Raw genomic sequence first — 224,371 nt, forward strand, 5'->3', positions numbered from 1 at the left:
AATGTCGCGTTTTTGGGGCTGGGCGTTATGGGCTTTCCCATGGCCGGGCATTTGTCCAAAACCGGTCATGCGGTCTCGGTCTGGAACCGAACCGCCGCCAAGGCTCACGATTGGGCCGGGCAGTATAAAGGTCAGGCCTGTGACAGCGTCGAGGCCGCCGTGGCGGACGCTGATTGCGTCCTGATGTGCCTGGGCGATGACCCGGATGTGCGCGCTGTCGCGGACATCGCACTGCCCGCCATGAAAGCCGGCGCTGTGCTGGTGGATCACACAACGGCCTCAGCGGCCTTGGCGCGCGACCTTCATGAAGTGGCGAAGAGCTCAGAGGTGGGCTTTCTGGACGCGCCGGTGTCAGGCGGGCAGGCGGGCGCGGAAAACGGTCAGCTTTCGATCATGTGCGGCGGTGATGACAGTGTTTTCGCCGAGGCTGAGCCGATCATGGACGCGTACGCCAAGGCGATCGTGTATGCGGGACCTGCAGGAGCCGGACAATTGACCAAGATGGTCAACCAGATCTGCATTGCGGGCCTGGTTCAGGGGCTGGCCGAGGGGCTGCACTTCGCCAAAAGCGCGGGGCTTGATCCCGAAACGGTGATTTCAGCCGTCTCCAAAGGCGCGGCGCAAAGCTGGCAGATGGAAAACCGTTGGCGCACCATGGTTGACGGTGAATTTGATTTTGGCTTCGCTGTCAATTGGATGCGCAAGGATCTTCGCATTGCGCTGGATGAGGCGCGCAACAATGGCGCGCGTTTGCCTGCGGCGGCGTTGGTCGATCAGTTCTATGCCGAGATCGAAGCCATGGGCGGCGGTCGCTGGGATACGTCCAGCCTGATCGCCCGGCTTGAAAACGCGGATCGGACCTGAGCGCGATGCGCCTGATTGAAGTCACTTTCCCCGATGGCGACAAGGTTCAGCCCATCCTCAAGGCGACGCTGAAGACCGAGCCGTTGGACCATCGCCTGACGGAACCCGACGCCCAGGGAAAACGACTGTTGCGGCTGACGTTTCGCGATGGCGACGGACAAAAGGCCATCGACGCCGTTCAGGCGATCCTTGAAGGCGAACAAAACTGGCGTCTTGTGGTCATTCCTATCGAGGCGAGCGTCCCGCGGATTGATGAAGACCCCGACGAAGCCACCCGCAAGAAGCGCCGGCTCGCCCTGCGGGAAGAGATGTTCCAGGACATCGCCAAAGGCGCGGAGATCAACTCCGATTTCCTGATGCTGACCGCACTCTCCACCGTGGTGGTGGTGTTTGGCCTGTCTGCTGACAATGTGGCGGCCGTCATCGGCGCCATGGTGATCGCGCCGCTTCTGGGCCCGATCCTGGCGTTTTCATTCGGCTCGGCCCTGGGCGATTTGCCTTTGATGTTCAAAGCGGCCCGTACCGCTGTGGCCGGGCTCGCGCTAGGGTTGGCTTTGAGCTTTCTGGTCGGTCTGTTTTACGAACCCAACCTCTATTCCAATGAATTGATGAGCCGAACCGTGGTGGGCCCCGATTCCGCCGCTCTGGCGTTGGCCGCAGGAGCCGCAGCGGCGCTCTCTATCGCCACGGGTTTGCCGGCGGCGCTTGTGGGCGTGATGGTGGCGGTGGCTTTGTTGCCGCCGGCTTCCGCAGCGGGGCTGCTTGCGGGCAGCGGCGCCTGGGATCTGGCGGGGCGGGCCGCGCTCTTGCTGTCGATCAATGTGGTGGCGGTCAATCTGAGCGCCCTGATGGTCTATTACTTCAAGGGCGTGCGTCCGCGAACCTGGCTGGAACGGCGGTCCGCCAAACGCTCGGTCTATGTGAACGCCGGCGTGTGGATCACCATGATCTTGCTGCTCTCGGCGCTCGCTGCGCATTTCGCCGCTACGGGCGGGGAAGGCGTGCAGTTGTGAACGTCACGCTCGTTTTCATCGTCCTCAACTATATCGGCATTTTCGTGTTCGCCCTTTCGGGCGGCATTCTGTCGGCGCGCAAGCATCTTGATCCGTTCGGCGCCGCCGTGATCGGCGCGGTCACCGGTATGGGCGGCGGCACGCTGCGTGATGTCCTGCTCGGGCGCTTGCCGGTCTACTGGATTGATGCGCCGCATTATCTGATCCTCGCGCTCGCAGGGGGCGTGATCGGGTATTACGGCTCTGAACTGGTGCGCGGTGAAGAAGGCGCGCGCTATCGCGCCCTGATCTGGGCGGACAGCGCCGGTCTCGCCGTGTTTTGCGTACTGGGCGCGCAGGCGGGCCTGATCGCCGGAGCGCATTGGTCGATTGCTTTGGTCACAGGCGTGATGAGCGCCGCCTTTGGCGGGCTGGTGCGCGACATCATCGTGAATGACGTGCCGCTGATCCTGAGGGCGGATATCTATGCCCTGGCGGCCTTGTTTGGCGCTGTTGTTTATGTGGCGGCTCTGGAACTGGGCGTGCCCACAGGTTCGGCGGCGGTCGGCGCGGCGCTGGCGGCGTTCATACTGCGCGGCTGCGCCATCCTCTTTAAATGGTCGATCCCGCCGATAGGGCGTGTGGATTAGCGCGCTACGGGTCTGATGGCGTTCAGGGCCATGGCGGCGGACGCCGCGATCAGGGTCGGAATAGCGACTGCCGCCATCACAACCGGCATGCGGGGAGCGGTCATCACCAGCGCGATGGTGCTCGACGCGATCATGATGACCATCAACAGCAGCATTGGACCTGAGGCGTCCCAGACATAGCGCTGTCCGCAATCGCCGCAGGTGGACAGAGTATTTGTGCTCATGTTCAGAACAGCTCTGACGCCTAAAAGTTCACGGCAATGCGGACAGCGATACATAGGTGAGCTCGAGTGAACAATTCCCCCGCGAGTTTATTTTGCCACTCTGTCCAGGGCAAGTTTGAGATCTTCGATCAAATCATCCGCCGCCTCGATCCCGCATGAAAGCCGCACCAGATTATCGGGCGTCGGACTGCTGGGGCCTTCAATCGGTTTGCGGTGCTCAATCAGGCTTTCCACCCCGCCGATGGAGGTGGCTTGCAAGAAGACCTTGGTTGATGCGCAAAGCTTGCGTGCGGCCTCAGCGCCGCCCTTGAGCCGGATCGAGAGAAGACCGCCGAACCCGTTCGTCATCTGGCGCGCGGCGATGGCGTGTCCCGCATGGTCTTCCAGTCCCGGGTAGAGCACATGGGTGACAGCGCCGTGGGCTTTCATCGCTTCAGCGACTTTCATGGCGTTCGCGCTTTGACGTTCAAACCGGACAAACAGCGTCCGCAGTCCGCGCATCATCAGCCAGCTGTCAAACGCGCTCGGAATAGCGCCGGTGAGGCTGTGACCGGCGCAGAGCTTCTCCCAGCGTTCGTCCCGGGATTTGGTCACGACGGCGCCCATCAGAACATCGGAATGCCCGTTGAGATATTTGGTCGCCGAATGCATGACGAGGTCAGCGCCCAGTTCCAGCGCGCGGGTGGTGCAGGGCGGTGAACACGTGCCGTCCACCCCCAGAATCGCACCGGCGGCGTGGGCGATCTCGGCCGCATAGGCGACATCGACGACCGCCCAGCTGGGATTGGCGGGGGTTTCCACCCACACAAGCTCGGTCTTCGCCGACTGCACCGCCTGTTTCAGACCCGCCTTGTCGTGAGGTTCAAAGAAGGTGAGGGAGATCAGCCCTTTGGCGGCGAGATGATGCAGCAGTTTCTTGGCGCCGTAATACATTTCGGTCTGCGCCACCACGTGCGCGCCGATTTCCAGCGTATCCAGAATGGCGGCCAGGGCGGCGAGGCCTGAACTGAACAGCCGCGCGTCCGCTGCGCCTTCGAGCGCCGCCAGCACGTTCGCCGCCTGCACTTCGGTGGGGCCTTTGGGGCGGCGATAATCCATGGCGCCGACAAGCGCATTTTTCTCGTCGCGCATGAAGGTCGTGGCGGGATGGATGGGCGGGATCACCGCGCCGGTTTCCCGGTCCGTCTGGTGCAGCGCCTGGGCGGCGAGGGTTTCGGGGCGTTTAGTCATTGAGCAGTTCCGCCGCCTTGGGTGCAAAATAGGTGAGAATGCCGTCCGCGCCGGCGCGTTTGAACGCCAGCAGGCTTTCCATCATGGCGCGTTCGCCATCAATCCAGCCGTTCTGGGCGGCGGCCTGAATCATCGCGTATTCGCCCGACACCTGAAACGCATAGGTGGGCATTTCAAAGGTCGCCTTAACGCGCGCGACAATATCGAGATAGGGCAGGCCGGGTTTGACCATGACCATGTCCGCGCCTTCGTCGATGTCGAGCGCAACTTCGCGGATCGACTCATCTGTGTTGGCGGGATCCATCTGATAGGTCTTCTTGTCGCCCTGTAGCGCCTTGGCGCTGCCGATGGCGTCGCGATAGGGGCCGTAGAAGGCCGAGGCGTATTTCGCGGCGTAGGACATGATCAGCGTGTCCTGAAAGCCTTCGGAATCGAGCGCGTCGCGGATCGCGCCGATTCGCCCGTCCATCATGTCGGACGGCGCCACCACGTCGCAGCCGGACGCCGCCTGCATCAGCGCCTGACTGCACAGGCGTTCAACGCTGGCGTCATTGAGAATGACCCCATCCTCCATCAGCCCGTCATGGCCATGATCGGTAAACGGGTCGAGGGCGACGTCGCAGATGATCCCGACTTCAGGAGCCGCGTCTTTCATCGCCTTGATCGTTTGCGCCACAAGGCCGTCAGGATTATCCGCCTCGCGTCCGTTCTCGTCTTTGAGCGACGGGTCGAGATGCGGGAAGACAGCGATGGCGGGAATGCCCAGATCCCGCGCCCGCCGGGCGGCGTCGGCGGCGGCCTTGACGCTCAAACGCTCCACGCCCGGCATGGAGGCGACGGGCTCTGTGGGATTGGCTGTATCGGAGACGACCAGCGTCCAGATCAGGTCGTTGGGCGTCAATGTGTTCTCGCGCATCAGGCGGCGCGACCAGTCATTGGCGCGCATTCGGCGCATACGGGTGGTGGGAAAAGCGGCCATCTTGGTCTATCTCGCTTGCAGCAAATCAGAACACATCGCGTTTCATGCGGTCGGAACCGGTCCAACCCGGTCTGTTTAGGAGGTTTCCCCGTGCATTTCGAGCTGACTGAAGAGCAAGCGCTGATACAAGACGCCGCACGCAAGTTCGCCGAGGATCGTCTCAAGCCCCATGCGGCGGAGTGGGACGAGACCAAACACTTCCCCGTCGACGTGCTGAAAGAAAGCGCGGCCATGGGCTTTGCGGGCATCTACACCCGCGATGATGTGGGCGGATCGGGCATGAGCCGGGTCGACGCGGCGCTGATCTTTGAACAGCTCTCGCGCGGTTGCGTGTCCACGGCGGCCTTCATTTCCATCCACAACATGGTCAGCTGGATGATCGACAGCTGGGGCAGCGAAGAGCAGCGCCAGCGCTGGCTGCCGGACCTGACGGCGATGAACACCATAGCCTCCTATTGCCTGACCGAGCCGGGCGCGGGCTCTGACGCCGCCAATCTGCGCACCAAGGCGGTGCGCGATGGCGATCATTATGTGCTCAATGGTTCGAAAGCCTTTATTTCCGGCGCGGGAACCAGCGATCTGTACGCCGTGATGTGCCGGACGGGCGAGGACGGCCCCAAGGGCATTTCCACGATCATCGTCGAGAAAGACACGCCGGGTCTGAGTTTTGGCGCCAATGAGCGCAAGATGGGCTGGAATTCCCAGCCCACCCGCGTCGTCACCTTCGAAGATTGCCGCGTGCCGGTCGAAAACCGCATCGGCGAGGAAGGCCAGGGCTTCGGCTTTGCGATGCAAGGGCTCAATGGCGGCCGCATCAATATCGGCGCGTGTTCGCTGGGCGGCGCGGCTGAAGCGGTGGATCTCGCCATCCAGTACGCCAAGGAACGCAGTCAGTTCGGACGTCATATCGCGGACTTCCAGGCGACCCAGTTCAAGCTGGCCGACATGGTCACCGAGCTCGACGCCTCGCGCATGATGCTGCTGCGCGCCGCGGATGCGGTGGATCGCAAGGATCCCCAAGCGGCGAAATACTGCGCCATGGCCAAGCGATTCTCGACCGATATGGGCTTCAAGATCGCCAATGACGCGCTGCAGATTCATGGCGGCTACGGGTATCTGAAGGATTACCCGCTCGAGCGCATCGTGCGGGATTTGCGGGTTCACCAGATCCTTGAAGGCACCAATGAAATCATGCGCGTCATCATCGCCAAGGATGTGCTGCGCTAGGTCGCGTTATCGTCAGGCCCGATTGCGCCTACAAAGAGTATCAATTGGCCCTGTCACCTCGTCAGGGCTAAGAGCAAAATTTCCGTCCGGAGAAGCCTCTCATGACTGAAGACGTCATCACTCGCAAAGTCGGCTCGGTCGGCCGCATCACGCTGAACCGTCCCAAGGCGCTCAACGCGCTGAACCAGGACATGGTCACCGCCATGGTCGAAGCGCTGCAGGCCTGGCGCAATGATGACAGCGTGAAAGCCGTGGTCGTGGACGGCGCGGGCGAAAAAGGCTTCTGCGCGGGCGGCGATATTCGCATGCTGGCGGAAAGCGGCCAGGCGGGCGATGACCGGGCCTGGACCTTCTGGCGCGACGAATACCAGCTCAACACGCTGATCGCGGAATATCCCAAGCCGTATGTGGCCCTGATCGACGGCATCACCATGGGCGGCGGCGTCGGGGTCTCCATTCATGGCGAGTTCCGCGTCGCAGGCGACCGGACCATGTTCGCCATGCCCGAAACCGGGATCGGCTTTCACCCTGATGTGGGCGGGGCTTTCTTTCTGCCTCGGCTGATGGGCGAACTTGGGGTCTGGATGGGCCTGACCGGCGCACGCCTGAAAACAGCGGATTGCATCGCCGCCGGCGTCGCCACCCATTATGTGCCGACCGATTCCCATCAGGCGCTGATTGAGGCTCTGGAGAGCGAGACGCTGGATGATGACGGCGAAAAAATCGACGCCATCCTTGAAAACTTCGCGGGTGATCCGGGCCATTCCGATCTCGGCATGGTTCAGCCGCTGATTGATGCGGCGTTTGAAGGCGATGATCTGGCCGTCATTCTCAACCGGCTGGAAACCGCTGATGATGCGTGGTCCAAGGCCGTTCTGAAAATCCTGTCGGGCAAGTCGCCCACCGCCGTGAAGGTGACGCTGGCGGCGCTGCGCAAGGGCGCGGACCTGTCACTGCGCGACGTCATGGTGCAGGACCTTCGTGTTTCGAGCCGCTTTCTCGCAGAGGGCTCGGATTTTTACGAAGGGGTTCGCGCTGTGATTATCGACAAGGACAATGCGCCGAACTGGTCTGGGCCGATCTCAGACGCTGATGTGGCGGCGTATTTCGAGCCGCTTGATGCGGACAAGGAAATGACGTTCCTCGATTAGGAACACCGGGCAGGGCGGATCAACCGCTCGCTCTCGCGAACACAAGGGAGGACCGCATGGCGGTTGTTGCATTTATCGGCCTTGGAAATATGGGCTCTGGCATGGCGGCCAACCTCGTGAAGGCCGGGCATGACGTGCGCGCGTTTGATCTGAACGCTGACGCTGTGGCGGCGCTGGTCGACAAGGGCGCGACGGCGGCGACTGACCTCAAACACGCGGTCACCGGGGCGGACGTCGTCGTGAGCATGCTGCCTGCGGGACCGCATGTGCGCAGCGTGTATCTCGATGACGGGGGCGTGCTGTCGCTCGCGCGCGCTGACGCCGTGCTGATCGATTGCTCCACCATTGATGTGGACAGCGCCCGCGCCGTCGCGGCGAAAGCCGCTGAGGCGGGCTTTGCGTTTGTTGACGCGCCGGTGTCCGGCGGCGTGGCGGCGGCCGAGGGCGGCACGCTGACCTTCATGGTCGGCGGTCCGGAGGACGCTTTCGCCAAGGCCGAACCGATTCTGGCCAATATGGGCAAGGCCGTGATTCGCGCGGGTGAGGCCGGCGCCGGACAGGCGGCCAAGATTTGCAACAATATGCTGCTCGGCATTCACATGATCGGGACCTGCGAAGCGATGAATCTGGCCATCAATCTGGGCCTTGATCCGCAGAACTTCTTTGACATCGCTTCTCAAGCGTCAGGCCAGAACTGGTCTTTGACCAGTTATTGTCCGGTTCCCGGTCCGGTTCCCGCAGCGCCGTCAAATCGTGACTACAAGCCCGGATTCGCTGCTCCGATGATGCTTAAAGATTTAAACCTTGCCATGCAGACATCGAAAACGGCCGGCGTGAACACGCCTATGGGCGAAAAAGCGCAGACCATTTATGACGCCTTTGTCGAGCAGGGCGGTGAGGAGATGGACTTCTCCGGCGTGATCAAATGGCTCGCTGGAGAGATGAAGTAAAAGCACACTTGAGTTTGCGAAGCGCTATCAGCTGAACCGCGACCTTTGGTCCCTGACCGGTGATAAGACAAGCTCAGAATCCTATGTCATTGTGCTGATGACATGCTGATCTTTAGGGAGAGCCGCTCGCGCTGAAATGCGAGTGCAAGAACAATGGATTACCGCAGCGCTTTCAAAGCCTCAGTCGCGCGCGTCCGCGCCGAAGGCCGTTATCGTGTGTTCGCCAATCTGCGGCGTGTGAAGGGGCAGTTCCCTCGTGCGCGTTTGCGGACGGATGAGGGCGATACCCGTGATGTGGTGGTGTGGTGCTCCAATGACTATCTGGGCATGGGGCAAAGCCCCTGCGTCACCGGCGCCATGAAGCAGGCGATCGACGATGTGGGCGCCGGCGCCGGAGGCACGCGCAATATCTCCGGCACGACTCACTATCACGTGGAGCTGGAAGCCAGCCTCGCCGATCTGCACGACAAGGAAAGCGCGCTCTTGTTCACGTCGGGCTATATCGCCAATCAGGCGACGCTCGCCACGCTTGGCAAGATCCTGCCCGGACTGATCATCTTCTCTGATGCTCTCAACCACGCCTCCATGATCGAAGGCGTGAAGGGAGCGAAATGCGAAAAACATGTGTGGCGGCACAATGACGTCGCGCATCTGGAAGAGCTTCTGAAAGCGGCGCCGAAAGATGCGCCAAAGTTGATCGCGCTTGAATCCGTCTATTCCATGGATGGTGATATTGGTCCGCTCGAAGCCGTCTGCGACCTGGCGGACAAATACAACGCGCTCACCTATCTCGATGAAGTGCATGCTGTCGGCCTGTATGGCTTGCGCGGCGCCGGCATTGCGGAGCGCGACGGGCTTCTGGACCGCTTTGACATTATCGAAGGCACGCTGGGCAAGGCGTTTGGCGTCATGGGCGGTTATATCGCCGCCGATGAAGTGATCGTCGACGCCATCCGCTCCTGGGCGCCGGGCTTCATCTTCACCACCTCATTGGCGCCGGCTCTTGCGGCTGGCGCGCGCGCCAGCGTTGAGTATCTCAAGAGCGCCTATCATCTGCGCGAGCAGCATCAGGAACGCGCCGCCACCTTGAAGGCGCGCTTTCACGAGGCCGGCATTCCGGTGCTCGACTCCGTCACTCATATCGTGCCCGTCCATGTGGGCGACCCGGTTCTGTGCAAGCGCATGACGGATGAGCTTCTGGACGTTCATGGCATTTATGTTCAGCCGATCAATTATCCCACTGTGCCCAAAGGTACGGAGCGTATGCGCCTGACCCCGACCCCCATGCATGACGACGCCATGATGGATGAACTGCTGGATGCAGTGAAAACCGTCTACGCCAAGCATGTCGGCCTCAAGGTCGCATAATGTCTGGCGATCCCGGTCAGGATCGTGAGTTTATCTTTGAGTTTGTTTCCGTGGGCGATTCTGTCCGGGTGGCGGCGGTCGATGTCGAAACCGGCATAGAAGTGGTCGTCTTCGGCCCCATCAAAACCCGTCAGGACGACCTCCAGCGTCTGGCCGCGCGCAAGCTGGTGCGCCGTCTGGAGAAAGAGGGCGTGACGCCTGAATCAAAAACGCCCCGGCCAGGCGGCCGGGGCGTCATTGTCTAGCGCATCAATTCGAGGCGCTTATTTCTTGCGGGCGCCGCGGCCAAGGCCGATTTCCTTGGCGAATTCCGAACGGCGCTTGGAATAATTCGGCGCCACCATCGGATAGTCAGCGGGCAGGCCCCATTTGCGGCGGTAATCTTCCGGGGACATGTCGTATTGCGAGCGCAGATAGCGCTTGAGCATTTTCAGCTTCTTGCCGTCTTCCAGGCAGACGATGTAATCATCGCTGACTGAACGGGAGACGGGCACAGCCGGTTTGGCTTTAGGCTCAGGTTTGGCCGGCTCACCCGAAATTTCTTTCATGGTGGCGTAGACCGATTTGATCATATCCGGGACGCTCTCCGCCGGCACAGAGTTGTGCGAGAGAAAAGACGCGATGATATCTGTGGTCATACGCATCAGTTCTTCATTGTCGACGGGCAGTAGAGTCTCTTCAGTCATATTCTGATCCTTGCGCAACGTTATCGCGTTTGCGTCTGAAAATGAGATGTCTTGTGTTTAATGATAGTATATTCGCTATACAAGTATTGAATTGAGAAATCTGCAGATGCCATAGAATTTTTAAGGTTGCTGAATGCACCCCACAAACTTTGTTGATGCAATCGGATGAATTTACGTCTGATCTCCGCCTTGTCCACGACCGCATCCAGCCGTATGTAGCTACAAAGATCCGCTATATGGAGTGCGAGCGAGATGGCTGACGTTCAATCGACCGCCCAGAACACCTCTTTCTTTGCCCAGTCTCTGGCTGACGCCGATCCTCAGCTCGCCTCGGCGATCTGCAAGGAAATTCAGCGCCAACAAACCCAGATTGAACTGATCGCGTCCGAGAACATCGTCTCGCGCGCCGTTCTGGAAGCCCAGGGCTCTCCGCTGACCAATAAATACGCCGAAGGCTATCCGGGCCGGCGCTATTATGGCGGGTGCGAGTTCGTCGACATTGCAGAAGAGCTTGCGATCGAGCGCGCCAAGAAATTGTTCGGCGCTGCTTACGCCAACGTTCAGCCCAATTCAGGCAGTCAGGCCAATCAGGCGGTGTTCCTGGCGCTTCTGAAACCGGGCGACAAAATCCTCGGCCTCGATCTGTCCGCCGGCGGGCATCTGACCCATGGCGCGCGCCCGAACCTGTCCGGCAAATGGTTTGAAGCCCATGCCTATGGCGTGCGCGAAGACAATGCGCTTATCGATTATGACAAGCTGCGCGAGCAGGCCAAAGAGATCCAGCCGCAGATGATCATTGCGGGCGGGTCCGCGTATCCGCGCGAGATCGACTTTCAGGCGTTCCGCGATATCGCCGATGAAGTGGGGGCCTACCTGCTTGTGGACATGGCGCACTTTGCGGGTCTGGTTGCAGGCGGCGTTTATCCCAACCCGGTTCAGCTCGCCGATGTCTGCACCACCACCACGCACAAAACCCTGCGCGGACCGCGCGGCGGCATGATCATCAGCCGCGACGAAGCCCTGGGCAAGAAGTTCAATTCTGCGGTCTTCCCGGGCCTGCAAGGCGGGCCCTTGATGCATGTGATCGCTGCAAAAGCGGTCGCATTCGGCGAAGCGCTGCGTCCTGAGTTCAAGGCCTACGCCGCGTCCGTGATCGAGAACTGCCGCGCCATGTCTGGCGCGCTGGTCGAAGCGGGATATGACATCGTCTCGGGCGGCACAGACAGCCATCTCGCCTTGGTGGATCTGCGCCCCAAATCGCTGACCGGCGACATTTCCGAAGCCGCGCTCGAGCGCGCGCACATGACCTGCAACAAGAACGGTGTGCCGTTTGACCCCGAGAAGCCGACCGTAACATCCGGCCTGCGCGTCGGCGCGCCGGCGGGGACCACGCGCGGCTTCGGCGCCGCCGAGTTCCGCCGCGTGGGCGAGATGATGGCGGAAGTGCTGGATGCGTTGGCGGCCAATCGTGATGGCGACGCCGAGGTCGAAGCGCGGGTGCGTGATGAAGTGATCGCGCTGTGCGAACGCTTCCCGATCTACCCGGCGCTCGGCTAAGGTAAGCGCATGCGGTGTCCGTTTTGCGCCAACCCTGATTCCCAGGTGAAGGATTCCCGTCCGGCTGAAGACAGCCAGGCGATCCGACGCCGTCGTCATTGCCCGGCGTGCGGCGGCCGCTTCACCACGTTCGAGCGCGTGCAGCTGCGTGATCTTCATGTGCTCAAGTCCGATAACAAGCGTGAGGCGTTTGATCGTGACAAGATGGCGAGGTCGGTTTTGCTGGCGACCCAGAAACGCGCCATTGAGCGCGAACGGGTCGAGCAGATGATTTCCGGCATCGTACGCCGTCTCGAAAGCCTGGGTGATCCGGACGTGCCCGCCAGCGTGATCGGCGAGCTGGTGATGGACGGTCTGCGCAATCTCGATACGGTCGCCTATGTGCGCTACGCCTCGGTCTATAAGGATTTTCAGGAAGTTGATGACTTCTCGGAATTCATCAAGGGCGAAAAACTCGGGCATGAGGATGATCTGGACGCAGATCAATGACGGCGGCGCCCCCCCTGCGCGTCACGTTGAAACTCGCCACCAGCCTTGATGGCCGCATCGCCCTGGGCAACGGCCAGTCCCAATGGATCACAGGCCCTGAGGCCCGCGGGCAAGTCCATCGCATGCGTGCGGAGCATGACGCCATCCTGACCGGGATCGGGACTGTTCTCGCTGATGATCCACAACTGACAGCGCGTCCGGACGGTTTTGCGGGCGCCGAGCAGCCACAACGTGTCGTGCTCGATTCCAACCTTCGCATGCCGACTGATGCAGCCATGCTTGAGGGACCCCCGGTGTGGGTGTTTCACGTCGCAAAGGCCTCGACGGGGTTAGGCGCGGCCGAGCTGATCCAGACGAAGGCGGACGCAGACGGACGTGCGTCTTTCAAGGCCGTGATCCAAACACTCCAAGAACGAGGCGTTCAAAGCCTGATGATCGAAGCCGGGGCCGAGGTCGCAGGCTCGGCGATCCGCTCCGGACTCGTCACGCACATCGAATGGTTTCGCGCGCCCATGCTGATCGGCGCGGAAGGACGCGCGTGTATTGCAGGGCTTGGCCTTGAGGAACTGGCGCTCGCGCCCACATTCCAACGCACCTCTGTTCGCGCATGCGGCGCGGATCTCTGGGAAACCTATCAACGGGGATGATCCCATGTTCACCGGCCTTGTCTCCGCTCTCGGGCGGATCGTGTCTGTTTCTGAGGGCGATGTGCGCCGCATGACGGTGTCGAGCCCGTATCGTGCGTCATCCATCGAGCTTGGTGCCTCCATCGCCCATGCCGGGGTCTGCCTGACAGTGGTGGCCTGCCGCGAAGCGGGCGAGGGGGCTGAATATGATCTCGACGTGTCGCCTGAAACGCTCTCCAAAACCACGCTTGGAGGCTGGAAAGCCGGAGATGCGGTCAATCTCGAGCGCGCTCTGAAAGTCGGCGACGAGTTGGGCGGACACATCGTGCAAGGCCATGTGGACGGCGTCGGGCGTGTGGTCTCCCGCTCCGATGAAGACGGCTGGATCCGCTTTCTCGTAAAAGCCCCTACAGAATTGAGCGCCTTCATCGCCTATAAGGGCTCGATCACGGTGGATGGCGTCTCCCTGACGGTGAACCGGGTCGCCGGTGACGAGTTCGAATTGATGATCATTCCCCATACCGCCGAGGTCACAACTCTGGGATCTTTGCAGGCGGGGACGCGCGTCAACCTTGAGGTTGACGTCATGGCGCGCTACGCCGCGCGTCTAATGGAGGCCCGTGCAGACGGCGCCGCGAATAATGAGGTCCAGTCGTGAGCGAAGCCGCCCCCCAATCCGCGCTGTCGCCGGTGGAAGAGATCATCGACGAGGCCCGCAACGGCCGCATGTTCATCCTGGTGGACGCTGAGGACCGTGAGAATGAGGGGGATCTGATCATCCCCGCCCAGTTCGCCACGCCGGATGTCATCAACTTCATGGCGCGCTATGGCCGCGGCCTGATCTGCCTGTCGATGACGCAGGACCGCGCGAAGACCTTGCAGCTGCCCTTTATGAGCCAGCGCAACCAGTCGCGACACTCCACCAATTTCACGGTGTCGATCGAAGCGCGCGAGGGCATCTCCACAGGCATCTCCGCCCATGACCGGGCGTTGACGGTCGCCACGGCGATCGACCCGTCCAAAGGCTCGGAAGACGTGGTGTCGCCGGGGCATGTCTTCCCGCTGGTGGCGCGCGATGGCGGCGTGCTGGTGCGCGCCGGCCATACGGAGGCGGCGGTGGACATCGCCCGTCTGGCCGGTGTGAACCCGGCTGGCGTGATTTGTGAGATCATGAAGGATGACGGGACGATGGCCCGTCTTCCCGACCTTATCGAGTTCGCCAAAGAGCATAATATGAAGATCGGCGCGATCGCCGACCTGATCGCCTATCGCCGTCAGCATGATCGCTTTGTGGAGCGCCGCATGGACACGGAAGTGTCCACTGAAACGGGCGGTCCATTCAAGCTGACGGTGTTTCGCTCCCTTGTGGACAATGTGGAGCATGTCGCGCTGCATAAAGGCGAAATCACCGCTGATGCGCCGGCTCTGGTGCGTATGCACAAGGTCAGCTTCGCGGATGACGTGTTGGGCGCGCTTGGCGGACGCACGGGTCTGGTGGATAAGGGTGTGAAAGCGCTGTCTGACCATGACGGCCCGGCGGCCATGGTGTTCATCCGCGAGACCAATCGTGCTGCGATTACCGAGCGGTTTGGCGCAGCGCCGTCGGATCCGCCCGATACGCGCGAAGAACGTCGCTTGCGTGAATATGGTCTGGGCGCGCAAATATTGCTGGATCTGGGCGTGCGCAAGATGATCCTCTTGTCCACTGCGCCGCAAAACATTGTGGGGCTGGACGGCTACGGTCTTGAAGTCGTCGAGCAACGCGAAATTGATTAAAGGAGGCGCTTGTGAGCGCTGAAACCCGAGTGCTGCTGATCGCAGCGCCTTTTTACGAAGACATCACCGAGCAGCTGGTTGCTGGCGCTCAGGGCGCATGCGATGCAGCGGGCGTGACCGCAGATGTGGTTGAAGTGCCTGGCGCGCTTGAGATTCCGGCTGTGATCGCGCTCTCCGAGCTGGGCGAGTCCCCTTATGACGCCTACGTGGCTCTGGGATGCGTCATCCGCGGCGAAACCAGTCATTTTGACTATGTGTGCGGGGAATCTGCGCGCGGTTTGATGGACCTGACGCTCAAGGGCGTTCCGGTCGGCAATGGCATCCTGACCGTTGAAAACATCAAACAGGCCCGCGTCCGCGCCAATGTCCATGAGAAAAACAAGGGTGGTGACGCAGCGAACGCCGCGTTGGCGCTGTTGAGCCTCAAGAAGAAATTCGGGGCGGCCTGATGAGCGACAAGGCACAGGAAGCGTCATCGGACCGACGCGCCCGGTTGCGCCGCGCGGCGCGCCTGAGCGCTGTGCAGGCGCTCTACCAGATGGAGACGTCCGGTTCCGGCGCTGCTGCGGTCGTGAAGGAATTTCGCGATCACCGGTTCGGCTATGAAGGCGAGCCGGGTGATTTCGTCGAGACCGATGAAGTGTTCTTTGAAGACCTGGTCACAGGCATCATCTCGCACCAGTCCGATGTGGACACGCGGTTGTCCGGCGTTCTGAAAGAAGGCTGGAAACTCTCACGTCTGGACGCCACCGTTCGCGCGATCTTGCGGGCAGGCGGGTATGAACTGGTCGCGCGCAAGGATGTGCCGGCCGCCGTGGTCATCAACGAATATGTCGATGTCGCGCACGCCTTCTTTGACGGTTCGGAATCAGGCTTCGTGAATGCGACGCTGGACGCCCTGTCCAAGCAGGTGCGTGACGCCTGATTGATATGAGCGGATCGGGCGAGTTTGACTTCATACGAACGCGGCTCGCCCCGCTCAGTCTTGGATTGCCCGGAGCCGCTGCGCTCACAGATGACGGCGCTGTTCTGACGCCGCCAGAGGGCTGCGATTGGGCGGTGACAGCGGACACGCTGATCGAAGGCCGCCATTTTCCACATGACGAAGATCCTGCGCTCGCAGCCCGAAAGGCGCTGCGCGCAAACTTGTCGGACCTCGCCGCCATGGGCGCTGATCCTCATGCCTATCTGGCGTGCGTGGTCTGGCCCGAGACTGGACGCGAGGCGCGCATGAGCGGCTTTGCGGATGGGCTGGCTGTGGATCAGGACATTTTCGGCGTCCATCTGGCGGGGGGCGACACCACCAGCGCGCCCGGACCCTGGATGATCTCCATCACCGCCTTTGGCGCTGTCCCTGAAGGCAAAGCGGTTCGGCGCGGCGGCGCGCAGCCTGGGGATCAAGTGCTGGTGACCGGAACCTTTGGCGATGCAGGCCTGGGCCTGAAAGCGAGACAGGGCAGCTATGCGCCCCCGGACGCGGACGCTGACTATCTGGCCCAGCGATTCACCTTGCCCGAGCCGCGATGTGCGCTGTCTGGGCTGGTGCGCCAGTATGCGCACGCCGCGATTGATGTTTCTGATGGTTTGCTGGCAGACGCCCGACACATCGCGGAAGCGTCACATTGCACGGTTGAGCTGAAGCTGGATGCAATCCCCCTCTCAGACCCTGCACGCCATTGGCTGACGCAACAGCCGGATCGGTTACAGGCCTTGCTGGAGCTGGCTTCGAGCGGTGATGATTATGAGCTGGTGCTGACGGTGTCGGCGAATGCCGCGCCAGACTTCATCGCCGCAGCAAGCCGTCTCGGCGTCGCAGTGACATGCATGGGCGAGGTCACGTCCGGACGCGACACAGACGGCGATCTGATTGTTCGAGCGGATGGCGAGCCCGTCACGCCTTCGTCTTTTGGGTTTACGCATTTTTGAGTCTTGCCTGCTAAGCAGGATCTATGATTCGCTATTTCGCATACGCACTCTGCACCGCTTTTCTGCTCTCCACGCCTGCGTTCGCCGCGGGCGGCGGTGGCGGAGGAGGCGGTGGTGGCGGTGGAGGCGGCGGCTCCAGCGGGCCTGGCGCTGTGGCGTCTACGGATTTGCCGCTTTACAATTCTGTCGAAGAGGCCACCCAGGCGCTCATGGCGGAGTTCGGCGAAGACGAAACCTGCCCGCGTAGAGTGGACGTGCCCTCTATCGTGGTGCCGATTGAATCGCACCACCATTTGTATGGCTATGCGTTTGTAACGCCACGTATTTGTCTGGCGCGCGGCGTGAGTGCGACCCGCTTTATCGAAGACTTGCATTTCCTGGTCGACACCATGGTCCGGTCCGCGCATCGCCATCCGTTCGTCATTGATGACGCCGGTGAGATCGATCGTGAATCCACGCGTCAGATTCTGTACGCCGCGATCGGTGAAGTTGTAGACCCGACCCAGATCGAACGTCTTGATCTTCTAGGCTCTGACGTTCGCCCTCTGCGCTGATCTGAGAATATAGCTGCACCGCAGCATTTCTCTTTACTGTTGCATCTCCCTGAAAACCGGGACTAGGCTTTCTTTGTCAAAGCAATAGCCGCCCATGTCTTGGAGGCTTCCAAGAACTCGATGCGGCGTTGCAAGAAGCCTTTAGACGCTCGGGGAGGGTGTCATGCAATCAGTGTATATCTGGCTATGGATTTCCTTAGCCTGCGGGGGACTTGCGGTTCTCTACGGTGCGGTTCAGATTCGCTCCATTCTCGCGGCGAGCGCGGGATCGGAGCGCATGCAGGAAATCGCCAGCGCCATCCAGGAAGGCGCGAACGCCTATCTCAAACGCCAATATATGACGATCGCCGCCGTAGGGGCGGCGATTTTGATTCTGGTCGGGTTTTTGCTCGGCCCGGTCGTCGCTTTGGGTTTCCTGATCGGTGCGTTGTTATCGGGCGTAGCCGGTTTCATCGGCATGCTGGTGTCTGTCCGGGCGAATGTGCGGACCACGCAAGCGTCGATGGAATCGCTTCAGGCGGGTCTGTCCATGGCGTTTCGCGCCGGTGCCATCACCGGGATGCTGGTGGCGGGTTTGGCGCTGCTGGCGGTCACCGGATATTATCTCTGGCTCACGCAAGGAACGTCATTCGGCGCGGCCGAGGAGCCCAGACAGATCATTGACGGGCTGGTGGCGCTTGGTTTCGGCGCCTCGCTGATCTCGATCTTTGCGCGTCTTGGCGGCGGCATCTTCACCAAGGGCGCCGATGTAGGCGGGGACATGGTCGGCAAGGTGGAAGCCGGCATCCCCGAGGATGACCCGCGAAACGCCGCAACCATCGCCGATAATGTGGGCGATAATGTCGGAGACTGCGCCGGCATGGCGGCGGATCTGTTTGAAACCTATGCGGTGACCATCGTGGCCACCATGGTGCTCGCCTCGATCTATTTCCGCGATGCGGCGGGCGCGATCACGCTGGACGCCATGATGATCTACCCGCTGGCGATTGGCGGCGTGTGCATGGTCGCGTCCATTCTGGGGGCGTTCTTCGTGCGTCTCGGCAAGGGCTCAACCAATGTGATGGGCGCGCTCTACAAAGGGTTTTTCGCCGCCGCGATCTTCTCGGCGGCGGGCCTGGCGATCGCCACGCACTTCGTCCTGGGATTTGACGGCGTCGTTGAAAGCGCGAACGGTCTGCAGATCACAGCGATGTCGCTGTTTTATTGCGGCCTGACCGGTTTGGCGGTCACGGGCCTGATCGTCTGGATCACCGAATACTATACGGGCGTGAACTATGGCCCGGTGAAGTCCGTGGCCAAGGCGTCTGAGTCCGGCCATGGCGCGAACGTCATCCAGGGTCTGGCCGTCTCCATGGAGGCGACGGCGCTTCCGGCTCTGGTGATCATCGGCGCCATCATGCTGACCTTCAACCTGGCGGGGCTGTTCGGCATCGCGATCGCGGTGACGACCATGCTGGCGCTGGCGGGCATGGTGGTGGCGCTGGATGCGTTCGGACCGGTGACCGACAATGCCGGCGGCATCGCCGAGATGGCGGGGCTGGAAGGCGCAGTGCGCGACACCACCGACATGCTGGATGCGGTCGGCAACACCACCAAGGCCGTCACCAAGGGCTACGCCATCGGATCGGCGGGGCTGGGCGCTCTGGTGCTCTTCGCCGCCTATACCGAGGATCTGGCGTATTTCGCGTCAAATCCTGACACCTATCCCTTCTTTGCGGGTTTGAGCGTGAACTTCTCGCTTTCCAATCCGTATGTGGTCGTCGGGCTGCTCTTTGGCGGGCTCTTGCCCTTCCTGTTCGGCGGCATGTCCATGACGGCTGTGGGACGCGCCGCCCAGGCCGTCGTCGAGGAGGTGCGTCGTCAGTTCCGCGAGAACCCCGGCATCATGAAAGGCGAGGTGAAGCCTGATTATGGCCGCGCCGTCGACCTTCTGACCAAGGCGGCGATCCGGGAGATGATCATTCCCTCGCTCTTGCCGGTGCTCAGCCCGATCGTGCTGTTCATCGTGGTCAATTTCATCGCCGGACGGGCCGAAGCGCTCGCCAGCGTCGGGGCCATGTTGCTCGGCGTGATCGTGACGGGGCTGTATGTGGCGATTTCCATGACCGCCGGCGGCGGGGCCTGGGACAACGCCAAGAAATACATCGAGGACGGCCATCATGGCGGCAAGGGCTCTGAAGCCCACAAGGCTGCTGTGACGGGCGATACGGTGGGCGATCCCTACAAGGACACCGCTGGGCCGGCCGTGAACCCGATGATCAAGATCACCAATATCGTGGCCTTGCTCATGCTGGCGGTGCTGGCGGGGCTGTAGTTCCGTCCCGCCTGTCAAAAGAAAACCCCCGGCGCCGAGCGTCGGGGGTTTTTGTATTCGGAAGAGGTGAGCGTCTAGCCGCCCGGACGCGGGCCGCCTGCGCCGCCGGGCAGGTTCTGCTCGCCGCCGAACTGTTCGCTCGGCAGACGGCCCACATTGCCCAGAAGCTGTTCAAGGATGGTCAGCTCGCGTCCGCGGGTCGGGGTTTCGCGATCGACAAAGGCCACCACGCGGCCGTCTTCCATGCCGAACTCGTCCACGGCGCTGACCGTGCCGTCTTCGTCAAAGCGCACAGCGATGATCCGGCGTTCGCGGGTGTCGGGACGCAGATAGGCGAGATATTCGCGCGTCGCAGAGATATAATACCAGGTGTCTTGCTCGAATGTGCCGCGAGTGGACGGATTGCCCAGCGTGGCGAGCACGGTGGACTGGCTGTCCACGCCCACGGTCAGTTCGGGCACTTCGCCATCGGGATAGCGGAAGCCATGGCTGCGCAGGGTCGGATTGCAGGCCGTAACCAGCGTCGCGCTGAGGGCGACGGTGGCGGCGAGGATCACTCGGCTGAGGCGCATAAGGGCTCCATTGATAGCGTTCGAGGCGTATACGTCAGTGGTCAGTCAGCTTGCGCAGGACTATCGCCTTGACGTAACCGGGTGGAAGCATAGCTGCAAGCGCTCAGTGAGGGGAGCCTGTTAATACATGTTCAGTCGTTTGTTCAGGAAAGACCGCGGCCAGCACATCGCCCGCAGCCTGTATGATTCCCTCGTGCGCTCGGCGCGCCGACCGGCGTTTTACGGCGCTGACGGCGTGGAGGACAGCGTAGATGGTCGCTATGACATGATCGTCCTGCACGCGGTCCTGGTGATGCGGCGCCTGCGTGAAGGCGGCGATCTGGGCCGTGATCTCGCACAGCGTGTGTTTGACGTGATGTTTGACGATATGGACGCCGCTTTACGGGAGATGGGGACCGGAGATCTCAGCGTCGGCAAGAAGATCAAGGAGATGGGCGAGGCCTTTTATGGCCGCGCCACAGCCTATGAAACGCCGCTGGCGGAAGACGACCAGGCCGCGCTGACCCAGGCGTTGGAACGCAACATGTTTGAAGAGAGCGAGCCGCGCCCTGATGTCTGCGCGCGTTTGGCTGAATACGCTCTGGCCAGCGTGGCGACGCTGGAGGCGCAATCGATCGACGCGCTGATGGCTGGCGAGGCGCCGGACTTTGCAGAGGCTTGAGCTGCGGCTTGCGTCGCTTGCAAAGAGAGGGTCAATCGGTAAGGTTCGCCCGCCGTCGGCTGCCTGCCGGCGCACAAGTTGTTTTAAGACGGATTGTCTATGAGCTCAGCGCTGGTTCTTTCCATTGACGCCATGGGCGGCGATGACGCGCCGGAAATCGTCGTTGACGGCGTCGCGCACTTTCTCAAAGGCCGCAAGCGCGCGGTGCGGTTCCTGCTTCATGGCGACGAATCGCAAATCGCGCCCTTGCTCGCCCGCCATGAAGGTCTGGCCGAGGTGTGCGACATTCGCCATTCCGACACCGAAGTGGACATGTCCGCCAAGCCGTCTGAAGCGGTGCGCCGGGCGCGCGGCTCATCCATGTGGAACGCTGTTCTGTCGGTGAAAGAGGGCGAGGCTCAGGTCGCGATCTCGGCGGGAAACACCGGCGCGCTCATGGCGATCTCCAAGGTCATCCTGCGTATGAAAAAGGGCGTTCACCGCCCCGCCATCGCCGCCAGCTGGCCCGCGCCGAAAGGCTTTTCCACCGTTCTGGATGTAGGCGCGAATGTGGATTGTTCGCCGTCTCAGCTCGTCGAATTCGCGGTTCTGGGCGAAGCGTTTCATCGCGCCGTGCATGGCGAGAAGAACCCCACTGTGGGCTTGCTCAATGTCGGCCAGGAAGAGCTTAAGGGCGATCAGACGATCCGCGACGCGGACGCCCTGATCCGCGAAGCTGAGCTCGACCTGGATTATCAGGGCTTCATTGAGGGCGATGACATTTCCGCCGGCACCACCAATGTGGTCGTCACAGACGGCTTCACCGGCAATGTGGCGCTGAAGACCGCTGAAGGCACGGCGCGGCTTGTGGGCGGCTGGTTGCGAGAAGCGTTGACCAGCTCTCTCATCGCCAAGATCGCCACCGGCCTTCTCAGCCTGGGCGCGCTGAACCAGCTGCGCGCCAAGATGGATCCGCGCAACGTCAATGGGGGCGTGTTTCTGGGGCTGAACGGCGTTGTGGTGAAAAGTCATGGCGGCACGGACGCGCTCGGCTTCGCCACCTCCTTGCGCATTGCGCTGGAAATGGCCGACAGCCGCTTTCTGTCCGAGATCGAACGCAATCTTGAAAGACTGTCCGAGTTGCAAACGGATAATGTTTCCGAGGGGGAAACGGCTTGACCTATTCACGCATCGCCGGGATCGGTTCGTACCTGCCTGAGAAAATCCTGACCAATAAGGGCATGGAAGCGATTGTCGAAACCAGCGACGAGTGGATTCGCGAGCGCACGGGCATCAACAAGCGTCATATCGCCGGTGATGGCGAGCGGACCTCTGATCTGGGCGAAGCTGCTGCACGCAGGGCGGTCGAGCATGCCGGACTGACTTTGGACGATGTGGATCTGATCATTGTCGCCACGGCCACGCCTGATCTGACCTTCCCGGCGACCGCAACGATCATTCAGCACAAGCTGGGCGTGAAGAACGGCTTCGCTTTTGACGTTCACGCTGTTTGTTCGGGCTTTCTCTATGCGCTGGCGACCGCGGACAACTTCATCCGCACCGGCCAGGCCAAATGTGCGTTGGTCATTGGCGCGGAGACGTTTTCGCGCATTCTCGACTGGACGGACCGCACAACATGCGTCCTGTTCGGGGACGGCGCCGGCGCCATGGTCCTGACCGCGGAAGACGGTGAGCCTGAAGAGTATAAGGGCGTTCTGAAAACCCATTTGCGGTCTGACGGCCAGTATTGCGACCTGCTTTACGTCGATGGCGGTCCCTCTGCGACAAAAACGGTTGGCCATTTGCGGATGCAGGGCAACCAGGTGTTCCGTCACGCGGTCACGAAAATCTCGGACGCCATGACCACATTGTGCGCGCAAACCGGGGTCGATATCGCGGATATTGACTGGGTCGTGCCGCACCAGGCCAATCAGCGCATTCTGCTGGGCGTCGCGAAAAAGCTTGGAATTTCAGTGGAGCAGGTGATCTCCACTGTGGCTGAACACGGCAATACGTCCGCCGCGTCCATCCCGCTCGCCTTTGACGCCGCGGTCAAGGATGGCCGCATCAAGCGCGGCGATACGGTGCTGATGGAAGCGCTTGGCGGGGGCTTCACCTGGGGCGCCGCGTTAGTGCGTTATTAAGCGCGTTCATTGTGCGACCTATGGTTAACGTTGACCAGTGAGCGGTTTGCGACGTAACGTCTTCATCGCAGACATTAAAACGGGGGCCAACATGGGTTCGAAGACTGTCACGCGCGCAGATCTGTCAGATGCCGTCCATCGCGAAGTCGGCTTGTCCCGACACGAAAGCGCGGAGTTGGTGGAAGCCGTTCTCGACATGATCTCCGACAAACTTGTGGGCGGGGAATCGGTCAAGCTGTCGTCCTTCGGGTCATTCCTGTTGCGCGACAAGACCGGACGTGTCGGACGCAATCCGAAAACCGGCGAAGAAGTGCCGATCGAGCCGCGACGGGTTCTGGTGTTCAAACCCTCCCAGGTGCTCAAGGACCGGGTCGACGCCGCCCTGTCCAAATAGGACACGCCATGAGCGATAAATCGCCAGACGCTTACCGGACCATTTCCGAAGCCGGGGAGGAGGCGGGACTGCCGCCTCACGTCTTGCGATTTTGGGAAAGCAAGTTCGCCCAGCTCAAACCGGTCAAACGGGCGGGCGGGCGGCGCATGTATCGCCGCCAGGACGTGCAGCTTCTCAAAGGCCTGCGCCGACTGCTTTACGATGACGGGTACACCATCAAGGGCGCGCAGAAATATCTGCGCGAGCATGGCGTAGCGTCGGTCGCTGCGTTGGCTGAGGCCAGCACGCCCAGCCCGGATCCCGCTCAGGATATCAAAGCGCCGCCCGTAGCGCCGCAAGCCTCCGTCCAGGCGGAGGAGGCGCCCGTGACGCCTCAAAATGACGGGCCGCACCACGCGAAGCGTTTGTCTGGCGGCCAGATCGACTTGGCTCGGAGCGCACTGTCACGTCTGGAACAGGCGAGGGCGCGGCTCTCTGAAGTGCTTGAGAAGACGGCCTGAGCCTCGCTCCTGCGCAGGGCTGCAACACGTCTGCGACAGACCGCGCAGAATGGTTGCCTGTCCGCTTTTTGGCCCTTATACGTCTCTCCTCTCCGAACGCCGGGACCTGTTCGGAGACTGATATGGCGGAACGTGGCGCAGCCCGGTTAGCGCACTGGTCTGGGGGACCAGGGGTCGCGAGTTCAAATCTCGCCGTTCCGACCATTTTTTCAAGCACTTAGTGAGCGCCCTAGACCCGTCTCCGAATCTCGCTGACCGGTGTCTCCGAATCCTGTTCCTCATGAGTGCGCGCCTGTTCCATGTATTTGCGGCCGGCGGCGCGGCTTTTCTGGGCGCGGCGCGCGGCCTCCAGCGTGGGTGGCGTGTAGGTCAGATGAAGCCTGTCATCGGTATCCATGGCGTTAGCCAGAGCGCTGGCGCGGTCCTTCCTGTCAGCACCGCCCACGGTCATTTCAATGTTCGCACCACGTCTCAGGTCCAGCATCTTGCGACTTTCGGACTTGCCGAACTCGGCCTTCCTGATGCGTGAGAATCGCTTTGCGAAGTCCTGCGGTCCCGTGAAGGGGCGGCCATCCGGCCGGCGGAAGATCGGGGCTGTGGGTAGAGCCTCAGCGCCATCCGGCGCGGCGAGTCGCATAAGTGTGTCATAGAGGGCTTGCGGGATCGGGGCGTATATCTCGGCCTGTGTCTTCCGGCGCGGCCGGTGGATATACGGGCCTTGCTTGCTCATGAACAGTTCGGCCGGAATCAGGGTGCGCGCATCCACGGGCGAAACGGCCGTTTCCCAGATCAGGGCAATGGCGGCCGCCATGGTTTCATCGCCCATTGCCTCGGCGCGCTTGATCAGGCGCACGACTTCATGGGCGAGAAATATCTGGCTGCGGCCGCGCGGCTGCGGATTTGGCAGGCTCGCCGCCGGCGCTTTGCTAATGACGCCATAGGTCTGGGCCGTGTTGAGCAGTTCGCGCAATTTCTTGATTGTGCGCCAGCGCTCATATTCGGTTGTCTCGGCTTCCAGCTTGAGCTGAAACCGTTCCAGATCGTTGACGGTTATCCGCGTTATCAGTTTTGAGCCCAGTTCAGGGCCGATCCGCTTCCACGCGCGCTCGAACTCTTCACGCGTGCCGGCGCTCTTGCGCCTCCAGCTCTCGGTTTTGCGCCATTTGAGCCAGAAGCTCCCGAGCGATCCGGCCGGATACCGGGGCTCGGCCTCTGTGCGGCCCATTTTCAGCGCAGCCAGTTTCCGGTTTTGAAGCCGCGCGTCTTCGCGGCTCTCGGGCGTGTCTTCGCCATAGGCCACGCTTTTCATGCCCAGATCGCGCGCCCATTTGGGCGGTTCCCAATGCCAGCGCTTGGTTTTGCTGTTGGCCCGGTAGTAGGGGATTTGCTCGCGTAGCTTCGCCATGGTTCCGGTCTAGCGTTCGGGGTTCAGCCCTAAAGCCGCGTCCATACCCGCCTCAATCGCGTGTGCTTCGTCAAGGCTGGTTGTCTGAATGATCTGGCCTGAGCGGATGGTCACGCTCTTGTCGGGGTTGATCGTGACTTCAGGCACTATGCCCGCATCAAGGTAAGTCTTCACCAGTTGCCTGACCATCGCCGGCGCGATCCGCTTACGGTGTTCCATGACCGGCTCCTTTGGTGATCCTCTTGGTTAGCGCGCTAGATAGTTCGCCGCCATTCCCTGTTTCGCCACGTGCAAATAGCATTGCCGCCAAGTTGCCGACATCCACCGGGTCACCCTTCTCAACGTGTGAGACGCACAGGTAAGCCAGCCAGTCTATTGGGCATTTATTGAGATCGTGCCATGAATTTCGGCCTTTCTTTCGGCTTTCGTTCAGCTTGGCTTTCATGGCGCTGGCGAAGGCGTCAACGGCGGCTTCATCCCTTCGCTTTTCTGTCGCATTACGCTTGCGGTCGCGCTGAGTGTCCTGAGCCGCGATCAGGGTGTAAAACAAGCCTTCAGCGCTCTGCAGCCAGTTCCAAGTTTCTGGCGTCGCACGCATCACTCGCGCTTCTGGATTTGGCTCGTCAATGTACTCGTCATCATCGGCCAGCCAGTACTCCCTGCCGGGATTTTCTGTGTCAGTGAGCGCGCAATAATACTCACCGGTAATGTCTGCGCTTGCGGTGCATCGTCCTTGGATGTCGTTTTGATCTTTGCCGCCACATTGTGGGCAATTAGACGGCACATACTCTAGCGATGCATAAGCGCAAAATGCCCAGCGACTGACGAACTTTACGGCAAAAGTGGTTGCCCACTCAGGCGCGGCGCAAGCAATTGTATAGATAGAAAAGCCGGGCATACTTAAGCCTCTGTCTCAATGACGCGGCTGGACGTATCGCGTCCCCTCGGGAAGCGAAGCTGTTCAATCGCCATGGCGCGCAAGGCCTCGGCCAAAGCGGCGCCGCCGGCCTGATCTGACTGAAGGCCTTGAAGCTCGCGCTGGAAGGTGTGGAGCGCGCTGACGGTCCTTTCAAACTGGGTCAGGCCCGCGCCGCGCTGATGGTGGTCCAGCGTGCGTGACAGGGCCGTCTCGGCTTCAAGGGTCTGTGAGCGGGGCTGTAGGGCGAGGGCGTTCATTAGGTTGGCCTCCGCTCGATTTGATCAATGAAGAGGCGGAACTCTTGCAGCCATTCGCGCATCAAGAGGTGGGTCAAGTGGTGGTCAATGTGAACCCTGTCATGGGCTTGTATTAGATCATGTACCGCTTGAATGCCGCGAATAGTCGGGCTGACGGTGATGATAGTTGGAAGTGGACTCAACCCTCTTCGTTGAAGATGGTGTTCAATCAACTTTTTCATGGACCTGTTTTCCACAAGGATGGCGTCATGAGGCTTGATGCTCTCAATCATTCTGGTGGTCCGGCCAGTTCTTCGGCTGTTTTGCTCAATCATTTCCAGCGTAGCGGTGAGCGCTGCTGTCAGCGCAATGTGATCGGTCGTGCTCATGCCGCAATTCCCTCTGCGCTTTCAGGCTTCGGTGCGAGGGATCGCGCCAGCTCCAGCAAGCGCCGGCGCGGCATTTCCTTCAGGCCATAATACGCCCTGACGAGATCCAGCGTTTCCTTCCGGCTGAGCACATCGTCAGCAATGGTGGGGCTGGGGTCTGGGTCGTGTTCCGGGCTGGTGAGGCCTTCGTAAAAATACTGGACAGGTACGTCCAAGGCTTCAGCAATCTCATAGAGGCGGGACGCGCTGACGCGGTTTGCGCCGCTTTCGTATTTCTGGACTTGCTGAAACCGTATGCCGACCGCTTGCGCGAGCACCTGTTGGGTTTGGCCGAGCAGGCGGCGGCGGCGGCGGATACGTTGTCCAACATGGTGGTCAATGGCGTTGGTCATGACTGAGGCTCCATTTCGGTGGTTTGAGGCTTGATGGCGTTGCGGGCGGCGGTGAGGTGGTTCTGGACGGCTTCGAGATAGCCAATCGCGGTTTCCAGCTCGGCCTTTTCTGCGCCTGTGGACTCCGGGTCGTGCAGGGCGCGGCGTGCGCGTTTGAGCGCATTTGCGGTGTCTGCTTCGATCTGGGTAAGCCGGGCATCCCTGACGAGCGCGTCACCCGTGAGCGCCGGAGGCTGGGCTTGTGAGGGCGCGTCAGAGAGGGGTGACGCGGCCGAGCCTCCGGCGCGGGGTGCAAACCAGTCAGACGCGTGAGGGGGAGGTGTCTGAGCGGTCTGGCGGGGATCGGGCCCGCTGGGTTGAGTGTTATCCACTGAAGAGGTCACCGCCGGGGCTGAAGCGGTTTCAGCCGCCGGCGGTGCAGTGGGGGGGAGGCTGGCAGGCTTTGCCGGTGCGCGGCTCTCGGTGAGCTTCTTGCGCGCTTCGGTGAAGCCAAGCTGATTGGCGCGCATGAGCGCCTTGTCTTCGTCGCCAAGCTTCTGGAGCTTGCGGTATTGCTGGACGTACTCGGGTGTCTTTCCGAGGCTTTCCGCGATCTGGGGGTTTGACAAACCGTGTTCGTTAGCCAGCCGTTCAAAGGCGTCAGACAGCTCCATGGGGTTCATCTTGGAGTGAGTGAGGTTCACGCCAAGCTGGGTCAGGATGCGGTCACCCGGCGTCTTTGAGCTGCGGTCATATGAGACTTGCGCACGGTAATGCTCGGGCAAAGCGCCGTTCTTGATCGCCGCGCGAATGGCCAGAAGCCGGCGTTCGCCATCAACCAGCATCCGCCGGCCGGCGTAGTGCTTGGCCAGATCGGGGTGAGAGCGAATGAGCAGCGGCTTCAGGAGGCCCTTGGCGCTGATTGAGTTGATCAGCTCTTGCATGTCTTCAGCGTTGAAGATCGTGCGCGGCTGGTCCGGGTCAGGGTCGATCATGTCCGCCGGTATGCCATCAGACTGGTCCAGCTTGCGGGTGTGTTCAGCGAGTTCAAGACGCGCTTCATCAGACACAACCAGAGGCTTGGACCGGACAAAGCCGGCTTCATTCAAGCGCTTCCAGCTTCGTTTCACGTTCTGAGGGAGTTTCCCTATTGCGGTGGCCGCTTCGTGAAAGTCCATCTCGCCGGATTGGTGTAAATCGGCCTCTTCAGCCGCATACGCGATTAGTCTGAGGTCATCAGGTGACAGGGCCATGGTGCGTGTCCGTTATCTGAGCGCGAATGTCTTGATGAGTCGCGCTAGTCAAAATCTGGACACTTTGGACATTTGTCAACCCGCACGCCTCAGGTGAGGTTGCGCCCTTGTGAGGCGAGCGTTTGGCAATACACGCGCCGGCCTCGCGGTCTTTCAATCCGGAGTGACTGAAAACGTCTTTCCGGTAATTGGTTAAGGGGAATGCGATGCTCGGGTTTGTGGCGGTTCTGGCGCTTCAGGCGTCCGGTGATCTGGCGGTAAGCGTGCTGGAGGCTGAAACCGAGGATCGGGGGGCGCTCGTAACCCGTGTGACGTTTGAAGTTGCGAATCACGGCCGCAAGTCGCTCAGGGCCGCGAACGTCATTTGCGCGCTGACCCATGACGGCTCTGTGATCGAAACGGGATTAGGGCAGGTCTGGGAGCTGTCCGCCGGCGGCCGCGCATCCGAGCTCGTCTTGATCCGCCATAACGATCAGGCGGACGGGGTTTCCTGCCGGCTGGACGCGGCAGTCTGGGCGGATTAGGGGCGCGCTATTGCGTGAACCATCTGAACCCGGTCATAGGGAAGCTTCTCTTCGGCGTCGGGGGTGAAGGTTCGAGCGAAGTACACGCCGCCGGCGCGTTTGACGTAGCGCAGCAAGCGGGCTGTGCCGTCTGTCATGACAAACAGGGCGTCTTCACCGGGGCGCGGCGCGCGGCCGGGCAAGACAAATGCGCGCTCTCCGGGTTCGTAACGTGGCGCCATCAGATCATCAGCCGCTTCCACGGCATAGGCGCTCGCCCTGAGGCCTTGCGCTGGCAGGCGCTGGACCTGATCAACCACATGGTCATCATCAATCTTGATTGAGCCGTCAGCGCCAGCGCCATACACGGCGATCTGGCTTTCACGCTCCAGACCGAACGCCGGGCCGTATACCTGCGGCTCTCTGGCGGCCTGAAGCTCTGGCTTGTCGAGGTCAATTCCGAGCCGTTTCCCCTCATTGTCCAGAAGGGCTTTCATTTCCGCGATGTCTACGCGCGGCGGTGAAGCGTGCGCGCCAGAAACAAGCCGCTGAACCTTTTTCTGGTTCCAGCTGCGGCCGGTCTTCTGTGTCAAAGCGATAGCGGCGGCCTCTTGGCTCATGCCGAGGGCCTTCAGGTGGCTTTTGAAGCCATAGGGATCAGAATTTCTTGCAGCCATGTGCGGCATCTTTCGAGAAATTTCTGTCCCTGAGGATGGACAATTTATCCGAATCACACCCGTCTAATACCCGAGCATTAGACAAAATGTCCACAAAAAGGACAGTTCGGACATGACGCACACGACAAATCATGAGCTTGCACCTGATAACTCAGAGCGTCTGAGGCAGGTGAGGTTGCCGCGAGTCTTTGAAGATTGTGTAACCCCCTGCGACCGGGTGGCGTTTCTCCTAGGAGGCGTAAGTCTGGCGGCCGAGGCTATCGGGTGTTCCCGTGCAGCCTTCTATATCTGGCGCACGCCAGTGGAGAATGGCGGGCAGTCGGGCCGCTTCCCTGAAGTCTGGTTGCCTCGTGTCCGCCGCGCCATGAAGGCGCGCTTCCGTGACCTTCCTGATGGCTTTCTGACCAAGACCGGCAAGGGCTTCGTCAGGGCTGAAGTGCTGGAGGCGTGCTGATGGCGGTGGAGGTCATTCTTTTAGGCGAGCTGAACGCCCGCTTTGTGGACGCTCTGGCTGAAGCTGTAGTCAGTTCTCCAAATCGCACTGTGGCCCAGTGCGTCAGCAACAGTGCTGGCGCGCTGGCTGAATTGCGCGGCGCTTCAGGCGGCGCTGCAGCGCTCGGGGCTCTGCGCCATCGTAGCTGGGATGTTGCGCTATATGGCGCAGACCATTCCTCGCAAAACGGGGGAGGTAGCTGATGGCCGCGCCATACATGGGGTTCGTCCTGAAGGCATCGGCGGCCGTGACGGCTGGCGATGCAGGGGCATATGAGCGTCACGCGATACTCAGGGAAACGCCTGCAACTGACCGGGCGCTCTATGACCTTCAGCCGCCAGATTTGCCGCTGTTCGAGCTGGCGCGTCAGGCGATCCGCATATGGGCGCAAGCAACGGACGAGCTGCGGCGGGACCGTTGGGCGTCTGTCGTCAGTGTCCTGTCAGACGCCTGCGTCTCGGCGGATGCTGAAGCGGCCGATCCTGAAGGGCGTGCGCGCCGTCATGAGCAAGAATTACGCGTTGCGCGCCTGAATGCTGCGCGCGGCCGGTCTTAGGGGAAAGCCATGAGCGCTTACGGAACGCCGGGCGGGAACCATGACCGTGATCGGGTCTTGGAGTTTATTCGCCAGATTGAAGCCAAAGAAGAGCGGATTGCTGAACACAAAGACGATGTGAAGGCGCTCTATGAGGCTGCGAACGCGGCCGGATTGGACAAGAGAGCCTTGCGCCGTCTTGTGAAGGTTCGCCGCCAGAACAGGGAAGGCAAGCGCGAGCAACGCGAGAATGACCAAGCCGCTTTTGAGTGGCTGGCCGATACGGTCGGTGAGTCTCACGGCGTTCCCCTTCATCGCCATTTTGAAACCCTTCAACGTGCGGGTGGCGGGTCTGTTGTGGACCTTATGAAGAGCATTGTCCCTGAGGGTGGCCAGATCATCGTTCAAGAGGGCGGTGAAAACTGGGTGATCTGGCGAGATGCTAGCGGTCACGCCCATGCAGAGCCTCACATGGAAACGCGGAAGCGGCCCGGCAATGCACCAGATGCAGAGGGAAGCGAACGCGGTTCGTCTGAGCCTTCACAGCCGGCTCAGACCTTCGAGCAAGAGCTTGAAGCGCCTCAAACAACGCCGGCTGAAGCTTACGATCAGGGGAAGTTCGCGGCTGAAGCCGGTGTTCCTCTGTCTGAGAACCCGCATCCCGCACTCACTGCGCAGCGCCGCGAATGGGACAGGGGCTGGCGAGAACAGTCCGGTGAGGATGGCATGGGGCCGGACACGCAAGAGGGTCAGGGCTGATGTTGCATAGGCATGAAATCAGTAACCAGCTCAGCGCATATGCCCGGATCATGCAGCCTGATGAAAGTGTTGCGCCCATCCTAGCGCCGGGCGTGAAGCGCGCTCTGACGGCATGGATGGAAGAGCTTTTCTGTGAAGGTGACTTGTTCGAGGTCGGCCTTCAGCCGCGCCGGCGGGCATTGTTCACAGGGCCGCCGGGGGGCGGCAAAACCACGATGGCGCACCATCTGGCCCAGCGTCTGGGGGTGCCTATTGCGGTGGTCCAGACTGACAAGCTCGTTGATTGCTATCTGGGGCAGTCGGGTAAAAATGTTGCGGCCATGTTTGAGGCTGCATCTGAGTTTGAAGTCGTTCTGTTTCTGGATGAAATCGACTCAATCGCCACAAAACGCACAAGCGGCGGCGCTGGCGCGGACAATGAGCGTAACAGCACGCTGACAATCCTGTTGAAGGAAATCGAGGCCTTTAACGGCATTCTTGTGGCGGCCACAAACCGCGCTGAAGAGCTGGACGCCGCTGTCTGGCGTCGTTTTGAGCTTCAGATTGAAATGGGCATTCCCGGAAAGGGTGAAGTCCGCGAAATCATCAAGCGCTATCTCGCCCCCTTCATTCTCGGCCAAGAAGCCTTGAAGGCGTGGACGGATGCTCTGCATCTGGCGAGCCCGGCGCTCATTCGTCAGGTGTGCGAGGCGGTCAAGCGCGAGCATGTCCTAGGCCCGCGTCTGGGGCGCTCCATGGTCGCCGCTGATGTTCTGGGGCGGGTTGTGTCCTCCGTCCAGCCTCACCCTGACTTGGATCGGCCGCTTATGTGGCAATCACGAACCTTGCGAGAGGTGGCTTTGGCGACGGGGTGGCCCTTGTCGGACAAGCCAGAGACTGGAGGGGCCGCCAATGACCAAGGCTAAGATGATCAAGCCGGCGCGCGGCATCACCTTTTCAGGGGCGATGATGGGCGCGGGTATCGAGGGGTATAAGTCCCAGACGCGCCGTCTGCTGTGGGATCGCGGGGGGAGGCGGAACTGGCTCGCCAGCCTGCAGCCCGGTGACCTGCTTTATACGCGAGAACCGGTCAAATGGGCGGAGGTCAGGGGATCTCTGAACGGGCGCTATGCGGCTGATTTCGGCTTCCTGTCAGATGCTGACCAAGAGACGCTTCAGGCTATCGGTCAAGGTGCGCGTTTGCAGCATGTTTGCGGGCCTTTGAATGGCCGGCGCTTTGATCCTGCACCGGACCCTGACTGGTCGCCTTCCCAGATCGGCAAGTGGTGTCAACCGCGCATCATGCCGTTGTTCGCCAACAGATGCACTTTGCGCGTGACCGGCGTTCGTATCGAGCGGGTGGACCAGATCAGCGAAGCGGATGCGCGCGCCGAGGGCGTCATGTCCCGCTTCGGTGGATCGGCGGCCGGCCTTTACGCGCACTGGGGCGCTTGGGAGCGCCGTGAAGGGGCGTGGAGCGTTGAGGCCCTGATGGTCGCAGATCGGCCCGTGGATGCGTTCTCAAAGCTCTGGAACACGCTGCACTGTGAAGACGGCCGGCGCTTTGAAGACGGGCCTGATGTCGCTGTGATCAGCTTTGAGTGGGTCAACCGGCCGGTCTGGGAGGTGCTGGGGATCGCGCCAGCGCTTTTGTTCTCGAACGCCGGGGGCGAGCATGACTAGCAAGCCGTTCGCCACTGAGAAAGCGCGGCGCTTGGCGGCTGATCGCAAAGCCTCGCGCGCCATTGTGCATATCAACAAGGGGCGTCTGCACAAGGCGGCTCATGTCATTGGTGAGGCGCTGACGATCTTGCGCGCGCCGGCGTTTGATCCGGCCGGCGCGTGCAAGTCGAAAGATGGCGATGAAATGTGCAGCGCGTGCAACTGCTGGAAGCGTGCGCGGGGGTGGTGCTCATGAGTCAGAATACGTCTTCCGCTGTCATGTCCCAACGCATCGAGCCGAACGGATCGCTTGACGACTTTCCAACGCCGCCATGGGCGGGGCGTGCTCTTCTGGAGCATGTCGTAGCGCCAGCGCGTAAAGCCGCGAGTGCTGCGCCTTTGTTCGCTCATAAGGACGTGCTGGAGCCGGCGGTAAATCGGGGGTTTCTGGCCGCTGGTCTGGCTGACTATTTCAAGACGGTTGAGGGGTGCGATATTCAGCATTATCCGCTGAATGAGCGTTGTCCGCGCTGGACTGAAGCTCTTGCGGCCGGACGCGGCGTCCAGAGGGATGAAGAGGAAGACTTTCTTCAGGGTGGGCTTTTCGGCCTCAATCCTCTGAGCTTTTCGCCGCACTGGATCATTACCAATCCGCCCTTCAACCGAGCTGAAGAGTTTGCGTTTCGCTGCGCCGAGCTTGAACCGTCTGACGGCTTCGCTTTCGTGCTTCGCACGTCCTTTCTAGAGGGGCAGGGGCGCTTCGCTGACCTGTTCAGCATTATGCGGCCTTCCATGATCGGGCAGTTCTCAGAGCGTGTGATCATGGCCAAGGGGCGGATGCTGGACCCGGCGAGAAAGTACGCGGACCCGCAAACCGGAAAGCTGAAACGTCCGTCCACGGCGACGGCCTATGCGTGGATTGTCTGGGAGCGCCGGCGCGGATTTGAGGGTGTTGCATCATACAACGCACGCTCCACGCGGTTTGAGTGGATTCCGCCATGTCGCTTGGCGCTGGAGCGGCCGGGTGATTATCCCGAGGTGGCGGCATGACGCGGTTGTTTGTCTATGAAGTTGAGCAAAAGCGCGCTCACACGCCCGGCAACGGTGACGATACCTTCTCACTGTTTCTAGAGCTGGCTGACGATGGCCGCCTGAGGGTGAAGCTGGCTTTTCTCACCACATCATCCGGGCGACATTGGCGTGAGCATTTCAGACGTCAGTCAGAAGCGGATTGCCTTGAGTTGAGCGTGTGTCTTCCGCCGGCAAGGGCGGCCGCGCTGGCTGAGAGTATCGAGCGCGCGTATCCGAAGCAGACCGCCTTGAGTTGGGCGTATGAGCGCTTGCGGCGCTTGAAGGGGATCTATGTTGTTGGCGCGGTCCTCTTGCTTTCAATGCTGGTCTTCTCGGGTGGCCAGTGATGGCGGCGGCGATCAATCAGGCCGGCCGCGATCCGCCTTAGGGTTCAGACGCATTCACACATTCTGACCGTCCCAAACGGGCGGCGCGTAATCACGCTGATTGATGACTCAGCGAACAGGGAAGGTTTGTCCATGAGTACGGGCAAAAGCAAAGCTGGCTTCAAGCGGACCAAGCAACGGTTCTCGATTATCCCGGCCGGGGTGGTCTGGGATGTTTCCGAAGGGCTGCTGAGTGAGACTGATCTGAGGGTGGCGGCCGTTCTCGGCACGATGACGCAAGAGGGCGGCGTGGTGCCGGCAACGCGCCAAACCCTGATCGCTGAAAAATGTGGATTGCACCGCCGCACGGTCAACCAGTCCATTGCCAAGCTGGAGCGTCGGGGCTGGTTGAGAAAGATTGATCCGGGGCTTCCCTCGGGCGTGATGGGGTACTTCCTGAGGCTCGATCCTACGCCCTCGCGCGCCAAGGCAGAGCTGGCGGAAGCGGATGCAGAACAAGGGGATAGTCAGGGGGGTGTGAGCGATGGATCACATGAGACTGACCCGTCACAGGGGGGTGTGAGCCCTGAGGATCACAAGCCCTGTGACTCTTCGGATCACACAGTAAACGATCCTTTCTATTCCGATAAATCCCCTAAATCCCCTTCGCGCTCATCCGATCCGCCGGACCCATCCTGCACAGGCCCTGAAGGGCGCTGTGCGTCTGGTCCCGGCTCAGCAATGGCGGGTGAGGGAACTGCAAGTGAGTTCGTTGGAGATTGGGTCGCCTTTCGCCAGCATCACCGCCGCATCGGTGGGGATCGCTGGGCGAAGCTGGCAGGTGTGCGGTGCGAGAATGGCCGCCTTTGCACGGGCTCCCAATGGGCTGCGCTAGATGTTCTGAAAGCCTACGGCGAAGAGCTGAAGGCGCATGGCGTGTCTGCAATCTGGTCTGATCAATCCAATCGTGAGGTGTCCCTGTGAGTGGTGATTTGCGCAAACGCGGTTCGTTGGGGTGGCGGGCGCTTCCAGCCGTCTATGCGGCTGCTCCGGGGTTCTGCATTCGAGACTTGCACGCCCTTCCGCCCCAGTCCTTCGGTGTCGTCTCTGAGGCATCATCCGCCCTATTGCTCGGCGAAGGGGAGGGGGTGGCCCAGTCAGCGCCATTCATGGCCGATCTGGGCGTATTGCCAGAAACCGGACGGGCAAAGGCAAGGTCGGCGGCCCAGTCAATGATGGATCGGGAACGGGATCGCCGCCGGCTTCAAATGAGCCTATCGGCCAACCTTCGCTCCCGGCGAATGCAGGCTGATGCAGCCGCGCGCCGTCATGGATACGATGGCTGGGCGCGAATGGTCAGCACGGGGCAAGTGGGGGATGCGGAAGCGAACGCTGCGCATCACCTGACCAAGGTTTTTGAACTTGTGCAGGCTGGCGCTATCGCCCGCGCCGATTATGAGGCGATGCTTTCGGGTGGCGTTGTCGTCTCAGGCCGGCCGGGTGCGCCTCAGGCATCGGCCGTGATCGGCTATGCAGACGTTTACCTTCCATGGCTTCGCTATCTGATGGCGCCGGGCTGTCGTCTCGGCCCGCGTGCGGCGTACTCCGGTGAGCAAGCGGTCAAGGTTACGCTCGCGTTCGTTGTTGAGGGGAAAACCCTCGCGGAAGCGGCGCGAATAGCGAAGATGAAGAAGGCGAACGCAACGGGTTTGCTGATGGAAGCGCTGAGAAAATACGCGTCGATCATGTCCAACCAATTGTGATATATAGGAAATCAAGCCCCTCTCAAAAAATGTTGTGAGAGGGGCTTGACGGCGGGAACCGAAAAAGGGCTATTCTCGCCACCGTTCAGAAAGTGTGCTTACGGCCCGGCGAGCTACCCGCTCAGCCGGGTTTTTTGCGTTCTGCGTTGGAGGCGGTCATGTAATGCCTAGCCGCTCTCGACGATACGTCCCCCATGGAAGCCGCGCGCGCCGAGATCGGGAGCGCGACGCAACGCGCTGGCGAGGGTCGGCGCGTCAGCGCGGTTATGACCGTGACTGGGAGAAGGTGGCCGCTTGGCGGCTTAGGGAATCTCCGCTCTGCCGGCATTGCCTGATTGATCGGCGGGTGACGCCGGCCACGCAGGTTGACCACATCACCCGCTTCCGCAGGCCAGATGGCTCGATGGACGATGAGCTGAGGCTTGATCCTCAAAACACACAAAGCCTTTGCGACCAGTGCCACGCCGCCAAGTCCGGCCGCGAGCGCACCGGCGTTCCTGAACCCGAGCGATACCGCACAGGGGGAGGGGGGTGAGAAAGTCAAAAGCGCGCTTCGCGGGACCGGCGGGGGAGCTTTCTGTTCACAAGCGGAAAATTGAAAAGAAATTCACCACGGGATTGGTGATCAAGGGGTTTTGCTGGTCTGGAGGTTGAGGCGATGGCAGGGCGGAAAACAACCGATTTGACAGTGCTTCAGGGCGGCAAAGGGGGATTTGAGCCTAAGCCTGAGGCTCAAGGCACAGCCCAAAAAACCGAAGAGCTGAAAATCCCGCCCATCGTCCGCACTGACAAGGATGCGCGGGCGGCTTGGAAGGTGGTCACTGAGTGGCTGGCCAAGCGGGATATGCTGGACGGTGCGGATACCTATTCGCTCGCCATCATGTGTCGTCAGTGGGCGCGATATGTCGCCTTGATGAAGTTCATTGATGAGCACGGTGAGACATACGAGGTCTCGGGCCGCCATGGCGTCCAGCAGAAGACTCGCCCTGAGGCGGTCCAGCTGAATGACCTTGAACGGCGGATGCGGTCCAGCTTCACCGAGCATGGATTGACGCCCATGGCCCGCGTTCGCCTCAGAGCGCCCAAGCAAACGGACCTTTTTGAAGAGTTGAGCAAAGCCCTGAGCTGATTGGGAGGGCCGTATGGATGGCTCCCCCCGTCATCACATCGTCACGCGCTACGCTCGGGCGGTTCTGAAGGGTGAGATCGTAGCCGGCCATCTGGTCAAGCTCGCGTGTTCTCGCCATCTGCGTGACCTTCGACATGGCCACAAACGCGGTTTGTGGTTTGACTGTGAAGCGGCTGATCGGGTCTTCAAGTTTTACCGCCTATGCGTTCACTCCAAGGGGCCGCTGGCGGGTCATCCTATCGAACTTGAGGCGTGGCAAGCCTTCTGCATCGGTTCCGTCTTCGGATGGAAGCGGGTTGTTGACGGGAAGCCTGTTCGGCGGTTCTCAGGTGTCACGGTCATGGAGGGCCGGCCATCAGTCCGGCGCTTCACGGAAGTCTATGAAGAGGTTGCGCGGAAGAACGGTAAAACCACCAAGCTAGCGCCGATCCAGCTCTATACGGCCGGGATTGAGGGCGAGAGCCGCGCCGAAAACTACTGCGCTGCGACTAAAAGAGACCAAGCGCGCATCCTGTTTGACGAGGCTTCGTCAATCGTCACGCGTTCAGTGTTGCTCTCGCAGCTGTTCGAGGCTCAGAAGTCCGTCATTCTGCAGCCGGCCACTGGCTCTGAAATCCGTGCGTTGTCGAAAGACGCGCACAGCATGGACGGTCTGAACCCATACTTCACAGCTGTTGACGAGCTTCACGCTCATAAAACCCGAGACGTTGTGGACGTGCTGGAAAGCGCCATGGGCGCGCGGCAAAACCAGCTGATCTGGTACATTACGACGGCTGGCGCAGCCAATCAGACGCACTCGATTTGCTGGGAGAAGCGATCCTATGCGGTCAAAGTGCTCCAAGGCGTCATCGAGAATGACCGCGTTTTCGCGTTCATTGCCTGCATAGACAAGAAGTCTGACGGCGCTCCGAAAGACGATGACTGGCGCGATCCATCCGTTTGGATCAAGGCGAACCCCAATCTCGGGGTGTCTGTCACCATGGAGGCCTTGCAACATGACTTCAGCAAGGCGGAAGCTAACCCGGCATCGCAAGCCGAGTTCAGGCGAAAGCGGTGCAATGAGTGGGTGGGCGCTCTATCGGCTTGGATACCTGTCACGATCTGGAGAAAGAACACAGGCGGCTTTGATTGGGACGCGGTTGAGGGGCGAGCGCCTGTTGGCGCGATGGACCTTTCTTCAACCATCGACATCACGGCTTGGAGTTTGTGTTGGGAGCCGGCGTATCCGGGCGACAAGTGGCGTTTCCTGAACCGCTATTTTGTGCCTGAAGAGCGGATTGCGCAGCGGGTCAAGGAAGACCGCCTTCCTTACGATGTCTGGAAGCGGAAAGGCTGGTTGAACACCACGCCGGGCGACATCGTGGATTATGAAGCGGTGCGTCAACAGGTGCTCGCGGACCACCGGGAGTTTGGCGTTTCAACCTTCGCTTATGACGCTTGGAATGCTCAGCATCTGGTGAACCAGTTAACTGAAGAGGGGCTTGACCCGGTTCAGTTCATTCAGGGCATCCGGTCCTATGCGTACCCGTCCAAATACTTTGAGGCCTTGGTGAACGGCGGCCACGTCGAGACTGAGGCTAATGACGTGACGGAATGGATGGTCACAAGCGCCTCTCTGAAGCGTGACGTGAATGACAACTTCATGCCGAGCAAGGGCGCGGCCGAGCAATCGCGGTCCAAAATCGACGGTCTAATGACCATGCTGATGTCACTGGGCCTTGTGCTCCGTGAGAAGGATGAAGGCACCGATCTGGATGACCTTCTGAACCGTTCAATGATTATGGGGTGAGCTATGTCCGTAGTGAAATGGATTGGCCGCCGCTTCGGGCTTAAGGACGCTGCGCCTTGGGTCGCGCTGGCTGGCGGTGAAAGTCATGCGGGCAAAAGGGTAAGCGAGCAAACTGCGCTTCAGCTGTCCACGGTCTGGGCGTGTGTCCGCATCCTGTCTGAGACAATCGCTTCGCTTCCTTTGCACGTCTACCGCGTCGATGAGAATGGCGCTGCAGAGCGTGATGACAACCATGAGCTGGCCCGGCTTCTGCGTGCGCCTCACGCCGAGCTAACGCCCATGGAGTTCTGGGAATCTCAGATTGCAGCGATCCTTCTACGCGGCAACTCGGTGTCAGAAAAGATTTATGGCTCTTCTGGCCGGTTGATCGCGCTGGAACCCTTGGACCTGTCTCAGACCAGCGTCTCACTTGATGCTGGCCAGCTGGTGTTTACCGAAAGCACCGCTTCGGGTGTGCGTCGGCTGAAACAAGATGACGTGTTCATGATCCGGGGCCGGTATCTGGGCGGCCGCCTCGGGGTTTCTGTCATCCAGTACGGGCGCCACACCATGGGCGGCGCGATTGCAGCGGACGAAACCGCCGGCAAGTTCTTCGCCAATGGTCTGCGGCAAACCGGGTTCGTCAAAATGCCCGGAAAGGTCAAAGACGAAGCTCAGGCGGACATGATTAAAAAGCTGTTTCTGGACCCTCTGAAGGGATCTGGAAACGCGGGTAAAATCGGTCTGCTTGAGGCGGGTATGGAGTGGGTGGAGGCAAGCCTTCCGCCTGAAGACGCTGAGCTTCTGTCAACACGTCGCTTCAACGTTGAAGAGATTTGCCGCTGGTTCGGTGTTCCGCCCATGCTCGCCGGCCATGCTGCGCAGGGTCAGACCATGTGGGGGAGCGGTGTTGAGCAAATCAATATCGGCTTCGTTATTCACTCCCTCGGGCCGCACCTGAACCGGATTGAGAGCGCTATCAATCACCGCCTGATCAAGAGCGGCGAGCGCGGGCGCGTCATCGTCAAGTTTGCGGTGAAGGAGCTGTTGCGCGGCGATAGCAAAACGCGCGCTGAGTTCCTGTCAAAGATGGTTCAGAACGGCTTGATGACCCGCAATGAGGGCCGGGCCTTTGAAGACCTGCCTCCAGTGGCGGGTGGCGATGAGCTGACCGCGCAAATCAACCTTGCGCCTGTGTCCATGCTCGGAACCTTCGGAAAAGTATCAGATGGAGGCAAGAATGGTTCAGATGGATGAGCGTGGCGTGAAGCGGTCCAGCCGCCTGAAAGTGTCCGATTTTCAGCTTGAGCTGAAGGCGGTGGGCGATGCTGAGGCCGGCGTGTTCGAGGGTTACGGCTCGGTCTTCGGCACGGTGGACAGTTATAACGAGATCGTTGCGCCCGGCGCGTTCGCGGAATCGCTGGCAGATATGGCTGCGAAAAAGCGCAAGGTTCCTGTGCTCTGGCAGCACCGCACCGGTCAGCCTATCGGCGTTTATGAAGAGCTTCGTGAAGACGAAAACGGGCTGTACGTGCGCGGCCGCTTGCTGGTGGATGATGTCGCACTGGCCCGCGAGGCTTACGCACTTCTCAAGGCGGAAGCCGTCAGCGGGCTGTCAATCGGCTATTGGGTGCGGGAAGACAGCTTTGATGACCTGACCCGTCAGCGCACCCTGAAGCGGCTGGACCTGATTGAGGTTTCACTGGTCACCTTCCCTGCAAACGATGATGCGCGGGTTGAAAGCCTGAAGATGAAGATGGCGCACGGCCAGCTTCCCGACCTGAAAGAATTTGAGACGCTCTTGCGTGATGCGGGGTTCTCGAAAAGCCAAGCTGTGATCGTCGCCAATCACGGCATGGCGCATTTGCTCCGGAGTGAGTCCGCGGGCTCTGGCGAGATCGACCAAGAGGCCAAGTCCATTCTGTCGGATATGTCCGGCGAGCTGGCTGGCCTGTCACAAGCACTCAAACTCACCTAACGAGGCAACAATGACCCTCTCTAAAATCCTGTCCGTCATGGCTGTGCTGGCCGTGGCGGCTCTCTTCGCATGCGCCGGCGCAGATGCGGCCTTCGCCATCGGTGAAGCGGCTAACATTGCTGGCGCATCCTCTGCTCCTCTGATCGCGGCGGCCGGGGTGGCGGCCACGCTGACGCGCGGCCGCAAGTCTGGTGGCGGTGATGGTGGTGAAGCTCCCAGCCTTGCCGACCTGAAAAAGCAACTTTCCGAAGTGGTCGCGGAAGTGAAAAACTTCGCTGAAGACGTGACCAAGAAAATGGCGAGTGGTGCGGCGCTCACTGAAGAGCTGAAGCAGAAGGCTGACGAGGGCCTGACCACGGCTCAGAAACTGCGTGACCAGATGGACGAAATGGAGGCCAAGGCCGCCAATCGCGCCCGTCATGGCGGTGAGGCCGCTCAGAAATCCATCGGCCAGCAATTCGTTGAATGCGATGAAGTGAAGTCCTTCATGGCCTCTCCGAACCGTCAAGGTGTCCGCATGGGCTTCAAGACGCTTTCTGGTCTGACGCCGGCGGCTGGTGGCGCGCTGGTCCAGCCTGAGCGTCTTCCCGGTATCGTTACCCCGCCGGTTCGCCGGATGACTGTTCGTGATCTTCTTGCGCCGGGAACCACGTCATCCGGTTCTGTCGAGTTTGTTCGTGAAGCTGGTTTCACCAACAACGCCGACACCAAGGGCGAGACGGCGGCCTCTGCTGAATCCAACCTGACCTTTTCGTTGGAAAGCGCCAAGGCGGTGATCATTTCGCACCATCTGAATGCGAGCCGCCAAATTCTGGACGATGCAGGCCAGCTTCAGTCCTACATTGATGGGCGGATGCGGACGGGCCTTGCTCTGAAGGAAGAGCGTCAGCTTCTCAACGGCGACGGGACCGGCGTGAACATGGAAGGGCTGGTTACGCAAGCGTCTGCATACTCTGCCCCCCTGACTGTCGCCGGCGCTACTTTCATTGACCTTCTGCGTCTGGCCATGCTTCAGGCGGAACTGGCGGAATACGCGGCCTCGGCCATTGTTCTGAACCCCATTGACTGGGCGGCAATCGAGCTGACCAAGGACAATGAAGGGCGCTACATGTTCGCCAATCCCAGTCAGATGACCGCACCGGGTCTCTGGGGCAAGCCTGTCGTGCCAACTCAGGCGATGGCGGAAGACAAGTTTCTGACTGGTGCTTTCGCTGACGGTGCTCAGGTCTTTGACCGTGAAGAGGCCAGCGTTGAGCTGTCCACTGAGCACTCGGACAACTTCACCAAGGGCATGGTGACGGTGCTGGCTGAGGAGCGTCTGGCGATGGCTTGCTACCGTCCTGAGGCCTTCGTGTATGGCGATCTGGGCCGCGTCGAGTAGCGGTCCCAATCTCCCCTGAACTGACGACAAGAGGCGGCTCCGGCCGCCTCTTGTCGTTTCGACTTTCAACAAACGAGGTTCGTTATGTCGAGCAAGGTCTTCATTGTGCCGTCCCGGCCGTTGGATGGGAGCCATGGCTTCCTGAAGCCGGGCGTGCCTGTGTCCGTCTCGGACGAATACGCCAAGAAGCTGGTCAAGCATGGCCGCGCCGTGGAAGTGACGGCAGAGAAGGCAAAAGAGATCGCGGCCAAGTCCGCATCCTCTGAGCCGAGTGGTGGCAAGGCCGCTGACGCTCCGGCCAACAAGTCCGCGCGGAAGTCGGCTAACAAGTCCGCTCCGAAAACCAAGGCTCAAGCCTCGGCTGAAGGTGCTGGCCAAGCATCGAAAGACGAAACACCGGCATCTGGTGAGGGTGCAACGGACGCACCGGCCGCGTCCGGGGGTTCTGCGGGCGCTGAAGCGTCCTAGGCGAGCTGGAGGGGTTCATGTCTGCAGTTCGTATTACACGGCCGGATGCTGAGGATTTGCCGCTTTCGGTGGCAGAGCTGAAGCGCCATTTGCGGATCGGTCATGACGACGATGATGCGCAGCTGGAAAGCTGCATTCGGGTGGCGGTGCGTCAGGCTGAGACTTTGACGGGGCGGGGCCTTGCGAAGGCTTCCTACCGTCTGAACCTCTCCGACTTTCCGGGGGCGTCTCCGGTATCCCTCGCCTTCCCACCTGTGCGGGGCGTCACGTCGATCAGCTACTTTGATGATGAGGGCGTTCAGCAGTCACTTGAGGGCTGGCGATTATGGGGTGTGGGTGACCTGCCCGTGATCTATCCGCCATCGTCGGGTTGGCCATCTGTTGAGCCGGGCAGGCCGGATGCGGTCACAATCACCTTTGAGGCTGGTTGTGATCCATCAGACCCGTCCTTCATCTGCGCTGAAACCCTCCAGCACGCCATCATGCTATTGGCGGCCCATTTTTATGAGCAGCCGCTTCCTGTTTCTGAAGTCTCCATGACTGAGGTTCCGCACACGCTTGAGGCGCTGATGTCGCCTGAGCGCATATATCGGTGAGCTGATCATGTTTGATCCATCCCGCTTGACTGATGAAGTGGTTGTTGAGTGCTTTGACGACATGGCCCAAGACGCGCACGGCAATGAGACCGGCGGGGAATGGGGTGAACTGATCGAAGCGCAGCCCGCCGGATTGATCGCCAAGAGCGGCGGCGAAACCGTCCAGCAGGGCCGGATGGAAGGGCGGTTGCTCTTTGAGGTGGTCTTACGCTTCAACGTGAGTAATCAGACCATCACTGAGAAAGACCGTTTGCGCGTCTCTCGCGCCGGCGGCGCTTTGCCTATCGGGTCTGTTCTCAATATCAAACACGTTCCTATTGACGTGGATCAGCCGCGCCGCCGCTGGCTGCGGTTTCAGGCTGAGTTCGGTTCTCAAGATGGGAACTAGCGCTACGGTTCAGGGACTGGAAGGCTATCGGGCAAAGCTCAGGCGTCTCAGTGAAGCCTCGGTCAAGCACATATCAGCGGCGCTTGAGAAAAACGGCGATGAGCTGAGCGCCATGCGCCGGCGTCTTGTGAACAAGGATGCGGGCGATCTTGAGGCCTCAATCGGTTGGGAATGGGCCACGGGCAAGGGCCGGGCTGGTCTGAAGGGGGATATGCGCTTGGCCATCAAGGCCACGGCTGGCAGTCCCTCGGCCTATTATGCGAGCTGGCAAGAGTTCGGCCCGTATGGAACCCCGTACTTTTTCCCGGCTTACCGGGCTTTGAAGAAAACCATGCAGAGCCGTCTGGCGCGCGCCTATGGAAAGGCTGCGCGTGAGGCTGCGGGGGGTGTGCGTTGAGCAATCCAGCGGTTTTGGTTGTCATGGGTGGCGCGATCCAGTCCGCCCTCAGGGTGGATGCGCCGCTTCTGGCGGCGCTCGGGCCAGATCGGGTGCATGATGAGCCGCCAGCGAATGCGGTTTATCCGTTTGTGTCCATTGACCAGCTTGAAGAGCGTAATGACGCCAATGGCGCGGCCAAGGCTTGGGTCATGTTCGTCTCAATCCGGGTCTGGAGCCGTGCGGCGTCATCGCTTGAAGCGCGCGAACTGGCCGGGCTCGTGGTGGACGTGCTCGACGGTCTGGCGCTTCCGGCCGGCTCCTATGAAATCAACTGGCGCGACTATCAACGCACACGCACGCTCCGAGATCCTTCCGGCAAGACCCGGTTTGCGCTCGTTGAGTTTGAGTTCGGTCTGACGCGGGCCTGAAGGCCACGTTTCCAATCACAGTTTTTCACGCCTCGTGGTGAGGCCAGAAGAGGGAGGGCCAGCCATGGCTGAGCTTGATGTTGTTGACTATGGGGAAGTTCTGTTTGCCATCAGCGATGGTGAAGCGGTTCCCACCTATGAGCACCCGGCCGCGATCAACTCGGACAAGGGGGTTCAGTTTACGGCCCAGTTTGCGGATGACCTTATTCCGGACAAGACCAATCTCGGCGGCCCGCGCCAAATCTTTCGCAATGCGCAGTCCATTTCCTTCACTATCTCGGGGGCCGGTAAGGTTGACCGCTCTTCAGTGGCCATGTTCCTGCGCTGGCTGGCGTCGGGGGGCTCCAAGGAAGTGAAAGTCAGGATCGGTGAGAAGGGCGCCACCGGCTCTGTCGAGATCACCTGTCCAGTCAAGCTGACGGACTTCAATGTCCGCACTCAGCACCCCACATCTGCAGATGTTGACATCACGCTTGTCAGCGACGGCTTCAAGCCTGACGATATTCAGGATTATGTCTGATGAGCCGGCGGGCGATCATTGAGCGGCCGTTTGCAGACGGCCGCTTTTCCTTCCGTCTGGGGGTGGGCGAGCTGGAGCTTCTTCAGGAAGCGACGGATTGCGGGCCTATGGAGCTTCAGCAGCGACTGCTTCGCGGGCTCTGGCGGCAATCGGATGTGCGCGAAACCCTGCGTCTGGGCCTGATCGGCGGCGGTATGCAGCCAGAGGCGGCCCTGAACAAGATTGAACAGTACGTTGATGCTTATGGCCTCGCGCCTCATGCTCAGACGGCCATGGAAGTGGTGGGCGTGGCCCTGTTCGGTGTCGAGGATGAGCAGCCGGGGGAGCCCGACGCGGAAGCGGCAACGGACGCAGCCGGCGCATAAAGCCGCTTCCGCGCGGAAAATGGCGCTTCGGTGCTCTGTATGGCAATGCGGCCGTGATCGGCTTCACGCCCGATCAGGTGCGCGCCATGAGCCTCTGGGACTTCAATATGGTCTGCGAGGGCTGGGAGTTGGCCCATACGCCTGAAGACCAGATTAAGCCGGACTTTCCTGATGATGCAGCGCTGAAGCGCGCCAAGGCCGCATTCTCGGCCTGAGGGGGTATCCATGGCCGATGATAAGGACTTTCACCGTCTGGTGACGGTGCTTGAGGCGAACATTGCCAAGCATGAAAAGGCGATGAACAAGGCGCTTGGTCAGGCCTCCACGACTGCGCGGGGGATCAGCACCGAGTTCCGCCGCTCCAGTCAGCAGGTGAACCGTCACTTTGACGCCATGCGCAACACGGCCCGGAATGCTTTCGGGGCCGTTGCTGCGTACATGAGCACACGCGCTGTCACTCAGTTTGTTCAGGGGTCTTTGCAGGCGGCTGAATCCATTGCGGATATGGGCCGGCAAGCAAACGCCAGCACTGAAGAGCTGCAGGCCTTGCGTCATGTGGTCGATCAGAACGGCGGAAGCGCTGACCTAGCAGACAGGGCCTTGCGGCGCATGTCTTCGGTCATGGGTGATGTGATGACCGGCGCTGTGGATGAGGCCACGCGCGCTCTTGAGCGCATGGAGTTGGCCGAGCGCATCCGGAACGGTGAAATCCGAACGTCAGACCAGCTCTTCACCGCCATGGTTGAAAAGCTGGAAACGGTTGAGGATGCGAATATACGCGCCAGCCTGACCGCTGACGTGCTTGGCCGGCGAATGGGTGAAGAGCTGGGGCAATCTCTCTCAATCGGGCGTGAGCAGCTGGAGCGCACCCGTCAGGCCGCTCGGGATATGGGGTTGGTGCTGAGTGACGAGCTTGTCCAGCAAGGTTCAGCGGCAAATGCGACCATGCGCGCGCTTCAGCAGTCCATGGCGGCTGAGGCCCAAGGCGAGGTGCTGCGTTACTCCAATGAGCTTCTGAGCGTTGCCGAGGCGCTAGGCGAGATCGCAAAATGGGGCATTCGCGCCACGGCGGCTTTGCCCCAGTTCGGGCAATGGCTCGGCGGCGAGCTGGCCGGTATTAATGGTGTCAGTGGACAATCGGCTCCGGCTGAGCGTGAGCGCGCGAATGAAGACGTGCTGCGCCGTATTCGTGAGCAGCGTTACAATGGTGACGGCATTTCGCGCGGCGTGGTGCGTGACTGGATCGAAGACGCCGGCTTCTCCGATAACTTCCGCGATTCCTTCATGGAGGCCTTCGGCAATGGTCCAACCACATTGCCGGGCGGGATGGGCTTTCTGACTGAGGGGGCTCTGGATCGTCTTGAGACGGTGCTTCAGCTGGCTGTTGACCGGGCTAAACTGGACGCGCGCGCGGCTGAGGCTTCCGCCAATCGGTCTGACCTGCCCGTTTCAATCGTTCCATCAACGCCGGCGGCTGGCGGGGGCGGGGCAGCTGGTGGCGAGGCTGACCCTCGCCGCTTGTCGCCGCTGAGCGAAACCCGCGTTGTGGGGCTTCCATCGCTTGATGAGCGCCGCGCACGCATAGAGGCCTATTTCGGTGACCGCTCGGACATGGCGCTTCCTGACGGCGCTGAGATCGCGCAAGGGCTTCAGGATGCTGTCTCGGATAATCGTGAGGCGTGGGCCTCGGAATTTGGCTGGATGATGGCCACGGGCGCTCAGCAGGCTTGGGACGGTGATGTGATGCAGTACGGCGCTAAGGTGCTGTCAAATGCCATGCAGCGCCAGCTGTCCAGTGTGTTTACCGAGCTGGGGCGCCAGCTGTTTGACATGCTTTCGCAAATGGAAGGCGGGTTTGGCGGTCTGGTCGCCAAAGGCGCTCAATTCCTGTTTGGCGGCTTCCGCGCGGAAGGGGGTGATGTGCGGCCCGGTATGAGCTACCGGGTTGGTGAGCGTGGCCCTGAGCGCTTCGTTCCTGATGTGCCGGGGCGGATCGTTCCTGAATACGCTACGCGCCAGATGCAAGCGCCGGCGGTCATGGGTGGCGGTGATATTCGCGTTCGTCTGGAGGTGGACGAGGGGGCCATGTTCGCGGTTCGCGTGGCTGAGATCAGTACGCCCATTGCTCAACGAACGTCAGTGGACATTGTTTCCAAACAGGAAGAGGCGCGGGCTCAGGGCCAGCATGAGAAGGCCAAGGTGTTGCGCGGCGGGGGGCGGTGATCATGGATATTCTGCTTCCTTCCTATCCGCCGGCAGCATTGGTTTCGCCAACGCTTGTGAAGGCCGGCCGTGAGGCCAAAGGCCCGATGCAGAGCGCCAGTCAGCGCATCCAGCGCCATGGCTCTCGTTGGGCTTTTGACGTCGATCTTGAAGACATGCTTGCCGATGATGTCGGGGGCTGGGGAGATGTCGAGCATGAAACGGCCGTTCTCGGCTGGATCATTCCCCAGCCGTGGCTGGATATTGGCGAACCGGGTTCGCCTGTCGTGGATGGCGCGGATCAGATGGGCGCTCTCGTCAATCTGCGTGGGTTCGCAGCGGGCTATCAGTTGAAGAAAAACCAATGGGTTTCCTTCAACGATCAGGGGCGGCGTTACACGCACCGGGTCACCGCTGACGTTGTGGCCGACGCGACCGGCCGGCTTGCTTTGGCGATCCGGCCCATGCTGCGTGAATTGTTCGCTGACGGTGTTGAGCTGGAAGTCAAAGAACCGAAGATCACCGGCTTTGTGACTCACTCCGGGCTGGCGATGGCGCCACGGTCCAGCACGCTCAAGGGCTTCTCTTTCACCATCAAGGAGGTGTGAGAATGGATGCGGCGCTTGAAGCGGCATACAGGGCGGATGCGGTCACCACCTTTGAGGCCATGGAACTGGTGCTCAGGCTTGCTGGTGGGGGTGAGGAAGTCATTCGGCTGAGTACGGGCGGCCTCGTTGTTCTGGATGGTCATGTGTACCGTGAGCGCCATCCTGAATATGGACTGATCGTCAATATCACTCAGGTTCGAGACGGCGTGACGGGTACGGCGGCCGCACCAGCCGTAACGCTTTCGCCAGAAACGAACGCGGGCCAAGCCAAGCTCGCGGCCAATATCGCCATGGGCTCAACCGTGGTGCTTTATGCGGGCGTGCTTCATCCCGTGACGGGCAGGGCTGTGGGTGTTGAGCCGTTCTTTTTCGGCCGGCTCGATAACTCTGGCCTGATGATTGATGAGGAAAGCCAGCTTCTGAATTTGAGGCTGTACTCTGAAAGGGAGTTCGCCCGCCGCAACTCCCAGCACCAGCGGCTGTGTTCCGCTTTCCTGAACCAGTGTGACCCGGCGGCGCGGGGGCTGGATCATATCAACGCCATTGATGAGAAATCCTATCACCGAGGTGACGCCTCGCGGGCTGTCACCCGTGTTGGCGGTGGGGGGTCTGGCTCGTCTGGTGGCTCGGGGCAGAACGCAAGAGCGGTCTAACCATGTCTGAAATGAATGATCTGTTGCGCCGCCAGCGCATTGTTGGCGCGTGCGCGAACCTGCATCTGGGCCGCCCCTTCAAATGGGGTGTGCGTGAATGTGTTCGGTTGGCTCGCCTTGCCATGATTGAAGGCGGCCATGGTTGCCCGCTTCTGAAAGGCAAGAAGTACACCACGGCGCTTGGCGCGGCGCGTGTCATGAAGCGCTCGGGCTTTGAAAATCTGGTGAAGGCGATGGACGCCACGGGTCTGGCCCGGATCGCGCCGGCGCGCGCCTTGCCGGGTGACATCGTGGCGCTTCCAACCGATGCGCCGGGGCCGTGGGGGTGCGCCTTGAGCGTGGCCATGGGGAATGGCGCGTTTCTCGCCTATTGGGGCGCTGAGGAATCCAGCTGGCGTGGGGCCGCTGTAAGGGATCTGAAACCGCTGGCGGCTTGGAGGGTCTGATATGCCGGGAACGGGTATCGGTGAGGCCATTGCGGCCACTGTCAGTTATATCTCTTCCGCCTATGCGGCTGCGGCCGCTGGAACCGCCACGGTGGCCCAGACCGCTACCGTGGTGGCCATCAACGTAGCGGCCAGCGCCGCCATCAATGCCGCCACAAGCCATATTCTAGCGCCTGACGTGGACAAGCGCGGCCGGCCGCATGAGTTTGTAGCGGACCCTGACGCCGGCATTCCCATTCTGATGGGCCGCCGGGGCGTTGGCGGGCGTATGATCTATCAGGATGAATGGGGCGCGGATAACCGTTATCTGAGCTGGGGGAGCGTCACGTCTCTTGGACCGATTGCCGGCGTTGATGCGTTTCTGGCCGATGGCGAGATTGTCGGGTTTGCGGGGGAGAATGCGACCGGGCGTTTCAAGGACAAAATTTACCGAAGCGCCAAGCTTGGTAGCGCATCCGATAGCGCCCTGACCGCGCCGGCGGCTCCGGAAGCGGCGCCCGGTTTGCGCGACTGGGGGGCGGCCCACCGTCTTCCCAACCTCGCCTCCCAGATGCTGACCTTCTATGAAGACAGCAAGCTCAGCCAGTGGCCGCGCGGTTATCCCAAGCAGCTGACAGTGGCGCGAGGTGTTTACTGTTATGACTGGCGTCAGGACAGCACGTTTCCGGGCGGTGACGGTGCTTGTCGTTGGGGGCAGCCTGAAACCTATGTCTGGTCAGAGAATGCCATTGTCCATGCTGTAAACTGGAAGCTTGGCCGATGGATTGAAGGGCCGTCCGGTCCGCTTCTGGTGGCCGGCTTCGGGGCGCATCCGTCTTCGCTCGATTGGGACTCCTACACCTTCGCGGCCAATGTCAATGATGCGAATGGCTGGAAGGTCGCCGCATACCCGACTACGGCCGATGATGAGTATGAGGTCTATCTGGCCCTTCTGCAGGCGGGTGGTGCGCGTGACAGTTCTCTCGCGGGCAAGTTCTCTTGCATCGTCTCCGCGCCGCGTGCGCCTGTGGTCACGATCATGGCGGCCGATCTGGATGGGCCGTTTGAACTGAGCGATATTGCAGCGGCTAAAGAGCGCCGGCTGAACACGGTTTATCCGCGCGTGGTGCTGGAAAGCCAGCTGTGGAAAGACCACACGCTTGATCCTGTGAAAGTTTCCGAGTTTCTGGAGGAAGACGGCGAAGAGCGGGCTGAGCGGCCGATTTTCCCGTATGTGCCGGATGCTGAGCAGGGAACTCAGCTGGGCGCGTACATGATGCTCGATTCGCGCGAGTATCTGACGGGTCAGGTTCCGGTGAAGCCTTATCTGCGGAATGTGCGGCCGGGTGATGTGGTGCGCTTTGATGATACCGGATTGGCGCTGGATGGCGTTGACGTGCTCATTCTTCAGCGCAGCTTTGATCCGAATACACACAAGGTTGTATTGACCTTTCGGAGCGAGACGCCGGGCAAGCACCCCTTTGCGTTGGGTCAGACCGCAATTCCGCCTCAGCCGCTTTCCCTGAGCGATGCGGACCCGTATGAGACGCCTGCGCCGGGGCCGGGTGACTGGACTATTGGCGATGAAGGGCCGGGCGTGGGTGATCCGGGGATTCCCATTGTCACCCTGACGGGCCGCGTGGTGAGCGGTAATGTCTCTGAGGTGCGCCTGTACTGGCGTCACAAGGGGGCGCTGGCTTGGGTCATTGCCGATGTCACAAAGCCTGACCAGACCACCTATGTTCTGCGCGGGCTTCCGGCCAACGCCACGCTTGAAATCGGGATGCAATACGTCTCTGTCTTCAGACAGGATGGCGAAATCATCCTTCTGGGTGAGATCACCACGCGCCCTCTGAAGATTGATCAGATCGCCGGGCGCGATGCTGAAGAGGTCATCAACGAGCTGGCCGAGCTTGGCGGGCTTCTGGATGCAACCGAGTATCTGGCGAATGGTCTGTTCCGTCATTCTCAGGCGCTTGCTGATCTTCGCCGGCGTCTTGAGGAATTGTCCTTTCTGGATGGCTTGCCGGTTGGGGCTCGCATCATTGAAGAGCGTTCAATTCGGGAAGAGGAAGGCCTTCTTGCTGTTGAGGCGCGAGCCGCGCTCTCAGGCCGGATTGATGACGCGTCAGCTGCAATCATTGACGAACGCGGTTTGCGGATCGCGGCGGATGAAGCTGAGGCCTCAGCGCGCCAGCTAGTCGCTGTTCGGGTCGATGATGCGGAGAGCGCCATTCTTCAAGAGCGCAACGCGCGTGTGACGGCTCTTGAGGCGGCTGCGAGTGCGCGTGATCTTCTGGCGGTTCGTCTTGGCGATGCTGAGGCGTCCATTCTTGAAGAGCGCAACGCGCGTGTGACGCGGGATGAGGCCTTTGCAAGCACCTTCAGTCTTATGGGGGTCGAGCTTGGTGGGGGCTCGGCTTTCCGTCTCAACGAGGCGACGGTTCAAACAGGCGCGCGGGGTACGCTCGCCAGTGTGTTTGATGGGTTGTTTGCGGCTCAGGGTGCGAATGCGTCGGCTTTGTCCATTCTGCAGGAGGTCAGCGACACGAACGCGCTACAGATAACAGAGTTGACGAACACAACAGACGGCAACACGTCCACGATAACGAGCCTATTGGAGGTGGCGAACGGGCTGAGTGCTCGGGCGGCGCTGGCGTTGAACGTCAATGGTCGTATCACCGGGTACGAGATTGATGGGGCTCTGGGCTCATTCATCATCGCCGCTGAAGAGTTTGGCGTTGCGGCCGCGATAGGTGGATCAACCTTTTATCCCTTCATCGTGACGGCCGATCAGATCGCACTGAATACCGATGTCCAGATTGACGGTTCTCTGATCGTCAACGGCACTGTGACGGCTGATCAGATATTGGGCGGGGCTGTCACGAACAGCTCAGCGTGGGCGGGTGACGCGAACAATCAGGCGCTTCAGCGCAACGTCTGGACCACCATTGTCAGCCGGAACTTCACATCTGAAAAGGGTGGAACGGTTCTGGTGGTCTGGTCCCTGAATGTCGGCAATGCCGCTACTCAGGATGTCTCTGTTGAGGTTCAGGTGGTCACGCCGGGCGGCTCGAAAGTACAGCCGGGGCTTGTCCCTTATGAGTTTCAAGGCTCGTTCGGCTTGCCTTACGTCTTTCTCACAATTCCGGCCGGGACGGGGGCTTTCGAGATCAGGGCGCGTTACCTGTCCGGCCGCTCGTCCCAGACCGTCACGCCTGCCCCTGCGGCGCGTGACTGGAACCTCGCAATCCTTGAATTTCAAGTCTAGGAGCCTGTCAAATGGCCAAAGCCATGGATCTACATGAAATCGACCGCCAAGCGGCGGATTTGAAGGCTGCAAGGGCAGAGGCCATGCGGCCGCTGGCTGAAGCCGTGTTGTCAGAACTTGAGGGCTTCAAGGCTGATGGCGGCGCGGTTGAGCGTCTTCAGGTCATCGCTGATCAGTTGCCCTCTGGCTCGGAGCGCGTGGCTGTCAGCAATTTCCTCTCTTCCGTGGGGCATCTGCGGAATGTCATGACGCGGGCTGTGTCATGAATGCCTCGTCTGAAGAGGCCTCCGCTGAAGACCAGATCAAAGCCTTATCGCGTGAAGAAATGATCTTGCTGGCCGAGCTGGGCCGGCTGGGGCTTCAGCGCCAACGGACCGAAGCGCGCCTGACGGAAATTCAGGCTCGCCTTGAAGGCGCACGCCTTGGGGTGAAGCTGCAGGATGAAGAGCGCGCAAAAGCGGCCGCTGTTCAAAGCCAAGCCGACAAGCCTGCATCAGAACTGAAACAATAATCCACGAACAGGGGCGGTCACATGGCTGTCAAAACGAATGAGCAGTTCGCTGAGGCATTGGCGGGCGCGGTGGCGGCATTTGAGGCCGGCGGTTCCGAGGCTGAGCTTGCATCCGATCTGGTGGAAGCGGTTACGGGCTGGGCTCAAGGCGGTGCGGGTGTCGCCCGATCGGCGGGTATGTCCGCTGAGGTCATGGAGTCTCTGAATACTTATCTGGAGCAGGCCATTGACTGGTACGGAGGCCCTGCGGATGGCGGGCCGGGGCAGGATGGGCTTTACCCGCTTCGGGATGCGGCCGGGAATGAGTATCTGGTTCCCAGCCCGGCCGCGCTCGCGGCGGCGCTAAAGGGGCTTCAGGTTGACGCTGAGGGGTCTTTTGCCTCTCGCGTCGATCATGACGGGGCTGCGCCGGGTTTCGTCTTTGTCTCTACGGATGGCGTGGATGGCGCGGGCGGTCCTGATGTCGCTTACCGCAAAAGGGGGGCGGGTGCTCTTTGGGGTGATCCTATCCAGATTGAAGGCCAGCAAGGTCTTCAGGGTCATGCTGGCTGGTCGGCTGTCTATGCGATAATCGCGGACGGTGAGCGCCGCGTTCGCCAGCTCTCGGACTGGATCGGCGGTGCTGGCGACAAGCCGGCCGGCGTTGGTCTGTATGAGGGCGCGGCCGGCCTTGTTGCGGACATTGCGGATGCTGTGGACATTCGCGGCGCTCAGGGTCTTCAGGGTCATGCTGGCTGGTCGCCCGTTCATGCCAGTGTTGCGGATGGCGCGCGCGTGGTTCGCCAGCTGATTGACTGGACCGGCGGTGCTGGCGACAAGCCGGCCGGCGTTGGCCTGTATGAGGGCGCGGCCGGCCTTGTTGCGGACATTGCGGACGCGACGGACTACCGGGGGGCTCAGGGGCTTCAGGGCCATGCTGGCTGGTCGGCTGTTTATGCGATCATCGCGGACGGTGAGCGCCGCGTTCGCCAGCTCTCGGACTGGATCGGCGGCGCTGGCGACAAGCCGGCCGGCGTTGGTCTGTATGAGGGCGCGGCCGGCCTTGTTGCGGACATTGCGGACGCTGTGGACATTCGCGGCGCTCAGGGCTTTGGGGGCTGGTCGCCTCTCTATGGCTTTGAAAGTGACGGCGCGCGCCGTGTCGCCAAGCTTGTGGACTGGATCGGTGGCGCTGGCGACAAGCCCGCCGGCGTGGGCCTGTATGTGGGTGCTGCGGGGCTTGTTGCAGCCATCGCGGACGCTGTGGACATGCGCGGTCCCGAGGGCGCGGCGGCGCTAGCTGAGATTGCGGACATTAACGGGCTTCAGCCAGCGCTGGCCGGGAAGCTGAACACTAGCGGCGGCGTCATCACGGGAACCCTAGCAGGCGGCGAAAATTCGGTTTTCCGGGGCTTTTTCATGCCTCAGAACCCTGAAGGTGACCACGTAGCCAGCCCATTTCTCTTCAATGATTTGGCGTTTGCGCGTCTGCGCGGCGCTACGATTGTTGTGGAGGCGGACGGGGTCGATATGGGCGCCAGCGACTACGCTAAAGATTTGATGTTCAATGCGTCAGCCGACTACTGGAACGTCAATGTGTCCGCCGACCCTGAGTTAGTGATCACCCTCACAGACTTGCCAAAACACTTCGCCTTCACTGGACAAATGGGCATCGTCTTTGGGTCCGATTGGTCTCGGGCTAAAGATGTGACGCTGGAATGGTCCGCAGATGGGGGGGTTACTTGGGTTGTCGCACGGTCTGTCACCGATCAAGGAAGCCAGTTTGTGCGTGCCGCGTTTAACAACGGGGCAACCGGGGTCAACGCTCTACGCATCACCTTAGCTAACTATGAGAGCTCCAATGCTTGCAGGATTACTTCGATCTTCGCATACAACTACAACTCCAGCGGTATGGAGGGCCTGTATGTTACCCGTGATGGTGGCCCCCTCTACGGCGATCTGAACGTCAACGGCTATACCGTGCTGCATGAGGGCAACTTCAACCCGGCTGACTACCCATATATTGTGGATTTGGCTCCGGATAGCTCTTACGACACTACCCCCAGCGGCGTCTACGTAACTGAGATGTCCAACGCGGTAGAGCCCGGCTGGCCTGACGAATATTGCGCCGGGATAGGCTTCCGGCACAGTAGCAACCGTCAAGCTCAGCTGTGTGTGGCTAACGACCGTATCTATTTCCGTCGTGGTCACACCAGCAACGCCGGGGGCGCGGGTACGGGTTGGTCCCCTTGGCATGAGGTGTGGACGAACGCGACCCTGAAGCCGGGCGCGCTGGTCAATCTGGCTTGGAGCGTGACGTGGACTGACGACGTCGTCCCACCAGAACGCACGATCCGGATTACGGCAACCAGCACGCACACGCTACCGGACGACCTCAACAACTGGGCGCGGGCCGTTGTCGTTGAGCCGGGGGTCACTGTGACATTCGATTTTGGGAACAACGTACTCAGGGACGCTGAAGGCAACGCCGTGGACCTGACCAATGCAGACAACCGCACCGTCGCTGGACCTGTAGCGTTCAGCCTCCTAGCGGTGTCTGGCAACGTGGAGATTTGGCTATGACGAACCCTAACATGCTGGGTTTTGGTCGCGGTGGTTCCAGTGGTGGTGACGTATCCGCCAAGACGGCCTCAGCCGCGACCGCGTACGCGATGATCTTGCAGGCGATCAACACGGCTTCGGTTGATGGCGGTTACAAGATCGCGGAAGTGCAGGGGGTTTTCGCGGAACTCGCGCCTCTGCTCGACCCGGCTTTGAGCGACATTAGCTCTGCGAAGATCAGCGAGGCATTCGACAACGCGACGGACGCGAACAGTCTGGCTTCGTCTTCGGTGTTCCGCGATCTGGTGAATGCTGGCGGGTATATCGATGAACTGGGCCGGGCGAGCGCTGAGCTTTCCCAACATTACGGCGGATACGACATCGCCAACCTTGAGTATGTAAAGAATAGCGACGGCATTGCGGGCATCTACGGTAACCCGCAGCTTGGGCCGGTTTTCAGCGGCGACAGGCTTGCGGTTTATTTCGGGGTCGCTCAATACGTCATCAGGCAGACCCTCTCTGTGGCGGGCGACGTAAGGTCAACCTACGGAACACCCCAGTACCTGAACATCCAAACTGTTGGGGGGCAGAATAGCATCCTAGGTCTGGACGTCGCCCCGGATGAAAGCCGGATACTTGTCACCGATAACACGCTTGATGATATTTTCGAGTATGACATCGCAACGCCGGGCGATCTAAGCACGGCCACAGTCAACTCCAACCAAAGCGCGGGCAATGTTCCAAGATGCCCTGCATATGCACCAGACGGTATGGCGGTTTACTATGTCAATAACTCGTCTTCACAACTTGTCCGTTTCCCGCTGTCTACTGCGTATGACTTCAGCACGCGCGGTCCAGCCTCTTTCGGCAGCCTGCCGACGGCACCAGCAGGCCTTTCATGGCCACAAGTTCGGGGGGTGAGTATCAGGGATGGGGGCAATTATGCGTATATGGCCTTCCAAAACTCGACCCTGCTCCATGCTTACAGTCTGTCCGGCGCATCTCTGACCTACGAGCACCCGAACAACATCGCCTTGGCTAGCATTGAACCTACTCAAACCAATGTGGGCGGCGGCGTTTGGATCAGTGATGATGACCTAAAGAATGTCTACGTCGGGGATGGCGCGGACCTTTGGCAATACAAGACACCACCCACCGAACTTCAGGCCCCGGCTTAAGGAGCGATCATGAGCACTCTCGAACAAGCCCTTGAGGCGCTAAGCGCGCGGGTCGCCACGCTCGAACAGACCACCGCTGAAACCGCCGCCGCTACTGGCGCAGGAACGATGACGCACAAAGAGTTCTTTGACCTGTTCACGATGGTGGAGCGGCTGCGCTGGCGCGATCTGATCGACACGTCGGCGCAAACCTCTGTGGCCAGCCGGACGCCAGAGCAGACACTGCAGCTTGTATCCTATGACTATTTCATACGGGCGCGCGGTTTGCGGCTAGATGATCAATCGACCGTTGCCGGGGTCATGTATCTGCGCGCATGGGGCGTGTTGGATGATGACGCACGGGTGACGGCGGTTCTGGCGGGTGATCCGCAGGCGGCCGCCTAACGCCTCAACTTAATTCTGAAGGTTCGGCCCGCTTTGAGCGGGTTTTTTTGTGTCTGCGTCACAGACGAGAGGACTTGTCATGCTTGATCGTATTCTTCACCCGCTGGACGGGCTCTGGCGGGCGGCTGTGGTGCTTTATGAGCCAGCTCTGTTCTATGCCGGCGCGGCCGGAACCGCTGTCACCGCCACCATGGTTCAAGGGGGCGGGCTGACGGATGGTTTTGACCGTGCGTGGATAGAGGCGGCCGCCTATCTGGCGGGGTCTGGCGCTGATCTGCATTTTCGCGGCCGCGCCTATGCCAAGCTTCCTGTTGGCCAGCGCGCCAGCCGTGCGCGTGAATGGAAGGCGCGGCTCGGTTTGGCCGCAATCGGCCTGTCAGGGGCTTTCTTCGCCAGTCTGGTGGCTCAGGCCGCGCTGGTGCATGTCATGCCGGCCGACATCGCGCGCGCCTCATTCCCACTCGTCAATTTTGCTCTGGTTCTGATCGCTGTTCCTGTGATCGACGGTTTCCGGGGGTTCTTCCGGCTTCTCTCCGGTCAGAGCAGCCAAGAGGCCTTTGTGGGGCTGGTGATCAACTGGGCGCGCAAGCGCAGCGGACAGGATGCAGGGGGCTCCAATGGCCGCTGACATCATCCTCAAGCGCGAACGTCATGATGACTTCGCCACACTCGGCCGGCTTTATTACGGTGTGCTGTTCCTGTGCTTTGTGCTTGAAGACCGGCCGCGTCTTGATCCGCTTGTGAAGGAGCCGGGCCTGTCACGGATTCCGGCCGGCCGCCATCAGCTCAAGCTTCGCGGCTATGGCGGCATTCATGACGCCTACCGGGCGCGCTGGCCTTGGCATCGTGAAATGATTGAGATTGTGGTGGATGACCCAACCGCAAGCTGGTCTGACGTGCAGTTTCATTGCGGAAACACGCACAAGCACACGGCCGGCTGTCCGCTGGTCGGCCAGCGCGCCACGTTCGTTGAGGGTAATCTAGCTGTCAGCGCAAGCCGTGAGGCTTATGAGGCGGCTTATCCCATGCTGTACGAGGTGGCGGCAGGCGCTGGCTTCCTGACCGTACTGGATGAAGTGGGGAGGGCGTCGGAATGACCGTGGTCTTGCTAATTCTGAGATCCATGAAAACGCATTGGCGCTTGCTGGTCTGCGGTTTGGTCGCCGCCAGTATCGGCTTCGGAGCTGGCCGGCTGGCTGGGGCCGGGAAACGCGCCGAGCTGGCGGAAGCGTTGTCTGATTGCGCACGCGCTGAGGCGGCGGCGGCGGTTCAGGCGCTGGAAAGCCAAGGGCGGCTCGCCGGCGAGAACGCGCGGCGACTTGAAGACTTCGGCTCTCGGCTCTCGGGGGCCGTCACGCGCGCCGAACAGATAGGGAGAGAACCCCGTGAAATTGTCTATCGTGTCGAGTGTCTTGCTGATGACGCTGATCTTGAGCGCCTGTGCCGGATCGCCCCAGACCATCCCGATTGCGCGGATCAACTGCGCTGAGGGTGTGCCGCTCAAGGCGGTTGAGCCGGGCGAGCGGCCGAGGCTGATCCAGCCGGGTGAGGACTGGCGAGATTATGGGGAGGGTCTGTTCGCCAAGGCTGAAGAGCTTCACGCCCGCTTGTCCGTGGCGCATGGCGCGTTAGTGTCCTGTGACCGTGAGGTGGCGGGAGAAGAGGGCGGCTGAAGCTCCGAATCCTGTTCCTATCTATTTGAAACCTTTAGGGCCGTTTTCGCCCTGTTTTTTCGGAGCCTCATTGAAATCATTGAGGATTTATTGGGTCTGGGGGACCAGGGGTCGCGAGTTCGAATCTCGCCGTTCCGACCATTTCCCTTTCTGAACAAACTCATGGTAAGCCGACGCAGTCTTCTCGCGTTCGCGCATGCTCATGATGGGTTCAATGACTGATTATGATGAAATCCTGATCGCTTTGCGCCGGATCACGCGCGCGATTGATATTCACTCCAAACGCCTGGTGAAAAGCTCGGGGCTCACAGCTCCTCAGCTCGTCGTTATCCAGGCCTTGCGCAAGGATGGCGAAATGGCCCCAAGCGCGATTGCGCGGGCGGTGTCGCTGAGCCAGGCGACGATCACGTCCATTCTCGACCGGCTGGAAAATCATGGATGGGTTGTTCGTCGCCGTAGCGAAAACGACCGCCGGGTCGTGATGGTGGGGCTGACGTCAGCGGGACTTGAGAAAGCCGACAGTGCGCCGGAACTCTTGCAGGCTGGATTCCTGCGCGCTTTCCGCCAATTGCCAAGCTGGGAACAGCATATGCTGATCGCTTCTGTCCAGCGTGTGGCGGAGCTGATGGACGCCGAGGATATCGACGCCTCGCCCATCCTGCTGGCGGGCGAAATGAAGCAGTTGTACGAAATGGCGCCGGATGCGGCCCAAGAGCAGACTGACCCGGCGACAGACTCTGATCCCTCATGAACAAAAAAAGGCGAAGCCGCGAAACGGCCCCGCCTTGATCTGGAGACAAGCGGCGTCTTAGTAGCCGCTCATCCGCGCCACTTCGCCGGCGTTAAAGGCGTCATCGCCCATGAATTCGCCGGCCGCTTGCGCACGCTTGTAGTACAGCCCGATATCGTACTCGTCCGTCATGCCGACGCCGCCATGCATCTGAATGCCTTCGGCGGCCGCGAGACGTGACACTTGCGTCGCCTTGGCCTTCGCCGCCACGCACCAGAGCGGGGCCTGGCTGGGCTGGGTGTCGAGCGTGGTGAGCGCCCGGCGCACCAGCGAACGCGTCAGTTCCAGCTCGCCCAGAAGATGGGCGGCGCGATGCTGCAAGCCCTGAAAGCTCGAGATCGGCACGCCGAATTGCTCACGTTCGGAGATATAGGCGATGGTGTCATCAAACGCCTGTTCGGCGACGCCCAGGGATTCCGCCGCCTGGCAAGCCCGGCCGGCGTCCAGCAGTCGGCGATAGGCCGCGTCCGCGTCTTCAGCGCCGGACAGATAGGCGTCACCATCCAGCTTCACATCGTCAAACTCGAAATCGGCAGGCACATGGCTGTCGAGCGTCCGGCGGTCGGTGCGGCTGACGCCGTTCGCTGATGGATCCACCAGGAAAAGGCCGATCTGGTCGTCATCCGTACGGGCGACGACGATCAGCATATCCGCGCCGGCGCCTTCATTCACGAAACGCTTTTTGCCTGACAGAACAAAGCCGTTGCCGTCTTTCTTCGCGCGCGTCTCGATATGGTCGGGGTTGTGACGCGCCCGCTCGTCCAGTGCGATCGCAATGACGGTTTCACCGGCGGCGATTTTGGGAAGCCAGCTTGACTTCTGCGCATCCGTGCCCGCCAGGTTAAAGGCGGTGGCCGCCAGAACCGACGTGGACAGGAAAGGCGATGAGGCGAGGGTGCGGCCCATTTCCTCAAGCACCAGGCCAGCCGCCGCATAGCCCATATCCACGCCGCCATGGTCTTCGCTGACCAGAACGCCGCTCCAGCCCATTTCCGCAAAGGACGACCACAGCTCTGCCGAGAAGCCGGTCGGGCTCCTCTCGTCACGCAAGGCGCGAAGGGCGGTCACGGGCGAGGATTCGCCAAGGAAAGCGCGCGCTGAATCGCGCAGCATCTGTTCGTCTTCGTTGAGAACAAAGCTCATCGATTAATTCCTTACTCTGAAAGGCGCGGGTTACGCGCCCGGCAGGTTCAATACGCGCTTGGCGACGATGTTGAGGTTGATCTCGCTTGTGCCGCCCTCGATGGAGTTGGCGCGCGAGCGCAGCCAGGAGCGAGCCGGATCGCCATCGCTCTCTTTCTCGCCTTCCCAAAGCAGGCCGTCAGAACCCAGAGCCGACATGTTCAGCTCATTGCGACGCTTGTTCAGCTCGGTGCCCATGTATTTGAGCAAGGACGCGCGTGCGCCCACGCCTTCGCCATGGTCGGCCTCTTCCTTGACCCGACGCATGGTGGCTTCAAACGCGAGACCATCAATGGTCAGACGCGCCACATCGCCGCGCAGGATCGGGTCAGACATTTTGCCGTCCGCCTCGACTTCACCGGACTGATGCGCCGCGGTGACCGGGTTCAGTCCGCCAAAAGCGGCTTCGGACACGATGCCGGCGCGTTCGTGGCTGAGCAGGTATTTGGCGATCTCCCACCCCTGGCCGGCATCGCCGACGCGGTTCTCCACCAGAGCCTTGGCGTCATCAAAGAAGGTCTCGCAGAAGGGCGACTTGCCCGAGATCAGCTTGATCGGCTTGGTGGTCACGCCTGGCTGGTCCATGTCGATCAGAAGGAAGGAGATGCCGTTATATTTCGGCGCATCCGCTTCGGTGCGAACCAGCGCAAAGATCCAGTCAGACTGATCAGCGTAAGACGTCCAGACTTTCTGGCCGTTGACGGTGTAATGGTCGCCGTCCAGCACGCCCTTGGTCCGCAGGGAGACCAGATCAGAGCCCGCGCCCGGTTCTGAATAGCCCTGGCACCAGCGAATTTCACCGCGCGCGATCGGCGGCAGGAATTTCAGCTTTTGCTCGTGCGTGCCGTATTTCAGAAGCGCCGGACCCAGCATCCAGATGCCGAAGCTGTCGAGCGGGGAACGGGCGTTGATCGCCTTCAATTCCTCTTTCAGCACAAAGGCTTCGTCCTTGCTCAGACCACCGCCGCCATACTCGGTCGGCCAGGTCGGAACAGTCCAGCCGCGTTCGGCCATGCGCTCAAGCCAGAGTTTCTGATCATCGCTGGCGAAGGACCAGTTGCGGCCGCCCCAGCAGATATCGGCTTCGGACCGGATCGGCTGGCGCATGCTCTCAGGACAGTTGGCCTGGAGCCAATCTTTTGTTTCCTTGCGGAAATTCTCAAGCGACATGATGCGCTCCTCCCTTGCGTTTGACAGAAAGGTAAGGCGCTAAGCAGTTTCTGGCCAGTCCTGATCGAAGGCCTCATGCACTGACCAATCGCCGCACGGACGCCTTGCCCCCGGCCGTCGGTCAGATATGTAGCTAGAAAGACGACTGGTTCGATCAGGATCTGACATGACTGCGCACGCTTTGCCCAAGCCTTTCACCGCCACCGACACGCATCGCGGCATGTTCTGGTGGCTTGTGGTCGTGGGGCTGTTTGTTTGCGCCATGATCGTGGTGGGCGGGGCCACACGCCTCACGGACTCAGGTCTGTCGATCACCGAATGGCGGCCGGTCACAGGCGCGCTGCCGCCGCTGACGGAAGCGGGTTGGGAAGCCGAACTCGAAAAATACCGCCAGATTCCCGAATATCAGGAACAGAACCGCGGCATGAGCATGGCCGAGTTCCAGTTCATCTACTGGTGGGAGTGGGGGCATCGCCAACTGGGGCGGACGCTGGGGCTCGTGTATTTCGCGCCCTTCGTTTTCTTTCTGGCCACCCGTCAGGCGCCGCGCCGTCTGCTGCCCCGCCTCTGGGTGCTGTTCGGCCTGGGCGGGCTTCAGGGCGCGATCGGTTGGTGGATGGTGTCCTCAGGGCTGGTGGACCGGCTGGACGTCAGCCAGTACCGGCTGGCGACGCATCTGAGCATGGCCTTCATCATTCTGGGGCTGACGCTCTGGACCGCGCTTGAGTTGCGATATGGTCAGGCGCTCGCGCTGACCCGGTCCCGGCTTTTCAGATGGACCTGGATCTTCTGGGCCGCGGTGCTGGTGCAGATCGCACTCGGCGCGTTTGTGGCGGGGCTCGATGCAGGCCGGATCTTCAACACCTGGCCCGGCTTTCAGGGACAGCTGATCCCCGACGACTATCTCAGCGGCATGCCGTTCTGGCAGGCGATCTTTGAAAGCCGTCCGGCCGTGCAATTCCAGCATCGCTGGTTCGCTTACATCCTGCTGGCGGGCGGGTTATGGCTGTGCTGGACGGTGATCAAAAGCCCCGCGCCCGAACTCAAGCGTATGGGGCAGGTCGTGGGCGCAGCCCTGATCGTTCAGGTGGTTCTGGGCATTGTCACCCTGATCCATGTGGCGCCGCTCTCACTGTCGCTGATGCACCAGGCGGGCGCGATCATCCTGTTCCTGTCCAGCGGCGGGCTGGCCTGGACGGCGGCGCGTGGCGCGCTTCCGGTTGAGCCCGAAACGACGCGCTAGGCGTCGTCCGGGTTCACCACCGTACGCGACAGGACTTCGCGGGCGACCAGCTTGATCCGCGAATCCGCCGCGTCATAGGTCGCCATGATGCCGCTCGAAAACGCCATGCCGCCATAATTGTCTTCGGTGATCGCGAGGGCGGTGGGCCGGACAAAGGCCGGCGCGCTGAAACCGTCTTCAAACTGCACGTCCGTGATCAGATCCAGCGTGCGTGCGTCATAGACCGACACGAGGCCGGTCTGGGACGAAGCGACCAGCGCGACAGGGCGTCCCAACAGCTCGGTATAGGCTACGTCCGCCACCGACAGACCGGCCGCGAACGCCGATTGCTCTCCGTTGGGTGAAACGCGCGAGAGCCCTGCGGTCGGGCCAGCGACCAGCAGGTCGTCATTCGCCGCCGCGCAAGACCGGGCCGGGAAGGGCAGGGCGCGCGCATCCCGGGGCTCAAGGGTCAGGCCGTCGCCGCCTGCATCCCGAATGCGGACGAGCTGGGCGGACGAGTCCTCGCCCAACAGCGCCAGCTCCACATATCCTATGCCCTGGTCATACAGACAGACGCCCGCTGAGCTCGACAGGCTCGCCTCAGTCTCTAGCGGCAGTTCGATCACTTCACGGGTTTCGCGCACAACGACGAAGCTGCGCAGCATACCCAGATCATCAACGCCAAAGAGCATCGGGAAGGTCTCGCCGCGCAAGGCGAAGTCGGAAACGCCCGCCAGGCCCCGCAATTGCGGGCCGCCGGCGCTGATGAGCACTTCTCCGTCGACATTGAAGATATCAAAACCGCCGCCCGCCAGGGACGCCGCCAGCAAGCCCGTCCAGGGCGCATCGGCATTGGGCAGGAACAGAAGAGATTCAGCGCGGCCTGCAGACTCAAATGCGCCCGTAACGATAGCGCTTCGTGTCTCCTGTGAAGGAGCAGCGCTATCGTCGGCGGCTTCCGGCGCTTCACAGCCCGCCATCCAGAACAGGCCGCCGGACAGGGCTGCGGTAAGGAGTAGGCGGGAGCGACGTGCGGTCATGATCGGCCTCTGCGATGAACAGGCGAAATTGTGTGTGAGCGCACACTATATTCAATCCTGGACGCCGTCACATGACGCGTGCAGCCTGACGGAAGCCTGGAACGACCAATCGGTGTGGTAATAGGATACCGTATCCGTAAGTCGCTGAAATACAGCGAACTTCACAACAGGTGTTGACGTGACTGTTTGGCCCGCGTAGAAGCCGCTCACCTTCGTGACGGGGATGGGCCCTGTCATGGCGAACGGACACCAAGGCAGAGCGATGAAGACCTTTACCGCCAAGCCCGCGGACGTTGAGAAAAAGTGGGTCGTGATCGACGCAGAGGGCGCCATTGTTGGCCGCCTGGCAGCGTACATCGCCACGCGTCTCCGCGGTAAGCACCGTCCCGAGTTCACCCCGCACGTTGACACCGGCGATCATGTGATCGTCATCAACGCTGACAAGGTGGTGTTCACGGGCCGTAAATTCCAAGACAAGCGCTACTATCGCCACACCGGTCACCCGGGCGGCATCAAGGAAACCTCTCCGCGTAAAGTGCTGGAAGGCCGTTTCCCTGAGCGCGTGGTCGAGATGGCCGTCAAGCGTATGCTTCCCAAGGATAGCTCCCTGGCGCGCGGGCAGTTCACCAAACTGCGCGTGTATGCTGGCGCGGAGCATCCGCACGAAGCACAAAATCCTGAAGTCATCGACTTCAAGTCCATGAACACCAAGAACGCGCGGGGCTAATGACCATGGCTGATGAAGCTCGTTCCCTGGAAGACCTGAAGTCTGCTTTGCAGGATGCAGGCTCCGAAATCGTTCCGGAAGCTCCGGAAGAGCAAGTGCTCGCTGAGCCGAAAATCGACGAATTCGGCCGCGCTTACGCGACCGGTCGTCGTAAAGACGCCACGGCGCGCGTTTGGATCAAGCCGGGCTCCGGCAAGATCATCGTCAATGGCCGCGAACAGGAAGTGTATTTTGCACGTCCGGTTCTGCGCATGCTGATCGCTCAACCGTTTGAAACGGCTGAACGCGTTGACGCATTTGACGTGTATTGCACGGTCAAAGGCGGCGGTCTGTCCGGTCAAGCTGGCGCAGTCCGTCACGGCATCTCCCGTGCGCTGACCTATTTTGAGCCCTCCCTGCGCGGCGTGCTCAAAGCTGGCGGCTTCCTCACCCGCGACTCCCGTGTGGTTGAGCGTAAGAAATACGGCCGTAAGAAAGCCCGTCGTAGCTTCCAGTTCTCGAAGCGCTAAGACGGTTTTCAAATCGACTTTGGGGAAGGGCGGCTCATTTGGGCCGCCCTTTTTCGTTTGCGCTGCGCTTTCATGATCACGGCGCTCATGCTCTCATCTCCCAAAACATAAAAACGGGAGGAGAGATCATGATTGAGGTGACGCCCAGCGGCGGGGCATGTGGCGCAGAAGTCCGTGGAGTGGATCTGTCAAAGCCGCTCTCAGACAGCGAGATCGCGGACATTCACGCAGCCTGGCTAGAGCATCATGTGCTGGCCTTTCCCGATCAGAAACTCGACGACGACCAGCTTGAGGCGTTTTCGCTTCAGTTCGGCGAGTTTGGCGAGGACCCGTACTTCAACCCTATTCCGGGCCGCACCCATATCGCTGCGGTCAAACGCGAAGCCACGGACACCAATCCGATCTTCGCCGAGCACTGGCATTCAGACTGGAGCTTTCTCGCGCACCCGCCCAAGGGCACGGTGCTCTACAGTCTCGACATTCCGCCCATGGGCGGCGACACGCTGTTTTCCAACCAGCATTTGTCGTTCGACTCCATGCCCGACGAGATGCGCGCGCGGTTCGCAGACCTCAAGGCTATCCATTCCCCGGTGATGGGCTATTCGCTGCAAGGCGCGTATGGCGACGTGACGAAAAACGGCGCCATGGACATTCGCCCGTCCGAAGAGGCCGCCCACATTCGTTACACCCACCCGCTCGCGCCCCTTCATCCTGAAACTGGCCGGCGCGGGTTTCTAAGCGGGATCGGCTATCTGATCGGGTTTGAGGGGGTGGACGACAAGACCGCGCTCGACCTGATCCTGGAGCTCAACGCCTGGCAGTCACGTGAGGAGTTTGTCTTCGCCCAGAAGTGGGAGAAAGACATGCTGGTGATGTGGGACAATCGTAGCGTCGTCCACAAGGCGACCGGCGGCTATGAAGGCCATCGCCGCGAACTGCACCGCATCACGCTTTACTGAGGCTGTGACTCTGTTTGCAGCTGGTCGAGCCTCAGGGCTTCCGCTCTGGCGGCCTGCGCCCCGGTCGTTTCGCCCCGCTCCGTATGGATGCGGGACTTGGTCGCCCAGGCGTTCGCGGATGTGGGGTAGGCGGCCACATTGATGTCGGCATAGAGCAGCGCCTTGTCCAGATTGCGCAGATTGCCGCTTTCAAAGACAGAGGCGAAATAGTCCATAAGCCCTTCAGGCGGCGCTATGGTCGTTCCAAGCCGTTCGGACAGGCGCTCGAAGCGGGCTTTGATATCCTGCGGTCGGTCATAAAGCTCGTCCAGGGTCATCATGTGGCCGTCAAAGATCGCCGCGAGTCCCTCATAAAGGCTCAGCATGGGCAGGCTGTGATGGGTCTCCCGCGTGAAGGCGTGGTGATGGAGGGTCAACCCATCCGGCGCTGCGTCATCCAGGAGCGAGACCAACTCCGCGCCGCCCGCGTCTACGGTGATGTAGGGGGCTGGATAGCGTTGCGATGTGGTGGTGAGGACGAACTGGTTATGATCAAAGCCCGCCGCGTCAATCGCGCTCCTCCCCGTGTCCAGAAGCGCGAAGTCATCCCACCAGACGGACGGGTCAGCGGCGATGACCGCGTCAAACAACTCAGGCCGGGTCAGAAGAGTATGACTGCTGAGCAGGCCCGTCAGTGAATAGCCTGACAGGATGCGATAATCAGACGCCGCATAGTGTTCCTCCACATGGGGGATCAGCTCGTTTTCGAGAAAGCGGATGAAAGCCTCGGCTCCGCCGCTGTGGGTCCAGCCTGCATCCTCGTGCCCATCGGCGCCGATCAGGGAATGGGTCGGGGTGGAGTCCGCAATCCGGTTCTGGCTGGCGATCCCGACCACGATCATTTCGGGCGCCAGCGGCGTTGCGTCCGAGGTCAGAGAGCGCACCACGCCGACAATCTGGGCAAAATGGCGTTCGCCATCCAGAATATAAAGGACGGGATAGCGGTGATAGGGCGCGCGGTCGTGATAGCCCGTGGGCAGGGAGATCCAGATGCGCCTGTCGGAATCGAGCGCGTCGGAGTGAATCTCTGTCAGCTCGCCGATCGTGTAAGAGCGCGGGACGTCCTGAGCTTCCGCCATTACGACAGGCGTGAGAAGCAACAGGCAGACGGTCAGTAAGCGAAAGGGCATTGGGCGACTCGACATCAATGAGAAAAGTGCGACATCCGTCGGGTGTCGCACTTTCAAACGGTCAATGAAACCGTACCTGATTCAATTTGCGTTCAGACGTCCGCCAACGACCGCGTCTCCCACGGCCCTTTGACCGCAAAAGTGCGGCCCGGGCCGTTCTGGACATTGAAGAACAAGGTTGAGCCATCGGGTGAGAAGCAGGGGCCGGTGATCTCGCTGTAATCGCCCTCGGCGTCAGAGGCGGCGTTGCGACCGATGGTATAGACGCGGCCATCCGGCGTGACGCCGCGAATGAATTGTTCGTTATCGCCGTCCTCGACGACCACGAGATCGCCCCAGGGCGCGACGGTGATGTTGTCGCATTTTTCCAGAATGCGTTGGTCCGTCGTCTGGACCAGCAAGGTCAGCTCGCCGGGCTGATCGGTTTCGCCCGGTTGTCCTTCGGAGGGTGAGGGGCGATAGCGCCAGATCTGGCCGATATGCTCAGGTCCGCCATCGGTGCAGCAGAAGAAGACTTCACCATCGCCGAACCACATGCCTTCGCCGCGGGTGAAGTTCGCTGCGCCCGCATCCACAAGACGGCTGGCGAGGTCATTGTGCGGGTTGTCGACGCCGTCCACGTCAATCCATTCGCACGACAGGGTCTCGCCAACATCGACCGTTTGCGCATTGGCGTCCCAATTGTGGGTGTTCAGCCCTGGACGGCCTGTGACGGCCAGCGCCTGCAGGCGACCGCCGCGGTGCAGCGCCTCAGCGACCTCTGGCAAGAACCGCGTGATCAGCGAGGGGCGGGCGTCTTCGGTCTGGTAGACGATATTGGTGCGTGGATCGACGGCGCAGGCTTCACGATTGAACCGGCCCATGGCGGTGAGCGGTTCAGCGTTCACCAGGCTCATCGCCTGTGAAGGCACTTCAAACGCGTAGCCGTGATCGCGTCTGCCAGAGCCGTCGCCGATTTGCGTCAGGCTTTCTTCGCATGTGACCCAGCTGCCCCAGGGCGTCGGCCCGCCAGAGCAATTGCGTTCCGTGCCGCCCAGCGACAGGAACTGGCGAACGACGCGGCGTGTGGCCAGATCCACATGGATCGTGGTGGTCCCGCCCAGATGCGTCAGACCGCCTTCTTCATGATCATAGAGCTTGCCGGCATCGATGCGGGAGAGCCCGGCGGCGTCAGGGCCGAAGGGCGATTCATCAAACTGGTCGGGCGAGAGTTCATGGTTGCGGACCAGAATGACCTGACCGTCTTCCAGGCCGGGGAAACAGGCTGTGCCGTCATGATCGCCCGGCACGATCAGGCCGTCATCCATGGTCTCGCCGGTTTCAGACAAGGTCACATAGTCAAACCCGGCCGGAAGATCGAACAGGCCGTTGGGATCGGCCTGTAACGCGCCATAGCCTTGCACCTGATTGATATAGCCGCTCGTATTTTGCGCCTGAGCGCGGGCGCTGAGAAGCGGCAAGGCGCTGAACGCCGTGCTGACGGCGGCGGCGTTTGCGAGAAAGCGGCGACGTGACAGAGACATGGAGAGCTCCCCGACAAAGGTCTGATAGGACGTGATGTTATCTTGTTCTAGGCCAAGTATGTGACGTTGGCGTCTCATCATGGTGCCGTTTTCAAGGCCTGGGCAAGATGATCGAAAACAAGCCGAATGCGCGGGTTGGTCTGTAACTCGCAATGCGTGACGAGCCACACCGGGAAGCGGATTGCGACCTGATCGGGCAAGACACGCTCCAATCCCTCGCAATAAGCGCCGCATGGCAGGATACACAGGCCCAGGCCTTCCTGGGTCAGGGACACCAGAACCTCTCCGTGCCCGCTACGCACTTGCATGCGATCCTTCGGCACCGTGATCCCGATCTCTTCATAGTAGTCAAATGAGCGATCCGCGTCGTCAAACCCGATGAAATGATAGTTTTCAAGGTCGGCTAGCGTGTCCGGGCGACCCATCCGGTCGAGATAGGCGGGTGAGGCGAACAGACCGGCGGAGTGTTCGCTGATAAATTTGCCGATCAGATCGTCTTGTTCGGGCCGGACATGGCGGATGGCGATATCCGCTTCGCGGCGCTTCAAGTCCTGCACCGAGTTGGAGGCGATCAAATCCAGTTGCAGATCAGGCGCCAGGGCGCGCAACTGCGCTACGACAGGGGGCAGATACTGCATCGCCAAGAGGCTGGTGGCGGTGACCGTGACAACGCCTTTCAATGTGGAGGCGTGACCATCAGCGGCGAGTGAGAGCGCGAAGGCGCCATCGAGCATCCTTTCCGCCGGCTCCAGCATGGCGGTTCCGGCCTGGGTCAGCGCCATTGAGCGTTTGCCGCGCTCAAACAACGTTACGCCGAGACTCGCTTCCAGTCCGCTGACTTGCCGCGACAATGTGGGTTGGGTGAGCCCCAAGGCTCTGGAGGCGGCGGAGAACGAGCCTTCCCGCGCGGTTGCGACGAACGCCCGAACCTGGTTCCAGTCAAAATCGAGCGCTGACCACTTCATCGTTTTGCGTATATCAGATGCGCTTATTTACTCAATATCCAAATAGATTGAGCCGGGGTATCGAACGACAAAGACAAAAATAAAGACGGTCAGGACTCCATCCATGTCGAACGATAAAGCCTTCTGGGATCGCATTGCGCGCAACTACGCCGCCGACCCCATCGCCGATGAAGCGACCTATCAGCACAAGCTCGAGAAGACGCGCGAATGTTTTACGCCCGACTCGCGCGTCCTTGAGTTTGGCTGCGGCACCGGTTCCACCGCGCTGCTTCACGCGCCCTTCGTGAAAGAGATCATCGCGACGGATTTGTCTGACGGCATGATCGAGATCGCGCATGAGCGGGCGGCGGAGGCCAATGTGGACAACGTGAGCTTTCAAGCCGTCGACGTTGCAGATCTGGCAGAACCCAATGAGAGCTTTGACGCGGTGTTGGGGCTGAACGTCCTGCACCTCTTGCCCAACAGACGCGAGGTGATGACGCAGAGCTATGATCTGCTCAAACCCGGCGGGGCGTTCATCACCAGCACAGCCTGCCTAGGCGATAGCATGTGGTTTCTGGCGCTGATCAAACCGATCATGCGTCTGTTTCGCGACTGGCCTGATTTCCAGATTTTCCGTGAGACGCGGCTGATCGACGAATTACGGCAGGCAGGGTTTGACATCGCCTATCGCCACCGGCCTGAAAAAGCGCCGACGGTGTTTGTCATCGCCCGGAAACCGTCCTTCTAGCTGCGAACTTTCACGTACTCCCCCGGCGCCGGGCAGAGCGGCTCTCTGACGCCGCCGCCCGGTTGCCGGGCGGGAACCATTTCATCACTGAGAGCCATCAGCCAGTCACGCCAGTGCGGCCACCAGGAGCCGGGATGCTCGACCGCATCCTTCATCCAGTCTTCGCGCGTTTCTGGCAGCGTGGTGTTGATCCAGTGCTGATATTTCTGGGCGTCGGGATGGTTCACCACGCCGGCGATATGGCCTGAGCCCGCCATCATGTATTCAACGGGACCACCGAACAAACGCGCTGAGCGGTATACGCTATCAGCTGGCGCGATATGGTCTTTCTGGCTCGCCTGCATGAAGATCGGAATCTGGATGTCTTTCATGTCCAGCACATGCCCGCCCAGTTCCAGCTTGCCTTTCGCAAGCAGGTTCTGGCGATAGAACGCGTTCAGATAGAACAGGTGCAGCGCCTTGGGCATGCGGGTCTGATCGGCGTTCCAGTACAGAAGATCAAACGCCTGCGGCTCGCGGCCCAGCAGGTAGTTCTTGATCACAAACGACCAGACCAGATCATTTGAGCGCAACATATTGAACGTATCCGCCATGGTGCGGCCGTCCAGAACGCCGCCCTGGGCGTCCATCAGGCGCGAGATTTCGGCGATCCATTCTTCATCCGCGAACACAAGCAGGTCGCCCGCCAGCTTGAAGTCATGCTGGGCCGCAAAGAAGGTCGCGGAGGCGATGCGGTCGTCGTTCTCAGCCGCCATCCAGCCCAGCGCCGTGCCCAGCATGGTCCCGCCGATGCAATAGCCGACCGTGTCGACCTGTTGTTCGCCGGTGATTTCTTCAATCACCTCGAGCGACTGAAACAAACCTTCCTTGATGTAGTCCTCAAAGGTCACGTCCTTCATGGACGCGTCAGGGTTCACCCATGAAATCAGAAACACCGTGAAGCCCTGCTCGGTCAGCCAACGGATCATCGAGCTCTGCGGGCGCAGATCGAGAATGTAGAACTTGTTGATCCAGGGCGGCGCGATGAGCAGGGGGCGTTTGCGAACCTGTTCGGTGGCGGGCGCGTACTGGATCAGCTCCATAACGCGATTACGGTAGATCACCTGGCCGGGCGTCGTGGCGAGGTCCTTGCCGACCTCGAACCCGGTCATGTCAGTCTGGCTGAGCGCCAGGCGGCCGTCGCCGCGCTCCAGGTCTTCCACCAGACGCATAAGGCCGCGCGTAAGATTTTCGCCCTTTGTTTTGACGATTTCTTCCAGCACATCGGGATTGGTCAGGGCGAAATTGGTCGGGGCGAGGGCGTCCACCAATTGCTGGGTCAGAAACTGCACCTTGCGTTTGGTCGCTTCATCAACCCCTTTGGCGCCTTCCACCAGCCCCATCAGAAATCTTTGATTGAGCAGATAGGACTGCTTCATGGCGTCAAACAGCGGATGATCGCGCCAGGCGTCAGATTTCCAGCGCTTGTCAGCGGGGTCAGGCGTGATCACCGGATCCGACGCTTCACCGCTCATCATCCGGCGCGTGGCGTTTGACCACAGATCCAGATACCCGGCGTAGAGATCCGCCTGGGACTGCATCAGCAATTCAGGGTCAGACAGGATATGCTCCCAGGTGTTCAGCACCTCGGGATTGGCGTGAAGCGGATCAGCCTGCGGCATCATGGACGGATCGCCTTCCAGCGACCGGCGCACGCGCTCACTCAGGAGTTTCTGACCGCTCAGGGACGCTTTGAGGACATTGCGGGAAATTTCATCCAGCTTCTCCAGATATGCTTGCGGCATATGGCTCAAGAGTTCGTCTTGCTGATCGTGCTTAGGCGGCTGCGGTGCTTCAGCGGAAGGTTTGCTCCTGGTTTTAGCTTTTTCCGCAGAGGCCTTGGGAGCCCGCTTGCTTGCCGGTTTCTTCGCCTTTGGGGCGGCGGCTTTGGGAGTCGGTGTCTTTTTCGGTTCGGCTTGCGATCCGTCAGAGGACTTGGAAGATGATTTGCGCGTTGTCATTCGCCCGGACTCCTTACAGTGGGTGACAGCCACGGGACAAAGCGTATAGAAAGCCACGACCGCGTCCACCGGTCAGGAGGTCGCTGGAAGGCCATGACACTGAAAAAAACACTTCTGCTTATGTCGTCCATGCTGCTCACCGGCTGCATGATGGCGCCAGCCCGCCAAGATCCCCGCTGGACCGATGACGCTTTGGCGGCGCAACCGCCGCACGCCGCCCCGGTTTATGTGCCGACCTTACGCTTGTCCGAAGATGAGCGCACGGCGCTCCTTGAGCAAGAAGCGGACGTTTTGGTCCGTGGACGTGCTGTCCTGGACGCCGGACAGGCCCTGCGCGGACCGGATCCTGATTCTGAACGCTACGCCGCTGAGCAGCGTGCGCGCACGCAACCGCCTCAATAAACACCGATTTACTCCGGATTGCCTGAAGGAAGACTCTCCATGTCCGATGGTTTCGCCCTCGATCGTCTTGTCACTGGCGCGCTGAATGCGGCTGAAATGGCCGCGATCGCCGCCTCCGCCCTCGTGGGACGGGGTGACAAGATCGCCGCCGACCAGGCCGCTGTGGACGCCATGCGCACCGGGTTGAATGCAACCGAGATGAAAGGCCGTATCGTCATCGGCGAAGGCGAGCGCGACGAAGCGCCCATGCTGTATATCGGCGAGGAAGTGGGAACGGGCGCAGGGCCTGAAATCGACATCGCCCTAGACCCGCTGGAAGGCACGAGCCTGACCGCAAAGGGCATGGCGAACGCTCTGGCCGTTCTGGCGCTGGCGCCGCGCGGCGGCCTCTTGAACGCGCCTGACACCTATATGGACAAGATCGCCATCGGCGCCGGCTATCCTGAAGGCGTCATCGATCTGGACGCCAGCCCGGCGGACAATGTCAAAGCGCTGGCGAAAGCCAAGGGCGTCGCTCCGTCCGACATGACCGCATGCGTGCTGGATCGCGAGCGCCATGAAGACATCATCGAGTCGATCCGCTCGACAGGCGCGCGCGTCAATTTCATCACCGACGGCGATGTGGCCGGGTGCATCAACGCCGCTGACCCGGACGGTGAAGCGGACATCTATATCGGGCGGGGCGGCGCGCCTGAAGGCGTGTTGAGCGCAGCGGCCCTGAAATGCCTGGGCGGCCAGATGCAAGGGCGTCTGTATTTCCGCACGGATGACGAACGCGAGCGCGCCAAGCGCGTCGGGATCGCAGATCTCGATCGCAAATATGATCTCAATGAGCTGGCGTCTCAGGATTGCCTGTTCATCGCGACGGGCGTGACCCATGGCGAAATGGTCTCCGGCGTCACCTTCGGCCCCGGCTATGTCGAGACCCAATCGCTTGTCTTCTCGTCTGCTTCCGGGATGCGCCGCGTCATCACCACCCGGCGCCCGCATCAATCTTGAGTCCGATGACCGCCGAGCCGCTTTTTGGCGTCCGCCAGTCTCTGGGCGGACGCACCTGGCGGCTGAAAGCGGCTGACGACGCAGCCATACAGGCGATCACCCGCGCTACGGGCGTCTCTGACGCTCTGGCGCGGCTGATGGCGGCGCGCGGACTGACCGCGGACGCCGCTCCGGCTTTCCTCGCCCCCAAATTGCGCGACAGCTTTCCCGATCCGACCAGCCTGAAAGGCATGGACGAAGCCGCGGTGCGCATCTGGGACGCCGTCGAGGCGGGTGATCGCATCGCGCTGTTCGCCGATTACGACGTGGATGGCGCGACCTCCGCCGCCCAGCTGGGCGGCTGGTTGCGGGCTTTGGGCGCAGAACCCATCATTTACGTGCCAGACCGGATTGAGGAGGGCTATGGCCCGAACGCTCCGGCGCTGAAACATCTCAAGGAGCAGGGCGCCCGACTGGTCATCACGCTCGATTGCGGGGCGGCGTCCGTCGGCCCTCTGACGGCTGCGCACAAGATGGATCTGCCCGTTGTGGTGATTGATCACCACCTGATGGACGGCGAAATCCCCCCGGCGGACGCGCTGGTGAACCCCAATCAGCCGGGCGATGCTTCCGGCTGCGGGCATCTGGCGGCGGCGGGCGTGACGTTCGTGCTGCTGGCGGCGCTCAACCGGGAAGGGCGCAAACGCGGCGCCTTCAAGGATCAAGCTGAACCCAATATTCTCGATTTTGCCGATCTGGCGGCGCTTGGAACGATCTGTGACGTGGTGCCGCTGACTGGGGTCAATCGCGCCATCGTCACCCAGGGACTGAAAGTGATGAGCGCCTGGACGCGTCCGGGCATGGCGGCCTTGGCGGCGGCTGCGGGCGTCACAGGGCCGGCCTCGCCCTATCATGCAGGCTTCCTTCTGGGGCCGCGCATCAATGCGGGCGGACGCGTGGGGCAGTCAGACCTCGGCGCGCGCCTGATGATGACGACCGATCCAGCGGAAGCCGCCCATATCGCCCAGACCCTGGATGCGCTCAATGCGGAGCGCCGCGCCATTGAATCTGATGTTCTGGACCAGGCGCAGGCCCAGGTCGAAGCGCAAAAGATCGCAGACGACACCTCGATCCTGGTCGCGTCGGGCGAGCATTGGCATCCCGGCGTCATCGGCATTGTGGCGGGCCGGATCAAGGAACGCTTCAACCGTCCCGCCATCGTCATCGGCATTGATCCTGAAACGGGGCTGGGCAAGGGCTCCGGCCGATCCTGCGCCGGGGTCAATCTGGGCGGCGCGGTTGCAGCGGCGCGTGAAGCGGGACTGCTGGAAGCAGGCGGCGGTCACGCCATGGCCTGCGGCCTGACGATCCAGGCCTCGCGAATCGGCGAGCTGACCGACTTCCTGTCAGAAAGGCTCAAGGATGAATGGGCGAGGGCGGATGAAGCGCGCACCTATCAGGTGGACGCAGTGGTCAGCCCGTCTGCAGTGAGTTTTGAGTTCTGTGAGGCCCTGTCCGCCGCTGCGCCCTATGGGGCCGGCAATCCTGAGCCGCGATTCGCGTTTTCATCCTTGCGGCGCAGTTACGCGCAACGGGTCGGGACCGATCATGTGCGTTTCACGTTTGAATCGCCCGGCGGCGGGCGTCTGACCGGGATCAGCTTCCGCACCGCAGACGGCCCGATGGGGCAGGCGCTGCTCAATGGTCCGGACGGGCTGTGGCATGTGGCCGGCAAGTTGAAAGCCGAAGATAACCGGTATGGACGCAAGGCGGAACTGCATCTGGAAGATCTGGCCAAGGCCGACTGAAACGATCTGCACCGATTGCTGTAAAACCTACACAGACATGCTTGCATGACACCGCCGGGACAGATATATCACCGCCTCCACACCGATGCGGGCCCTTCGTCTATCGGTTAGGACGCCAGGTTTTCAACCTGGAAAGAGGGGTTCGATTCCCCTAGGGCCTGCCATCGGTGTGTAAATCGAAACGGACTGACCGCCCTCGTGGCGGTTTTTCTTTTTGTGCAGACTGTTTTAGGCCGAACGCCTTCAGCTCTGCAGCTGGCGGACGCACCCTGCAAATGGTCGCTTGCCACACACTATGGGGACCGGTATACGACCGCTCCCGACGCGCTGCGGGCCCTTCGTCTATCGGTTAGGACGCCAGGTTTTCAACCTGGAAAGAGGGGTTCGATTCCCCTAGGGCCTGCCACGCGCGTCGCCTCTCCTCACACTCGTCTCAGACCCGCGTCAACGAACGGTCGCGCCTTTTGGCGTGCGCATGAAAAACGGCGCACGAGAGACCCGTGCGCCGTCTTCAAGTGTTCATCGGCCAGAGGGCTACGCCTTCTTGGCGCGCTCCATGGCGGCCGTGATCATCTCACGGGCGCGCTCGACGCCGTGCCAGCCCTGAACCTTCACCCATTTATTGGGCTCGAGATCCTTGTAGTGCTCAAAGAAGTGCGTGATCCGAGCCAGCTGCGCGCCATGGACATCATTGAAGTCTTTGATGTCGTCATAGAACGGGGTCAGCTTGGCGTGCGGGGCCGCGAGGATCTTTTCGTCCTGGCCGCTCTCGTCTTCCATCATCAGCACGCCGATCGGACGAGCGCGCACGACGCAGCCCGGCACCAGCTCGGTCTGACCCAGCACCATCACGTCGATGGGATCGCCGTCATCAGACAGGGTGTGCGGCATGAAGCCGTAATTGCACGGATAGCGCATCGGGGTGTGCAGGAACCGGTCGACGAACACCGTGCCTGAGTCTTTATCCAGCTCGTACTTGACCGGTTGGCCGCCGACGGGAACCTCGATGATGACGTTGATGTCTTCAGGCGGGTTCACGCCGGCGCTGATTTTATCAATGCGCACGAATAGTCCTCCAGCGAAACGCGAATGTTGGCGCGCAAAAAACCGTGTTGAGCGCCCAGCTGCAAGTGATTTGTGCGGTGCAAGACAATTTCTGATTTTCAGACCGTCTGCAGGCGCGTTGAGAGATTGCGCGCAAAGCCGGGCGGAGCTAGCTTGCCGCCCATGATGATCGGAACTCGCATTCTTGCTCTGGCTGCCGCCGCACTTGTCGGTTTCGGCTCCGCCGGCTGCGCCCTGGCGCAGTCTGTCGACCCCACTGCGCCTGACGCTGTCGTTGAGTATGGCGGCCCTGAACCGCTGACCATCGAAGGAGATTTCGGCTCGCACACCTTCACGGTGGAAGTCGCAAACACCGATGATTCCCGTGAGCGCGGTCTCATGCATCGCGAATCCATGGATCCTGATGCGGGCATGCTGTTTGATTTCGGGCGTGAGGATTTCATCTCGATCTGGATGGAGAACACCATCATCCCGCTCGACATTCTCTACGTTCGGGCCAATGGCGAGATCGCCAAGATCGTCACCGGGGCGCAGCCGTTTTCCCGACGTCCCATGTCGTCAGACTATCGCGTGATCGGCGTTGTTGAGCTCAATGGCGGACGCACGCTGGAGCTGGGCATCGAGCCGGGCGACCTGGTGCGTCACCCGCTGTTCGGCAATGTCTCGACCGAAGAGACGGACATGGCTGCCGATGACACTGCGCAAGAAACTGATCCGCAGCGCTAGGGAGCTTGCGCCAGAGGGCGCAGCCCCCTAAACGGTTTGCATGTCGGGGCGTAGCGCAGCCTGGTAGCGCATCTGGTTTGGGACCAGAGGGTCGCAAGTTCGAATCTTGCCGCCCCGACCATTATCTTCAGGGCTTTTTAGGAAGCTTTGGGTGAGACAGGACTGTCGACAGCCAAGTCTGGACGAGAATCATGTTCGCGAAGATCTACCGCCCTTCAAAAACCGCCATGCAATCAGGCCGCGCCAAGTCTCAGGACTGGGTGCTGGAGTTTGAACCCGCCATGGCCAAGCGTCCCGACCCTTTGATGGGCTGGGCGTCCAGCGGCGACACGCGCCGTCAGATCCATCTGCATTTCGACACCAAGGACGCCGCTGTCTCTTACGCCCAGCGTTACGGCATCGCGTTCCAGGTCCGTGACGTGCGCGAAACTCCGCGCAAGATCAAATCCTACGCCGCCAATTTCGATGCGGATCGTAAGGAACCCTGGTCTCACTAGACCGCCAACGCCCCAATCAGACCTCCGCATCGCCCTTTATCGTAACGCCGTGTCTTCACAGGACGCGGCGTTCCGTTCTAATGAGGGTGACGGTCAGGCCCCGTAGCTCAACTGGATAGAGCACCGGACTTCTAATCCGACGGTTGTAGGTTCGAGTCCTACCGGGGTCGCCATTGTTAAGAGGCAATGCTGAGAACGGATGAAGCACACTGTAGTTGACCTCTTCTCCGGGTGCGGTGGCCTATCGCAAGGATTTGAAGAAGCTGGATTTGAGATAGTCTCAGCCTACGATAGTTGGCTCCCTGCGGTAGAGACTTACCGGCGGAATTTCTCCCATCATATTGATCTGTGTGAATTAGGTCTTGATACAGAATTACCAGCAGCCGATGTGATCATAGGGGGGCCGCCCTGCCAGGGCTTTTCATCTGCAGGACTTCGGCGAACGGGTGACGAACGAAACACACTGATTTCCGTGTTTAGCAGATTGGTGGAACGGTTTAGACCGAAAGCATTTGTCTTTGAGAACGTTGAGGGCTTCCTTACAGGACAAAGCGGTCATTTCGTCTTTGAACTTTTGGAGCCTCTAATTTCGGCTGGATACCGCATCCACCTCAGAAAGATAAATGCGTCGAATTTTGGTGTTCCACAACATCGCAAGCGCGTGCTTGTAATTGGTGGACTTGGGTGGGATCCAACGTTCCCGAAACACTCACATTCAAGCCTCGGAGCACCGGGGGCAACACTTCTGAATGGCAACAGGTTGCCTTTTTCGCCAACTCTTGGTGAAACGTTTTCTGACCTACCGCCTGCCAAGCAGAAAACTGGTAGCCGGGATGACCCCCAGCTCGACCATACATTCAGTTCATTCAGTGCTGCTGATCAAGAGCGTGCATCGTTATTGAAGCCGGGGCAACGTATGCGAGACCTCCCAGAGGAACTTTGGCATGAAAGCTACAAAAGGCGTGCGAATAGGCGCGTCAGCGACGGCACCCCAACCGAACGCAGAGGTGGTGCCCCATCCGGCCTGAGACGCTTGCGTGCCGATGAGCCATCAAAAGCCATTACAGGTGGGGCACTGAGGGAATTTGTCCATCCAACCGAAGACAGACCTCTGACAATTCGTGAATGCGCCCGCCTACAGACTTTTCCCGACACTTTCGGGTTCATAGGAACGCAAGCGGAAAAGATACAAATGATTGGGAATGCGGTTCCACCTCGTCTTGCCCGATTGATTGCGGATTCACTTGCGATTGATCTAGCTAATTTGGCTTCAACCGCTAATCGAGGTGCGCTCTTAAGTTTTGTCCCGACTGCTTCTACTGGCATGAGTCCAATATTGAAAAAAGTTACACATGAAGTCGAAGCAAAATTTGGTTTCGATAAATTCAGTCCGCAGGGGGATCTATGGCCCTAAGTCAAACGCAAAAGGCAGTCTGGGAAAAAGCCCGTGCGTTAGGTTCAGGCGGTCAAGCCGTTCGTTTAGGTGACGCCGCTTGCGCTTATCTAATTGCCCGCATTGCAGCCGATTTAGGTTTGCTCGAACACTTCCCAGAATTTATCGAAGATGTTCCAGTTTTTTTTAGTCCTGGCAAGCTTGATGCGCTTATGATTGAAGGGGTTACGCCGCTACCACTTTTTGAGCGTCTATTGCAATTGAACCCGGATGGCGACATGTATTTCGCCTGCCTTGCTAATTTGCACAAGGCGCGGCTCAAATATGAAGTAATACTCCAAAGCCAAGCCATCCCGACATTGGAGCAAGTTGGGCCTCGCGGTCTACTTCAGTATGGAAAGCTCAGCCCGCGAGGCCTAGCAGCCTTACTCTTCTGGCGGAAATGGTTCTTCGATATTGATAATAGAGCTGGTCAGGAAACGGGATATCTGTTTGAGCCCGTAATCGCAAACGCTGTTGGGGGAACGCCTGTGTCATCGACTCGAAGCCCTGTAAAACGGCATCGAGATGGGCGCAAAGGACGGCAGGTTGACTGCTTGCTTGGCAATAAGGCTTATGAACTGAAGATTCGAATGACTATCGCCGCGTCCGGGCAAGGTCGCTGGGGTGAGGAGTTGGACTACCCGTTAGATTGCAAGCAAAGCGGTTATACTCCCGTTTTGGTCGTTCTGGACAGCACGCCCAATATGAAGCTCGCGGAACTGACCCGGGCATTTCTTGATCAGGATGGTGAAGTTTACATTGGAGCTCAAGCTTGGGAACACCTTGATGAACTTGCGGGTCCTACAATGGCTGCTTTCTTAGAACGCTATATCCGAGAGCCAATCGACCACTTGATCAACGAAGCAACAAATGAATTGCCTGAACTTCGAGTGCGGATTGAAGAGGGTGCGATGATAATTGCGCTGGCTGGCGAAGAAATGCGTATCTTGAGAAGTGATGGTGCTGGTGAAGATAACACTCGTGATGAAGCACCGGATGATCTGTTGGGCGACGATTTGTAAAACAGCAGCTTGTCCTGCCTTAATGCGACCATTGCTCAGGGATAAACCTCTCTTGAGCATTGGCGGCGGAGAGGCGGGAAGGGTTACATTCCATCGACTCTAATCCGACGGTTGTAGGTTCGAGTCCTACCGGGGTCGCCATGGCGTGAAGGGACGGGGGCGGACATGTCAGGCGATGCTGAAGGGCAGGGGCGACTGCGTTTTCTTTTTGATGAAGAGCGCGACCTTCTGGAAGTGGTCTATCCGAGCTGCATGGATGTTGAGGCCGTTCGCGAAGCCATGACCTATATGCAGGTTGGCCCGATTTCGAGCCAGGGCCGGGCTTTGATCAATCTCGCCGAGGTTGAAGAGATCACATTGACCTCCGCCGACCTTGTCAGCTTCGCCAATCAACGCGCGCGCGATTTCGGCGACAAGTCCCGCACGCGCCAGTTCAATGCGTTTTATGGCGTGAAGGACAGCGTCCGGGATACGGTCGACGCCTGGACGCGGTTCTTCCCTACGGGCGGCGGCGCCGTGGAAATGCGCCTGTTTGAAGAGCGCCACGACGCCATCTACTGGCTGATGGGGCGGTCGGCCCGATAACGGGCTTAGTGACCGCCGCCGAACGCGCCTGTCTTCACTGAATAATCGGTCGCGACCTGGTATTCCGGGTCATCATCTGAATCGATCATCAGCTGACCGGCTTTCGTCAGAAGCTGGTGGCAGTCGCGCGACAGATGACGCAGGCGAAGCTCCTTGCCGCTCGCTTGGTATTTGAGCGCCAGATCCTCAATCGCCTGCAAGGCGGATTGGTCGACCACGCGCGAGCGCTTGAAGTCCACGATCACCACGTCCGGGTCGTTCTCGATATCAAAGAGCTCGCTGAAATTGTCGGTCGAGGCGAAAAAGAGCGGGCCATCCAGTTCATAGGTTTTCGCGCCCGGCACCGTATGGCTGTCATGGGCTGAAATATGCAGACGTTTCGCCGAGCGCCAGGCATAGACGAGCGCGGATACGATCACGCCGGCGACGACCGCCACGGCCAGGTCGTACTGAACGGTCACCACCGTGACCAGAACGATCACCAGCGCATCAGAGCGCGGGATCTTGAGCATGATCCGAAGCGAGTTCCAGGCGAACGTGCCGATCACCACCATGAACATGACGCCAGTCAGCGCCGCCAACGGAATCTGCTCGATCAACGGTGCGCCAAACAGGATGAAGCTGAGCAGGAACAAAGCCGCCATGATGGCGGCCAGTCGCGTGCGCGCGCCCGACTGCACATTGATCATGGACTGGCCGATCATCGCGCAACCGCCCATTCCGCCGAAGAAGCCGGTCACAACGTTCGCTGCGCCTTGAGCCACGCATTCCTGGGACGCGCCGCCCCGTTTGCCGGTCAGCTCGCCCACCAGGTTAAGCGTCAGCAGGCTTTCGATCAGACCGATCGCGGCCAGGACCAGCGCATAGGGGAAAATGATCTGAAGCGTTTCGAAGTTGAGGGGGACAGTCGGGATGTGGAACCCCGGAAGCCCGCCCTGAATGCTGGCGAGGTCGCCCACGCGCGGCGCTTCCAGTCCGAACCCGATCACGATCGCGGCGGTGACGGCGATGCCCGCCAGCGGCGCAGGGATCGCCTTGGTGAATTTCGGCAACGCCCAGATGACGAGCATGGTCAGGCCCGTGAGCCCCAGCATCACCATGAGAGGAACACCGGTCAGCCAGTCGCCGCCCGCCAGTCCGTGACCGCCGCCGCCATGGTCGGAACCCGGAACCTGGAATTGACCCAGCTGGGCCAGGAAAATCACGATGGCGAGGCCATTCACAAAGCCCAGCATCACCGGGGTCGGCACCAGTCGGATGAACTTGCCCAGTTTGAAAATGCCGGCGCCCAGCTGAAGCACGCCCATCAGCACCACGGTCGCGAACAAATATTCAACGCCATGTTCGGCCACCAGCGCGACCATGACGACCGCCAGCGCGCCCGTGGCGCCCGAGATCATGCCGGGACGTCCGCCGAACACCGCTGTGATCAGGCCGACGATGAACGCTGCATAAAGCCCCACCAACGGGTGAACGCCCGCGACAAAAGCGAAGGCCACCGCTTCAGGCACCAGCGCCAGCGCCACCGTCAGGCCGGCCAGCACTTCGGTTTTCAGCCGATTGGGATTGGTCAGCGACAGGTTTGCGTCCTGCTCAGTCAGCGAAAGACGCTCCACAAGCGCAGTAAGAGTGGCTTTGACCATCACGATATATCCCGGCTGGATGAGACAGTGTTGCGCCTTAGGGCTGCAAACAAGCTGCGTGCTCTGACACGGGCCTTGCTGCAACGCAACACTCGGGCCTGATTATTTTTGACCGATTGAACGGATTCGCCGTCGGGTGACACCTGTCACTAACGCGTGATCAAGCGATGCGACTATCTGTGAACCATAGGCGAAATGGCGTGGGTCGTCGGCCTGGTTTTCGGCGTCCCAGACGGGAAATGGTACGCTGCTCGCGCGAATGGCGCACAGGGGACGAGACGAATGAACGACGAACGCACAGAGCAATTACACTCTCTCACCATTGAACGATCCGAGGATACGCACGCCTCAGGCGGTCCGGGATGGGCGGCGCTGTTGATCGCAATCGTCCTGGCGGGCGGCGGCGGCGCTGGCGCGGCGTGGTTCTTCACTCCGAAAACTGAGCCCGCGCCGGCCGTGGTGGCGGATGCGCCTCAAACCAACGCCGATACAGAGCAATCAACGCCTGCCGCAGCCCCTGCAGCCTCGCTCCGTCCGGCGCCCAGCTCCGGACTTGTGGCGTCAGGCTATGTGGTGGCGCGCCGGCAGGCGACGGTCTCTGCGGAAATCACCGGACGCATTCGTGATGTGCTGATCGAGGAAGGCGCCGTGGTCGAGGAGGGCGAAGTGCTCGCCTATCTCGATGATGATCGCGCCCGCATCGATCTCGACCTGTATGAAGCTCAACAAGCCGCCGCCGCCGAGCGGGCGCAATCGTTTGCAGCGCAACTGACCGAAGCGCGCACGCAGCTGACCCGCACCGAGCAGCTGATCCGATCCGGCTACGCCACGGATTCACGACGCACCGCCGAACAGGCCCAGGTCGACAGCCTGCAAGCCCAGCTTCGCGCGGCGCGCGCTGATCTCGCCGCCGCAGAGGTCCGCGTACGCAGCCAGCGCGATTATGTGGACCGTCACGTGGTGCGCGCGCCGTTTGGCGGGGTGGTCATCGCCAAGAACGCGCAAGTGGGAGAAATCCTCTCACCCGTGTCAGCGGGCGGCGGCTTCACCCGGACCGGCATCGCGACCCTGGTCGACATGGAGAGCCTCGAACTGGAAGTGGATGTCAATGAAGGCCAAATCCAGCGCGTGCGCGCCGGCCAACGCGTCGAGGCCATTCTGGACGCTTATCCTGACTGGCGCATTCCCGCCCGGGTGGAAGCCATCATTCCCACAGCAGACCGCGCCCGCGCGACCATTCGCGTCCGCGTGGCCCTGGGCGAGCGTGACGATCGGGTCCTGCCCGACATGGCCGCCCGCGTGACCTTTCTCGAACAAGACTGAACACCGATCTCAGCACCAGGCGATAGGGACAGATCATGACCGACGTGCTTTACGAACTGACGAACCTCTCCAAGCGTTACACGCGCGGCAAAGAAAGCGTCGCGATCTTTGAAGACCTGACGATGACCATCAATCGCGGCGATTTCATCGCGATCATGGGGCCGTCAGGCTCCGGCAAGACGACCTTGCTCAATCTTCTGGGCGGCATCGATAAGCCCTCTGGCGGACAGGTTGTCTGCAACGGGCTCCGGATCGACAATCTCAGCCAGGCCAAACTCGCCAAATGGCGCTCCAGCCATGTGGGTTTCATCTTCCAGTTCTATAATCTGATGCCGACCCTGACGGCGGCCCAAAATGTGGAGCTGCCGCTGCTGCTGACGAACTTGTCCGGCAAGGAGCGTAAGCGCCGGGTGCAAACCGCTCTTGAAGTGGTGAAGCTCGCCGAACGCGCCAAGCACCGGCCCCGCCAGCTCTCGGGCGGTCAGCAGCAGCGTGTCGCGATTGCGCGTGCGATCGTCGCCGATCCGGACGTGTTGCTATGTGACGAGCCGACGGGCGATCTCGATCGCACCACGGCCGATGAAATCCTGGAGACGCTGCAGCTTCTGAATTCCGAGCTCGGCAAGACCATCGTCATGGTCACCCACGACCCGGCGGCCGCCAAATACGCTCGTCGCGAATTGCACCTTGATAAAGGACGCTTCGTAGAATCCGGAGCGATGGCATGAATGACCTGACGCTCATACGCAAATCCCTGTTCAGGAAGAAAACCCGCGCGATCCTTTTGATCCTCTCGATCATGACGGCCTTCCTGATTTTCGGTGCGCTCGCCTCCATCGACCGAGTGCTCAATTCCTCTGAAGAACTGTCGCGGGCGGACCGTCTGGTGACGGTGAACAAGATCAATTTCACCCAGACCATGCCCTTCGCCTATTGGGGGCGGGTCCAGAATGTGGACGGCGTTCAGGCCGTCACGCACGCCTCCTGGTTTGGTGGTTACTTCCAGGATGTGCGCAATTTCGTGCAATCATTTGTCGTGGATATGGACAGCTATCTGGTTGTCTATCCCGAGCTGGAAATGCCCGCAGACCAGCGCGCCGCACTGGCTGAACGCCGGGACTGCGTCGCTGTCGGGGCGGATCTCGCCGAGCAATATGAGTGGAACGTCGGAGACCGGTTTCCGCTCAGCTCGAACATTTGGCGTCAGACTGACGGCTCCAGCGCCTGGGATGTGGAGGTTTGCGCGATCCTGACCACGGAAGATCAGGACCTCCCCACCAACTACCTCTTGATGCAGTACGACTATTACAACGAAGCGCTGGCCTTCAATCGTGACCAGATCGGCTGGATGATCATGCTGACGGGTGATCCGGCGATCAATGATGCGGTGTCTCAGCGCATTGACGACATGTTCGCCAACTCGCCGGCTGAAACCGAAACCACCACCGAAGCCGCATTTTCACAGGCCTTTGTCGAACAGCTGGGCAATATCGGATTGATCCTGAGCCTCGTCGTCAGCTCCGCCTTCGCCACCATTCTGATGATCGTGGGCACCACCATGGTGATGGCCATCAATGAGCGCACCAAGGAAGTGGGCGTGATGAAGACGCTTGGCTTCTCATCCTCGCGCATTTTCACCCATGTGCTGTCTGAATCGGTTCTGTTGAGCCTGGTGGGCGGTCTGCTGGGACTGGGCCTCGCCGTGCTCTTGCTTAGCGGGCTCGCCAAGATCGCAAGCGGACAATTACCGGGTCTGGGCGTGTCTGGAGAAACCTGGCTCCAGGCGATCGGCTTGATGCTCGCCTTTGGTCTCATCACCGGGTTTGTGCCGGCCCTCAACGCCATGCGTCTGAAAATCGTCGACGCTCTGGGTAAGGAGTAATCGCCATGATCTCGCAAATACTTGCGGTCACCTCGATCAATCTGCGCTCCATCCCGCAACGCTGGGGCATGTCGCTGGCGACCATTCTCTCCATCGCTCTGGTGGTGGGCGTCCTTCTGGGCTTTCTCGCCATGGCCAACGGCTTTCGCGCCACGGTCAGCGGGACCGGATCGGAACAGATCGCCGTTCTGCTGAGGTCGGGCGCTCAGGCGGAGCTTAATTCCGGCTTTGGCCGGGATACGGTGCGCCTGATCGAAACCGCACCCGGCGTTGCGCGGGATGCAGACGGGAACGCCCTCCTGTCCGCCGAGCTGTATGTCATCACAGACGCGACGAAACGCTCGACCGGCAATGACGCCAGCCTGTCATTGCGCGGTGTGGATGATGCTGCGCCGCGCCTGCGCGAAAACTTCCAGATCGTTCAGGGCCGCATGTTCTCAGAAGGCTCCAACGAAATCGTTGTGGGCGAGGGCGTCATACGGGAGTTCTCCGGTTTCGACCTGGACACCACCATCCGTATGGGACCCAATGAATGGCGCATTGTCGGCATTTTCTCGACGGGCGGATCGGTCTTTGATTCTGAAATCTGGGCCGATATCGGCACCGTCCAGAACCTCTATCAACGCGGGGCGAGCTATCAGTCGATCCGGGTTGAGTTGGACGGAGAGGGCGGTCTTGAAGCGCTGCGTCAATATGTTGAGGACGAGCCGCGGCTCGATCTCGATGTGGAGACCGAGAAAGACTTCTTCGCCCAGTCTGCAGGTGGTCTGTCCAATCTGATCATGTATCTGGGCTGGCCTTTGGCGATCATCATGGCCGTCGGCGCGCTCGCCGGGGCGTGGAACGCCATGTATGCCTCGGTGGATTCGCGCATTCGCGAGATCGCCACCTTGCGCACCCTGGGCTTTTCAGGCTTCGCCGCCTTTGTCGGGACGCTGGTGGAATCGTTGATCCTGGCCTTGATTGGCGGAATGGTGGGCGCCGTGATCACCTATTTCGTCTTTGATGGCGTCAGCGCCTCAACCCTTGGCGGCAGCTTCACACAAGTGGTGTTCTCGTTCGCGGTGACGCCCACAGCTGTGGTGAGCGGGGTCATCCTGGCGCTTCTGGTGGGCTTGCTGGGCGGGTTCTTTCCCGCCTTGCGCGCCTCACGCGTGCCGCTCCTGGAAGTGCATGGCTAGACGCCTTCAGGGCGGGTCTGGTTCTCTTAGCCCAGGGCTTGAGCCAGATCCGCCCACAGGTCGTCCACATCCTCAAGGCCCACAGACAGGCGCAGCAATGCGCCTTCGGCTTTCCAGGGCACGGCGGTTCGGCGGATCTGGCGGTCGCAAGGCAGGATCAGGCTTTCATAGCCGCCCCAGCTGAACCCCAGCCGGAACAGATGCAAGGCTTCTGCGATCGCTTCGCCCGCCCGCGCATCCACACCATCCAGTACAAACGCAAAACAGCCCGATGAGCCGTTGAACTGGCGCGTGAACAAGGCATGGTCAGCATGGCTCTCAAGACCCGGATGCAGGACCCGCGCGACCTTGGGATGCGTCTCGAGTTGGCGGGCGATGGCGAGCCCTGAAGCGCCGGAGCGTTCGATCCGCAAGGACAGTGTGCGCAGGCCGCGCAGGCACAGATAGGCGTCATCGGGCGAGACATGTCCGCCGAACAGCACATCCTTGTTTTTCAGGCGCGCCGCAGCGTCTCCGCGCGCTGCGACCGCGCCCATCAGGAAGTCTGAATGCCCGCCGACATATTTGGTCAGCGCCTGGGCTGCGTAATCCACACCCAGCTCCAGCGGATTCATCAACAGGCCCGCGCTCCAGGTATCGTCGATCACGCTGGCGGCGCCGGCGTCCCGGGCTGCGCGGGCGATGGCTGCGATGTCCTGTACTTCAAACGTCAACGATCCTGGCGCTTCAAGCAGCACGACCGCCGTGGGGTGTTCGAGCAAGCGCGCGATGTCTGCGCTGATGCGCGGGTCGTAATACACAGGCGTCACGCCATAGCGCGGCAATTCTTCATCGCAGAAGCGCCGCACTGGGCCATAAGCGGAATCGGTGATCAGCGCCTGCATGCCTGAAGGCTGCTCGGGCAGGGCCGTGCGAAGCGCCAGAATAACGCTCGCCAGACCGGACTGCGCCAGCGACACATGGTCCGCTTCATACAGCTGAGCGATCGCGTCACGGAGTTCGGTGTTCGGGCTCAACCCGCCGCGCCCGTAATGCCGACGGGGCGGGGTGGGGTTGTAAAGCTCGGCCGTTGAGGGCGCGACCACGGTCGAGGCGCGCTCGATCGGCGGGTTGACCAGATCGTCGCTGCGGCGGGGCTGACCGGAATGGATCAGTCGGGTGTCGCGTTTCATGTCGACGCGCTCCCTTCTCTTCGTTACACCTGAGGTATTGTTTTCAGCATGTAAGGCGGTTGGACCGATGACGCCAGCGTCTTTGTTCGACCTGATGGACCCGCGTCGCCTCGCAAAAGGGGCGACGGCGTTTGCATTGGGCTTCGCGGTTTCTCAAAGCGATGTAGCGGCGTCCCGCTCGCACATGGCCGAGATCCAGACTCGCGGCGTGCTCAGATGCGGCGTCGACACAGGCCTGACGGGCTTCGCTGAAACGGACGACAACGGCGTCTGGAGCGGATTCGAGGTCGATCTGTGCCGCGCCTACGCCGCCGCGTTTCTCGGCGATCCTGATCGCACTCAATTTGTGCCGACCACCACGCTCGACCGGTTTCAATCCCTGCGGGATGGCGATGTGGACATCCTGCTGCGCAACACCAGCTGGACCTTGTCACGCGCGGCGACCCAGCACGTGCGCTTCACCGGTGTTTATTACTATGACGGGCAGGGTTTTCTGACGCCGGCTGATCTGGGCCTCACATCCGCGCAGGAGCTGAGCGGCGCGCGCATCTGCGTGCAGCCTGAAACGACCAGCGCACTCAATCTCGACGATTATTCAGAACGCTATGGCCTGAATTTCACTACGGTGTCCGTTGAAACCGTCGCGGACGCCCGCATCGCGTACGAGGCGGGGGAATGTGATGCGTTCACCAGTGACGTCTCACGCCTGGCCGGATTCAGACGCAGCCTCACTGAACCCGACCGGCATATGGTCCTGCCTGACGTCATTTCCAAGGAACCCCTGACCCCCGTGGTGAAAGCCGGCGATCCCCAGTTCGAAATGGCGGTGGAATGGGTGCTCATGGCGCTGATTGCGGCCGAAGAGTACGGGGTTACGCAAAGCCAGTTGTCGGAACCGGGCCAAATCTCAAATCGCCCGGAAGTTCGCAGACTTCTGGGTTTGGATGAAGATATCGCCTCAAGCCTAGGCGTTGATGAAGACTTTGCCCGTCGCGCTATCGCTGCGGGGGGGCATTATGGCGAGCTGTTTGAACGCAATCTGGGTGAAGCGTCCCCGCTTCAGCTCGAGCGGGGACTGAACGCCCAATGGAACCAGGGCGGGTTGCTGTATGCGCCGCCCGTGCGCTGATCGATCTGACTAATCGAGCCAGGGCGGCGTCGGCAGGCCTTTTTCACGCAGGATGTCAGGGTTGTAGAGCTTGGACTGATAGCGTGAGCCGTGATCACACAAAATGGTCGTGATGGTGTGCCCCGGCCCCATTTTGCGCGCCAGACGCACCGCGCCGGCGATGTTCACGCCGGCTGAACCGCCCAGACACAGGCCTTCTTCCATCACGAGGTCATAGAGAATGCCCAGCGCTTCCTCATCGGGAATGCGGAACGCTTCATCGATTTGAGCGCCTTCAAGATTGGCGGTGATGCGGCTCTGGCCGATGCCTTCGGTGATTGAATTGCCTTCCGCTTTCAGCTCGCCATGGGCGTAATAGCCGTAAAGCGCCGCGCCGCCGGGATCCGCGAGGGCGATCTTGATGGCGTCATTCTTGGCTTTCAGCGCATCTGACACGCCCGCAATCGTGCCGCCGGACCCGACCGCCGCCACAAAGGCGTCCACCTTGCCGCCGGTTTGCTCCCAGATTTCAGGGCCCGTGGTCTGGGCGTGGGCGCGACGGTTGGCGGTGTTGTCAAACTGGTTCGCCCAGATCGCGCCATTGGGTTCAGTCGCGTTCAGCTCTTCCGCCAGCGTGCCGGAATAGCGCGCGTAATGATTGGGGTTGGAATAGGGGACCGCATCCACTTCGATCAGCTGGGCGCCCATCAGCCGGATGGCGTCCGCCTTTTCCCGTGACTGGGTGCGCGGAAAAACAATCACCACCTTGTAGCCCAAAGCGCGCCCGACCATGGCCAGGCCGATGCCGGTATTGCCGGCGGTGCCTTCCACGATGGTCCCGCCCGGCTTGAGCGCGCCGCTGGCTTCCGCTTCTCGAATGATGCCAAGCGCGGCGCGATCTTTCACCGACCCGCCAGGATTGAGGAACTCGGCCTTGCCCAGGATTTCACATCCGGTTGCGTCCGAGACCTTGTTCAGACGAAGCAGCGGCGTATCGCCGATGAGATCAATGACGGAGCGGGCGGGGCGGGGGGTCATGGCGAGCCTCTTTTCAGCGTTCTGAGCGCCAAGTTAGGAGCTGTCTGAGGTCGCTGCAATCAAACGGGCTCGCCTTAACGCAGGCGTGATCCGTTTTCGTCGCGTCTGCGTAAGAAGATACGAACAGTTGGAGTAACCGAAATGCATACGCTTGACGCGGCATGGATGGTGGATGTGGCCAGCGGCGCAGCGCCCAGAGCCGTGCAGGTTCTCGCGGCCTGCCACGCAGAGATGAATGCGAAGGCGAACGCCCTGCTGCATCAGGCTGAGCACGTCATGGGCGGACTGCTGGAAGACACCGAGCCGGTCGCCATGAATGTCGGCGCCTTTGAGGCTTTGTCCCAGAAGCTGGGCGGCCTGTCGCCTAAGCCTGTCACGCCTCGCCCGCGCCTGTCAGATCAATTGAACCTCGATCTTCCCGACACCCTCAAGCGGGTATTGAGCGATCATCCGCACCCTATCTGGATGAACAAGATGGGCGGAATTCAGGAGATGCCGATTGAGACTTTGGAAGAAGACGGCGTCCATGTGCGTCTTCTCAGCCTCCCTTCTGGACGGGGGGTCGCGGAACACACCCACCAGGCTGAAGAACTGACCCTGGTGCTGAAGGGCGGGTTCAATGATGGACATGCAGATTATCGCGCGGGCGATGTTTGCCATGCTGATCCGTCCCTGACCCATAATCCGCGTGCGCATGCGGATGGGCCGTGTGTCTGTCTGTCTGTTGAAATGGGGCGTTTACAGTTCACTCACCCGGTCATTTCTCTGGCCAGCCGCGTGCTGGGCTGGGACCGGTCCTGATCCTTCTTTTGGAGTGCTCACCATGCTGCGACTGATCATGACGACCTTGAGCGCAGGCGCTGTTCTGACGAGCTCCGCATGGGGCTTCGCGGATAATGCGCCTTCGCCCACACCCATGCCGAATGCGGGCGAGAGCATCATCTTTGATGTCTATCGCGATGGCGACAAGCGCATGGGCACGCACGCGGTCCATTTTGAGCAGGACGGCGATGATTTGCTGGTGTCCGTCGACATCGAGCTTCGCGCCGGTCTGGGGCCGATCACCGTCTTTCGCTATGAGCACCAGTCCACAGAGCGCTGGCGTGAAGGTCAGCTGATCGGACTGAACGCGGAGACCCTAAAAGATGGCGAGACCTATCGCGTCCAGGCTCAGTCCAGCAATGACGGGCTGGATGTGGAGGGCGAAACGCCTGACATGGGCGCGATTTCCCTCGAATTTCCGCTCTCGGTTCTGCCCAGTTCGCACTGGCGCGGCTATCGCACTGGCGCGTACGACATTCTGAACACCGAACATGGCAGCGAGCTGGATGTGACGGTGGATTATCTGGGCGAAGAAATGCTGGCGGCCGATGGCGCGCGCATCACCGCCCATCGTTATCGGCTCTCCAGCGAGCTGACCGTGGACCTGTGGTATGATGAAAATGGTCGCTGGGCCGGCTGCCAGTTTGAGGCGAGGGGCCAGACCATTCGCTATGAACGCCGCGCTGACCCGTTGAGGGGCTGATGCCGGCGCTCAGACTTGTTCTCGGCGATCAGCTCAGCGCATCCCTCTCAAGCCTTGCTGATTATGAAGACGGCGACCTGATCTTGATGGCGGAAGTCGCTGAAGAAGCGTCTTACGTTCCCCATCATGCCAAGAAAATCGCCTTCATCTTTTCCGCAATGCGCCATTTCGCCTCCAGCCTGGAAGGGAGCGGGAAGGCCGTGCGCTATGTGAGGCTTGATGATCCGGACAACACCGGCGCTTTGAAATCCGAGGTGAAGCGGGCGCTTGAGACGCAGGCCTTTGATAAGGTCGTCATCACCTCTCCGGGCGAGCATCGCCTGAAGACGGATATGGAGCGCTGGTCTGACGCTTTTGGTCTGCCGGTTCAGATTCGCCGCGATGATCGTTTCATCTGCTCGCTGGACCGGTTTGACGCCTGGGCGGACGAACGCAAGCGCCTGACCATGGAGTATTTCTATCGCGAGATACGCCGGGAGACCGGGATCTTGATGGAGGGTGACAAGCCCACTGGCGGGCAATGGAATTTTGATCAGGACAATCGCAAATCACTGCCCGCGGATTTGACCCTTCCCGACCGCGCCTGGATCGAACCCGATGCGATGACCCGGCAGGTGATTGACCTGGTTGAGGAACAGTTTCCTGATCAGTTCGGCGATCTTGACCCCTTTGGCTACGCGGTCACGACCGAAGACGCGAACGCGCAACTGGACTGGTTTTTACACAACGGCCTTCCCAACTTCGGAGACTATCAAGATGCGATGAAGCTGGGCGAAGCCTTCCTGTTTCACTCGGTCATCGCGCTCTATCTCAATATCGGCCTTCTGGACCCGCTCAAGGTCTGCCGAAAGGCGGAGGCGGCTTATGAAAAGGGCGACGCCCCGCTGAACGCGGTGGAAGGCTTCATTCGGCAAATCCTGGGCTGGCGTGAATATGTTCGCGGGATCTATTGGCGGTTCATGCCGGACTATCTTGAGCGCAATGCGCTTGAGGCCAAACGGCCATTGCCGGACTTCTACTGGACAGCCGACACCGACATGGCGTGCGTGCGTGATGTCGTCACCACGACCCGCAAACACGCCTATGCGCATCATATTCAGCGGCTGATGGTGACGGGAAATTTCGCGTTGCTGGCCGGGATTGATCCCAAGGCGGTCAATGACTGGTATCTGGCCGTTTACGCAGACGCCTATGAATGGGTGGAAGCCCCCAACACCCACGGAATGGCGCTTTACGCCGATGGCGGCTTGATGGCGACCAAACCGTACGCCGCATCAGGCAGTTATATCAACAAGATGAGTGATAGCTGCAAATCCTGCAGCTATGCGGTGACCCAGAAAAACGGGCCCAAGGCCTGTCCGTTCAACTATTTGTACTGGAACTTCCTGATCGAAAATCGGGAACGGCTGAAGGGTAACCACCGTTTATCCATGATCTACAAGACGCTGGATCGGATGACGGATGAAAAGACCGACGCCATCGCCGCAGATAGCCAACGCTTTTTCAAACGCATCGGCATCGCCGAGTGAGGACTGGACATGAAAGCGCCTGTAATACCGACGCCTGATGACGGGCTGTGCTGGCTGACCGGCGCCAGTTCCGGAATTGGCGAAGCCTTGCTCGCGGATCTGGTCAAGGAAGGCTGGCGCGTCGCGATTTCGGCCCGTAGCGCAGACAAGCTCGATGCGCTGGCGCGACGCCACCCCGGTCAGGTCTTCGCCTATCCTGTGGATATCAGTGATGATCGCGCCGTCGCCGCAACGGTTGCCCAAATTGAGTCTGACCACGGTCCAATCGCCAGAGCGATCCTCAACGCCGGCGTCTATATCTCGATCGAGGCGGAAAACCCGAGTTTTGAGGAGTACGCCAAGACATTTGATGTGAACCTGAAGGGCGCGGCCGCATGTGTCTGCGCGCTGACCCCGCGCTTTTGCGAGCGCGGCAAAGGCCAGCTGGTGATCGTGTCGTCCGCCACAGCGTTTGGCGGCATGCCCACCGCGACCGCTTACGGGGCGACCAAAGCGGGGCTTCTGAACATGGCGGAAGGCCTCGCCATCGAGCTTCATCGCTATGGGGTGAAGGTCCAGTGCGTCACGCCCGGATTCGTGGACACCCCGGCTCAGGATGACAATGCCTTCCCCAAACCCTTCATGGTGAGTGCGGAAACCGCGGCCAAGCGCATCTGCAAAGGGATGAACCGCAACGGGTTCGAGATCACCTTTCCCAAGCGCTTCACCTGGGTGCTAAAGCTGATCTACGCTCTGCCGCGCGATTGGCACATCGCACTGGTTCGAAAACAGACCGGCTGGGACAAGCCGCCAGAAACAAAAAAGCCCGCTTGATGCGGGCTTTTTCGTGTCTTGTCAGGCGCGGCGAATGGTGAACTGACCCACATCAATGCGCCCGGTTCTGAATCCCGCCTCGCAATAGGCGAGGTAGAAATCCCACATGCATTTGAACCGGTCGTCAAACCCCATGGGTTCAATCGTCGGCCAAGCCTCGTCGAAGCGCTCTTTCCAGAGCTTCAGGGTGTCCGCATAGTCGAGACCGAACTGATCGGTTTTCACCAGATCAAGCTTCGCGTCTTTGAAGCAGTTTTCGAGCTTCTCCACGCTGGGCATCATGCCGCCGGGGAAAATGTAACGCTGGATGAAGTCCGCGCGCTTTGAATAGGTTTCAAACAGATCGTCACGAATAGTGATGATCTGGAGCCCCGCCTTGCCGCCGGGCTTGAGAACCGCAGACACCTTATCAAAAAAGCTGGGCCAGAATTCCTGTCCGACCGCCTCAAACATCTCGATCGAGGCCACACGGTCATACACGCCCGTCTCGTCACGATAATCTTGCAGCTTGATCGTCACCTTGTCGGACAGACCCAGACGCTCGATCCGCGCCAGAGCATAGTCACGCTGAGCAGGCGACAGGGTCAGGCAAGTGACGTTCGCGCCGATCGTTCCGGCAGCGTATTCAGCGAACCCGCCCCAACCGCAGCCAATTTCCAGGACGTCATGATCCGCCTGCAAATCCATCGACCGGGCGAGGGCGGCGTATTTCTCGGTCTGCGCATCTTTCAAGGCCGTGACGCCGTCCGTGAACCGGGCCGACGAATAGGTCATCGTCTCGTCCAGCCACAGCTCGTAAAAACTGTTGCCCAGATCGTAATGCGCTTCGATGTTCTTGCGCGCCTGGCTTTTCGTATTGGCGCGCCGCAAATGGTACAGCCAATGGAAGAAGCGCGTGATCGGTCCGCCGCGAGTGATATTCGCCATTTCGTCGAGATTGGCGGAAAACACGGTCAGGACAGTCGCCAGATCCGGCGTCGTCCAATCCCCATCCATATAGCTTTCCGCAAAGCCTACATCGCCGCCCGAAATCACTTTTCGAACGACAGCGTAATTGGCCAGTTCAATCACGGCGTCGGGGCCTTCACGTTGGCCTTCAAACTTGACGGCTCGGCTGTCAGGCAGCACGACAGTCAGTGTTCCGACCTTGAGTTTCAACAGCATGCGCAGGGTTAAACGCACCCCCCGCGGCACGCCCTGAAGGCGGTCGATCACAGCCGGAGAGTCAGCCCGCACCAGCGGGCTAGCGGCGAAGTCGGTCATTGGCGGCTCCGTCGGTTACGCATTTGCGTGTAACGCCAAGTTTACAATTAATCCCGCTCGGCGCCAAATCCGGCGCGCGAGGATCGGGATACGGGATGCGCCAGAGAAGCCTCTGCGGGCGGAGGATTGCGCTTGTGATAGACCGCGCCCTTGATCCAGAGCCGCAAGGCCTCCCAGTGGATGGCGAGGATGGTTTTCAAGCTCGAAAACGGTTGAGTAAGGAACAATCGCACGAGCCGAGCGGTGTTTAACGGCGCGCGCTTCATGGCCATGGTCGCCAGAAAATCCGGGCCGTCTTCACGTTGTTTGAAAATCGTCAGATGGAAGGTGTCGTCTGGATCGCGCAACGTAAACTCATAGCGTCCGCCCAGATCGTAGAAGGGAGAGACGTGAAAGATTTTCTCTGCGTCATGAGTTTGCCGGGACCCTTCACTGGCCTTCGCCACATAACAATGGCTGTCGCCAAAGGTATTGTGGACTTCATAGATCAGGCCTTTCAGTCGACCCTCGCCGTCATGGGCGAAATAGATCGACAGGGGATTGAACTGATAGCCCAGCACGCGCGGGGCGCAGAGCAGGGACAGTCGGTCCTGCGCATCCAGTTCAACTCCGGATGCCGCAAACAGATTGCGCGCCCAGGACGACAGGTCGCCGCCGTCGCGCGGCCCGAGATCCTTGGGATAAAAGCTGTAGAGGTTGAACCGCCCAACCGAGAAGAATGCGCTGAGCCGATCCGCCGCATTGAGCTGATCAAGGTCGAGCAGGATCGAGCCGAGCCGGTAGCTGAACCGGTGCAGGAACGGCGCGCGGCGTTCATGCACGGTCTTGCCGACATAAAGACTGCCCGCAGGGTGAGTGTCACGAGCCATCTTATTCAGCCGCGACATGCGCTTTCAGACGAGACGGCTCAGCGGGTCTCGACCAGGCGCCGCCGTCCACATCACCCTCCGCGAAGGTCCACGGAATCTGTCCGCCCAGCCGCAACGCCACGCGCAGGCCAGCGCGCAAGCCATCTTCATGAAATCCGTAGCCCAGCCAGGCGCCCGCGAACCAGGTGTTGCGGACGCCCTGGATGGAATTGAAAATCCGTTGTGCGGCGAGGGCGGGCGCATTGAATTGCGGATGATCATACTGATACCGGCCGAACACGGTCTCAGGTCGGGGTTGGCGGACCGGGTTCAGCGTCACAAAGAGCGGCCTGTCTGATCGAATGCCCTGCAAACGGTTCATGTCATAGGTGACTGCGGCTTCGGCTCCGCCTTCGCGCAGATAGGTCCAGGCCGCCTGAGCCCCCTTGCGAGCTGGCGTCAGGGTCGTATCGCAATGCAGGACCGCTTCGTTGGTGCCGTACCGGATCGCGCCCAGAAGCTGACGCTCGTCTTCATCGGCATCCTTCAGCAAGGCCAAAGCCTGATCGGAATGACAGGCGAGGATCACCTCGTCGAACTGATGCGTCTGACCGTTTTCGTCCTCAATCGTCACGCCATCTGATGTGCGGCTGACAGAGCGCGCTTGCGATTGAAAATCCACGCCCGCGTCTGACAGATCGGCTTCCAGCTTTTTGACATAGGTGCGGCTGCCGCCCTGGACCGTATTCCATTTGGGCCGGCTGGCGTGCATCAGGCGATGGTTCTTGAAAAAACGGATGAAGGTTTCAGCCGGATAGTCCGACATGCCAGCTTCCGATGTGGACCAGATAGCAGCCCCCATGGGCAGGAGGTATTGCGAGCGGAAGGCGTCGCCCAGTCCAAGGCGGTCAAGATATTGACCCAGGCTCAAGCCCTCAAGGCCGCCAGCCTCCAGGTCTTTCTGGGCGGCTTTGTTGAATTTCAGGATGTCGCGCAACATGCGCAAATAGCTCAGATTAAACAGGTTTGAGGGATCAGCGAACAGGCCCTTGAGCCCGTTTGAGGACCACTCGAACGTCCGGTCCAGGCTGAATCCAAAGCTCATATCAGTTCGATAACTCTCCACGCCCAGATGAGCGAACAGCGCAATCAGATTGGGGTAGTTGAGCGGATTGAAGACGATAAAGCCCGTGTCCACATCAATTTGCGCGCCGTCATAATCAATGCTCACAGTATTGGCGTGACCGCCCAGCCGGTCTCGTTTTTCAAAAACCGTAACGTCATGGACATTGCGCAACGCCCAGGCGGCGCCGAGACCGGATACACCCGCACCGATGACAGCGATGCGCAAGGGACGGGAATGCAAAGGCGTAATCGGGCTCATGCGGAGTCCTTGATCTTTTCAAAGGCGGCGAGCGCCCGTTTGCGCGCATCACCATGGTCGACGATCGGCTCGGGATAGGTTTCACCCAAGTGGACGCCAGCTTTTTTCAGAACCGACTGATCCGCCGTCCAGGGGGCGTGAATCGCCTTGTTCGGTAAATTCGTCAGCTCTGGTAACCACCTACGAAGATACTCACCATCTGGATCAAACTTTTCTGACTGGCCGACAGGGTTGAAGACGCGAAAATAGGGAGCGGCGTCCGCACCGGACCCGGCTGTCCATTGCCAGGACGCTGAATTGCTCGACAGGTCCGCGTCAACCAAAGTGTCCCAGAACCAGACCTCGCCTTCGCGCCAGTCGATCATCAGATCCTTGATCAGGAAGCTGGCGACGATCATGCGGACGCGATTGTGCATCCAGCCCGTCGCCCAAAGCTCGCGCATGCCGGCATCCACAATCGGATACCCTGTGCGTCCCCGGCGCCAGGCTTCAAGATCCTTCGCCTGGCCCGTCCACTCAAATCCGTCAAATTTTGACTGGAAGTTCGCTTCGGGCAGGTCGGGGAAGTGATAAAGGAGATTATAGCTGAACTCCCGCCAGGCGATTTCACTCAGATAGGTGTCAGCGCCCTCTGATGACGCGTGCTCGGAGCGCACGACCGCGTGCCAGACCTGGCGCGGACTGATTTCGCCGAAATGCAAATGCGGCGACAGTTTTGAGGTCCCATGCTCCGCAGGCAGGTTCCGGCGATCTGAATACTCTGTGACGCTATGCTGAAGAAATTGCCCCAGCCGCCCATGCGCCGCCGCCTCACCAGGCGTCCAGTTATCCCTGAGGCCACCCGCCCAATCGGGTTTGGCGGGCAAGAGGTTTAACGCCTCCAGCGTGCAGCCGCCTTGATACTCTTGAAACGTCAAACCATCAGGGCGTGCGGATGGCTCAGATGGCGCGTGCCCGGCTTGCAAAGTCCGCCAGAAAGGCGTGAACACCTTGTAGGGCGCGCCAGCTTTCGTTGCGATCTCCCACGGTTCCACAATCAATGAGCCATTGAAGGACCGCGCTTTGACGCCGGCGTCGTTCAGCGTTGATTTGATGGCTTCATCGCGCTTGCGAGCCCAGGGCTCATACTGCCGGTTCCAGAACACGGCGCCGGCGCCGGCATCCTCTATGATCGCGTCAAGGCAGGACTGCGCCGGGCCTTGCTGGACGATCAATCGCCCGCCCAGTTGCTCGATATCATGGGCGAGCGAGCAGAGCGAATGATGCAACCACCACCGGCTCGCGCCGCCGGGCTTCCATGCGCCCGGCGCGTCATCATCAAGGATATAGACGGGCAAGACAGGCGCGCCCGTAGCGGCCGCAGCTTGCAAGGCAGGATTGTCGGCCAGTCTAAGATCTTGGCGGAACCAGACAATTACAGGCTTGTTCAAATCAGTCATGGGTTTGCAATGCACGCGTTCTGGGACGAAGTATGGTGTCTGGCTATACGGTGTTTTATATCCTCTGGATCAGGGGCTGACTCACATAGCCGTCTGTCCCAACGCCAAGTGGAGAAGCGTTTCTCATGAATCCGAACGCCGTCGTCGAAATTCCGCTGCCCAAGGGCGGCGTGCTGGAAATGGGCAATGAGAAGCCGCTCACCATCATCGCGGGGCCTTGCCAGCTTGAAAGCCGTGAGCATGGCCTTGAAGTTTCGATGGCGCTCAAGGAGATCGCGGACCGCACAGGCGCGGGCCTCGTCTACAAGACCTCGTTTGACAAAGCGAACCGCACCAGCCTGTCGGGCAAGCGTGGATTAGGCCTGTCAGCGTCTCTTGAGGTCTTTAATGAGATCCGTGAGACCAGCGGTTTGCCGCTGCTGACCGACATTCACACGGCGGAACAGTGCGCCATCGTCGCGGAAGCCGCAGACATCCTTCAGATCCCGGCCTTTCTCTGCCGCCAGACCGATCTGCTGATCGCCGCCGCGGAAACCGGCAAGGTGATCAATGTCAAGAAAGGCCAGTTCCTGGCGCCTTGGGACATGCCCAATGTGATCGGCAAGCTGACCGGGGCGGGGAACCCCAATGTGATCGCCACCGAACGCGGCGCCAGCTTTGGCTACAATACGCTGGTGGTGGACATGCGCAGCTTCCCGATCATGAAGCAGACCGGCGCGCCGGTCGTGATGGACGCCACGCACGCCGTGCAGCAACCGGGCGGTCAGGGCGGATCTTCTGGCGGTCAGCGTCAGTTCGCGCCGCATCTGGCGCGTGCGGCGGTTTCTCTGGGAATCGCCGGCGTCTTCATGGAGACCCATCCGGATCCGGACAATGCGCCCTCTGACGGCCCGAACATGATCCCGCTCAACCGATTTGAAGAGGTTGTGCGTGATCTGATGGCTTTTGACGCGCTGGCCAAGTCCAATCCCGTCATTCAACTCTAATCGCTCTGGAGAGCGCCATGTTGCGTGAACGGGCTGCGCACCTTCTTGCCGCCATTCAAAACCGCCGCGCCGTCGTGCTCGGCGATCTGTTGTATGACAGCTTTGTCTATGGCGACACGCATCGCATTTCGCGTGAAGCGCCGGTGCCGATCCTGTCGGAGAAACGCCGCACGGCCATGCTGGGCGGCGCAGGCAATCTCGCGCGCAATCTCTCAAGCCTCGGCGCGGAGGTGCGCCTGATATCTGTCGCGGGAAATGATGCAGACGGTGAAGCCGCGATTGACCTGGTCAAGGCCGCCTGTGGCGACGCGAAGGGCGTCGTACGGACGCCCGAACGTCCCACGCCGTCGAAAATTCGCTATGTCTCCAATAACCAGCAGATGTTTTGCGTGGATCGCGACCCGGTCGAAGCGGTCCAGGCCCATACGGTTTCAGATCTCCTGGATCACATAAAAGAAGCGCTCGAAACGTCTGATATATTGATTGTTTCTGATTATGGGCGAGGCGTGGTGACGCGTGAGTTGGTGCAGGCCGCCATCGCCTTGGCGCGCGACGCCGGCAAACCTGTCAGCGTCGACCCTCGCGGTCATGATTACAGCCGATATGACGGCGCCAGCATCATCAAGCCCAATGCCGGGGAGCTTGAAGAAGAAACAGGCCTGCGTGTTTCCAGCGATGAAGACGCCGCAACAGCGTTGAAAGCGCTGAAGGCGCAATTGTCGCGAACGCAGGCTGTGATGGTCACGCGCGGCGGCGCGGGCATGACCTTGCTGGATGAATCCGGGGCCATTCATCACCATCTCTCCAGATCGCGTGATGTCTATGATGTGTCAGGCGCGGGCGATACCGCCCTGGCCGGATTGTCGCTCGCCATGGCCGCGGGCGCGTCCTTGAAGGACGCGATGGAATTCGCCGACCTCGCGGCAGGCGTTGCGGTCGGCAAACCCGGCACCGCCACCGTTTCGCCAGAAGAAATTCTGGATGCCGCGCAAGCGGGAGAGGAAGCGCCAGACTGGCGTGTCATGTCCCGGCCCGCTATGGCGGAATTGTCGGCAGACTGGCGTGAAAGCGGCTTGAAAGTCGGCTTCACCAATGGCTGTTTTGATTTGCTGCATCCGGGACATTTGTCAGTGCTGCGCCATGCCGCGTCTGTGTGTGACCGCCTGATCGTCGGATTGAACGCTGACGCCTCGGTCAAGCGCTTGAAAGGCGAGAACCGTCCTATCAATGACCAGGCGACGCGCGCGACCATGCTCGCCTCGCTCGAAATGGTGGACCGCGTGGTGATCTTTGATGAAGACACGCCCGCTGAGCTGATCTCGGAAATCCGCCCCCATGTGATGATCAAGGGAGCCGATTATGTGGCTGACGAGCTGCCCGGCGCAGACTTCATCCGTCAGTCTGGCGGAGAAATCGTTCTTGCGCCGCTGATGGACGGGCTCTCCACCACCAATATCGTCAATCGCCTACGCCAGGACGGCTAGCGTCTAGCCGTCAATCGGGGTGATCGGCGCAGTCTCCACTTCTACCGGCGCATCAAGCGCTGGCGCATAGCGCGCCTCATCCGCCATGACGGCACGTATCGTGTTGAGCCGGGCTTCGGCGTTGGCGCGGATATCCATGTAGAACAGATTGGACGACCGGACACGGCGATCCTCCGCCAAGCGTCCGGGACGACGCAAGGCACGGGCCCGCGGCTGGTCGATCATCAGCAGGCCGCTCTGACATTGCGCGCCTGTCTGATTGGTCATGGGCGAGGGCGCATCCGTCAACGACAGGCCTTCTGCAGCTGCAGCGCCCCGGTGCAATCGTGCAGGCGCGTAATCTTCATTCGCCGTCCAGAGAACAGGATTGACGCATAATAACGCCCGGTCCTCGACCGCGCTCAGGCGTCCCCGGGCGTCAAGCGCCCGAGAACGTTGAGTCAGGGCCTCAATGCGCGCCGTTTCCTGCGGACGCACGGCGACCCACCCGACAAGACAGCGAATCTCTGACGGATCGGTGCAAACCGGTATGGTCGTGAGCGGCCCCGCCAGCAGGTCGAGCGGCGTAGGCGAGTCAATGATATAAGCAGCGGCCAGTCGCCGGGCCACAGCCGGATCAGGCGCCACACGCCGCGCCAGGACGTCCAGCGCGATCGCGCCGCCCTGGCCGACTCCGACAATGAAGAACGGCTGTTCTGGATCGGTTTCGCGCAGGAACTGGGTGAAGGCGCGCTGGATATCCATTTGCGCCAGCTCTCGCGCCAGCACGGAATCCTCGCGATTGTTCATGAAGGTATAGAGCGACGCCTGACGGTAACGCGGCGCGTAAAGCTCCACATCCTGAACCAGGAAGGGCGCGGCATAGTTGGGCAGGATGATCTGGGAAACCTCCACAGCCTCCTGGGGGCGGTCAAAGGGGGCGTTCCAATGGCTGCCGCCGTCATACGTGGTGGGATGAATGAAGAAGACAGCCGGATGCCCCGCCTCGTCCGGCAAACGCACCTCCGGTCGGGCCGCCCAGGCTTCATCGCGGGTGTACTCTGGGGCCGGGGGGCGTTGATAGGTCTGAAACGGCACGCCGGGATCCAGAAATGTCTGGAAAATCTGGTCGCGCAAAACGACAGCGCTCAACGCAGACAACAGGACGAAGCCGCCCACAGCGCCAAACAAAAGCCAGCGCAACCAGGCCGTGAGGGGGATGTTGAAAGGGCCGTTCATGCTGACACTCATACGCTTGCAACTGGGACGTCAGCAAGGGGGAGCCTTGATTCCTCCCATATTCGCGGGCATTGCAGAGAGGCGTCCGATCTGGACGCTGTAAGAGGAGTTGAGCGACGTGCTTCGCTGGCTACGCAATCGCTTTTTGACCGGCGTCGTTGTCGCCGCCCCGATCGGCATCACTTTCTGGCTGATCTACAGCTTCGTGACCTTTGTGGACCAGGTGATCAAGCCCCTGGTTCCGGCACGCTACAACCCTGAAAGCTATCTGCCTTTCGCCATACCCGGCATGGGGCTGCTGATCGCGGTGCTCGGCTTGACCTTGCTTGGGGCGCTGGCGGCGAACATTTTTGGGCGCAGCCTGCTCGATCTGGGCGAGCGCGTGCTCAATTCCGTGCCGCTGATTCGCAATATCTACGCCGCGCTCAAACAGATCGTCGAGACGGTCTTCCAGGGCCAACAGAACTCCTTCAAGGAAGTGGTGCTGGTGGAATACCCCATGGCGGGCAGCTATGCGGTCGCTTTCGTGGCCTCGACCGGCCGCGGCGTCATCCGCTCGGTTGTGGGCAAGGGCGATGATGTGATCGGCGTCTTTATTCCCACCACGCCGAACCCGACGTCGGGCTTCTTGCTGTTCGTGCCGCGATCAAAGGCGATCGCGCTCGACCTGACGGTGGAGGAAGCCGCCAAGCTGATCATTTCCTTCGGCATGGTGACGCCGGATCGCCTGCCGGACGGCGCGATCCCGCAAGCCGAGCCGGGCAAGGCTGGGGCGGGCCTGATGCCCGACGACACCCAGGGCGATGATGCGCCCGAGCCTGATGAGCCCGATTCCCCGAAGCCCTGAGGTTTCGACATGGCGACATAAAAAAGCCCCCCGGATGATCCATCCGGGGGGCTCTTCCTCCAATCTTTTCAGATCAGATTAGTCGGCTTTCGCAAGCGAACCTGCGGAAGTTTTGCCGCTTTTGTGGTCGCGCTCTTCTTCATAAGAAATGCGCTGACCTTCGGTGAGCTCGGGCATGCCCGCACGCTCAACGGCGGAGGCGTGCACGAACACGTCCTTGGAACCGTCGTCAGGTTGAATGAAACCGTAGCCTTTGGTGGCGTTGAACCACTTCACAATGCCGGTAGCCATTGATGAATGTCCTTTTTTAGACAAGAGATAATCACCACGCCCTCCGAATAAGAGCATGGCGGACATCGACATTTGGAGGGAGTGGAATCAGCGCCGAAACGCTAGTGACCTAAAACCTGGCCATGTATCGATAGGCGCTTTGTACTACAGAGCGGAACCGATGGCCAGAGAAATCTGCGGCCCGGATTATCCAGACCGCATCAGCCGTACGCCTTCATCGCGTTCAAACAAGTACAGCAAGGTGCGCAGGGCCTCTCCGCGCTCTCCGGCGAACACCTCTTCACGGGCGGTTTCATACTGAGCCGCGTCGCTGGCGAGCTCCAGAAGGTCTGCATGAGCCGCCAAATCTGCGATTCGATAATCCGGCAGGCCCGATTGTTTGAGCCCCAGTGGATCACCAGAGCCGCGCAAGCGCCAGTCTTCCTCGGCGATGACGAAGCCGTCATCGGAATTGCGCATGATCTCGAGACGCGCCCGGGCGGTCTCGCCCAGCTGGCCATGATAGAGCAAGAGGCAAGTGGAGGGCTTGTCGCCCCGGCCCACGCGCCCGCGCAACTGATGGAGCTGGGCCAGGCCAAACCGCTCGGCGTGCTCGATCACCATGATGGTGGCGTCCGGCGCATCCACGCCGACCTCGATCACAGTGGTGGCGACCAGCACGTCAATCTCGCCGGCTCGGAAATCCTCGGCGGCCTGTTGCTTGTCGCGCGCCGGCATGCGGCCATGAACCAGACCGATGCGCGCGTTCGGCAACATTTCAGACAACATGTGATGGCGCGCTTCGGCGGCGGCGAGGTCAGACGTGTCGCTGTCTTCCACCAGCGGGCAGACCCAGTAGGCGCGCTCGCCCTTGGCGAGAGCACGCTTGAGCCCTTCGACAATCTCATAAAGCCGCTCGCCGGATACGACGCGCGTGTCAGGCGGAATGCGGCCAGCGGGCTTTTCATCCAGACGGCTGACATCAAGATCACCGAACGCCGCGAGCGTCAGCGTGCGCGGAATAGGGGTGGCGGACATGGCGAGCACATCCGGCGCGCGGCCCTTCATGGTCAGCTTGCGGCGGTCCGACACCCCGAACCGGTGTTGCTCGTCAATCACCACCAGGCCCAGATCGGCGAACTCCACGCTGTCCTGAAACAAGGCGTGGGTGCCGCAGACCACCTGCGCCTCGCCCGAGGCGATCTGCGCTTCCAATGCCTGGCGCGCCTTGCCCTTGTCGCGTCCGGTCAACGCCACGACCGATATCCCGGCGGGCGCCAGAAGATCGCTCATCACCTTGGCGTGCTGGCGGGCGACGATTTCAGTCGGCGCCATCAGGGCGGTCTGAACCCCGGCCTCGGCGGCATGGGCGGCGCAGAGCGCCGCGACAAAGGTCTTGCCCGAGCCCACATCGCCATGAACCAGCCGCATCATGCGCTGCGCGCTGTCCATATCAGCCTTGCAGGCCTCAAACGCGCGCATTTGAGCGCCGGTCGGGGTGAAGGGCGCATGCTCCAGGACTTGAGCCACACGGCCGCCGTCACCTGTCAGCGGCCGACCTTTGCGCGCCTTGCGATCACGCCGAGCCAGTTTCAAAGCCAGCTGGTGGGCGAACAATTCGTCAAAGGCGAGGCGTTTTCGAACCCGCGCCGCCGGCTCCAGATCAAGGCCCGATTGCGGCGCGTGCAGCTCCAGCAGCGCCTCGCGCCAGCCCGGCCAGTCCTCGCGCGCTTTCAGGGGCAGATCGATCCATTCCGGCAGATCGGGCAGGGTGCTCAGCGCCTCAGCCATCGCCTTGCGTATCACATTGACCGACAGCCCCGCCGTCAGCGGATAGACCGGCTGCAACAGATCCTTGTCCTCGACCTCTTTGGGATCGGCGATCAGATCAGGATGCACCATCTGGATTTCGCTGGCGAAACGCTCCGCCTTGCCCGACACCAAACGGGTTGAGCCTTCGGGCAGCATGCGGCGCAAATAATCGGATTTGGCGTTGAAAAACACCAGATGCAGCCAGCCCGTCTCGTCGCGCATGCGCACCTTATAGGGCTGCTTCATGGTGGGGCGGGGGATATGGGCCTCCACCTCCGCCTCGATGCTGACCAGCACCTGATTGCCGGCGTCCCCGGCATCAGAGATCGAGACCCGGTGCGTCCGGTCCACCAGCCCCGTGGGCGCGGTGAAGATCAGATCTTTCACCCGCGGCCCCGCCACCTTCTCCATCAACGCCGCAAGCCGAGGCCCCACGCCCTTGAGCGTGGTCAGATCAGCAAAAAGCGGGAAGAGGGATTGCGGGCGCATGGCGCTAACATCGCCCGTGAACTGGATTCGCGAAAGTCTCGCACTTCACCCATCCGCACCCGCTTTCAGCGTTGGGGCGGCAACAGGTCTTCAAGAAAGAACGCGGCCAGGTCCGCCCGTCCTTCCAGCCCCGCCTTCCGGTACAGGGATCGCGATTGCTCACGAACCGTTCGTTCTGACGTGCCGCGAAGGTCTGCGATCTGGGCGTGTGAAAGCCCTTTGAGCAAGAGCATGCCGATCTCTGTCTCTGACGGGGTCAGGTTCCAGGCCGAGAACTGATCAGAGATGGCGGCGCTCAAACCTTGCACGAGCGCGCGGTGTTGATCGCGCCAATGGATTGTGTCGCGTCGCGCGATGACCAGATCCCGATTCACTTGCAAAAAACGGCGCAAGGTCAGCCCCGCCCCGCACAGCGCCACCACCAGAACAAAACCCTCAAGCATCAGATGGGTCAGGCTCACGCCTTCACGCCCGTCGATCAGAAGGTCAGCGGCTATCAGCATTGCGATCAAACCGAAGACGCCTGATGTCACAATATGGATAAGCCTCTGGGATGTGTTTTCCGACATAGGACGCCTCCATTCACACGCGGGACCGGGGGAACTGTCAAAAGACGTATGGCCCTTGCTCACTTTTCACGCCAGCACTGATCCACAGCCGTCGACCGAGGAAACGTGCAGGGAAAACCGCAAGCGCAATCCTCGACCGTCAGCGTCAACTGGAGAGCGATATGAGCAACAACCAACAAGCAGACGGTTCAGGTTCGCATGAACCGACCACTGTAAAGGTCTGGGACCCCGTCGTACGGATCGGTCACTGGGTCATCGTCATCGGAGTCCTGACCGCATATTTCACCGGCGATGAAGTCCCCAATGTTCATATCTGGGCCGGATACATCGTCGGGATTGCCGTCCTTGTGAGAGTCATCTGGGGCTTTGTCGGCACACGACACGCCCGTTTTTCCAGTTTCGTCAAAGGTCCCGGCGCGGTCTTGCGCTATGTTTCGGGTCTCTTCAAGGGCGAAGCCAAACGCTCCATTGGCCACAACGCGGCGGGCGGCGCCATGACTGTGGCTCTGCTGATTGCTCTGTCAGGCGTGATGGCGTCCGGCCTCGCCTTGCAAGCGATTGAAGACGGCGCAGGTCCGCTTGCAGGGATCATGGCGAGCTCGGGCCAACCCGGGACGGAAATCGGTGAGACGTCGCAAGCCCCGCAGACACGAGCCTATGAAGATGAAGACGACGAACAAGAAGAGCATGACGACCGCTATGAAGCCGGAGAAGCGGGCGACGAACGCGCAGAAGAGCTATACGAGTCGCTCCATTCGATCTTTGTCTACATCACGCTCGCGCTCGCCGGGATCCATGTGATCGGCGTGCTGGTCTCAAGCCTCGTGCATCGTGAGAACCTGCCAGCCTCCATGATAACGGGCCGCAAACGCCCCTGATCTGCATAGGTTTGAAACGGGTGAAGGCGCAGCCCTTCACCCGCGCCCTTCTGCGCGCTATATGCGCAGTCATGAGTGACAATCCTTTCTCCGATCCGAACACGCCCCTGGACCCTGACGCGCGGCTGAAGCGTTTGACGTTTCGCGCCTGGCGGCGAGGGTTCAAGGAAGCCGACCTGATCATGGGACGCTTCGCGGACACCAAGCTCTATGACCTGTCGCCAGACGAGGTGGATGAGTTTGAGCGTCTTCTGGATGCGCCCGACACCGAGGTTTACGCCTGGATCTGCGGCACGATCGAGACTCCGGCCAATTATGACGGCCCGGTGCTGGATGCGCTGAAAAGCTTTGATTACGAGGCGCTCGCCGCCGAGGGCGACGGCCCGTCGAGCTAAACTGTCAGCATTTGCCCTCTTTCCCGGTGAAGACCGGGATCCAAAGAGGATCGAGCGCGACGTTTGACTGCTCTGGCCCCCGGCCTTCGCCGGGGAAGAGTGGTGTAAAGAGAACCAATCACCCCCCGTCAAACTGGCGCGGGGGCGAAATTGTATTGAGGACGCCCCGCCGTGAACGATTTCAAAGCGCTTGCTGAGTCGACCCAATCGCTGACCGTTTGCGGCGCGCCTGAAGGCTTTGACGCCCTGATCTTCTGTGACGCCTTGCGGGCGCGGGGCGGGGTGGGGCTCTACATCGCCACCGACGAGGCGCGGGCCAGCGCGTTCGCGGCGGCGGCGCGGTTCTTCGCGCCGGACCTCGAACAATTGCGGCTTCTGGGCTGGGATTGTCAGCCCTATGACCGGATCAGCCCCAGCCCGCGCACGGCGGCGCGGCGCGCCGGGGCGCTGCATGCGCTGGCGCAACGCGATCCGAAAGAGAAAAAGCCGCTTCTGGTGATCTCCACCGTGTCTGGCGCCCTTCAGCGCTGCGCGCCCAAAGCCGCCCTGTCAGGCGGGGGCTTGAGCGCGAAGCCCGGCGGTGTTCTGGATTCCGAAGTGCTCAAACAGCATCTGGCGGAAAACGGCTATGTGCGCACCGCCACTGTCACCGAGCGCGGCGATTACGCCGTGCGCGGCGGGGTGATCGACGTGTTCCCGGCCGACGCCGAAGAGCCGGTGCGGCTTGATTTCTTCGGCGATGTCTTGGAAAGCGTGCGCGGCTTTGACCCTGAAACCCAACGCACCACCACACAGCTCAAATCGGTCAGCTTCGCGCCGGTCAGCGAGATTGTTCTGAACGCTGACGCCATTTCGCGCTTCCGCTCGGGCTTTCTGAAAAATTTCGGCGCGGTCGGCTCAGGCGATCCGATTTATGATTCTGTCAGCGCAGGCGCGCGCCCGAACGGGGCCGAGCACTGGCTGCCATTGTTTCATGATCATCTCGATACGGTCTTTGAGTATGTAGGCGAGGGCGCTCTGGTGGGGCTAGACCCGCTGGTCAAGGACGCGCTCGATGAGCGGCTCGAGCAGATCCGCGACTATTATGATGCGCGTCAGGCGGCATCGAAATCCGGCGCCGGGGCCATGGGCGCGCCCGCCTATCGCGCGTTGGAACCCACATCGCTCTACCTTGATGAAGACGAATGGGCGCGTGCAATAGACCAGCGCGCCGCGCGCCGCTTCACCGCGTTTCAGGAAGCGGGCGAGACCGTCATCGACATGGGCGGCAAACAGGGCCGCAGCTTCGCCGCTGAACGCCAGGCGGATCAGAATGTCTTTGACGCCGCCACCAAGCACGCCGTCGCTCTGCGTTCATCCGGCAAGCGCGTGCTGTTCGCCAGCTGGTCGGAAGGCGGCTCTGACCGTCTCGCCAGCGTGCTGGGCGATCATGGCCTGAAACCGATCATGGCGGCCGATGACTGGCGCGCCGCTCACAAGATGAGCGGTCAGACGATATCCCGCATCGTCCTGCCGCTGGAACACGGCTTTGAGACGCCCGATTTCGTGGTCATCGCAGAACAGGATGTTCTGGGCGATCGTTTGGCGCGACCGCGCCGTAAAAAGAAGACCGCCGACGTCATCGCCGAAGCCGGCGCGCTGACGCCCGGCGATCTGGTGGTTCACGCCGATCATGGTCTCGGGCGCTATCTGGGCCTGAAAACCCTGTCGGTCGGCGATGCGCCGCATGATTGCCTTGAGCTGGAATACGCCGGCGCCAGCAAACTCTACCTGCCTGTCGAGAACATCGAACTTCTCTCGCGCTATGGTCAGGACAGCGAGACCGCCCAGCTTGATCGTCTGGGCGCGGGCGCTTGGCAGGCGCGCAAGGCCAAGGCGAAGAAACGCCTGCGCGACATGGCCGATCAGCTGATCAAGATCGCCGCCACCCGCAATGCGCGTGACGCCGAAGTGCTGACCCCGCCCAGCGGCCTCTATGACGAGTTCGCCGCGCGCTTCCCGTATGTGGAGACCGACGACCAGCTTCACGCCATCGACGATGTGTTCTCTGATTTCGCCCGGGGCCGCCCCATGGACCGGTTGATCTGCGGTGATGTGGGCTTTGGCAAGACCGAAGTGGCCCTGCGCGCGGCGTTCGTCGCCGCCATGAGCGGACGTCAGGTCGCCATTGTCGCGCCAACGACCTTGCTCGCGCGCCAGCACTTCAAGACCTTTGAAGAACGCTTCAAGGGGTGGCCGGTGAAAGTGCGGCAACTCTCCCGCCTCGTACCGGCGAAAGAAGCGACCGCCACCCGCAAGGAGCTGGCGGAGGGTACGTGCGAGATCGTCATCGGCACCCACGCCATCCTGGCGAAGACCGTGAAATTCGCCGATCTGGGCCTGCTGGTGATCGACGAAGAACAGCGCTTTGGCGTCAAGCACAAGGAACGCCTCAAGGAGCTTAAATCAGACGTCCACGTTCTGACTCTGACCGCGACGCCGATCCCGCGCACCCTGCAGCTGTCCATGGCGGGCATTCGCGACCTGTCGATCATCGCAACGCCGCCGGTGGACCGTCTGGCGGTGCGCACCTATGTGACGCCCTTTGACAGCGTCACTGTGCGCGAAGCCCTGCTGCGTGAACGTTATCGCGGCGGACAGAGCTATTATGTGGCCCCGCGGATCACAGATCTTGATGAAATCTCGCGGTTCCTGCGTGAACAGGTGCCTGAGGTCAGTTTCGTGGTCGCTCATGGCCAGATGTCCGGCAGTCAGCTGGAAGACATCATGACGGCGTTTTATGAGGGCCGGTACGATGTACTGGTCTCCACCACCATCGTGGAATCTGGCATCGACATCCCGACCGCCAACACCATGATCATCCACCGCGCCGACATGTTCGGCCTGGCGCCGCTCTATCAGCTGCGCGGCCGGGTCGGACGCGCCAAGGCGCGCGCCTACGCTTACCTCACGACGCCCGCCAACCAGAAACTCACCGCCACAGCGGACAAGCGCCTGAAAGTATTGCAATCGCTTGATAGCCTGGGCGCCGGTTTCACACTGGCCAGCCACGACCTGGATCTGCGCGGCGGCGGCAATCTTCTGGGCGAAGAGCAATCAGGCCACATCAAGGATGTGGGCGTGGAGCTGTATCAGTCCATGCTGGAAGAAGCCGTGGCGAGCCTGCAGGGCGATTCCAGCCTGGAGGAGCGCGACTGGTCGCCCGCCATCAATGTGGGCGCGGCGGTGCTGATCCCGGAAGAGTATGTGCCGGATCTCGATGTGCGCATGGCGCTCTATCGCCGCCTGTCGTCTCTGGACACCAAGCAGGAACGCGAGGGATTCGCGGCCGAGCTGATCGACCGGTTCGGCAAGCTGCCTGATGAAGTTGAGAGCTTGCTTCAGGTTGTTGCGCTTAAGGCCCTGTGTAAACGGGCGAATGTGGCCAAGCTGGATGCTGGCCCCAAGGGGGCGGTCGCAACCTTCCGCGAGCACGGCTTTGGCGATCCGGCGGCGCTTGTCGAGCTGATGACCAAGCGCCCGGCCGATTACAAGCTGCGGCCGGACAACACGCTGGTGCTCAAGGGAGACTTCCCCGATCCGATGGATCGCCTCAAGGGCGCGCTCCGGCTTCTGGCGCCGGTGGCCGACGCGGCGCGCCGGGCCAAGGAAGCGGCCTAGCCGGTTCTGGCGGAACTGAACGGCAACACGTTCGAGCGGCGCACCATCTGGTCAATCAGAGCTTCAGCGCTGGTTTCACCGGCGGCTTCCTCAATGGAGGGGCTCAACTCGAGCCGGAAGGGCTTGAGCGGGTCTGCGCCTTCATACGCCGTGCATTCGGCGATGGCGGAGACGCGATTGGAGACCATCGTCGCTTCGACCTTGGGCGTTTTGGGAAGGGCGATAATGAATCGGTCCTGACCCAGGCGCACGACAAAGTCCTCGGCTCGCACGCAGTGACGCAACATGCCGGCGAACTGGTTGGACGCCTTTGCAAAGCCGTTCATGCCCGCCTCCTGCGGCGCGCTGACGGTCAACATGATCAGGCTGAGCGGTTCAGCCCGCGCGGCGGCCTGGTTCATCAGGCTTTGAAGGTGAATGCGGCCAAAGCGCTCGTTGTAAAGATCGGAAGTCTCATCAAGCAGGCTCGGCAAGCGGCAGGCTTCCAGCCGCGCCTTGGCCAGTCTGCGGCGGCGGCGTTCAGACGCCAGCGCCATCACGCGATCGCGCATGTCGTCATTGCTGGCGGCGTCAGAGAGAATATCGGATGCGCCACGCGCGAACGCTTCATCCGCACCCGCATAATCGGTCTCGGCGGTCAGAAGGATCGCTGGCGTATGATAGAGCCGCGTATTGCGGCGCATGGCCGAACAGACCGTATGCGCCAGCCCGGGCTCCGGGCGGGTGTTCAGGATAACCGCGTCAAACGTGCGTTCATGCAGGTAATCAAAAGCGTTGAACGTTGAAAAAGCGGCGATGGTCTGAATGCCGGCTTTGGACATTGCAAACTGCAGCCGCATGAAAGACGGGCCCGGCGAACCGACGAATAAAACCGTCGAGTCATCAGCATTCACCGGAACCGGCGCGGGTTGATAGCCTGCCTCCAGAGCGCTTTGCAGTCTGAGCTGCGCCGTATGCTCAAGCACTTTCAGGCGAGACAGGGCGCGTAGACGTGAGGCGATCTGGATAGGGTGGGCGTTTAGAGGCAGCCGCGCATCCAGATGGGCGCAGTCATGCTCGCCAATCGCCAGATGCAGTATGTCTGATGGGATATCCTGGTCGGAGGGACCGAAACTCACCACGGCTTCGCAACCGGTTTCTACATGTGTTGCGACCTGAAACCCCATTTGAGCCAATAGCTCGGCGGTTTCGCGCGCCCTGGCGTCATCGCCCATGACTGCTATGGAAAACATCCGCCCCGTCTGCCCCCCTCGACCCGAGGCAGCAAGATTGTGTCGTTCTGAGTTCAGTGTCAAAACTTTGATTCCTGAAATTGTCACAAAGCGATTCAGCTACATGCCGACCGATACAAAAGCACAAGGCCCTTTGCGTGGCGTTAAAGTCCTGGAATTTGTTGGATTGGGGCCTGCGCCCTTCTGCGCCATGCTGCTCAGCGACCTGGGTGCAGAGGTTATCCGGATCGACCGCCCCCATGCCGGCGGCGGCGGTCCGGCGGAGATCCTGGCGCGCGGTCGGCGATCGGCGGCGTTCAATCTCAAAAGCCCTGACGCGGTCAAAGCGTGCCTGAAGCTGATCAAAAACGCCGACATCATTCTTGAAGGCTATCGCCCGGGAGTGATGGAGCGTTTGGGGCTCGGGCCTGATGAGGCGCTGAAAGCCAATCCGGCGCTTGTTTATGGACGCATGACGGGATGGGGGCAGCACGGCCCGCTCGCCCATGCCGCCGGTCATGACCTCAACTATATCGCTTTGACCGGCGCGCTTGACGCCATTGGCCCCAAGGACAAACCGGTTCCCCCCGTCAATGTGGTCGGCGATTTCGGCGGCGGCTCGATGTATCTCGCTGTTGGGGTTCTCTCGGCCCTGCACCATGCGCGAGCGACGGGCGAAGGGCAGGTCGTGGATGCGGCGATCGTGGATGGCGCGGCGCATTTGATGGGCGCAGTTCATCAGCTGGACGCCATGGGATTATGGAGCCAGCCGCGCGGCGAGAACCTTCTGGATGGCGGCGCGCCGTTTTATGACGTCTACCCCTGTGCAGACGGCGCGTTTGTCTCGATCGGCGCGTTGGAGGCGGAGTTCTTTCAGCTGTTGATCGACAAGCTGAGCCTCTCAGATCATCCCGCCATGCAATCGCAATACGACGCCAAGACCTGGCCGGACATGCGGCGAGCGTTTGAGGACACTTTCAAAGCCGAGCCGCAATCACACTGGACGGCGCTTCTGGACGGCACCGATTGCTGTTTCGCGCCTGTGCTGGACACCCAGCACGCCACTGACCATCCGCATATGAAAGCCAGAGGCGTATTTGTTGAGGTCGAGGGCGTGCGGCAGGCCGCGCCGGCGCCGCGCTTTTCCCGCACGCCCGGCGCCATTCAAGGCGCGGCGCCCAAGCCCGGCGAGCATACCGAGGACGTCCTGCGCGACTGGGGGTTTTCCGACGCCGAGATCGGCACGCTGAAAAACGCCGGGGGTTTAGGCTGACACAGCGCTGCAATAGGCGCTAAACAGACGCAAATCGCGGGCGTACGGCCTTCGGTGTCTTTATGCTCGAACAGGTTTGAACGCTGGGCGCCATGCCGCTGGTCAAAATCAAATCCCTGATCCGCCGCGCCTGGGACATCCCGGCGATCAAGATCACTATTCGGGCCGTGGACCGCATGATGGCCCGCGAAGTGATGCTGTTTGCGGGCGGCGCGGGGTTTTTCGGTCTTCTGGCGCTTGTGCCTGCCGTCCTGGTGGCGGCGTCCATTTATGGCTTGTGGTTTTCAGCGGATGACGCCGTCAATCAGGTCGCGCGGCTTGAGGTGACGGACGTGTTGCCCCCGTCCGCCAACACCTTTCTGACCACTCAGCTGTCTGAGCTCGCCGGAACGTCGAACGCGTCGCTGACCTTGCAAGGCGCCGTGGCTTTGTTCATCGCCTGGTTCGCCGCAGCGCGCGGGGCCAAGGCCATGATCGCAGGCCTCAATCAAATCGCGCGGCGGGGCGATCTGCGCAATATCCTGCATTTCAACCTGTTGGCCATGGGCGCTGTGATCGCGGGCGGGGCCTTGCTGGTCCTGGCCAATCTGGCGATCCTCACCATCCCCAACATGATCCGTCCCGCCTTGCGCCTGCTGGGCAGCGAAGCAGCAGATTTCGGCGCCAGCCTGATCAATGAATGGTCGATCTCCTATCTCGCCATGCTGACGGCGCTGACGCTGCTCTATCGCTTCGTGATGCAGCGCGCCGGAGAGACCAGCTGGCCCGCCTCGCTGATCGGCGCCGGCGCTGGCGCGACCTTGTGGTTGATCGCGTCCAAAGGCTTCACGCTGTATGTGGCGACCATCGTCAATCCCAGCACCTATGGACCGCTAGGCACGCTGATCGTGTTTCTGTTATGGGTTTACTGGTCGGCCTACGCCGTGTTTTTCGGCGGGGCGCTCGCTGTCGAGATTGATCGTCACAGAGGTGAAGCCCACCCCGATCAGAAGCCGGCCCCAGAGGAAAAGTATTAGCCTCAAGAGCGATATGGGCTATAACGCGAACCCAAATTAAACGATCGTTGAAAAACTCAGGGAAGGAGACCGCGCTGTGGCGGACAAAGTCTACCCAGATGCAAAAACGGCCCTCGACGGGCTGACTTTTGACGGCATGACCGTAATGGCCGGCGGCTTCGGGCTGTGCGGCATTCCGGAAAACCTCATTCTGGCGCTGCGCGACAGCAACGCCCAGGACCTGACGGTGATCTCTAACAATGCTGGCGTTGATGATTTCGGCCTGGGTCTGCTGCTGCACACCCGCCAGATCAAGAAGATGGTCTCCTCCTATGTGGGTGAGAACAAGACCTTCGAGAAACAGTATCTGAACGGCGAGCTGGAGCTGGAATTCAACCCCCAGGGCACGCTGGCCGAACGCATCCGCGCAGGCGGCGCCGGCATTCCGGGCTTCTACACCAAGACCGGCGTCGGCACGCTGGTCGCGGAAGGCAAGGAACACAAGGATTTCAATGGCGAGACCTACATCATGGAAACCGGCCTTGTGGCCGATGTCTCCATCGTGAAGGCCTGGAAAGCGGACCCGGCCGGCAATCTCGTCTTTCGCAAGACCGCGCGAAATTTCAACCCGATGATGGCGACCGCCGGCAAGGTGACCATCGCCGAGGTCGAAGAGATCGTGGAGCTGGGCGCGCTGGACGCCGACCATATCCACACGCCCGGTATTTTCGTGCAGCGCCTGTTCCAGGCTGATCACGAGAAACGCATCGAACAGCGCACCACGCGCTAAGTCAGGGAGATCGAGACATGGCATGGACCCGAGGCGAACTCGCTGAACGCGCGGCCAAAGAGCTGCAAGACGGTTTCTACGTCAATCTGGGCATCGGCATTCCGACCCTGGTTGCGAACTTTATCCCCGACGGCATGGACGTGACCTTGCAGTCAGAGAACGGCATGCTGGGCATGGGCCCGTTCCCGACCGAGGAAGAGGTGGATCCTGACCTCATCAACGCCGGCAAACAGACCATCACCGAGCTGCCTCAGACGAGCTATTTCAGCTCGGCCGACAGCTTCGGCATGATCCGCGGCGGCCATATCAACCTGTCCATTCTGGGCGCGATGGAAGTGTCTGAAAAAGGCGACATCGCCAACTGGATGATCCCGGGAAAAATGGTCAAGGGCATGGGCGGCGCGATGGATCTGGTCGCCGGCGTGCAGCGTGTCGTGGTGATCATGGACCACACCAACAAGGCGGGCGAAAGCAAGCTCTTGAAGGAATGCTCCCTGCCGCTGACGGGCCAGGGCTGCGTGGATCGCGTCATCACCACTCTGGGCGTGTTCGACGTGGTCGAGGACGGCCTAAAGCTCGTGGAGCTAGCGGACGGCGTGACGCTCGAAGAGATCGCCGAGAAAACCGAAGCCAAATATACGGTGGCTGAGGGGCTGGCGGCATAAGCCAGATCAGGCTTGGCGCACAAAAAACCCCGGGGCGAATGCTCCGGGGTTTTCTTTTTTCAGAAGCCGCTAGCCTCAGCACACGGGCACATTCACCGCGAGACCGCCCGTAGACGTCTCCTTGTATTTGTCATTCATGTCCGCGGCGGTCTGGGCCATGGTCTCGATCACCTGATCGAGCGACACCTTGTAATCCGCATCCTCGCTCATCAGTGCGAGCCGCGCGGCGTTGATCGCCTTGATCGCGCCGATGGCGTTGCGTTCGATGCAGGGGATCTGGACGAGCCCGCCCACGGGATCGCAGGTCAGCCCCAGATTATGCTCCATGGCGATCTCGGCCGCGTTCTCGATCTGACGGTTCGTCCCGCCCAGCGCCGCAGCGAGCCCGCCGGCGGCCATGGAGCAGGCGACGCCCACTTCGCCCTGACAGCCCGCTTCAGCGCCCGAAATGGACGCGTTCTGTTTATAGAGCGCGCCAATCGCGGCTGAGGTCAGGAAGAAGCGCGCAATCGCGTCAGGATCGTTGGAGCGGTGATGGTGGCGATCATAATAGCGCAAGACCGCCGGGATGATGCCCGCCGCGCCATTCGTGGGCGCGGTGACGACCTTGCCGCCGGCGGCGTTTTCTTCGTTGACCGCCATGGCCCACAGATTGACCCATTCCATGGAGGCGAGGGGGTCGGTCTCCGCCCGCGCCGCTTCCGCCATCAGCTTGTCGCGCATCAGCGGCGCGCGCCGTTTGACGTTCAGCCCGCCGGGCAATTCCCCGCGCTGGCGCACGCCGCGTTCGATGCAGTCTTCCATGGTCTGCGTCACGCTGGAGATCCAGTCGCGCACTTCGCTTTCTTTACGGAAGGCGGTTTCGTTGGCCATCATCAGCTCAGGAATGGTCAGGCCTTCGCGGTCGCAGATTTCCAGCAGTTCATCACAGGAGTTGAACGGATAAGGTTCGCCCTTCAGCGCTTCCGCGGCGGAATTGCGCCCGGCCTCGGCCTCATCAATGACGAAGCCGCCGCCGATCGAGTACCAGATTTCCTCGCGCAAAGCGTCGCCAGATGCGTCAAAGGCAATGAATTTCATGGCGTTGGAGTGAAACGGCAGCCGCTTGGAGCCGTTAAAGACCAGATCAGAATCCCAGTTGAAATCGATCTCGTGCGCATCAAGCAATTTCAACGTCTTGTCGGCCTTGATGCGGTCTATGCGCGCGGGCAGGGCGTCCGGATCCGCGCCTTCGGGCGTCACGCCCTCAAGCCCCCACAGAATAGCCTTGTCGGTCGCGTGACCGGAGCCGGTCAGCGCCAGCGAGCCATAGGCTTCCGCTTGCACGCGTTTGACGCTCGACAAGCCATGCTCTTCATCCACGCGTTCGAGGAACAGGCGCGCCGCCTTCATCGGTCCCACAGTGTGGGAGCTCGACGGGCCGACGCCGATCTTGAACAGGTCGAAAACGCCAAAATGCATGACTTAATCCAGCCCCTGACCGCGATCAGGCGTAAAGGCGTTAAAACAGATCAGGGTCTGGGTGTCTTTCACCCCGTCAATGGTCTGCACCGACTTGTTCACGAAACGCCCGATATCGGCGTCGTCATCAACGGCGAACTGGGCGAGCAGATCAAACTCGCCAGACACCGAATGCACCTGACGGGTCTCGCTGACCGTATCGACGATGGCGGACGCCACGTCATAGGTGCGGCCCAGTTCGCATTTGATGAAGATGTAAAAGCTGCGCATGGAAGACTCCCGGGCGTGATTAAAGCTGTGTGCGAACGGTCCAGAGTTCTGGAAACAGGCGTAGATCGAGCGCCTTGACGAGATAGCTGACGCCGCCGGATCCGCCGGTGCCGCGCCGGAAGCCGATGATGCGCTCGACGGTTTTCATATGGTTGAAGCGCCATTGCTGGAATTTCTGCTCCAGATCCACGAGCTTTTCGGCGAATTCGTAGAGTTCCCACCATTTCGCAGTGTCGAGGTAAACCTCACGCCACATGGCCTCCACCTGGGTGTTTGGCTCATAGGCTTTGGACCAGTCGCGATCAATCACCTCGGCTGGCAGCGCAGCGCCCTGACGGGCGGCGAGCTTCAGCGTCTCATCATAAAGTGACGGCGCGTTGAGCGCAGCGGTGACGGCGGCGTGCGCTTCAGGCTCGTTGGCGAACACGCGCGCCAGCGCCGCGTTCTTGTTGCCCAAGCGGTATTCGAGGATGCGATACTGATGGCTCTGAAAGCCCGAGCTTTGGCCCAGCGCATCGCGAAACTTGAGATAATCGGCCGGCGTCATGGTGGAGAGCACAGACCAGGACTGGGTCAGCTGTTCCTGGATGCGGGCGATGCGCGCCAGCATCTTCATGGCGGGGCGGACTTGATCGTTTTGCAAATGGGTCAGCGCGCCGTTGAGTTCATGAAGGCACAGTTTGAGCCAAAGCTCAGACGCCTGATGGATGATGATGAACATCATCTCGTCATGCTCATCGGTCAGCGGCGTCTGCGCGCCGAGAACCTGATCCAGACCCAGATATCGGCCATAGGACAGACCCGCGTCTGGATCCCAGTGAATATCCTCGCCCTGAAGATCAACAGATGTCTTGAACTGATCGCTCATACCGGTTCCGTTCGCCGCCACATCGCCCCGCATGTAGACAGGCTGAGCCAAGCGGGCAAGCCAGGAGGGCTCCTCTTCGCCAGAGCCGCAAAGGTCAAACGCGATGGTGTCGCAGCCAGAAACGCTGTTTCTAGACCAGGGTGAAGCGCAAGGGCGGCAGATCCGTAATGGCGGCCTCGATCTGATCGCCTCGGACCACAGGCCCGACCCCTGCCGGCGTGCCCGTATAGATGAGATCACCCGGCTCCAGACGGAACAGGCTCGACAGATGCGAGATCACTTCGGCGCTGGACCAGATCATCTGCGCCAGATCGCCGGATTGCCGGGTTTCACCGTTCACAGTCAGCACAATTGATCCTTCAGACGGTGATTGTCCGGGACGGATCAGGCCGATGGGGGCGGACTGGTCAAAGCCTTTCGATGCATCCCAGGGACGCCCGTTTTTCTTGGCGGCGGCCTGAAGATCTCGGCGCGTCAGGTCCACGCCCACCGCCGCGCCATAGACCATCATTTTCGCGCGTTCCGGGCTCAGATTCGCGCCGCCGGCGCCAAGCGCCAGCACCAGCTCCACCTCATGATGAAGGTCTTCAGTCGCTGGCGGATAGGCGATTTCGCTACGGCTTGTCACCGCATCGCGGGGTTTGGAGAAAAAGAACGGCGCTTCACGATCAGGATCAGCGCCCATTTCACGTGCGTGATCGGCGTAGTTGCGGCCGACACAGTAAATTCTCCGGACGGGAAACTGACCACCGCCCTCCACCGGAAGCAGCGTTTCAACCGGCGGGTTGATGACATAAGCGGTCATGGGCGTGATCTTTCTGACTGACTCACATCGAAACTAGCGAGCCTGCCGCCGACCGCAAGCTCAGGCTTACGCTTCAGATGCGTCCGACTTCGCCGGGATCGGAGCCTTGGACAATTGCCCCAACAGATCAATCGGCATGGGGAAGACGATGGTTTGCGTGCCTTCACTGCTGATTTCAGTCAGCGTGCCCAGATAGCGAAGCTGCAAGGCGCCGTCCTGGGACGACAGGACTTGCGCGGCTTCAGCGAGCTTGATGGAGGCCTGCTGTTCGCCCTCTGCTGAAATGATCTTGGCGCGCCGTTCGCGCTCAGCCTCGGCCTGCCGCGCGATGGCCCGGATCATGGAGGAGTCCAGATCCACATGCTTGATCTCGACATTGGCGACCTTGATGCCCCAGGCTTCAGTCTGGTCATCAAGGATCTGCTGGATGTCAGAGTTGAGCTTGTCACGCTCGGCCAGCATTTCATCAAGCTCATGCTTGCCCAGGACAGAGCGCAACGTGGTCTGGGCCAGCTGGCTGGTGGCCATGCGATAATCCTCGACCTGGTTGATCGCCTTGGCCGGATCAATGATGCGGTAGTAGAGCACCGCATTCACCTTCACCGAGACATTGTCCTGGCTGATCACGTCCTGGCTGGGCACATCCTCGGCGACGGTCCGGATATCCACCCGCACCATTTGCTGGATGAAGGGGATCAGGATGATCAGCCCCGGCCCGGAGGTTCCGGTATAGCGGCCAAGCGTGTAGATCACCGCCCGCTCGTATTCGCGCAGGATTTTCAGCGCTGAGGAAATCACACCGAAGGCGACAAACGCCAAGGCGACCCATACGCCGAGATTCACGCCGAGTTCAGCCATGTTCAATACTCCGTCTTGCGCCAGTTGAGCGGCGGGTTCGATTGCTTGCTGAGGCTTCATCCGTTCGCCTTCACATAAAGGGTCAATCCGACCAGCTTGGTGACCACGATGGCGTCACCTGGGTTCAACGCCGTCTTCGCCACCGCTTTCCAGCGTTCGCCCTGAACCTGAACAAAGCCGGACTGTCCCGACCATTCAAGCACATGGCCCTGAGCGCCGATGAGGCTTTTGCCCCCCGTGGTGACTTTGCGGGCCTGAGCGGCGAGACCATAACTCAACATAGCAAACAGGGTCCCGCCAAGGACGACAGCCATGACGGCGATCAGACGCCAGTCAATGCGGAAGGCGGGGGCGTCTGTCTCAATCAACATCAAGGCGCCCAGGACGAACGCGGCCAGGCCGCCCAGCGCCAAGAGACCGGAGGAGGCGAAAAAGGCTTCCGCAACCAAAAGGGCGAGCCCCAGCACCACCAGGGCCGCGCCAGCATAATTCACGGGCAGGGTGTTCAGGGCGTAAAATCCGACGATCAGGCAGATCACGCCTGCAATCGCCGTGACAGGCTCAAGCCCGTTATAGAAAGACACCAGAAGGCCGACAAAACCCAGATTAACCAGCAAGAACGCGATATTGGGATCTGTAATCACCGACAGAATGTCTTCCGCAGCGGTCTTTTCGATCCGGGTGATCTGAGCCTGAGCCACGGATAAGACGCGTTCATCTCCGGACCCTAGCTGCATGGGCTGACCGTCCGCCTGCACAAGCAGGTCTGACAGGTTATCCGCTCGGATTTCAATCACGCCCAACGCGAGCGCTTCATCCGCCGTCGCGCTTATGCCGTCGCGCACGGCGCGCTCCGCCCAGTTCGCATTGCGCCCACGCAGTTCGGCCAATGACCGGATATACGCCACGGCGTCATTGACGGCCTTGTTGCGCAAGGCCTGAGCATTTCCCGTCGCGTTTTGCGGTGTTGAGCCAGACTCTTCACCTGCGCCTTCAGCAGCGCGTTCAAGCGCAGGATCTGTGCCTTCAGGGGCCGGGGACGGATCGCCGCCCGGCAAACCGCCCAGCTGAACAGGCGTCGCCGCCCCCAGGGATGTGCCGGGCGCCATGCCGGCGAGGTGGCTGGCGTAGAGGATATAGACGCCAGCGCTGGTCGCCCGCGCGCCGGAAGGATGCACGAAGACGATGACAGGCGTCTCGCTGGACAGAATGGCGCGATTGATGTCGCGCATGGCCGTATCCAGACCGCCGGGCGTATCCATTTCCACGATCAGCGCCTGTGCGTTTTCCTGACCCGCGAGTGTGATGGCGCGCTGGATATAGGCGGACGTCGCGGGACCAATCGGACCGATGATCTCGGCGCTCATCACACGCGTCTGATCCAGTTCGGCCTGACGCGCCAGACCATCGCCAACCCAGACCATGCCCCCGATCAGCATCAGGGTCAGCGCCAGAGCGCGAAGTCCAAACCGGGCAGGGCGGCGCATCGTGAGCGTCCTTCTTTGCGTCTTTAGGTATATCCATCCTAACCCAGCCAACGGCGCGCATGAAGGAAAAGCATAACCGACAGCAAGACTTTCATTGCAGGCTTGCGTCTTGCGCGAACGGTCTGAATGCGCCATCGCACTGGATATGACCCGATCTTCCATTCCCTATGACGCCGTGGTTCTGGGCGGCGGCGCCGCCGGGCTGTTTTACGCCGGTCAGGCGGGAGCCTTGGGTTTATCCGTCCTGGTGCTCGACCATTCGCAAAAGCCCGCCGAAAAGATCCGCATTTCAGGCGGCGGGCGCTGCAATTTCACCAATCTGGGAACCCGAGCGGCCAACTTTCTGTCGGCCAATCCTCATTTCGCCAAATCGGCTTTGGCCCGGTACACCCCGACCGACTTTCTGGCGCTGATGGAGCGCCATGGCCTGAGCTGGCACGAGAAGACATTGGGCCAGCTGTTCTGCGATCAGAAATCGGGCGCGATCATCACGATGCTCCTCGACGAGATGCGTAATGTCGGTGCTTTGCTCAAACTTGGCGTCGAGATCAGCCAGGTCATCAAAAATGATGATCTGTTTGAGCTGACCACGTCAGACGGCCCCGTACAGGCTCGACGGCTGGTGGTCGCCACGGGCGGGCTGTCCATCCCCAAGATCGGCGCGACCGGCTTCGCCTATGATCTGGCGCGCCAGTTCGGGCACGACATCATCACACCGGAACCCGCGCTTGTGCCGCTGACGTTTGAAGGCGAGGCCAAGGCCGACTTCGCCAGCCTGGCCGGGGTCTCCACACCGGTCATCGCCAGCGCTGGTGATGGCGCGTTTGAAGAGGGGATGCTGTTCACCCATCGCGGATTGTCAGGGCCTGCAATCTTGCAGGTGTCGTCCTATTGGCGTCCGGGCGAGGAGATCGAGATTGATCTGTTTGCTGGCGGGCAGGGGGCGGAGCGCCTGAAAGCGCTCAAGAAGGACATGCCCATGAAGTCTCTGGGCAAGGCGCTTGAAACCATTCTGCCAAAACGCCTCGTCGAGCACATGGATCAAAGCGGTCAATTGCCGGACTGGCCGCGACTGGCCGATATTTCTCACGCCGATCTGGAAGCGCTGGCTGACGCGCTGTCTCACTGGCGCCTGAAGCCTGCGGGCACCGAAGGGTATCGCACCGCTGAAGTGACGCTCGGCGGCGTTGATACAGCTGGCCTGTCTTCAAAGACAATGGAAAGCCGAAAGTGTCCGGGGCTCTATTTCATCGGCGAATGCGTGGATGTGACGGGCTGGCTCGGCGGCTATAATTTTCAATGGGCCTGGGCCAGCGCTTACGCCGCCGCGCAAGCGAGCTTTGAAAGCCAGTTCTAAGGCTCCGAAGCCTTAACTCAAATGACGTTAGAGCAAGTTTCGGGTGGTTCAACTGCGCCCGCATGAGGCACGCGTTTCTCCATCGTAACGGAGAAAACGATCATGCATCTCACAGGAAAGACAATTCTTATCACCGGGGCGAGTTCCGGTATCGGAGCGGCGGCGGCGAAACTGTTCTCAGCCGAGGGCGCCAATGTGGTTCTGGGCGCTCGACGTCGCGAATTGCTCGAGGCTCATGTCGCAGACATCACCGCCATGGGCGGGCAGGCCACAGCCTTGGCCGGTAATGTCGAGGATGAGGACTATCACGCATCACTTGTTTCACATGCGCTAGAACACTTCGGTCATCTGGATGGCGCCTTCAACAATGCCGGCATCACCGGCGATCTCGGTCCAATTCACGATATGTCGAGCGAGAACTGGAACACGGTCATCAGCGTCAATCTGACCTCGGCCTTCTTTGCGGCGAAACACCAGATACCCGCCTTGCTTGAAACAGGCGACGGCTCGATCATTTTCACATCCTCTTTCGTCGGACACACGATCGGGCTCCCGGGAATGGGCGCCTATGCCGCCGCCAAAGCAGGGCTCATCGGTCTGACGCAGATCCTGGCGACCGAATACGGATCGGCAGGACTAAGGGCAAATGCGCTGTTACCAGGCGGAACTCTGACGCCTATGGCGGGAGATAACGCGGATTTTCATGAAACAGTCGCCAGCCTGCACGCCCTCAAGCGGATGGCGGCGCCTGAAGAAATCGCTCAGGCGGCGCTTTTCCTGTTGTCGGATGCGGCGTCTTTCGTGACAGGCACGGCGCTCCTCGCGGATGGCGGGAACTCAATTCACAAGCTTTAGGGGATTGAACCTACAAGCTCATGATGGCGGAGGGGGAGGGATTCGAACCCCCGGAACCTCGCGGCTCAACGGTTTTCAAGACCGCCGCAATCGACCACTCTGCCACCCCTCCGTCACAGAGTTTCTAGCCTGCGATGGGCGCCTGACACAAGCTGGCGCTGGAGCGCCATGCAGTAGATCGTGCAGCAAATGCTGCAGTGCTCCATAAAAAGTTTTAATAGCAGCCATCAAAGCAATCATTTTGACGAAATTGCGGCACGCCCTGTACCTAATGTAATCATAAGGCGGACATACACGCTCTAGACATGAGTCGCATTGCTTATCCGGAAGCAAGCTGGCTGTCTGAACTTGCAACCATGTTCAGACAGCTCTCTAGACTCTTATTCGTGCGCCACAACTTTATCAGGGAGTCTTCATCATGACGCTGCTCAACAAGGGGGTTCTGCTCGCCTCCAGCGCTTTCATCGCGCTTAGCGTTTCCGCATGCGCCACTTTCCCCGGCGCGCGAATTCAGTCCGAAGTGAATGAACCGATCGCCCAGAGCGATCACAGCCAGGACTACCAGCGTCCTTCCATGGGCCATGGCGTTCAGCACGCGCGTCCCAATTCCGCCTGGTGGCCTGAACAACTGGACCTGACGCAGCTTCGTCTCAATGAAACCACCCGCTCCAATCCGCTCGGTGAGGATTTTGATTACGCGGCGGCCTTCCAGGCTCTGGATCTGGACGCCGTCAAATCGGATCTGCGGGAGCTGATGACCACATCCCAGGACTGGTGGCCTGCTGACTGGGGGCATTACGGCCCGTTTTTCATCCGCATGGCCTGGCATAGCGCCGGCACCTATCGCACCTTTGACGGCCGGGGCGGCGCCGGCGGCGGCCAGCAACGGTTCGAACCACTCAACAGCTGGCCTGACAACGCCAATCTGGATCGGGCCCGACGCCTCCTCTGGCCGGTCAAGCAGAAGTATGGCGAGAATATTTCCTGGGCGGATCTGATGATCCTGGCGGGCACCGTCGCCATGGAAGACATGGGATTTGACACGCTTGGCTTCGCAGGCGGCCGTGAAGACGATTGGCAGGCCGAGCTTGTCTATTGGGGCGCCGAACAAGAATGGCTTGGCAACGAAGAACGCTACTCGGATGAAGGTCATCTCGAGCGTCCGCTCGCCGCCTCCATGATGGGTCTGATCTATGTGAACCCTGAAGGCCCGAACGGCGTTCCCGACCCGCAACTGGCCGCCGACGCCATCCGCGACACCTTCGGGCGCATGGCGATGAATGACGAGGAAACCGCGGCGCTGATCGCAGGCGGCCACACCTTCGGCAAAGCCCACGGCGCCCACAGCCCGGAGGACTGCACAGGACCAGAGCCGGCCGCCAATGGCGTCGAAGCGCAGGGCCTGGGCTGGGACAATTCATGCGGAACCGGCAATGGCGCGGACACAGTCACCTCGGGCCTGGAAGGCGCCTGGAGCGCCGCGCCCACCCTGTGGACCATGCAGTATCTGGAAAACCTCTATAACTTTGAATGGGTCCAGAGCCGCAGCCCGGCCGGCGCCATCCAGTGGGTTCCGGCGAATGCGGAAGAGGCGATGATCGTCCCGGACGCCCATAATCCGGACGAATTTGAAACTCCTATCATGTTCACGACCGACCTCGCGCTGAAGGTTGACCCGGCGTATCGCGAGATCACCACGCGTTTTCTTGAAAACCCGGAAGCGTTTGAAGACGCCTTTGCGCGCGCCTGGTTCAAACTCACTCATCGGGATATGGGGCCGAGCGCCCGCTATCTGGGCGCGGATGTCCCGGACGTGGAATTGCTCTGGCAGGATCCGGTGCCGAGCGTGGATCACGCCTTGGTCCGTGCAGGCGATATCGCCGCGCTCAAGGACGCCATTCTGGACACAGACCTGACCAATGCCGAGCTGGTCCGCACCGCCTGGGCGGCGGCGTCATCCTATCGGGACACAGACATGCGCGGCGGCGCGAATGGCGCGCGACTGCGGCTTGATCCGCAACGCAGCTGGGCGGTCAACAATCCTGAAGAGATCGAGCGCGTGTTGTCCGTGCTTGAAAGCGTGCAGGCCGATTTCAACGACGCCCAGGCCGATGACGTGCGCGTCTCACTCGCAGACCTGATCGTGCTGGGCGGCGCCGCGGGTATTGAACGCGCGGCTTCACAGGCCGGTCATGACATCACGGTTCCGTTTGAACCGGGCCGCACCGACGCCTCTCAGGCCCAGACGGATGCCGACGCGTTCAGCTATCTCGAGCCGCGCGCAGATGCGTTCCGTAATTACTATGACCCCGCCAACCGCCGGTCACCGTCAGAACTGATGGTCGACCGAGCGGACACGCTATCCCTGACCGTGCCGGAAATGACGGTCCTTCTAGGCGGCCTGCGGTCTCTCGACGCCAATACTGGCGGCGCAGAGCATGGCGTTCTGACCGATCAGCCGGGCGTGCTCAGCAACGACTTCTTCGTCAATCTGCTGGACATGAACACCGTCTGGAACACCACCGATGAAGCGTATGTCTTTGAGGGACGTGACCGTCAGAGCGGCGATCTGAAATGGACCGCCACCGAAGCGGATCTCGTATACGGCTCAAACGCAGAATTGCGCGCCGTGGTCGAAGTCTATGCGTTTGATGGCGCGGAAGAGCGCTTTATGGACGACTTCGTAGACGCCTGGGTGAAAGTCATGCAGCTGGATCGCTTCGATCTCGCCAACGGCTAATTCCGCCACTGCATCTGGAAAACGGCGAGGGCTGCGATCAGGGATCGCGGCCCTTGCTGCATTCAGGCCCCGTGTCTTGCGCACTTTCGCCACACTGACGATGAATTAGACTGGCGTCAGCATTCAAGGTCAGCTCATGCACGCACATTTCCGCACCCGGACCTTTCAGTGTCTCTGGCTTGTCAGTGTTTTGGCGCTATCGGCATGTTCTGGCCAGCCAACCCCATATGCGCGGCCGGACTTCACGCCTGACCATCAAAACCAAGATGCGCCCTCGACTGAATTTGACGCTTCCCAGACAACAGCGGCGCGCAGCGTTCAGGTTGGCCTCGCCAGTTGGTATGGCCCGGGCTTTGAAGGCCGTCAGACGGCTAATGGCGAGATTTTTGACTCTTCGTTGCTTACCGCAGCACACCGGTCAATGCGCCTGCCCAGCCGCGCCCGCGTGACACGGCTGGACACCGGTAAGAGCATTATCGTGCGGGTCAATGATCGCGGCCCGTATATCGACGGTCGCCTGATCGATCTCAGTCATGCCGCCGCTCAGGCCTTGGGGTTTGAGCATGACGGGCTGGCTGAGGTCCGCGTAGAAGCGCTCGGCCCCGCCGACCCCGAGGATCGCGAAGCGCCCCCCATCTTCTTTGACCCGGAAATCGGGCCGCCTGGCGCCCACAATCCGGTAAACACCCAAAATCTGGGCGATACGCTTCAGCCCGCTTCCGATGAAGGCTAGGGTGTTTCCAATCGCTCACCGATTCCGCTTAAACCGCCAACCCGGGACCCCTCTCATGCGTCGACTGCTTTGCCTGTTCGCCCTGATCACCCTGAGCCTGACGCCCGCAACGGCGCTGGCCCAGAGCGCCTTTGATACGCGCGCCTCACATGCGGTGATCCTGGATCATGAGACGGGAGACATGCTGTTCTCCAAGGATGGCGATACGCCCATGCCGCCCGCCAGCATGTCCAAGCTGATGACCGCCTTGATGGTGTTTGAAGCGCTTGAAGACGGACGTTTGACGCTGGAAACGACCCTGCCGGTCAGCGAAAACGCCTGGCGTCGGGGCGGTGCGGCGTCCGGCTCCTCCACCATGTTTCTGGAGGTGAACTCTCGCGCAGCGGTAGGCGACCTGATCCGCGGGATCATCGTCCAGTCCGGCAATGACGCCTGCATCGTCGTCGCAGAGGCGCTTGGCGGCACTGAAGCGAATTTCGCCCAGATGATGACCGAACGCGCCCACGAGCTGGGGCTTGATAGCGCCAGCTTCGCCAACGCCACGGGCTGGCCTGATCCCGAGCACCGCATTTCAGCGCTCGACCTGGCCCGGCTGGCCCGGCACATCATCACAGAATACCCGCAATATTATGATATCTATGCGGAAAGTGAGTTCACCTATAACGGCATCCGTCAATTCAACCGCAACCCGCTGCTTGGCGTCTTCGAAGGCGCAGACGGGCTGAAAACCGGCCATACCGAAGAATCCGGATATGGGCTGGTCGCCTCGGCGGAGCGGGACGGCGAGCGCCGGATTGTGGTGTTCAACGGCATGGATTCCAATCGGGACCGCGCCGATGAGGCCGAGCGCCTGATGCGCGCCGCCTTCTCTGAATTTTCGACGGTGGATCTGGTGGCTGCGGGCGACGTCCTGGGCCGCGCCGACGTGTATCTGGGGCTTGAGCCCTCGGTCGAGCTGCGCACGTCAGAGGCCTTGTCCTTTGGGCTGCATCGCCGTGACCGCGACGGCGTCACGGCCGAGCTGGTTTATGAGGGCCCGCTGCACGCCCCGGTTCAGGAAGGTGACATCGTGGGTCATCTCGAAGTGAGTTTGCCTGATGGCCGGGAGCTGAGCGTTCCGGTCGAAGCGGCTCAGTCCGTGGCCCGCAAAGGGGCGCTTGGTCGGGCAGGCGCAGCCTTCGCCCGCCTCATTCGCGGCGGCTAAAGAGCATGTCGCACGGACGCTTCATCACCCTTGAAGGCGGCGAGGGCGCTGGCAAAACCACGCTCGCCAAAGCGCTCGCGGCCGGCCTGCAGGCCCTAGGATGTGACACCCTGATCACCCGCGAACCTGGCGGCACGCCCAATGCCGAGGCGTTGCGCCATTTGCTGGTTGAGGGTGAAACGGGACGCTGGTCGCCGCTCGCTGAAACCTTGCTGCTCTACGCAGCGCGCGCCGACCATGTGGAACGCCTGATCATACCGGCCCTGGAGGCTGGAACCTGGGTGATCTGCGATCGGTTTTCAGATTCCACACGCGCCTATCAAGGCGCAGCTGGCGGGCTCGCCGCTGAGCGCATCGCCCAGATCGACGCCGCCTGTCTTGACGGCTTTGGACCTGATCTGACCTTCATGGTCGATCTCGACCCTGAGCAAGGGCTCGAACGGACCCGAACGCGCGGCGAGGACGCGACCCGGTTTGAACGCCAACCCGGCGCCTTTCACCAGGCCCTGCGTCAAGCCTTTCTTGAGATCGCAAACGCCGAACCTGACCGCTGTGTGATCCTGGACGGGTCTCAAAGCCCGCAAGAGGTCTTTGAGCGCGCCATGGCGATGATCAAGGACCGTCTGGAGGTCCCGGCGTGAGTGATGACGAACGGCCCGAAGCAGACCGGGAAGGGGGGCTGCCCCATCCCAGACGGGTTTATGAGCTGTTTGGCCAGGACAAGGCGCTTGAAGACACGCAAGCCGCGATCGATAGCGGCCGGATGCACCATGCCTGGATGATTTCAGGCCCCAAGGGCGTGGGCAAAGCCAGCTTCGCCTACCGCCTGGCCCGTCGCCTGTTGGGCGCGCAAGCCCAGGGTGAAGGCGGGTTGGCCAGCGCACCTGACGATCCGGTCTGCCGCCGACTTGAAGCGCTCTCGCATCCGGATTTCTTGCTGATCCGCCGCCCCTATAATGACAAGGCAGGCAAGTTGAAGGGTGAAATCCCGGTCGAGGAAGCGCGGCGTGCGCCGGAGTTTTTCTCAAAGAGCGCGAGCGGCAAGGGATGGCGGGTCTGCATCGTTGATAGCGCTGACGAGCTAAATACAAATTCCGCCAACGCCTTACTGAAAACTCTTGAAGAGCCGCCCAAGCGCGGCATCCTCATTTTGATCGTCAATACGCCCGGACGACTGCTGCCGACGATACGCTCGCGCTGTCGCCGCCTGATCTTGCGGGCGCCCAGTATTGAAGCCACGACGCAATGGCTGATCGAAACCCACGCCATGAACGCCGATGACGCCCAGCGGGCCGCCGCGCTGGCCAATGGCGCGCCCGGACGCGCGTTGGCTCTGGCGGAAACAGATGCGCCGTCCATCAAGGCGACGATTGACGCCGCGCTTGAAAGCCTGCCGCGGCTGGACCGGGGCGCTATCGCCCAGATCACCGCCGCCGCCGGTCGCAAGGGTGGCGAGCAGATCAAGCCGATCACGCTCGATTTCCTGATCGCCAACGCCCAGGATCGGGCCCGAGCCATGGCTTTGCAAAGCGGCGGCGCAGACCAGGCCGGCGCCTGGGTGGATGCAGCAGATCGACTGACCCGTCTGGCGAGAGAAAGCGAAACGCTCTATCTCGACGCCAAACAAACGCTCTACGCTGCGTTCAGCCTGATGCAGGACGCGGCCCGCACCGAATAAGGCTGACATGCTGATCGACACCCATATCAATGTGCATGGCGATGCGTACGCCGAGGATCTCGATCAGGTTCTGGACGCCGCCCGGGCGGTAGGCGTCTCACCGATGATCGCTATTTGCTGCCGGCTTCATGAATTTGAAGAGGTCGCCGCGATCGCGGAAAAGCATGACGATGTCTATTGCACCATCGGCGCGCACCCCCATCACGCCAAGGACCGCCCCGACATCACAGCCGATGAGCTGCTGGAGATCGCCAAGCATCCCAAAGTCGTGGCGATTGGCGAAACAGGACTGGATTTTCACTATAATCACAGCCCGGCCGAGGATCAGTATCCGTCCTTGCGCGCCCATATCGAGGCGGCCAGACGCGCTGATCTGCCGATCATCCTGCACTGCCGGGAGGCGGACACACAGATGGCGGATTTGCTGGAAGAGGAAATGGGGAAGGGGGCGTTTCGCCCGCTACTTCATTGCTATACCGGCGGGGCCGAGTTGGCGCGTCGCGCGTCAGCCCTGGGGTCATACTTCTCCGCCTCTGGCATCATCACCTTCAAGAAGGCTGAGGATGTCTGCGCTGTATTCCGCGACATTGTTCCCGAAGATCGCGTGATCATTGAAACCGACTGCCCCTATCTGGCTCCGGTTCCTCATCGAGGAAGACGAAACGAACCCAGCTACTTGCCCCATGTTCTTGAGAAGCTGTGTGAGATAAAGGGCTGGGATGCGGAGGAGGGCGCGGAGCGTACGACGCAAGCAGCCTTGAGACTGTTTGACCGGATTTCAGCATCATGAATGACGAGCCGGTATTGCGCGCCCGCATATTGGGCTGCGGATCATCCGGCGGCGTGCCGCGCATTGATGGCGACTGGGGCGATTGCGACCCGAAAAACCCGAAAAACCGCCGCATGCGCTGCAGCTTGCTGGTCGAACGCGCTCAAAGCCTGACCGCCTTGAACGCTGGCGATGTCACACGGCTGCTTGTGGACACATCTCCGGATCTGCGGCAGCAGATGCTGAATGCGAGCATTCCCGCACTCGACGGAGTCGCGTTCACGCACACCCATGCAGACCAGGCCCATGGCATTGATGATGTTCGTGCTTTTGTCTACCGACGAGGCGCTCAACTGACAGCGCTGATGAGCCCGGAGACGCGTCAGCTCTTGCGGGAGCGCTTTCAATATATTTTTGAGACGCCAGAAGGCTCAGGTTATCCGCCGCTGATGCACGACCTAGCGCTGGAACCGTGCGAACCGGCGATCATCTCGGGAGCGGGCGGTGATATCGAAGTCTCACTGTTTGACGTGATCCACGGCCATGAACCCTGCAGCGGCGTGCGGATCGGGCCGTTCGCATACACGCCGGACGTCAACGGCCTCGACCATAATGCGATGACGGCGTTGAGCGGCGCGACCGTTTGGATCGTCGACGCCTTGCGCGACAAACCCCATCCGAGCCATGCCCATGTCAGCATGGCGCTCGACTGGATCTCCCGGATCAAGCCTGAACTTGGCCTGCTGACAAACCTGCACATCGATCTGGACTACCAAGCGCTCCTCAAGCGCCTGCCTGAGGGCGTCAGACCGGCTTATGACGGCCTGGAAGTCACGATACGCCAGACAGACAACGCAATTGTCGACCTGTCTCGGGCCTGAAGCACGATTGAACATTTCTCATAATATATCTTATGCGGGAAATTCATTCTCTCAGAGTTCATCTGTTCGCTGTTCTCTCATGTTGTCACTCAATCGCCCTTGGCCGAGCGGCGAACCTCTCCCCTGAACTCAGATAGAGCCGCACGCGAACACCGAGCCTGAATTCGCCGAAGCAAGACATGCGCACCCAGTTCCCGACGCCCACCAATAAGGTCTCAAGGTTCAGGCAAGCGCCTTTTCGCAAATATGGCCCTGCTCCGGCCTATCCGGCGCTCTTTGGGTGTTGAATATCTACGAGGCCAGCGATGCGCTCTGCAGGCGCGCCGCCTCGACACTGATAGCGACGCATGAGCTCTCACGATCTAAGCGCTCCAGCACCAGGTCGCACGCGCGCTTGATCGCTCAAGTCCTGTGGTGCAAGGCGATCATACTTCACCGCACTGCTAACTAGTTAGCAGTCTCGGACGCCAACTTAGTCTTTGCTCTCTGATCAACGATCAGGGAGGGCGAACCTCCCGTACGACACAGGAGAGGAACGCCATGGCATTAAGATCCCTTGGCATTGTCATTGCTTTGACAGCGCTGACCTCATGTTCTGACGGTCAGGCCAGCAGCGGTCCCGTCCAGCAGGTTTCAGCCATTGATGAGACCATACCGGGGCCACGTGACTGCTTCTGGCGACGGGGTCCTTTCGGCGCAGATCCGTACATCAACATCGCCTATCCGGACGCGAATGTGTTCTATTGGGCAGGCGTGTTCAGCGTGCCTGAAGGCGCCCGGCTCCAACTCGAAGGCGAGTTTCCCGCCAGTCGATACATGTCGTTTGTTTCCTATACGACAGCAGGCCATCCCATTGAATCTTTACCAGACTTCCTGATCAATGCTGATCAGGGCAATAACCCGTTTATCGAGGACGCCGCGCGCTCCGGGGATATGAACCAGTACTCCATTGAGGTGCGCAGTTCTGAACCTGAAACCGTGCGCGACATCGGATCACGCGAGGCCAACGGCCCGACCAACGCCTTGCACGCTCCGGCTGACGAAGCGGGCGGCCCGCAAACCATTTTGTACCGGATCTATCTTCCTGATGACGGCACGGCTCCCACAGGCGATGTAGGATTGCCCCAACCGGTTCTGACGCTCGCCTCTGGCGAAACCCTTCACGGTCCAGAGGCTTGCCAGGCTCTACGCACGCGGCAGCCTGCCGTGATGGCGTCTGGGGCGGCCAGCATCACCCCTGCTCAATATCGCGCACTGATCACCCAACCCAACCGTCCCGACACATGGCCGGCGCAATCGCCAGCAGAATGGTTCATCCAGCTTGATCGCGAGAGTCTGCTGGGGATCTATACCGGTCAGATCAATGAGGATGCGCGCCGTTCTGAAGGCGGGTTCTATCCCAATCCGGACAATTTCTACATCCGCACCATCGTCAATCGAAAGCATGGCCCGGTCTTCTTGGTCAGGGCGAAGGCGCCCACCACGCCGGCCACTTTCAACGGCGAGACACGAATGGGCGAAGGCCAGCTGCGCTACTGGTCGATCTGCTCCAATCAGAGCTTCGTCAACACACGCGTGAATGATTGCCTGTTCGATGAAGAAATCCCTCTTGATCCGAGGGGATTCTTCACCGTCGTCATCAGCCGCGAGGAAGATCGGCCTCGGAATGCGCGACCTGAATGCGGTCTGAGCTGGCTTCCCATGGCCGATGATGGCGATGGCATGTTCGATGAGGATGTCACGATTGTTCAGATCCGCCACATGCTGGGGGCTGACGATTTCGCCAATTCCATCGAGCGCGTAGAGCGACAGGACGACCTGGAGAGCGTCCTCGGCCCATACATGCCGCGCACCCAATACCTTCAAACCAATCAGGTTGAAGCCTTATTCCCGTGCCCAGCCCCCTGAGCCGGAACAAAAAAACAAAACAAAAAATAATAAAAAATCTGGAGGAGATATCATGAAAACGATCTGGCTCGGGGGCACAGCCCTCGCCCTTTTATGCGGACTCGCCAGTCCGGCGCTGTCTCAAGAGAGGGGGCCTGACGCCGTTCTGGACGTCATCACCGTCACCGCGCAAAAGCGCGAGCAGAATATTCGGGAGGTCCCGCTTTCCATCATCGCCTTGAGCAGTGAGATGCTGGAAGACCGCAACATCACCACGGCGCTGGACCTGGGACGCACAGTTCCAAACTTCTACGCCACCCGAAGCGCTGCCGCGGCCAATGTCCGGATCGTCGTGCGCGGCATCGGCACAGCCGGCAATACTGCCGCCGATCAAAGCACTGCGTTCTTCCTGGACGGCGTTTACATTCCGCGTCCTTCGATCCTGTACGCGTCCTTCCTGGACATCGGCAGCGTTGAAGTCGTCCGCGGCCCACAAGGCACCCTGTTTGGTCGAAACGCCACAGCTGGCGGCGTGATCCTCAATTCCCAACGCCCCGGAAGTGAGTTTGGCGGCGAAGTCTCCGTTGAGTTTGGCGATTACGGACGCCAACAACTCGAAGGCGCCGTGGATGTGCCCGTAAATGACGCTGTGCGCTTGCGGTTCGCCGCGCAGGCGTCAGAGTTTGACGGCTATGGCGAGTTCATTCCCGATGGCCGCGCGTTTGGCGGGGACGAGACTGTCGCTGCGCGTGTAAGCGCCGACTTTGACCTCTCCCCTCAACTCTCCTGGTCCGTCCGTCTCGACCATACGCGCCTGTCCGGAGACGGCCGCAGCGCCGCGGAAGCCCTCGGCGACACCCTGACCGCTCGCGGCCGCGCGATCCTGACGGGATTCCTGGGCGGAGCCGCGAACCTGCCCGACCTGGAAGATCCCTATGATCACCGCGTGAACCACCTTCTGGGCGGTGATCTGTCAGATGCGCAATGGGGCCTCTCCAGCGACCTGAGCTATGACTTTGATACGGGGTATTCTCTCAGCCTGATCAGTGGCTGGCGCGACTATGAAAACCAGCAATACGATGAAGACATCTTCTATCTCTCCGTTCCGCTCTCGGGTCGTATCGCCGGCCTTGATAGCGAGAGCTGGTCACATGAATTGCGTCTGGTGTCTCCGGATGACTTGCTGGATGGCCGGTTCAGCTTTGTAGCCGGTCTTTACGCCTCTCATGAAGATGCAGCCTTTACCGAAACCCTGTCATTCACGCCTCGGACCTGCGCGACCCTGGCCCCCCCGCCCTTGCGTGGGCCATGCCTGAACAGTCCCCTGGATGTGGCGTCAGATCTGCGCATGACGCAAAGCTCGGACAGCCTGGCGGTCTACGCCCAGGGCGACTATTTGCTGACCCCGGAACTGACCTTGCAACTGGGCGCGCGGTATACCTCAGACCAGCGCGATGGGCGCTTTCTGCAGCTCGCCGCCAACCCGCTCTCCGCGGCGGCCTTCCGCGCCCCTGCCGATACGGACCTGGACTTCTCAGACGAGACCCCGACCGTGCGTCTGGCGCTGAATTACACGCCCAGCCCTGACCGGACATTCTTTGGCTCTTACAGCACCGGCTACAAATCAGGCGGCTTCAACTCCGGCGGCGGCGCAGCGCTGCTGTCCGCGGAAAACCGGACCTTTGACAGCGAAACGGCTGAAAACTTCGAACTCGGTTTCAAAGGCGCTTTCTGGGATAACCGGATGGAAATGGCCGTCACGCTGTACCGAACCGAACTGGATGATTTCCAATCGCGCAGTTTTGACGGCTCCAGCTTCCTGACCCAAAACGCCGGCTCCCTGGTCCATCAGGGATTTGAAGCTGACGGCGCCCTGCTCATCACGGACCATGTCGAGCTGACTGGCGGCGTCGCCTATCTCGACTCCGAATTTGACAGCTTCCCGGGCGCCCAGGCCTTGCCCGGTTGCACCAACGCCAGTCCAGACATTGACGGATGCGGCCCGGTGGGCGGCAATCGTGCGGTTCAGGACCTGACCGGCGGCCGCAACCATTTCGCACCGGAATGGACCGGCAATCTCTTCATCAATGTGGACGGTGAACTCGCCCAATGGGGTTGGCGTGCAACAGCCGGCTTCAATTATGTCGGCGAGCAATTCGTCGGCGGGGTGATCGATAACAATCCGCAGGTTCTGCAGGACGGCTACGCCCTGCTCTCCGCGCGTCTGACCCTGAGCGATCCCAGTGACCGCTTCAGCCTTGCGATCTTCGGCGAGAACCTGACCGATGAAGGGTATTGCGGGGTCAGCTTCTACCAGCCGCTCAGCCCTCAGCTGGGCCTGACCGATCCTTCGACCGGCGGAACATTCATCCGCTGCAACACAGGCGCGCCCCGTACGGTCGGCGTCCGCCTGTCGTCTGTCTTTTAACGCCAGAGGCTCGAACTGTTATGATGAAACATGCCCTGCTCACCGCCGCCTCGATTATCGGCCTGAGCCTTACCCCGACCGCCAGCCTCGCTCAAACGGCTCCACAAACCGTGGTGACCAGTGAAGTGGATGCAGAAGGCCGTGAAGCGCTGGCCTACAGCCTCGCGATACAAGCATATCTGTACAGCTACCCGCTCTTCATCTGGGAGCGTGAACGCCTGCGCCGCGAAAACCTGACCGAAGCCCAAACGCGCGGTCCGATCGCACCGATCAACCGGCTGGGCCATATGAACTGGTTGGCCAACGCCAACAGCGACATGCCCTACAGCCCCAATAACGACACGGTTTACACCGGGGTCTCACTCGACTTGCGGGCTGAGCCGATCATTCTGGACATGCCCGCCATCAAGGACCGTTACGCCGTCGTGCAATCGGTCAACGCCTATATGGAAAACCAGACCTATCACTATTCGCCGCGCATTAATGGCGGCGACGCGGTGCAGCTGGCTTTCGTAGGGCCGAACTGGGAAGGGGATCTGCCTGAAGGCGTTGAGAGAGTTGAGATCGATACGCCCTCCGGCGCCCTCGCCATTCGCCTGGCGGTCCGCCGGAACGAAGCGGATCTGGCCACCGTTCGCGGTTACCAGGCGCAGATGTCCCTGACGCCTTTGTCGGCCTGGGACAACGGCCCGACCGATATCGAGCCCGCCATCCCGGCGCCGCTTGAGCGTGAAAGCTTTGAGGGTCCGTTCGCTCATTTCCAGCAAATGGCGGTTCTGCTGGCGGAAAACCCGCCGCCGCCGCAACATGCGGCGATGAACGCCACGCTCTGGCGTTTGGGGCTGGAACCGGGTCAAGCCTTCGATCCCGAGACGTTGGATCCCGATACGCGAGCCGGCATCCTGAGGGCCATAGAAGACGGCCCTGCTGTCATGGAGTATCTGCGGCGAAATCGCGGCCAGCGTTATCCGACCGGCTGGGACACAGCACGCTACGCTGATGACATCGTGTTTGATTATGCGGCTCGCGCAGCAATCTCACTCGTCGGGCTTCTGGGCAATGATCCTGAGGAAGCGATCTATTTTTACACCTACTTTGATTCAGAGAACGCGCCGCTCGATGGGAGCGAACGGTATCGCATGCATTTCGAGCCCGAGGATCTGCCGGGGATCAATGAACTCGGGTTCTGGTCGGTGACCATGTACGACGGCGAGTCATTCCTGTTGGTCGATAATCCGATTGATCGCTACTCGATCGGCAGTCGGCATAATCTGCAGTACAATGATGATGGTTCTCTGGATTTGTACATCCAGCCAGAAGCGCCAGGCGGAGAGTTCGACTCCAACTGGCTGCCGTCACCTGAAGGGCGACCATACCGCGTGACATTTCGGATTTACTCACCGAAACCGGAAACGACGCAATCCCTGTATGACGGCGAACTCGCCTTGCCGCCTCTGGAGCCTGTTGATCGTCCATAAAGACTGAGGGTCAGGACGACAGGTGCTCAGCCCTGGCCGCGTCAATCCACGCGGACAGGGCTTGAGCGTCCACCACTTTAATCGCGCCATACTTCAGAACAATAAGACCTTCGCCCTCAAGTTGTTTGAGGGCCTTGCCGATAGACACCCGAGACGCGCCGACGGCGACGGCCAGATCAGACTGGCTCCAATGGATGACCCCTGGGTTCTCGGAGGTTTCGAGCATGGTTTGCAGGAACACAGCCGTATAGGCGGCCAATGGCAGCCGCCGAAGATCATCGACCATGTTCAAGGCCGCTTTCAAACGGCTCAGGGTTGCGGGCAAGGCCGCGCGGGCGATTTCAGGATAGACGTCCAGAAGAGCAATAAAATCAGAATGCTGGACATGCCCGATGACCGTCTCTCCGACCGCCACGGCGTTTTGCTCGCGTTTGCGACCCACCATCACGCTCATCAACCCGATGAAATGCCCCTCCCCGAACACCGCCATGATCGTCTCAAGCCCTTCAGGGCTGATGCGTCCCATTTTCACGGCGCCCGAGCGGACAATCATCAAGCGTTGGTCATCGTCGCCAGCTGAATAGATGGTCCGGCCATCTTCATACGTGTGACGTCGCTCAACCGCCTCCAACGCAGTTCTGGCCTCATCACTGAGCAAATCAATAAATTTGAGACTTCCGTGCTCCAGCAGTCCGGCCATGGTCTTAATCCTCAACGCTTTGTTCTGATTTTGACCCTGTTTCCCAACTCCGCAAAGTCGCTATTTCCCAAGCACGCGACGGCAGAGTTCGCTGTGTGTTTGAGTTGTTTTTCGGCTTCGGCGACGGCACTCCTAAGCACGGCGAAACGCACGCGCACCTGAAAGTGGGGCGATGACACAGATTGCCCGTAGTGTTTGAAGAGTTCGGATTGGACCCGAACGAGCGATGAAAGGACTGCGTGGCAGCAGTCGCACAAGTAAGATCTGAAGAGTGAAGGCCGCGCCCGGATAAAGCGTCGGGCACGACCTTCAGCCTGATGTTGAGGCGTTAGCGACTAAATCTCACCTGCCCCGGACCAGCGGCCGCCCAGAGCCATGAAGACATCCACTTCAGAACTCGCCGCCGCCGCATCGGAATTGGCGAGCGCGGTTTCCGCATTGGCGAGCGTGCGTTCGGCGTCCAGAACCGCAATATAGCTTTCAGACCCCGCCTGGTAGCGGATGCGGGCAAGCCGCGCGGCCTCCGCCGCTGCATCCCGAGCCACTTGCAGCGACTGTCGGCGCTGGCGTTCAGCGGCGTAAACCGTCAAGGCCGTCTCGGTTTCCTGCAGCGCCTCGAGAATGGCCTGGTCAAACCCGGCCAGAGCAATCTGCGCCCGCGCTTCCGCCTGACGCATGCGCGCCCGTGCTGCGGTCTGGTTGGGGAAGCTCCAGGACAGGATCGGACCCAGCGACACCGTCAGGCTGTCTTCGTCGCCCAGGTCTGCGATATCAAGGGCGGAACTGGTGATCGACCCGCCCAGCGAAACCGACGGATATAGCTGCGCCACAGACACGCCGACCCGCGCCGCAGCCGCCTGAAGGCGAGCCTCGGCTTCCCGCACGTCAGGGCGACGGGCCAGAAGGCCGGACATATCCCCCACAGAAATCGGTCCATTCACGCGCGGAGCCGCCTTGCACGCAGGAATATCAGAGCGCATTTCAGACGGCGTTCGCCCGGTCAGGGTCGCCAGACGGAACACGGCGGAATCGCGTGACGCCCGCAAGGACGGCAATTCGGCGCGACTGGTTTCAAGCCGGCTCTGGGCCTGAACCACATCCAGACGCAGACCGCGTCCCGCATCATACAGGCGCTCGGTCAGGTCCAGCGACTGCTCGGCCAGCGCCACATTGCTCTCGCCCACGGTGACAAGTCGCGTACCGGCGCAGTAATCCGCCCAGGCGCGCGCCGTTTCACCGGCCACCAGAATGGCGGCGGCGTCGCGCGCCGCTTCTGCAGCGACGACGTCCTGGCGCGCCGCCCGGATCGCGTTGCGAACCCGACCGAACAGATCAATCTGCCAGCTGGTTGAAAATCCGGCGCTGTACTGCTCGCCATCATACCCGCCCTGACTGGCGGGCTGGCGGGCGTATCCGCCCTGCGCCGACACTTCTGTGGACGGCAAGCGGGCGGAGCGGGCTTCGCCAAGGCTTGCCCGGACCTGATCGAGTGAGGCCACGGATTGAGCGAGCGTATTGTTGTTCTCAAGCGCATCAGTGATCAGCCCGTCGAGTTCGGGGCTGTCATAAAGCCGCCACCACAACGCATCCGGTTCGCCTTGCGTGAATTGCTGATCCGCCGCCGACACCAGAGCGCCGTCCAGGCGTCCGTCCAGCGTGCTGTCGGAAAGCTCAGGGATCGTGGCGCAACCGGTTAAAGCGGCCGCGCTCACCATCATCAGGATCAAGGACTTAAAGGTCATGAACGACCTCCTTCTTGCTCGGCGGTCGTCGCGCCGGGCGTCTCGTCAGAAAGCCAGTCATCGGGGTTCGTGCTCCCGCTTGGTCCCTGGGGAAGAAGCGCAGACAGCCAGCGTCCCACCACGTAGAAAACCGGCGTGAACAGAAGGCCGAACACGGTGACACCGATCATGCCCGAGAACACTGCGATCCCCAGGGCTTCACGCATTTCAGCGCCAGCCCCGTGCGCGAACGCCAGAGGGGTCACGCCGAAAATGAACGCGAAACTGGTCATCAGGATCGGGCGCAGGCGCACCCTCGCCCCCGCCACAGCCGCCTCTTGCGGGCCATGCTGATCGCGTTCCTCGGCCTGTTTGGCGAACTCCACCAGAAGAATGGCGTTCTTGGCCGCCAGCGCGATCAGCACCACAAGGCCGACCTGGGTCAGGATATTGTTGTCCAACCCCGCCAGATTGACGCCAATCATGGCCGCCAGGACGCACATGGGCACGATGAAGATCACCGCCCATGGCAAAGTGAACGCTTCATACTGCGCGGCCAGGACAAGGAACACAAACACCACAGCCAGACCAAAGATCATCAGGCCGGAATTCCCCGCAGCCTTTTGCTGGTACGCCAGTTCGGTCCATTCATAGCTGACGCCATCTGGCAGGACCTGGGCGGCCAGTTGCTCCATGGAAGCGAGCGCCTGACCGGAGGAAACGCCCGGCGCCGCCTCGCCTTGCAGCTCGATGCTCGGGAACAGATTGTGACGCACCACCCGGATCGGGCCGGAGTTTTCCTGGATCTGGGCGATTGTGGAAATCGGCACCATGCCGCCCGAGGCTGACCGGACTCGCAATTGCGCCAGATCAGAAACGTCATCACGGAATTCCGCGTCAGCCTGCGCCAGAACCCGGAAGGTCCGCCCCACGAAGTTGAAATCATTCACATAGGTCGAACCCATGTAAGCGCCCAGGGTCTCGTAGACATCGGCCGGCTGCACGCCGAGCTGGAAGGCCAGCTCCCGATCCACACTCACATCAATGCGCGGGGCGTTGGTGTTGAAGGTGGAGTAAACTTGCGTAACGTTCGGGTTCTCCTGGGCTGCCCCCATCATGGCGAACGCAGCGTTCTGAAGCTCGGCATAGCTTTGGCCATCCCGCGCCTGAATCATCATCTTGAAACCGCCGCCATTGCCCAGGCCCTGGACAGCCGGAGGCGCGATGATGAAGGCGCCGCCTTCGGGAATCGCCATGTTGATGGCGCCCGTCAGTTGCTGGCTGAGCTGGACGGCCGACATGCCCGGATGGTGTTCGCGCTCGGCGAAATCATCGAGCCGGATGAAGATGGTGCCCGCGTTGGACGCCGTAGAGAAGCTGGCGCCGTCAAGGCCCACAAACGCGGCGGTCGTGCTGACCCCGTCCGTGCTCAGAAGCACGTCCTGAGCCGCCTGCATCACCGTATCGGTGCGGTCCAGAGACGCGCCCGGCGGCAGCTGGACGACGCCGATCAGAAAGCCCTGATCCTGGTCGGGAATAAACCCGGTCGGGGTTTCCATCAGGCGCCAGCCCGTCATGGCCAGAAGGCCCGCATAAGCAATCAGCATGATCGTGACGAGGCGCACCAGACGCCCGGTCAGACGGCCATAGCGGTCTGAAAGCCAGTCAAAGCCGGAATTGAACTTGTTTGCGGCGAAGCGCAGCGGCGCCAGCCAACCCGGTCCATGATCATCATCATTGTGAGGCTTGAGGATCAGGGCGGACAATGCGGGAGACAGAGTGAGCGAAATGATCAGCGAGATAATCGCAGACGTCGCCACCGCCACCGCGAACTGGCGATAGAAAATGCCCGGAATGCCCGGCACCAGCGCGGTCGGCACGAACACCGAGACCAGCACCAGAGTCATGGCGATCAGCGCGCCGCTGACCTCCTTCATGGACTGGTGGGCCGCCTTTTGGGGCGACATGCCTTCACGCATCAGGCGTTCGACGTTCTCCACCACGATGATGGCGTCATCGACCACGATGCCCACGGCGAGCACCAGGGCGAACAGAGACAGGGAGTTGATCGAGAATCCGAGCGCCAGCTGGACCGCAAACACGCCGATGATGGACACCGGGATCGCCACGATCGGAATGATCGCAGCACGCCAGTTCTGCAAGAAGATCACGATGACCAGCACGACCAGGAACACCGCTTCGATCAGGGTGCGTTGCACCGCCGACACCGACGCCTGGACGAACTCGGTCGGATTGTAGGGAATGTAGTACGCCATGCCGTCGGGGAAGTCGGCGGAGGCCTCTTCCAGAACCTCGAGCGCCGCATTGGCGGCGTCGAGCGCGTTCGCGCCTGGCTGCTGGATAATCGCCATGGCCACACCAGGATCGCCAGCGAAATAGGCATTGATGGAATAGTCTTCCTCGGCCAGCTCGATCCGCGCCACATCCCGCAGATGGGTCAGTTGGCCGTTTTCGCCGCGCTTGACGATGACATCGCCGAACTCTTCGGTGCTCATCAGACGGCCCTGAACGGAGATCGCTTGCTGGAATTCGGCCGGATTGTTCTGGTCAAACGGAGGCTGACCCAGCGAGCCGCCCGCCGCCTGGATGTTCTGCGCTTGAAGCGCCGCCACCACATCGCCTGCAGTCATGTCATGAGCGCCGGCGCGTTCGGGATCGATCCAGACGCGCATGGCGTAGTTGCCGCCGCCAAAGATCTGCACGTTGGAGACGCCTTCAAGGCGCAAGAGGCGGTCCCGAAGCGTCGTGTTGGCGTAGTTGCCCAGGAAGGTCTTGTCGAGGGCGTCACCGGGTGAGATCAAGGCGGCGATCAACAGGAAGCCCTGTGATTGCTGGTTCACCTGCACGCCGCGCAAACGGACTTGCTCAGGCAAGCGCGGTTCGGCGCGGTTGACCCGGTTCTGGACCAGCACCTGGGCGGTATCCAGATCAGTGCCGGGCTGGAACGTGACCGTTATGCCGACCTGTCCGGAAGCGGTCGCCGAGGAGGTCATGTAGAGCATGTCCTCGACGCCATTGATCTCTTGCTCAAGCGGAGCGGCGACTTGTTCGGCGAGATCCTCGGCGGTTGCGCCGGGATAGCTCGCCTGGACCTCGATGGTCGGCGGCGCAATTTCAGGATATTGCGACAAGGGCAGCGACGGATACGCGAACAGGCCGATCAGGGTGATGAACACCGCGATCACAGCTGAGAAGATCGGCCGCTCAATGAAGAAATGTGAAAGGCGCATGTGCGGTCTTTCCAGACTTAAAGGGGAATGGGGCGTGACAGGGGGCGCGCTCTATTGAGCGATGCGCGCACTCCCCGCCGGCCGGGTTTGAAGGGTTGCGCCAGCCTGCTCATCATTGGGCTGATGGACGATTTCACCGCCTGGACGCACCTGGACCTGGGTTCCCGGTCGCAGGTTCTGAAGTCCGCTGACCAGCACCGGCGCATCCGCCGGCAGACCATGGACCACCTGCAGATTGTCGATGACCGGTCCCAGCGTCACCATTTGCACGGTGGCGGTATCGCCCTCACCCAGCACAAAGACATATCGCCGTGTGGCGTCAGAGAAGATGACGGTCTTCGGCACGAGCTGCGCCTGATACGGCGCAGAACCGCGCACCCGGATCGTGCCCAGCATGCCCGGACGGATCAGGCCGTCCTCGTTGGCGAACTCGGCGCGCATCAAAATCGAGCCGGTGCCGGCCTCGACAGCGTTATTGATGAAGTTCAGCTCGCCGTCATGCGTGAACTCGACCTCGTCCTGCAAGCGCACCTGAACCGGCGCGCCCAGCCCTGCGCCCTCTTCGCGCTGATAGCGCAGGAAAATAGCTTCAGAGGCGTAGAACGGGAATTGCAGGGGGTCAGTCTGCACCACGGTGATCATGGGATCTCCCGCAGCAGAAACCAGATCGCCTGGGTCCACAGTCCGTTGGGACAGACGTCCCGTTATGGGCGCGCGAATCTCGGTGTACTCGAGCTCCAGCGCTGCGGACTGGGCGTCTGCTTGTGCGGCTGCATACGCGGCCTGCGCGGTGGCGGACGCGGTGCGGGCCTGCTCAAGCTCTTCTTCTGAAATGGCGTCCGCTTCGCGCAAGCGCTGGGCGCGGTTCAAATCGGCTTGCGCCTGATCACGGGTGGCGCGCGCCTGCTGCGCACGGCCGCGAGCGGCGTTCGCCGCGGCCTGATAGGGACGCTGATCAAGGGTGAACAGCAGATCCCCCTCTTCCACCAAGGCGCCGTCCACCACATGGACCTCCTCCAGATAGCCGCTGACGCGGGCCCGGATGGTGACCTGTTGAGGCGATTCAAAGCGGCCGGTGAATTCATCCCAGTCCGCGATTTCAAGGCTCAGCGGAGCGGCTGTCTGAACCACAGGCGCGGGTTGGGCATGACTCTCTTCAGCGGGCGCTTGACCGCACGCGGATACAAGAAACAACGCCGCTAAAGCGGCGCCGGTCAGGACAAAACGAAATGACATGGGGAGGACCTTCCGTTAGTGCGTCTATACGTCTTTTTGCTTTTGTCATCAGTTGATGACATATTGTGCAGCGCACACAGAATGTCAACAGCTGATGACATGAGAATCAGTCTCAGGAAGGATGTCTATTGAACTGCGGCCCAATCTCTAAGAATCGCAACGCCACCGAAGCCAAAATCCTGGAAGCGGCGCGCCGTCTTTTCGCCCACGACAGTTACGATAACGTCGGAATCCGGGACATCGCCTCCGAGGCAGGCGTCGATTCAGCCTTGATCGGGCGCTATTTCGGCTGCAAGGAAGGCCTGTTCCTTGAAGCGCTTGAAAACGGACGAACGCGCCCGGATTTTCTTGAAGACGGTCGTTCAGGCATGGCGCCGCGCGCCGCCGAGATGCTCACGGACGGACCTCAGGACGACGACAAACTGATTGATCTGCTGATCATGCTGAACTCGGCCGGGTCGAGCAACGCCGCGTCATCGGTTCGCGATTCCATCGAAAGCCGCTTTCACAAGCCTGTCGCCTGCCTTCTGGAAGGCGATCATTGCGATCTCAGAGCACGCTTGTTCGGCAGCGTTCTGATGGGGCTCGCCATCAGTCGCACCATCATGGGCCCCTACGGCCTGTCGGACGAAGAGTCAGACATGCTCAAGGCCCGGCTCACCGCCATTCTTGAGGATGCGCTCGCACCCTTCTAGATATGGCAACCGCATCGTTTGTTCGCCCATTGGGTCTCTCTTGAGATTGCCCGACCGCGTTCTGTGATGCTGAAGATCAAGCAAAGCATTCTGATCAGCCTGTGCCGGCGGCCACATTCGACCGCGTGCAAAACCCTGCGTTAATCAGGATCATTATCTTGATGTTCGCAGATCCCCATCAAGCTCACATCAAGATTTCTTGGGGTCTGGAGATGCACATGTCGTCCGCCACTCAACTCTCAGAATTGCGCCGCACCTTTCTCAGTCGCGCGCACGAAGACATTCTGGCGCTCCACGAACGACTAGAAAGCGCTGACGATGCTGAAACGTCGCGCGAACTTCTCAATGAGATCGCCCAGGTGTCTCATCGCCTTCTGGGATCTTATGGCTCGTTTGGCTTTCCAGCCATGGCGCGCAATTTCGAGCTGATCGAAGACGTCGCGCTCAGCCAGATGTCTGACTACAGCAGCACGCTCCCCAGTCTGACGCGAACCCGCCTGCCCGGCATGATCGCCGACATGGTGCAACAAGCCAGCTTGCTTGAGAGCCTTGGCTATGAGCCGCATCCCGTTGAGACCAGCCATACCCCGCTCGTGGATCGCGAAGACCATAAAAGCATCCTGTTTGTTGATGATGACGTAGCCCTGCATGGCCTCGCAGAAATGTTCCTCAAAGAGGAAGGCTACGCCGCCATCGCCTGCGAAACATGCGCCAGAGACGCCGCAGACTACCTGTCACAGAACCCCGTTGACGCCATTATCTGTGATTGGCAGCTCGAAGGCGATACCGGGCTGGATCTCTTGAGAAAACTGAGATCTGGCGGATTGCGCCCGTCAAAAGAGACCCCGTTCATTTTCATGACGGTCCCCTCTTCCAAGCAAGCCATTGAACGCGCCGGGCTCTACCGACCTGACGGCTACCTGCTCAAGCCTTTTGATGCACAACGGCTTCATGGCGTGCTGGCGCGCGCCTTGATGAGCTGAGCAAACACCTTGTGTAACGTTTCAAATACAACACTCGCATACGCTATCCACATTCAAGTTGGAGATACGTATGCCGAACGCCAATCCAAGACGCGTTGTTGAGCAGTTCTGCACAAGATTTCCAGATCAGCTGGTCAGCCTGACTCGTATTATCGGGGATGACAAAGCGTCCCAATTCCAACTCAAGCGCAACTTGAAAAAGCTACACGAAGAAAGTCACCGGCTGAAAGGTGCAAGCTATTGCATGGGCTTTCCACGGATCGGCGCTGAATTCTTCAAGCTCGAGCAAGACACGCAACGCCTTCTGGACTCCAAAGAAGACGTCACCCCCAAATTGATGGAGCGTATTTACCTGGACCTGTCCAGGATCGCCAAACTGCGCCGCAGTGTTGACCCTGAACACTCCAAACTTGTGCAGAGTTTTGAAAATCCGGCCCGTCAGACCTTGGGGGACGCTGATGCAGCGGCCCTGAAGCAGTTATTGAAAGCCCAGCATATCTTATTCGTCGAAGACGATATATCGGTCCGCAATCTGGTTCGTGAGTTGCTGTCCGATATGGGCGTTGGCGAAATCCGGATGGCGAACTCGGGTCAGGAAGCTCTGGAAGTCATGCGCAGCTTCACGCCGACAATCGTGATATCGGACTGGCATATGAAACCGGTGGACGGCTTGTCTTTGCTGCGGCAGGTCCGCTCAGGCGCAACGCCCTTGAAGGTGCAGACGCCGGTGATTTTTCTGACCTCTGAGAATAACGCTGAAAAGATCCATACCGTTATTCGTAATGGCGTCGACCATGTGCTGGTCAAACCGTTTAATCGCTCAGTGGTCACCCGCGCGATTTCCCGTGTCGTGCAACAAAACCAACGATCGCATTAGAGCTTCGCCGCCTCAAGCTGAGACCATATCTCCCTCACCTGTTCGGGTAAGGTCATGGGATCAAAGGGCTTGACGATGACAGATTGTGCTCCGGCTCTGATATAGGTGTCGAGCTCATGCGATTGCGCCTTGGCCGTCATGAACACGACCGGCGTTTTCGAGAATTGCTCGCTTTGACGCAATGCGCTGAGCACCTCAAGTCCGTTCATGCCAGGCATCATCATATCCAGCATGATCATCTGGGGATGAGTGTCCGGCAGCCCCGCCAGCGCACTGGGGCCATCCTCGAACAATTGAACCTGATACCCGCCAATATCGCTCAATGAGAGCTCAAGTATCGTGCGGATATCGAGATCGTCTTCGACGCAACAAATCCGTTCAAGCTCGACCATGATCTGTATGCCTTAGCCAATGCCCTGATAGAGCTTTGCGAAATCCTCATCCATCGCGTCTGAGACGGGTGCGCGCGCCGGAGATGCAATCGGCAATGTGATGTGGAAGACGGTCCCCACTCCGACGGTCGTGTCGTAACTGACCTCGCCATCAAACGCCTCAATGAGGGTTTTGGTGATGTTCAGCCCCAACCCATTTCCGCCCACACGCCGAGTGGTGGAGCTATCGGCTTGGGAGAACCGCTCAAACAGGCGAGCCTGAAAATCTTCCGGAATGCCCGGACCATTATCGGAGACCGAGACACGAATTCTCTCATCCGAAAGTTTTCGTGTCGAAACTGTGACCACCTCGCCATTCGGCGAGTATTTCGCCGCGTTCGACAAAAGGTTCACAAGCGCCTGGTTGAAGCGCGAAACGTCAAGGCGCACCGGCGGGTCATCCGCCTGCAAATCCAGTTTGAACGTCACGCCATGCTCTTCACCAAGCATGCGATGGCTTTCAACCACATCCTGAACCAGGTCATCGCAAGGGATGATCTGCATGCGGTATTCAAGTTTCCCCGCGGCGATCTTCTCCAGATCCAGGATATCGTTGACCAGAAGAGTCAGGCGATCGCAGCTGCGCTGCGCCATGCTTAACAGCATCGAGGCTTTGTCATCATCATTGAGCTTTGTTTCGAGCTGCTTCTTCAGCAAGCTCAGGGAGCCGAGCATGGATGTCAGAGGCGTTCTGAGCTCATGGTTCACAGTTGAAACAAACTCATCCTTCATCACCTCCATCTGCTTTCGCGCGCTAATATCGCGCATCAGCAGACTGAACAGCAATGTGTCAGGCCTCTGCACTTCGCTGAGCGTCAGCTCCACATGCAGGGGGGTGGAGTTTTTCTGTTTGGCGACAGCCTCAAACGTCTCCCCCACAAGGTGATGGTCTATGAAGCAGGGAATCTGTTTGAAAGCGCCGTCACGTTCCAGACGCGCACCATCCGGAAGCAGCACCGAAATATCCTGCCCGACCAGCTCGTTTTCGGCATATCCGAACATGAAGCTTGCGGCGGGGTTCATCGCCTGAATGGCGCCATCCGGGGTGATCAGGATCAGGCCGTCTATGATGTTTTCAAATGTGTTGGCGGTCAGCTCGTTCTCTTCCAACGTCCGGATCATGTCGCAAAAAGCACGCCCGAGTTCACCGATTTCATCATTATCGCTGACATCCAGATCAATCGGGGTGCGGTTCTGGCCGTAACTGCGAACCGCTTCAGTCAGCTCCCCCAAGGGACGCGTCAGACTGGTGACAAACAACAAAGACCCGATCGCGGTCAGCACGACCAGGCTGACAGCAAGCAAAATGGATTGTTTGCGAATGGCGTACGCCCCGCTCATCAGTTCATGCGTGGGTTCGCCGACCAGGACACGGAAATCGATCCCTTCACCATTTTGCCCTGTATGGAATCTGTATGAAGCGTATGTGATCTCATCCGCATCAAAGAGGTTATCGCCGTCCCGACTGAGTATCTCAGGCGGATCAAACCTCTCTTGGAAAGAAAACTCTGAATGGGTGATTCCATCTGTTGGGCTGTAATGGATGTAATTGTTATATGTATCTGAGATGTAGACGTCATAGGTGGGCGATGCGGCCGACAGCGCATTCTCAAGAACGACGCGTATGTCGGCATTGATCACCAGCATTCCATACAGTTGATCATCTGATGTGAAGACTGGCAGCACCGTGCGGACAGTCGGCACCTGATCAGGCGCTGGAACCCCCTGCTCTCTATTAACAGTTATGGGAGAGGTATAGGTCGAGGACGGCCCCGTTGAGAGGCCGGCTTGGAAATAGAACTCGTCGCTTTTGCGCTGAAGTTCCGGCCGGGGCACAACGCGGATCTCACCATTCATTCGATCCACACGGACAATTTCACGCCCCTGGTCCGCCAGTCCGATCAGCCGCAACTGGGTGTACTCGCTCTGAACCTGAAGGTGTGACGTGAAAATCGCTTCGAGCCGTTCACGCCAAGTCTCAAACAAACTGCCGTCATATGGATCGACGCCGCCATTCGCCTCCGCCCGGATCATACCATCAATCGGGGGCGTATTTCTGAGGATGAAAGCGTGGTCATTCGCAACTTGAAATGCGCTTTCCAGGTGCGCAGAAATCGCCCTAGCCTCAGCATACAATTCCGCCTCAGCCGCAGTGCGGCTCATGGTTCGCGCCTGGATAAAATTGGCGAAACCGACAACCATGGCCACCGACACGGTGACTGTGACCACCAAGACCAATATCCTGGTTCGCAATGAGACGGACATAAGCACAAAAAGACCTGTATCGAATACAACCAGTGAACGTGCTCAGAGTCGTTTGCGCCACTAAAGAAACATTAAACCATCAAAACAGTCCGCTCAGGCGGACGTTTTCCCTCCCCAAACTTCTCGGAACACCGGGATAAAACAGACTCTTGCAGGCTCCATGACCCATACACCGACGACGAAGACCGGCTTTCCTCATCGAAACCGGGACGCCATCAGTTCAACCCAGACGAGCGCGCTCGACCGACTGCTTGCGATCATGGACCGGCTCCGGGATCCCGATGGCGGATGTCCATGGGATGTGGAGCAAAGCTTCGCCTCCATTGCGCCATATACGATTGAAGAAGCGTATGAAGTCGCGGACGCGATTGAACGCCATGATATGACGGACCTGAGAGACGAGCTCGGAGATCTCTTGTTTCAAGTTGTGTTCCACAGCCAGATGGCCCAGGAGGCCGGCCTGTTCCAGTTTGAGGACGTGGCGGACGCCATCAGTGAAAAGATGCTGCGTCGCCACCCGCATGTGTTCGCAGGCGCGAATCCGCGTGACGCTCAGGACCAGATCAACGCCTGGGAAGTGGTGAAAGCGGAAGAGCGCGCCACAAGCGGCAAGACGGACACCTCTGTCCTGGCCAATCTACCCACCGCCCTGCCCGCCCTGCTGCGCGCTGAAAAACTGTCAAAACGCGCCGCTCGCGTGGGGTTTGACTGGCCCGATCTGAGCTCGGTGTTCGACAAGATCCATGAAGAGATCGAAGAGGTCAAAGAAGCGATCGAAGAGCAGGACCCTGAGCATATTCAAGAAGAAGTCGGGGATCTACTCTTTGCGGTCGCCAATCTCGCGCGCAAGGTCAAGGTCGATCCGGAAACAGCGTTGCGCGGCGCCAACACCAAGTTCGACAGGCGTTTTCGCGCCATTGAATCTCGTCTCACCGCGCAAGGCTCCTCGGTCCAGGAGGCGGACCTTGAAACCATGGAAGCCCTTTGGCTTGAGGTGAAAACAACCGAATAAGCGCCTTACTCGGCAGGCGCTTCCAGGCCGTTGAGCGCGCCATACCGTTGTCGCAGCCGGCCCGCATCAGCCACGCTCAACCGGGCGTGAACGCTGACGCGGCCGGTCTTCGCATCGGTGTGTTCTGACAGGATCGCGCCATGGCGATGCACGAACGCCAGCGCTTCGGCGTCGGCTGCGCCAAACTCCAGCCGCAGCGCGACATCATCCACCGAAAGCGCCAGCTCGACCTGATCGAGCAAGGCGTCAATGCCCAAACCCGTCACCGCTGAGGTGACGATGCAGACGGGCGCATCCTGTGATTTGGGCAATTTGGCGCGCCAGACCAGCTCTTCGTAATCTTCTGCAGGGAGTTGGTCGGCTTTGTTCCACGCCTCGATCACATGCTGATCAGCCTCGGCGCCGGCGCCAAGGGCGGCCAGAACCTGCTCCACATCCGCCTTGCGCCCCTCATGGTCAGGATCAGCCATGTCGCGCACATGAATTAGCACATCCGCCTCGATCACCTCTTCCAGAGTCGCCCGGAAGGCGGCGATCAGCTCGGTCGGCAGGTCGGTGATGAAACCCACCGTGTCGCTCATAAGCACACGCCGCCCGGAGGGCAGTTTCACACCGCGCACCGTGGGATCCAGCGTGGCGAAAGGCATGTCCTTGGCGAGAACCTGTGCATTCGACAGCAGATTGAACAGAGTGGATTTGCCTGCATTCGTGTAACCCACGAGCGCCACCGTCGGCCAAGGGGCGGCCAGACGCTTTTTGCGATGCAGTTTGCGGGTCCGTTTGACCTCATCAAGCTCCCGACGGAGCTTGGCCATCTTGTCCGCCAGCAAGCGGCGGTCGGTCTCGATCTGTGTTTCACCCGGACCGGCCAGGAAGCCGCGGCCTCCGCGCTGACGCTCAAGGTGGGTCCAGGTCCGCACCAGGCGCGAGCGCTCATACGCCAGACGCGCCAGTTCGACCTGCAAGCGGCCTTCCCGGGTCTGCGCCCGCAGACCGAAAATTTCAAGGATCAGACCTGTCCGGTCGATAACCTTCGCGTTGAGCTTTTTTTCCAGGTTACGTTGCTGAATTGGACTCAAGGCGGCGTCAACAATGACGACCGTAACCTCAAGCTCCTCAACACGCTCGGCGATCTGCTCGATCTTGCCCGAGCCAAAGAACCCGCCGGCTTCAACGCGGCGCAAAGGCTCGATACGCGCTTCAGCGGTGACCAGATCCAGAGCTTGCGCCAGCCCGATGGCCTCTTCCAGGCGCGCCTGAGCGCGATTGGCGTCTGTCCCCGGATGTTGCGGAGACAGGATGAGAGCGGTTTGCGGCGCGGGCTTTCGGTCGATCAATCCTCGGCGTCTCCTTCGGCCTCGTCCTTGTCAAACAATTGGACAGGCTGACTTGGCATGATGGTCGAAATGGCGTGCTTGTAGACAAGCTGAATCTGACCTTCGCGGCGCAACAGCACGCAAAAATTGTCAAACCAGGTCACAACACCCTGAAGCTTCACGCCATTGACCAGAAAGATGGTGAGCGGAGTCTTGCCCTTGCGAACGGTGTTGAGAAAAACGTCCTGCAGGTTTTGTTTCTTATCGTTAGACATTGGCCTTATCGCACAAAATTTCCCGGCGCAGTCCGTGCGCCCCCTAAAGCTAGGTAAACATACCTTCGCCCGGCTGCAACCGGCTTGCCCCGCAAGCGCCTCAGTCAGTCTCGGGCGAAGATCACGTAAATCGCCGCCGCAGCCGCCAGAACTTCAAGACGCCCCAGCACCATTATGGCGGCCGAAACGGCAAGCGTGACAGGGGAAAGCGTAGCATAATCAACGCCTGCCAGGGGGCCTGCATTGACCAGGGACGCCGCAGACACCGCCCAGCTGTCATGAAAACTGGCGCCGGTCACCCCCAGAGCGACCGCGCCGAGCCCTAAAGCCGTCGGATAGGCAAGCGCATAGACCCAGACCCCGGTCAACGCCGAATCGCTCACCGGCCTGCCGATAAAGCGCGTGCGAACAGCCGCAGAGGGATGGCTGAGGCTGGACAGCTCGCCGCCGGCGCGTCTCAGCAGCAGCAAAATGCGCGGCATCTTTATCCCGCCCGATGTCGAGATGGTGGAACCGCCCGCCATGGCGAGCAGCACAAGCAAGGTCAGGGGCAGAACCGGCGTTGACGCGGTCTGGTAGCCTGTCGTGGTGATCGCGAACAGCATGTCGAGACCGGACGCCCAGGCTTGGCTGATATCGCCTGTAAAGCCCGCATAAAGCGCCGCGCCAAATCCCAGCACCAGCATGGCGCGCAATTCGCCCGTCCCGCGGCTGATCCGGCGGCGCGAGGCCAGGTCGTACTGCACGGCCATGTTCCACGCGCCCATCAGGCACAAAAGCGCGAGAACGCCTTGAGCGACAGGCGACAGCCAGACATCAAGCGCTCCTGACTGCGGAGCCAACCCTGCGGTGGCGATGCCGGACAACGCCAGGCACAGGCTGTCAAACGGCGCCGTGCCGAGCAACATCAGCAGCACAAATCCCGCCAGGGTCACGCCGACATAGATCGCGCCAAACCGGCGCAGCGCGCGGCCGAAATTCGTGAACAGATCAGAATGCTCAACCGTCAGCAGATAGGTCCGTCGCAAGCCGACCCCACGGCGGTCGAGCGCCGCAAACACGGTCGCCGCCAGAACCAGGCTTCCCAACCCGCCCAGCCAGGCCAGAACGCACCGCCACAAGGTGATGGAGACGCCCGCCTCTTCCGGGCTTTGTATGATCGCGCCCGTGGTGGTCAAAGCCGAATAGGCTTCGAAGATTCCTGACGACATGGAGCCTGTGGCGGCGATCAGCGGCGGCGACGCCAGCAGAGGGACCAGAACCCAACCAAAAAACGCCAGCCGCAAGGCGGCGCTTGCGCCGGCGGGGCGATTGACCCGCCCGGTCCCCGCGAGAACGATGCCGCCGATAAACGCGCCAGTCGCCACGGTGACGGTAAACCCCCGCGCGATGTCGCCGCGCCCTTCAAGTCCCGCGAACAAGATAAAGGGCAGAGCGGCCAGGCTGATGAAGATCATGCACCAGGCCAGAGCGCGAAAAAATCGGGGCGACCATTTCATCAGCCTAGAAGTATTCCAGGCTGACGCGGAACAATTGCTCCACCTTCGGCACGGAAGCTTTCAGCGCGAAAAAGATCACGCGGTCATTTTCCTGGATGACCACGGAATCCCTTCGGAAATACACCCGGTCCCCGCGCACCATGGCGCATACGGCCACGCCTTCGGGCGGCTCCAGCGTGCTGAGATTTTGACCCACCAGAGGCGAGGTGGACAGCGTGACCCCTTCCAACGCTTCGGCCATGCCGTCGCCCATGGTCTGAAGCCCCGTGATCCGTCCACGCCGGATATGCTGCAAGATGGTCGAGACGGTGACCGCACGCGGGTCGATCATCACATCCACATCCAGAGCTTCCTGCACGGGATGGAACGCTTGATTGTTGACCAGGCATAGCGAACGCGCCGCGCCCTCTTTCTTGGCCATGACGCCGCTGAGCAGATTCACCTTGTCGTCATTGGTCAGACACAGCGCCAGCTCGGCGTCTTCAACACCCGCTTCACGCAGAACGTCACGATCCAGCCCGTCGCCATGCAGAACCACGGTGCGTCGCAGAGCGTCCGCCGCCTGTTCGGCCTGGGCCTTGTCATTTTCGATCAGACGAACCCGCACGCCGCCCACGCGCTCAAGCGCCTTGGCCACATACAGGCCGATATTGCCCGCCCCGACAATCACCACCCGGCGAGCACGCGGCGCGGCGCGACCGAACACATCCAGCGCGCGCTTCACATGGCCGGCGGCCAGGCTGACATAGATATTGTCGCCCGGCATCAAAGGATCGTCATCCTGAGGAATGAAGAGGGTCTGATCGCGCTGTACGCCCACAATATCAAAGCCGAGATCAGGGAACAGCTCCGCCATCTGCGCACGCGTGCTGGCGGCGACAGGCGATTGCTCGTCCACCCGCAAGCCCAGCACCTGAACGCGGCTATTGGCGAAAGGCGCGGTCGCGAAAGCGCCCGGCGTTTCGAGCCGCTGCAAGATCGAGCGGCTGACTTCAAGTTCAGGGGAAATCGTCACGTCGATCGGCAAGGCGCCCATCGAAAACAGATCGCCCCAGCGTTTGTCGAGATAGCTCTGCGCCCTCACCCGCGCGATGCGCGTCGGGGTGTTGAACAATGAGTGCGCCACCTGACAGGCGACCATGTTGGTCTCGTCAGAATACGTCACCGCCACAAGCAAATCCGCATCCCGGATACCGGCGCGGTCCAGAACGTCCGGGTGAGAGCCATGCCCCACCACGCCGCGCACATCGAGATCGGTGGTGACCTTGTCGATCAACTCACGCGACCAATCCACGACGGTGACTGCGTTGCCTTCGGAGGCGAGCTCTCTGGCGATGCCGTAACCCACACGGCCGGCCCCACACACAACAGCTTTCATGAGATGATTTCAGCCAGCGGCTAGCCGGCGTCCTCTGTATCGACGTCATCACCTTTGCGGTTCAAACTCGCAACGCCCAGGGTTTTCAGCTTGCGATGGAGCGCTGAGCGTTCCATGCCGATGAAATTGGCCGTGCGCGAGATGTTACCGCCAAACCGGTTGATCTGCGCCTTGAGATATTCACGCTCGAAATTCTCACGCGCATCGCGCAAGGGCAAGGCGATCATGCGCTCGGCGTCCAGACCGGTCTCCGCGCTGGTCGCGCGTCCCGCCACTTCAGATGGCAGGGAATCCAGCGTCACAGGCTCATCAGGCGACCCGGTGGCGAGGATGAGCAGGCGTTCGACGTTATTGCGCAACTGACGCACATTGCCCGGCCAGTCATGGGCCTGCAGCGCCGCCATGGCGTCCTCGCCGATCTTGCGCATGGGCAGGCCCGACATCGCCGTCAGGCGCTCAAGGAAATGGTTGACGAGAAGCGGAATATCTTCGCGCCGTTGCGACAAAGACGGCACATCCAGCGGCACGACCGCGAGGCGGTGATAGAGATCTTCACGGAACAGGCCCTGCTCGATCATGCCTTGCAGATCCCGCGCTGTGGACGACAGGACCCGGACATTGACCTGGACATCCTGTGCGCCGCCGATTCGACGGAAGCGCTGCTCGACCAACATCCGCAAAAGCTTGGCCTGGGTCGCGATCGGCATGTCGCCGACCTCATCAAGGAAAAGCGTCCCGCCATGGGCCTGTTCCAGAAAGCCGACGCGCTCCACGCCGCTCTCAGTTTCCGCGCCGAACAATTCAGCCTCGACACGCTCCGGCGCCATCATCGCCGCCGAAACCGGAATGAAGGGGCCATCCGCCCGGGTGGATTGAGTATGGATGAGGCGGGCGATCAGCTCCTTGCCGGAGCCCGACGGGCCGGAGATCAGCACGCGCGAATTGGTCGGCGCCACCCGGTCCACAGTTTGTCGAAGCTGAACCGCCGCTGCTGAATCCCCGATCAGATCATTGTGGATTTCTGATTTGGCGCGCAGCTCGGCGTTCTCACGCCGCAAGCGGCTGGCCTCAAGCGCCCTCTCAACAGTCAGCAGCAACTTATCGGATTTAAAAGGCTTTTCGATAAAATCATAAGCCCCTTTCCGAATCGCTGCGACCGCCGTTTCAATCGTGCCATGTCCAGAAATCACCACCACTGGAAGATCGGGCGCGACGCGCTTGATCTCAGCGAGCAGCTCGATCCCGTCCAGGCGACTGCCTTGCAGCCAGACATCAAGCACCGCCAGAGCCGGCTGGCGTCGCCGCACAGCTTCCAGCGCTGTATCGGAATCCCCGGCATAACGCGGTTCATAGCCTTCATCTTCCAGAAGCCCGCCAATGAGCTCTCGAATATCGGCTTCATCATCAACAATCAGAATATCGAGCGACATTGCGTTCAAGCCTCCGCCTGCGCCGGCGTGTCCGGCGCGTTCGTATCGGGTTCAAGCAAGGGTAGGACCAACCGGACCACGGCGCCCCGCACCTGGTCTGGACGGTCATCCAGTTCCAGTCGACCGCCATGGTCTTCCATGATGCGGCGAACAATAGCGAGGCCAAGGCCCGTGCCCTTCGCGCGCGTGGTCATATAGGGCTCTGTGAGGCGCGCCCGGTCATGTTCGGGCCAACCCAGACCATTATCGGTGATCTCGATAATCGCCTGTCCCGTCTCGGCGCCCATGGAAACAGCGATCTGACCGCCCGCCTTCGAGCCGTCTTGCTCCATGCGGGCCGAGACGCTTTCGGCGCCGTTCTTGAGCACATTGGCCAGGGCTTGTCCGATCAGCCGGGAATCGCATTCCACCGAAATCGGCCCGCCCTGCACCGTCAGCAGGACCTGAAGCTCAGGAGACGCGACGCGCTGGGCGAAGACGCAGGCATTGGCGACATCCACCAGATCCGCGACTTCCATCTTGGGCGCGGGCATGCGGGCGAACGCAGAGAACTCATCCACCATGCGGCCGATATCGCTGACCTGACGCACAATGGTGTCGACGCATTTGTCAAACGTCTCCAGGCCGTCCTCGTCAATCTGCTTGCGATATCGGCGCTTCAATCGCTCGGCGGACAGCTGGATCGGGGTTAGCGGGTTCTTGATCTCGTGCGCGATCCGGCGCGCCACATCGCGCCAGGCGGCGCTCCGCTGCGCGGCGACAAGTCGTGAGACATCATCAAACGTGATCACCACGCCGCCATCATCATCCTGGGCCGCGCGAACGCTGAGGCTGACCGTCGCGCCGCCCTCTTCCATCAGGTCGATCTGACGCTCGGCGATTTCATCGGGGCGCCGGTGGACCGCCTGAAAGACTTCCGCGAACTCCGGCATCACCGTCTCGATCATATCACCAACCAGCGCGCCTGGTTCGCGCCCCAGAAGTTGCGCCGCCGATCGGTTGACCAGCGAAACCCGTCCATCGGGCTCCAAACCGATCACGCCGGCGCTGACGCCAGTGAGCACGGCCTCGATAAACGCCCGACGGCGTTCAGATTCTGCATTGCTTTCAAGCAAGGCGCCGCGCTGGCTTTCCAATTGCCGGGTCATCCGGTTGAAGGCCCGGCTCAGCGCTGCAATCTCGTCATTGTCTCGCGCCACCTGCACGCGGGCGCTCAATTCGCCGCGCCGCACCAGCTCCGCCGCCGCAACCAATCGACTGACCGGCGACACCACTTGCGCGGCGGCGCTCAGCGCCAGCCACACCGCGCCCAGAAAGACCAGCATCGCCGCCAGCGCGTAGACGAAGAAGAAGCTGATCCGCATTTGTTGTTCGCTGGCGATCGCTTCGCGGAAAGACTGGGTGGCTTCAAGCGCTGCGCTCAACAAGCTGAAGTCAACGAAAACCAGAGAATACAGATAGGCGTCTTCATAATCCGGCATGCGCAGCAAGATGCGCACATAATCAGGCCCGTCTTCGCGGCGCACCGGAGCCGAGGCGCTGATATCGCCCTCATTGGCGATCTCGAACAAGGATTGAGACGGTGCGGCGAAGCCAGGTGTTTCCGGCGCCTCGTCGCTGCGCGCCAGGATCGTCGCCTGGCTGTCGATCACATACAACGCCGGCAAATTGCGCAACCGCGCCTGGTTCGTCAGATAGCCGCTATACAGAATACGTTGATCCTGAAGGGAGTTGACCGCTTCTGGCGCCGCCAAGTCCTGGACGATGCCGCGCATATGATCGCCGGTCTGACTCAACGCGACTTGCGGCCATTCATTACCCAGCTCCGCGGTGGTCTCCACCAGCGTGTTCACTCGCTCGGCAAACCAGAACTCCACGCCGCGGTTGAGCACCAGCGCCTGAAAACCGGCCATCAGCACCGCCGGAACGACCGCCGCGACGGCGAACAGGGTGATGAAGCGCATTTGCAGACGGGGCGCGGCGGATGCGCCCCCTTGCGTGCCCTTGAGCTGCTGCATGACGCGCAGATACACCGCGACGGCGAGCACGCCCAGCAAAGCGGCCACCAGCGCCATAAGCGTGATGAAGCCCCACCCGCCAGGACCGAACCGGCCCTCGTGGAAAACAGACAGCAGCGCGAGCAAGACCACGCCCAGCGCCGCAACAACGAAGCCGAGTAAAAATAGCGTGGATTGTCGCCAAGCTGGATTGCCCGCAAACTTTGGCAAGTTGCGCGTCTCCTTGCGTCCCCTCAGAGACAGCTTGGCCCATATGTGACGGAAATTCAACGGGTGTGGCTTCTAGGTCTCATCGCTGTCTGCATTCAGGGCAGACAGCCGCCTTGTCAGCGTATTCCTGTTTAAACCCAACAATTTCGCAGCATCCTGCCGCACGCCGTTCGACGATTCCAGCGCAGCGGAGAACAGGCCGCGATCCACGGCGATCTGCGCTTTTTCACCAATCCCGCTCTCTCCCAACGCCAAAGCCGCCCCGAAGAATCGGGCAGCGGCCTCGCTCAGATCCGCACCAGGATCCCGGCTGGAAAACTCATGAATGGCGGCTTCCACTTCCTCGATGGATAACGGACCGCGCGCGCCCTGCATGCTGAGATGCAGCGCGACACGTTTCAGACCGAGCACTTCGCCCGGCCAGACCTGGGTATTGATGAAAGCCCGCAGCTGATCATGCATCTCTCGCGGACTGGCGTGTTCAGCCAGAAAATGGGCGAACAACAGCGCCCGGTCTTCACCACGGTCGCGCAAGGGCGGCAGCTGAACCCGACCTATCGCCAGGTGTGACAACAAGGCCGGCCTGACATGCCGGGCGATGTCAGGCGTCCCCGTGGCCAGAATACGCGGACTATCGCCCCGAGGCGTTTCAAGCGCCTCAATCACCCAGTCCTGAGTCTCGTCATCCCAGTGTTCGGCCCGGCGCAGGATCAACGCGCCGCCTGCCGCAGCCTCGAGCAGCGCAGGGCCTTCTCGCCGCATGCGCGCAGGACCCGCCTCGATGACCGGCCCTGCAACCCCGCTTTCCGCCACCAGAACACGCGCGCTGTGCGCGCGCCCGCTTCCGTCAGGCCCGGTGAATAAAACCGGCGACGATGTGCGCGCCAGACGCCCCAAGGCGCGAAACGCTTCCTGCATGGCGGGCGACCGGCCGACCAACCCGCCGAACCCCTGTGACGAAGAGACAGGAATGACCGGTCCCACATCTTCGAGGGACCTCTTAATAACCGCCACCATCTCATTGAGATCAAATGGCTTTGGCAAATACTCAAACACACCGGCTTTGCCCGCCTCGATCGCAGTGCGCGCGGTGGTCTGGGCGCTCATGATGATGACAGGAATATCGGGCCGGACGCGGGTGACTTCGTTCAGGCGGTCCAGAAAGCTTTCCCGCCCCAGCAAGACGTCTGCAAGCAGGACATCGACCTCACGACGCGCCAGACGCTCAAGCGCCGCGTCAACCGATGCGGTCGCGCGCACTTCAAACCCGGCGCGCGACAGCGCCTTCGCGATCACAAGACGCAGGGATTCATCATCTTCCAGTATCAGAACCCGGTGCGCCATCAGCCGTCCTTACGCTCTACAGGCAGGTAGAAATGAAACTCCGTTCGTCCCGGACGGGTCTCAAACTCAACACCGCCATTGAGAAGGTCTGCGACGCGGCTGACAAGCGCCAGTCCCAGCCCTTCCCCCGCCGGCTTGCCGGTGACGAAAGGATTGAAAATCGCCTCTCGAAGCATTTCATCCACACCCGGCCCGTCATCTTCAATGGCGATCTCAAGACGGGCGTCCGGCGCCGGACCACCCGGTCGAGGCTGGCGATAGCGGGTATAGACCTTGACCCGACCGCCCCCCTGACAGGCCGCTTCACCGGCATTGATCAGAAGGTTGAGCACCGCTTGTGAAACCAGATCGCGATCCGCCAGCGCATCGGGCAAGGACGGATCGAAATACTCAAGCCAGACCACATCCGGCGAGGCGGACGCCCGGGCGGACCGCACGGCTTCGCGCACCAGCGCATGAAGATTGACCCGCCCCAGACGCGGCGGCCCGATATCGCCCACGCGGCTCCAGCGTTCAGCGATACGGCGCGCGCGATCAAGTTCCGTGATGATCAGCGTTGCAAGCTCGCGGCTTTCCTCATCCTCGCTCTGGGCGATGAGTTGCGCTGCGCCGCGCGCGCCCGCCATCGGGTTTTTCAACTCGTGTGACAGCATCATGCCAAAGCCAGCCGCGGCATTGGCGGCCACATCGCTGCGCGCGCCGCCGCCAGATTCAGGCCAGGGCCGAAGACTGACGCAGACGCCAGCTTCATCAGGGGAAGCGTCCACAGAAAGCCGCAAAGCGCGGTCCGCCAGCCCCACTGGCAGATCATGAGCGTACACAGAGCGGTTCTCGTCCAGAGCGCGACGTGCGAGCTCTGCAGACGCCTCGCCCACCGGGCCTGCCGCCTCAAGCGTTTTGCCGACGAGACGCTTGCGAGATTGCCCGAACAAGATCTCAGCACGTGCATTGGCGAAAACGATTTCGCCATTTTGATTCAGCAAAACCAGTGCGATCGGCGCAGCCTCGGCCGCACGTTCCGACAAAGAAGGCGCGCCGCCGCTCAAGCTGCGCTCGCCTGACGGCTCTGAGCGAACGCCATCAGTTCAGACCGCGCCTCCGCTTCGCTTTTCGCCCGGCACAACCGGCCGCGCCAGGCGCGCGCGTCATCCGGGTCTGACACCGCCCAATCCACAAAGCCCGCAAAATGCTTGCGCATGGTCCGCACGCCCAAGGCTTCGCCATACAGCGTCACGCTGTCTTGCAAAGCGTCCGACAAAGACTGCGCCCCGGTTGCAAGGTCCGGTTCACGAAAGACGGCGCCGTCACACAACACGTCCGCAATCGCGCCGGGCAGCCAGGGCCGCCCCTGAGAGGCGCGACCGACCATGACGCCGTCAGCGCCCGATTGCCTCAACGCCTCACGCGCCTGATAGGGCGTGCTGATATCGCCATTGACGATCAGCGGAATGGACACCGCATCTTTCACGCGCGCTACAGCGGCCCAGTCGGCTTGATCCTTGTAAAACTGCTGACGCGTGCGGCCGTGCACGGTGACCATCTTCACGCCGGCCTCTTGTGCGCGCAAAGCCAATTCGGGGGCGTTCAGGCTGTCATGATCCCAGCCCAGACGCATTTTCAGCGTCACGGGGACAGAGACCGCCTTCACCGTCGCCTCGATCAAACTCAGCGCATGATCAAGATCACGCATCAGGGCGGAGCCGCTCAGCCCGCGCGTCACTTGCCGCGCCGGGCAACCCATATTGATGTCGATCACATCCGCGCCGGCCTCCTCAGCCAGGCGCGCGCCCACATCCATCCATTTGGCTTCCCGCCCGGCGAGCTGGATGACATGAGGCCCGCAATCGCCGTCCGCGCGCATGCGCCGGACCACGTCCTCACGGCCTTGCGCCAGGGTCTCACACGCCACCATCTCGCTCACCACAAGGCCTGCGCCGAACTTGAAGGCCTGTTTGCGGATCGGCCAATCGGTCACGCCCGACATCGGCGCCAGCAAAACAGGCCGATCGACACGGATCGCGCCGACGTCAAAACCAGTCAAATTGGGATGAGCAGCAGTCATAGTCATGAGATACCGCGTCTCTAAGCGCTCTTCCAGTGACACTGTGACTCGCAACCCTTGTGCGCGCGGTTTCCCGCCTCTCATGCACGATGCGATCCCCTTATAGGGTTTTGACTCCTATGAAATTCCCCCTAGAGTTGTTTTTCTACTTCGCTTGTCTATCAGGAGATCACAATGAAATCTGTTCGCTTCATGCTGAGCGCCGCTGTGCTGGGCTTCGCCAGCCTGCTCGCCACTCCGGCCGCGCAGGCCTCTACAATTCCCGAAGACGCCGTGGTGCTGTCCTGCACCGAAGTCGCCGGCTTCTACAGCGTCAGAATTTTTCACAACGGCATTATCTATGACGTCTTCAGCGACACCTGCCCGCTAAATCCGTAAAAATCAGATCCGCGATCTGAACCAGATGCGCCCCGGCCAAAAGGTTCGGGGCGTATTCATGTGCACGGTCGCTGGACCTCATTGCCTGAATTGCCTATCGCTGACTTCAGTAGTGTCAGAGGTCGAAGCGAACAGCCCATGGGGTATAGCGCATGCATCGTCGCTGCCGGGCGCGGAACGCGCGCTGGCGGCGGCACGCCGAAGCAATTTCGCAATTTGGCGGGGCGACCCGTGCTGTCTTACAGCATCGACCGGTTCGCCCAGGATCCAGCCTGTGCGCAACTCATCATCGCCCACGCGCCAGGTCAGGCCGATAGGGTGCGCGCCTGTCTGAACGGCGCCGAGGCTGTCCTGGTCGAAGGCGGCGAGACGCGCACCCAGTCGGTGCGCAACGCCCTCGCTCATGTGGCGCACGATCAGGTGCTGATCCATGACGCCGCACGGCCATTGGTGACGGATGCGATCATCGCACGATTGCGCGCCGCGCTGGACAGCGCTTCGGGCGCAGCGCCAGCCTTACCTGTGGCCGACGCCCTGGCGCGATCTGATGATGCTGGCGTCATGCCTGTCAGTCGTGATGGCCTGTACCGCCTTCAAACACCGCAAGCGTTTCAAACCCAGCGTCTGCGCGAGGCTTTCCAGTCCGCTTCAACCGATTATCCTGATGAGGTCTCGCTCGCCCGCGCCAGCGGGTTTGAGGTCGTGCTGACTGAAGGCGAAGAAAGCAATTTCAAAGTGACCTATGCAGATGATTTTGAACGCGCTGAACAGGCGTTGGCTGGCGGCACGCCCTCGACGCTCACCGTCACAGGCATGGGCTATGACGTGCATCGGATGGCGCCGGGCGACGGCGTGCATCTGTGCGGGGTGTTCATCGACTGCCCCTACCGACTGATCGGGCATTCGGACGCTGACGCCGGACTTCACGCCATCACAGACGCTCTTCTGGGCGCGGCGGGGCTGGGTGATATCGGCGACCATTTCCCGCCCAGCGACGATCAGTGGAAAGGCGCAGATTCTGCGATGTTTCTCGCGCACGCCGTCAAAATCGCCGCCGAGGCGGGCGCGCGCGCGGTCCATGTGGATGTGACGCTGATTTGTGAACGCCCGAAGATCGGCCCGCACAAGGCCGCCATGAAATCCCGAGTCGCCGAGATTCTGGACCTTGATCCCAGGCGGGTGAACATCAAGGCGACCACCACAGAGAAGCTCGGCTTCACCGGTCGCGGCGAAGGGCTGGCGGCGGAAGCGATTGTAACGGCGGTGCTGTCATGAGCGCGGCGCACAGCTACGCACAAGAGGTCATAGAACGGGCGAAGGCGCGCGGCGTCATGATCGCCACGGCGGAGTCCTGCACGGGCGGGCTGATTGCGGGTGAGTTGACCGAAATTCCGGGCTCGTCGGCGGTCGTGGACCGAGGCTTCGTGACCTATTCCAACGACGCCAAAATAGAGATGCTAGGCGTGCCGGCGAAGACCATCGCGACCCATGGCGCCGTCTCGGCTGAAACGGCCAGGGCCATGGCCGAAGGCGCACTGGCGCGCAGCCAGGCCGATCTCACTGTGTCTGTAACCGGGATCGCCGGGCCAGGCGGCGGCAGCGCCGACAAACCTGTCGGTCTGGTCTGGTTCGGCTGCGCACATACAGGAAAGCCGACGCAGACACTGAGCCGGCGCTATGGCGATGTGGGGCGCGATCGGGTGCGCGCTCTGACCGTTGAAGAAGCGCTGCAGCTTTTATTGCACAGCCTAGGTTGAGACTTCCGGCGTCGGAATACGCTTGAGCGCATCAGTATAATCGAGATCAGGGTCGCCGACCGGTTCAAACCGCTTGGCCGCTTCAGCCTCGAAGGCGCCGATCAGATACCGGATCGCCCGCGTCCGACTGCCATCGAGCAGCATTTGCAGGACCGGATTCTTGAACCCGTAGCGGATCCAGAAATCAACAAGGGTCGAGCCGTCCTCAAGACGGTGAAACCGCCAACGATTGGCCAGCTCGTGGAACGGGCCTGACAGATAGGTCACGTCAATGGCGAGCGAGGGTGCGTCGAGCGTCACACGGGTGGTGAAGCCTTCACGGACAAATTTGTAGCGGACACGCGCCTCGGCATCGAGTTCCCCCACCCCATCAACCACCGCATCACGAGTCACGCGCATGGCGGTGATCAGTTTGATGAAATCAGGATAGCGACGCACATCGCTGACCAGCTCAAAGAGATCTTCAGGCCGGTAGCGCAAGCGCATCCGTTCTACATGCTCGGCGCTCATGGAACTCTCTAGAGGGTTTTGCCGGACGCCAGCGCAGCCTCGCGGGCGGCGCGCATGCGCTCGAAATCATCCCCGGCATGATAGCTCGACCGGGTGAGCGGGCTGGCGGACACCATCAAGAACCCTTTGGCACGGGCGATGGTCTCATAGCTTTTGAATTCTTCCGGGGTGACATAACGGTCCACCGCGGCGTGCTTGCGGGTCGGCTGCAAATATTGGCCGATGGTCAGGAAATCGATGCCGGCGGAGCGCATATCGTCCATCACCTGCATGACTTCTTCTTTTGTCTCACCCAGGCCGACCATGATGCCGGACTTGGTGAACTGGCTGGGGTCGCGTTCTTTCACGCGTTCCAGCAGGCGCAGCGAATGATAATAGCGCGCGCCCGGACGAATGCCGAGATAGAGCCGGGGAACCGTCTCCAGATTGTGATTGAACACGTCCGGACGCGCGTCGATCACGACTTCCGCCGCCCCCGGCTTGCGCAGGAAGTCCGGCGTCAGAATTTCAATAGTCGTGTCCGGCGCAGCGTCCCGGATCGCACGGATCACCTGGGCGAAATGCTCCGCCCCGCCATCGGCGAGGTCGTCGCGGTCCACCGAGGTGATGACCACGTGCTTGAGCTCCATGGTCGCCGTGGCGTGGGCTACCCGGCGCGGCTCATCGGTATCCAGAGCATCCGGCAGGCCGGTCTTCACATTGCAGAAGCTGCAAGCGCGGGTGCAGGTCTCACCCATGATCATGAAGGTGGCGTGCTTCTGCGACCAGCACTCGCCGATATTGGGGCAGCCCGCCTCTTCACACACGGTGACGAGATTGTTCTCCTTCACCACATTGCGCGTCTCGGAAAACACGCCGCCCGTCGGGGCCTTCACGCGAATCCAGTCCGGCTTTCGCAGCACCGGAGTATCGGGGCGCTTTTGCTTTTCCGGGTGCCGCGCGGCGCGAGCGTCGTGCGAGGTGGAGCGGGGGGATGAGATCAGGTTGACCATACGCCCCAGATAAGCCCCCCAGCCCTTTCCATCAAGTTCACAAACAGCGCCCGTGTCGGTCATTTAGACGAATGGCGAATTATTCGCTTGCCATCATTTCGATGATTAGCTAATCATCTACTCATGAGCACTGTATTCAAAGCCCTCTCTGACCCCACACGACGCCGGGTTCTGGAGCTGCTACGCGAACGCCCCATGACGGCGGGAGAGCTGGCGGCGGAGTTCGACGTCTCCAAACCCACCATGTCCGCGCACTTCTCCGTGTTGAAGGACGCCAATCTGGTGGACGCAACAAAAACAGGGAAAACCGTCACTTACCGCATCAAGCTCAGCGTTCTTGAAGATGCTCTTTTGGGTTTCGCCAAAACTTTCGGCCTGGGCGACGGCTCCACCACAGACAAAAAGGACCAAGACAATGGCGCAGACTAAAGCTCCGTTTTACTCCACTGCCGCCATTCTGGCTCTGGCCTTCCCGCTGGCCGGCATTCTGGCTGTCCGCGAACCTGAAGAAGCCTGGATGTTCGTCCTGGGCGCGATTTTCCTGCCGGTCGCCTGGCTGCTCGTGGAGACCCTCAAATTCAGCAATCAGGAAAACAAACCTTCCGAAGAAGACCGCGTCACGCTCCGGCAGTCGATTCGCTCCGCCGGAATCCTGATCCTGATCCCGATGGGTTTGACGGTCGTGTTCACCTCCGGGTTCACCTGGATCACCGACGCCTGGGAGGTCCGCATTCTGGGCAGCGCCTTCGGCATCGCCATGATCGTCATCGCCAATGCGATCCCGAAACGCCCGACCTCTTTGAGCCCTGGAAACGCCTCCCAGGCCCAGCGACAGGCCATCGCCCGGTTTTCCGGTCTGGTTTTGATGATCACCGGGGCGCTCTACATCCTCGCCGCCTTCATCACGCCGCAAGATTATTCAGCGCTTGCGCTGACCGCGATCGCCGTATGCGGCTCCCTGCTCGTGGTGGCCCGATGCCTGATGGTCATGCTCGGCGCAAAATCCCAAGCCTGACCTTCGCCTGATCGCCGGAGCGTTTGAAGCGCTCCGGCTCCCCTCATCCGGACACGGCTCAACAGCGCGTTTCGCCGCTGAACGGGAGAGTTGCGTCCCCACCAAACCGAAAAAGAAAGACACATTCCATGACCCAACAACACTCATCCTTGTTCACGATACTGGCCGGCGGATTTCTGATCTTGCTGATCAGTGGTCTCGCCAGCGCGCAAACGGTCGCGGATCGCGCGGGCGACTGGCGGGCGACGCTAGAAACGCCGGGAGGTGACATGCGCCTGCAGGTTACGGTCACCATCGATGAAAATGGCGATCAGACAGCGGTTCTGGAAAGCCTCGATCAGGCGCCGGGCCAACTCATTCCGATCAGCAGCGTGGCGATCTCGCTCGATCGCTTTGAATTTTCCATCGCCGCGATCGGCGCCCGGTTCGAAGGCGAATGGAACGACGCCGAAGCCAGTTATGACGGCGTCTTCAGCCAGGGCATGCAGATCCCCACAAGCTTTGCGCGCCCGACCGAAGACACCGCGGTCTTCATCGACGGTATGGATGGACGTTGGGAAGGTCAGCTGATCCGCAACGACACCGAGCTGGAGTTCGCGCTGAACATCCAGACCGGCCAAGACGGCACACGGGTCACCCTCGATTCCGTCTCCCAGGCCGCCTACGACATCCCGGTCCGCAACTTCAGCCGCTCTGGCGATGCGGTGTCCTTTCAAGTGCCCGCCGCCAATGTGTCCTATCAAGGTCAGGTCAACGACGACACGTTGAGCGGCGACTGGATGCGACCCGGTTTTGAAACCGTCACGGTGACATTCGACCGCGTGTCCGAGACGGTCGAGGCGCACAACCGTCCTCAAACCCCGCAAGCGCCCTTCCCCTATGCCATCGAGGAAGTCCGCATCGACAACCCTGACGCCGAGGGGGTGACGCTGGCGGGCAGCCTGACCTTGCCTGAAGGCGAAGGCCCGTTTCCGGGCGTGGTGCTGATCTCGGGATCAGGCCCACAAGACCGTGACGAGACCGTCTGGACACACCAGCCCTTCGCGGTTCTGGCCGATCATCTGACCCGTCAGGGCATTGCAGTGTTGCGATATGATGACCGGGGCTTTGCAGACTCGACCGGTGATTTCGCCAGCGCGACCTCATACGACTTCGCCTCAGACGCCGCCGCTGTTGCGCAGTGGATGCGCAATCATCCTTTGATCCGTTCAGTTGGACTCGCCGGGCACAGCGAAGGCGGCCTGATCGCGCCGATCGTCGCCGCCGAGCACAGCGACACCGCCTTCGTTATTCTGCTGGCGGGACCCGGCACGCCAGGGCATCGCTTCATCATTGACCAGATCGTGGCGAACTCCGACGCCATGGGCGTTGACCCTGACGAGACCCGCGCGCGCGTGGCCGTCATGGAAACACTGGTGGACGCCGTCCGCCATGCGCGCGACCGGGAAAGCGCCGAAGCCGTGCTGGACGGTCTCCTGACGGCAGACAACCTCGCCATTCTTCAAGTACCAGCCGATCAGAAAACGACTTTCATCAATTCCATGCGACGCGACTGGTATCGCGCCCTGGTGAACTATGATCCGGCGGATTGGTTCGCGCAGATGGACCAGCCTGTTCTGGCGTTGCAAGGCACGCTGGACCTGCAGATCGTCGCCGAACCCAATGTGGCGGGACTGGACGCCTTGCTCGCTGACAAGCCCGATGCGCAAATCGTCGTGCTGGAGGGGCGCAACCATCTGTTCCAGAACGCCCAGACGGGCCTCATGACGGAATATGCGCAGATTGAGGAAACCTTTGATCCCGAAGTCATGGCGCTGATCGCCGACTGGATCAATGCGCGCTTTGGCGCAGAGCGCTAGAAACGCGCGCGCCCCGGCGCACGAGAGTCCGGTCCCTGGGTCAGGGACTGGACATCCTCGCCCAGACGAATGTTCGTCAGGTTGGACTGGCTGGGGTGGAAATCCACCAGCAAGCGATTGTCGATGATCACGGACGTCCCGGGCTCGGGCGCATCTCCGACAAAATAGAAGAAGGTGAATTCGCCATCAGGCTCCGCGCCCACAAAGCGCAGCGGCGCCGGCCCCTCGCCTTCAACACGCATGGAGAACCGCGCAGCGGCATAAGCGCCCAGACGCAACAAGCCCTCACGGGTCTCATATAGCTCGGCGTCGTCAATGGCGTTGAACCCGATCGCGGGATGCAGGTCATGGGTATACAGCCTGTGTACGACCTCAAGCTCGCCCGTGGTCGCATTGACCGAGATATCCGTCAGCCCGGCATGAAGCCGATGGGCATGAGCGGAACCGGCCGCTGCGCAAAGCGCAACGGCCAGAACCAGCGTCCGGATGACGGGACCCATGCTTACTGATCCCGGGTCTGGATGCTGCCGTGTTCAACGCGCAGATCCATATCGTCCATCAGCGAGGACGGGCTGGAGGTGTTGCGATACACCTCAAGACGGCTCGGCTGGATTTGCGGCGGATAATAGTTATCCGTGCGATCCGCGTCCGCGGTTTCAAGATGCGGATCCAGCTCAACGGACACCACTTGCTTGTCCGTGATATAGCGCCAGATCGCAGCTTCGGAATTGAAACGCCAGATCTCGGCCGGAATGCGCACTTCATCCGTCGTGCCGTCTGCAAAGCTGAACTCCAGGATGACCGGCATCACGACGCCGCCCTGGTTTTCGAGATTCACGAAGTAGACATAGCCGTCGTAATCGAGCGCTTCGGCTTCGTGCTCGGGCAGATCGCCATCACGCAGGCTTTCATGAGCCTCGCGCTGCCGATTGGTGACGATGTGCGGATCATTGGCCGAGTAGAAGTCCTGAATTTCAGGGTTCTCGTTCTCGTAGAAGGCGATGCCCTCTTCGATATTGTTCTGCAGCGTCGTCGAGTTGGCGCCATCGGCGTCACGTTGGCGATCCAGCGGATTCTCGATCTCGGGATCTTCAGTGTTCACCGTGCCTTCGGTCACAGACGTAATGGCGATGTCCACATGGTCTGTGGAGTAGAACCAGCCGCGCCAGAACCAGTCGAGATCCACGCCCGAGCTTTCTTCCATGGTCCGGAAGAAGTCATACGGGGTCGGGCGTTTGAAGCGCCAACGCTCGGCATATTCCTGGAAGGCGCGATCAAACAGCTCGCGTCCCAGAACCGTCTCACGCAGCACCACAAGAGCGGTCGCCGGCTTGCCATAGGCGTTGTTGCCGAACTGCGGGATGGAATCAGACTGGGTCATGATCGGCACCTGATTGGTGGAGACCATATAGTTTGCGATCAGATCCGGGTCGCCGCGACGCACCGGATAGTCTTCAGACCAGCGACGTTCGGCCTGGAATTGTAGGAAGGTGTTCAGACCTTCATCCATCCAGGTCCATTGACGCTCGTCCGAGTTCACCGTCATCGGGAAGTAGATATGGCCGACTTCGTGGATGATCACGCCGATCAGACCGTGCTTGGCGCGGCGCGAATAGGTCAGCTCGCCGTCCTCACCGATCACCGGGCGACCATAGCTCGCGCCGTTGAAGGTGATCATCGGGTATTCCATGCCGCCCTGGGGCCCCGAAATCGACTGCGCGGTCGGGTACGGATAGGGGAAGGAAAACTCGTTATAGACATTGATCGTGTGCTCGATGGCGCGGGTCGAATAGGTCGACCACAACGGTTCGGCCTCATTGGGATAAAAGCTCATCGCCATGACGCGATCAGGGGCCTGACCTCCGCCATCCTGCTCGACGCCCACGGCGTCCCAGATGAATTTGCGCGAGGTCGCCCAGGCGAAATCGCGTACATTTTCAGCCGAAAATTCCCAGGTCGTGGTGGAGCGGGTGCCGCGGCGTTCATTGGCGCGCGCTTCATCCGGCGTGATGATGAACACCGGCTCGTCGGCGGTCGCGGCGTCTTCCAGGCGTTCGCGCTGGGCGTCGGTCAGAACATCCTCGGCGTTCTGAAGCTCGCCGGTTGCAGCGACCACGAAATCCTGCGGCACGGTGATGGAGACGTCATAGTCGCCAAATTCCAGCGTGAACTCACCCCGGCCGAGGAAGGCCTTGTTGTGCCAGCCTTCGTAGTCCGAGAATGCGGCCGCGCGCGGGAACCATTGCGCCATCTGATAGATGCAGTCGCCGCCCTCGCCTTCTTCGTCAAAGCATTCCCAGCCTGACCGACCGCCGATGACAGCGGTTTCGATCAGCACATGATCCCACTCAATGGTGAAGGTGACCGAATCGCCGGTTTCCAACGTCTCCGGCAGATCAATCCGCATCAGCGTATCGACGACGGTGTAATCAAGCGCCGAACCATCCTCGAGCGTGACGCTGTCGATGTTGAAGCCGAGACCGTCCTCATCCAGACGCCGCGCGCGATTGAGCGTCCGGGCGGACACACCATCGACGGACGCTGCTGCGCCCGTGCGCGAATTGGCGCGGCTCGCGCCGCCGACCGTTTCGGTCATCACCGCAATCGAATCGGGACGGAAACGGTTCTGGTCCATCAGGAACCACAGATAATCGAGCGTATCCGGCGCATTGTTGGTGTAGGTCACCGTCGCGGAGCCCGTCAGAACCTTCGAGTTCTCGTCAAAGGCCACGTCGATGTCGTAATCGACCTGCTGCTGCCAGTAATCCGGCCCCGGCGCGCCGGTGGCGCGGCGTTCGCGGTTGGGCGTGGGCCAATCTTCATCCTCAAGCTGGCGGAAGGCGTCGCGCCAGTTATTGGTGGTCTGACGAATAGGATCGGCGAAACTGGGCGCACTGATCACCAGTGCTGCGCCAGCCGCCAAGGCGACTTTGAACAAGGACATGAGCGCTCCCCCGATTGAAGCATGTCTGCGGTTCTATGCCCGCTTACGAACAAAAAAATCCCGGCCAACCTACAAGGTCGACCGGGATTGTAACAGGGTAACGCTGTACTTATTTCATTACACGGCGTCCATGATTGGCGTCGGTTTCGTGCGTGAGAACAAGGCGATCGTCCACGCGCCCAAGCCGATGCAGAACACGATCATGCTGATGAGCCAACCCAGGAACGGGATCACCGACAGCAAGCCCAGCACCAGAAGCGCGACCAGCAACGAGCCCGCCCGCAGACCAAAGCTCGCCGGCTCACCTGTACGGTTCATCACCAGATCGCCTACGACGACGCCGCCGAACACGTAAGACAGGAACAAGACGATCGGCAGCGCGAAGATCAGCAGGAAAGCCAGCGGAATACCGATCACAGTGGCCAGCAACAGCACGAACAGCGTGATCGTCAGGATCGGCAGCACAGCCAGCACCACCAGACCCAGCAGACCCGACAGCCAGGGCTGACGACGGAACGCGCTCGCCACGCCCGCAACGCCTTTGGGGCTCGCCAGGGAGACCAGAAGGCCCAGCAGGAAGGCGCTTGCGGTGATCACGCCGCTAAACGCCCAAGGCGACGGCGCGAAGCCGAAATCGTCGATGCTGAAATTCACATCCGGATGATTGAAGTCGGACTCATCGTCAAAATCATATTGCTGATAGTCCAGCTCACCGATTTGCGCGCCTTCAGCCACTTGCGGCGGCTTGGGCGAGCGCACGGTGACAGGGCCGGTGATTACGGCGCTGCTTTCAAACACCACGTCACGGGCGCGGATATCAAGGGGGCCTTCAATCGTGCCGGAAATCACGACGTCGCGTGCATGAATTTCGACGGCCTGAACCAGGCGACCTTCCATATACAGCTCGCGCGCGCCGATCTCGGTTTCGCCCGAAACAACAGCGTCCGGCGTGAGAATGACGGTGGAGCCCGCAAGCGCCGCGTCACCAGCGACCGTCCCGTTCAGCGTCAGGTCAGCGCCCGCAGCGTCCAGATCGCCAAACAGGTCGGCGCCGACGCGGATATCAGCACCCGCCAGCCCCACTTCGCCCTGGATTGAGCCATCCAGCTCGATATCCGCAGCGACGATCTGCACTTCGCCATCCACGGTCACATTCATGCGAACATCAGCGGCGAAGACCGTCAGATCGCCTCCGATGCGGCCTTCGCCGACCACATCGGCAGCCAGCACTAGAACATCATCATTTTCATCAAGCGAGAGGTTGAGATCCCCGCCGATATACTGCCCCGCCTGGGCCGCGCCGCTCGCCGCGCCACACAGGAAGCCGGCGACCAGTAAGGAATGCAAATGTCTTTTCAGAGACTTGATCATCAAACCTCTCCTTTTACGAGTTGCGTTCGCAACGCTGGCCATTGCGGGCCGTGAAACTGATGTCAGAGGCCTGAGCGCCATCGCGCATTTCAGGCGGCGCATCCGCCATGATGGTCAGCGGGCCATTCACCTGCCCTCGCACAACCACGCGGCGCGCACAGATCGAACCGCCGACCGACCGGCCGTTCAGCTCAACCAGACCATCCTCTGGATCCAGACGACCGCGTCCGGGGTCCACATTCAGAACCATCGGGGCGTTGAGATCGCCATTGATCCAGACCGAGCGGGCGCTGAGATCCAGACGGCCGTCAATGACGCCGTCGAGTTCAAAATCAGCGACATTGGCGCGAACATCTCCCTGGACATGGCTGTTGCGATCCAGTTCCAGGTCCGCGGCGGACACTTCCAGGTCATGGAAAACGCCAGACAAGCGGGCATCAGCGACCTGGGCGAACAGGCGTCCGTCAAGACGGCCGTCAAAGTCCAGATCCGCCGCCCGGATTTCAGCGCTCTCGCCAATACTGCCGCGCCAGCTCACATCCGATGCGGTGAGCGTCACCGGGCCGTCCACATCGCCGGTGAAGGCGATGTCGGCCGCCGTGACAGTCAAGGCGCCGGCGTGAAAATCACGAGCGATGAAATCGGCTGCGCTGACCCGCAGCCGTCCCGAGACTTCACCGGACACGCGCACATCGGCGCCCGCCAGTCGAAAATCACCGGGCTCATCCAGAACCGCCGTAAAATCCCCGCCTCTGAGGCTGCTATCATTGCTTGAGGCGTAAGCCGGCGTTCCAATCGTTACATCTATGCAGCCGGTCAACGCCAGAACGCTGGCGACGGCTGTGGTGAGAAGGAGACGTGTCATTTCGGGTTCCCCGATATTTCTTATATGACCAACCTTATCGAAACTCGATATCATATCGAAACTCGATAAGGAAGCGAAATTTTTCGAAAAACGATAAATAATTTCATTTCTGGGACTGAAGCACGCTCACATCACGAAGAAGGCGGCCCGTGGAACGGACCGCCTTTCAGGCATGCAATCAGGCTTTGATGAGGCCCCGCAACTTCGCGCCTCGGCCCCGTCAGCCTAGTCAGGTCGAAGCATGTCGAGGATTTGTGCGTCCACCCAATAGATATCGACATCGGGCAGGTCGTCCCCGTCAGCAGAACCAACCAACCTGTGAAAGAAGAGATACTGTCCATCCGGGGTGACGCTTGCAGAGGCCTCCCAAGCGGGCGTGTTGATCGCCTCGCCCAGATTGATCGCCGGGCCCCAATCCCCGTCCGCTTGCCGGAAACTGACATAGATATCCGAGCCGCCAAATCCGCTCGACCTGCGGCCATCCCATAAAATGTAGGACTCATCAGGCGCGATGAAGGGGTGAGCGTTGAAGGTTCCCGTATTGATCGTCGCGCTGAAAGGCCGGGGGCTTTCGCGAACGCCGTCCAGCAGTCGCGAATATCTCAGCACGCCATCGCCGTCTGCCGAGCCGATCTCGTCAAACACATAGGTTCCCGCGGACGACGCCGTCAGACGCATGATCTGAATGTCATCGAAGGGCTGACCCAATGTCTGAATGTCTGACCATCCGGCATCTGTGCGCTCCATATACCGCCCGCCCAGATGCAGCATGGCTCCATCAGGGGCGATAAAGGGCTGTCCGACCCGAGGCGACAGCACAGTTTCGCGCCAGTTTTCGTCCTCATATTTGAAAACAACGAAGTCTTGCGCAGCGCCCTCACCCCTGCCCCGGATGAAATAGAACGCGTCCATATCCGGCGAGAAGACGCCGCCGTATTCATAGCCAGGAGACGACACCAGACCGGGGGCGAAGGGTTCGGGTGTCAGGCCCGGCGGCTGCTGCCCCAGATAGGAAGCCGGATCGGGAGATTGCGCATAGGCTTTCTCGGCTTGTCCCGAAGCGCCAGCTCCCGAAACCAGCGCAACATAGACAATGCCCGCCGTCAGTACGCTCTTCATGCCCTGCCCTCGCTGTTTTCTGATCTTCGCAAGATTAAAGCGGCGATGGTTTGACGGATCGAATGAACTCCATGTGAGGTTACAGACGCCGTTAAAAAAAGGGCGGCCAGATGACTGACCGCCCCGAAAGTGTCTCAGCGATAGCTGTCAGAGCGAATCGCAACGTTCACCATCGCGCAGTTCGAACTCGACCATCTCAGACTGAATTCCAGCGGGCAGATCAGGGGCCGTATCCGCACGAACATGCAACACGCCGCCCAGGGTGGCGCTCCGCTCAAAGATGACTTCATGGGCGCAGACGTCGCCGCCGACAGCCAGATGCCCTTCGATCACGAGGCGCGACTGATCCTGGCGCTCCCGGCCCAGGAAATTACGGTCACGCCCTTGCCCGGCGAAGCGAACTGGAGCGGCGTGATCACCCTCAAGCGTCAACGCGCCCGCGTTCGCGGTCAGTTCACCGGCGTATCGTCCCTGCAAACGCGCATTGCCGGCGTTCAATTCAACAGGACCCAGAAAAACGCCATCCAGTTGCGCCGATCCGGCGTTGATTGCACTGGCGCCGGCAACTTGACCGTCCACTTCGACGCTCGCGCCATTCGCTTCCAGGTCGCCGCCTATATCGGCGCGCACATCCACGGATGCGCCATTCATTTCGACCCATCCGCCCACGCGGCCTTCCAGCGTGACCGCAGCGCCGTTCATCGCCACATTGCCGTTGGTGTCGACCGTTCGGCGGCCCGCCAGACCATCAAATGTGGTGGTGGGGCCGTCAGACGCCTGCACGCAACCGGCCAGAAGCACTGATCCCAAGAGGGCGCTCAAACTCATCCGTACCATGTCTGCTCTCCCAGAGTTGAAGATCGCCCCGTATGGGGAGACTTGAAGGGGAGATGCAGGCTGCACCCAATCCGGATGCAGGGCGACTGAACTTTTAGCTGTTGAGCGTGCGTCCGTAGGCGTCGAGCACGCTTTCCTTCATCATCTCGCTCAGCGTGGGATGCGGGAAAATCGTGTGCATCAGCTCTTCTTCGGTGGTTTCAAGCCCCATGGCGACCACGAAGCCCTGGATCAGCTCGGTCACTTCGGCGCCCACCATATGCGCGCCCAACAGCTCGCCGGTGGTCTTGTCGAAAATCGTTTTGACCAGGCCATTGTCCTCGCCAAGCGCGATGGCCTTGCCATTGGCGGCGAAGTTGAAGCGGCCGACCCGAATATCGTAACCGGCTTCCTTGGCTTTATCTTCGGTCAGACCGACTGAAGCCACTTGCGGATTGCAATAGGTGCAGCCGGGAACTTTGAGCACATCCATCGGATGGACGGTCTCGAGACCGGCGATCTTCTCAACGCAGATCACGCCTTCATGCTCGGCCTTGTGCGCCAGCATGGGCGGGCCGGCCACATCGCCAATGGCGTAAAGCCCGTCCACATTGGTGCGGCCATAGCCGTCAATCACCACGCAGCCGCGTTCGGTCTTCACGCCCAGCTCTTCCAGGCCGAGATTCTCGATATTGCCCCGAACGCCCACCGCCGAGATCAGGCGATCCGCCTTGATCTGTTGGGTCTTGCCGTCCGACGTCTCCACATGAGCGGTCACCGCATCTGAGTGCTTGTCCACTTTCGCAACCTTCGCGCCGGTGATGATGTTGAGACCGCGTTTCTCAAGCGCCTTGCGGGCGATCTTGGAGATTTCAGCGTCTTCCACCGGCATGATCCGGTCCATCAGCTCAATGACCGTCACGTCCACGCCCATCGACAGGTAAAAGCTCGCGAACTCGATCCCGATCGCGCCCGAGCCCATCACCACCAGAGATTTGGGCAGTTTTTTGGGCTTCATCGCCTCGAAATACGTCCAGATCAGCTCGCCATCCGGCTCGATTCCCGGCAAGGCCCGCGGACGGGCGCCCGTGGCGATCAGGATATGTTTGGCCGAGTAGCTCCCCTCGCCCAGCGTGTTCTTGGGCTGGGGGTGCTGGGGTTCGACGGCGGGCTTTGAGGGTTTGGAGACCTTGATCTCGCCCGGCTTGGTCAGCTTCGCCTCACCCCAGATGACGCTGATCTTGTTTTTCTTCATCAGCATGCCGACGCCGCCATTCAGACGCGCCGAGACCTTGCGGGAGCGATCCACGACCGCGTCCACATCGGGCTTCATTTCTCCATCGAGCACCAGGCCATAGGATTTGGCGTGATTGGCGTGATCGAGAATTTCCGCAGAGCGCAGCAAGGCTTTCGTCGGGATGCAGCCCCAGTTCAGACAGATGCCGCCCAGATGCTCGCGCTCGACAATGGCCGTCTTCAGGCCCAGCTGCGCCGCCCGGATCGCGGCCACATAACCGCCCGGCCCAGAACCGACCACGATGACATCAAAGCTGTTTTCCGACATGGGGCTCTCCGGCGGTTATGAAGGACGCATCGCCTGATCGAGCGAACAGCTCGCGGCGAGTGACTGATCATTGAAGAAGGCGTCTAGGCTGTGCTGCACGCAGGTCTGAGCGAAGAACCACACCGCGTGCGGCGCATCCTCGACCACGACGAGCTCTACTTCGCCGCCCGCTTCGCGCATGTCCTCGATATGGCGTCGCGCGCCATCGATATGGGTTTTGGGATCCAGATCGCCATGCAGCACAAGGATGGGCGGCAGGTTTTCATAAGGCGCGTTAAAATAGGCGTCGCGCTCATAAAGCGGCATCTGGGTGAAGGTCTGAACCGTGGTCAGGCTTGAGGTGAACCCAAGGCCGGTCTCCTCTTGCGCCACGTCCTCGGCGGTCATGTCCGGACGACGATTGGTCTCGGACTCGCCAATCAACCCAGCCAGCGTGATCGAGAATGCGGTGTCAGGATAAGCCTGCACCGCGGCGAACCGATCAAAGGCGGGCGTGACTTCGGTCTCAAAGAAGGCCGGCAAGGCGTCAGGCGTCTCAATCGCCAGCACCAGAGCGTCCGCGATCAGGGCGCGGCTCTCGGGCGTATCGAGCATCATGCCGAGCGCGTGCTTGAGATTGCCGCCGGGCACATAGTCCTGAAGGTCGGGCCGCTCGCCCGCATCAATCTCGGCGATCAGCTGGTTAAACGCAGTGTCCACCCCGCCCTCAAACCGGGCGTCACAGACCGAATCCGCCGCGCACCGGGCGATCACTTCACGCCCTACGGCGTCATAGATATGAGAGCGACGGCTGAGGTCATGCGTGTCATCATCCAGCGCCGGGACGAGGGAATCCAGCACCACGCCATCCACAGACACGGTGCGCAGCTGGGTGAAACGCATGGCGAGCCCCGTGCCATAGGACACGCCGTAGACATAGCGGCGACCTTCGCCGCCAACCTCATCAATCAGGCAATCAAGATCATGGGCGGCGTTCGTCATCGAAAAGGCGGTTGTCCGATCCGAATTTTCCCAGATCTCTCCAAAACACGGCCCGAACTCCTGACCCGCAAGCGCAGTTCCGGCCGGGCTGTCAGGTGTCTCTCCTGCACACAGACGTGACGACCGCCCCGTCCCGCGATGATCCGGAATAAAGACGTCATAGCCCGGGAAGGCCGCCCGAAAATTGTCGATCTCGGTATAATAGCTCTGGCCGGTTTCGCCCGGACCACCCGCCAGCATCCAGATTTCGCCCACGCGGTCACCCTGAGCCGGGAATTTGCGCACGAACAGATCAAGGCTGCCCGCGTTCGGCGTTTCAGGATGAAACGGCGCCGCGATCATGGCGCACAAGCTGTCTGAGAGCTCGGCGAACGCGCCTGCATCCTCACAACGTTCAAACGCCATCTCCTCACCAGTCGGAGCCGGCATGGGCGCGGACGTCGTCGCACACCCTGCAGCAAAGAGCGTGAACGCCGAGGACAGGAAAAGTTGAGGCAAGCGCATGGGTTTCAATCCTTTGGAGGTATTCGATATTCCAAGGATGCAGGAGGACCCGAGAATGGTTGCATCACATTTCAGGCCCGCCGCAGCGCGTTTACATCAGCATGGTGATCGGGTCTTCGATGAAGCCCTTGAATGCGGACAGCCATCGGGCGCCGTTCGCGCCGTCCACAACGCGGTGGTCACAGGTCAGGGTGACCGTCATCACGGTCGCTTTGGCCAGCGCGCCATCGGTGATCACCGGACGCTCCTCACCCGCGCCCACGCTCAGGATCATGCCCTGGGGCGGATTGATGATCGAGGCGAAGGAGGCGATGCCGAACATGCCCAGATTGGACAGCGAGAACGTGCCGCCCTGGTATTCCTCAGGCTTGAGTTTGCGGTCCCGCGCGCGGGTGGCGAGGTCTTTCATCTCGGCGGAGATCTGCGCCAGACCCTTCTGATCGGCGTCCTTGATGATCGGGGTGATCAGACCGCCCTCGATCGCCACGGCGACGGAGACGTCGGCGTGCTTGTGCAGAGCGATGCGGCCATCCTCGATCCAGCTGGCGTTCGCTTGCGGGACTTTCTTGAGCGCCAGACCCGACGCCTTGATCAGGATGTCATTGACCGAGACCTTCACGCCTTCAGGCGTCTTGGCGTTGATGTCCTTGCGGAATTTCAGCAGCGCATCGAGACGGCAATCCACATTGAGCGGGAAATGCGGGATATCGCGGAAGCTCTCGGACAGGCGCTTGGCCGAGATTTTGGTGATGTTGTCGGCCTTCTTGATCTCATAGCGGTCCGCGCTGATGCCGTATTGCGCCAACGGTTCATGCTCATCGATCGGCTTGGAAGGCTCGGATTTCGGCGCGTCGGATTTCGCAGCGGCTTTGTCGTCCGCCTTGCCGACGCCCTTGTCTTTCGCTTCTTCGATATCGCGTTTGACGATCCGGCCTTTCGGGCCGGAACCCTCAAGCGCTTTCAGGTCCAGTCCCGCATCCTTCGCCATGCGGCGCGCCAGCGGCGACGCCTTGATGCGGTCGCCATCCTCATCAGATTGGGCGGCGGGCGTTTCGGATCTGGATTTGGACGACGCGTCAGACTTGGCCTTTGACGACTTGTCTTCACGCTCGGCTTGGTCGTCAGACGCCTTGGATTCTGCATCGCCAGACGACGCACCCTCAGCGCCCTGGGGCGTGTAGCCATCCAGGGCGCTCTTGTCCTCGCCCTCTTCAAGCAGAAGGCCGATGGGCGCGTTGACCTTGACGCCTTCAGAGCCCTCTTCGACGAGGATCTTGCCCATCACGCCTTCATCAACGGCTTCGACTTCCATCGTCGCCTTGTCGGTTTCAATCTCGGCGATCACATCACCGGAGCTGACGGTATCGCCTTCTTTCACCGTCCATTTGGACAGCGTGCCCTCTTCCATGGTGGGCGACAGGGCGGGCATCAGGATTTCGATGGGCATCAAAGGGCTCCGTCAAGCAGAACCGCCCGGCTGCGCGTTCGAGCGCAACGTGGAGCGGGCGAAAAAAGTCAGGAAGAACAGCGCAATGTAGACGACTACCAAAGCCCCGTTCATCGAATTCTGGATCAGCGTGTCTATCCCGGTGAGCGCATTGTTGAGCGCTGCATCCCCGGTGGGCGACAGGCCGACGGACTGGTCCAGCTCAATCAGCGTCTGGACAAATCCGTCATGGATACGTTGCGAGCCGTAGGCGACCCGCCCGAGAAAGGCGAGCACCAGGGTGAGGAAGAAAAACGAGAAGAGCCGCAAACCGAAACCGGCGTGGCGCAGGAACACCCACACCGCCACCACATAGGCCGACACAATCGTGAAGAAGACCTGGACCCCGTTTAACAGGATGTCCTGGTACTCCACCATTTGCTCAATGACGTCGGCCTCGGTCATGCGGCGTCTCCTAGTCCGCGTAGCACACCTGCTTGACGGCCTTGATGATGTCCTCAACGCCCGGCAGCGACAAGGCTTCAAGGTTCGCCGCATAGGGCAGCGGTACGTCTTTCTGGAACACGCGGGTCGGCGGGGCGTCGAGATAATCGAACGCGTCCAGCGTCACCCGCGCAGCGATTTCCGCGCCGACGCCATGTTGGCCCCAGCCCTCTTCCGCGCACACGATGCGATTGGTTTTCTTCACGGACTGAATAATCGTGTCGGTGTCTAGCGGGCGCAGGGTGCGCAGATCGATCACCTCAGCCTCGATCCCGTCTTCGGACAGCTTTTCAGCCGCTTTCAGAGCGAAGCCCACCATGCGCGAATGCGCGGTGATGGTGACGTCAGAGCCTTCGCGACGCACCTTCGCCTTGCCGATGGGCAGCACGAAATCATCCAGGTCGGGGATTTCGAACGTCTCGCCATACATCAGCTCGTGTTCAAGGAACACGACCGGGTTCGGATCGCGAATGGCGGCTTTCAAAAGACCTTTGGCGTCGGCCGCATCATAGGGCGCGATCACTTTCAGGCCGGGCACAGACGCATACCAGGCTGAATAGTCCTGGCTGTGCTGAGCGCCCACGCGAGACGCCGCGCCGTTCGGGCCGCGGAACACCATCGGACAGCCCATCTGGCCACCGGACATGTAAAGGGTCTTCGCGGCCGAGTTGATGATGTGGTCGATGGCCTGCATGGCGAAGTTGAAGGTCATGAACTCGACGATCGGCTTGAGCCCGCCGAACGCCGCGCCGACGCCGAGGCCGGCGAAGCCATGCTCGGTGATCGGGGTATCGACCACGCGCTGATCACCAAATTCCTCCAGCAGCTCGCGGGTCACCTTGTAGGCGCCTTGATACTGGGCGACTTCCTCGCCCATCACGAACACTTTGTCGTCCGCGCGCATTTCTTCCGCCATCGCGTCGCGCAGGGCGTCGCGGATGGTGATTTCCTTCATCTTGGTCCCTTCAGGAATGTCAGGATCAGACAAGGTCTTGCCCTTGGGCTTTTGCGGCGCTTCGGCTTTGTCTTCAGATTTGGACTCAGATTTCGCCGCGTCCTTTTTCTCTGACGACTTATCGTCCTTGGAGGCTTTGGAATCCGCGTCATCCGCTTCAGGGTCATAGCCCTCAAGCGCGCTGTCATCCTCGCCCTCTTCCAAAAGGATGGCGATGGGCGCATTCACCTGGACGCCTTCGGTCCCCTCATCGACGAGAAGCTTGCCGACCTTGCCCTCTTCGACGGCTTCGACTTCCATCGTCGCCTTGTCGGTCTCGATCTCAGCGATGACATCGCCGGAATTGACCTGATCGCCGGGTCTGACGGTCCATTTCGCCAGCGTGCCTTCCTCCATGGTGGGAGACAGGGCGGGCATGAGCACTTTGATTGGCATGTGTCTTAACCCTCGATCAGAACGTCGGTGTAGAGCTCGGACGGATCGGGCTCGGGGCTGTCCTTGGCGAAGTCGGCGGATTTGTTGACGATCGCCTTCACCTCTTTGTCCATCTCCTTGAGCGCGTCCTCGTCAGACCAGCCCTTATCCAGGATGATCTTGCGCGCCAGATCGATGGGGTCCTTGTGGTCACGGATGTCATTGACCTCGTCGCGGGTGCGGTATTTCGCAGGATCGGACATGGAGTGACCACGATAGCGATAGGTCTTCATCTCGAGGATGAACGGCCCTTTGCCGGAGCGCGCATGCTCGACAGCGCGGCTGGCGGCGTCATAGACGGCCGTCACGTCCATGCCGTCCACTTCTTCGCCGGGAATGCCGAAAGACGCGCCGCGCTTATGCAGATGCGTCTCCGAGCTGGCGCGCGCGACAGACGTGCCCATGGCGTACTGGTTGTTCTCGATGATGTAGACCACCGGCAGATCCCAGAGCTTGGCCATGTTGAAGCTCTCATAGACCTGGCCTTGGTTGGCCGCGCCGTCGCCGAAATACGTCGCGCAGACCTTGCCGTTCTTCTTGTACTTGTCAGAGAAGGCCAGCCCGGTGCCGATGGAGACCTGAGCGCCGACAATGCCATGACCGCCAAAGAACTGCTTGTCGCGCGAGAACATGTGCATGCTCCCGCCCTTGCCCTTCGAATAGCCGCCTTCGCGCCCCGTCAGTTCAGCCATCACCCCGTCCGGGTCCATGCCTGTGGCGAGCATGTGGGCGTGGTCGCGATAGCCGGTGATCACCTGATCACCCTCTTCAAGCGCGCCCTGCACGCCGACCACGACCGCTTCCTGGCCGATATAGAGGTGACAGAAGCCCGCAATCAGGCCCATGCCGTAGAGCTGGCCGGCTTTTTCCTCAAAGCGGCGCATCAGCAGCATGTCTTTGTACCAGCTCATCAACTGGTCTTGCGAGACTTCGGATTTTTTAGAGCGCGCGGAGGAGGACTTGTTCGCAGCGCTGGTCGAGCGTTTCGTCGCCATATATTTCACATGCGAACCAATGGGTTCGCACTCCCTGTTGACGTCACTCCAGCCTTTAACAGGGATGATGAGATCACGTAAAGCACGCAAATTATGTTGCGCGTGCGAACAATTAACCGTGATCGGAGGAATTAGCCGCCATATTCAGGCTGTGCGCCCCGATCAATCTGAACGACAATCTCGTCTGGATGGGCGAAACGCAGCACTGCGCGGGCGCGTTCTTCAAGATAATCCACGTCCACAGACCCGTCCGGGCCGTCCACCTTCAGGCGTGCGACGCGATCTTCCATGTGCTGACGGGTCTGACGCACCTCAGCAAGCTCGGCTTCAGCCGCCGAGATCTGCGCCTGAATGCGCAAATGATTGAGATAGCCCTGCTCGCCATGGAGCGCGTGATAGCTGAGATAGCCAATCACCAAAGCCAACCCAATCAAGGGGATGAAGCGCTTCAGCACCTTCATCATAACCCATCCATCCACCGCCCGCCTTTTGCGGATCGTTCATGGGAAGAAGGTAAGCAATCTCAGTAAAGGAAGGGTTATGGAGAATCAGAAATCATGTGATTCGTGAGATTGTAAAGATATTCACTATTAAAAACGGCCCGGGCGAACCCGAGCCGTTTTCACATCATGTCGTGTGCGCTCAAACGCCTAGCTGGCGGCGATCGCCGTACGACCGGCGTAAATCGCAGCGTCGCCGAGTTCTGCTTCAATGCGCAGCAGCTGGTTGTATTTCGCGGTGCGGTCCGAGCGCGCCAGGGAGCCGGTCTTGATCTGACCGCAGTTCAGCGCGACCGCCAGGTCGGCGATGGTGGTGTCTTCGGTTTCTCCGGACCGGTGGCTCATCACCGCGCCATAGCCGGACCGCAGCGCCATTTCGACCGCATCCATGGTTTCAGACAGGGTGCCGATCTGGTTGACCTTGACCAGCAGGGCGTTCGCCGCACCCACTTCAATGCCATGCGCCAGACGCTCGGGGTTCGTCACGAACAGATCATCGCCCACCAGCTGCACGTCGCCGTCCAGCATGGAGGTGACGGCCTTCCAGCCTTCCCAGTCGTCTTCGGCCATGCCGTCCTCGATGGAGATGATCGGATAGGCGGAGGCCAGCTCTTTGAGGTATTCAGCGAACTCGTCAGAGGTGCAGGTGCGCCCTGCCCCTTCCATCACGTATTTGCCGTCCTTGAAGAACTCGGTGGAGGCCACGTCAAGCGCCAGGGTGACGTCTGAGCCCGGCTCATAGCCGGCGGTCTCGATCGCCTTCATGATCGTATCCAGGCACGCCTCGGCGCTTTTGAGATTCGGTGCGAAGCCGCCCTCATCACCCACATTGGTGTTCAGGCCGTCGGCTTTGAGCTGGGATTTAAGCGCGTGGAAAATCTCCGCGCCGCACCGCAAGGCTTCCGAGAAAGTCGCGAGCCCGGTCGGCATGATCATGAATTCCTGAAAATCCACCGGATTGTCCGCGTGTGCGCCGCCATTGAGGATATTCATCATCGGCGCCGGCAGAACGCGGGAATTGGCGCCGCCCACATAGCGATAGAGCGGCAGGCCGGACGCTTCCGCCGCGGCCTTGGCGGTGGCCAGAGACACGCCCAGAAGCGCGTTGGCGCCCAGGCGCTCCTTGTTCTCGGTGCCGTCCAGGCCGATCAGCAGCTCGTCGATCAGGCGCTGCTCGCGCGCATCAATGCCGGCGATGGCTTCAAAAATCTCGGTCTCGACCGCTGTGACGGCCTGCAGCACGCCCTTGCCCTTGTAGCGGTCGCCGCCATCGCGCTTTTCGACGGCTTCGTGCGCGCCGGTGGACGCGCCGGACGGCACCGCGGCGCGGCCCATGGAGCCGTCTTCCAGGAAGACGTCCACTTCCACAGTCGGGTTGCCCCGGCTGTCGAGAATTTCACGGGCGGCGATATCGACAATGGCGGTCATGGCGCGGACGTCCTTCAGGTGAGATCAAGCCGACGCATCCCCGCCCCGGCCTGTGAGCTTTTCATGCGCGCTTCATAGCCGAGGCGCGTAAACGCGAAAAGCCCTGCACCGGGTATGGTGCAGGGCTTTTTCTGTCAGACTGCGCGCCGCCGAGGCGGCGCGGTGTCCGGCTTAGTCGTCCTGGCCATCCAGAACCTGACGACCACGGTACATGCCGGTCTTCAGGTCGATATGGTGCGGACGGCGCAGTTCGCCGGAATCCTTGTCCTCGATGTACGCCGTCGTGCCGATGGCGTCGTGCGCGCGACGCATGCCGCGCTTGGACTTGGTGACTTTATGCTTAGGGACCGCCATCGGTCTCTCCTTAAGTTCTCAAACGCGAATAACTCGGGATCGCATCAAAGCGGACTTTGTGCGAGTGAGCCGCGGGCTATACCGGTTTGCAGGCTGAAGTGCAACAGGGCTGTTACACCAGCCGGCTATGATCCTTCGCCGCCGCGACGAAGCTGGCGAACAGCGGGTGCGGGTCAAAGGGGCGCGATTTGTATTCGGGATGGTATTGCACGCCGATGAACCAGGGGTGGTCGGCATACTCCACGATCTCGGGCAGAACCCCGTCCGGCGACAGGCCGGAGAACACCAGACCGGCTTTTTCAAGCTGCTCTTTATAGGCGATGTTCACCTCATAGCGGTGACGGTGACGCTCATGGATCGCGGCCTGGCCGTAGATCTCCCGCACCTTGGAGCCCTCCTTGAGAGAGGCCGGGAACGCGCCCAGGCGCATGGTGCCGCCCAGATCACCGCCCACATGACGGCGCACGGTCTCATTATCCTTGACCCATTCGGTCAGAAGGCCGACCAGCGGCACTTTCGGATCACCGAACTCTGAGCTGCTGGCGCCGTCCAGGCCAGCGAGATTGCGGGCCGCCTCGATCACCGCCATCTGCATGCCGAAGCAAATGCCGAAATACGGGATCTTGCGCTCACGGGCGAATTTCGCCGCGGCGATCTTGCCTTCCGCGCCGCGCTCGCCAAAGCCGCCAGGCACCAGGATGGCGTGCACGTCTTCGAGCTCAACGAGGTTTTCGTCATCCTCGAACTGGCTGGCGTCCAGCCATTTCACCTTCACCTTCACGCCATTGGCGATGCCGCCATGGTTCAAGGCTTCCAGAAGCGATTTATAGGCGTCCACCAGCACGGTGTATTTGCCCACCACCGCAACGGTCACTTCGCCGTCGGGATTGTTGACCGCTTCAGAGATGCCGTTCCAGACCGTCAGATCCGGATCGGGCGCATCGCCGAGGCCGAAGCGTTCGAGCACGACCCGGTCAAAGCCCTGATCATGATATTCCAGCGGCACATGGTAGAGCGAAGACGCGTCACGGCCTTCGATGACGGCGTTTTCAGGCACGTTGCAGAACAGCGCGATCTTGCGCTTGTCACTGGGATCAATCGGGATTTCACACCGGCACAGCAGGATGTCGGGCTGGATGCCGATCGAGCGCAGCTCTTTCACCGAGTGCTGGGTGGGTTTGGTCTTCATCTCGCCCGCCGCCTTGATAAAGGGCAGCAAGGTGACATGGATGAAGATGGCGTTGTCCCGGCCCAGCTCCTGACCCAGCTGGCGAATGGCTTCAAAGAAGGGCAAGCCTTCGATATCGCCCACGGTGCCGCCGATTTCGCACAGCACGAAATCCACGTCGCCAGCGTCCGACAGCACGAAATTCTTGATGGCGTCGGTGACGTGCGGAATCACCTGCACGGTCGCGCCCAGATAATCGCCGCGGCGTTCGCGTTCGATGATCTCGGAATAGATCCGGCCCGTGGTGATGTTATCGCTCTGATGGGCGGAGACGCCGGTGAAGCGCTCATAATGGCCCAGGTCGAGGTCTGTCTCTGCACCATCGTCAGTGACATAGACCTCGCCGTGTTGATACGGCGACATCGTGCCCGGATCCACATTGAGATACGGGTCGAGTTTACGCAGACGGACTTTATACCCGCGCGCTTGCAAAAGCGCGCCGAGTGCGGCGGAAGCGAGGCCTTTACCAAGGGAGGAGACCACGCCGCCGGTTATGAATATGTATCGCGGCATGGGCGGACTGCTTAGCGCAGAATCACGGCGGACAAAAGCGTCTGTTCTGAAACTCGCCGTGGAAATCGCGGTTAACCGCTGCTGAGCATCCCGAAGAAGAAGCTGACCCACATGCCGACAAGCGCCAGGAAGTTGATTGAAAACACTATTCCGCGCAGGACCACATTGTCTGTCAGGGTTTGAACACCGGTGTGCAAAACCCGTCCGATCACGAAAACCCAGGCCAGCCAGAGCTGACCCTGAACAGGATCGCCGCTCAGAACGAGCGCCAACACGAGCATGTGGAAAAACGGCGGCGCTTCAAACTGGTTGCGCAGGTTTGACGCCACCCTCGCCCCTCGTCCCATATCGCCGCCGGGGCGCGCGAAGTCTGAATATCGGTTGCGCTGACCCAGAACCGACAGTCCGCGCTCAACACTGAGCCACACATACAGAAAGGCCGTCAGCGCCAAATGGGCGGCTGACGGCCATAACAAATTCGCAGGTTCGATCAGCGCGGTATGAAACGCACTGAACAAGACGCCTACCGGTTCGGCAATTCGGCCGGCTCGTCTTCGGCCGGCGCATCGTCTGCAGGCTCAGGCTCGGCCGGGATCGTCGCCTCAGGCGCATCGATCGTATCGGCGTCCAGACCCTGAAGATCGCCGAACGGCAGGTCGGAGCTGGTTTCAGTCTCACCCACGCGGTCAATAACAGAGCCGGTGCTGGTGGTGACGCCGGACAGAATCGCCAGCAGAATCGAATTGCCGATGAACAGCGCGCCCAGGATCATGGTGATCCGGGTCAAGAGATTGGCCGCACCGCGGCCGCTCATCATGCCGCCAGGGCCGCCGCCGCCAATGCCAAGCGCACCGCCCTCGGAGCGTTGCATCAAGATCACCCCGGTCAGTGCAGCGGCGATAAGAACGTGAATGATCAGAAGGACAGCAGTCATTGCGCGGCGTTTCCGAATAAACAGAGTTTCATCCGCGCGAGGACCGCGACGGACTAGTTGGCCGCGCGTTTTAGCTCAGCTGGAGGCGGAGCGCCACCTTCCACCTGTATCTTCCGCGCCGAAGCCATCGCCATGCGCTTCTGAAGCGCTTCAGCCGCTTTCGCCATTTCGTCTTGTGAGCGCTCCATGCCGTCATCGCCGGCATAGGCCACATAGGCGGCCATGGAGAGTTCCTTGGCCAGAGACAGATTGGCCAGGGTCAGGCCCGATTGCTCTTGCAGCTCCAGTGCGATGTCGACCAGAGCTTTTGCAACACGTGACGCTTCGCTGGAACGAAACTTCGCCATCCGGGCGCGCAATTCGCGCGCGCTGTTCTCAAATTCCTTGAGATCAATGGCGGGCTGGCGGCCCGCTTTCATTTCGCGCATGCCCGCTTCAGCACCCACAATGATGCGCATGCACAAGCGGCGCAGACGTTCGCCTTCGACGGTGCGCTGGGCCTCGTCGATCCAGGCGTGCGCGCGCTGAAGCGCCTCGATATCATTGGTGACGACCGCCTTGAGCACGTTGGGCGCTTCAATAGGCTTGGCGGAACCCTCGCCGCGTTCCTGATCCTTGCGCCGGTCAGGACCGATATAATCGCTGGTGACGATAAAGGGCTTGCGCGCCCGGACCAGCGTGCGCACACGGTCTTCCACAAAGCTGTTGGACAGCGGCCGGATCAACAGATCGTCCGCGCCGCAGCCGATAGCGTTGCGCACGAGATCCGCATCACGCCGCCAGGACGTCAGCAGCAAGGCCACAAAGGGGTTGTTGGACACTTCGCCCGAGCGGATGGCGCGCACAAGACGAAACACTTCCGCCTCATGATCCGCCGTCTCCGCAATGATCAGATGCGGGGCGTCGTCCTGAACGATGCGGCGCAATTCCGCCAGCGTATTGAGCTGGAAGATGTCCCGAAAACCAATCTCATGCAGTGAATACCGCGTGGTGCGCTGGTTCACAGACACCGGATCATAAAGCGCGACGCTCGCCCGGCTGTAATCAATATCGCTCATTCACCACCCCGCCTGTTTTTCAGGCCATGTCATTATTCAGGGTGGACGCTACCTAAAAACTCTGAAGATCGCCTTACCGGGCCGATTGAATGATTCGGGCGAAGTCTTGAGGCTTCAAACTGGCGCCTCCGACAAGTCCGCCATCAATATCAGGTTGAGCCATTAGCGCCTCTGCATTTACAGGGTTCATTGAGCCGCCATAGACAATACGTAACATATCTGCGTCCCGTCCGGGCCAGGCCGACCGGATGGCGGCGTGCATGGCCTGCGCATCTTCGGGCGTCGCGGTTCGGCCCGTCCCGATCGCCCAAACCGGCTCATAGGCGATGACGATGTGGCCCGCGTCACACGCCGGCAAGCTGGCCAGAAGCTGGCGAACCACCACGCTTTCGGCCGCGCCTGATTCACGCTCGTCCAGGGTCTCTCCGACACACAGAATCGGGATCAGCCCGGCATCCAGCGCAGCGGCGGCTTTCACTTTCACGATTTCATCAGTCTCGCCATGATCCGACCGGCGTTCGCTATGACCGACAATCACATGGGTGCACCCCAGATCCGCCAGCATCACGGCGCTCAGATCACCTGTATGCGCGCCCGACGCCTGCGCGGCGCAGTCCTGACCGCCAAGTTTCAGCCAGTCGGGCTTTTCATTCGCCATCACTGAAACCAGCGTCGCCGGCGGGCAGAGAAGCACGTCGCAGCGAGGCTCGGCGCCCAAAGCCTCAGACAGAGCCTTTGGAAAAGCACGGTCCTTGACCAGCCCGTTCATCTTCCAATTGCCCGCCACTAGCTTGCGCCGCATCATCGCCATCCCCGCTTTTTGTCTTGTTTATGTCCTGCGCCCCTGTCGATCAGACGCGGCGCGCTGAAATAGCAGTGTAAGAGTGTGGCCGCAACGCACTGGCCTGCTTGCCGCACAAGCCCCGCGCGGCTACGGTCCCGCCGCTATGCTCACCAGCCCTTTGGACTGATCTGGAACGCTCAATGCTGTCGCTTATCCGCTCGCTCGCCCGTTCGCCCATTATCGGCGGTATGATTATCGCACTGCTCATCGCCGCATTTGCGTTGTGGGGCGTGACCGATATCTTCCGCAACAACAGCAGCGCTGCTCTGATTGTGGGGCCTGAAACGGTCAGCGCATCCGAGCTGGCGCGCACCTATGAGCGCCAATTGTTTCAGATCCAGCGCGACAACCCCGAAATCACCCGTGAACAGGCCGATGAGATGGGCTTGGGTGATTCTGTGGTTCAGCGTCTGATCGCCGAAACCGCGGTCGACGCGAAGGCCGATCAGATGGGGATGACGATCTCTGACAGCACCTTGTTTGAGACCCTGCGCTCCGTTCCCGCCTTCCAGAACCCGTTCACCAGCCAGTTTGACCCCAACACCTACGCCTCGGTGCTGCGCGAAAACGGGTATGGCGGCCCGCTGGCCGAGCGCCAGTTTGAAGCCGACATCACCAGCGAGCTGCGTCGCGGCCAGTTCATCGCCGCCGCCCTGGGCGGCGTCTACGCGCCTGAGATTTTCGGCGATATCCGCGCCGCCTATAATGGCGAGCGCCGCAGCCTGCGCGCGCTGTTTCTCCAGCCCAGCCTGGTGGATGCGCCTGAAGCGCCTGATGATGACACGCTGACGGCTTTCATCAGTGAAAATGCACGCATCTTTGAACGTCCCGAACAGCGCCGCCTGACGCTGATGCGGATCAGCCCGGCAGATTTCCTGCGCGATGTCGACGTGTCCGATGAAGACCTGCAAGCGCTTTACGACTTCCGCCTGGACAATGGCGATCTGGCAGAACCTGCGACCCGTTCGCTGACCCAATGGCCGGCGCCCGATCAGCAGACAGCCGAAACCGCCGCAGCGCGTCTGAGCGCTGGCGAGACCGTTTCAACGGTGGTCAGTGAATTGAGCCTGGGCGAGGAAGTCGCCCTGGCCGATGTGCAGTCCTATCAGGTGCCCGACGGTCAAATCGCCGAACAGGCCTTCACAATGGCGGCTGGCGACATCGCCGCCATTGAGAGCCAGCTGGGCTGGCGTGTGGTGCGCGTCGACGCCGCAAACGATCCTGACACGCCTTCGCTTGCAGAGCTTGAAGCTGAATTGCGCGACGAGCTGGCGCGCGACAACGCCGAAGGCATGATGCTGGACGCGCTGGGCGTGTTCGAGGAGGAGCGCGGCAATGGCGCGACGCTGGAAGAAGCGGCCATGCAAGCGGGCCTGATCGCTGAACGGATCGATTTCGTCGCTGCGAACGGCTATTCAGCCGACCGCGAGCCGGCCCTGACCCTTATCCAGAACCCTGACCTTCTGACGGCCGCGTTCAGCGCTCAACAAGGCTTCGCGACCGATCTTGAAAGCTATGGCGAAGATGGGGGATATTTCGTGGTTCGCGTGGATGAGATCGAGCCTGCACGCCTGTCCGAGCTTTCTGAAGTGCGTGAAGACGCCGCGCAATTCTGGATCATGCGTGAAACCGACAACCGCTTGCAGACCCTGGTTGATGACGTGCAGGCGCGTCTGGATGCCGGTGAAGCGCCTGACGCCATCGCTGACTCCCTGGGAACGGGCGCACGGGTTGAAACCGCGGTTCTGGGACGCGGCGAAACGGCGGGTCCGTTCAGCGCCCAGCTGGTCGGTCAGGCCTTCCGTCTGCCTGAAGGGGAACGCTTCGCCGCCCGCGCCGGCAATCAGACCACCCGCGCCATCGTCATCGTGGATGACGTGATCGCCGTGGATCCGGCGCAGGCGGAACGCCCGTCACAGCAAGAGCTGACGAACGAGCTTCGCAATGACGCCACCCAGATCGTCACCAGCGCGTTGATCAACGCCTATGATGTCCGTACAGACCAGGCCCTGATTGATCAGGCGCTGGGTCGCACCACGACGCAATAACAGGCCCCGGCGTTTCATGACCGTCTTCGCTCCGGACATCGACACGGCGACCGAGCTGTGCGCGCGCGGCCAGACGGTGCTGCTGACCGCCACGCGCGTTGACGATCTTGAGACGCCCGTTTCGGCCTATCTCAAGCTCGCCTCTCACAACGCCAACACGTTCCTGCTGGAAAGCGTGGAGGGTGGCGCGTTCCGCGGTCGGTATTCCGCCATTGGCCTTGACCCGGATCTGATCTGGCGCTGCCGCGGCGATCAGGCCGAAATCGCCCACGCGCCCGCCCCTGGCGTCGCGCCCGGCGCATTCGAGCTGTGTGCTGACGCGCCCCTGCAATCGCTACGGACCTTGATCGAAGACAGCCGCCTGACCCTGCCGTCGGGTCTGCCTCCCATCTCGGCGGGCCTGTTCGGCTATCTGGGCTATGACATGATCCGGCAGGTTGAACGCCTGCCCGATCAGGCCGCGCCCGAACCGTTAGGCCTGCCTGAGGGGCAATTGCTGCGCCCACGGGTCATGGTGGTGTTTGACGCCTTGCGTCAGGAAATCCTCGCCGCCGCTCCGATCCGCCCCGTGCCCGGCGCAGACCCTGAATTGCTGGTGGACGCCGCGCGTCGGCGGATCGAAGCTGTCTTCGCCCGGCTCGACGCCCCGGCCCCGATCGCCAGCGCGTCCGAGCCCTGGGCCATGCCAGAACCGGTCAGCAATATGGAGCCGGCCCAGTACCGCAAGAATGTCGAGACCGCGAAAGAGTATATTCGCGCCGGCGACATTTTTCAGGTGGTCCCGAGCCAGCGCTTCTCTGCGCCGTATTCAGCAACGCCGCTCTCGCTGTACCGATCCTTGCGCCGGACCAATCCGTCGCCCTTCCTGTATTTCTTCAATCTGCCGGGCTTCGCCATTGTCGGGTCGAGCCCGGAAATTCTGGTGCGTTTGCGCGGCGACACCGTCACCGTGCGCCCGATCGCCGGAACCCGGCCGCGCGGCAATTCCGAAGAAGCCGATCAGGCCCATGAAGCCGATCTGCGCGCAGACCCCAAGGAACGCGCGGAACACCTGATGCTGCTCGATCTGGGCCGCAATGATGTGGGCCGGGTCGCCAAGGCGGGCACAGTTCGCGTCACCGAGCGCGAGATCATCGAACGCTACAGCCACGTCATGCACATCGTCTCCAATGTGGAAGGCCAGCTGGCGGACGGCGAGGACGCGATTTCCGCGCTGATGGCGGGCTTCCCCGCCGGCACGGTGTCCGGCGCGCCCAAGGTTCGGGCGATGGAGATCATTGACGAACTCGAACCCCATCGCCGCGGCATCTATGCCGGCGCCGTGGGGTATTTCGGCGCCAATGGCGATATGGACATGGCGATCGCGCTGCGCACCGCCATCGTCAAGGATGGCCGCATGCACGTGCAGGCGGGCGCGGGCGTCGTGCTCGATTCCGATCCGGAGTCCGAGCATCAGGAAACGGTGAACAAGGCGCGCGCCCTGTTCCGCGCCGCCGCCGAAGCCTGGCGTTTCGTCTAGCTGTCCACGATCTGCGCTTGCGCCGCGCCCAAGGCGCTAATCGTCACCAGCTCCACGCCCACGGCGTCCGCCCGGCGCGACAGATCCGCCAGCACCGCCAGGGTTTCAGGGCGTGGATGGCCAATGGCGATCGCCTGCCCGTTTTGCAGCGCCAGCGCCAGCGCCTGATTGAGCTGCACGCTCACAGACGCCTCGTCGGGCACATGATCGAGAAACACATCGCGCGTCATCGCGGTCAGGCCTGCAGCCTGCGCCGCCGAAGCGGCTTGCGAGCGCGGATGGGTCAGCGAATCCACGAACAGCATGGAGCGCGGCAGATCGCTCGCAGAAAACATCGCGTCCATAGCGCGCCGGTCCGAGGTCAATCGGCTGCCCATATGATTATTGAACCCCACAGCGCCAGGAACGCGCGAAAACGCCCAGCCGATGCGCGACGCCATCTCGGTCGGGCTCTGAAATTCAGTCAGGGCGTGCGGGCCGGGATCTTCCACGCCCACAGGCTCCATCGGCAAATGCACGAACACTTCACGCCCCGCCTGCGCCGCTTCGCGGGCGATGACGGACGCCGCCTCGGCATAGGGCAGGATGGACAAGGTGACAGGCGCATCCAGTGCGATCAGACGCCGGGCCGCTGCCACATCCAGCCCCACATCATCAATAATGACGGCCATTTGCGGACGAGCAGGCGTGAGATTGGGGGCCAAAAGCACAGGAGCGACGGGCTCAGGCGCGAGGCTTGAAGGCTCGGCTTCAGAACGTTCGAGCGTGGTATCGAGCCGATCCGCCGCCTCCACCCGGATCACGCCGGGCCAGGACGAAGCGAGCTGGCGGGAGGCGAGGTCCGCGGGGGCGGCGACAGCGCGCGCCTCGGCCTCGCTGCTGTTGGCGCCCAGATTATAGGCGAGCGCCGCCACGAGCATAAAACCGGCGGCCAGGGCCGAGCCCAGATGCGGCGCATATGAAGCAGTACGGATCATCTCGATCTATTTACAGCGAGTCGCGGTTGGCGGCGCGTGTCGCCTTGCTTAAGTTCCACATCAGTTTTCACGGATGCCGCGAGCCCCCCATGCTGTTGATCATCGACAATTATGACAGCTTCACCTTCAACCTGGTCCATTACGTCCAGGAGCTGGGCGCGCCGACCCGCGTCATCCGCAATGACGCAATGAGCGCGCAAGAGGCTCTGGCTCTTGATCCGCAAGGCGTTCTGATCAGCCCCGGCCCTTGCGATCCGGACCGGGCGGGCATCTGCCTGGACCTGATCCGGAGCGCGCCGGAAGACCTGCCCATTTTTGGCGTCTGCCTGGGCTTTCAGTCGATCGGTCAGGTGTTTGGCGGCAAGGTCATTCAGGCCAAAGCGATCATGCATGGCAAGACCAGCCCGATCGAGCATGACGGCACAGGCGTGTTCGAGGGCCTGCCCTCGCCCTATCAGGCCACGCGTTATCACTCGCTGGCGGTGGATCTGCCCGATGGGACCGAGCTGGTCGCCAATGCGCATACCGAAGACGGCGAGATCATGGGGCTGATGCACAAGTCCCGCCCCATCCACGGCGTTCAGTTTCACCCTGAATCCATCGCGTCCGAGCACGGTCACGCGCTGATCGGCAATTTCCTGCGGCTGGCGGGTCTGGCCACAGAGCAAGCGGCATGAGCCGCATGCGCCCCGCCATCCAGGCCCTCGCCCAGGGCTTTGAGCCCGATGAGGGCGCGCTTGCGGACGCGTTTGACGCGCTGATGGAGGGTCAGGCCGATCCTGTCGAGGTAGGCGGGTTCCTGTTGGCGCTCACAGCGTTGGGGGAAAGCCCGCAAGCGCTGATGATCGGCGCAAAGGCCATGCGCGCCCGCATGACGCCGGTCAACGCGCCTGACGCCGCCATCGACACCTGCGGCACCGGCGGCGACGCGCGCGGCACCTGGAACATCTCGACCGCCGCCGCCCTCGTGGCCGCTGGCGCTGGCGCTGTCGTGGCCAAACATGGCAACAAGGCCGCCTCCTCCAAATCAGGCTCTGCGGAAGTGCTCGAAAGCCTGGGCGTGAACCTGTTCGCCAGCCCTGATCAGGTCGAAGCCGCGCTGGATCAGGCGCGCGTGGGCTTTTTGTTCGCCCAGGCCCATCACGGCGCGGTGCGCCATGTGGGACCGGCGCGCAAGACGCTGGGCGTGCGGACGATTTTCAACCTGCTGGGTCCGCTATCAAACCCGGCCGGCGCGAAACGTCAGCTGCTGGGCGTGTTTGACCGCAAATGGCTAGTCCCCATGGCCGAAGCCCTGCGCGGCTTGGGCGCGGACGCCGCCATGATCGTGCATGGCGAAGACGGACTGGACGAGATCACCACCACCGGCGTCAGCTATGTGGCCGAACTGACGCCGGACGGCATGATCCGCGAATACGAGATCACGCCTGAAGACGCCGGCTTGCAGCGCGCGGCGCTGGAAGACTTGCAGGGCGGCGAACCTGAAGAGAACGCCCAGGCGATCCGCGACCTTCTCAAAGGCGCGCCTGGTCCCTATCGCGATATTGTCCTGATCAACGCCGCCGCCGCGCTCAAGCTCGCCGGCCTGGCAGAAGATCTTAAGGCCGGCGCTGCACTGGCTGGCGTAGCGATTGATGACGGCCGCGCGCAATCGGCCCTCGACGCCCTCGTCAAAGCCAGCAACGCCTGAGCGACTACCCAGTTAAGAGAACGCCCCATGAGCGACGTCCTGAACCGAATTGAAGCCTATAAGCGCGCCGACATCGCCGAGCGTAAGGCTGCGCTGAGCTATGACGCGATTTGCGAACGGGCGCAGGACGCCTCTCCCGTGCGCGGCTTCAAGGCGGCGCTGGACCGCGATGCGGCTGCGAATGGGCTGAGCCTGATTGCGGAAGTGAAAAAAGCCAGCCCGTCCAAGGGTCTGATCCGCGCCGACTTCAACCCGCCCGTACTCGCCAAGGCCTATGAAGACGGCGGCGCCAGCTGCCTGTCCGTGCTGACCGACGAGCCCAGCTTTCAGGGCCATGACGACTTTCTGGTCGCGGCGCGCGCGGCGGTGTCTTTGCCGGTCCTGCGCAAGGATTTCCTCTACGACCCCTGGCAGGTCGCCGAATCACGCGCGCTGGGCGCGGATTGCATTCTGGTGATTCTCGCCAGCGTTGATGATTCCCTCGCCGCCGCGCTGATCGAGGAAGCGTTCAAATGGAATATGGACGCGCTGGTCGAAGTGCATGACGCCGCCGAAATGAAACGCGCTCTGGCCCTTCCCAGCCCGCTTGTGGGGGTGAACAACCGCAATCTGCGCACCTTCGAAACCTCACTGGAAACCTTTGAAACTCTTGCCCCTATGGTGGGTGATGACAGGTTTCTGGTGGCGGAAAGCGGCATCTTCACCCGTGACGACGCCGTCAGATTGCAGCACGCTGGCGCCAAGTCCCTGTTGGTCGGTGAAAGCCTGATGCGGCAGGACGATGTCACCGCGGCGACGCGCACCCTTATGGGGCTCTGAAAGCGTCGCAGCTTCACTTGACGTTAAGATGGAACATGCATAGAACACTGATCGTAGGTTTCTATTTTGTTCCAAGGGGCGATTATGCTGACCAAAAAGCAGCACGAGCTTTTGCTCTACATCAACAAGCGCTTGTCTGAAGACGGCGTGTCGCCTTCCTTTGACGAAATGAAAGAAGCGCTCAACCTGGCGTCCAAGTCCGGCGTCCACCGTCTGGTCAGCGCGCTGGAAGAACGTGGCTTCATCCGGCGACTGGCGCACCGGGCGCGAGCGCTGGAAGTGCTGAAACTGCCGCAAACCGGCGCGCCCTCGCCCGCCCCTGCCTCCAATGTGGTGAAAGCGCCCTTCGGCGCGCCTTCTCATGACGAAAGCAGCCAGGGCGTTGAAGTGCCGGTTCTGGGCCGGATCGCAGCCGGCGTGCCGATCGAGGCGATCCAGCATGAAACCGACCGATTGCCCGTCCCGGCGAACATGATTTCCGGCGGCGAGCACTTCGCGCTGGAAGTGCACGGCGATTCCATGATCGAAGCCGGCATCCTTGACGGCGATCTGGTGGTCATCAAGCGCGGCGACACCGCCAATACAGGCGATATCGTGGTCGCGCTCGTCCATGATGAGGAAGCCACGCTGAAAAAACTGCGCAAAAAGGGCGGCTCCATCGCTCTGGAAGCGGCGAACCCAGCTTACGAAACCCGCATTTTCGGCCCCAATGAGGTCAAGGTGCAGGGGCGTCTGGTCGGCTTGATCCGGCGCTATCACTAGGCGCGCTGCTTGGGTGGGTTTAGTCTGCGCGTCAGGGATTTGCCCAATCAGGACGACGCAGACATGACAGACCAGACCGCGCTCAGCTTTGACCTGTATTGGTCATTTCGCAGCCCTTACAGCTATATCGCCGCACAGCGCCTGCTGGCGCTGCGCGACCAGTACGGCTTCATGGTCAATGTGCGCATCGTGCGGCCGCTGGCGGTGCGTAGTCCTGAATTCTTTGAAGAACGCGATTCGCGCTGGATACATTATGTGATCGTGGATGTCGCGCGGGAGGCGGAACGCCTGGGCCTGCCCATCAGCGCCCCCTCGCCCGATCCGATTGCTCAGGACATCACGACCCTGAAGATCGCCGCTGAACAGCCGCGCATCAGTTATCTCAACCGTCTTGGGGTCATGGCGACGCAAGCGGGCGACGGGCTGGCGTATATCGCCGCCGCCAGCCGACGCATCTGGGGCGGAGCCAGCGCGGGCTATGAGACACCCTGGACCGATGACGGCGCGCTGGATGAAGCCGCCCATAAAGCTGGCCTCGATCCCGACTGGCTAAATTCGGAAGCCGACGCTCAATCTGACCAGATTGACGCCCAGATCCTCGAGAACGAAGCCAATCAGGATGCGGCTGGCCATTGGGGCGTGCCGTTGATGGTGTTTAACGGCGAGCCATTCTTTGGACAGGACCGCATCGACGCCCTGCTCTGGCGCATGTCTCAATCCGGGCTCAAGCTTCAATAAGCTAGCTGCCCTGCGCGCCGCCCCATAAACGGCCCTGCCGGGCTTGCTCGGCGCCGCGCATTCGCACCACTCGGCCCTCATGCACCCAGAATTCAAGCCCGCCCAGCTCGGCGCGCATCTCGTCATCTAACAGCAAGGCCGCGCAGCGGCGTTTGCGCCAGGCGGAGACGACCCCGTCAAAGACGATCAGATCCGCGCGATCGCAATCCTCCTCCAGCGCCTCGGGATTATCGGTGACGGCCAGCAGCAAACCCTCCGCAGTGCGTCCCGTACATCCCAAAGCGTCGCAAGCGAGCGCCGAGCGTTCCGGGCGGTAGCTCGCTCCGGTGCGTTGCAGGAAGACGCGCGCATCAAACCGGCCTCGCCTCCGATCACTCACGGTGAAGGCGTCTCCCGCCCCCTCAAACCGCGCCAACACCACGCCGCCGTCCGTAATCATCATCTGGGGCGGCGCCTGCACCATGAACAGCGTCAAGGCGGCGCAAACCAGCACACCGCCGCCCAGCCGCATCCACCCCAGCCCGATCACCAGACAGGCGAAACCCAGACCGTAAAGCGCCAGCAGCGCCGGATCCGCGGCGTTCGCGCTCACCACAGCCCCCTCAAGCGTTGACGCCCAATACGCCACATCCAGAACCCGGCGCAGCCCCTGATCCATGACCCACAGAAACGGGCCTTCAAGACCAATCACCGAAAACAACAGCGCCGCGCCGCCCGCCGGCATCACCCAGAACGTAAAAATCGGCATGGCCGCCAGATTAGCCAACAAGCCATAGGCGGCCATGCGCTGGAAGTGAAAAACGGCGAACGCGCCTGTCGCTGACCCTGCGATCAAGGATGTGGCGCTCAATCCCGCAATCGCGTCCTTGAGCTTTGCGAGGAGCGAGGTTGAGCCGCCGCCTTCGGGACGCCAGCGACGATAAACGTCAAAACTGGCGATCAAGGCCGCAACAGCGGCGAAGCTCATCTGAAACCCTGGTTCGATAACGCTTTCAGGCGTGATGAGGATGATGAAAATGGCCGCCAGCGCCAAAGACCGCATGGAAAAGGCCTGCCGGTCGCACAAGACGCCGACCAGCACCACGAACGCCATGATATAGGCGCGCTGGGTGGACACCGCCGCGCCTGACACGACCAGATAGAGGCTCGCCGCGACCAGCGCGCCCAGGGCTGCGGGTTTTCTTGGATCATGGCCGCGCGCCCAGGGCTCCCAGGCGGCGAAGATCAGACGGATCAGCCAATAGGCGCCGCCGGCGAACAAGGCCATGTGCAGCCCGGAAATCGCCAGGATATGGCCAAGCCCCGACAGACGCAGGGCCTCTGCGTCCTCAGACGACACCCGCGCCCGCTCCCCCGTCAGCAAGGCCGCCGCCACGGCGCCGGTTCTGGGCCCGCCCCCCGCCTGCAAACGCTCTGACAAGCGCCAGCGGAACCGCGCCAACTCGAGCATCACCGGTCTCGGCGCGGCGATTTGCGCAGGTTCCAGATCAGAGATCGCGTATCCCGTCAAACCGATCTGATCAAACCAGGCCGCCCGGCCCGGATCATACCCGCCTGCGGCCACAGGCGCAGAGGGCGGAGACAGGCGAGCGCGAACATGGATGGCGTCGCCCGGTTCAAATGCGCCTAGCCCCGCCCGGACGCGAACGCGCACCGGCGGCGTATCGGCGTGTTCAAGCTCATGGACCCGGATCAACAGGCGCGCACGCCCGTCCAATCGCTCCACGCGTTCGATCCAGCCCGTCACTTGCGCGCTGCGTTCACCCACGAAGCGGTCCAGCGGCGGCGGCGCCAGCGCATGGCTGCGATACCCCGCCAGCACAAAGCCCAGACAGATGCAGCCCAGAAGAACCCACAAATAGAGCGTGCTGACACCGCGTCGCACGCACCAGGCCAGACCAAAAAGCGCCGTGACAAAAACCCCTGTCAGGACTGGAGTAAGTCCAGGTTCAACCGGCCAGGAGAAATATCCCGCTGACCCCACCGCCAGCGCCACGGGCGCCCAAAGGATCAGGCGATAAGGGTCCGGTGCATTCAGGCTCAAAGGGGCGCCAAGACCGGACACCATCGCCCGGCGCAGAGCGGGAATTTCCCCTGGGGGTGGAAACTTGAACGACTTCACACCTTCATTTTGGCGTGAACATCAGGCTGAGGCTATGACGGATGCGGTTTGGCGTGCTAAAGAGCACGACCCTTCGCACTGCAGCATGAATTCGCAATTGCAAGATCATATGAAAATCATCACCCGGTTCGCGCCGTCCCCGACTGGCTATCTGCATATTGGCGGCGCTCGCACCGCACTGTTCAACGCGCTGTTCGCGCGGGCGAATGGCGGCGAATTCAAGCTGCGCATTGAAGACACTGATCGCGCCCGCTCAACCGACGAGACGGTTCAGGCGATCGTGGACGGCCTGAGCTGGCTGGGCCTGGAGTGGGATGGCGAGACCGTCTCCCAATTCGCCCGCGCTGACCGGCACCGGGAAATCGTGGACACGCTGATCGAAAGCGGCGCGGCGTTCCGATGCTATTGCACAGCCGAAGAGACAGAATACCTGCGCGAACAGGCGTTCGCAGAAGGCCGGGCGCTACGTTCGCCCTGGCGCGACCGCGCCCCGTCCGAAGCGCCTGCAGACACGCCTTTCGTCGTGCGCTTTCGCGCCTCAGACACCGACACGGTGATCGAGGATGCGGTTCAGGGACAGGTGCGCTGGGGCGCCAAGGAATTTGACGATCTTGTGCTGCTACGCGGCGACGGCAATCCCACCTATAATCTCGCCGTCGTGGTGGATGATCATGATATGGGCGTCACCCATATCATTCGCGGCGATGATCACCTGGTGAACGCCGGCCGTCAGGCCCAGATCTATAACGCGCTGGGCTGGGACATCCCCGTCTTCGCTCACATCCCGCTCATTCACGGTCCTGATGGCAAGAAATTGTCCAAACGTCATGGCGCGCTGGGCGTGGAAGCCTATCGCGACATGGGCTATCTGCCCGAAGGCCTGCGCAATTATCTGCTGCGGCTGGGCTGGTCCAAAGGCGATCAGGAATACTTCACTGACGCTGACATGATTGAGGCTTTTGACCTGAAAGGTCTCGGCAAAGCCCCCGCACGTCTGGATTTCGACAAGATGTCCAGCGTCAACGCCTGGCATATGAAGCGCGCCGACGATGCGCGTTTGACCGATCTGCTTTGGGATCGCCTGGAGGGCCGCGAGGATGTGCGGCTGGATGATCAGGCGAAAGTCTGGGTGTCTTCAGCGATGAAAGTGCTGAAAGAACGGGCGGCGACCCTCGCAGAACTGGAAGATCAGACCTATTTCCTTATCCGTCCGCGCCCGATCGAGTTGACGGGCAAAGCCGCAAAGGCGCTCAAGGATGACGCCAAGGCGCTCTTGTCGCGCCTTGCGGTGGTTTTAAGGGATACGCCAGATTGGACCGAGGCGGCTCTGGGCGAAGTGCTTAACGCTTTCGCAGAGGCTGAAGACGTTGGATTTGGCAAGGTGGGTCAGCCGCTCCGAGCGGCCCTCACCGGTGGCGCGCCAGCGCCGGACATGAGTTTCGTACTGGCGGTTCTGGGACGTGATGAAGTTCTGGATCGGCTCAATGACGTGATGGACTAGGTCGCGCCCCTTCACAGGCCGCGTTCATCATGACCCATAGAAAAGGGGTTGGAGATATGGAAAACAAGATTCAACCGAAAGGTTCCGCACAGCTGTCGATTAACGGCGAGACTTATGACCTGCCTGTGTATGGCGGCTCCATCGGTCCGGACGTCATCGACATTCGTGCGCTCTACAAAAATGCGGGTGTTTTCACCTTTGACCCCGGTTTCACGTCCACCGCGTCCTGCGAAAGCCAAATCACCTATATTGACGGCGATGAAGGCACGCTTCTGTATCGCGGCTATCCGATTGATCAGCTGGCCGACAACGCCAGCTTCATCGAAGTGGCCTATCTGCTGCAAAATGGTGAGCTTCCGAACGCCAAGGAACTCGAAGAGTTTGATTGGACGATCCGTCGTCACACCATGCTGCACGACCAGTTCGACCAGTTCTTCCGCGGCTTCCGCCGTGACGCCCACCCGATGGCGATCATGGTCGGCACTGTGGGCGCGCTGTCGGCGTTCTATCACGACTCAACCGACGTCAATGATCCGAAGGCCCGCCTGATCGCGAGCCATCGCATGATTGCAAAAATGCCCACCATCGCGGCGCGGGCGTACAAATATCACGTGGGCCAGCCCTTCGTGACGCCCCAGAACGATCTCGATTACGCGTCCAACTTCCTGCAGATGTGCTTTGCGGTTCCGGCGGAGAAATACGAAGTCTCCCCGACCCTGGCGCGCGCCATGGACAAGATCTTTACCCTGCACGCCGATCACGAGCAGAACGCATCGACCTCGACCGTGCGTCTGGCCGGCTCTTCGGGGGCCAACCCGTTCGCCTGCATCGCGGCCGGCATCGCTTCGCTGTGGGGTCCGGCTCATGGCGGCGCAAACGAAGCGGCGCTCAACATGCTGGCGGAAATCGGTTCGGTGGAGAACATCCCTGAATACGTCGCCAAAGCCAAAGACAAGAACGATCCGTTCCGCCTGATGGGCTTTGGCCACCGCGTGTACAAAAACTACGATCCGCGCGCCAAAGTGATGCGTGAAACCTGCCACGCAGTGCTCGACGAGCTGGGCGTGCGCAATGATCCGCTGCTGGCTGTGGCCATGGAGCTGGAGAAGATCGCGCTGGAAGATCCGTACTTCGTCGAGAAGAAGCTCTATCCGAACATCGACTTCTATTCGGGCATCACCCTGAAAGCCATGGGCTTCCCGACCGAGATGTTCACCGTGCTGTTCGCCCTGGCCCGCACTGTGGGCTGGATCGCGCAATGGTCGGAAATGATCGAGGATCCGAGCCAGAAAATCGGCCGTCCGCGTCAGGCCTTCACCGGCGCGACCGCCCGCGACTTCGTCGGCATCGACAAGCGCTAGACGCTTCTCTTCACCAAGAGAAAAAGAACCGGCGAAGCAATAGCTTCGCCGGTTTTCTTTTAGCTAAACATCAGCTTTGTAGCGGCCCGAAACCCTGCCGGGAAAACAAGGCGTCCAGCCCCACGCCCAGGGTTTCAGACAGTCTCAACGCCACTTCGATGGTGGGATTGAACTGGCCTCGCTCGATGGCCCCGATTGTCTGAGGGTGGACCTGAACCCGGTTCGCCAGCTCCTGACGCGAGAGGCCGCGGTCCACACGATAGGTCTTCACCCGGTTCTGGAAGTTGACCGGCTCAGTCATCCTCGTCCTCATCCTCGTCGCCTGAGAAGTTGAAATCAGAGGCTTTCAACGTCCAGGCCAGCACCAGCTGGGGTCCGGATATGGCCAGAGCGATCGCCGCCAAGCCTACACCGATTGAGTATCCAGCGGGCAAAGGTGACGCGCCCACCGCCGCGACGATACCCAGAAGCGCGAGCGCCAGATTCAACCCCTGTCTCGTCGCCATGGCGACAAGCGCTTGTTGTCGTTCATCATAGAGCTCTCCCGGTACGGCAAAGGCTGGACGGCTGGCGAAAAAGAGCTTTCTGTCCAGCCAGATCGCCGCCCCCGAGCCCATCAGAAGCAACGGGGCAAGCCCTGTCAGGGACTGAGTGATCGCCGTGCGCGCGGTCAGGGCCTGAATAACGCCGTCGATCACGACGGAAAGAGCAATCGCCAGGATCGCAAACACCATCACCGCCAAGACGACCAAACTCCGCCGTTTGGACGTCTGCGCCCAAGCTTGCGCTTTTTGCGGATCGTCACTGGAGTCAGCGATGTAAAAACCGTGGAGCGGGCCCTGGGCACGCATGGCGACCTCCTGCATGAACTTCAAAACGCAGCATATATGCTACATTTTAGAATGCAAGAGTGATGTCCGCCTGTGACGTCCTGCCCAGCTAGATCAGGGAGAGCACAGCCGCGGCGGCGTTCGCTGACGGTGACCCGCCCTCGCCCCGCATATGGTCGGTGACGTCCCGCAGGCGTCGGGACAGGTCCGACCGGCGCTCAGGATCATCCAGCAAGGCGCCCACGCTATGCGCCAGCACATCGCCCCGACACTGGGTCTGGACATGTTCGGGGATCAGCATCTCATCTGCGGCGATATTGGCGAGCGAGATGTATTTGGATTTCATCAAGAAGAACCGCGCCGCCGCCCAGGCCAGCCAGCCCAAACGATAGGCCGCGACCGTGGGCACGCCTAAGCGCGCCAGCTCCAGCGTCACCGTGCCTGAACAGGCCAGAGCCACATCCGCAGCATGGAACGCGTCCCGGCGCTCTTCGCCATCCACGATGATCAGATCGTCAAAGGCGGGCTCCGCCTTGATCATCTCCCGCGCCTGCTCGGCGATCGAAGGGGCCAGAGGCGTGACGAGCCTGAGGTCCGGACGCTCGGCATTTAACCGGCGGGCAGCGTCGGCGAAGCGCGGGAACAGCCGGGTCAGCTCCGACATCCGGCTGCCGAACAAGACCAGCAACAGCTCGTCCTCGGGGCTGACGCCATGACGCGCCCGAAAAGCCGGGCCGTCGCCGCTGAGATCACGCTCGAGCGCCGGATTGCCCACAAAGCTCACATCCATGCCGTGCTCGGTGAAGTATGGCGCGTCAAACGGATGGATCGCCAACAGATGATCAAACGTGTCGGCGGCGACTTTGGCGCGCTCGCGCCGGGCCGCGAACACCTGGGGCGCCACATATTTGATCAGCGGCACGCCAGGCAACGCCTCGCGCAGTTTCCAGGCGGCGCGCAGCATGAACCCCCACGAATCAATCAGCACAATCGCATCTGCGCCAAACGCCTTGGCGGCGTCCGCGGTCTCCTGGGCGCGCTGATGGACAAGATTGATGATCTTCAGACCGTCAAACAGGCCGAAGACCGACAGCTCGGAAATATCAAAGGGAGACACCGCGCCGCGCTTGGCCATCTCCGGCCCGCCGACGCCTGCGATCTCGACATCAGGGCGCAAGGCGCGCAGCGCATCAATCAGATCACCCGCCAGCGCATCGCCAGACGGCTCCGCCGCCACCAGGAAAATCCGCGGCGCACGCGCCAGTTCAGTCTTCACGGTCAGAGGTTTGGTCATCTGCGACACCCGGCAGCTCGTCCAGTGTTACGGCCCAGACCGCCAGCCCCGCCGCATCGGCGGCGCGCGCAACAGCCTCTCGGCCTAAAACCATAGCGCCGCCCGCAGGGATGACGATACCGGCAAGCCCCGCCCGCGCTGCGCCTTCAACCGTGGAGACGCCGATCACCGGCAAATCAATGCGCCGTTCCTGATCCGGTTTGGGGCGCTTGGCCAGAACCCCTTTGCGATTTATGGCGGAGCCTCTCAGCTCGGGCGGCAAGCCGGCGACGCGCGCCAGCATCTGATCGGTGCCTTCCTGCGCTTCCACGGCCAGCACCAGCCCGTCGCAGACCACAGCGCCCTGCCCGATATCTTCCGCGCCCGTCACGCCGGCGATGTGAAGCGCCTTGGCGGCGTCCGCCCGCACGCCCGGGCTCGGCTCAACCGCGCCGATCAGGCCCGGCTCAACAAGCAGTTCATCTGCGATGTCATTGGCGCCGATGACGGTGAAGCCCTCTTTCTCGAAGAAACCGACAATCGCCCGCAACAGCGCGTCATCACCCCGGGTCGCCGCCGCCAACGCCTGAGGCAGGAAGGCCATCCCCTTGAGGTCGGGCTTGAGCGCCGAGAAATCAGGCCGTGTCACGATGCCGGCGAAGCAGACAGCGTCGCAATCGGCCAGACGCAGATCCTTGACCACCTGCCCCAGCTGAGCGATGCCGCGAATGATCGGGCTGTCATAGCGGGTCGGGTCTGCAAAGCCTTTCAGCGCAATCACGCACGCCAGACGATCTCCGCCCTGAGCGGCTTCTGCCACATAGACCGGAAGGTCCCCGCCCCCCGCAATCAGGCCCAGGCGCTCAAACCCCGCCAAGACCTAGCGCCCCTCTGGCGAACAGAGCGGACGCTTGGCAGGAGTGCGAATGAACTCAACGATGTCCATCACTTCCGGCCGGTTTTCAAACAGACGCGCCGCGTCCTCGATCCGTTCGTTGAACGCGCCTTCATTGGCGAAGACCAGACGGTAAGCCGCCCGCAGATCATGGATTGCATCGCGTGCGAATCCGCGGCGTTTGAGGCCCACCAGATTGAGACCCGCCAGCGCGCCCAGATTATCCACCATGCCATAGGGAATCACGTCGCCGGTCACCGGGGCGCCGCCGCCGATAAAGGCGTATTTGCCGATCCGGCACTGCTGGTGCAACGCCGACAGCCCGCCCATGATCACGTAATCGGCCACGGTGGAATCGCCGCCCAGCGTCGCATTATTGGCGAACACCACATGGTTTCCGACCTTACAGTCATGGGCCACATGCGCTCCGACCATGAAGAAATTATCTGAGCCGACCTCGGTCACGCCCTTCGCGGTTTCGGTGCCCATATGCATGGTCACCTGCTCGCGCAGGATGTTGCGATCCCCGACGATCAGGCGCACATCCCCGCCCTTGAATTTGAAGTCCTGGGGCGGCTCGCCGAGCGAGACGAAGGGATGCAGCACGCAATCTGCGCCCAGATCCGTCTGGCCGCTCAGCGTGACATGGGAGATCAGACGCGTGCGGTCACCGATCTTGACGTTCGGGCCGACAATGCAGAACGGGCCGATCTCGACGCCGTCACCCAGCTGGGCGCTGTCGTCCACAAGGGCTGTGGGATGAATGCTGTGAGTCATGCTCGCTCCGTCAGGCTTCGCGCGGGGCCGAGGTCGCGGAGAACGTCGCATCCGCGCACCGGACGCCGTTCACGCGCGCTTCGCCCTTGAATTTGAAAACACCGCGACGATTGGCTGTCACCTCAACGGGCATCTCCAGCACATCACCCGGACGGACGGGGCGACGGAACTTGGCCTGTTCCACGCCCATGAAATAGATCAACGTATTGGAGATGTCCGCATTGAGCGTTTTTGACATCAGGATCGCGCCCGTCTGGGCCAGCGCCTCGATGATGAGCACGCCAGGCATGACCGGGTTTTCGGGGAAATGTCCCTGAAAATGCGGCTCGGCCGCTGAGACGCATTTGAATCCGACGATGGACTCGCCCGGCACATAGGCTTCCGCCCGATCCACCATCAAGAACGGGTAACGATGGGGCAACCGGCGCAGGATTTCATCAGGCCCGATGATCATCGTCTCGTCGCTCATGTCTCATCCTTCTTGCGCTCAGGCTTGGACTTGCGCCCCACAGCGCGCCGCAGCCACGCCGTTTCGCGCATGAAACTTTGAATGGGCTGCGCTGGGGATCCCGCCCAGGTTTCCCCCGCCGGCACGTCTTTCATGACGGCGGCGTCTGCCGCAAGCCGGGCCCCGGCCCCGATTTTCAAATGGTCCGCAATGCCCACACGGCCGCCAAATTGCGCGCCAGCGCCGATGATGGTGCTGCCTGATATGCCCGCAAACGCCGCCATCACAGCGTATTCGCCCACATCCACATTGTGGCCGATATGGCATAGATTATCGATCCGTACGCCTTTGCCGATCCGGGTGTCCTTGAGCATCCCGCGATCCACGGTCGCATTTGCGCCAAGCGTCGCCTCGTCCTCGACGATGACGCGCCCCAGATGCGGCAAGGTGAAGACCTCACCCTTTTCGTAAGCCAGACCAAACCCGGCCTCGCCCACCACTGCGCCGGCGGAAATTTCACATTTCGCGCCAATCAGCGCGCACTGCACGTTCGCGCGCACGCCGATCCGCGTTTGAGCGCCGATGACGACGCCCGGCCCGATGATCGCACCGGCCTCAATGCGCGCGCCCTCGCCTATGATGGCGTCCGGCCCGACGATGACCCCCGGGGCGAGACGGGCTGTCTCGGCGATCTGTGCAGAGGCGTGAATGAAGTCCGCTCCGTCATGGAAACGGGTGGACAACAGCCGGGCCGCAGCTTGCGCAAACCCTGCGCGCGGAACCCGATGCACCAGAACCGCCTCGCAATGAGGCAAGGCGTCAGCCCAGCTGGCGTCCGGAACAATGGCGACGCCCGCAGCGGGCGGGGTTTCCGGCGGCGCCTTGCCAGCCAGAAACACCAGCTCGCCCGCCAAGGCTGCGTCAGGCGTGGAGACGTCAAAAACAGCGACATCGCCGTCGCCGATCAGGTCAGACCCGATAAGCGCGGCGATGTCAGAAGCCTTGAGCGGGCCGAGCCGCTCAAAAAATCGCGGGTCGGCCCCCATATCAGACCAACCTTATTGCTGCTGTTGAGCAGGCTGGGTGGGAACGCGCACGCGGTTGACCGGCGTGGTCGAGATGCGCTGGTTCAGACGCTCGATCGCAGACTGGGTGACGTCGACGGAATCAGCGGCGAAAACCACCACCGAGCGATCAATGAGCACGCTGGCGTTCCGCTCGGAGACGATCTCTTGCAGCACTTCCTGAAGGATCGGCAAAACCGGACGCATGGCCTGCTGTTCGGTGGCTTGCAGCTCTTGAGCGCGGATACGGCGGGTCTGCTCGAAGGTCGCGGCGTCACGCTGCAGGCTTTCATACCGCGCAGCCAGGTCCGGACGCTGACGGATCGCATCTTCGGAGAGTGCGGACAGTTCAGCGTTGAGCGCTTCGCTTTCAGTCTGGATAGCCGTTTGCTGCGGTCCGAGCTCGGCCTGGATTTCCTGGCCGATGGCTTCCAGGCGCGTGGCGATATGTTGGCCGACAGCGCTCTCTCGAAGGATGCGCTGTTCATTCATGACGAGCACGTCCTGAGCAAAACTCGCCGCGCTGAAACCAATGGTCAGAGCGAGAGCTACAGCGAGCATGCGCAGCGGGCGCATAGCGGCGAAAATCTGACGTTTCATGAGTTTAGAACCCCGTTCGTGTGCTGAAGCGGAAGAACGCCCCTTGGTCGTAATCTTCCTTGATAAAGGCGTGCGCCAGGTCAAACCGCACCGGGCCGAATGGAGAATCCCAGAAGATGCTCATGCCGGCTGATGCGCGCAGCGCCAGGTCGTCAACGGTGAAGATGGCGGAGTCTGTGCCATCATCGTCGATCTGATCGTCGTCAGGCAGGACGCCGACCGTACCGAATTCAGTAAACAGGCTGCCGCGGATGCCATACTGCTCCGGCAAGCCCAGCGGGAAGCCCATTTCAAAGGCGCCAATGGCGTAGAAATTACCGCCCAGGGCGTCGCCGGACACAAACTCATCGCCATCTTCAAGCGCTTCGGCCCGACGCTGGACGACCCGAGGGCCGATGCCTGCGGTTTCAAAGCCGCGGAACGAATTGCCGCCTTTGAAGAAACGGTCGTTGATGCGTGCCGTGTCGCCGCCCCAGGAGAACAGATAGCCCGTAGAGCCAGTGGCGCTGAACACCAGACGATCCCGCCAGACGCTGCGATAGACGCCGCCTTGCAGCTCCGAGCGCACATAGCGCACATCACCGCCAAAGCCGGCGAAGTCCTGGTTGAAGCTCAACTGGAAGCCGCGTGTCGGCTCACGATAATCATCCGTACGGTTCCAGCGCAGCGAATATCCCAGCAACGAGGTGACCCGTGAGCCCGCAGCGCGCTGAATGGATTCTGAAACGCCAGAGAACGTGGTGACGTCATCGGTCCGCATGGTGTAGCTGACACCCGCTTGCACAGCCCGCGTCAGCGGGAAGCCTGCGCGCAGCGTGATGCCGGTGGACTCTGTCTCAAACGACGCTTCGCTGGAGAAGTCGGACCTCACACGGAACAGATCGAAACCTGCCGCGAGATTGCGATCCAGAAAGCGCGGCTCGGTAAAGCGGATATCGATCTGCTGCTGGCGCGAGCTGGTGGAGACCCGCAAGCGCAGGAACTGGCCGCGACCGCGCAAATTGCGTTCAGAGATCGAGAAGTCGACCAGGAAGGAGTCCGTGGAGGAGAAGCCGGCGCCGAAGGCCAGCTCGCCCGTGGGCTGCTCAGCAACCCGCACCTGAACCTGGGCGCGATCCGGAGCGCTGCCCTGGATCGGCTCGACCTGCACGTCTTCAAAGAAGCCCAGCTGACCGACACGGGAGCGCGACACGTTCACCAGCGCCTGGTTGAAGGCGTCGCCTTCCACCAGGTCGAGTTCACGTCGAATGACGCGGTCCAGGGTCCGGGTGTTGCCGATGATGTCGATGCGTTCGATGTAAACGCGCGGGCTTTCCTCGATCACATAATTGATGTCGACCGTCTGGTCTTCGCGGTTCAGCGACACGCGCGGACTGACATCCACGAACGCGTAACCGGCGGCGCCGGCGGCGTAGGTGAGCGAATCCGTGGCGTCCTCGATCAGGCTGCCGATATAGAGGCGGCCAGGCTGGGTCGGCAGAACCGCTTCGAGATATTCGATATTCAGGTCTGAAATCTCGGTCTCGACAGTGATCTCGCCGAATTCATAGCGCTCGCCTTCGTCCATGGTGAAGGTGACGTAGAATTCAGACTGGTCGGGGGCGAGTTCCGCAGAGACCGAGGTCACGCGGAAATCCGCAAAGCCGCGGTCATTGTAGAAAGTGCGCAGCTGCTCGCGGTCATATTCGATCCGGTCAGGGTCGTAATTGTCGTTTGAGCTGAAGAATTTCCACCAGCGCGCCTCGGTGGTGACGATCTCACCGCGCAGGCGGCGATCAGAATACGCTTCATTGCCGACAAACGAGATGCGCTCGACGCCCGTCACCGGGCCTTCCGAGATTTCAAAGACCAGGTCGACGCGGTTTTGCGGCAGTTCGACGATCTGCGGCGTCACCTGAGCGGCGAACCGGCCTGACCGTCGGTAGACTTCAAGAATGCGCTGCACATCAGATTGCACGCGGGAGCGCGTGAAGAGGGCGCGCGCCTGAAGCTCGATTTCATCTGTGATCTTGTCATCGCCAATCGCGCGATTGCCTTCAAGAATCACACGGTTAACGATGGGGTTTTCTTCCACATAGAGAACCAGCGACGCGCCGTCGACGGCCACCCGGACGTCCGAGAACAGATTGGTGCTGTAAAGGGTCTGGATCGACAGATTGATCAGACGCGAATTGGGAAGATCACCGGGCTGGATCAGCAGGTAAGACAGAATCGTATCCGCTTCGACGCGCTGATTGCCTTCCACAAGGATCTGCAGGATCGGTTGCTGGGCTTGTACTGGAGCGCTGTCCACCTGCACCGTCTCAGACGCAGAGGTGGCGGGGTTAACGCCCGCATCCTGCGCATGGCCGACGCCTGCGGTGATCACGCTCAGGAGCGCAGCCGCCAATCCTTTGAAAATCACATTCATGAAAGGCCCTCGTCCCTCGCCCGCGACGCCCCCTGTCACAGGAACTGTCCGCGCAAATAACTCAAATCATTCCAGGTGGCCACCAAGAACATGGCCAAAATCAAGCCAAGACCCAGCCGGAACCCCATTTCCTGAACGGAGGGGCTTGGCGGGCGCTTCGCTATCGCTTCATAGGCGTAGTACACAAGGTGCCCGCCGTCGAGAACCGGAATGGGCAGAAGATTCATTAACCCCAGTCCGACACTCAGCAATGCGGACAAGGCCAGCATCACCACAAACAGCCGCTCAAGCCGCGTCAGAAGGCCGATTGATTGGGTCGCACCGCCGTCACTGACGGCCAGATTGGCGAGCTGACCCGCTGTGGTGGCGATGCCCACCGGACCGTTGATATGTTCGGTTGACGCGCGCCCAGTCACCAGGCGCGACAGATAGCTGATAATTGTCCCGGTGGTGTCGACCGTGCGCGTCACGCCATAGATCGGCGCTTCCCAGAGCGCGGGGCGAACCACCTGGACCTGCGCATCCTGCGATACGCCCACGCCCATGAATCCCACTGCGCGCTCGCCGCCCAGGCCGTCGGGCCGCATGGTGCGATCAGGCGTGACGGTCAGCTCGACTGGCGCTCCGTCACGCTCGACCGTAAAGCGAATGGGTTGATTGGCCCGGGTGGCGACATATTCGCGGATCGAGTTGAAATTGCTAATCTGTGATCCGTTGATTTCGGTCACCAGGTCGCCGGGTTGAAAACCGCCCTGCGCCGCCGCCGAGCCCTCTTCCACGACCCCGATGCGCGGCTCGATCACGCGTTCGCCGTTCATCACCCCGAGGATTGAGAACAGCACGATCGCCAAGAGGAAGTTCGCCAGCGGTCCCGCCGCCACGATGAAGGCGCGCTGCCAGACCGGTTTGAAATGCAGAACGCTGTCTGGGTCAGAGTGCTCGGAGCGCAGCTGTTCAAGGGTTTCATAATCCGGAGCGCTGGCGGCGTTGGCGTCGCCGCGGAACTGCACAAATCCGCCCAGAGGCAAGGCGCTGACCTTCCAGACCGTACCGAGCTTGTCCGTGCGCGAGAACAGCGTCGGGCCAAAGCCCATGGAGAACGCATCGGCATGCACGCCGCACATCCGCCCCGCCCAGTAATGGCCCAGCTCGTGAATGATCACGACAAAGCCCATCACCAGGATGAAGGCGAAAATGGACAGGGTTCCGGACCCAAGCCAGTCGAGCATGTAGTCTCCTTACGCAGCAGCCGCTTAGCGGACTCGCTGCTTAACCGCGTCCATCGCAAACCGACGCCCTTGCCGGTCCACGTCTAACACAGCCTCAAAGCCAGATGGCTGCACGGATACGACGCCGTCGGCTTCCCCTCGCTCCAGAGAGTCAGAGACGCATGCCGCGATGTCAAGAAAGCCTATCTGACCATTCAGAAAGGCGGCGACCGCCACTTCGTTCGCGGCGTTGAAAATCGCCGGCGCGCCGCGCCCCGCATCAAACGCCGCGCGCGCCAACCCAAGCGCTGGAAACCGAACCGGATCAGGGGCTTCGAAGGTGAGTTGGCTAAGTTTGGCGAGATCGAGCCGTTCCACAGGCGTCTCGAGCCGGTCCGGCCAGGCCAGGGCGTGAGCGATGGGCGTGCGCATGTCCGGCATGCCCAGCTGCGCCAACATTCCGCCATCCACATACTCGACCAGGCCATGAACAATGGATTCCGGGTGCACCAGAACATCCACATCGGTCTGCGGCAGACCGAACAAATGGCACGCCTCGATGATCTCAAGGCCCTTGTTCATCATGGTGGCGCTGTCCACCGAGATCTTCGCCCCCATGGACCAGGTGGGATGGGCCACCGCCTGCGCCGGGCTCGCCTGCCCCATCTGCTCGAGCGTCCAGTGTCGGAACGGGCCGCCCGATGCGGTGAGGATGATCTGGCGAATACCGGCGCGTTGCTGCTCGTCAAAGGCCTGGAAGATGGCGTTATGTTCTGAATCAACCGGCAGCAGACGGGCGCCCGCCTCTCGCGCAGCCGTCATGAACAGGTCTCCGGCGCAGACCAGCGCTTCCTTGTTGGCGAAGGCCACGGCTGCGCCCCGGCGCACCGCTTCGAGCGTCGGCGGCAGTCCGGCTGCGCCCACAATGGCCGCCATCACCCAGTCAGCGGACATGCGCGCGGCTTCACAGACGGCGTCAGGACCTGCAGCGCTGCGAATGGACGTGCCTTGCAGCGCAACCTCCAGCGCCGCACCGGCTTCAGGGTCGGCGACGGCGCAAAACTTCGCACGGGTCCGGATCGCCAGCCGCGCCAGATCATCGGCCTGACTGTTCGCGGTCAACGCCACGACATCAAAAGCGCCTTCCGGCGCACGCTCGATCAAATCCAGCGTGGCGCGTCCCACAGAGCCTGTCGCGCCCAGAATTGTGACTGTCCGTGCGCTCATGCGCTCCCTCCAGGCCATCCGCCCGGACCGATCCACGACCAGAGCCCGGCGAACAAAGCCGCCATCATCAGCGCATCCACGCGGTCCAGAACACCGCCATGCCCGGGGATCACCGTACCGGCATCCTTGACGCCGAAGCGGCGCTTGGCCAGCGACATCAACAGATCACCCGCCACCGCCATCAGCGCGGTGGGCGCCGCCAGGATCGCGCCATGCCTTGGGTCCCAGCCCGCCCACCAGGCTGCGAACGCGCCAGCGATCACGCCAAAGGCGAGCCCCGCGACGAGCCCCGCCCAGGTCTTGTTGGGGCTGGCGGCGGGAAGCAGTTTCCAGCCGCCCAGCCAGGACCCCGCCAGATAGGCGAACGTATCCGCGGCCCAGACCACGCTGATCAGAAAGACGACACCCGCCAGCCCAGCAGTGTCCTCATGCCGTAACGCGCCCAGCACGCTGGCGGCCAACGCCACATAAGCGACGCCGAACAACGCCTCATACCCACGTCCGCGCGGCCGCCGGTCGGCATAGGCTGCCAAAGCGCCGCCCAGGATCCAGACGGCGGCCGCCAGAAGTTCAAGCTGGCTGGCGAGCAACACTCCGCCCACAGCCGTACTGGTGGCGATCGCAAAAGCGCGCGGCGGAGCCTTGGGATCCGACATGCGCACCCATTCCCACGCCATGGCGGCGGAAAAGGCGGCGATGAATATGGAAAACGCCGGCCCGCCCCAGATCACCAATCCGATCGAGACAGGCGCAAGCACCAGCGCGGACAGCACCCGTCGGGAGAACATGGGATCGCCGCGCATGGGCTTGCGAGGCGCGGTCACATCGTCACCATTCTCAGGGTCAGCCATGACGCACGCCGCCATAGCGACGGTCCCGGCTGGCGTATTCGGACAAGGCGTCCTCAAAGGCTGACTTGTCAAAATCAGGCCAGAGAACATCCATGAATACAAACTCCGCGTACGCGGCTTGCCACAGGAGAAAGTTGGAGATGCGGCGTTCGCCGCTGGTGCGGATCACCAGATCAGGGTCAGGCAGATCCGCGGTGTCCAGATAACGGGCGAACTCGGCTTCGTTCAGTGCGGACAAATCGCCGTCATGGGCCTTGGCTGCACGCTGCGCGGCGCGGATGATCTCGTCCCGCCCCCCATAATTGAAGGCGATGTTGAGAAAGAAGGCGTCATTCTCCGCCGTCCGCGTTTCCACAGACTCAATCAGGCGCAACAATTCCTCTTTCAGCCCCTCGCGGCGGCCCAGAATGCGCACACGCACGCCTTCGGCGTGCAGCCGGTCCAGATCCGCCGCCACGAAACGCCTTAACAGCTCGAACAACGCCTCCACCTCGGCGGCGGGACGGTTCCAGTTCTCGGTGGAAAAGCTGAACAGGGTGAGATAACGCACCCCGAGCTGACCGGCGGCGCGCACGGCCTCGCGCACCGCCTCGACCCCCTTGCGATGACCAAAGGCGCGCGGGCGCCCCCGAGACGCCGCCCAGCGACCATTGCCATCCATGATGATGGCGACGTGCCGGGGCGTCTGTCCGGACGGTTCGGTCTCGCTCATGGAAACGGCCCTCCCGCCGTCGCAGGGCGCACGCAAGCGAGCGCCCGTCCCATCAGACCTGAGTGATCTCGTCCTGCTTGGTCTTCAGCAGGGTGTCGATGGACGCCACTTTGGCGTCGGTCAGTTTCTGGATCTGGTCAGCCAGCTTCTTGTGCTGGTCTTCGCTGATCTCATTGTCTTTTTCGTCGCGCTTGAGCTGATCCATGCCATCGCGGCGCACATTGCGCACGGCGATGCGGGCGTTCTCGGCATACGAACCTGCGGTTTTGGCCAGCTCCACACGGCGCTCTTCGTTGAGCGGCGGAATCGGAATGCGCAGGGTTTCGCCTTCGGACACCGGATTCAGACCCAGCGAAGAGTTGCGAATCGCCTTTTCCACAGCGCCGGCCAGGGTCTTGTCCCAAACCGAAATCGTGATCATGCGCGGCTCGGGCACTGACACGTTGCCGACCTGGTTGATCGGGGTCAGCGCGCCATAGGCCTCAACCTTGATCGGATCAAGCAAGCTGGCGTGAGCGCGGCCGGTGCGCAGGCCGGCGAATTCTTTCTTGAGCGCGTCAATCGCGCCATCCATGCGGCGCTCGATGTCTTTGATGTCGAAACCGGACATGTCCGTGTCTCCCCTTTTTATTGCGGCTTCAGGTGGATAAGCCGCCGACGACCGTACATGTGCCCTCGCCATCCAGAACCCGGGCGAGACCGCCCTGTTCGCGGATGTTGAACACAACGATCGGAATCTGGTTGTCGCGCATCAGCGTCACCGCCGAGGCGTCCATAACTTTCAGATCGCGCGCCAGAACGTCGATATAGTCAAGAGACTCAAAGCGTTTGGCTTGCGGATTTTTACGTGGATCATCATCATAGACGCCATCCACGCTGGTGCCTTTGAACAAGGCGTCACATCCCATTTCGGCGGCGCGCAGAGCGGCGGCCGTGTCGGTGGTGAAAAACGGATTGCCCGTGCCGGCGGCGAAGATCACCACGCGGCCACGCTCCATATGGCGCACGGCGCGGCGGCGAATATAGGGCTCGCACACGGTGGTCATGGGAATGGCGGACTGAACGCGGGTCTGCACGCCGACGCGCTCCAGCGCCGTCTGCATGGCCAAGGCGTTCATCACGGTCGCCAGCATGCCCATATAGTCGGCGGCGGCGCGTTCCATGCCTTTGGCGGCGGCGGTCAGGCCGCGGAAAATGTTCCCGCCGCCGATCACCAGGCACAGCTCGTAGCCGGCCTCGACCGCTTCGCCGACTTCGCGGGCGATGCGGTCTGCAGTTGTCATGTCGATGCCGTAGGGCTGATCGCCCATCAGAGCTTCACCGGAAACCTTCAAAAGAACCCGTTTATAGGGGCCTTTAGGCGTAATAAGCGGTCGGTCCTCGGTGTCGGTCACGGCAAGCTCCGCATGATTGCTGTCTTCAGATGGAGTCCGGCCCGGACGCGTCTTCACACGCCCGGGCCGAAATTGTTAGCCTTTAGCGACGGCTGCGACTTCAGCGGCGAAGTCTTCTTCTTTTTTCTCGACGCCTTCGCCCAGAACCATGCGGACGAAACCGGTCAGTTCGATCGGTGCGCCTGCATCGCCCTCAGCCGCCTTGATGGCTTCAGCGACGGTCTTGTCGGTGTCGAACACGAAGACCTGCTTCAGAAGCACGACTTCTTCGTAGAACTTGCGCAGACGGCCTTCGACCATTTTCTCAATGATCTGCTCAGGCTTGCCGGATTCGCGGGCCTGGCCAGCGAACACTTCACGCTCTTTCTCGACCACGGTCTGATCCAGCTCGCCCTCATGGACGGCCAGAGCCGGCGCAGGCGAGCCTGCCGCCACATGCATGGCGACCTTGCGGCCCAGCTCGGCGAGAACCGCCTTGTCGCCTTCGGACTTCAGCGCAACCAGCACGCCGATTTTGCCCATGCCGTCGCCAGCCGCGTTGTGCACGTAAGCTGCGACAACGCCCGGATCCACAGACAGGGTGGCGGTGCGGCGAACCGACATGTTCTCACCAATCTGAGCGATCAGATCGGTCATGGTGTCGGCCACGGACTTGCCCGAAGACATCTGCGAGGCGTTCAGGGCCTCCACAGAATCCGCATTGATCGCCAGACCGGCGATTTCAGCCACGGCGTTCTGGAAGATCTCGTTACGAGCCACGAAGTCGGTCTCGGCGTTCACTTCAACAGCGGCGGCGGCCATGCCGGCGCCAGCGTCTTCAGCTTTAACGGCCACCAGGCCTTCAGCAGCCACGCGGTCCGCTTTCTTGGCGGCTTTGGACAGGCCTTTCTTGCGGAGCCAGTCGACGGCGGCTTCCATGTCGCCGTCAACTTCCACAAGCGCCTTTTTGGCGTCCATCATGCCGGCGCCGGTTTTGTCGCGAAGCTCTTTAACGAGAGCAGCGGTGATCTGAGCCATGGGGAGGTCTCCTTGGATCGCGCTTGGGGCGCTATTAGGATTTGGCGTCTTCAGCCGGCGCTTCCGCAGCAGCGGGCGCGGCTTCGGCGGCGGGTTCTTCGGTCGGAGCGGCTTCGCCCTCGTCCACGCCCAGAGCGACTTCGCTCGGCGCTTCAGATTCGCCCAGATCCATGCCCAGAGCGGCCTGGCTGTCGGCGATGCCGTCCAGCACGGCGTCCGCGATCAGATCACAGTACAGCGAAAGCGCGCGAGAGGCGTCGTCATTGCCCGGGATCGGGAAATCGATCGGATCAGGATCACAATTGGTGTCCAGAATGGCCACGACCGGGATGTTCAGGCGCTTGGCTTCCTGAATGGCGATGGACTCCTTGTTGGTGTCGATCACGAACATCAGGTCCGGGGTGCCGCCCATTTCCTTGATGCCGCCAAGCGAACGCTCGAGCTTTTCACGCTCGCGGGTGAGCATCAGGATTTCTTTCTTGGTCAGACCGGTCGGGCCGCCTTCGGCGTCCAGAAGGGTCTCCAGCTCGCGCAGACGCGCGATGGACTTGGAGATGGTCTGCCAGTTGGTGAGCGTGCCGCCCAGCCAACGGTGATTCATGTAGTATTGCGCACAGCGCGATGCGGCCTGCGAAATCGGCTCGGCGGCCTGGCGCTTGGTGCCCACGAACAGAACGCGACCGCCTTTGGCGGCGACTTCACGCACTTTCACCAGAGCCTGGTGCAGCAGCGGAACGGTCTGCGACAGGTCGATGATGTGGATGTTGGCGCGTTCGCCGAAGATGTAGTCTTTCATCTTCGGGTTCCAGCGGTGGGTCTGGTGACCGAAGTGACAGCCGGCTTCGAGCAGCTGGCGCATGGAGAAATCAGGAAGAGCCATATTTTAGGTCCTTTTTCCGGTTGGCCTCCGCGGAGCGGAGCCGCTCGCCTCACCTTTCATCCAGCTGGACTTCAGGCACGACTTGCGACACCGGAGCGACTTTTCACCTGAAAAGCCGAAGCTCCGCGTGCGGGATCGGGCGCGCTTATACGAGCCGCAGCCCAAAGCTGCAAGCCATCAGATCGGACTTTCCGCCTCTGACGCCCGCCTGAACTGACATTTCTGACGCCAGGACGCCCTGATGCGCGCCTTACAGCGTCTCCACCTCCAAAACGCCGGCGACCGCCTTCACCGCGGCGCGGGCCGCCGGATCGACCGCATGGCGTCCCGGCAGGCGCACTTCCGCCAGACGCCCGTCCGACAAAGGCACGATCAGATGGATGGAGCCTTTCACGGCGCCCTCCCGCCCATCGGCCCGGTCGATGCGCTTTCTCAAGGGTTCGAGCGCGCCTGATTGCCCCAGGCGGATTTTGAGCCCCTGACCAATATGCTCAGCCGCAAAGGGGTCGATCGTGTCGGCGCCGTCGATGATCAGCCGAAGCCCTTCATCCTGCGCCTCGATCTTGGCGTTTACGAGCACCGACGCGCCCGGTTCGATCACCTCGCGGATTTCGCGCAACACTTTGGGCGGAACCAGCGCCTCAAACTCGCCGGACGGATCAGAGAGCGTGACGAACGCGAATTTCTCGCCCGAACGCTGGGAGACTTTTTCCTGACGGCGGCGCACCACGGCGGCCAGGCGTGCAGCGCGCGCGCCCTCCGCCGCTTTTGACGGCAGGTCCGCAAAGACCACCACGCCGCGCCGGGCCAAAGCCGGCATCATGTCATCGAGCGGGTGACCGGACAGGTAAAACCCGATGGCGGCGAGCTCTTCATCCAGCCGCCGCACCGGATCCCAGGGTTCAGGGTCGGGCAGATTGGGACGCTCAAGCTTGGCGCCGCCGGATTCCCCGCCCCCGCCAAACAAGGAGGCTTGCGCGCTGTCGCGCTCGGACTGGGCGTTCTGGGATACGGACAACAGCATTTCAGCGGAGGCCAGCGCCTTGGCGCGATCCGGCTCCAGCGTGTCGAAGGCCCCGGCGCGCGCGAGGTTTTCAAACGCGCGCTTGTTCACCTGACGCGGATCCACGCGTTCGGCGAAATCAAACACATCCTTGTAAGGCCCGCCCGTGCGGCGCACCTCGGCCACATGCTCCATCGCCGAATACCCCACATTGCGGATCGCGCCGAGGGCGTATCGGATCCTGCCCTCTTCAAGGGCGAAGTCAGCCTCGGACGCGTTCACATCCGGCGGCAACACTTCAAGACCGATGCGTTTGGATTCCTGGAAGAAAACAGCGAGCTTGTCCGTGTTCGCGCTATCAAGGCTCATCAGGCCGGCCATGAAGGCGGCGGGGTGATTGGCTTTCAGCCACCCTGTCTGATAGGCGATCAGGGCGTAGGCGGCGGCGTGGGATTTGTTAAAGCCATAGCCGGCGAACTCGGCCACCAGATCGAAGATATAATTGGCCTTGTCCTTGGAAACGCCGCGCTTTTCCGCCCCTTCGTTGAAGCGCACGCGCTGCTTGTCCATCTCCTCCTTCTTCTTCTTGCCCATGGCGCGGCGAAGAAGGTCGGCCTCTCCAAGAGAATAGCCGGACAGGATCTGGGCGATCTGCATCACCTGTTCCTGATAGATGATGACCCCGTAGGTTTCCTTCAGGACAGGTTCGAGATCGGTGTGCAGGTAATCGGGCTCCTTACGCCCGAATTTTCGGTCCACATACACGTCGATATTCTTCATCGGACCTGGCCGATAAAGCGAGATCAACGCGATGATGTCCTCAATGCTGTCAGGCTTGAGCTTGCGCAGCGTGTCGCGCATGCCCGTACTTTCAAGCTGGAACACGCCGATGGAGGATCCCGCGCCCAGAAGCTCGTAAGTGGCGGGATCTTCCAGGCTGATCTCGTCCATATCCGGACGCGCCAGCCCCGCGCTTTCAATATAGCTGAGCGCCCGCGCGATCACGGTGAGGGTTTTCAGGCCCAGGAAGTCAAACTTCACAAGGCCCGCAGGCTCCACCCATTTCATGTTGAACTGGGTGGCGGGCAGGTCCGAGCGCGGGTCCTGATAAAGCGGGACGAGATCCGTCAGCGGCCGGTCGCCGATCACCACGCCCGCGGCGTGGGTGGAGGCGTTTCTAAACAAGCCCTCCAATTGCAAAGCCACAGTGATCAGCTGATCGACCATGTCGTCGGTGCGCTGCATCTCCTGCAGCTTGGGTTCGGTCTTCACCGCTTCCGCCAGGGTGACCGGCTGGGCGGGATTGTTGGGGACCTGCTTTGCGATCCGGTCCACCAGCCCGAACGGCAATTGCAGCACCCGGCCCACATCGCGCACCACCGCGCGCGCCTGCAAGGTGCCGAAGGTGATGATTTGCGCCACCCGGTCCTGGCCGTAGCGCTCCTGCACATACCGGATCACTTCGCCGCGGCGATCCTGGCAAAAGTCCACGTCAAAGTCTGGCATCGAGACGCGTTCAGGATTCAGGAAGCGTTCAAACAGCAAGCCGAACCGAAGCGGATCAAGGTTGGTGATGGTCAGCGCCCAGGCGACAAGCGAGCCGGCGCCCGACCCCCGTCCCGGCCCCACCGGGATATCCTGGGATTTCGCCCACTGGATAAAATCCGAAACGATCAGGAAGTATCCGGGAAACCCCATGCGCTCGATGACGCCGAGCTCATAATCGAGGCGTTCAAAATACGCCTCGCGCGTATCGGCCATTTCGATCTTGGCGAGCCGGTCCTCCAGACCTTCGGTCGCCCGGGCGCGCAATTCCTCAGCCTCATTGCGATCGCCCTGGGTCGGAAAGCGCGGCAGGATCGGCTTGGAGGTGCGCGGCCGGAAGGAACAGCGTTTTGCGATTTCTAGCGTGTTGGAGATCGCTTCAGGCAGGTCGGCGAACCGCTCCGCCATCGCCGCGCCGGATTTGAAATCATGCTCGGCGGTCAGTTTGCGCCGGTCATCCATGCTGACATAGGCGCCCTCGGAGATGCACAGCAGCGCATCATGGGCCTGATAGAATTCAGGCTTGGGGAAATGCGGCTCGTTCGTCGCCACCAATGGAAGGTCCAGCGCATAAGCCTGATCGACCAGCCAGGTCTCAGCGGTGACGTCATCGGCGCGGCCATGACGCTGAAGCTCAAGATACAGGCGATCGGGAAAGCTGGCGCGCAAGCGTTCCAAAAGGGCCTGCGCCTGCCCATCCCGCCCCGTGCAGAGAAACCGGTTCAGCGCGCCGTCAAATCCGCCCGTCAGACAGATCAGACCGCCGCTGAGCTCCAGCACTTTCTCGATCGGCACATGAGGCTCGTCCGTGGCGGCGACGTCGAGATAAGCCGCCGATGACAGCTTCATCAGATTGGCGTAGCCCTCTTGGGATTGCGCCAACAACACCAGCGTGCCGTCCGGCTTCGCCCGTTCTCCCGGACGCGGCGCCTCGACCTGAACGGACAGCGTCACCCCGGTGATCGGCTGGACGCCCTCGCCCGACAGCACTTCGGAAAACTCGAGCGCGCCGAACAGATTGTTGGAATCGGTGATCGCCGCCGCCGGCATGGAGAAGGTTTTGCATAGCGCCGCCGTCTCCTTGATCCGGATCGCCCCTTCCAACAAGGAATATGGCGACCGAACGCGTAAATGGACGAAGGGGGCATCGCTC

Annotated in this window: 222 protein-coding genes and 6 tRNA genes (2 of these 228 running past the window's edge); 131 read left to right on the plus strand and 97 right to left on the minus strand. The window is 61.1% G+C overall.

Annotated elements, in window-relative coordinates; all coding sequences use genetic code 11:
- The 3 genes in view from ACTIGF_RS11110 to ACTIGF_RS11120 are tightly spaced (at most 5 nt apart) and all read left to right on the plus strand, a layout consistent with a single transcriptional unit that may run on beyond the window.
- A protein-coding gene (locus tag ACTIGF_RS11110; protein WP_439636955.1) for an NAD(P)-dependent oxidoreductase crosses the window boundary here: on the plus strand, window positions 1-864 show its 3' portion. It extends 6 nt beyond the left edge of the window; 864 of the gene's 870 nt are visible here — the last part of the coding sequence; its start codon lies beyond the left edge, outside the window; the stop codon is at window positions 862-864.
- Between the two features lie 5 nt (window positions 865-869).
- The gene (locus tag ACTIGF_RS11115; protein WP_439636956.1) at window positions 870-1,877 is read left to right on the plus strand and encodes a TIGR00341 family protein; all 1,008 of its coding nucleotides are present in this window, start codon (window positions 870-872) and stop codon (window positions 1,875-1,877) included.
- On the plus strand, window positions 1,874-2,506 hold the full coding sequence (locus ACTIGF_RS11120; RefSeq protein ID WP_439636957.1) for a trimeric intracellular cation channel family protein: 633 nt from the start codon (window positions 1,874-1,876) through the stop codon (window positions 2,504-2,506). The genes ACTIGF_RS11115 and ACTIGF_RS11120 overlap by 4 nt, the downstream gene beginning before the upstream one ends.
- Here ACTIGF_RS11120 and ACTIGF_RS11125 read toward each other — a convergent pair.
- The 3 genes from ACTIGF_RS11125 to hemB form a co-directional block, all read right to left on the minus strand.
- The gene (locus ACTIGF_RS11125) at window positions 2,503-2,730 is read right to left on the minus strand and encodes a hypothetical protein (protein ID WP_439636958.1); all 228 of its coding nucleotides are present in this window, start codon (window positions 2,728-2,730) and stop codon (window positions 2,503-2,505) included. The two genes, ACTIGF_RS11120 and ACTIGF_RS11125, sit on opposite strands and share 4 nt — an antisense overlap.
- A gap of 87 nt (window positions 2,731-2,817) precedes the next feature.
- On the minus strand, window positions 2,818-3,960 hold the full coding sequence (locus ACTIGF_RS11130) for a trans-sulfuration enzyme family protein (protein ID WP_439636959.1): 1,143 nt from the start codon (window positions 3,958-3,960) through the stop codon (window positions 2,818-2,820).
- A complete protein-coding gene (gene hemB, locus ACTIGF_RS11135) occupies window positions 3,953-4,939 on the minus strand; it encodes a porphobilinogen synthase (RefSeq protein ID WP_439636960.1) in 987 nt (328 codons plus the stop codon). The genes ACTIGF_RS11130 and hemB overlap by 8 nt, the downstream gene beginning before the upstream one ends.
- A gap of 90 nt (window positions 4,940-5,029) precedes the next feature.
- Here hemB and ACTIGF_RS11140 point away from each other — a divergent pair, with 90 nt between their 5' ends.
- From ACTIGF_RS11140 to ACTIGF_RS11160, 5 genes are all read left to right on the plus strand, one after another.
- A complete protein-coding gene (locus ACTIGF_RS11140; RefSeq protein ID WP_439636961.1) occupies window positions 5,030-6,166 on the plus strand; it encodes an isobutyryl-CoA dehydrogenase in 1,137 nt (378 codons plus the stop codon).
- Window positions 6,167-6,267: 101 nt separating this feature from the next.
- Entirely contained in the window at window positions 6,268-7,317 is a 1,050-nt protein-coding gene (locus ACTIGF_RS11145; RefSeq protein ID WP_439636962.1) for an enoyl-CoA hydratase/isomerase family protein, read from the plus strand.
- Between the two features lie 56 nt (window positions 7,318-7,373).
- A complete protein-coding gene (gene mmsB, locus ACTIGF_RS11150) occupies window positions 7,374-8,267 on the plus strand; it encodes a 3-hydroxyisobutyrate dehydrogenase (protein WP_439636963.1) in 894 nt (297 codons plus the stop codon).
- Window positions 8,268-8,420: 153 nt separating this feature from the next.
- Window positions 8,421-9,635, plus strand: coding sequence for a 5-aminolevulinate synthase (gene hemA / locus ACTIGF_RS11155; protein ID WP_439636964.1), 1,215 nt, complete (start codon window positions 8,421-8,423; stop codon window positions 9,633-9,635).
- Window positions 9,635-9,880: a DUF6898 family protein gene (locus ACTIGF_RS11160; protein ID WP_439636965.1), complete on the plus strand. Its 246-nt coding sequence runs from the start codon at window positions 9,635-9,637 to the stop codon at window positions 9,878-9,880. The genes hemA and ACTIGF_RS11160 overlap by 1 nt, the downstream gene beginning before the upstream one ends.
- A gap of 18 nt (window positions 9,881-9,898) precedes the next feature.
- Here ACTIGF_RS11160 and ACTIGF_RS11165 read toward each other — a convergent pair whose 3' ends face one another.
- The gene (locus tag ACTIGF_RS11165) at window positions 9,899-10,321 is read right to left on the minus strand and encodes a MucR family transcriptional regulator (protein ID WP_028284842.1); all 423 of its coding nucleotides are present in this window, start codon (window positions 10,319-10,321) and stop codon (window positions 9,899-9,901) included.
- A gap of 252 nt (window positions 10,322-10,573) precedes the next feature.
- On the opposite strand from ACTIGF_RS11165, the gene glyA reads away from it, so the two are divergent.
- From glyA to ACTIGF_RS11215, 10 genes are all read left to right on the plus strand, one after another.
- Entirely contained in the window at window positions 10,574-11,878 is a 1,305-nt protein-coding gene (gene glyA, locus ACTIGF_RS11170; RefSeq protein WP_439636966.1) for a serine hydroxymethyltransferase, read from the plus strand.
- A gap of 9 nt (window positions 11,879-11,887) precedes the next feature.
- The gene (gene nrdR, locus ACTIGF_RS11175; RefSeq protein ID WP_022702206.1) at window positions 11,888-12,367 is read left to right on the plus strand and encodes a transcriptional regulator NrdR; all 480 of its coding nucleotides are present in this window, start codon (window positions 11,888-11,890) and stop codon (window positions 12,365-12,367) included.
- The gene (locus tag ACTIGF_RS11180) at window positions 12,364-13,014 is read left to right on the plus strand and encodes a RibD family protein (protein WP_439636967.1); all 651 of its coding nucleotides are present in this window, start codon (window positions 12,364-12,366) and stop codon (window positions 13,012-13,014) included. Before nrdR ends, ACTIGF_RS11180 begins: the two co-directional genes overlap by 4 nt.
- A 4-nt stretch (window positions 13,015-13,018) precedes the next feature.
- A complete protein-coding gene (locus ACTIGF_RS11185) occupies window positions 13,019-13,651 on the plus strand; it encodes a riboflavin synthase (RefSeq protein WP_439636968.1) in 633 nt (210 codons plus the stop codon).
- The gene (ribB, locus tag ACTIGF_RS11190; protein ID WP_439636969.1) at window positions 13,648-14,769 is read left to right on the plus strand and encodes a 3,4-dihydroxy-2-butanone-4-phosphate synthase; all 1,122 of its coding nucleotides are present in this window, start codon (window positions 13,648-13,650) and stop codon (window positions 14,767-14,769) included. Before ACTIGF_RS11185 ends, ribB begins: the two co-directional genes overlap by 4 nt.
- Window positions 14,770-14,780: 11 nt before the next feature.
- Window positions 14,781-15,218, plus strand: a complete 438-nt coding sequence (gene ribH / locus ACTIGF_RS11195; protein ID WP_439636970.1) for a 6,7-dimethyl-8-ribityllumazine synthase — start codon at window positions 14,781-14,783, stop codon at window positions 15,216-15,218.
- Window positions 15,218-15,694 carry a transcription antitermination factor NusB gene (gene nusB / locus ACTIGF_RS11200; protein ID WP_439636971.1) on the plus strand — a complete coding sequence of 159 codons (477 nt, stop codon included), beginning with the start codon at window positions 15,218-15,220 and terminating at the stop codon, window positions 15,692-15,694. The genes ribH and nusB overlap by 1 nt, the downstream gene beginning before the upstream one ends.
- Before the next feature lie 5 nt (window positions 15,695-15,699).
- Window positions 15,700-16,695: a thiamine-phosphate kinase gene (gene thiL, locus ACTIGF_RS11205; RefSeq protein ID WP_439636972.1), complete on the plus strand. Its 996-nt coding sequence runs from the start codon at window positions 15,700-15,702 to the stop codon at window positions 16,693-16,695.
- Between the two features lie 23 nt (window positions 16,696-16,718).
- Complete coding sequence (locus ACTIGF_RS11210; RefSeq protein ID WP_439636973.1) at window positions 16,719-17,249, plus strand: hypothetical protein; 531 nt, start codon at window positions 16,719-16,721, stop codon at window positions 17,247-17,249.
- 163 nt (window positions 17,250-17,412) lie between these two features.
- Window positions 17,413-19,563: a sodium-translocating pyrophosphatase gene (locus ACTIGF_RS11215; RefSeq protein ID WP_439636974.1), complete on the plus strand. Its 2,151-nt coding sequence runs from the start codon at window positions 17,413-17,415 to the stop codon at window positions 19,561-19,563.
- 74 nt (window positions 19,564-19,637) lie between these two features.
- Here the strand turns inward: ACTIGF_RS11215 and ACTIGF_RS11220 are convergent, their stop codons facing one another.
- The gene (locus tag ACTIGF_RS11220) at window positions 19,638-20,135 is read right to left on the minus strand and encodes an outer membrane protein assembly factor BamE (RefSeq protein ID WP_022702215.1); all 498 of its coding nucleotides are present in this window, start codon (window positions 20,133-20,135) and stop codon (window positions 19,638-19,640) included.
- Between the two features lie 127 nt (window positions 20,136-20,262).
- Between ACTIGF_RS11220 and ACTIGF_RS11225 the strand changes: the two genes are divergently transcribed.
- The 6 genes from ACTIGF_RS11225 (at window position 20,263) to ACTIGF_RS11250 (ending at window position 24,017) form a co-directional block, all read left to right on the plus strand.
- On the plus strand, window positions 20,263-20,796 hold the full coding sequence (locus ACTIGF_RS11225) for a ubiquinol-cytochrome C chaperone family protein (RefSeq protein ID WP_439636975.1): 534 nt from the start codon (window positions 20,263-20,265) through the stop codon (window positions 20,794-20,796).
- A gap of 99 nt (window positions 20,797-20,895) precedes the next feature.
- A complete protein-coding gene (gene plsX, locus ACTIGF_RS11230) occupies window positions 20,896-21,954 on the plus strand; it encodes a phosphate acyltransferase PlsX (protein WP_439636976.1) in 1,059 nt (352 codons plus the stop codon).
- Window positions 21,951-22,919, plus strand: coding sequence for a beta-ketoacyl-ACP synthase III (locus ACTIGF_RS11235; RefSeq protein WP_439636977.1), 969 nt, complete (start codon window positions 21,951-21,953; stop codon window positions 22,917-22,919). The genes plsX and ACTIGF_RS11235 overlap by 4 nt, the downstream gene beginning before the upstream one ends.
- 91 nt (window positions 22,920-23,010) lie before the next feature.
- Window positions 23,011-23,313 carry an integration host factor subunit alpha gene (locus tag ACTIGF_RS11240; RefSeq protein WP_022702219.1) on the plus strand — a complete coding sequence of 101 codons (303 nt, stop codon included), beginning with the start codon at window positions 23,011-23,013 and terminating at the stop codon, window positions 23,311-23,313.
- An 8-nt stretch (window positions 23,314-23,321) separates the two neighbouring features.
- Window positions 23,322-23,813 carry a MerR family transcriptional regulator gene (locus ACTIGF_RS11245; protein ID WP_439636978.1) on the plus strand — a complete coding sequence of 164 codons (492 nt, stop codon included), beginning with the start codon at window positions 23,322-23,324 and terminating at the stop codon, window positions 23,811-23,813.
- Window positions 23,814-23,939: 126 nt separating this feature from the next.
- Window positions 23,940-24,017 (plus strand) — tRNA-Pro (locus ACTIGF_RS11250).
- Window positions 24,018-24,042: 25 nt separating this feature from the next.
- Here ACTIGF_RS11250 and ACTIGF_RS11255 read toward each other — a convergent pair.
- The 7 genes from ACTIGF_RS11255 to ACTIGF_RS11285 all read right to left on the minus strand — a co-directional run bounded on the left by ACTIGF_RS11255 (window position 24,043) and on the right by ACTIGF_RS11285 (window position 28,386).
- Window positions 24,043-25,038, minus strand: coding sequence for a hypothetical protein (locus ACTIGF_RS11255; RefSeq protein ID WP_439636979.1), 996 nt, complete (start codon window positions 25,036-25,038; stop codon window positions 24,043-24,045).
- A 189-nt stretch (window positions 25,039-25,227) separates the two neighbouring features.
- Complete coding sequence (locus ACTIGF_RS11260; protein WP_439636980.1) at window positions 25,228-25,437, minus strand: hypothetical protein; 210 nt, start codon at window positions 25,435-25,437, stop codon at window positions 25,228-25,230.
- Window positions 25,424-26,116 (minus strand): hypothetical protein, encoded by a 693-nt coding sequence (locus tag ACTIGF_RS11265; protein WP_439636981.1) that lies wholly within the window; start codon window positions 26,114-26,116, stop codon window positions 25,424-25,426. The genes ACTIGF_RS11260 and ACTIGF_RS11265 overlap by 14 nt, the downstream gene beginning before the upstream one ends.
- Window positions 26,117-26,118: 2 nt before the next feature.
- Window positions 26,119-26,394 carry a hypothetical protein gene (locus ACTIGF_RS11270; protein WP_439636982.1) on the minus strand — a complete coding sequence of 92 codons (276 nt, stop codon included), beginning with the start codon at window positions 26,392-26,394 and terminating at the stop codon, window positions 26,119-26,121.
- Window positions 26,394-26,762 carry a hypothetical protein gene (locus tag ACTIGF_RS11275; RefSeq protein WP_439636983.1) on the minus strand — a complete coding sequence of 123 codons (369 nt, stop codon included), beginning with the start codon at window positions 26,760-26,762 and terminating at the stop codon, window positions 26,394-26,396. Before ACTIGF_RS11275 ends, ACTIGF_RS11270 begins: the two co-directional genes overlap by 1 nt.
- Window positions 26,759-27,154, minus strand: coding sequence for a helix-turn-helix domain-containing protein (locus ACTIGF_RS11280; RefSeq protein WP_439636984.1), 396 nt, complete (start codon window positions 27,152-27,154; stop codon window positions 26,759-26,761). Before ACTIGF_RS11280 ends, ACTIGF_RS11275 begins: the two co-directional genes overlap by 4 nt.
- Complete coding sequence (locus ACTIGF_RS11285; protein ID WP_439636985.1) at window positions 27,151-28,386, minus strand: ParB/RepB/Spo0J family partition protein; 1,236 nt, start codon at window positions 28,384-28,386, stop codon at window positions 27,151-27,153. Before ACTIGF_RS11285 ends, ACTIGF_RS11280 begins: the two co-directional genes overlap by 4 nt.
- 206 nt (window positions 28,387-28,592) lie before the next feature.
- Here ACTIGF_RS11285 and ACTIGF_RS11290 point away from each other — a divergent pair, with 206 nt between their 5' ends.
- Window positions 28,593-28,910 (plus strand): hypothetical protein, encoded by a 318-nt coding sequence (locus tag ACTIGF_RS11290; RefSeq protein WP_439636986.1) that lies wholly within the window; start codon window positions 28,593-28,595, stop codon window positions 28,908-28,910.
- On the opposite strand, the gene ACTIGF_RS11295 is transcribed toward ACTIGF_RS11290, so the two are convergent.
- Window positions 28,907-29,566, minus strand: coding sequence for a hypothetical protein (locus tag ACTIGF_RS11295; RefSeq protein ID WP_439636987.1), 660 nt, complete (start codon window positions 29,564-29,566; stop codon window positions 28,907-28,909). The two genes, ACTIGF_RS11290 and ACTIGF_RS11295, sit on opposite strands and share 4 nt — an antisense overlap.
- A gap of 112 nt (window positions 29,567-29,678) precedes the next feature.
- On the opposite strand from ACTIGF_RS11295, the gene ACTIGF_RS11300 reads away from it, so the two are divergent.
- From ACTIGF_RS11300 to ACTIGF_RS11490, 39 genes are all read left to right on the plus strand, one after another.
- Complete coding sequence (locus ACTIGF_RS11300) at window positions 29,679-30,020, plus strand: hypothetical protein (protein ID WP_439636988.1); 342 nt, start codon at window positions 29,679-29,681, stop codon at window positions 30,018-30,020.
- Window positions 30,020-30,262, plus strand: coding sequence for a hypothetical protein (locus ACTIGF_RS11305; RefSeq protein ID WP_439636989.1), 243 nt, complete (start codon window positions 30,020-30,022; stop codon window positions 30,260-30,262). The genes ACTIGF_RS11300 and ACTIGF_RS11305 overlap by 1 nt, the downstream gene beginning before the upstream one ends.
- The gene (locus tag ACTIGF_RS11310; RefSeq protein ID WP_439636990.1) at window positions 30,262-30,615 is read left to right on the plus strand and encodes a hypothetical protein; all 354 of its coding nucleotides are present in this window, start codon (window positions 30,262-30,264) and stop codon (window positions 30,613-30,615) included. The genes ACTIGF_RS11305 and ACTIGF_RS11310 overlap by 1 nt, the downstream gene beginning before the upstream one ends.
- A 9-nt stretch (window positions 30,616-30,624) precedes the next feature.
- Window positions 30,625-31,353, plus strand: a complete 729-nt coding sequence (locus ACTIGF_RS11315) for a GapR family DNA-binding domain-containing protein (protein ID WP_439636991.1) — start codon at window positions 30,625-30,627, stop codon at window positions 31,351-31,353.
- Complete coding sequence (locus ACTIGF_RS11320; RefSeq protein ID WP_439636992.1) at window positions 31,353-32,258, plus strand: AAA family ATPase; 906 nt, start codon at window positions 31,353-31,355, stop codon at window positions 32,256-32,258. Before ACTIGF_RS11315 ends, ACTIGF_RS11320 begins: the two co-directional genes overlap by 1 nt.
- Entirely contained in the window at window positions 32,245-33,015 is a 771-nt protein-coding gene (locus ACTIGF_RS11325; RefSeq protein WP_439636993.1) for a hypothetical protein, read from the plus strand. The genes ACTIGF_RS11320 and ACTIGF_RS11325 overlap by 14 nt, the downstream gene beginning before the upstream one ends.
- The gene (locus ACTIGF_RS11330; RefSeq protein WP_439636994.1) at window positions 33,008-33,250 is read left to right on the plus strand and encodes a hypothetical protein; all 243 of its coding nucleotides are present in this window, start codon (window positions 33,008-33,010) and stop codon (window positions 33,248-33,250) included. Before ACTIGF_RS11325 ends, ACTIGF_RS11330 begins: the two co-directional genes overlap by 8 nt.
- Window positions 33,247-34,044, plus strand: a complete 798-nt coding sequence (locus ACTIGF_RS11335) for a methyltransferase (protein ID WP_439636995.1) — start codon at window positions 33,247-33,249, stop codon at window positions 34,042-34,044. The genes ACTIGF_RS11330 and ACTIGF_RS11335 overlap by 4 nt, the downstream gene beginning before the upstream one ends.
- The gene (locus ACTIGF_RS11340; RefSeq protein ID WP_439636996.1) at window positions 34,041-34,412 is read left to right on the plus strand and encodes a hypothetical protein; all 372 of its coding nucleotides are present in this window, start codon (window positions 34,041-34,043) and stop codon (window positions 34,410-34,412) included. The genes ACTIGF_RS11335 and ACTIGF_RS11340 overlap by 4 nt, the downstream gene beginning before the upstream one ends.
- A gap of 132 nt (window positions 34,413-34,544) precedes the next feature.
- The gene (locus tag ACTIGF_RS11345; protein ID WP_439636997.1) at window positions 34,545-35,375 is read left to right on the plus strand and encodes a helix-turn-helix domain-containing protein; all 831 of its coding nucleotides are present in this window, start codon (window positions 34,545-34,547) and stop codon (window positions 35,373-35,375) included.
- A 185-nt stretch (window positions 35,376-35,560) separates the two neighbouring features.
- Complete coding sequence (locus ACTIGF_RS11350) at window positions 35,561-36,154, plus strand: hypothetical protein (protein ID WP_439636998.1); 594 nt, start codon at window positions 35,561-35,563, stop codon at window positions 36,152-36,154.
- Between the two features lie 163 nt (window positions 36,155-36,317).
- A complete protein-coding gene (locus tag ACTIGF_RS11355; RefSeq protein ID WP_439636999.1) occupies window positions 36,318-36,689 on the plus strand; it encodes an HNH endonuclease in 372 nt (123 codons plus the stop codon).
- 153 nt (window positions 36,690-36,842) lie between these two features.
- A complete protein-coding gene (locus ACTIGF_RS11360) occupies window positions 36,843-37,283 on the plus strand; it encodes a phage terminase small subunit P27 family (RefSeq protein WP_439637293.1) in 441 nt (146 codons plus the stop codon).
- Between the two features lie 13 nt (window positions 37,284-37,296).
- On the plus strand, window positions 37,297-39,072 hold the full coding sequence (locus ACTIGF_RS11365; protein ID WP_439637000.1) for a terminase large subunit: 1,776 nt from the start codon (window positions 37,297-37,299) through the stop codon (window positions 39,070-39,072).
- A 3-nt stretch (window positions 39,073-39,075) separates the two neighbouring features.
- Window positions 39,076-40,308 carry a phage portal protein gene (locus tag ACTIGF_RS11370; RefSeq protein ID WP_439637001.1) on the plus strand — a complete coding sequence of 411 codons (1,233 nt, stop codon included), beginning with the start codon at window positions 39,076-39,078 and terminating at the stop codon, window positions 40,306-40,308.
- Window positions 40,292-41,029, plus strand: a complete 738-nt coding sequence (locus ACTIGF_RS11375) for an HK97 family phage prohead protease (protein WP_439637002.1) — start codon at window positions 40,292-40,294, stop codon at window positions 41,027-41,029. Before ACTIGF_RS11370 ends, ACTIGF_RS11375 begins: the two co-directional genes overlap by 17 nt.
- 10 nt (window positions 41,030-41,039) lie before the next feature.
- Entirely contained in the window at window positions 41,040-42,410 is a 1,371-nt protein-coding gene (locus ACTIGF_RS11380) for a phage major capsid protein (RefSeq protein WP_439637003.1), read from the plus strand.
- 84 nt (window positions 42,411-42,494) lie between these two features.
- Window positions 42,495-42,878, plus strand: coding sequence for a hypothetical protein (locus ACTIGF_RS11385; protein WP_439637004.1), 384 nt, complete (start codon window positions 42,495-42,497; stop codon window positions 42,876-42,878).
- Between the two features lie 17 nt (window positions 42,879-42,895).
- Window positions 42,896-43,474, plus strand: a complete 579-nt coding sequence (locus ACTIGF_RS11390) for a head-tail connector protein (protein WP_439637005.1) — start codon at window positions 42,896-42,898, stop codon at window positions 43,472-43,474.
- A 7-nt stretch (window positions 43,475-43,481) separates the two neighbouring features.
- On the plus strand, window positions 43,482-43,862 hold the full coding sequence (locus ACTIGF_RS11395; protein WP_439637006.1) for a hypothetical protein: 381 nt from the start codon (window positions 43,482-43,484) through the stop codon (window positions 43,860-43,862).
- Window positions 43,852-44,259 carry an HK97 gp10 family phage protein gene (locus tag ACTIGF_RS11400; protein WP_439637007.1) on the plus strand — a complete coding sequence of 136 codons (408 nt, stop codon included), beginning with the start codon at window positions 43,852-43,854 and terminating at the stop codon, window positions 44,257-44,259. The genes ACTIGF_RS11395 and ACTIGF_RS11400 overlap by 11 nt, the downstream gene beginning before the upstream one ends.
- 23 nt (window positions 44,260-44,282) lie before the next feature.
- The gene (locus ACTIGF_RS11405; protein ID WP_439637008.1) at window positions 44,283-44,669 is read left to right on the plus strand and encodes a DUF3168 domain-containing protein; all 387 of its coding nucleotides are present in this window, start codon (window positions 44,283-44,285) and stop codon (window positions 44,667-44,669) included.
- A 64-nt stretch (window positions 44,670-44,733) separates the two neighbouring features.
- Window positions 44,734-45,189, plus strand: coding sequence for a phage tail tube protein (locus tag ACTIGF_RS11410; RefSeq protein WP_439637009.1), 456 nt, complete (start codon window positions 44,734-44,736; stop codon window positions 45,187-45,189).
- Window positions 45,189-45,554, plus strand: a complete 366-nt coding sequence (locus ACTIGF_RS11415) for a gene transfer agent family protein (RefSeq protein ID WP_439637010.1) — start codon at window positions 45,189-45,191, stop codon at window positions 45,552-45,554. Before ACTIGF_RS11410 ends, ACTIGF_RS11415 begins: the two co-directional genes overlap by 1 nt.
- A gap of 53 nt (window positions 45,555-45,607) precedes the next feature.
- Entirely contained in the window at window positions 45,608-45,769 is a 162-nt protein-coding gene (locus tag ACTIGF_RS11420; protein ID WP_439637011.1) for a hypothetical protein, read from the plus strand.
- A 10-nt stretch (window positions 45,770-45,779) separates the two neighbouring features.
- On the plus strand, window positions 45,780-47,777 hold the full coding sequence (locus ACTIGF_RS11425; protein ID WP_439637012.1) for a hypothetical protein: 1,998 nt from the start codon (window positions 45,780-45,782) through the stop codon (window positions 47,775-47,777).
- A gap of 2 nt (window positions 47,778-47,779) precedes the next feature.
- Window positions 47,780-48,364, plus strand: coding sequence for a hypothetical protein (locus tag ACTIGF_RS11430; RefSeq protein ID WP_439637013.1), 585 nt, complete (start codon window positions 47,780-47,782; stop codon window positions 48,362-48,364).
- Window positions 48,365-48,366: 2 nt separating this feature from the next.
- On the plus strand, window positions 48,367-49,017 hold the full coding sequence (locus ACTIGF_RS11435; protein ID WP_439637014.1) for a hypothetical protein: 651 nt from the start codon (window positions 48,367-48,369) through the stop codon (window positions 49,015-49,017).
- A gap of 2 nt (window positions 49,018-49,019) precedes the next feature.
- Window positions 49,020-49,463, plus strand: a complete 444-nt coding sequence (locus ACTIGF_RS11440; RefSeq protein WP_439637015.1) for a DUF6950 family protein — start codon at window positions 49,020-49,022, stop codon at window positions 49,461-49,463.
- A gap of 1 nt (window position 49,464) precedes the next feature.
- Entirely contained in the window at window positions 49,465-52,713 is a 3,249-nt protein-coding gene (locus ACTIGF_RS11445; RefSeq protein ID WP_439637016.1) for a hypothetical protein, read from the plus strand.
- A gap of 11 nt (window positions 52,714-52,724) precedes the next feature.
- Window positions 52,725-52,979, plus strand: a complete 255-nt coding sequence (locus tag ACTIGF_RS11450) for a hypothetical protein (protein WP_439637017.1) — start codon at window positions 52,725-52,727, stop codon at window positions 52,977-52,979.
- Window positions 52,976-53,224 carry a hypothetical protein gene (locus tag ACTIGF_RS11455; protein WP_439637018.1) on the plus strand — a complete coding sequence of 83 codons (249 nt, stop codon included), beginning with the start codon at window positions 52,976-52,978 and terminating at the stop codon, window positions 53,222-53,224. The genes ACTIGF_RS11450 and ACTIGF_RS11455 overlap by 4 nt, the downstream gene beginning before the upstream one ends.
- A gap of 21 nt (window positions 53,225-53,245) precedes the next feature.
- Window positions 53,246-55,786, plus strand: a complete 2,541-nt coding sequence (locus tag ACTIGF_RS11460) for a hypothetical protein (RefSeq protein ID WP_439637019.1) — start codon at window positions 53,246-53,248, stop codon at window positions 55,784-55,786.
- The gene (locus ACTIGF_RS11465; RefSeq protein WP_439637020.1) at window positions 55,783-56,943 is read left to right on the plus strand and encodes a beta-propeller fold lactonase family protein; all 1,161 of its coding nucleotides are present in this window, start codon (window positions 55,783-55,785) and stop codon (window positions 56,941-56,943) included. Before ACTIGF_RS11460 ends, ACTIGF_RS11465 begins: the two co-directional genes overlap by 4 nt.
- 9 nt (window positions 56,944-56,952) lie before the next feature.
- Entirely contained in the window at window positions 56,953-57,327 is a 375-nt protein-coding gene (locus tag ACTIGF_RS11470) for a hypothetical protein (RefSeq protein WP_439637021.1), read from the plus strand.
- A 79-nt stretch (window positions 57,328-57,406) separates the two neighbouring features.
- Window positions 57,407-57,955 carry a hypothetical protein gene (locus ACTIGF_RS11475; protein ID WP_439637022.1) on the plus strand — a complete coding sequence of 183 codons (549 nt, stop codon included), beginning with the start codon at window positions 57,407-57,409 and terminating at the stop codon, window positions 57,953-57,955.
- On the plus strand, window positions 57,945-58,424 hold the full coding sequence (locus ACTIGF_RS11480; RefSeq protein WP_439637023.1) for a DUF5675 family protein: 480 nt from the start codon (window positions 57,945-57,947) through the stop codon (window positions 58,422-58,424). The genes ACTIGF_RS11475 and ACTIGF_RS11480 overlap by 11 nt, the downstream gene beginning before the upstream one ends.
- Window positions 58,425-58,712: 288 nt before the next feature.
- A complete protein-coding gene (locus ACTIGF_RS11485) occupies window positions 58,713-59,000 on the plus strand; it encodes a hypothetical protein (protein ID WP_439637024.1) in 288 nt (95 codons plus the stop codon).
- 214 nt (window positions 59,001-59,214) lie between these two features.
- Window positions 59,215-59,751 carry a MarR family winged helix-turn-helix transcriptional regulator gene (locus ACTIGF_RS11490; protein WP_439637025.1) on the plus strand — a complete coding sequence of 179 codons (537 nt, stop codon included), beginning with the start codon at window positions 59,215-59,217 and terminating at the stop codon, window positions 59,749-59,751.
- Window positions 59,752-59,808: 57 nt separating this feature from the next.
- Here ACTIGF_RS11490 and ACTIGF_RS11495 read toward each other — a convergent pair whose 3' ends face one another.
- Together ACTIGF_RS11495 and ACTIGF_RS11500 are read right to left on the minus strand one after the other, a co-directional pair.
- The gene (locus ACTIGF_RS11495; RefSeq protein WP_439637026.1) at window positions 59,809-60,933 is read right to left on the minus strand and encodes an acyl-CoA dehydrogenase family protein; all 1,125 of its coding nucleotides are present in this window, start codon (window positions 60,931-60,933) and stop codon (window positions 59,809-59,811) included.
- Window positions 60,934-60,963: 30 nt separating this feature from the next.
- Window positions 60,964-62,145 (minus strand): acyl-CoA dehydrogenase family protein, encoded by a 1,182-nt coding sequence (locus ACTIGF_RS11500; RefSeq protein WP_439637294.1) that lies wholly within the window; start codon window positions 62,143-62,145, stop codon window positions 60,964-60,966.
- A gap of 163 nt (window positions 62,146-62,308) precedes the next feature.
- Between ACTIGF_RS11500 and ACTIGF_RS11505 the strand changes: the two genes are divergently transcribed.
- Window positions 62,309-63,385 carry a COX15/CtaA family protein gene (locus tag ACTIGF_RS11505; RefSeq protein WP_439637027.1) on the plus strand — a complete coding sequence of 359 codons (1,077 nt, stop codon included), beginning with the start codon at window positions 62,309-62,311 and terminating at the stop codon, window positions 63,383-63,385.
- On the opposite strand, the gene ACTIGF_RS11510 is transcribed toward ACTIGF_RS11505, so the two are convergent.
- Entirely contained in the window at window positions 63,382-64,407 is a 1,026-nt protein-coding gene (locus ACTIGF_RS11510; RefSeq protein ID WP_439637028.1) for a hypothetical protein, read from the minus strand. The genes ACTIGF_RS11505 and ACTIGF_RS11510 overlap by 4 nt on opposite strands.
- Window positions 64,408-64,669: 262 nt before the next feature.
- Between ACTIGF_RS11510 and rplM the strand changes: the two genes are divergently transcribed.
- From rplM to ACTIGF_RS11525, 3 genes are all read left to right on the plus strand, one after another.
- Complete coding sequence (gene rplM, locus ACTIGF_RS11515; protein WP_022702226.1) at window positions 64,670-65,134, plus strand: 50S ribosomal protein L13; 465 nt, start codon at window positions 64,670-64,672, stop codon at window positions 65,132-65,134.
- A 5-nt stretch (window positions 65,135-65,139) separates the two neighbouring features.
- Entirely contained in the window at window positions 65,140-65,643 is a 504-nt protein-coding gene (gene rpsI / locus ACTIGF_RS11520; RefSeq protein WP_028284845.1) for a 30S ribosomal protein S9, read from the plus strand.
- Window positions 65,644-65,771: 128 nt separating this feature from the next.
- Complete coding sequence (locus ACTIGF_RS11525) at window positions 65,772-66,602, plus strand: TauD/TfdA dioxygenase family protein (protein WP_439637029.1); 831 nt, start codon at window positions 65,772-65,774, stop codon at window positions 66,600-66,602.
- Here ACTIGF_RS11525 and ACTIGF_RS11530 read toward each other — a convergent pair.
- The 3 genes from ACTIGF_RS11530 to ACTIGF_RS11540 all read right to left on the minus strand — a co-directional run bounded on the left by ACTIGF_RS11530 (window position 66,596) and on the right by ACTIGF_RS11540 (window position 70,259).
- Window positions 66,596-67,771: an alpha/beta hydrolase gene (locus ACTIGF_RS11530; protein WP_439637030.1), complete on the minus strand. Its 1,176-nt coding sequence runs from the start codon at window positions 67,769-67,771 to the stop codon at window positions 66,596-66,598. The genes ACTIGF_RS11525 and ACTIGF_RS11530 overlap by 7 nt on opposite strands.
- A 92-nt stretch (window positions 67,772-67,863) precedes the next feature.
- A complete protein-coding gene (locus tag ACTIGF_RS11535) occupies window positions 67,864-69,294 on the minus strand; it encodes an alkaline phosphatase PhoX (RefSeq protein WP_439637031.1) in 1,431 nt (476 codons plus the stop codon).
- Window positions 69,295-69,371: 77 nt separating this feature from the next.
- Complete coding sequence (locus tag ACTIGF_RS11540) at window positions 69,372-70,259, minus strand: LysR family transcriptional regulator (RefSeq protein WP_439637032.1); 888 nt, start codon at window positions 70,257-70,259, stop codon at window positions 69,372-69,374.
- 103 nt (window positions 70,260-70,362) lie between these two features.
- Here ACTIGF_RS11540 and ACTIGF_RS11545 point away from each other — a divergent pair, with 103 nt between their 5' ends.
- Window positions 70,363-70,989 carry a class I SAM-dependent methyltransferase gene (locus ACTIGF_RS11545; protein ID WP_439637033.1) on the plus strand — a complete coding sequence of 209 codons (627 nt, stop codon included), beginning with the start codon at window positions 70,363-70,365 and terminating at the stop codon, window positions 70,987-70,989.
- On the opposite strand, the gene phaC is transcribed toward ACTIGF_RS11545, so the two are convergent.
- Window positions 70,986-72,773: a class I poly(R)-hydroxyalkanoic acid synthase gene (gene phaC, locus ACTIGF_RS11550; RefSeq protein WP_439637295.1), complete on the minus strand. Its 1,788-nt coding sequence runs from the start codon at window positions 72,771-72,773 to the stop codon at window positions 70,986-70,988. The two genes, ACTIGF_RS11545 and phaC, sit on opposite strands and share 4 nt — an antisense overlap.
- A gap of 309 nt (window positions 72,774-73,082) precedes the next feature.
- On the opposite strand from phaC, the gene ACTIGF_RS11555 reads away from it, so the two are divergent.
- The 5 genes from ACTIGF_RS11555 to ACTIGF_RS11575 all read left to right on the plus strand — a co-directional run bounded on the left by ACTIGF_RS11555 (window position 73,083) and on the right by ACTIGF_RS11575 (window position 76,583).
- Window positions 73,083-73,391, plus strand: a complete 309-nt coding sequence (locus ACTIGF_RS11555; protein WP_439637034.1) for a hypothetical protein — start codon at window positions 73,083-73,085, stop codon at window positions 73,389-73,391.
- A 39-nt stretch (window positions 73,392-73,430) separates the two neighbouring features.
- Window positions 73,431-74,390, plus strand: a complete 960-nt coding sequence (gene glpX / locus ACTIGF_RS11560) for a class II fructose-bisphosphatase (protein WP_439637035.1) — start codon at window positions 73,431-73,433, stop codon at window positions 74,388-74,390.
- A 5-nt stretch (window positions 74,391-74,395) separates the two neighbouring features.
- Entirely contained in the window at window positions 74,396-76,177 is a 1,782-nt protein-coding gene (recJ, locus tag ACTIGF_RS11565) for a single-stranded-DNA-specific exonuclease RecJ (RefSeq protein WP_439637036.1), read from the plus strand.
- Between the two features lie 89 nt (window positions 76,178-76,266).
- Window positions 76,267-76,341 (plus strand) — tRNA-Glu (locus tag ACTIGF_RS11570).
- A gap of 167 nt (window positions 76,342-76,508) precedes the next feature.
- Window positions 76,509-76,583: transfer RNA gene (locus ACTIGF_RS11575), tRNA-Glu, on the plus strand.
- Between the two features lie 128 nt (window positions 76,584-76,711).
- Here the strand turns inward: ACTIGF_RS11575 and ppa are convergent.
- On the minus strand, window positions 76,712-77,242 hold the full coding sequence (gene ppa / locus ACTIGF_RS11580; RefSeq protein ID WP_430432133.1) for an inorganic diphosphatase: 531 nt from the start codon (window positions 77,240-77,242) through the stop codon (window positions 76,712-76,714).
- 162 nt (window positions 77,243-77,404) lie between these two features.
- Here ppa and ACTIGF_RS11585 point away from each other — a divergent pair, with 162 nt between their 5' ends.
- The 7 genes from ACTIGF_RS11585 to ACTIGF_RS11615 all read left to right on the plus strand — a co-directional run bounded on the left by ACTIGF_RS11585 (window position 77,405) and on the right by ACTIGF_RS11615 (window position 81,507).
- Entirely contained in the window at window positions 77,405-77,968 is a 564-nt protein-coding gene (locus tag ACTIGF_RS11585; protein ID WP_439637037.1) for a DUF192 domain-containing protein, read from the plus strand.
- A gap of 44 nt (window positions 77,969-78,012) precedes the next feature.
- Window positions 78,013-78,089 (plus strand) — tRNA-Pro (locus ACTIGF_RS11590).
- A gap of 70 nt (window positions 78,090-78,159) precedes the next feature.
- Window positions 78,160-78,465, plus strand: a complete 306-nt coding sequence (locus ACTIGF_RS11595; RefSeq protein ID WP_439637038.1) for an ETC complex I subunit — start codon at window positions 78,160-78,162, stop codon at window positions 78,463-78,465.
- A 96-nt stretch (window positions 78,466-78,561) separates the two neighbouring features.
- Window positions 78,562-78,638 (plus strand) — tRNA-Arg (locus ACTIGF_RS11600).
- A gap of 26 nt (window positions 78,639-78,664) precedes the next feature.
- Window positions 78,665-79,879 carry a DNA cytosine methyltransferase gene (locus ACTIGF_RS11605; RefSeq protein ID WP_439637039.1) on the plus strand — a complete coding sequence of 405 codons (1,215 nt, stop codon included), beginning with the start codon at window positions 78,665-78,667 and terminating at the stop codon, window positions 79,877-79,879.
- Window positions 79,870-80,922, plus strand: a complete 1,053-nt coding sequence (locus ACTIGF_RS11610; protein ID WP_439637040.1) for a hypothetical protein — start codon at window positions 79,870-79,872, stop codon at window positions 80,920-80,922. Before ACTIGF_RS11605 ends, ACTIGF_RS11610 begins: the two co-directional genes overlap by 10 nt.
- Window positions 80,923-81,087: 165 nt before the next feature.
- On the plus strand, window positions 81,088-81,507 hold the full coding sequence (locus ACTIGF_RS11615; protein WP_439637041.1) for a hypothetical protein: 420 nt from the start codon (window positions 81,088-81,090) through the stop codon (window positions 81,505-81,507).
- A gap of 5 nt (window positions 81,508-81,512) precedes the next feature.
- Here ACTIGF_RS11615 and ACTIGF_RS11620 read toward each other — a convergent pair whose 3' ends face one another.
- Complete coding sequence (locus ACTIGF_RS11620; protein ID WP_439637042.1) at window positions 81,513-83,150, minus strand: SulP family inorganic anion transporter; 1,638 nt, start codon at window positions 83,148-83,150, stop codon at window positions 81,513-81,515.
- 282 nt (window positions 83,151-83,432) lie between these two features.
- Here ACTIGF_RS11620 and ACTIGF_RS11625 point away from each other — a divergent pair, with 282 nt between their 5' ends.
- The 4 genes from ACTIGF_RS11625 to ACTIGF_RS11640 are packed head-to-tail and all read left to right on the plus strand — an operon-like array spanning window position 83,433 to window position 87,536.
- Window positions 83,433-84,473 (plus strand): efflux RND transporter periplasmic adaptor subunit, encoded by a 1,041-nt coding sequence (locus ACTIGF_RS11625; protein WP_439637043.1) that lies wholly within the window; start codon window positions 83,433-83,435, stop codon window positions 84,471-84,473.
- Between the two features lie 35 nt (window positions 84,474-84,508).
- Window positions 84,509-85,201: an ABC transporter ATP-binding protein gene (locus tag ACTIGF_RS11630; RefSeq protein WP_439637044.1), complete on the plus strand. Its 693-nt coding sequence runs from the start codon at window positions 84,509-84,511 to the stop codon at window positions 85,199-85,201.
- Complete coding sequence (locus ACTIGF_RS11635) at window positions 85,198-86,355, plus strand: ABC transporter permease (RefSeq protein WP_439637045.1); 1,158 nt, start codon at window positions 85,198-85,200, stop codon at window positions 86,353-86,355. The genes ACTIGF_RS11630 and ACTIGF_RS11635 overlap by 4 nt, the downstream gene beginning before the upstream one ends.
- Before the next feature lie 5 nt (window positions 86,356-86,360).
- Window positions 86,361-87,536 (plus strand): ABC transporter permease, encoded by a 1,176-nt coding sequence (locus ACTIGF_RS11640; RefSeq protein ID WP_439637046.1) that lies wholly within the window; start codon window positions 86,361-86,363, stop codon window positions 87,534-87,536.
- A gap of 26 nt (window positions 87,537-87,562) precedes the next feature.
- On the opposite strand, the gene metC is transcribed toward ACTIGF_RS11640, so the two are convergent.
- Window positions 87,563-88,708 (minus strand): cystathionine beta-lyase, encoded by a 1,146-nt coding sequence (gene metC / locus ACTIGF_RS11645; protein WP_439637047.1) that lies wholly within the window; start codon window positions 88,706-88,708, stop codon window positions 87,563-87,565.
- A gap of 67 nt (window positions 88,709-88,775) precedes the next feature.
- On the opposite strand from metC, the gene ACTIGF_RS11650 reads away from it, so the two are divergent.
- Window positions 88,776-89,837 carry an amino acid ABC transporter substrate-binding protein gene (locus tag ACTIGF_RS11650; protein WP_439637048.1) on the plus strand — a complete coding sequence of 354 codons (1,062 nt, stop codon included), beginning with the start codon at window positions 88,776-88,778 and terminating at the stop codon, window positions 89,835-89,837.
- Window positions 89,838-89,846: 9 nt separating this feature from the next.
- On the opposite strand, the gene ACTIGF_RS11655 is transcribed toward ACTIGF_RS11650, so the two are convergent.
- Window positions 89,847-90,854: a cysteine synthase A gene (locus ACTIGF_RS11655; protein WP_439637049.1), complete on the minus strand. Its 1,008-nt coding sequence runs from the start codon at window positions 90,852-90,854 to the stop codon at window positions 89,847-89,849.
- Window positions 90,855-90,995: 141 nt separating this feature from the next.
- Between ACTIGF_RS11655 and ACTIGF_RS11660 the strand changes: the two genes are divergently transcribed.
- The 4 genes from ACTIGF_RS11660 to ACTIGF_RS11675 are packed head-to-tail and all read left to right on the plus strand — an operon-like array spanning window position 90,996 to window position 94,721.
- Entirely contained in the window at window positions 90,996-91,655 is a 660-nt protein-coding gene (locus tag ACTIGF_RS11660) for a cupin domain-containing protein (protein WP_439637050.1), read from the plus strand.
- Between the two features lie 22 nt (window positions 91,656-91,677).
- Entirely contained in the window at window positions 91,678-92,379 is a 702-nt protein-coding gene (locus tag ACTIGF_RS11665; RefSeq protein ID WP_439637051.1) for a DUF6134 family protein, read from the plus strand.
- Window positions 92,379-93,908: a cryptochrome/photolyase family protein gene (locus ACTIGF_RS11670; RefSeq protein ID WP_439637052.1), complete on the plus strand. Its 1,530-nt coding sequence runs from the start codon at window positions 92,379-92,381 to the stop codon at window positions 93,906-93,908. Before ACTIGF_RS11665 ends, ACTIGF_RS11670 begins: the two co-directional genes overlap by 1 nt.
- 9 nt (window positions 93,909-93,917) lie before the next feature.
- On the plus strand, window positions 93,918-94,721 hold the full coding sequence (locus tag ACTIGF_RS11675; RefSeq protein WP_439637053.1) for an SDR family NAD(P)-dependent oxidoreductase: 804 nt from the start codon (window positions 93,918-93,920) through the stop codon (window positions 94,719-94,721).
- A gap of 21 nt (window positions 94,722-94,742) precedes the next feature.
- Here ACTIGF_RS11675 and ACTIGF_RS11680 read toward each other — a convergent pair whose 3' ends face one another.
- The 4 genes from ACTIGF_RS11680 to ACTIGF_RS11695 are packed head-to-tail and all read right to left on the minus strand — an operon-like array spanning window position 94,743 to window position 99,655.
- The gene (locus ACTIGF_RS11680; RefSeq protein ID WP_439637054.1) at window positions 94,743-95,984 is read right to left on the minus strand and encodes a class I SAM-dependent methyltransferase; all 1,242 of its coding nucleotides are present in this window, start codon (window positions 95,982-95,984) and stop codon (window positions 94,743-94,745) included.
- Between the two features lie 47 nt (window positions 95,985-96,031).
- A complete protein-coding gene (locus ACTIGF_RS11685; protein ID WP_439637055.1) occupies window positions 96,032-96,853 on the minus strand; it encodes a DUF1365 domain-containing protein in 822 nt (273 codons plus the stop codon).
- 1 nt (window position 96,854) lies between these two features.
- Window positions 96,855-98,216, minus strand: a complete 1,362-nt coding sequence (locus ACTIGF_RS11690) for an NAD(P)/FAD-dependent oxidoreductase (protein WP_439637056.1) — start codon at window positions 98,214-98,216, stop codon at window positions 96,855-96,857.
- The gene (locus ACTIGF_RS11695; RefSeq protein WP_439637057.1) at window positions 98,213-99,655 is read right to left on the minus strand and encodes a cryptochrome/photolyase family protein; all 1,443 of its coding nucleotides are present in this window, start codon (window positions 99,653-99,655) and stop codon (window positions 98,213-98,215) included. Before ACTIGF_RS11695 ends, ACTIGF_RS11690 begins: the two co-directional genes overlap by 4 nt.
- A gap of 125 nt (window positions 99,656-99,780) precedes the next feature.
- On the opposite strand from ACTIGF_RS11695, the gene kdsA reads away from it, so the two are divergent.
- Entirely contained in the window at window positions 99,781-100,641 is an 861-nt protein-coding gene (gene kdsA, locus ACTIGF_RS11700; RefSeq protein WP_439637058.1) for a 3-deoxy-8-phosphooctulonate synthase, read from the plus strand.
- A gap of 17 nt (window positions 100,642-100,658) precedes the next feature.
- Entirely contained in the window at window positions 100,659-102,125 is a 1,467-nt protein-coding gene (gene rfaE2 / locus ACTIGF_RS11705) for a D-glycero-beta-D-manno-heptose 1-phosphate adenylyltransferase (protein WP_439637059.1), read from the plus strand.
- Between the two features lie 3 nt (window positions 102,126-102,128).
- Here rfaE2 and ACTIGF_RS11710 read toward each other — a convergent pair whose 3' ends face one another.
- The gene (locus tag ACTIGF_RS11710) at window positions 102,129-103,343 is read right to left on the minus strand and encodes a DUF3089 domain-containing protein (protein ID WP_439637060.1); all 1,215 of its coding nucleotides are present in this window, start codon (window positions 103,341-103,343) and stop codon (window positions 102,129-102,131) included.
- Window positions 103,344-103,461: 118 nt separating this feature from the next.
- Between ACTIGF_RS11710 and ACTIGF_RS11715 the strand changes: the two genes are divergently transcribed.
- Window positions 103,462-104,190 carry a DUF502 domain-containing protein gene (locus ACTIGF_RS11715; RefSeq protein WP_439637061.1) on the plus strand — a complete coding sequence of 243 codons (729 nt, stop codon included), beginning with the start codon at window positions 103,462-103,464 and terminating at the stop codon, window positions 104,188-104,190.
- A gap of 78 nt (window positions 104,191-104,268) precedes the next feature.
- Here the strand turns inward: ACTIGF_RS11715 and ACTIGF_RS11720 are convergent, their stop codons facing one another.
- The 3 genes from ACTIGF_RS11720 to ACTIGF_RS11730 form a co-directional block, all read right to left on the minus strand.
- The gene (locus ACTIGF_RS11720; protein ID WP_028284420.1) at window positions 104,269-104,481 is read right to left on the minus strand and encodes a cold-shock protein; all 213 of its coding nucleotides are present in this window, start codon (window positions 104,479-104,481) and stop codon (window positions 104,269-104,271) included.
- A gap of 186 nt (window positions 104,482-104,667) precedes the next feature.
- Window positions 104,668-106,761, minus strand: coding sequence for an ATP-dependent DNA helicase RecG (recG, locus tag ACTIGF_RS11725; RefSeq protein ID WP_439637062.1), 2,094 nt, complete (start codon window positions 106,759-106,761; stop codon window positions 104,668-104,670).
- 65 nt (window positions 106,762-106,826) lie between these two features.
- Complete coding sequence (locus ACTIGF_RS11730) at window positions 106,827-107,264, minus strand: helix-turn-helix transcriptional regulator (RefSeq protein ID WP_439637063.1); 438 nt, start codon at window positions 107,262-107,264, stop codon at window positions 106,827-106,829.
- Window positions 107,265-107,491: 227 nt separating this feature from the next.
- Between ACTIGF_RS11730 and ACTIGF_RS11735 the strand changes: the two genes are divergently transcribed.
- The 3 genes from ACTIGF_RS11735 (at window position 107,492) to mfd (ending at window position 112,263) form a co-directional block, all read left to right on the plus strand.
- Window positions 107,492-108,208, plus strand: coding sequence for a cytochrome b/b6 domain-containing protein (locus ACTIGF_RS11735; RefSeq protein ID WP_439637064.1), 717 nt, complete (start codon window positions 107,492-107,494; stop codon window positions 108,206-108,208).
- Between the two features lie 71 nt (window positions 108,209-108,279).
- Window positions 108,280-108,603 carry a succinate dehydrogenase assembly factor 2 gene (locus ACTIGF_RS11740; protein ID WP_439637065.1) on the plus strand — a complete coding sequence of 108 codons (324 nt, stop codon included), beginning with the start codon at window positions 108,280-108,282 and terminating at the stop codon, window positions 108,601-108,603.
- Window positions 108,604-108,774: 171 nt separating this feature from the next.
- On the plus strand, window positions 108,775-112,263 hold the full coding sequence (gene mfd, locus ACTIGF_RS11745) for a transcription-repair coupling factor (protein WP_439637066.1): 3,489 nt from the start codon (window positions 108,775-108,777) through the stop codon (window positions 112,261-112,263).
- Here mfd and ACTIGF_RS11750 read toward each other — a convergent pair.
- A complete protein-coding gene (locus tag ACTIGF_RS11750; protein WP_439637067.1) occupies window positions 112,260-113,495 on the minus strand; it encodes a diguanylate cyclase domain-containing protein in 1,236 nt (411 codons plus the stop codon). The genes mfd and ACTIGF_RS11750 overlap by 4 nt on opposite strands.
- A gap of 103 nt (window positions 113,496-113,598) precedes the next feature.
- Here ACTIGF_RS11750 and ACTIGF_RS11755 point away from each other — a divergent pair, with 103 nt between their 5' ends.
- The 4 genes from ACTIGF_RS11755 (at window position 113,599) to ACTIGF_RS11770 (ending at window position 117,197) form a co-directional block, all read left to right on the plus strand.
- Window positions 113,599-114,747: a CaiB/BaiF CoA transferase family protein gene (locus ACTIGF_RS11755; RefSeq protein WP_439637068.1), complete on the plus strand. Its 1,149-nt coding sequence runs from the start codon at window positions 113,599-113,601 to the stop codon at window positions 114,745-114,747.
- Between the two features lie 92 nt (window positions 114,748-114,839).
- Window positions 114,840-115,763, plus strand: coding sequence for a YihY/virulence factor BrkB family protein (locus ACTIGF_RS11760; protein ID WP_439637069.1), 924 nt, complete (start codon window positions 114,840-114,842; stop codon window positions 115,761-115,763).
- A gap of 76 nt (window positions 115,764-115,839) precedes the next feature.
- Entirely contained in the window at window positions 115,840-116,532 is a 693-nt protein-coding gene (locus ACTIGF_RS11765) for a CoA transferase subunit A (protein ID WP_439637070.1), read from the plus strand.
- Between the two features lie 17 nt (window positions 116,533-116,549).
- Window positions 116,550-117,197, plus strand: a complete 648-nt coding sequence (locus ACTIGF_RS11770; protein WP_439637071.1) for a CoA transferase subunit B — start codon at window positions 116,550-116,552, stop codon at window positions 117,195-117,197.
- Window positions 117,198-117,272: 75 nt separating this feature from the next.
- On the opposite strand, the gene ACTIGF_RS11775 is transcribed toward ACTIGF_RS11770, so the two are convergent.
- The 6 genes from ACTIGF_RS11775 to ACTIGF_RS11800 all read right to left on the minus strand — a co-directional run bounded on the left by ACTIGF_RS11775 (window position 117,273) and on the right by ACTIGF_RS11800 (window position 122,946).
- The gene (locus tag ACTIGF_RS11775; RefSeq protein WP_439637072.1) at window positions 117,273-118,658 is read right to left on the minus strand and encodes an L-serine ammonia-lyase; all 1,386 of its coding nucleotides are present in this window, start codon (window positions 118,656-118,658) and stop codon (window positions 117,273-117,275) included.
- Window positions 118,659-118,661: 3 nt separating this feature from the next.
- A complete protein-coding gene (locus ACTIGF_RS11780; RefSeq protein ID WP_430432161.1) occupies window positions 118,662-118,928 on the minus strand; it encodes an Lrp/AsnC ligand binding domain-containing protein in 267 nt (88 codons plus the stop codon).
- A gap of 19 nt (window positions 118,929-118,947) precedes the next feature.
- Complete coding sequence (gene kynA, locus ACTIGF_RS11785) at window positions 118,948-119,796, minus strand: tryptophan 2,3-dioxygenase (protein WP_439637296.1); 849 nt, start codon at window positions 119,794-119,796, stop codon at window positions 118,948-118,950.
- A 130-nt stretch (window positions 119,797-119,926) separates the two neighbouring features.
- Complete coding sequence (locus ACTIGF_RS11790; RefSeq protein WP_439637073.1) at window positions 119,927-120,601, minus strand: fumarylacetoacetate hydrolase family protein; 675 nt, start codon at window positions 120,599-120,601, stop codon at window positions 119,927-119,929.
- A gap of 66 nt (window positions 120,602-120,667) precedes the next feature.
- Window positions 120,668-121,459, minus strand: a complete 792-nt coding sequence (locus ACTIGF_RS11795; protein ID WP_439637074.1) for a slipin family protein — start codon at window positions 121,457-121,459, stop codon at window positions 120,668-120,670.
- A gap of 56 nt (window positions 121,460-121,515) precedes the next feature.
- Window positions 121,516-122,946: an NfeD family protein gene (locus ACTIGF_RS11800; protein WP_439637075.1), complete on the minus strand. Its 1,431-nt coding sequence runs from the start codon at window positions 122,944-122,946 to the stop codon at window positions 121,516-121,518.
- Between the two features lie 145 nt (window positions 122,947-123,091).
- Here ACTIGF_RS11800 and ACTIGF_RS11805 point away from each other — a divergent pair, with 145 nt between their 5' ends.
- Window positions 123,092-124,303 (plus strand): NAD(P)/FAD-dependent oxidoreductase, encoded by a 1,212-nt coding sequence (locus ACTIGF_RS11805; RefSeq protein ID WP_439637076.1) that lies wholly within the window; start codon window positions 123,092-123,094, stop codon window positions 124,301-124,303.
- 102 nt (window positions 124,304-124,405) lie between these two features.
- Complete coding sequence (locus tag ACTIGF_RS11810) at window positions 124,406-125,158, plus strand: SDR family oxidoreductase (protein WP_439637077.1); 753 nt, start codon at window positions 124,406-124,408, stop codon at window positions 125,156-125,158.
- Window positions 125,159-125,182: 24 nt separating this feature from the next.
- Here the strand turns inward: ACTIGF_RS11810 and ACTIGF_RS11815 are convergent.
- Window positions 125,183-125,270, minus strand: a tRNA-Ser gene (locus ACTIGF_RS11815).
- A 312-nt stretch (window positions 125,271-125,582) separates the two neighbouring features.
- Between ACTIGF_RS11815 and katG the strand changes: the two genes are divergently transcribed.
- The 10 genes from katG to ACTIGF_RS11865 all read left to right on the plus strand — a co-directional run bounded on the left by katG (window position 125,583) and on the right by ACTIGF_RS11865 (window position 138,956).
- Entirely contained in the window at window positions 125,583-127,898 is a 2,316-nt protein-coding gene (katG, locus tag ACTIGF_RS11820) for a catalase/peroxidase HPI (RefSeq protein WP_439637297.1), read from the plus strand.
- A 136-nt stretch (window positions 127,899-128,034) separates the two neighbouring features.
- Window positions 128,035-128,631, plus strand: coding sequence for a septal ring lytic transglycosylase RlpA family protein (locus tag ACTIGF_RS11825; RefSeq protein ID WP_439637078.1), 597 nt, complete (start codon window positions 128,035-128,037; stop codon window positions 128,629-128,631).
- Between the two features lie 55 nt (window positions 128,632-128,686).
- The gene (locus ACTIGF_RS11830) at window positions 128,687-129,835 is read left to right on the plus strand and encodes a D-alanyl-D-alanine carboxypeptidase family protein (RefSeq protein WP_439637079.1); all 1,149 of its coding nucleotides are present in this window, start codon (window positions 128,687-128,689) and stop codon (window positions 129,833-129,835) included.
- Between the two features lie 5 nt (window positions 129,836-129,840).
- Window positions 129,841-130,476, plus strand: a complete 636-nt coding sequence (gene tmk, locus ACTIGF_RS11835) for a dTMP kinase (RefSeq protein WP_439637080.1) — start codon at window positions 129,841-129,843, stop codon at window positions 130,474-130,476.
- Window positions 130,473-131,513 carry a DNA polymerase III subunit delta' gene (locus ACTIGF_RS11840; protein WP_439637081.1) on the plus strand — a complete coding sequence of 347 codons (1,041 nt, stop codon included), beginning with the start codon at window positions 130,473-130,475 and terminating at the stop codon, window positions 131,511-131,513. Before tmk ends, ACTIGF_RS11840 begins: the two co-directional genes overlap by 4 nt.
- 7 nt (window positions 131,514-131,520) lie before the next feature.
- Complete coding sequence (locus ACTIGF_RS11845; protein ID WP_439637082.1) at window positions 131,521-132,303, plus strand: TatD family hydrolase; 783 nt, start codon at window positions 131,521-131,523, stop codon at window positions 132,301-132,303.
- Complete coding sequence (locus tag ACTIGF_RS11850) at window positions 132,300-133,163, plus strand: MBL fold metallo-hydrolase (RefSeq protein WP_439637083.1); 864 nt, start codon at window positions 132,300-132,302, stop codon at window positions 133,161-133,163. Before ACTIGF_RS11845 ends, ACTIGF_RS11850 begins: the two co-directional genes overlap by 4 nt.
- A 540-nt stretch (window positions 133,164-133,703) precedes the next feature.
- Window positions 133,704-135,071 (plus strand): hypothetical protein, encoded by a 1,368-nt coding sequence (locus ACTIGF_RS11855; RefSeq protein ID WP_439637084.1) that lies wholly within the window; start codon window positions 133,704-133,706, stop codon window positions 135,069-135,071.
- A 52-nt stretch (window positions 135,072-135,123) separates the two neighbouring features.
- Complete coding sequence (locus tag ACTIGF_RS11860; RefSeq protein WP_439637085.1) at window positions 135,124-137,478, plus strand: TonB-dependent receptor; 2,355 nt, start codon at window positions 135,124-135,126, stop codon at window positions 137,476-137,478.
- Window positions 137,479-137,498: 20 nt separating this feature from the next.
- A complete protein-coding gene (locus ACTIGF_RS11865; protein ID WP_439637086.1) occupies window positions 137,499-138,956 on the plus strand; it encodes a DUF1254 domain-containing protein in 1,458 nt (485 codons plus the stop codon).
- Between the two features lie 10 nt (window positions 138,957-138,966).
- Here ACTIGF_RS11865 and ACTIGF_RS11870 read toward each other — a convergent pair whose 3' ends face one another.
- The 4 genes from ACTIGF_RS11870 to ACTIGF_RS11885 all read right to left on the minus strand — a co-directional run bounded on the left by ACTIGF_RS11870 (window position 138,967) and on the right by ACTIGF_RS11885 (window position 145,864).
- Window positions 138,967-139,656 (minus strand): Crp/Fnr family transcriptional regulator, encoded by a 690-nt coding sequence (locus ACTIGF_RS11870; protein ID WP_439637087.1) that lies wholly within the window; start codon window positions 139,654-139,656, stop codon window positions 138,967-138,969.
- 335 nt (window positions 139,657-139,991) lie between these two features.
- A complete protein-coding gene (locus ACTIGF_RS11875) occupies window positions 139,992-141,398 on the minus strand; it encodes an efflux transporter outer membrane subunit (RefSeq protein WP_439637088.1) in 1,407 nt (468 codons plus the stop codon).
- Entirely contained in the window at window positions 141,395-144,628 is a 3,234-nt protein-coding gene (locus tag ACTIGF_RS11880) for an efflux RND transporter permease subunit (protein ID WP_439637089.1), read from the minus strand. The genes ACTIGF_RS11875 and ACTIGF_RS11880 overlap by 4 nt, the downstream gene beginning before the upstream one ends.
- 51 nt (window positions 144,629-144,679) lie before the next feature.
- Window positions 144,680-145,864 carry an efflux RND transporter periplasmic adaptor subunit gene (locus ACTIGF_RS11885; RefSeq protein WP_439637090.1) on the minus strand — a complete coding sequence of 395 codons (1,185 nt, stop codon included), beginning with the start codon at window positions 145,862-145,864 and terminating at the stop codon, window positions 144,680-144,682.
- Window positions 145,865-145,992: 128 nt separating this feature from the next.
- Here ACTIGF_RS11885 and ACTIGF_RS11890 point away from each other — a divergent pair, with 128 nt between their 5' ends.
- The 3 genes from ACTIGF_RS11890 (at window position 145,993) to ACTIGF_RS11900 (ending at window position 148,419) form a co-directional block, all read left to right on the plus strand.
- Complete coding sequence (locus ACTIGF_RS11890; protein ID WP_439637091.1) at window positions 145,993-146,559, plus strand: TetR family transcriptional regulator; 567 nt, start codon at window positions 145,993-145,995, stop codon at window positions 146,557-146,559.
- A gap of 218 nt (window positions 146,560-146,777) precedes the next feature.
- Entirely contained in the window at window positions 146,778-147,542 is a 765-nt protein-coding gene (locus ACTIGF_RS11895) for a response regulator (RefSeq protein WP_439637092.1), read from the plus strand.
- A gap of 70 nt (window positions 147,543-147,612) precedes the next feature.
- Complete coding sequence (locus ACTIGF_RS11900; protein ID WP_439637093.1) at window positions 147,613-148,419, plus strand: response regulator; 807 nt, start codon at window positions 147,613-147,615, stop codon at window positions 148,417-148,419.
- On the opposite strand, the gene ACTIGF_RS11905 is transcribed toward ACTIGF_RS11900, so the two are convergent.
- Together ACTIGF_RS11905 and ACTIGF_RS11910 are read right to left on the minus strand one after the other, a co-directional pair.
- A complete protein-coding gene (locus tag ACTIGF_RS11905) occupies window positions 148,416-148,811 on the minus strand; it encodes a response regulator (protein ID WP_439637094.1) in 396 nt (131 codons plus the stop codon). The two genes, ACTIGF_RS11900 and ACTIGF_RS11905, sit on opposite strands and share 4 nt — an antisense overlap.
- A 12-nt stretch (window positions 148,812-148,823) precedes the next feature.
- A complete protein-coding gene (locus ACTIGF_RS11910) occupies window positions 148,824-151,064 on the minus strand; it encodes an ATP-binding protein (RefSeq protein ID WP_439637095.1) in 2,241 nt (746 codons plus the stop codon).
- Between the two features lie 211 nt (window positions 151,065-151,275).
- Here ACTIGF_RS11910 and mazG point away from each other — a divergent pair, with 211 nt between their 5' ends.
- Window positions 151,276-152,127 (plus strand): nucleoside triphosphate pyrophosphohydrolase, encoded by an 852-nt coding sequence (mazG, locus tag ACTIGF_RS11915; RefSeq protein ID WP_439637096.1) that lies wholly within the window; start codon window positions 151,276-151,278, stop codon window positions 152,125-152,127.
- Between the two features lie 5 nt (window positions 152,128-152,132).
- Here the strand turns inward: mazG and hflX are convergent, their stop codons facing one another.
- The 9 genes from hflX to dusB all read right to left on the minus strand — a co-directional run bounded on the left by hflX (window position 152,133) and on the right by dusB (window position 163,659).
- The gene (hflX, locus tag ACTIGF_RS11920; RefSeq protein WP_439637097.1) at window positions 152,133-153,464 is read right to left on the minus strand and encodes a GTPase HflX; all 1,332 of its coding nucleotides are present in this window, start codon (window positions 153,462-153,464) and stop codon (window positions 152,133-152,135) included.
- Window positions 153,461-153,718, minus strand: coding sequence for an RNA chaperone Hfq (gene hfq / locus ACTIGF_RS11925; RefSeq protein WP_009800894.1), 258 nt, complete (start codon window positions 153,716-153,718; stop codon window positions 153,461-153,463). The genes hflX and hfq overlap by 4 nt, the downstream gene beginning before the upstream one ends.
- Before the next feature lie 104 nt (window positions 153,719-153,822).
- The gene (locus ACTIGF_RS11930) at window positions 153,823-155,175 is read right to left on the minus strand and encodes a potassium transporter TrkG (RefSeq protein ID WP_439637098.1); all 1,353 of its coding nucleotides are present in this window, start codon (window positions 155,173-155,175) and stop codon (window positions 153,823-153,825) included.
- Between the two features lie 46 nt (window positions 155,176-155,221).
- Window positions 155,222-156,595, minus strand: a complete 1,374-nt coding sequence (gene trkA / locus ACTIGF_RS11935; RefSeq protein ID WP_439637099.1) for a Trk system potassium transporter TrkA — start codon at window positions 156,593-156,595, stop codon at window positions 155,222-155,224.
- Between the two features lie 20 nt (window positions 156,596-156,615).
- Window positions 156,616-158,025 (minus strand): nitrogen assimilation response regulator NtrX, encoded by a 1,410-nt coding sequence (gene ntrX, locus ACTIGF_RS11940; RefSeq protein ID WP_439637100.1) that lies wholly within the window; start codon window positions 158,023-158,025, stop codon window positions 156,616-156,618.
- Between the two features lie 5 nt (window positions 158,026-158,030).
- Window positions 158,031-160,253: an ATP-binding protein gene (locus ACTIGF_RS11945; RefSeq protein ID WP_439637101.1), complete on the minus strand. Its 2,223-nt coding sequence runs from the start codon at window positions 160,251-160,253 to the stop codon at window positions 158,031-158,033.
- Between the two features lie 72 nt (window positions 160,254-160,325).
- The gene (locus tag ACTIGF_RS11950) at window positions 160,326-161,597 is read right to left on the minus strand and encodes a response regulator (protein ID WP_439637102.1); all 1,272 of its coding nucleotides are present in this window, start codon (window positions 161,595-161,597) and stop codon (window positions 160,326-160,328) included.
- The gene (locus tag ACTIGF_RS11955) at window positions 161,597-162,643 is read right to left on the minus strand and encodes a two-component system sensor histidine kinase NtrB (RefSeq protein WP_439637103.1); all 1,047 of its coding nucleotides are present in this window, start codon (window positions 162,641-162,643) and stop codon (window positions 161,597-161,599) included. Before ACTIGF_RS11955 ends, ACTIGF_RS11950 begins: the two co-directional genes overlap by 1 nt.
- Window positions 162,640-163,659 (minus strand): tRNA dihydrouridine synthase DusB, encoded by a 1,020-nt coding sequence (dusB, locus tag ACTIGF_RS11960; RefSeq protein ID WP_439637298.1) that lies wholly within the window; start codon window positions 163,657-163,659, stop codon window positions 162,640-162,642. The genes ACTIGF_RS11955 and dusB overlap by 4 nt, the downstream gene beginning before the upstream one ends.
- Before the next feature lie 174 nt (window positions 163,660-163,833).
- On the opposite strand from dusB, the gene ACTIGF_RS11965 reads away from it, so the two are divergent.
- The 3 genes from ACTIGF_RS11965 to ACTIGF_RS11975 all read left to right on the plus strand — a co-directional run bounded on the left by ACTIGF_RS11965 (window position 163,834) and on the right by ACTIGF_RS11975 (window position 165,794).
- Window positions 163,834-164,037 (plus strand): hypothetical protein, encoded by a 204-nt coding sequence (locus ACTIGF_RS11965; RefSeq protein WP_439637104.1) that lies wholly within the window; start codon window positions 163,834-163,836, stop codon window positions 164,035-164,037.
- A gap of 138 nt (window positions 164,038-164,175) precedes the next feature.
- Window positions 164,176-165,312, plus strand: coding sequence for a bifunctional 2-C-methyl-D-erythritol 4-phosphate cytidylyltransferase/2-C-methyl-D-erythritol 2,4-cyclodiphosphate synthase (locus tag ACTIGF_RS11970; protein WP_439637105.1), 1,137 nt, complete (start codon window positions 164,176-164,178; stop codon window positions 165,310-165,312).
- On the plus strand, window positions 165,309-165,794 hold the full coding sequence (locus ACTIGF_RS11975; RefSeq protein ID WP_439637106.1) for a CinA family protein: 486 nt from the start codon (window positions 165,309-165,311) through the stop codon (window positions 165,792-165,794). The genes ACTIGF_RS11970 and ACTIGF_RS11975 overlap by 4 nt, the downstream gene beginning before the upstream one ends.
- On the opposite strand, the gene ACTIGF_RS11980 is transcribed toward ACTIGF_RS11975, so the two are convergent.
- Together ACTIGF_RS11980 and lipA are read right to left on the minus strand one after the other, a co-directional pair.
- The gene (locus ACTIGF_RS11980) at window positions 165,786-166,304 is read right to left on the minus strand and encodes a type II toxin-antitoxin system RatA family toxin (RefSeq protein WP_439637107.1); all 519 of its coding nucleotides are present in this window, start codon (window positions 166,302-166,304) and stop codon (window positions 165,786-165,788) included. The two genes, ACTIGF_RS11975 and ACTIGF_RS11980, sit on opposite strands and share 9 nt — an antisense overlap.
- 8 nt (window positions 166,305-166,312) lie before the next feature.
- Window positions 166,313-167,296 (minus strand): lipoyl synthase, encoded by a 984-nt coding sequence (lipA, locus tag ACTIGF_RS11985; RefSeq protein ID WP_439637108.1) that lies wholly within the window; start codon window positions 167,294-167,296, stop codon window positions 166,313-166,315.
- A gap of 123 nt (window positions 167,297-167,419) precedes the next feature.
- Between lipA and ACTIGF_RS11990 the strand changes: the two genes are divergently transcribed.
- From ACTIGF_RS11990 to ACTIGF_RS12000, 3 genes are all read left to right on the plus strand, one after another.
- Entirely contained in the window at window positions 167,420-167,725 is a 306-nt protein-coding gene (locus tag ACTIGF_RS11990) for an autorepressor SdpR family transcription factor (protein ID WP_439637109.1), read from the plus strand.
- Window positions 167,712-168,311 (plus strand): hypothetical protein, encoded by a 600-nt coding sequence (locus ACTIGF_RS11995; protein ID WP_439637110.1) that lies wholly within the window; start codon window positions 167,712-167,714, stop codon window positions 168,309-168,311. The genes ACTIGF_RS11990 and ACTIGF_RS11995 overlap by 14 nt, the downstream gene beginning before the upstream one ends.
- Window positions 168,312-168,439: 128 nt before the next feature.
- The gene (locus tag ACTIGF_RS12000; protein ID WP_439637111.1) at window positions 168,440-170,170 is read left to right on the plus strand and encodes an alpha/beta hydrolase family protein; all 1,731 of its coding nucleotides are present in this window, start codon (window positions 168,440-168,442) and stop codon (window positions 170,168-170,170) included.
- On the opposite strand, the gene ACTIGF_RS12005 is transcribed toward ACTIGF_RS12000, so the two are convergent.
- The 20 genes from ACTIGF_RS12005 to tpiA all read right to left on the minus strand — a co-directional run bounded on the left by ACTIGF_RS12005 (window position 170,167) and on the right by tpiA (window position 191,505).
- On the minus strand, window positions 170,167-170,670 hold the full coding sequence (locus tag ACTIGF_RS12005; protein WP_439637112.1) for a DUF6702 family protein: 504 nt from the start codon (window positions 170,668-170,670) through the stop codon (window positions 170,167-170,169). The genes ACTIGF_RS12000 and ACTIGF_RS12005 overlap by 4 nt on opposite strands.
- A 2-nt stretch (window positions 170,671-170,672) precedes the next feature.
- The gene (locus ACTIGF_RS12010; RefSeq protein WP_439637113.1) at window positions 170,673-173,114 is read right to left on the minus strand and encodes a M1 family metallopeptidase; all 2,442 of its coding nucleotides are present in this window, start codon (window positions 173,112-173,114) and stop codon (window positions 170,673-170,675) included.
- 117 nt (window positions 173,115-173,231) lie between these two features.
- Window positions 173,232-174,485, minus strand: coding sequence for a hypothetical protein (locus ACTIGF_RS12015; protein ID WP_439637114.1), 1,254 nt, complete (start codon window positions 174,483-174,485; stop codon window positions 173,232-173,234).
- Window positions 174,486-174,498: 13 nt separating this feature from the next.
- A complete protein-coding gene (locus tag ACTIGF_RS12020; RefSeq protein ID WP_439637115.1) occupies window positions 174,499-175,350 on the minus strand; it encodes a hypothetical protein in 852 nt (283 codons plus the stop codon).
- A 225-nt stretch (window positions 175,351-175,575) separates the two neighbouring features.
- Window positions 175,576-176,469, minus strand: coding sequence for a hypothetical protein (locus ACTIGF_RS12025; protein ID WP_439637116.1), 894 nt, complete (start codon window positions 176,467-176,469; stop codon window positions 175,576-175,578).
- Between the two features lie 147 nt (window positions 176,470-176,616).
- Window positions 176,617-177,306 carry a hypothetical protein gene (locus tag ACTIGF_RS12030; RefSeq protein WP_439637117.1) on the minus strand — a complete coding sequence of 230 codons (690 nt, stop codon included), beginning with the start codon at window positions 177,304-177,306 and terminating at the stop codon, window positions 176,617-176,619.
- A 94-nt stretch (window positions 177,307-177,400) separates the two neighbouring features.
- The gene (gene lpdA, locus ACTIGF_RS12035; protein WP_439637118.1) at window positions 177,401-178,849 is read right to left on the minus strand and encodes a dihydrolipoyl dehydrogenase; all 1,449 of its coding nucleotides are present in this window, start codon (window positions 178,847-178,849) and stop codon (window positions 177,401-177,403) included.
- A 15-nt stretch (window positions 178,850-178,864) separates the two neighbouring features.
- Complete coding sequence (locus tag ACTIGF_RS12040) at window positions 178,865-180,334, minus strand: alpha/beta fold hydrolase (RefSeq protein WP_439637119.1); 1,470 nt, start codon at window positions 180,332-180,334, stop codon at window positions 178,865-178,867.
- Window positions 180,335-180,425: 91 nt separating this feature from the next.
- Window positions 180,426-181,781 (minus strand): pyruvate dehydrogenase complex dihydrolipoamide acetyltransferase, encoded by a 1,356-nt coding sequence (locus ACTIGF_RS12045; protein ID WP_439637120.1) that lies wholly within the window; start codon window positions 181,779-181,781, stop codon window positions 180,426-180,428.
- A 12-nt stretch (window positions 181,782-181,793) separates the two neighbouring features.
- Entirely contained in the window at window positions 181,794-182,225 is a 432-nt protein-coding gene (locus ACTIGF_RS12050) for a hypothetical protein (protein ID WP_375549025.1), read from the minus strand.
- Between the two features lie 10 nt (window positions 182,226-182,235).
- Window positions 182,236-183,654, minus strand: a complete 1,419-nt coding sequence (locus ACTIGF_RS12055; RefSeq protein ID WP_439637121.1) for a pyruvate dehydrogenase complex E1 component subunit beta — start codon at window positions 183,652-183,654, stop codon at window positions 182,236-182,238.
- Window positions 183,655-183,659: 5 nt separating this feature from the next.
- On the minus strand, window positions 183,660-184,688 hold the full coding sequence (gene pdhA / locus ACTIGF_RS12060; protein WP_439637122.1) for a pyruvate dehydrogenase (acetyl-transferring) E1 component subunit alpha: 1,029 nt from the start codon (window positions 184,686-184,688) through the stop codon (window positions 183,660-183,662).
- Window positions 184,689-184,819: 131 nt separating this feature from the next.
- Window positions 184,820-185,152, minus strand: coding sequence for an FtsB family cell division protein (locus ACTIGF_RS12065; protein ID WP_439637123.1), 333 nt, complete (start codon window positions 185,150-185,152; stop codon window positions 184,820-184,822).
- 186 nt (window positions 185,153-185,338) lie between these two features.
- On the minus strand, window positions 185,339-186,616 hold the full coding sequence (eno, locus tag ACTIGF_RS12070; protein WP_439637124.1) for a phosphopyruvate hydratase: 1,278 nt from the start codon (window positions 186,614-186,616) through the stop codon (window positions 185,339-185,341).
- A 171-nt stretch (window positions 186,617-186,787) separates the two neighbouring features.
- Window positions 186,788-186,970, minus strand: a complete 183-nt coding sequence (rpmF, locus tag ACTIGF_RS12075) for a 50S ribosomal protein L32 (protein ID WP_022699538.1) — start codon at window positions 186,968-186,970, stop codon at window positions 186,788-186,790.
- Between the two features lie 112 nt (window positions 186,971-187,082).
- Complete coding sequence (locus ACTIGF_RS12080; RefSeq protein WP_439637125.1) at window positions 187,083-188,711, minus strand: CTP synthase; 1,629 nt, start codon at window positions 188,709-188,711, stop codon at window positions 187,083-187,085.
- Between the two features lie 71 nt (window positions 188,712-188,782).
- Entirely contained in the window at window positions 188,783-189,229 is a 447-nt protein-coding gene (locus ACTIGF_RS12085) for an MAPEG family protein (protein ID WP_439637126.1), read from the minus strand.
- 5 nt (window positions 189,230-189,234) lie between these two features.
- On the minus strand, window positions 189,235-189,645 hold the full coding sequence (gene secG / locus ACTIGF_RS12090) for a preprotein translocase subunit SecG (protein ID WP_439637127.1): 411 nt from the start codon (window positions 189,643-189,645) through the stop codon (window positions 189,235-189,237).
- Window positions 189,646-189,698: 53 nt separating this feature from the next.
- Window positions 189,699-190,703 carry a response regulator receiver protein gene (locus ACTIGF_RS12095; RefSeq protein ID WP_439637128.1) on the minus strand — a complete coding sequence of 335 codons (1,005 nt, stop codon included), beginning with the start codon at window positions 190,701-190,703 and terminating at the stop codon, window positions 189,699-189,701.
- 73 nt (window positions 190,704-190,776) lie between these two features.
- Window positions 190,777-191,505, minus strand: a complete 729-nt coding sequence (gene tpiA, locus ACTIGF_RS12100; protein WP_439637129.1) for a triose-phosphate isomerase — start codon at window positions 191,503-191,505, stop codon at window positions 190,777-190,779.
- A 182-nt stretch (window positions 191,506-191,687) separates the two neighbouring features.
- Here tpiA and ACTIGF_RS12105 point away from each other — a divergent pair, with 182 nt between their 5' ends.
- Window positions 191,688-193,595 (plus strand): SurA N-terminal domain-containing protein, encoded by a 1,908-nt coding sequence (locus tag ACTIGF_RS12105; RefSeq protein ID WP_439637130.1) that lies wholly within the window; start codon window positions 191,688-191,690, stop codon window positions 193,593-193,595.
- A gap of 16 nt (window positions 193,596-193,611) precedes the next feature.
- Entirely contained in the window at window positions 193,612-195,114 is a 1,503-nt protein-coding gene (trpE, locus tag ACTIGF_RS12110; RefSeq protein WP_439637131.1) for an anthranilate synthase component I, read from the plus strand.
- Here trpE and ACTIGF_RS12115 read toward each other — a convergent pair.
- Window positions 195,111-196,091 (minus strand): divergent polysaccharide deacetylase family protein, encoded by a 981-nt coding sequence (locus ACTIGF_RS12115; RefSeq protein ID WP_439637132.1) that lies wholly within the window; start codon window positions 196,089-196,091, stop codon window positions 195,111-195,113. The two genes, trpE and ACTIGF_RS12115, sit on opposite strands and share 4 nt — an antisense overlap.
- Before the next feature lie 89 nt (window positions 196,092-196,180).
- Between ACTIGF_RS12115 and ACTIGF_RS12120 the strand changes: the two genes are divergently transcribed.
- The 5 genes from ACTIGF_RS12120 (at window position 196,181) to ACTIGF_RS12140 (ending at window position 200,100) form a co-directional block, all read left to right on the plus strand.
- A complete protein-coding gene (locus ACTIGF_RS12120) occupies window positions 196,181-196,768 on the plus strand; it encodes an anthranilate synthase component II (RefSeq protein WP_439637133.1) in 588 nt (195 codons plus the stop codon).
- A complete protein-coding gene (gene trpD / locus ACTIGF_RS12125; protein ID WP_439637134.1) occupies window positions 196,765-197,781 on the plus strand; it encodes an anthranilate phosphoribosyltransferase in 1,017 nt (338 codons plus the stop codon). Before ACTIGF_RS12120 ends, trpD begins: the two co-directional genes overlap by 4 nt.
- Window positions 197,782-197,808: 27 nt before the next feature.
- Window positions 197,809-198,600 (plus strand): indole-3-glycerol phosphate synthase TrpC, encoded by a 792-nt coding sequence (gene trpC / locus ACTIGF_RS12130; protein WP_439637135.1) that lies wholly within the window; start codon window positions 197,809-197,811, stop codon window positions 198,598-198,600.
- Between the two features lie 84 nt (window positions 198,601-198,684).
- Window positions 198,685-199,362, plus strand: a complete 678-nt coding sequence (gene lexA, locus ACTIGF_RS12135; protein ID WP_439637136.1) for a transcriptional repressor LexA — start codon at window positions 198,685-198,687, stop codon at window positions 199,360-199,362.
- Between the two features lie 63 nt (window positions 199,363-199,425).
- Window positions 199,426-200,100: a 2-hydroxychromene-2-carboxylate isomerase gene (locus tag ACTIGF_RS12140; protein ID WP_439637137.1), complete on the plus strand. Its 675-nt coding sequence runs from the start codon at window positions 199,426-199,428 to the stop codon at window positions 200,098-200,100.
- 1 nt (window position 200,101) lies between these two features.
- Here ACTIGF_RS12140 and ACTIGF_RS12145 read toward each other — a convergent pair whose 3' ends face one another.
- On the minus strand, window positions 200,102-202,144 hold the full coding sequence (locus ACTIGF_RS12145; protein WP_439637138.1) for a ComEC/Rec2 family competence protein: 2,043 nt from the start codon (window positions 202,142-202,144) through the stop codon (window positions 200,102-200,104).
- Between the two features lie 187 nt (window positions 202,145-202,331).
- On the opposite strand from ACTIGF_RS12145, the gene gltX reads away from it, so the two are divergent.
- Both gltX and gltA read left to right on the plus strand, forming a co-directional pair.
- Window positions 202,332-203,723 carry a glutamate--tRNA ligase gene (gene gltX / locus ACTIGF_RS12150; RefSeq protein WP_439637139.1) on the plus strand — a complete coding sequence of 464 codons (1,392 nt, stop codon included), beginning with the start codon at window positions 202,332-202,334 and terminating at the stop codon, window positions 203,721-203,723.
- A 56-nt stretch (window positions 203,724-203,779) separates the two neighbouring features.
- Window positions 203,780-205,084 (plus strand): citrate synthase, encoded by a 1,305-nt coding sequence (gene gltA, locus ACTIGF_RS12155; protein WP_375549004.1) that lies wholly within the window; start codon window positions 203,780-203,782, stop codon window positions 205,082-205,084.
- Between the two features lie 70 nt (window positions 205,085-205,154).
- Here gltA and ACTIGF_RS12160 read toward each other — a convergent pair whose 3' ends face one another.
- The 18 genes from ACTIGF_RS12160 to dnaE form a co-directional block, all read right to left on the minus strand.
- Window positions 205,155-205,385, minus strand: coding sequence for a helix-turn-helix transcriptional regulator (locus ACTIGF_RS12160; RefSeq protein ID WP_439637140.1), 231 nt, complete (start codon window positions 205,383-205,385; stop codon window positions 205,155-205,157).
- Complete coding sequence (locus ACTIGF_RS12165) at window positions 205,378-205,935, minus strand: hypothetical protein (protein WP_439637141.1); 558 nt, start codon at window positions 205,933-205,935, stop codon at window positions 205,378-205,380. The genes ACTIGF_RS12160 and ACTIGF_RS12165 overlap by 8 nt, the downstream gene beginning before the upstream one ends.
- 88 nt (window positions 205,936-206,023) lie before the next feature.
- Window positions 206,024-207,208: a lipid-A-disaccharide synthase gene (lpxB, locus tag ACTIGF_RS12170; protein ID WP_439637142.1), complete on the minus strand. Its 1,185-nt coding sequence runs from the start codon at window positions 207,206-207,208 to the stop codon at window positions 206,024-206,026.
- Window positions 207,180-208,064 carry an LpxI family protein gene (locus tag ACTIGF_RS12175; RefSeq protein ID WP_439637143.1) on the minus strand — a complete coding sequence of 295 codons (885 nt, stop codon included), beginning with the start codon at window positions 208,062-208,064 and terminating at the stop codon, window positions 207,180-207,182. Before ACTIGF_RS12175 ends, lpxB begins: the two co-directional genes overlap by 29 nt.
- 3 nt (window positions 208,065-208,067) lie before the next feature.
- Window positions 208,068-208,859 (minus strand): acyl-ACP--UDP-N-acetylglucosamine O-acyltransferase, encoded by a 792-nt coding sequence (gene lpxA, locus ACTIGF_RS12180; RefSeq protein WP_439637144.1) that lies wholly within the window; start codon window positions 208,857-208,859, stop codon window positions 208,068-208,070.
- 10 nt (window positions 208,860-208,869) lie between these two features.
- Window positions 208,870-209,328 carry a 3-hydroxyacyl-ACP dehydratase FabZ gene (gene fabZ / locus ACTIGF_RS12185; protein ID WP_439637145.1) on the minus strand — a complete coding sequence of 153 codons (459 nt, stop codon included), beginning with the start codon at window positions 209,326-209,328 and terminating at the stop codon, window positions 208,870-208,872.
- Complete coding sequence (gene lpxD, locus ACTIGF_RS12190) at window positions 209,325-210,353, minus strand: UDP-3-O-(3-hydroxymyristoyl)glucosamine N-acyltransferase (protein WP_439637146.1); 1,029 nt, start codon at window positions 210,351-210,353, stop codon at window positions 209,325-209,327. Before lpxD ends, fabZ begins: the two co-directional genes overlap by 4 nt.
- A 12-nt stretch (window positions 210,354-210,365) precedes the next feature.
- The gene (locus ACTIGF_RS12195) at window positions 210,366-210,971 is read right to left on the minus strand and encodes an OmpH family outer membrane protein (RefSeq protein ID WP_439637147.1); all 606 of its coding nucleotides are present in this window, start codon (window positions 210,969-210,971) and stop codon (window positions 210,366-210,368) included.
- A gap of 4 nt (window positions 210,972-210,975) precedes the next feature.
- On the minus strand, window positions 210,976-213,381 hold the full coding sequence (gene bamA / locus ACTIGF_RS12200) for an outer membrane protein assembly factor BamA (protein WP_439637148.1): 2,406 nt from the start codon (window positions 213,379-213,381) through the stop codon (window positions 210,976-210,978).
- A gap of 35 nt (window positions 213,382-213,416) precedes the next feature.
- Window positions 213,417-214,610 carry a M50 family metallopeptidase gene (locus ACTIGF_RS12205; protein WP_439637149.1) on the minus strand — a complete coding sequence of 398 codons (1,194 nt, stop codon included), beginning with the start codon at window positions 214,608-214,610 and terminating at the stop codon, window positions 213,417-213,419.
- Between the two features lie 24 nt (window positions 214,611-214,634).
- Entirely contained in the window at window positions 214,635-215,816 is a 1,182-nt protein-coding gene (gene dxr / locus ACTIGF_RS12210; RefSeq protein ID WP_439637150.1) for a 1-deoxy-D-xylulose-5-phosphate reductoisomerase, read from the minus strand.
- Complete coding sequence (locus ACTIGF_RS12215) at window positions 215,813-216,667, minus strand: phosphatidate cytidylyltransferase (RefSeq protein WP_439637151.1); 855 nt, start codon at window positions 216,665-216,667, stop codon at window positions 215,813-215,815. The genes dxr and ACTIGF_RS12215 overlap by 4 nt, the downstream gene beginning before the upstream one ends.
- Window positions 216,660-217,379, minus strand: coding sequence for a polyprenyl diphosphate synthase (gene uppS, locus ACTIGF_RS12220; protein WP_439637152.1), 720 nt, complete (start codon window positions 217,377-217,379; stop codon window positions 216,660-216,662). Before uppS ends, ACTIGF_RS12215 begins: the two co-directional genes overlap by 8 nt.
- Before the next feature lie 52 nt (window positions 217,380-217,431).
- On the minus strand, window positions 217,432-217,989 hold the full coding sequence (frr, locus tag ACTIGF_RS12225; protein WP_439637153.1) for a ribosome recycling factor: 558 nt from the start codon (window positions 217,987-217,989) through the stop codon (window positions 217,432-217,434).
- A 28-nt stretch (window positions 217,990-218,017) separates the two neighbouring features.
- The gene (pyrH, locus tag ACTIGF_RS12230) at window positions 218,018-218,746 is read right to left on the minus strand and encodes a UMP kinase (protein ID WP_439637299.1); all 729 of its coding nucleotides are present in this window, start codon (window positions 218,744-218,746) and stop codon (window positions 218,018-218,020) included.
- 102 nt (window positions 218,747-218,848) lie between these two features.
- Complete coding sequence (gene tsf, locus ACTIGF_RS12235; protein ID WP_439637154.1) at window positions 218,849-219,790, minus strand: translation elongation factor Ts; 942 nt, start codon at window positions 219,788-219,790, stop codon at window positions 218,849-218,851.
- 34 nt (window positions 219,791-219,824) lie between these two features.
- Window positions 219,825-220,670: a 30S ribosomal protein S2 gene (rpsB, locus tag ACTIGF_RS12240; protein ID WP_439637155.1), complete on the minus strand. Its 846-nt coding sequence runs from the start codon at window positions 220,668-220,670 to the stop codon at window positions 219,825-219,827.
- A gap of 250 nt (window positions 220,671-220,920) precedes the next feature.
- Window positions 220,921-224,371, minus strand: partial view of a DNA polymerase III subunit alpha gene (gene dnaE / locus ACTIGF_RS12245; protein ID WP_439637156.1) — the 3' portion only. 2 nt of this gene lie beyond the right edge of the window; only the last 3,451 of its 3,453 coding nucleotides appear in the window; its start codon straddles the right edge of the window (only 1 of its three bases is visible, at window position 224,371); the stop codon is at window positions 220,921-220,923.

Source organism: Oceanicaulis sp. (assembly GCF_051859625.1).
Lineage (GTDB): Bacteria > Pseudomonadota > Alphaproteobacteria > Caulobacterales > Maricaulaceae > Oceanicaulis.

Bases quoted from the DNA above. Each gene is read 5' to 3' on its own strand.
- ACTIGF_RS11445 (WP_439637016.1), top strand. From the start codon at position 49,465: ATGCCGGGAACGGGTATCGGTGAGGCCATTGCGGCCACTGTCAGTTAT.
- ACTIGF_RS11330 (WP_439636994.1), top strand. From the start codon at position 33,008: ATGACTAGCAAGCCGTTCGCCACTGAGAAAGCGCGGCGCTTGGCGGCT.
- ACTIGF_RS12215 (WP_439637151.1), bottom strand. From the start codon at position 216,667: ATGGCTGACCCTGAGAATGGTGACGATGTGACCGCGCCTCGCAAGCCC.
- ACTIGF_RS11425 (WP_439637012.1), top strand. From the start codon at position 45,780: ATGGCCGATGATAAGGACTTTCACCGTCTGGTGACGGTGCTTGAGGCG.
- tsf (WP_439637154.1), bottom strand. From the start codon at position 219,790: ATGGCTCAGATCACCGCTGCTCTCGTTAAAGAGCTTCGCGACAAAACC.
- lpxD (WP_439637146.1), bottom strand. From the start codon at position 210,353: ATGGGGGCCGACCCGCGATTTTTTGAGCGGCTCGGCCCGCTCAAGGCT.
- ACTIGF_RS11535 (WP_439637031.1), bottom strand. From the start codon at position 69,294: ATGTCTCTGTCACGTCGCCGCTTTCTCGCAAACGCCGCCGCCGTCAGC.
- ACTIGF_RS11145 (WP_439636962.1), top strand. From the start codon at position 6,268: ATGACTGAAGACGTCATCACTCGCAAAGTCGGCTCGGTCGGCCGCATC.
- ACTIGF_RS11475 (WP_439637022.1), top strand. From the start codon at position 57,407: ATGCTTGATCGTATTCTTCACCCGCTGGACGGGCTCTGGCGGGCGGCT.
- ACTIGF_RS11470 (WP_439637021.1), top strand. From the start codon at position 56,953: ATGAGCACTCTCGAACAAGCCCTTGAGGCGCTAAGCGCGCGGGTCGCC.
- ACTIGF_RS12195 (WP_439637147.1), bottom strand. From the start codon at position 210,971: ATGAAACGTCAGATTTTCGCCGCTATGCGCCCGCTGCGCATGCTCGCT.
- ACTIGF_RS12030 (WP_439637117.1), bottom strand. From the start codon at position 177,306: ATGGTACGGATGAGTTTGAGCGCCCTCTTGGGATCAGTGCTTCTGGCC.
- ACTIGF_RS11435 (WP_439637014.1), top strand. From the start codon at position 48,367: ATGGATGCGGCGCTTGAAGCGGCATACAGGGCGGATGCGGTCACCACC.
- ACTIGF_RS11665 (WP_439637051.1), top strand. From the start codon at position 91,678: ATGCTGCGACTGATCATGACGACCTTGAGCGCAGGCGCTGTTCTGACG.
- ACTIGF_RS11635 (WP_439637045.1), top strand. From the start codon at position 85,198: ATGAATGACCTGACGCTCATACGCAAATCCCTGTTCAGGAAGAAAACC.
- ACTIGF_RS11325 (WP_439636993.1), top strand. From the start codon at position 32,245: ATGACCAAGGCTAAGATGATCAAGCCGGCGCGCGGCATCACCTTTTCA.
- lexA (WP_439637136.1), top strand. From the start codon at position 198,685: ATGCTGACCAAAAAGCAGCACGAGCTTTTGCTCTACATCAACAAGCGC.
- ACTIGF_RS11670 (WP_439637052.1), top strand. From the start codon at position 92,379: ATGCCGGCGCTCAGACTTGTTCTCGGCGATCAGCTCAGCGCATCCCTC.
- ACTIGF_RS11450 (WP_439637017.1), top strand. From the start codon at position 52,725: ATGGCCAAAGCCATGGATCTACATGAAATCGACCGCCAAGCGGCGGAT.
- ACTIGF_RS11655 (WP_439637049.1), bottom strand. From the start codon at position 90,854: ATGACCCCCCGCCCCGCCCGCTCCGTCATTGATCTCATCGGCGATACG.
- recJ (WP_439637036.1), top strand. From the start codon at position 74,396: ATGACCGCCGAGCCGCTTTTTGGCGTCCGCCAGTCTCTGGGCGGACGC.
- ACTIGF_RS11290 (WP_439636986.1), top strand. From the start codon at position 28,593: ATGCTCGGGTTTGTGGCGGTTCTGGCGCTTCAGGCGTCCGGTGATCTG.
- ACTIGF_RS11370 (WP_439637001.1), top strand. From the start codon at position 39,076: ATGTCCGTAGTGAAATGGATTGGCCGCCGCTTCGGGCTTAAGGACGCT.
- ACTIGF_RS11850 (WP_439637083.1), top strand. From the start codon at position 132,300: ATGAATGACGAGCCGGTATTGCGCGCCCGCATATTGGGCTGCGGATCA.
- ACTIGF_RS11980 (WP_439637107.1), bottom strand. From the start codon at position 166,304: ATGAGCGCCGAGCATGTAGAACGGATGCGCTTGCGCTACCGGCCTGAA.
- ACTIGF_RS11480 (WP_439637023.1), top strand. From the start codon at position 57,945: ATGGCCGCTGACATCATCCTCAAGCGCGAACGTCATGATGACTTCGCC.
- ACTIGF_RS11845 (WP_439637082.1), top strand. From the start codon at position 131,521: ATGCTGATCGACACCCATATCAATGTGCATGGCGATGCGTACGCCGAG.
- mmsB (WP_439636963.1), top strand. From the start codon at position 7,374: ATGGCGGTTGTTGCATTTATCGGCCTTGGAAATATGGGCTCTGGCATG.
- ACTIGF_RS11430 (WP_439637013.1), top strand. From the start codon at position 47,780: ATGGATATTCTGCTTCCTTCCTATCCGCCGGCAGCATTGGTTTCGCCA.
- ACTIGF_RS11490 (WP_439637025.1), top strand. From the start codon at position 59,215: ATGACTGATTATGATGAAATCCTGATCGCTTTGCGCCGGATCACGCGC.
- ACTIGF_RS11905 (WP_439637094.1), bottom strand. From the start codon at position 148,811: ATGGTCGAGCTTGAACGGATTTGTTGCGTCGAAGACGATCTCGATATC.
- glpX (WP_439637035.1), top strand. From the start codon at position 73,431: ATGTCCGATGGTTTCGCCCTCGATCGTCTTGTCACTGGCGCGCTGAAT.
- ACTIGF_RS11455 (WP_439637018.1), top strand. From the start codon at position 52,976: ATGAATGCCTCGTCTGAAGAGGCCTCCGCTGAAGACCAGATCAAAGCC.
- ACTIGF_RS11495 (WP_439637026.1), bottom strand. From the start codon at position 60,933: ATGAGCTTTGTTCTCAACGAAGACGAACAGATGCTGCGCGATTCAGCG.
- ACTIGF_RS11720 (WP_028284420.1), bottom strand. From the start codon at position 104,481: ATGGCTACCGGCATTGTGAAGTGGTTCAACGCCACCAAAGGCTACGGT.
- ACTIGF_RS12160 (WP_439637140.1), bottom strand. From the start codon at position 205,385: ATGACTGAGCCGGTCAACTTCCAGAACCGGGTGAAGACCTATCGTGTG.
- ACTIGF_RS11620 (WP_439637042.1), bottom strand. From the start codon at position 83,150: ATGGTCAAAGCCACTCTTACTGCGCTTGTGGAGCGTCTTTCGCTGACT.
- ACTIGF_RS11215 (WP_439636974.1), top strand. From the start codon at position 17,413: ATGCAATCAGTGTATATCTGGCTATGGATTTCCTTAGCCTGCGGGGGA.
- ACTIGF_RS11185 (WP_439636968.1), top strand. From the start codon at position 13,019: ATGTTCACCGGCCTTGTCTCCGCTCTCGGGCGGATCGTGTCTGTTTCT.
- ACTIGF_RS11295 (WP_439636987.1), bottom strand. From the start codon at position 29,566: ATGGCTGCAAGAAATTCTGATCCCTATGGCTTCAAAAGCCACCTGAAG.
- ACTIGF_RS11740 (WP_439637065.1), top strand. From the start codon at position 108,280: ATGAGTGACAATCCTTTCTCCGATCCGAACACGCCCCTGGACCCTGAC.
- trpC (WP_439637135.1), top strand. From the start codon at position 197,809: ATGAGCGACGTCCTGAACCGAATTGAAGCCTATAAGCGCGCCGACATC.
- ACTIGF_RS11695 (WP_439637057.1), bottom strand. From the start codon at position 99,655: ATGACTGATTTGAACAAGCCTGTAATTGTCTGGTTCCGCCAAGATCTT.
- secG (WP_439637127.1), bottom strand. From the start codon at position 189,645: ATGACTGCTGTCCTTCTGATCATTCACGTTCTTATCGCCGCTGCACTG.
- ACTIGF_RS11610 (WP_439637040.1), top strand. From the start codon at position 79,870: ATGGCCCTAAGTCAAACGCAAAAGGCAGTCTGGGAAAAAGCCCGTGCG.
- ACTIGF_RS11460 (WP_439637019.1), top strand. From the start codon at position 53,246: ATGGCTGTCAAAACGAATGAGCAGTTCGCTGAGGCATTGGCGGGCGCG.
- ACTIGF_RS11865 (WP_439637086.1), top strand. From the start codon at position 137,499: ATGATGAAACATGCCCTGCTCACCGCCGCCTCGATTATCGGCCTGAGC.
- ACTIGF_RS11160 (WP_439636965.1), top strand. From the start codon at position 9,635: ATGTCTGGCGATCCCGGTCAGGATCGTGAGTTTATCTTTGAGTTTGTT.
- ACTIGF_RS12140 (WP_439637137.1), top strand. From the start codon at position 199,426: ATGACAGACCAGACCGCGCTCAGCTTTGACCTGTATTGGTCATTTCGC.
- ACTIGF_RS11440 (WP_439637015.1), top strand. From the start codon at position 49,020: ATGTCTGAAATGAATGATCTGTTGCGCCGCCAGCGCATTGTTGGCGCG.
- ACTIGF_RS11760 (WP_439637069.1), top strand. From the start codon at position 114,840: ATGCCGCTGGTCAAAATCAAATCCCTGATCCGCCGCGCCTGGGACATC.
- kynA (WP_439637296.1), bottom strand. From the start codon at position 119,796: ATGAGCGATCAGTTCAAGACATCTGTTGATCTTCAGGGCGAGGATATT.
- ACTIGF_RS11625 (WP_439637043.1), top strand. From the start codon at position 83,433: ATGAACGACGAACGCACAGAGCAATTACACTCTCTCACCATTGAACGA.
- mazG (WP_439637096.1), top strand. From the start codon at position 151,276: ATGACCCATACACCGACGACGAAGACCGGCTTTCCTCATCGAAACCGG.
- ACTIGF_RS12040 (WP_439637119.1), bottom strand. From the start codon at position 180,334: ATGCGCTTGCCTCAACTTTTCCTGTCCTCGGCGTTCACGCTCTTTGCT.
- ACTIGF_RS11995 (WP_439637110.1), top strand. From the start codon at position 167,712: ATGGCGCAGACTAAAGCTCCGTTTTACTCCACTGCCGCCATTCTGGCT.
- eno (WP_439637124.1), bottom strand. From the start codon at position 186,616: ATGACCGCCATTGTCGATATCGCCGCCCGTGAAATTCTCGACAGCCGG.
- ACTIGF_RS11345 (WP_439636997.1), top strand. From the start codon at position 34,545: ATGAGTACGGGCAAAAGCAAAGCTGGCTTCAAGCGGACCAAGCAACGG.
- ACTIGF_RS11315 (WP_439636991.1), top strand. From the start codon at position 30,625: ATGAGCGCTTACGGAACGCCGGGCGGGAACCATGACCGTGATCGGGTC.
- ACTIGF_RS11605 (WP_439637039.1), top strand. From the start codon at position 78,665: ATGAAGCACACTGTAGTTGACCTCTTCTCCGGGTGCGGTGGCCTATCG.
- ACTIGF_RS11595 (WP_439637038.1), top strand. From the start codon at position 78,160: ATGTTCGCGAAGATCTACCGCCCTTCAAAAACCGCCATGCAATCAGGC.
- ACTIGF_RS11885 (WP_439637090.1), bottom strand. From the start codon at position 145,864: ATGTCATTTCGTTTTGTCCTGACCGGCGCCGCTTTAGCGGCGTTGTTT.
- ntrX (WP_439637100.1), bottom strand. From the start codon at position 158,025: ATGTCGCTCGATATTCTGATTGTTGATGATGAAGCCGATATTCGAGAG.
- ACTIGF_RS12015 (WP_439637114.1), bottom strand. From the start codon at position 174,485: ATGATCAAGTCTCTGAAAAGACATTTGCATTCCTTACTGGTCGCCGGC.
- kdsA (WP_439637058.1), top strand. From the start codon at position 99,781: ATGAATCCGAACGCCGTCGTCGAAATTCCGCTGCCCAAGGGCGGCGTG.
- ACTIGF_RS11690 (WP_439637056.1), bottom strand. From the start codon at position 98,216: ATGAGCCCGATTACGCCTTTGCATTCCCGTCCCTTGCGCATCGCTGTC.
- ACTIGF_RS11505 (WP_439637027.1), top strand. From the start codon at position 62,309: ATGACTGCGCACGCTTTGCCCAAGCCTTTCACCGCCACCGACACGCAT.
- ACTIGF_RS11775 (WP_439637072.1), bottom strand. From the start codon at position 118,658: ATGCATTTTGGCGTTTTCGACCTGTTCAAGATCGGCGTCGGCCCGTCG.
- ACTIGF_RS11805 (WP_439637076.1), top strand. From the start codon at position 123,092: ATGACCCGATCTTCCATTCCCTATGACGCCGTGGTTCTGGGCGGCGGC.
- ACTIGF_RS11825 (WP_439637078.1), top strand. From the start codon at position 128,035: ATGCACGCACATTTCCGCACCCGGACCTTTCAGTGTCTCTGGCTTGTC.
- ACTIGF_RS11895 (WP_439637092.1), top strand. From the start codon at position 146,778: ATGTCGTCCGCCACTCAACTCTCAGAATTGCGCCGCACCTTTCTCAGT.
- rpmF (WP_022699538.1), bottom strand. From the start codon at position 186,970: ATGGCGGTCCCTAAGCATAAAGTCACCAAGTCCAAGCGCGGCATGCGT.
- gltA (WP_375549004.1), top strand. From the start codon at position 203,780: ATGGAAAACAAGATTCAACCGAAAGGTTCCGCACAGCTGTCGATTAAC.
- phaC (WP_439637295.1), bottom strand. From the start codon at position 72,773: ATGCCGCAAGCATATCTGGAGAAGCTGGATGAAATTTCCCGCAATGTC.
- ACTIGF_RS11965 (WP_439637104.1), top strand. From the start codon at position 163,834: ATGAAATCTGTTCGCTTCATGCTGAGCGCCGCTGTGCTGGGCTTCGCC.
- metC (WP_439637047.1), bottom strand. From the start codon at position 88,708: ATGAAACGCGACACCCGACTGATCCATTCCGGTCAGCCCCGCCGCAGC.
- recG (WP_439637062.1), bottom strand. From the start codon at position 106,761: ATGCGCCCGCAATCCCTCTTCCCGCTTTTTGCTGATCTGACCACGCTC.
- ACTIGF_RS11265 (WP_439636981.1), bottom strand. From the start codon at position 26,116: ATGCCCGGCTTTTCTATCTATACAATTGCTTGCGCCGCGCCTGAGTGG.
- ACTIGF_RS11810 (WP_439637077.1), top strand. From the start codon at position 124,406: ATGCATCTCACAGGAAAGACAATTCTTATCACCGGGGCGAGTTCCGGT.
- ACTIGF_RS11365 (WP_439637000.1), top strand. From the start codon at position 37,297: ATGGATGGCTCCCCCCGTCATCACATCGTCACGCGCTACGCTCGGGCG.
- hemA (WP_439636964.1), top strand. From the start codon at position 8,421: ATGGATTACCGCAGCGCTTTCAAAGCCTCAGTCGCGCGCGTCCGCGCC.
- ACTIGF_RS11730 (WP_439637063.1), bottom strand. From the start codon at position 107,264: ATGCTGATAGCCGCTGACCTTCTGATCGACGGGCGTGAAGGCGTGAGC.
- ACTIGF_RS12020 (WP_439637115.1), bottom strand. From the start codon at position 175,350: ATGACACGTCTCCTTCTCACCACAGCCGTCGCCAGCGTTCTGGCGTTG.
- dxr (WP_439637150.1), bottom strand. From the start codon at position 215,816: ATGAGCGCACGGACAGTCACAATTCTGGGCGCGACAGGCTCTGTGGGA.
- nrdR (WP_022702206.1), top strand. From the start codon at position 11,888: ATGCGGTGTCCGTTTTGCGCCAACCCTGATTCCCAGGTGAAGGATTCC.
- ACTIGF_RS11165 (WP_028284842.1), bottom strand. From the start codon at position 10,321: ATGACTGAAGAGACTCTACTGCCCGTCGACAATGAAGAACTGATGCGT.
- ACTIGF_RS11660 (WP_439637050.1), top strand. From the start codon at position 90,996: ATGCATACGCTTGACGCGGCATGGATGGTGGATGTGGCCAGCGGCGCA.
- hemB (WP_439636960.1), bottom strand. From the start codon at position 4,939: ATGGCCGCTTTTCCCACCACCCGTATGCGCCGAATGCGCGCCAATGAC.
- lpdA (WP_439637118.1), bottom strand. From the start codon at position 178,849: ATGTCGGAAAACAGCTTTGATGTCATCGTGGTCGGTTCTGGGCCGGGC.
- ACTIGF_RS11710 (WP_439637060.1), bottom strand. From the start codon at position 103,343: ATGAACGGCCCTTTCAACATCCCCCTCACGGCCTGGTTGCGCTGGCTT.
- ACTIGF_RS11380 (WP_439637003.1), top strand. From the start codon at position 41,040: ATGACCCTCTCTAAAATCCTGTCCGTCATGGCTGTGCTGGCCGTGGCG.
- rpsI (WP_028284845.1), top strand. From the start codon at position 65,140: ATGGCTGATGAAGCTCGTTCCCTGGAAGACCTGAAGTCTGCTTTGCAG.
- ACTIGF_RS11465 (WP_439637020.1), top strand. From the start codon at position 55,783: ATGACGAACCCTAACATGCTGGGTTTTGGTCGCGGTGGTTCCAGTGGT.
- ACTIGF_RS11530 (WP_439637030.1), bottom strand. From the start codon at position 67,771: ATGCCCTTTCGCTTACTGACCGTCTGCCTGTTGCTTCTCACGCCTGTC.
- ACTIGF_RS11795 (WP_439637074.1), bottom strand. From the start codon at position 121,459: ATGGCTGAACTCGGCGTGAATCTCGGCGTATGGGTCGCCTTGGCGTTT.
- ACTIGF_RS11375 (WP_439637002.1), top strand. From the start codon at position 40,292: ATGGTTCAGATGGATGAGCGTGGCGTGAAGCGGTCCAGCCGCCTGAAA.
- ACTIGF_RS11125 (WP_439636958.1), bottom strand. From the start codon at position 2,730: ATGAGCACAAATACTCTGTCCACCTGCGGCGATTGCGGACAGCGCTAT.
- rpsB (WP_439637155.1), bottom strand. From the start codon at position 220,670: ATGGCTCTTCCTGATTTCTCCATGCGCCAGCTGCTCGAAGCCGGCTGT.
- ACTIGF_RS12000 (WP_439637111.1), top strand. From the start codon at position 168,440: ATGACCCAACAACACTCATCCTTGTTCACGATACTGGCCGGCGGATTT.
- ACTIGF_RS12005 (WP_439637112.1), bottom strand. From the start codon at position 170,670: ATGGGTCCCGTCATCCGGACGCTGGTTCTGGCCGTTGCGCTTTGCGCA.
- trpE (WP_439637131.1), top strand. From the start codon at position 193,612: ATGACCGTCTTCGCTCCGGACATCGACACGGCGACCGAGCTGTGCGCG.
- ACTIGF_RS11280 (WP_439636984.1), bottom strand. From the start codon at position 27,154: ATGACCAACGCCATTGACCACCATGTTGGACAACGTATCCGCCGCCGC.
- ACTIGF_RS11400 (WP_439637007.1), top strand. From the start codon at position 43,852: ATGGGAACTAGCGCTACGGTTCAGGGACTGGAAGGCTATCGGGCAAAG.
- ACTIGF_RS11860 (WP_439637085.1), top strand. From the start codon at position 135,124: ATGAAAACGATCTGGCTCGGGGGCACAGCCCTCGCCCTTTTATGCGGA.
- ACTIGF_RS11675 (WP_439637053.1), top strand. From the start codon at position 93,918: ATGAAAGCGCCTGTAATACCGACGCCTGATGACGGGCTGTGCTGGCTG.
- lpxA (WP_439637144.1), bottom strand. From the start codon at position 208,859: ATGACTCACAGCATTCATCCCACAGCCCTTGTGGACGACAGCGCCCAG.
- ACTIGF_RS11970 (WP_439637105.1), top strand. From the start codon at position 164,176: ATGGGGTATAGCGCATGCATCGTCGCTGCCGGGCGCGGAACGCGCGCT.
- ACTIGF_RS12080 (WP_439637125.1), bottom strand. From the start codon at position 188,711: ATGCCGCGATACATATTCATAACCGGCGGCGTGGTCTCCTCCCTTGGT.
- ACTIGF_RS11990 (WP_439637109.1), top strand. From the start codon at position 167,420: ATGAGCACTGTATTCAAAGCCCTCTCTGACCCCACACGACGCCGGGTT.
- ACTIGF_RS11735 (WP_439637064.1), top strand. From the start codon at position 107,492: ATGAGCAACAACCAACAAGCAGACGGTTCAGGTTCGCATGAACCGACC.
- lipA (WP_439637108.1), bottom strand. From the start codon at position 167,296: ATGGTCAACCTGATCTCATCCCCCCGCTCCACCTCGCACGACGCTCGC.
- ACTIGF_RS11240 (WP_022702219.1), top strand. From the start codon at position 23,011: ATGGGTTCGAAGACTGTCACGCGCGCAGATCTGTCAGATGCCGTCCAT.
- ACTIGF_RS12120 (WP_439637133.1), top strand. From the start codon at position 196,181: ATGCTGTTGATCATCGACAATTATGACAGCTTCACCTTCAACCTGGTC.
- ACTIGF_RS11615 (WP_439637041.1), top strand. From the start codon at position 81,088: ATGTCAGGCGATGCTGAAGGGCAGGGGCGACTGCGTTTTCTTTTTGAT.
- ACTIGF_RS11350 (WP_439636998.1), top strand. From the start codon at position 35,561: ATGGCCGATCTGGGCGTATTGCCAGAAACCGGACGGGCAAAGGCAAGG.
- trkA (WP_439637099.1), bottom strand. From the start codon at position 156,595: ATGAAAGCTGTTGTGTGTGGGGCCGGCCGTGTGGGTTACGGCATCGCC.
- ACTIGF_RS11245 (WP_439636978.1), top strand. From the start codon at position 23,322: ATGAGCGATAAATCGCCAGACGCTTACCGGACCATTTCCGAAGCCGGG.
- ACTIGF_RS11260 (WP_439636980.1), bottom strand. From the start codon at position 25,437: ATGGAACACCGTAAGCGGATCGCGCCGGCGATGGTCAGGCAACTGGTG.
- ACTIGF_RS12065 (WP_439637123.1), bottom strand. From the start codon at position 185,152: ATGATGAAGGTGCTGAAGCGCTTCATCCCCTTGATTGGGTTGGCTTTG.
- ACTIGF_RS11585 (WP_439637037.1), top strand. From the start codon at position 77,405: ATGATGATCGGAACTCGCATTCTTGCTCTGGCTGCCGCCGCACTTGTC.
- ACTIGF_RS11410 (WP_439637009.1), top strand. From the start codon at position 44,734: ATGGCTGAGCTTGATGTTGTTGACTATGGGGAAGTTCTGTTTGCCATC.
- ACTIGF_RS11680 (WP_439637054.1), bottom strand. From the start codon at position 95,984: ATGACCGACTTCGCCGCTAGCCCGCTGGTGCGGGCTGACTCTCCGGCT.
- ACTIGF_RS11180 (WP_439636967.1), top strand. From the start codon at position 12,364: ATGACGGCGGCGCCCCCCCTGCGCGTCACGTTGAAACTCGCCACCAGC.
- ACTIGF_RS11390 (WP_439637005.1), top strand. From the start codon at position 42,896: ATGTCTGCAGTTCGTATTACACGGCCGGATGCTGAGGATTTGCCGCTT.
- ACTIGF_RS12115 (WP_439637132.1), bottom strand. From the start codon at position 196,091: ATGATCCGTACTGCTTCATATGCGCCGCATCTGGGCTCGGCCCTGGCC.
- ACTIGF_RS12055 (WP_439637121.1), bottom strand. From the start codon at position 183,654: ATGCCAATCAAAGTGCTCATGCCCGCCCTGTCTCCCACCATGGAGGAA.
- tpiA (WP_439637129.1), bottom strand. From the start codon at position 191,505: ATGCGGCGCAAGCTAGTGGCGGGCAATTGGAAGATGAACGGGCTGGTC.
- ACTIGF_RS11510 (WP_439637028.1), bottom strand. From the start codon at position 64,407: ATGACCGCACGTCGCTCCCGCCTACTCCTTACCGCAGCCCTGTCCGGC.
- ACTIGF_RS11830 (WP_439637079.1), top strand. From the start codon at position 128,687: ATGCGTCGACTGCTTTGCCTGTTCGCCCTGATCACCCTGAGCCTGACG.
- uppS (WP_439637152.1), bottom strand. From the start codon at position 217,379: ATGAGCGAGACCGAACCGTCCGGACAGACGCCCCGGCACGTCGCCATC.
- ACTIGF_RS12205 (WP_439637149.1), bottom strand. From the start codon at position 214,610: ATGCTCGACTGGCTTGGGTCCGGAACCCTGTCCATTTTCGCCTTCATC.
- ACTIGF_RS11630 (WP_439637044.1), top strand. From the start codon at position 84,509: ATGACCGACGTGCTTTACGAACTGACGAACCTCTCCAAGCGTTACACG.
- ACTIGF_RS11755 (WP_439637068.1), top strand. From the start codon at position 113,599: ATGCCGACCGATACAAAAGCACAAGGCCCTTTGCGTGGCGTTAAAGTC.
- ACTIGF_RS11340 (WP_439636996.1), top strand. From the start codon at position 34,041: ATGACGCGGTTGTTTGTCTATGAAGTTGAGCAAAAGCGCGCTCACACG.
- ACTIGF_RS11310 (WP_439636990.1), top strand. From the start codon at position 30,262: ATGGCCGCGCCATACATGGGGTTCGTCCTGAAGGCATCGGCGGCCGTG.
- ACTIGF_RS11130 (WP_439636959.1), bottom strand. From the start codon at position 3,960: ATGACTAAACGCCCCGAAACCCTCGCCGCCCAGGCGCTGCACCAGACG.
- ACTIGF_RS11750 (WP_439637067.1), bottom strand. From the start codon at position 113,495: ATGTTTTCCATAGCAGTCATGGGCGATGACGCCAGGGCGCGCGAAACC.
- ACTIGF_RS11650 (WP_439637048.1), top strand. From the start codon at position 88,776: ATGACGCCAGCGTCTTTGTTCGACCTGATGGACCCGCGTCGCCTCGCA.
- ACTIGF_RS11300 (WP_439636988.1), top strand. From the start codon at position 29,679: ATGACGCACACGACAAATCATGAGCTTGCACCTGATAACTCAGAGCGT.
- bamA (WP_439637148.1), bottom strand. From the start codon at position 213,381: ATGAATGTGATTTTCAAAGGATTGGCGGCTGCGCTCCTGAGCGTGATC.
- dusB (WP_439637298.1), bottom strand. From the start codon at position 163,659: ATGACTGCTGCTCATCCCAATTTGACTGGTTTTGACGTCGGCGCGATC.
- ACTIGF_RS11800 (WP_439637075.1), bottom strand. From the start codon at position 122,946: ATGCGCCGCCCTGCCCGGTTTGGACTTCGCGCTCTGGCGCTGACCCTG.
- ACTIGF_RS11115 (WP_439636956.1), top strand. From the start codon at position 870: ATGCGCCTGATTGAAGTCACTTTCCCCGATGGCGACAAGGTTCAGCCC.
- ACTIGF_RS11855 (WP_439637084.1), top strand. From the start codon at position 133,704: ATGGCATTAAGATCCCTTGGCATTGTCATTGCTTTGACAGCGCTGACC.
- ACTIGF_RS12025 (WP_439637116.1), bottom strand. From the start codon at position 176,469: ATGAAGAGCGTACTGACGGCGGGCATTGTCTATGTTGCGCTGGTTTCG.
- ACTIGF_RS11285 (WP_439636985.1), bottom strand. From the start codon at position 28,386: ATGGCCCTGTCACCTGATGACCTCAGACTAATCGCGTATGCGGCTGAA.
- ACTIGF_RS11870 (WP_439637087.1), bottom strand. From the start codon at position 139,656: ATGGCCGGACTGCTGGAGCACGGAAGTCTCAAATTTATTGATTTGCTC.
- rplM (WP_022702226.1), top strand. From the start codon at position 64,670: ATGAAGACCTTTACCGCCAAGCCCGCGGACGTTGAGAAAAAGTGGGTC.
- ACTIGF_RS11355 (WP_439636999.1), top strand. From the start codon at position 36,318: ATGCCTAGCCGCTCTCGACGATACGTCCCCCATGGAAGCCGCGCGCGC.
- ACTIGF_RS12165 (WP_439637141.1), bottom strand. From the start codon at position 205,935: ATGCGTGCCCAGGGCCCGCTCCACGGTTTTTACATCGCTGACTCCAGT.
- glyA (WP_439636966.1), top strand. From the start codon at position 10,574: ATGGCTGACGTTCAATCGACCGCCCAGAACACCTCTTTCTTTGCCCAG.
- ACTIGF_RS11225 (WP_439636975.1), top strand. From the start codon at position 20,263: ATGTTCAGTCGTTTGTTCAGGAAAGACCGCGGCCAGCACATCGCCCGC.
- ACTIGF_RS11395 (WP_439637006.1), top strand. From the start codon at position 43,482: ATGTTTGATCCATCCCGCTTGACTGATGAAGTGGTTGTTGAGTGCTTT.
- ACTIGF_RS11385 (WP_439637004.1), top strand. From the start codon at position 42,495: ATGTCGAGCAAGGTCTTCATTGTGCCGTCCCGGCCGTTGGATGGGAGC.
- thiL (WP_439636972.1), top strand. From the start codon at position 15,700: ATGAGCGGATCGGGCGAGTTTGACTTCATACGAACGCGGCTCGCCCCG.
- lpxB (WP_439637142.1), bottom strand. From the start codon at position 207,208: ATGACCAAACCTCTGACCGTGAAGACTGAACTGGCGCGTGCGCCGCGG.
- ACTIGF_RS11685 (WP_439637055.1), bottom strand. From the start codon at position 96,853: ATGGCTCGTGACACTCACCCTGCGGGCAGTCTTTATGTCGGCAAGACC.
- nusB (WP_439636971.1), top strand. From the start codon at position 15,218: ATGAGCGACAAGGCACAGGAAGCGTCATCGGACCGACGCGCCCGGTTG.
- ACTIGF_RS11405 (WP_439637008.1), top strand. From the start codon at position 44,283: ATGGGTGGCGCGATCCAGTCCGCCCTCAGGGTGGATGCGCCGCTTCTG.
- ACTIGF_RS12095 (WP_439637128.1), bottom strand. From the start codon at position 190,703: ATGAGCGATATTGATTACAGCCGGGCGAGCGTCGCGCTTTATGATCCG.
- ACTIGF_RS11270 (WP_439636982.1), bottom strand. From the start codon at position 26,394: ATGAACGCCCTCGCCCTACAGCCCCGCTCACAGACCCTTGAAGCCGAG.
- ACTIGF_RS11780 (WP_430432161.1), bottom strand. From the start codon at position 118,928: ATGCGCAGCTTTTACATCTTCATCAAATGCGAACTGGGCCGCACCTAT.
- ACTIGF_RS11875 (WP_439637088.1), bottom strand. From the start codon at position 141,398: ATGACCTTTAAGTCCTTGATCCTGATGATGGTGAGCGCGGCCGCTTTA.
- fabZ (WP_439637145.1), bottom strand. From the start codon at position 209,328: ATGAGCGACGAGACGATGATCATCGGGCCTGATGAAATCCTGCGCCGG.
- ACTIGF_RS11545 (WP_439637033.1), top strand. From the start codon at position 70,363: ATGTCGAACGATAAAGCCTTCTGGGATCGCATTGCGCGCAACTACGCC.
- ACTIGF_RS11415 (WP_439637010.1), top strand. From the start codon at position 45,189: ATGAGCCGGCGGGCGATCATTGAGCGGCCGTTTGCAGACGGCCGCTTT.
- ACTIGF_RS11880 (WP_439637089.1), bottom strand. From the start codon at position 144,628: ATGCGCCTTTCACATTTCTTCATTGAGCGGCCGATCTTCTCAGCTGTG.
- ACTIGF_RS11210 (WP_439636973.1), top strand. From the start codon at position 16,719: ATGATTCGCTATTTCGCATACGCACTCTGCACCGCTTTTCTGCTCTCC.
- hfq (WP_009800894.1), bottom strand. From the start codon at position 153,718: ATGTCTAACGATAAGAAACAAAACCTGCAGGACGTTTTTCTCAACACC.
- ACTIGF_RS12045 (WP_439637120.1), bottom strand. From the start codon at position 181,781: ATGCCCATCGAAATCCTGATGCCCGCCCTGTCGCCCACCATGGAAGAG.
- frr (WP_439637153.1), bottom strand. From the start codon at position 217,989: ATGTCCGGTTTCGACATCAAAGACATCGAGCGCCGCATGGATGGCGCG.
- ACTIGF_RS11790 (WP_439637073.1), bottom strand. From the start codon at position 120,601: ATGACCGCTTATGTCATCAACCCGCCGGTTGAAACGCTGCTTCCGGTG.
- ACTIGF_RS11320 (WP_439636992.1), top strand. From the start codon at position 31,353: ATGTTGCATAGGCATGAAATCAGTAACCAGCTCAGCGCATATGCCCGG.
- ACTIGF_RS12010 (WP_439637113.1), bottom strand. From the start codon at position 173,114: ATGTCCTTGTTCAAAGTCGCCTTGGCGGCTGGCGCAGCACTGGTGATC.
- ACTIGF_RS11930 (WP_439637098.1), bottom strand. From the start codon at position 155,175: ATGATCTTCATCAGCCTGGCCGCTCTGCCCTTTATCTTGTTCGCGGGA.
- plsX (WP_439636976.1), top strand. From the start codon at position 20,896: ATGAGCTCAGCGCTGGTTCTTTCCATTGACGCCATGGGCGGCGATGAC.
- ACTIGF_RS12050 (WP_375549025.1), bottom strand. From the start codon at position 182,225: ATGACCGAGGCCGACGTCATTGAGCAAATGGTGGAGTACCAGGACATC.
- ACTIGF_RS11525 (WP_439637029.1), top strand. From the start codon at position 65,772: ATGATTGAGGTGACGCCCAGCGGCGGGGCATGTGGCGCAGAAGTCCGT.
- ACTIGF_RS11555 (WP_439637034.1), top strand. From the start codon at position 73,083: ATGACACTGAAAAAAACACTTCTGCTTATGTCGTCCATGCTGCTCACC.
- ACTIGF_RS11975 (WP_439637106.1), top strand. From the start codon at position 165,309: ATGAGCGCGGCGCACAGCTACGCACAAGAGGTCATAGAACGGGCGAAG.
- trpD (WP_439637134.1), top strand. From the start codon at position 196,765: ATGAGCCGCATGCGCCCCGCCATCCAGGCCCTCGCCCAGGGCTTTGAG.
- ACTIGF_RS11950 (WP_439637102.1), bottom strand. From the start codon at position 161,597: ATGGCGCACCGGGTTCTGATACTGGAAGATGATGAATCCCTGCGTCTT.
- ACTIGF_RS11640 (WP_439637046.1), top strand. From the start codon at position 86,361: ATGATCTCGCAAATACTTGCGGTCACCTCGATCAATCTGCGCTCCATC.
- gltX (WP_439637139.1), top strand. From the start codon at position 202,332: ATGAAAATCATCACCCGGTTCGCGCCGTCCCCGACTGGCTATCTGCAT.
- rfaE2 (WP_439637059.1), top strand. From the start codon at position 100,659: ATGTTGCGTGAACGGGCTGCGCACCTTCTTGCCGCCATTCAAAACCGC.
- pdhA (WP_439637122.1), bottom strand. From the start codon at position 184,688: ATGGCGACGAAACGCTCGACCAGCGCTGCGAACAAGTCCTCCTCCGCG.
- ACTIGF_RS11220 (WP_022702215.1), bottom strand. From the start codon at position 20,135: ATGCGCCTCAGCCGAGTGATCCTCGCCGCCACCGTCGCCCTCAGCGCG.
- ACTIGF_RS11770 (WP_439637071.1), top strand. From the start codon at position 116,550: ATGGCATGGACCCGAGGCGAACTCGCTGAACGCGCGGCCAAAGAGCTG.
- ACTIGF_RS11255 (WP_439636979.1), bottom strand. From the start codon at position 25,038: ATGGGCCGCACAGAGGCCGAGCCCCGGTATCCGGCCGGATCGCTCGGG.
- tmk (WP_439637080.1), top strand. From the start codon at position 129,841: ATGTCGCACGGACGCTTCATCACCCTTGAAGGCGGCGAGGGCGCTGGC.
- ACTIGF_RS12105 (WP_439637130.1), top strand. From the start codon at position 191,688: ATGCTGTCGCTTATCCGCTCGCTCGCCCGTTCGCCCATTATCGGCGGT.
- ACTIGF_RS11275 (WP_439636983.1), bottom strand. From the start codon at position 26,762: ATGAGCACGACCGATCACATTGCGCTGACAGCAGCGCTCACCGCTACG.
- ACTIGF_RS11900 (WP_439637093.1), top strand. From the start codon at position 147,613: ATGCCGAACGCCAATCCAAGACGCGTTGTTGAGCAGTTCTGCACAAGA.
- ACTIGF_RS11305 (WP_439636989.1), top strand. From the start codon at position 30,020: ATGGCGGTGGAGGTCATTCTTTTAGGCGAGCTGAACGCCCGCTTTGTG.
- ACTIGF_RS11540 (WP_439637032.1), bottom strand. From the start codon at position 70,259: ATGAAGTGGTCAGCGCTCGATTTTGACTGGAACCAGGTTCGGGCGTTC.
- ACTIGF_RS11335 (WP_439636995.1), top strand. From the start codon at position 33,247: ATGAGTCAGAATACGTCTTCCGCTGTCATGTCCCAACGCATCGAGCCG.